Below are 230,686 nucleotides of genomic sequence, written 5' to 3'. Positions count from 1 at the left end.
CCAAGAAAATAAGCCTGCAAATATTCCTCAAATTCCTGCTGAAGAGATGCCGAAGTAGTTTTCTGAATTTAATTCCGCCGCAAGCTGCAGCCCCAATCGCAGAAAAGCATGGCGCAAAATTCACTTTTCAGTGCATTTTGCGCTATGCTGTACCACACAGTTTTTTAACCATTACGCTCAAATACATTTATGACTACTCATATTGACCCTGAATATCAAGCAAGTGCGATTGAGCCCCAAGTCCAGAAAGACTGGGAAGATCGCAAATCGTTTAAAGTTGCAGACACGGTAGAAGGCCCTCATCGTTATATCCTCTCGATGTTTCCTTATCCAAGTGGCAAACTGCATATGGGTCATGTGCGTAACTACACCATTGGCGATGTCATCAGCCGTTTCCACCGCCTCAAAGGTGAAACAGTCCTGCAACCGATGGGCTGGGATGCTTTCGGCCTGCCTGCTGAAAACGCGGCGATTGCCCATCAAGTTGCACCGGCAAAATGGACCTTTGAAAATATTGCCTATATGCGTGACCAATTGAAAAAATTGGGGCTTTCAGTCGACTGGGATCGTGAATTTGCGACTTGTACGCCTGAGTACTATCACTGGGAACAATGGTTATTTGTTCAGCTGTATAAAAAAGGCCTGATCTACCGCAAACTGTCTACAGTGAACTGGGATCCAGTGGATCAAACCGTTCTGGCCAATGAGCAAGTTGAAAACGGCCGCGGCTGGCGCTCTGGCGCATTGGTTGAAAAACGCGATATTCCAATGTATTACTTCCGCATCACTGACTATGCGCAAGAATTATTAGACGATTTAGACACTTTAAAAGACGGCTGGCCGCAGCAAGTCTTGACCATGCAGCGCAACTGGATTGGCCGTTCACAAGGGATGGAAATCACTTTCCCTTCTGCCAATCCTGAAGTTTATGCAGACGGTTTAACGGTATATACCACACGTGCGGATACCCTAATGGGTGTCACCTATGTTGCGGTTGCAGCGGAACATCCTTTGGCTTTAAAAGCGGCTGAAAGCAATGAAACTCTAAAAGCCTTCATTGAAGAATGCCGCATGGGTTCAGTGGCAGAAGCTGACCTTGCCACTGCCGAAAAGAAAGGCATGGCAACTGGCCTTTCTGTGAAGCATCCTGTGACAGGTGAAGAAGTGCCTGTCTGGATCGCCAACTACGTGCTGATGTCTTACGGTTCAGGCGCAGTGATGGCTGTTCCTGCACATGATGAGCGCGATTATGAATTTGCCAATAAATTTGATTTAAACATCAAACAAGTGATTGATGCCAAAGGCGCTGACGATGCTGAGTATTCTGCAACTGAATGGCAAGAATGGTACGGTTCTAAAGAAGGCAAATTGGTCAATTCAGGCGAATTTGACGGTCTAGAGTTCCAAGCTGCATTTGATGCATTCCTTGCTAAATTAGAACCGCAAGGCTTGGCAAACGCTAAAGTTCAATTCCGCTTACGCGACTGGGGCGTATCCCGCCAGCGTTATTGGGGTTGTCCAATTCCAATGATCAACTGCGACAAGTGCGGCCAAGTGCCAGTGTCAGAAGAACAGCTTCCTGTTGTACTTCCGACAGATGTTGTTCCGGATGGTTCAGGCAACCCATTGAATAAAATGCCTGAATTCTATCAAACCACATGTCCATGCTGCGGCGGCGAAGCGCGCCGTGAAACCGATACTTTGGATACGTTCGTAGAGTCTTCTTGGTATTATGCACGTTACGCTTCACCTGACTTTACCGGCGGTTTAGTTAAACCTGAAGCAGCCCAATCATGGTTGCCGGTGAATCAATATATCGGCGGTGTAGAACATGCGATTCTGCATTTGCTTTATGCACGCTTTTTCCACAAATTGATGCGTGATGAAGGCGTCGTGCAAGGCAATGAACCATTCACCAACCTTTTAACGCAAGGCATGGTGCTTGCAGATACCTTCTATCGTGAAGCTGAATCAGGCAAGAAAACTTGGTTTAACCCTGCCGATATCGAACTTGAACGTGATGAAAAAGGCCGTGTTCTTTCTGCAAAATATACAGGCGATGGTCAAGAAGTTGTCGTTGGCGGTCAGGAAAAAATGTCGAAATCGAAAAATAACGGTATCGACCCGCAAGCGATTATTGATCAGTACGGCGCAGATACGGCGCGCGTATTTATGATGTTCGCTGCGCCGCCTGATCAATCACTTGAATGGTCGGATGCCGGTGTTGAAGGCTCTAACCGTTTCTTGAAGCGGGTATGGCGTTTAGTTTCCGGGTTCCTTGAAAAAGGCAACGATGCAACTGCGTTTGATGTGGCTCAGCTTTCAACTGAAGCGCAAGACCTGCGCCGCAAAACCCACGAAACCATCCAAAAAGTGGGCGATGACATTGAACGCCGCCATGCATTCAATACCGCCATTGCCGCAATGATGGAATTGCTGAATGCCAACAACAAGTTTGAAGCCAAAGATGATAATGATGTTGCGGTTGCCCGCGAATCCATTACCGCTTTGCTGACTTTGCTTGCGCCTTTTGCGCCGCATTTAAGTCAGACTTTATTGGCTCAATTCAATATCGATTTGACTTCAGTGCTGTTCCCGGCTGTGGATGCGTCTGCGTTAACGCGCAATACGCAAACTATCGTGGTTCAAGTCAACGGCAAACTGCGCGGCAAATTGGAAGTATCAGTTGATGCCTCTAAAGATGACATCTTGGCGCAGGCGAAAGCACTGCCTGAAGTGCAGCAATTCTTGACGGGCCCAACCAAGAAAGAAATTGTGGTGCCGAATAAATTAGTGAATTTGGTGGTTTAATTGCTTTATAACCCCCTTCTCTTGCGCCATATATGGCTCAGGGAGAAGGCTGGGATGAGGGTTGTTAAATCAATTAACCTCTCCCTAACCCTCTCCTAAAAGGAGAGGGAACTTAAGGAATAAAACAATTCCCAAACAAAGCCCGTTGCCAGTCAGCGGGCTTTGACTTTACAATCCCATGCATTGAACAAAACAATATTCATCTCAAAACTGCCTATAAGTTTGAGAAAACCTATCAGAGGATACCGCATGCATTTGGTTCAACGCGCTGCAGCAATCGTATTAACCTTGGGTCTAGGTGCAGGCTTGACGGGCTGCGGCTTCCATTTAAAAGGCACCAATCCTAATGTTGCGCCGGTCACTTATGCCAACATGAAACTGGCTTTGCCCAAAGATACCGAAGAACTTGAAGAAAAATTGAATATTTACTTAGGCGCTGCCGGAATTAAAATCAATAACGACGCTCAGGCCTATACGCTGCGCGTACTGGACTATACGCCGCGCCGCATGGAGCTGAATGGCAAGCTGGTTGAAACACTGCTCCGCCTGAGTGTCACTTTCCGCATTGAAGATGCGCAAGGCAACCCGGTCACAGAACCGCGCACGGTTATGGCGACACGCACCTATCAATATGATGTCGCAACAGTGAATACTGATGATCAGGAACAAAAATTCCTGAATCAGGTGATCATTGATGATGTGGCGCAGCAGATTGCCCGCCAAATTGCATCGAACCGCCTGCCGCTGGCAATTCAGCGCACAGCAGCGCCAGCTGCCAAATAAGCTGAACTGTATTTATGAAGCTCGATTACCTGCAAGCGCTTAAGCGTGTCGATGAAGCCCGCGGCGCATGGGTGCTGCATGGTCAGGAACCGCTGCTGGAACAGAATCTGATTGATGCATTCCGCGCCAGCTGGCATAAGCAGGATATCGAACGGCAGCGCTATGACATCAGCAGCGTCAGTGACTGGAAAACCGTATTTAATGCGCTGAACAGCCTATCGCTGTTTTCCAGCCAGCTGGCTATTGAAGTTCATGGCAGCATTAAGCCTGATGCCAATGGCCTCAAAGAGCTGAAAAGCTATATTCAGCACAATGAGCACAACCTCCTGCTGGTTGTGATGCCCAAACAGGATGCCAGCAGCCTGAAAACGGCATTTTTTCAAGTCATTGACGCCAATGGCGTGAATGTTGCGCTCACAGCAAATTATCCGAAAGACCGTCAGCAAATTTTAGCTGCCGAAGCGCAAAAGCTCGGGATCAAGCTGGCCAATGATGCATGGCAATGGCTAGAACAGCATCATGAACATAACCTGCTGGCGGCTAAAAACAGCCTGATGCGGGTCAGCGACACATTTTCAGATGTCGAGATCATTCAAATTGATCATCTGTATTCTTGCCTGCAGGATCAGTCCCGCTACACAACTTATGATATGAATGACGCGCTGCTGCAGGGCAACTTGGCGCAGGCTGTTAAAATTTTTCAGTACCTGATCGCTTCTGGCGAACCGATGTCACTCATCCTTTGGAGCATCAGTAAAGAAATGCGCCTGCTGATGGCGCTGTTTGAACAGCCGCAAAATGCATTGCAGCTGGGAATTTGGAAAACCAAAATCAGCCTGTATCAGCAGGCATTGCGCCGCCTGGATGCCAATGTTTTCTTGACTTGGCCTGCCCTGCTGCTGCGCATTGATGCCTCCATCAAAGGCCTAGGCGATGAAAACCCTGAACATTTGGTGCTGCAAGCGATTGCCAGCCTGTGCGGCAAAACTTTATTTGCACCGTCAATGGCTTAACTGAAGAAACGCGAAAACCAGCTTTTGCCTTTTTTCTGTTCCTGCGCGCGCAAATAGTGCAGCATATTGTCTCTCACACTATCCACATAGTCCTGATCATCATGCTGAATATGGTTAATCAGCCACTTTGACAATAAGCGGTACAAGTCATTTTCGATCGATTCCCCAAGCTCAAATTTTTGACGGTAATCATTCAGCCGCTTGACAAATAATTCGTGAATGCCTCTGTGGGAGGGCAAATACTGATAATGCACTTGCTCCAGTAAATTTTCTTCAAAGCTGAAATGCGATTGCGTATAGTCAATCAGATCGTTTAAGACCTCTCTGATCTTATCGCGCTCTCCGCTGACTCTAATTTGATCCAAAGCATTAATATAATCTAAAATTTGGCGGTGCTGATGATCAATCACATCGATGCCGATATTATAGCTGTCATTCCACTCCATCATTTACCCCTTATAAATTTCCATATTCAAGAAATATTTCCTGCACAATTGTTATGCAAATCTTTCTTATTCTTAATCCCATAATTTTTTTATGGGATTTGATCTTACAATTTTTTATTCTTGAAAGCTATAGACATAAGATATAATTTTCAAACTTATTCAGCTGAATTAAGCGCCAGATTTTTCACCATAAATTCAACAGCAAAAACCCGAATACAAAATAGTTTGAACACCAGCTATTCAGCACAATCAGAAGTTTTTGTTCTGAATTTAACTTCCGCTTCAGCAACACTCGCTATCGCAGATACCTGTTTATCACAGTTTTTCTACATGCTTTCACAATCAGACTCAAGCAGCCATTCATAAGGTCTGATGATGCTTCCAGAGCAGCTCTTCTAAATTTGCTGACATTTCTATTGTGCAGAAATGCAGTCATGCAAAAAATGCGAGAAAAATGATCTTCACAAGGGCTTTAGCAGCTCAATTCGCCACTTAAAATAATAATCATTTCGGTTTGGAATAAAAAATTCACGGTTTATCCGCATTTCGAACTTATAATCTAAAAATTATACTTTTCATGCCTGCCCCATATGCCAAAAATAAAACCAACCAAAATTATGCTTGCGATTGTCTGCACTCTGGCCGTTGCCCTCACCGCCTGGTATTTTTTTAAGCCCAAGCAGGAACAGCCGCAATACATCACCGCTGAAGTGTCCCGTGCTGATTTAGAGAACTCGGTATTGGCGACAGGTGTGCTTGAAGCAGCCAAAATGGTCAGCGTCGGCGCGCAGGTCTCTGGACAGGTTAAAAAGATGTATGTGCAGCTGGGTGACCAAGTCAAACAGGGCCAGGTGATTGCGCAGATTGACTCTGTCCGCCAAACCAATGATTTAAAAACCGCTGAAGCCAGCATTAAAAATCAGCAGGCGCAGCTGGCTGTAAAAAATGCCAACTTAGCCAAAGTCGAAGCGGAATATAACCGCCAAAAAGCCATGTATGCGCAAGATGCGACCTCACGCGCTGAATTGGAATCGGCCTTAGCCAGCTTTAAAACTGCACAGGCCGATATTGATGCCATTAACGCGCAAATCGAACAGTCGCGCCTGACGTTGGCCACAGCAAAAGAAGATTTAGGCTACACCCAGATTGTAGCGCCTATGGATGGCACAATTGTGGCGATTGTGACTGAAGAAGGCCAAACCGTGAACGCCAATCAAAGCGCGCCAACCATCGTTAAATTGGCAAAATTAAACGATATGACCATCAAAGCTGAAATTTCAGAAGCCGATGTCATGAAAGTTGAAAAAGGCCAGCGTGTATATTTCACCACCTTAGGCGACAGTGAAACCAAACATTATGCAGCTTTGCGCCAGGTTGAACCTGCACCCTCTTCAATCAATAATGAAACCAGCAACAGTTCAACCTCTTCTTCCAGCACGGCGGTGTACTACAACGCTTTGTTTGATGTGCCAAATGAAGACGGCAAGCTGCGTATTGATATGACTGCGCAGGTTTACATTATTTTAGACGAAGCAAAAAATGCGCTGACGATTCCAGCCGCAGCCATTCAAGCATCCAACCGTCCTGACCGCAAAAATAAAAACAGCACAGGCAATGATAGCGCAGCCAGCCAAGCTGCGGCCAGCAATGACCCGGCTAAAGCCAGCCGCCCAAAACGCTTAGAACTGTCTGATGCGGAAAAAGCCTTAATCCAGCAAGGCAAAGCCTCTATGGCAATGGTGCGTGTGGTTCAGGCGGACGGCTCAGCGAAACCGCAGCCAGTGCTCATCGGCTTAAACAACCGGGTTACTGCGCAAGTGCTGAAAGGCTTGAAGCAAGGTGAAAAGGTGGTGATCGCCGATGGTTCAGACACCAGCAATGATTCTGCAAAACGCAGCAACCGCAACGCCGGCCCAATGAGAATGTAATCATGAGTCAACATCAGCAGCCTCTGCTTGAGGTGAAAGATCTGACTCGTGAATTCCCGGCAGGGGAAAGCACGGTTCAAATCTTAAAAGGCATAAATTTAGCAATTTATCCTGGCGAATTAGTCGCGATTGTCGGCCAGTCCGGTTCAGGCAAATCGACCTTAATGAATATTCTCGGCTGCCTGGATCAGCCGTCCAGCGGCAGCTATAAAGTTAAAGGCCGTGAAACCCGCCAGCTTGAACCCGATGAACTGGCGCAGCTGCGCCGTGAGTATTTCGGCTTTATTTTCCAGCGCTATCATCTTCTTGGCGATTTAAACGCGGCCGGCAACGTAGAAGTGCCTGCAGTTTATGCAGGTGTGGATGCAGCTGAACGCCAGCAGCGCGCCAAAGACCTGCTGACCGACTTAGGGCTGGCTGAAAAAACCCAAAACCGCCCCAGCCAGCTGTCAGGCGGGCAGCAGCAGCGGGTTTCCATTGCCCGCGCGCTGATGAATGGCGGCGATGTCATCTTAGCCGATGAACCCACAGGCGCATTGGACAAAAACAGCGGCATTGAAGTGATGCGTATTTTGCGCGAGCTGAATGCCAAAGGCCATACCATCATTTTGGTCACGCATGATCACAATGTGGCAAAAAATGCGACCCGTATTATTGAGATCAGTGACGGCAACATTATTTCCGATCTGCCGAATGTGCCTGAAACAGATGATGAACCTTTAGAAAAGCAGGAATTGCAGCCGGCCATCAAAAAAAGGACGCCGGCATGGCGCTCTGCCGCGGACCGGTTAAGCGAAGCCTTCCGCATGGCGCTTCTGGCCATGAATGCACACCGCATGCGTACGTTCCTGACCATGCTAGGCATTATCATTGGTATTGCTTCTGTTGTATCTGTGGTCGCGCTGGGCAATGGCTCGCAAAAGCAGATTCTAGAAAATATCAGCAGCCTCGGCACCAATACCATTACCGTATACCAAGGGCGCGGCTTTGGCGATAACTCACGCTCGGCTCAAGTGAAAACTTTGGTTCCTGCCGATGCCACAGCCCTGTCCGAACAGCCCTATGTAGACGGCGTCAGCCCAACCGTCAGCAGCAGTGTTACGGCGCGTTTTAAAGATACCGAAGCCTCTGCAACGGTAAATGGCGTCAGCGCAGATTACTTTTATGTTAAAGGCTTGACCTTTGCGTCCGGTCAGCCCTTTGATCAGGAAAGCGTTACTGAGCAGTCTCAGGATGTGGTCATTGATGACAATACCAAAAAGACCTTTTTCAGCGATGGAACCGACCCAGTCGGGCAAGTGATTCTGCTGGGCAGCGTCCCGAGCCGCATTATCGGCGTCGTAGAAGCGCAAACCGGCATGATGGGCAATAATGACAGCTTAAATGTCTATCTGCCTTACTCAACGGTGATGAGCCGCATGCTGGGACAGGCCAATGTGCGCAGCATTATTGTGCGGGTGAAGGATGAATATCCGAGCGCAGCCGCTGAAAATGCCATTTTGAATCTGCTGGTGCAGCGCCATGGCGCGCAAGACGTGTTTACCCAAAACTCTGACAGTATCCGCGAAACCATTCAGCAAACCACGCAAACCATGACGCTGCTGGTGTCTGCCATTGCAGTGATCTCGCTTGTGGTCGGCGGGATTGGGGTGATGAATATTATGCTGGTTTCCGTCACTGAACGCACACAGGAAATCGGGGTGCGCATGGCGGTTGGCGCGCGTCAAAGCGACATCTTGCAGCAGTTCTTAATCGAAGCGGTTCTGGTCTGTATTCTGGGCGGCATCTTAGGCGTCTTGCTGTCTTTAGGCATTGGACAAATTATCAGTCATTTTGCCGGAGATACCTTCCAGATGGCCTATTCAACCACATCGATTGCCGCAGCCTTTGTCTGCTCAAGCATGATCGGCATCGTATTCGGATTCATTCCCGCACGCAACGCTGCGCAGCTGAACCCTGTCGATGCCCTGTCTAGAGAATAAGGAAATAAATATGCAATTGAATTTAACTAAACTTGCAAGCGCCTTGGTTCTCTGCAGCAGCCTTGCCGGCTGTGCCGCTATGGTGCGCACGCCATACGAGCAGCCGGCAGTCAATATGCCCAGCAGCTTTCAAAACAGCAAAGCGGCGAATCAAAAAATTCATGCGGATGCTTATGCTGATCAGTGGTGGACATTATTTAATGATGCAGAGCTCAATCAGCTGATCAGCCAAGTATTGGATGCTAATACGGATTTGGCCGTTGCCGGCATCAACCTCCGCCAAGCGCGCCTGCAAGCGGGTTTAGCGCAAGATAAGCAAGGCCCGCGCGTCAGCTCAAGCGCATCGGCTGGACATAATTTTGACTTAAACTCCGGCGATGATTCATCTAAGGGCCTATCGCTCAGTGCCGGCGTCAGCTATGAATTAGATTTATTCGGCAAACTGTCCAGCCAAACTGAAGCCGCCAAATGGGAAGCCTCAGCAACCGAACAGGATTTACAGGCCACCGCGCAAAGCCTAATTGCCACGGCTGCCAATTTATACTGGCAGCTGGGCTATCTGAATGAACGCTACAGTGTGGCGCAGCAGAATTTAGCCAGCACACAGAAAACTTATGACCTAGTGAAAGTTCAATATAAAGCCGGCGCGGTTTCAGGCTTGGATCTCGCCTCTGCAGAACAGTCTGTACAAAGCCAAAAGGCGGCTTTAAGCCAAATTGAGCAGCAGAAGGTTGAAACGCGGACTGCGCTTGCAGTCCTGCTGCACGAACCCGTACAGCAGCTGACCATTGCTGAGCCGCAGCGCCTGCCGCGCATTGCCATGCCGAATATTGCGGCGGGCTTGCCTGCAGACCTGCTGTCACGCCGTCCAGACTTGCAGGCCAGTGAACTGCGCCTGCGCAAAACCTTAGCCAATAAAGACGCCACGAAAGCCAGCTATTACCCATCGATCAGCCTGACGGGCACTTTAGGCTCTTCCAGCACCTCATTGACGCAATTATTGCAAAATCCAGCATTGGCGCTGGGCGCCAGCCTCAGCCTGCCATTTTTGCAATACAATGACATGAAGAAAGATTTGGCAATCAGTGATCTGGACTACGAGAAAGCCATTATTCAATACCGCCAAACCCTATATCAGGCTTTTGCCGATGTAGAAAATGCCCTGTCCAACCGCACTGAATTAAACAAGCAGGTTGCGTTTGAAGAGCGCAATGTGCAACTGGCGGAAAAAACGGAACGTTTGACGGAAGTGCGTTACCGCAATGGCGCGATTGCATTGAAAAATTTAATTGATGCTCAGAAAACGACGCGGGACGCCCGCCTGTCTTTGGTTCAAGCCAAGCAAAGCCAATACAATGCCTATGTGACATTGATGCAGGCTTTGGGCGGCAGTCCAATTAAGCCGCTGCCTTAATGCTCTCTTGGTTCCATGTAAAAAGCCCTGCGGGGCTTTTTATTTGCCTTATTTAAACTCAATAAAAAACGCCGGACTTTAGGCGCCGGCGCGTTGCAGTCAGCCGGTAATTACAGCACTGGGCGCTGCTCTAAATAATCGTCAATATCCTCTAAGCGTTCGATACTTTTCTCATGCCCCATCACGCTGCCTTTTTCCAGCCAGCTGCGGGCCAGCTGAATATTGCGCTCTGCCCCTAAACCATGCGTATACACATGCGCCAAATTGACATAAGCATCAGGATTCAGCAGATTCGCCGCCTGCTGATAAAATTCCAAGGCTTGCGTTAAGTCCCGTGTCAGCATCTTGCCTTGCTCATGCAGCTCACCGCATAAATTCAAGGCTGCCGCATTGCCCTGCTGAGCGGATGCCTGCAAATACTGCAGCGCCTGCAGCTGGCTGCGCTTCCGGTCCGCCGGATTATTTTCGGCAAACAGTGCCTGCGCTAGTAAATATTGCGCTTCCGCATGTCCAGAATCAGCCGCCTGCTGCAAATAATACTGCGCCTCAACCTCATCGCTCACATCAGCAAATACGCAGCCTGAATAAATTTGATAAACATAAAACTGGGCGGCGGCATGGCCTTGTTCCGACGCTGACATTAAATAATTTAAAGCGCGTTCATGGGTTGGCAGCGGATAAGTGGGCTGGCTATAAAACAGGCCGATGGCATACAGCATGTCGGCATCGGTCTGCGGCTTAAAATTCCAGGCCTGCTGCGCCGCTTTTTGAATCAGCTGCCTGGCCTGCACAGCATCGTATTGTGCGCCACGGCCTGTAAAATAGCACAGCCCCATGCCAAATAAACTGTTGGCATGTGTTTCACGCTGTTCTGCATATCGGTACAGTTCCAAAGCCTTTTCCGGCGCATCCGCCACTAAGTAATGTTCAAAATACAAGGCGGCGATTTGACGCAGCGCAAAAGCATTGCCGTCATTGGCCGCCTCGGACCAAAAGCGGAAGCCTAAGGTTTCCTGATGCTCCACATACCAGCCATGAAAATGCGCCGCGCCTAAAATCGCCTTGGCTTGCGCATTTTTGTGCACTTTGGCCTGATCTAAAAGCTCATGATAAACCCGCTGGCGCTGATCGGCATCGATTGCCCCTCTTAGAACCGCAAGCTGATATTCCGCCAGCCCTTGAGCATCCCCCAGCAGCAGGCAGCGTTTGCTAAACTGCATAGCCTTATGCGGGTCTTTTTGCAGAATTTCACCTTGCTGATAATGCAGGGCCAGCTCCTGATTCGCGTTCAAATGATCTTGATGGGCGGCTTGAAATAAGTAATACATGCCCAGGTTTAAATTCAGATGCTCTGCATCCGTCAAATAATACTGCGCCAATTGATACTGTGAACCGGCATGCCCCGCCTCTGCATTTTGCGTGAGCAGTTTAAATTTCTGCTGCAGTGAAGCCTGCTGATCTTCTGCCCCAAGTTCAGCGATCCGGTACTGCGCCTCCATATTGCCGCGCGCAACCGCATGACGGTACCAATACAGGGCTTTTTCAGAGTCTTGCTGCTGCTCGAAAATTTGCCCTAGCTGATAAGCGGCTTCATCACCGCCTAATTTGAAGGATTTTTCCAACAGGCTGATGCCGCTTTGCATATCCTTCGCCCGGCCTTGGCCATTGACGTGCATTAAACCCATTTGCATATAGGCTTGCGGCAAGTCATGCTGCTTTGCGAGCTCACTGTAGAGCTGATAAGCGCGCGCATAATCCGGCTGCGCTGAATCCGAGCTTAAGCGCGCAGCATACTTCATCTGCGCATCTATTTGCTCCACCCACAAGTCGCTCTGCCCCGCATGCGCCTGATCGCGCTTGACAGGGTCCGGACGCTTCCACATCCAAAATGCCAGCGCGCCAATCCCCAAGATCAATATTAAGAAAAACCACATAGCCGCCCCATACGGTTAATTTTTATTTTAAATACTGTTATTCATTCTAAAGGCAACCATCAAAAAAAGCACCGTAATTGGTGCTTTAGTTTGCTTCAGAATGCGCGCTGCTTCAAAGTTTCGGACGCTTTGCATCAAGTTTTTTCAGCGCTTCAGAAACAGCGATCATGGCAAAGCTTGAGGTCACCACTACGGCAGAACCGTAGCCTCCGCAGCGCAGGCCGGCGCTTGGGCAGACATCAGCGCTGGAAAATGGATTATCAATCGAATATACACAGGTAATGCCGAATTTTTCTTTCGGCTTTTTGCAAATGCCTTTGCTGCGCAATTGCGCGCGCAGCTTCGCCAGCATTGGATCCTGTTCGGTTTTCGACAAATCCGCAACCCGGATTTTAAGCGGATCAATTTTGCCGCCGGCGCCGCCTGATACAATCAGCGGAATTTTATTAAAGCGGCAATGCAGCATCAGCGCCAATTTGGCTTTAACATCGTCAATGCAGTCTAAAATCAGATCCGGCGCTGCGGCTAAAAGCGCTTTGACATTATCCGGCGTTAAATAGTCATCAATCAGATTGACTTTAATTTTAGGATTGATGGAACGGCAGCGTTCCGCCATCACTTCAATTTTTTCCATGCCCAGTGTCGATGTCATCGCTGGCAGCTGGCGGTTAATATTGGATGCCGCCACCACATCCATATCCACCAGTGTCAGCTCGCCCACACCTGTGCGCGCCAAGGCTTCAACCGCCCAGGAACCGACGCCGCCAATGCCGATCACCATGACATGGCTGTTTTCATAATGACTGAAGCTGTCTTCTCCATAAATTTTGGCAACCCCCGCAAAGCGGCGTTCATATTCATCTTCCTGGAGCAAATCAGTCATTCTTCAGCTTAATCTTAAATCTGGACAAGGCGCCATTTTAGCAAATTCAGCGCTGAAATGAAGCGCTCTGCATCTAAAGTCCAGGCTATAAAAAAAGAGGCAGGACGCCTCTTCTTTAGATTTTTTAATCTTCCGTTTCTGAATAAAGAGCTTAGTCGTTATTCATAATAAAGAAGTATTCACGGTAATATTTCAATTCTGCAATAGAATCGCGGATATCATCCATCGCCAAATGCGACGCATTTTTCTTTAAACCGCTCATGATTTCAGGGCGCCAGCGTTTTGCCAATTCTTTAACGCTCGACACATCTAAATTCCGATAATGGAAGAACTGTTCCAATTCCGGCATCAAGCGGTGCATGAAGCGGCGGTCTTGGCAAATTGAGTTGCCGCACATTGGCGACACTTTGGGATTAATCCATTTTTTTAAGAATTCGATGGTCTGCTGTTCTGCATCCTGAGCCGTCAATTTGCTGCGGCGCACACGTTCAATTAAGCCGGATTGGCCATGCTGGCGGGTGTTCCACTCATCCATCGCATTGAGGATTAAAGGTGACTGATGGATCGCCAGCACTGGGCCTTCCGCCAAAATATTGAGCTTGTCATCGGTTACAATCGTTGCAATTTCAATAATTTGATCATTATCGGTATCCAGACCTGTCATTTCAAGGTCAATCCAAATCAGGCGGGTATCCGGTGTGCTGCTCATAAATGTGCAATCTTATTAGGCTGTAAAGCGGCTATAGTAGCAAATTTCTTGACCCCGCGCTGTAAATAGACCCCGCTTCATGCTATTTTTGCCTTCTAGATTTTATGGTTTTTTAGGATATGAATGGCTTTAATTCGTAAGCGCCGCCTTACCGAGCAGCAGCAGCGCCGCATTCAAAAACAGCACCAATCCCGTCAGGAAGAAATCGATACCTCGAATGATCTTGAAGGATTAGTCGTTCAGCATTATGGACGCCAGCTGGAAGTTCAAGCACTGTCTGTTCCAGAGGCGCATCCTAAAAAGCCTGCGGTTTCTGCGGGTGAACCCGAACCGTTTTGGAAACCTATTGAACTGGGCAGTGTTTGGCGCTGCCATACCCGCACCAATTTAGAAGCGCTGGTGACCGGTGACCGCGTGAAATGGCAGGCCGATCCGAATACCGGTTTGGGCATTATTACCGCCATTCACCCGCGCCAATCTTTGCTGACCCGCCCTGACCGTTACCACAAAGTTAAGCCGGTCGCCGCCAATGTCAGCCTGATTGTGATTGTTTTCGCCTCTTTTCCTGAAGTTGCGCCCAGCCTGATTGACCGCTATTTAGTCGCCTGCGCCGATGCGGATATTCCAGCCTTGCTGGTCTTGAATAAAATGGATCTGGTTAAAGCTGATGATCCAATTTTAGATCTTGTTCAGGAATATAAAGACCTGGGCTATGAAGTGATGCAAACCCAGTCTTCGGGTGATGTTTCCGCATTGTCTCAGCGTTTGGCGGGAGAAACCGTGGCCTTTGTCGGCCAATCCGGTGTCGGCAAAAGCTCGCTGATCAATACCATTGTTCCTGACGCTGCGCAAAAAACCAATGTCATTTCAGAAAACTCCGCATTAGGCCAGCACACCACGACCTCTACCCGCCTCATCGCCTTTGGTGAAAATGCTGCGCTGATTGACTCTCCCGGGATTCGTGAATTTGGCTTGTGGCATTTGACCACAGAAAGTGTTCAGAATAGCTTTACCGAAATTGCCAATTTGGTGGGTTATTGCCAATTCCGCAACTGCACCCATAAGCATGAAAAACAGTGCGCCCTGCGCGAAGCTGCATCTAAAGGTGAAATTCTGCCGCGCCGCTTAGACAGCTATTTACGCTTAATTGATGAAATTGCGGAAGCGCAGCAAAAAAATTAGTTTTTATTCTGTACGGCCCTTGAAGCGGTGATTTTGATCACCATATTTATCAGCTATACTCTTGGCAGTTTTTTGAATTGTGATTAGGTGACTTGTGGAACGTTGGTTCGAATTTATGGGGAATCACCCCTTCTTATTTGGCACACTTGCTGTATTTGTGGTGCTGTTCTTCCTGTTAGAAGGTCAGCGCAATGGCCGCAAAATTTCACCGCAGTCTTTAGGAATTTTGGCTAAAGCAAAAAATGCCATGTTGATTGATTTGCGTGATGCAAAAGATTTCCGCGAAGGCCACATCAGCGGCAGCCGCAACATTCCTTACAGCCAAATTACCAAGCATCTGGACGAACTGAAAAACTCAGAGCGCCCACTGGTATTTATCTGCAATTTAGGTCAAGTTGCAGGTTCTGCTTTACAGCAGGTCGGTCATGCCGATGCTTACCGCTTAGACGGCGGCATCAGCAACTGGAAAGCGCAAGGCTTGCCACTGGTAAAAGCGAAATAATTGTTTAAGGAGATTTTGAATGGCTGAAGTAACGATTTATTCTACTGCTGTTTGTCCATACTGCATTCGTGCAAAACAGCTCCTTGAGCGTAAAGGCGTAACTTTTAAAGAAGTTAATTTATCCAATGAAGCGCCTGAAGTGCGTGTGGAATTGATGCAGCGCACCAAGCACCGCACCGTGCCGCAAATTTTCATTGGTGAACAATTTATTGGCGGTTTTGATCAGCTTTACGCATTAGAACGTGAAGGCAAACTCGACGATTTACTGGCTTAACAGCCAAACAACATCACATCTTCATATTAAGGATTACAGAATGAGTGAAGAACAACAAGCTCAACCGCAACTTGCTTTAGAGCGTATTTATACTAAAGATATTTCTTTTGAAGTGCCTGGGGCTCAAGTATTTACCAAAGAATGGCAGCCGGAACTGAACATTAATTTGTCCTCTTCTGCTGAAAAAGTTGACCCGACTCACTTTGAAGTGTCTTTAAAAGTTGTGGTGCAAGCGAACAATGCAGGCGAAACTGCATTTATCGTTGATGTCACTCAATCTGGCATTTTCCTGATTGATGCTGTAGAAGAAGAGCGCCTGCCTTACATCCTTGGCGCTTACTGCCCGAACATTCTGTTCCCATTCCTGCGTGAAGCGGTGAATGACATGGTCACTAAAGGCAGCTTCCCGCAATTGCTTTTGACACCAATCAATTTTGATGCAGAATTTGAAGCGAATTTAGAACGCGCTCAAGCCTCTGCTGTGGAAGGCCAGGCTTAAACGCTTGTCTTTCAGCAATAAAAAAGACCGCCATTGCGGTCTTTTTTATTGCCCTATGCTTTTCTCCTTCTCCCTTTGGGAGAAGGTCGGGATGAGGGAAAAATATCATCCCCTCCCCCAGAGGGCGAGGGATTTGATTCAATTGAAGAAGAATCCCTCCCAGCCTCCCTTTAAAAAAGGGAGGAGCAAATTATTCCGCATCCAGCATCAGGTCAGCGCTCATGCCCACAGTATTGAAACCGGCATCGACATACATGATTTCACCGGTAATGCCGTTTGCCCAAGGTGAACACAGGAACAGCGCGGCATTGCCGACATCTTCAATCGTGACATTGCGTTTCAGCGGCGCAACTTTCTCATTTAAATCCAGCATTTTGCGGAATGATTTAATGCCTGACGCCGCCAATGTACGGATTGGGCCTGCAGAAATGGCATTCACGCGGATGCCTTCAGCACCCAAGCTCGACGCTAAGTAACGCACACCCGCTTCCAAAGAGGCTTTCGCCATGCCCATAACGTTGTAGTTTGGCATAACGCGCTCTGAACCTTGATAAGTCAGCGTCAACAGGCAGCCTTGACGCGCCACCAACAAAGGCTTCGCCGCGCGCGCCATCGCAACAAAGCTGTAGGCGCTGATGTCATGCGCGATGTTGAAACCTTCGCGGTCAGTAATTTCAGTGAAGTCGCCGTCTAAAGTATGCGCAGGCGCAAAACCGATAGAATGCACCACACCGTCTAAGCCATCCCAGTGCTTAGCCAGTTCTGTAAATGCGGCCTCAATTTCTGCATCCACAGCCACATCACAAGGGAAAACTAAAGTTGAACCGAATTGTTCTGCAAAATCATCGACACGTTTTTTTAATTTTTCGTTCGGATAAGTAAATGCCAGTTCAGCGCCTTCACGGTGCAGTGCTTGAGCGATACCGAATGCAATAGATAATTTGCTTGCAATACCGGCAATTAAAAAGCGCTTACCCGCCAATAGTCCTTGTGCCATGTGAATCTCACTCGATAAAATTTAACTGCATAATGCCAAGTCTGGAGCATTTTAGAAATTGCATAATGCGCCTTTTTTACAGCAATTCGAAAATCGCCTTTATATTTTCAGATGCAGCGTATCCAGCGTATTGCGCCACATTTGCCGCGCCAGATCGCCTTCATCCGCCTGCAGGCTCTGCGCCAGCCCCTGCAGCACATAGGGCAAATTCACCGGTGTATTGCGTGTGCGCTGCCCGCTGCCGTGCTGGCAGCATAGCGGGGTCATATCAGGGCAATCGGTTTCCAGCACCAAATGCTCAGCGCCGACAGCCTGAACGACGGTATGCAGTTTTCTTGCATTCGGATTGGTAATCTGTCCGGTCACGCCAATTTTAAATCCCAGCTTAATAAAGGCTTTGGCTTCTTCTACCCCGCCGCTGAACGCATGCGCAATGCCGCCTAGGCTGAACTGCTGCTCTTTCAAAATTTTCAGCGTTTCCGCATGGGACTTTCGAATATGCAACAACACAGGCTTGTGATACTGCTTTGCCAGTTCCAGCTGCTCAGCAAAAAAATGCCGCTGCTTGGTAAAAGCATCGGGCTGTTTATGCTGCGGCAGAAAAGTATCTAAACCGATTTCCCCAATCGCCACGCAGTTTTCAGATTGCAGAATCCGCTCTAAATCCAGCAAATGCGGCTCTTGGTGCTGTTCGATATAAAACGGATGCAGGCCGGGCGCCAATTCACTTCTTGGCGCGTTCTTTAAGCTATTGAGAAAATGATGCGTCTGAATTAAATCCCGAAATCGGTTCTGCACAAAGCCAATCAGCACCAAACGCTCTACGCCCGCCTGTTTGGCCGCATGCGCCAATTCCTCCCGGTCGGGATCAAAATCAGGCACGTCAAAATGGGTATGCGTATCAAATAAGGCAGAACGGCTGCGCATTAAGATTTCGCTTTGGCTTCAGAAGCTGGCGCTTCAGCGGCTGCCGGCAGATATTGCGGCTTCAAAATGCCTTGCAGCTGATCATAAGGAAGGGTTAAGCGCGGCAGCCCCACGACATACGGCCCAATTTCATATTCCGCATATTGCAGAATTAAGCCATCTTTCCCCAAGAAATAATTGTCTGACAGTTTAAATTTCCAAGCCTGTTCATATTCATCCACACTGTCTGCAAGCTTAGAATCCATCACCCATGTTTTAAAAGCTTCATGCGCTTTCTTCTGCAATGCGGCTTTTTGTTTCGCGGCTATAATGTCATCCAGTTTGACCAGTTTCTTGGCTTTGAGATCGAAATTATAATACTGCTGTGAGGATGAGCCATGCGCGCCGCCCAAATAGCTGCTGCTGTTCAGCACGACGGTCGCCAATGGCTCCCCTGCATTTAAAATTTTCGGCTTAACCATCAAGCTGATTTTCTGCGCTGAATTTAAATCTTTCAGCTCTTGATCCAATTTAATAAAGGCCTGCATATAAGGCGCAGCCTGCTTCTCTAGTTTTACTTTTGGCGTTTCGACCTGCGCCAATGGCGACTTGGCTTCAGATGCAGCGCTGGCTTCACTGGCCGCCGTTTGCGCTTTGTCCTGAGCAGGCGCCACAGACAGAATCAAGCCCAGCTGCTTTAATATTTCATCATCAATGTATTGATCAATAAAGCTTTGGTTGCTGCTGAGCCGTTCAACTGAAATTTCAGGGCAACTGTTGCCGTCACAGTCCGGCATGTTCAAACTCAGTTTTTCAGAATCGCCGATCAGTTTCATGCTTTGATCCGGCGCTTCTGTTTTCGGTTTTTCTTCTGGCTTCGGTTCAGCTTTCTGCGGCTGGCAGGCGCTCAGCGCAACAGCGGAAGCCAAAATGCTCATCGCCCAAATTTTTTTATGCTTTAACATGAATGAAGTGTCTCTCTTATCTGGCTGACCGGCATCATTCTTCAATGCCTGACATTAAAACATATGCTGATATACGTCAGCTTTCAAGACCTGCTGTGTTTGTTGTTTGCTTAAGTAAATATCCAGCTGCTTGCCGTCTTTGACAATTTCATGCGTGCGGTAATGCAGGCCAATCCCCTCCTGATCGAAAAACCAGTCAGACTGCCCCCAATACAGCTTTTTCGGCGCCGCGGAGCGGACAGCCGCATCCTGATCTTTCAGCCATTTGGCATATGCCTCCTGCACAATCGCATTCATTTTCGCCTGTTTTTGAGCATCCATAATGTCCAGCAGGGCTAAACTTTTCTGGGTATTGCGGTCTGCAACAAAAAAGTAATGGCGGTCTTTCACTTTGACATTTTCCTGCGCAGTATCCACGCCAACCTGCAGCAGCACATACTGATTGCGCTGATACGGAATGCGGGTGTACATGGTTAAGGAATAAGGCCGGTTGGCTTTAAATTCATCTTGCCATGCATCTGATTTTTTCACATACGCATTGATTGCCTGCTGCAGGCTCATGCTCTGCTTCAGCCCGATCTGATCCTGCACCACCAGCGCCTGATTGCGTTCAATCCATGTATTCAGCCACGCGTCTGCGGTTTGAACCGTTTGTATATCCAGATCAATACAGCTTTTATTTTCACAAAAAGGCAACGCAATTTTTGCAGGCTGTTCCTGAATATTTAAATAGGGCAATACTTCCGCTTTTTCAGGCGCAAAAACTGATGTTTTTCTTTCAGATTCAGGCTGCTGCGGTTTTTTAGAATCATCACAGGCGCTCAGCAGCAGGGTCATGCCAAGCAGTGAAAGTGTTACTGCATCCTTGATGATATTCATAATGCTGAGAGGTGAAAGCTTAAAATTAAAATCAATTTATCACAAAATAAAACAGCTTCATGTGAAGCTGTTTTATTTTTCTGTCCGATTGGAGACTTAGTGCTCGCGGGTGTTGCGGAACTGGATGTCAGGATAGCGCTCCTGCATCAGTTGCAAATTCACGCGGCTCGGCGCAAGGTAGGTCAAATGGCCGCCGCCGTCAACCGACAGCTGATCATGCGCTTTTTTCTTAAATTCATTAAATTTCTTGTCGTCATCGCAAGACACCCAGCGCACAGTATTGATGCTGACTGGCTCATAAATGCAATCGACTTTATATTCTTCTTTGAGGCGGTACGCCACAACTTCGAACTGCAGCACACCTACCGCGCCCACAATTAAGTCGTTGCTGTTCTGCGGCATGAACACCTGTGTGGCGCCTTCTTCCGACAGCTCTTTTAAGCCTTTTTGCAGCTGCTTGGATTTCAATGGATCCTTTAAGCGCACACGGCGGAACATTTCGGGCGCAAAGTGCGGAATGCCGGTAAAGTGAAGCTTTTCGCCTGCGGTAAAAGTATCGCCAATCTGAATGGTGCCGTGGTTGTGCAAGCCAATAATATCGCCCGGCCATGCTTCTTCCAGATGCTGACGGTCGCCCGCCAGAAATGTTAATGCATCACTGATGCGCACATCTTTATCAATACGCACATGTTTCATTTTCATGCCTTTTTCATATTTGCCTGAACAAATCCGCATGAATGCAATACGGTCACGGTGCTTCGGATCCATATTGGCCTGAATTTTAAAAATAAATCCAGTAAAGCCCTCTTCAATCGCTTCAACTGTGCGCGCTTCTGTCGGATGCGCTTTCGGTTCTGGCGCATACTTTGAAAATGCATCCAGCACGTGATCTACACCAAAGTTGCCCAATGCCGTACCAAACAGTACAGGCGTTTGACGGCCTGCCAAAAATTCTGTGCGGTCTAAAGGCTCATTGGCCATTTGCACCAATTCCAAAGACTCTTCGAAGGCTGCCCATGCCAGCTCACCGACTTTTTCACGCAAGTCCGGATAGTTATAGCCGTCACGCACTTCAATATCGGTAATGGTTGAACCAAAACCCGCTTTATATACGTAAAATTTTTCTTCAATTAAATTGAATACACCGGCAAAGTCGCGGCCAGTACCCAGCGGCCAGGTTAAAGGCACGCATTTAATTTTCAGGACATTTTCAATTTCATCCAAAAGCTCTAAGGGCTCACGGATTTCACGGTCCATTTTGTTGACAAATGAAATGATCGGCGTGTCGCGCATGCGGCAGACTTCCATCAGCTTCACCGTACGGTCTTCGACACCTTTCGCGCCGTCAATCACCATTAATGCAGAATCGACCGCAGTTAATGTCCGGTATGTATCTTCCGAGAAATCTTCATGCCCTGGGGTATCGAGCAGGTTGATCATTTTGTCTTTAAACGGGAACTGCATGACCGAGGTGGTAATCGAAATGCCCCGTTCTTTTTCCATTTCCATCCAGTCCGATGTTGCTGCGCGGTCTGACTTGCGGCTTTTCACCATACCGGCGACCTGAATCGCCTGTCCCCATAACAGCAGTTTTTCTGTCATGGTGGTTTTACCGGCATCGGGGTGGGAAATAATAGCGAATGTACGGCGCTGAGCGACCTGCGCCGCTAATTCTTGTTTAAAACTCATGGAAAGACACCTGCTGCAGACACGCAGCGCAAAAGACCAGATCTGATCAATTTAAAAATTGGCGATATTGTAGCAGATTTATTAATAATATTGAGTAAAACACATTTATAGAGCTTCACTCATCAACTGCCTTCTAACCGCGACTTTGCATTGGATATTCGTGTTCCCAGGGGCCTTGCTGCTCAACCCTGCGCTACTAGTCTGGGCCGCTCTATAATTTCTGAATAAATGAACCTGCATCTACAATTTATTTCGCTCTTAATTGGCCTCTTACAGCCAAGCTTTGATTAATCGTGGAAACACCTCGATTTGGTTTGATCCCAATACCAAACGGTATTCGCTATTACGTGCTAAACATCGCAGAAATCAGACTGACTCAGATACACCCCTCCGATGCTGCCTAATAATTCAACCTCTATTTCGATGCTCTTTGCGCATGGTCACAGGTTCTGTTCAAAGTCTGATTAAGCTTTGCAATTTAAATTGGGCTGCACTAGATTGCCCGGCCCTTTATCGGAGACAAAAACATATCAATATTGCAATTAGCCATCAAAAAAAAGAGGTGAACTTCATCTATGCGTAGATATGAAAAGCACTGATTCGCAAGGTTTAAAATTGCTGAGTAAAGGAGAGTGGAAACATAAGAAACCTCAATCTGAATACCGTCGCCAAGGGCAAAAGCTACATCTTGGTATCGATGCTAAAACCTTAAAAATACGAGCTGTTCAATTCAATACAAATAATGTGAATGATTTACTTGCTCAGATTCCAAAAGATGAGCAAGTTGATTCCATCTATACGGGATGGTGCTTACGATGCAAAACAATGTCGTCAAGTCATCTCAGATCGACAAACGCATGCAATCCTTCCAACTCGAAAAATTCTAAGCCTTGGAAAGCTAAAAGAATAAGATCACTTGAAAGAAATGAACTGCTTCGAACGGTTAAAACATTTAGGTAGGACAACATGGAAAAACTGGTCAGGCTATCATCGCCGAAGCTGAGTAGAAACCAAAATGCATTGCATCAAATTATTAGGCGATAAACTGAATGCAAGGAGCTTTCAAAGCCAAGTCAATGAGATGCATGCACGTGCAATAGTCCAAAATAAATTCACTGAATTAGGTGACCTTCATACCCTAGTTATCACTTAAATTTAAGTAACCTTTGCTCTTAAACCATTGTGCAACTATGCCTTTTTCTGAATTTAAAGGTATTCAGACGCTTCTAAGCGCACGACGCCTACAGGCAGCCCCAGAAGATAGCCCTGCAGCTGCTGACAGCCCAAACGGGTCAAAATCTCAGCTTGCAGCGGGGTTTCAACGCCCTCTGCAGTCACCACCAGCCCAAGCTTAATCGCCAGCTGAATGATGCTTTCCAAAATCATTTCTTCCTTAGAATTCGGCGTTAAATCATAAATAAATTCTTTATCAATTTTCAGTTCGTCCACTGGCAAATTCTTCAGATATAAAAAGCTGGAATGCCCCGTGCCAAAATCATCAATTGCCAGTTTGATTCCCATTTGACGCAAGCGCTCCAAGGTCCGGATGCTATTTTCAATATGGTGCATTGCCGTCGATTCTGTAATTTCAATCATCAAATAGCTGGAGTCGACCTTATACTTGCTCAGCAGGGCTTCCAAGGTTGCAAACAGGTATTTATGCTCAAACTGAATGGCGGATAAATTGACGGAAATCGGTAAAAAATGCGGATGCGTATGTTCCCAGGCTTTAATTTGCTTGCACGCTTCTTCCAGCGCCCAATAGCCCATCCGGATAATCAGCCCGGTCTTTTCCGCCCCGCGGATAAACATATTCGGCGTCAGCATGCCGAGGCTCGGATGCTTCCAGCGGATCAGCGCCTCTACGCCGCAAATTCCACGTTCGCAGGCTTTAAATTTTGGCTGATAAAACAGCACAAATTGCTGATCTTCTACCGCTTTATACAGGTCATTAATCAGCTTGGTTTGACTCTTGGCTTCATTTTGATCTGAACTGTAGCAAAATAAAGAAAAGGTATTCCGCCCCTGATCTTTGGATGTCAGCATAGCGGCATCCGCATTGATCAGCAGATCCTGCAAATTGCTGCCATGCTCAGGGTACATGGCAATGCCGATGCTGCCGGATACATTGATTTCTTTGCCCGCAATTAAAAAACTGTCCTGTATCAATTCCAAAATTTTCTCTGCAACTGCAGATGCCTTCTCCGAGGTCGCGCTTTCCAGCACCATCAAAAATTCATCACCGCCAATACGCAAAAGCTTTGAATGCTCATCTAAAAGGCGGTGCAAACGATTGGCCAGCTGAATCAGCAGCTGGTCTCCCACATGATGCCCAAATACATCATTCACCGCCTTAAAGCGGTCTAAATCGATATAAAGAAAAGCAATCTGATCCTTTTGATAGCGCTGATCGGTAAACAAAAAATGCGCATACTCAGCAAGAAACAGCCGGTTTGGCAGTTTAGTTAAATTATCCTGGACAGCTAAATTGGCCAGCTCCCGATTGGCTTTGGTCAGCTGCCGGCTGCGCTCTTCTAAGCGGCGCTCCAGCATCGCCACGCAAAATGCAACGCCTAAAATCAAACAGGTCATAAAGATAACGGTCAACAGCTGCAGATCAAAGCCTGTTGCCTGCTCTACATGCGCAGCAGGATTCACGGGAATAAAACTCATGGCAGCCATGCCGGTATAATGCATAACAACAATGGTCATCGTTAAAGTAAATGCGATTGCGAACTTTAATGCCATTCTAAAGTGGCGTGCATGCTTATTGCGGAAAGCCAGCAAAAAGGCAATCCATGAACCGCCTATCGCGATCAGTATTGAACAAATGGCCAAGACAGGTTCATAGCGGACTTCATAACCTTGTATATTCAAAGCTAGCATGCCCGTATAGTGCATGCCTGAAATGCCCAGCCCCATCAATACAGCGCCTAAAGTCAAACGGAATAACGGCAGGGTAAAGCGGGTGGTCAGCCAAATAGCAAAAACCGATGCGGCAAAGGCGATTAAATACGAAACGAGGCTTAAGCCTAAATGAAAAGATTGCATGCCGGGCATTTGGCTTGCCATGATAGCCACAAAATGCATGCACCAAATCGCCGCCCCCAAAAGCGCGCCGCTGCAAATTAAAATCAGCCATTCATATTTAGGCCGGGAGCCGCGGAATAATGTCTGTTCTACAGAAACAGCAAAATAACATGCCAGCAATGCAACGATAGCCGAGACCAATACAAGACTGTAATCATAATGTACATGCGTCATAAAGAAGATTCCGCACAAGCCTTTACTGTTATTTTGTTCAATTTAAATGACCGGTATTTTTAGGTTGATTGCCTTAAAAAATTTTAAAAAAAGTTATCGGCAAAAAATAATTAACCTAGAATCTTATACTCTCATGCTTAGGTCAAGTATTTCTTCCATGTTTTGCAGAGGCTGGTCAGTTTTATAAAAAAAACTTCCATATCAATCACTAAAACACAAAAAACGCAGCCATATTCCCGATTCATCTGCCTTATCCTGAGCTGATTTTTTTGCTCAAAAATAACGCCGGCATAAAAAAACCAGCTCGCCAAAGCTTGCTGGTTTTCAAAAAAATCCAAAGATGGCATTAAGGCGCTGCTTTTGCCGCACCTTGAAGTTTGGCATAGTCCAAAAGCACACTCGCCGCTTCATTCACAAAAGCCTCATCTTCCGGCAATGCAGGGCGCTGATTCGCCTTCATTTTCGCGCGGGTTTCCACCAGCGCATCCATTGAAGCCTGATAGCTTTCCCAATTGCTGAACGGTTTTAGGCCTGTTGCTTTACGGCGTTCATTTTCTGATGCCAGCGTTTTTTGCTCCATGTCCAGCAATTCCGCTTTGCGCTTTTGCAGATCCAGCACGACCTGCTTCTGCTCATCAGCTTTTTTCGCCAGCGCTGTCCGCTGTTCCAAATACTTAAACTGAGGATTTAGGCTGACGCGCTGCTGCGATGATTTCACCAGATCCGGCACATAATTCTGAATCGAGCCTTCGCGCTTAAACGGCGCTGTCGGAATCGTATCCCATTTCAAGGCATTTTTCGATTTACGTTCGCCAAATTCGTCATTGTAAATATCCACCAGCTTAATGTCCGGCACCACGCCTTTGTTTTGCGTGCTGCCGCCTGTGACACGGTAGAATTTACGCTGCGTCAATGTCGCCTGCCCATAAGCCAAGCTATCCAGCTGCACTTGCGCTGTTCCTTTACCCGTCGTGGTGCTGCCAATGACAATGCCGCGCTCATAATCCTGAATCGCCGCAGAATAAATTTCACTGGCCGACGCCGATGCCAAGTTAATCAATACCGCCAATGGGCCAGCATAAGTTTGCGCGCCGCCGTCATCATCTTCCAATACACTGACCGTGCCGTTCCCATCACGTATCTGAACTGCCGGGCCGGATTTAATCACTTGCCCCAGCATGCGCACCACTTCATCCAGCGAACCGCCTGGATTATTGCGCAAGTCCACAATAATCCCTTCCACATTTTGCGCCGCCAGTGATTTCAGCGCTTTGTTGGTGTCTTCCGAAACTGAGCGGTATTCCGCGCCTGCGCGGCGCGCACGGTAATTCAGATAGAAGGATGGAATTTCCAAAACGCCGAATTTATATTTTTTGCCATCACGTTCAATTTCCACAATCCGTGAGCGCACACCGGCATCTTCTTCTTGAATCACATCCCGAACAATGGTCACATTGCGCGCCTGGCTCATTGATGCGCCGGCTCCAAGTAAGCGCAGAGTGACTTTAGTGCCGCGCTTGCCGCGGATTAAGCCAACAATTTCATTGCTCGGCCAGCCAATGACATCCACCATCTTGTCGCCATCCTGCGCCACACCAATGATGCGGTCACCCGCTTTCACCTGGCCTGACTTGCTGGCTGGGCCGCCCTCTACAATGGTTTCAATTTTGGTGTAGTCTTCATTGCCGCGGTCCGGACGGATAGATACCCCAACGCCTTCCAGCTGCAGCGTGGTTTGACGGTTCAGCTCCATGGCGTCCACGGGCGGGAAATAATTGCTGTGCGGATCATAAGTCAGCATCATGGCATTCAGCGTTTTATCCAGCACATCATCGCTCTTCAAGCGGCTGACGCGCTCCAGCTGGCGGGTAAAGCGCTTGGTCAGTGTTTGAACCGGCGTTAAATCTTCTGGGCCAGTCAAATCCTGCCCATTGGCTAATCCAGGATCATCTTTCAGCGCTTTTTGCTTCGCCTGCTCTTCCTGTTTGCTGATGTTTAAATTGATCAGCTGTGACACCAGCATTTTATTCCAATGCGCGCACTGCTCCGCTTCAGATTTAAAGAATGGGGCTTTTTCACGGTCCGTTTCAATAAATGCATTCGGCTGATTCAGATTCTGCGGTTTTTTCAGTTCCGCCAGCATATGGCTATAAAACTGCTTTAAACGCGCACGGTACTGCGCGTGAATTTCATATGGGCCGGACAAATCGCCCGCTTTTAAATTTGCGCCAAAATTTGCACCGAAACGCTTTTTATAATCTGCCACTTCCGAAGCTAAAAACAGCGTATGTTCAGGATCGAGGCTGTCGATATAAAAGTCTAAAATCCGGTTGGAGGTATTCGCATCCAAACGCTGATTCAGATAATGCTGACGGTCCACCAAGGTTGCCAGTTGACGGGAAACCAAAGCTTGCTCTTGTGAAGGCTGAATTGTATTTGAAGCAGCGGTTGCCGCAGTTTCCGCAGCAATTGCCTCATTTACAACATGAGTAAAAAATAAACCGCCCGTTGCTAGGGCAACGGCGCAAGCGATACTTTGAAGTTTCATAAATATGTCGTACTTCCTTGGTCTTCTAACCAAATTGCCGTGTCATTTTTTGACTTGAGCTGAATATTTTCAAAATCTTAAATGACTTAATCTGTTTATGTCGTGTAGTTTTATCATAATCTGTGCTGACAAAGTGTAGCAAAACATTGCAGAATTCAGGTATTGTTTTTCCCTAAAAATTCCAACACGGAGCCCAAATATGATTGGCGCATTAATGCTCGACATTGCTGGCACAGAACTTAATCAAGAAGATATTGAACTATTGCAGGCTCCGCAAGTCGGCGGCATGATTTTATTTGGCCGAAATATCGAGTCGCCAGAACAAGTGCGCGCTTTAACCGATCATATGCGCCAAATCCGTCCGGATATATTAATCGCAGTTGATCAGGAAGGCGGACGCGTACAGCGCTTAAAAAACGGCTTTACCCTGCTGCCTGCTATGGGCAAGTTTGGCGAACTTTACTTAAGCCAGCCTGAAAAAGCAGTTGAACTGGCAGAGCAATGCGGCTGGCTGATGGCTGCTGAAGTTTTAGCGGTCGGCATTGATTTCAGTTTTGCTCCAGTTTTAGACCTGAATGACATCAGCGATGTGATTGGCGACCGCAGCTTTGCCAAAAACATGCAGGATATTATTCCGCTGGCCAGCGCTTTCCTGAAAGGCATGAAACGCGCGGGCATGGCATCCACCGGCAAGCATTTCCCTGGACACGGCTCAGTCAAAGCGGATTCGCATGTGGCCGCGGCCGTCGACTCGCGCAGCTATGATGAAATTTACCAAAAAGACATGCAAAGCTTTATTCAGCTGATGCCGCAGCTGGATGCGCTGATGCCTGCGCATGTTATTTACGATCAGATTGATCCCAATCCTGCTGGATTTTCTCCGTATTGGATTCAGCAGGTGCTGCGCAGCGAATTGAAATTTGACGGCGTCTTGTTCTCTGATGACCTCAGCATGCAGGCGGCCTGTGTAGCGGGCGGCGCAGATGCCCGCATCCAAGCGGCATTAAATGCGGGCTGTGACATGGGCTTGGTGTGCAATAACCGTGAATCCGCCTGCACCGCCTTAGAAGGCATTGCCAATCTGCCAATGCCGAATCAGCAGCGACTGGAGCGCATGCGCGGTCAAATTCCTGCATTGAACGTTGGCCAGCAGCTGGACTTAGGTCAAGATTGGGCGCGGACCCGTGACCGCATTTTAGAGTTCAAAGGCCAGTTCAGCGCTTAAAGCGGCAGCGCGTTAAAATTCATTAAAAGGAACACGACATCGTGTTCCTTTTTGATTATGATGATCAAAACAGCAGGCATACTGCAGTACAATGAAAATTAAAAAAATCCAAAGGATTAAAAGAATATCTAAGGCTTAATGGTTATGGCGCAAAACTTATCTGAACATCGGCACATTTCATTTACCGCACATTATACCGGCTATATTTGGTACAGCATGGGCATTTCCCACCCTGTATTTGCCACGGGCAAAGGCAAGTTTTTGGCCAAAATCCTGCATCCGCTGGAAAGCTGGGCCGAAAAACATGTCGGCGGCAGCATGCGCACGACATTAAAACAGCGCCACAGCATCATTGATCGGCAGCTGACCGATTTAATACAGCAGCGCCCGGATGTGCAAGTTTTAGAAATCGCCAGCGGCTTATCGCCGCGCAGCTGGAACTTCCGGCAAAAATTTCCCAATATTCACTACCGCGAACTGGATTTGCCTGAAATGGCAAAAATTAAAACCCGTGCGCTGCAGCAGCTGGATGCTCAAGCGCCGGAAGTACTGACCGCCGACATTTTCACGCAGGATTTTGAAAAAATTTTTCTAGGCTTTGACACCAGCCGCCCGCTGGCGATCATCAGCGAGGGGCTGATCAATTATTTTGACAAATCCATGCTGAATAAACTGCTGCAGGGCATTACCGAATATGGACAGGAGTTTACAGAGCTGCATTACCTGACCGATATTTACCCAGAACCCGTCAAAAATAAATTGGCGAATTTTATTTGGACCAGCAGCAAGCTGCTGAAAGTCATGTCACGCAGCTCATTTACTTTTCATTTTATCAACCCTTCAGAAATTCAAACCTTTTTTGGCAATGCCGGATTCGGCCTCGTCGATGTGATTCAGCCGACTGCATTTTTTCAAAATGCTGCTGACAGCAATCTGATTTCATTCCAAAACCCAGAGGAACACGGCGGTGATTTAGTCTGGGTCATTCATGCAGCCGTAAAAAAACAGCGTTCATAACGCTGTTTTTTTGATTTTATATAGATAAGGAAGATTTAAACCGCTTCCAGTAAATGCATCTGTTCTTTTTGCCACTGCACAAAGCGCAGCAGGCGCTCTGCAACATCAAAACTGCCATGCTTGAATAAAGCGCGCAATTGCGCTCCAGCGCTTTCAAAAATCAGGCATTCAATCTTAAATTCACCGTCCTGATCCCGCAGATGCAGCGCCAAATCCCGCGGATATTGCGCCGCCTGTGCTGCGGCTGCATCATTCTCGACACTCAACAGCACGCCGAAATAGTTCAAATCTAAAATTTCAGCACTCATGCTTAAATCGGAATGGCGGTGGCTTAACTGCGTAGAGGCATCCTGCACCTCGATGCGCTGTTCCCCGCGCCGTTCTATATTTGCCATCTGCTCACGGCTCATGGGCAGAATGCCATCCAGATTTTGAATGGACTCGCCGCGCAAATAGGTGGCGAATAAATTCATGGTTTCTTTGCGGCGCTGCAGCTGCGGCACATGGTCTGCATTGGCAATCATCGCAAACTGCATATTCGGGCACTGCAGCGCAAAATTGGCATTTTCATGCGGCAGCGTAAAGCTGTCATACTGGCCGCAGGCAACCAGCACATCGCACGCTGGAATCGGCACATTGGTCAGGCGCAGCAGGCGGTTGCAGTTGATGTCATAGCGCTCCTGCTCTGTCGCGGTAAACTCGGCCATCTGGCGGAAGAATAAACGCTTGGCCGTCGGCGACATGCGGGTCAGATCCATTTTGGCATGATTGACCAGATACAGAATCACTGCCTGGCCGAATTCGTCCATGCGCTGCTCTTTCATTAAATATAATGACTCTTCCAGCAGCATGCGCCAGCTTTTGCGGGTTTTCTGCATCACGCCCATCAAAATCATGCGCTCAACCAGTTCTGGGCGCTGATGCGCTAAACAGGATGCCACCACAGACCCCAAAGACATGCCCAAAACTGCGACTTTCTGCAGGCCGACCAGATCCAGCCAAGTGCCCAGCATGCCGGCTAAATCTTCCAGCTCTAAGACGCCTGCTGAAACACCGCTGTCGACATTGCTGATTTGCTGATTGGCGCCCATAGACGGCAAGTCAATGAGAACAATCGGCCCGGCAGCGAAGAGCTGTTCAACACAATATTTATAGGAATTGAAATTTTGAAATGCCCCGCCAATAATCACCATTGGGGTCATATGCAAGGTTTCTGGCCGGGCGATTGCCATATATTCAACTTTCCAGCCATTGATCCATGTTGTTCGAGCCGGCTGTTTAAAGCTGTCTCGATCATACAGGTCAAAAAAACTGTACTGGGTGTTTCCGCCGTGTACTTCCTGATCCATTTGGATAATGGAATTCATATTCCCTCCTCCATCCTTGCCTTATTTTTATTGTGCAAGAAAAAATAATCAGAGCTGCCTGCAGCAAGCATCCTGCTCTTTTGTCTTTATTTGTATGACGTCAATGTCAGTATCGTTTCATTCTATACAGGAGATGATTTTACACGCAACTGCTATTGCCGCCACTCATCCGCTTTCTGCATGAAAACAATTGCAAAATGTGAATGCGCTTTTTAAATAAGCTCTAAATATCAGCGCAAATGCTTCATTGTCCCGTGAGAGGCTGTTAATATCAAATGGAAATTTCTAAGTGATCAAACCGCTATGCAACAGTCTATTGAACAATACATGCAAACGGTAGGACAACAGGCACGCCAAGCATCTCGCGTGTTAGCCAGTGCTTCTACTGAATCCAAAAACAATGCGCTTTCCGCTATTTATACGGCTTTGCAAAACAGCGAAGCGGCCATTTTAGCAGCCAACCAGATGGATATGGCGAAAGCACACAGCAATCATTTGGACAGCGCCCTGCTTGATCGCTTAGAACTGACCCCCGCACGCTTTAAAGGCATGCTGCAGGGCTTGAAAGATGTGATCGGCCTCAAAGACCCCATTGGCGAAATAACCGATATGGCATACCGCCCTACTGGCATTCAGCTGGGCAAAATGCGCGTGCCTTTAGGTGTGGTCGGCATGATTTACGAGTCGCGACCAAACGTGACTTTAGAAGCGGCATCACTGGCACTGAAATCCGGCAATGCCATTATTCTGCGCGGCGGATCAGAAGCGCTGGAATCCAACCAAGCGATTGCCGACGCTATTCAGCATGGCTTAAAAGCATCCGGCTTGCCTGAAAATTCAGTTCAGGTGATTAATACCGCAGACCGCGCTGCAGTCGGCCAGCTGATCACCATGCCTGAATATGTCGATGTGATTGTGCCGCGCGGCGGCAAAGGCCTGATTGAACGCATTACCGAAGAAGCGCGTGTGCCGGTGATTAAGCATTTAGACGGCAACTGCCATGTCTATATCGAGGCACAGGCGGATTTGCAGAAGGCGCTGCCGATTGCGCTGAATGCCAAAACGCACCGCTATGGCGTCTGCAATGCCATGGAAACATTATTGGTTGATGAAAAAGTCGCAGAAGAATTTCTGCCGAGCATTGCCGAGCTGTATGCAGAGAAACAAGTTGAGCTGCGCGGCTGCGCTGAAACCCGGCGCATTTTAGGCGGACATGTGGTTACAGCTACGGAAGAGGATTGGTATACCGAATATTTGGGGCCAATTTTAGCCATTAAAGTCGTCAGCGGCATAGATGAAGCCATCGATCATATCAACAAATACGGCTCGCACCATACCGATGCCATCATCACTGAAAACTACAGCTTAGCGCGCAAGTTCCTGGCGGCTGTGGACTCAAGTTCAGTGATGATCAACGCCTCTACCCGCTTTGCGGACGGTTTTGAATATGGCCTAGGCGCTGAAATCGGGATTTCTACAGACAAAATCCATGCCCGCGGCCCTGTAGGGCTAGAAGGCCTCACCTCTCAGAAATGGATCGTGTTTGGCGATGGTCAAATCCGCCATTAAGCGCCGATTTTGATCCTGAATAAAATATCAATACAAGCCCCGCCTGCGGGGCTTTATTTTTTCTCAAACAGCCGTCCTCAAGCAAAACTTCTTGACTGCAGAAACATTGGCAAACATTTGCTGCCATTAAAATCAGAAGAATAATTCAGGATTTGCTCTGTTTGATTGCTTAATGTCAGCAGCTTTGTCCTGACTCTTGGCATCTCATGCGCGCTGATTCATGAAGCATGGGCCAAATACACCCAATTTTCTAGCATATTGACCGGAACATCTTCAGGCATCCGAATTTATAAGATGGAGAAGCTATTACGCCACTCACTGATGCAGGCAGTGAAAAAAAAGCATGATTGGACGGATGCAAGAGCGCTCGGTACTGAAAACTGACTGCACAGTGATTGAAACGTTGCAGGGCTTGGCATGAATGCTGTCCATTTTCTTTATATTCGCGCTGATTGCCTATGTGATTGACATTGATTACAAATTAAGCATAAAAGCCATATTTTTTGTATGGTTTTTATTAATACAGCAGATCAGTATGTTATGGTATTTATTCGCAGTTCAAAGCATTTGATCTTATAGGACTATTTCATTAATAAATGAAAACTATGAACTGATAAATTTTAATTATTATTAGCAAATGGGTCGATAGTGCTTAAGTCTAATCTCCTAAAGTCTATCTAGGACAGAAAAACAACCCGTGTTAAAACATTATTACTGATCTAAATTGCACCAAAAAAGCACTGCGTTCAGATCACAGCATGGATAAGTACTTTAATTAGAATTCGGGTAAAAAAACGTGTCTACATCAGTATTAGTAATTAACTGCGGTTCATCTTCAATTAAATATGCGTTGGTTTCTGAACGTCGTGAAGACCGTATCTTTGGCTTGGCTGAGAACTTAGGCTCAGCTGAAGCCCGAATTAAAGGCATTACCACTGGCGGTGCTGAACTTGAGCTGTCTATTCCAAATGCCGACCATGAAAAAGCGCTGGAAATTATTTTAGAACGCTTATCGCATCATAACCCGCAAGCCATTGGCCACCGTGTGGTTCACGGCGGCACATTGACTAAAGCGGAATTATTGACGCCTGAAATTATTGAACGCATCCGCGAAGCAACGCCGCTTGCCCCGCTGCACAACCCAGCGCATTTAGTCGGTATTGACGCCACGATGCGCCTGTTCCCACAACTGCCGCAAGTTGCCGTTTTTGATACCGCATTCCATCAAACTATGCCTTCGCACGCTTACCGCTATGCGCTGCCTAAATTCTTATACACTATGCACAATGTGCGCCGTTACGGTTTCCATGGCACCAGCCATGCCTATGTTTCAGAACGCGGCTCTGAACTGGCGGGCAGCTTTAAGCAAGGCGGCTGGCTGACAGCGCATTTAGGCAACGGCAGCTCGACTTGCGCAATTTGGAACGGCCAGTCCGTAGATACCTCAATGGGCTTAACGCCGCTGGAAGGCGTTGTGATGGGCACCCGCAGCGGCGATGTCGATCCAAGCATTCACAGTTTCTTAGCCTCGAACTTAGGCTGGGATATTTATAAAATTGATAAAATGCTGAACAGCCAGTCTGGCCTGCTGGGCCTGTCAGACCTGTCCAATGACATGCGCACCCTGATCGAAGCGTCTGATCAAGGCAATGAAGATGCCGCGCTGGCGATTGAAGTATTCTGCTACCGCTTAGCCAAATCTTTAGCCGCCCTCAGCTGCGGCCTACCGCGCATTGACGGCCTGTTCTTCACTGGCGGCATTGGCGAAAACTCAGCGCTGATCCGTGAAAAAACTTTAGCGTATTTGCCGCACTTCGGCTTTAACTTAAGCAAAGACAAAAATGACAGCTTGAAACGCGGTACTGAAGGCCGCATCGATGCCGGCGCTGGCCCGCAAATTTGGGTTGTTCCAACGGATGAAGAAGGCCGCATTGCCAAAGAAACGCAGCACGTTGTAGAACATGAGGCTGCCTCTGCAAAAAAGTCTGAAGCGGAGGAAGAGGCTGTTGCTTAAGCAGCAGCCTCCAGCACGCTGTCGCGTTTAATTTTTTATTTTTTAGTTTAGATAGCTTATGAAAACAATTTTACTCGTGCCAACTGGAGAAAGCGTCGGTTTAACCTCTGCATGCTTAGGCTTAATTTATGCATTGGAATGCCAAGGCATTAAAGCCGGTTTTTTAAAACCGTTTTCTCAAGAAACTCATTCCGCAGCAGACCGCACCACGGCGCTGTACCGCCATTTATTCAACAATGAAACCGTTGAGCCGATCAGCCATGCCGCCGTTTGCCGCCGTTTGAGCCAAGACGAAAATGACGAACTGCTTGAAGATGCTGTCCGCCTGCACCGTGAAATTGCTAAAAAGCATGACCTGATTATTGTTGAAGGGCTGGTGCCGACCAGCCGCGATGCTTTTGCCTCTGAATTGAATGCTGATCTAGCGAAAGCGCTGGATGCCAAAGTGGTCATTGTCAGCACAGCGGATATCCGCAATCCTGAAGCGACAGCAGAAAAAATTGAGGCGCAGGTCCGCAATTTTGGCGGGGCCAGCAATGACCGCACAGCAGGTGTCCTGTTCATGCGGACCAAAGGCTTGCCCGAAGATTCTGCGCAAGTGCCTGTGACCATTGACCCAAGCCTGCGCTTGATCAGTGACACCGCTCAATTTTCCGCACAGCTGCAAAAGCAGAATGCCAGCATTGGTTCTGAAAATTTCCCCGTGATTGGCTTAGTGCCTTTCAGCAATACGCTGAGCGTACCGCGCATGTCCGATTTAGCGGCGCACATCTCTGCGCACTGGATCAATGAAGGCGATGCGAAACAGCGCCGCGTCCTGCACAGCAGCCTGATTGCATCAAACATTGAGCATGAACTGCATAAATTTATTGCAGGCGAACTGATCATCAGCGCCTCTGACCGTATTGATGTATTGCTGGCCAGCAGCTTGGCCAGCAGCAACGGCATCCCGCTGGCGGGCTTAGTCTTAACTGAACATCATCAGCCGAATGAGCACGTGCTGAACTTCTGCCAAACGGCGATCAAGCAAGGCCTGCCGATTATCCACACCCCGCTCAGCACCTTTGAAACAGCTCAGGAGCTGGCGAATCTCAGCAATGAAATTCCAGTGGATGATACCGAACGCGCAGAACAAGTGACCCGTTTTGTTTCCAGCCATCTCAATCCTGAATGGATTACCCAGCTGATCAATGGCTCATATAAGCCGCGCTTATCGCCTTCTGCCTTCCGTCACGAACTGGTGCAAAAATCCATAGCGGCCAAAAAACGCATTGTCCTGCCGGAAGGTGATGAACCGCGCACCATTCAGGCGGCGGCCATTTGCCAGTCACGCGGCATTGCGCAGTGCATTCTGCTGGCAAAACCGGAAGCTGTCGTTGAAGTCGCGAAAGCGCGCGGCATTGAACTGCCGTATGACTTGGAAATTATTGATCCTGACCTGATCCGCGATAACTATGTCGCAAAAATGGTTGAACTGCGCAAAGGCAAAATCAATGAGCTGCAGGCGCGTGAGCAGCTGCAGGATACAGTTGTGCTCGGCACCATGATGCTGGCGCTGGATCAAGTGGACGGCTTGGTTTCAGGCGCTGTGCATACTACGGCCAATACGGTCCGCCCCGCATTCCAGCTGATTAAAACCGCACCTGAATACTCATTGGTCTCTTCAGTATTCTTCATGCTGCTGCCGGATGAAGTGTATGTGTACGGCGACTGCGCCATTAATCCAGATCCTACTGCGGTTGAACTGGCAGAAATCGCCATTCAGTCCGCAGACTCTGCTAAAGCCTTTGGCATTGACCCGCGCATTGCCATGATTTCCTACTCGACTGGCACATCAGGCGCTGGGGCAGATGTGGAAAAAGTGGCGGAAGCCACCCGCATTGCGCAAGAACGCCGTCCAGACTTATTGATTGACGGCCCATTGCAGTACGATGCCGCTTCAGTAGAAAGTGTCGGCCGTTCAAAAGCGCCGGATTCAAAAGTGGCTGGCCGTGCCAATGTATTTATTTTCCCAGACTTGAATACCGGCAATACCACATACAAAGCCGTTCAGCGCTCTGCCGATGTGGTGAGTGTTGGCCCGATGCTGCAAGGCTTGAATAAGCCAGTGAATGATTTGTCGCGCGGCGCATTGGTCGATGATATTGTATTTACCATTGCATTGACGGCTATTCAGTCTGAACAGCAGTCGGCAAAATAATTCTTTAAAAGTTAATACTCAGCGCCATCCAATCGAAAGATTGGGTGGTTTTTTAATGCTTTTGTTCCGCCAGCATGCGCAGCGCTAAAGCAGTCAGCACGGTGCCCATCATCCATTTCTGAATTTTTTGCCACTGTGGCTTTTGGTTAAGAAACAGCGCAATGCTGCCAGCTGAATAGACAATCAAACCGTTCACCGCAATACTGATCAAAATTTGCAGTGCCCCCAGCTGCAAGGATTGTGCAAATACGCTGCCCTGCTCTGGACGGATAAATTGCGGCAGCAATGAAAGGTACATCATGGCAATCTTCGGATTCAGCAAATTTGTCAAAAAGCCCATCAAAAAAAGCTTTAAAGGGCTGTCTGCTTGCAGATGAACCGCTTGAAAAATTGGCTGGTTTTTGAGTGATATAGCCTGCCACGCCAGCCACAGCAAATATATTGCGCCTAAAATTCGGATTGCATCATAGGCAAAGGGCACAGCAAACAGCAGCGCTGTAAGGCCCATAGCCGCGCAGAACATATAAAACACAAAACCTAAGGCGACGCCGCAAAGTGAAATCCAGCCCGCTTTTTGCCTTGGCATATAGATCTTGAAATTAGATACAGCATATTGGGGCCGGGTGTCAGCACCATAAGCAAAGCAATGGTAGTAAAGCCCAGTATTGACGCATTTTCTATCACAGCATTCCTCCTCCGCACAAACAAACGTACAATACAGCCGCTCCACATGAGCTTAGCGTATGCGCTGAAAACTTTACAGCGCCTTCAGCGGGCACTTCATGGAAATTTGTCTTTATACATTAAGCGTAATGTATAGCCTTGGCCCGGTAAATTTTATGGGACTGAATTCAGGGCTGACTGGACAACGGAGAAAGATATTCGGCTTCTTCAGCGGTGTCGGCTGCGCTATGCTGATCTTATTCATGCTGTTTGGCTATACGGGGCAAGCGCTGCCAGCCAATGGCTTGCACTCTATCGCCTTCATTGGCGCGCTCTACTCGTTTTATATTGCATGGAAAAGGCGAATCCTCTAATGCCGATTATCTGAAATGAAAGCATCCTTTATATTTATCTTCACAAAATTTTAAATCCTTCTCACCAGCCACACCGTATGCCCAGCACAATCAGCATCTTCCGCCGCCATCTTCAGCACTTCAAAGCCATGCACCGCCAATAAGCCCCGATACTCGTCCTGAGACAAACTGGCATGGTATAAAGCATCGCCAAACATCTCGCCAATGGCCTCGCCGGCTGCCGGGCCGCTCGTAAACATCAGCACAGTTCCTGTGGCAGAACATTCTGCAAATTGCGCGAACATTTGACGCTGATCATCCGGCGTTAAATGAAAAAAGCTGTCCCATGCCAAAATGCCCTGAAATGCCCGATCCAGTTGCACAGCACGCATATCCGCCAAATGCCATGTATGCGCAGGAAAGTTCTGCTGCGCCATCTCAATCATCACCTCTGAGCTGTCCACCCCCACAATGCAATGCCCTTGCTGAATTAAATAATCCGCAATCGGTTTGCCTGAACCGCAGCCCAAATCTAAAATTTCTGCCTGTTGCGGCAGCAATGCCAAAAACTGATCCAGCCAGCCTTTTTCGTATAGATGCTGCCCGCGCAATGCTGTCCATGCACGGCCATGTTTTTTATAAATTTCGATAATGTTGCTGGCAAGATGTGACTGATTGTCCATATCAAGGATCTATGCATGTTTAAAATCAGTATAAAGACAGGAAAAAGAGAAAAGGGATTTTTTATTGTTAAAGTTAAAAAATTTCAGGCATAAAAAAAGAAGATAAAGCGTTATGCCTGATCTTCTTTCTGTCCGTACATCCACGTTGCGGCGATATAAATTGAAAAGCCGACAACCATCAACACACTGCTTATTGTCATCTGAATGATCTGCTGTTTGATTTGTGACAATTATGCGAAAGTTTTATGACAGTTATGTGACAAATACAAAACATTCCATTAATTTAAATTTGCATTAAATATCATGTATTTACAAAATAAAAACGCATTATTTCCTGCGAATTCGCCGCTTAGGTTTTATAAAAAATGACTATAAAGTGCCGTATTTGATGCAATTGCTGCCGCTGCGCCGCCATAGGGCTGCACAGATATTAAACTTTCGCCCAAAGCCCGCGCAAAACGCCCACAACCTTCGCATTTTATCTTATAATTTAGCCCGCTAGCTATCAGCCCGCTCAAGAGATATTTGTATGACAACTATTATCAAGCAAGATGACTTGATCACATCGGTAAAAGATGCGCTTCAGTTTATTTCTTACTATCACCCGCAAGACTTCATCCAAGCGATGAGCCGCGCGTATGACCGTGAAGAAAACAAAGCCGCAAAAGATGCGATTGCGCAAATCTTAATTAACTCGCGTATGTGTGCAGAAGGACACCGTCCGATCTGTCAAGATACCGGTATCGTCAACGTATTCGTTGAAGTGGGCATGGACGTTAAATTTGATTTAACGATGAGCTTAGACGACGCGATTAACGAAGGTGTCCGCCAAGGCTACTTAGAAAACTCAAATATCCTACGCGCATCTGTACTTGCAGACCCCGCTTTTGGCCGTAAAAATACCAAAGACAACACGCCTGCTGTGATCTACCACAAGCTTGTTCCAGGCAACAAAGTAGACATCACTGTAGCGGCAAAAGGCGGCGGTTCAGAAAACAAATCTAAACTTGCTATGCTGAACCCATCAGACTCAATCGTGGACTGGGTGCTGAAAACTGTTCCAACCATGGGTGCAGGCTGGTGTCCACCAGGCATGCTGGGTATCGGTATCGGCGGTACTGCAGAAAAAGCCATGATGCTTGCAAAAGAAGCATTGATGGAAGAGCTGGACATGGACGAACTTCTTCGCCGCGGCCCGCAAAGCAAGCTTGAAGAACTCCGTATCGAAATCTTCGAAAAAGTAAATGCGCTTGGTATTGGCGCGCAAGGCCTAGGCGGTTTAACCACCGTTCTAGACATCAAAATTAAAGATTACCCATGCCACGCTGCGGGCAAGCCAGTCGGTATGATTCCAAACTGCGCCGCAACCCGTCACGCGCATTTCCAATTAGATGGTTCAGGTGTAGCGCATATTCAGGCGCCAAAGCTTGAAGACTACCCGGAAGTGACTTGGGATTCTTCAACCTCTAAACGTGTTGACTTAGACAGCCTCACTCAGGAAGAAATGAACGCTTGGCAGCCAGGCGACACTTTGCTTCTTAACGGCACAATTTACACTGGCCGTGACGCTGCGCACAAACGCATGGTCGATATGTTGAACAACGGTGAAGAATTGCCAGTGGATCTTAAAGGCAAGTTCATTTACTACGTCGGCCCAGTCGATCCTGTGGGTGATGAAGTGGTTGGCCCTGCGGGTCCGACAACTGCAACCCGCATGGACAAATTTACCCGCCAAGTGCTTGAAGCGACAGGCCTTTACGGCATGATTGGTAAAGCGGACCGCGGCCCTGCAGCGGTTGAAGCCATTAAAGACAATAAAGCGACTTACCTGATGGCTGTCGGCGGCGCTGCATACTTAGTATCTAAAGCGATCCGTGAAGCGGAAGTGGTTGCGTTTGCTGATTTAGGCATGGAAGCGATCTACAAGTTTGTCGTGAAAGACATGCCTGTATCGGTTGCTGTTGATGTCAACGGTACGTCTATTCACGCCACTGCTCCAAAAATCTGGCAAGCGAAAATTGGTAAAATTCCAGTAGTTGATGCTGTAGCAGGCTAAACAGCCAGAAGTATAAAAAGCACCCAAACGGGTGCTTTTTTGCATTATGTCGTTTAATTCTTTTTGCCAATTTAAAGACCTGCTAAAATTTTCCACTCAATAAAAATATGCCAGAAAGCAGCCTTAAAAATAAATAGCGGAAATCATATGAAGTTTCATTTTCAAAGCCGTGCCCTTCTCTTCAGCTGCCTGCTGCTGCTCGGCCCTGCGGCCCTTGCCCAGCCAGTACAGGACCGCACATTAAACCGCTTAATTGAATTATCCAACTTAAGCAGCATGGTCATACAGTCCAGCCGCGACATTCGCCCTATCTTTGACACACAGGCTGAAGACATTCTCAAAGCCAATCTAGCGGTCTCTACACTAAATCAGCAGCAGAAAAATGCGGCGCTCAAAATCAGCCGCCTGCTTCAGGCGACCAATGAATCTATTGTCAGTGATCCGCAATTTTTACACATGATCCGCAAAAATTTTCAGAAGGCATTTACCGAAGAAGAAGCCCAAGCCTATATCGCTTTTCTAAGCACGCCGATGGGGCAATCGATCAATCAAAAAAGCGCCGGCTTGATGAACAGCATTCTGCAAGAAACTATGACGCTGAGCGCCGCCATTATGAATGACAGCCAGCGCCAGCAAAACTTTAATGAAAAACTTGCCAGCATTCTCCAGCCGCTGCTGCTGAGCAATTAAATGCTGCTGAGAAAACAGCTCCCCCTTTATATCTTCCGATGTCCCGCTCAAAACCAGCTGAATTAAAATGATAAACTGCAAATAACAGCCTTTATGCTATCGATCTATACTCAAAGAATTGTCTGCGCTTGCAGCTTAACAATTAGCTTCTGCATCACCAGCAAAAATTGAGCCGGTTGAGAAATGATGAACATTCGCTGATAAGCAAACTGCATTACAAAAAACTCAATTCAGCCATCCATAAATCAGCAAGCAGAAAACATACCCAGATGCAGGCTCAAAAAACTCAGCTGACCACATCAAAAAAAAGAACTTGCCGTTTTGAAATCCATCAAATGCTAGAAGAATCCATAACCACGCATTGAGAACACCCAAGAGGCTAAAAGAAATCGAACCAATTAATGCTTAAACCGTTACAGCAAAAAAAATCCAAACGCAGATAAAATTTTAGCAACAAAGGGGGGGCTTTCCATCCAACAAAAACATGAAAAACGTCAGGCCCGTTTGATTCAAAACGCTAGAGTATCCGTGCAAGAATTACCGCCGGCTAGAAAATCAAAAATTGAGCGAATAAGTCAATCAAGCTCTTCTTAAAGAAAAAGAAAGAGCAGAGCTCCTTCTTTTTCTCAAATTACCAGGTCAGCGGATTCCAAAGCTTAAACGGCTTCACCAGCTGCACATCCGTCGAAGGATCATACTTGGTGCGCTTGATTTTCTGCGCGCTTCTTCGCATCTTTCCGTTCTGCTGATTTTCTGCAACAAAGTTGTAGCTGGCCGATTTCATCTCGGTAAACGCAATCTCATTTCTGCCCACAGCATCAGGCATCAAGATCAAAGGCCCAGACATGGCATGCCTTGTGGTTAAATTTTCTTCATCATATTTCAAAAAATAAGACTGGCCGGCTTCTACGGTAAAATCCAAATATTTCGGCTTTTGAAAATGGTTAATCCCTAAAGGGCGGCTGCTGGATAAACGGTATCGGCCTGCCGGCAATTCAACCCAATAATAATGATTATTCAGCAGGCTAGGAATGCGCTCACTGTTCAAAAACAGGCTGCTGGCGACTATTTCCTGCCTATTCCATTTGCTGTCAGGACGGTACAAATACACCAATGCAGCCTGTTCATGCTGCGGCTGAACAGGCTGAAAATGACTGCCCTGCGTTTGATTGACCCAGCCGCCAATCGTAAAAGCCCCTATGCGGTACTGTTCCATAATGCCCGGCTCATGCTCAAACTTGACATCCTTCAATGTTGAAGCCAAATGCGGCTCCTGTTCAAGAGACGATTTTCCATGACAGCCCAGCAGCATCATGCTGCTCAATATTGCAATACATACACCACGCATGACTATCCCTCACTGCGTCTTTTCTTATTTTCAATCATTGTTTTAAATTTCAAACTGCTGGCCATCCCAGCCATCTAGCTGAGATTAACATTCAGCTTTATTTTTGGAAATAAAAAACGCGCGCAAATCTTAGATTTGCGCGCGTTTCTGACGAAATGCGGTTTTATGCAGATTTTGAATCAATCACTTTCAAATCTGCTTTTGACGCGGTTTCTTCATTTTGTTCTTTAGGCTGGCGCTCTGCTTTAAACTCGGGTTTCGCTTCACCATTAATCGCCGCTTCAGTCACAACAACTGTACCGACATCTGTACGGCTAGGTAAATCGTACATGGTTTCCAGCAGTGAATTTTCTAAAATAGAACGTAAGCCGCGTGCACCCGTATTGCGGTCCAGCGCTTTCTTCGCGACTGCGCGCAAAGCATCTTTTTCAAAGACCAAGTCCACATTTTCCATGCTGAACAGGTATTCATACTGACGGGTTAACGCATTTTTCGGTTCAGTCAGAATCTGCATCAAAGCATCTTCATCCAGCTCATCCAAGGTTGCAATCACCGGCAAACGGCCAATGAACTCTGGAATTAAGCCAAATTTCACCAAATCAGTCGCCTCTACCTGACGGAACAAGTCAGACAGTTTTTTCGTTTCGTCTTTCTTGCGCACTTCAGCAGTAAAGCCAATACCGCCTTTTTCCTGACGCTGCTGCACAATTTTCTCTAGGCCAGAGAATGCGCCGCCGCAGATAAACAGGATATTGGAGGTATCAATTTGAATGAATTCCTGCTGCGGATGCTTGCGGCCGCCCTGCGGCGGAATTGATGCAACCGTGCCTTCAATCATTTTCAGCAAAGCTTGCTGCACGCCTTCACCCGATACATCGCGGGTAATCGACGGGTTTTCTGATTTGCGGGTAATTTTGTCAATTTCATCGATATAGATAATGCCCTTTTGCGCTTTTTCTACATCGTAATCCGCTTTTTGAAGGAGTTTTTGAACAATGTTCTCAACATCTTCACCCACATAGCCCGCTTCGGTAAGCGTAGTTGCATCCGCCATGGCGAACGGAACATCTAAAAGACGCGCAAGTGTTTGAGCCAGCAAGGTTTTACCTGAACCTGTCGGCCCCACCAGCATGATGTTGCTTTTTGAAATCTCAACACCGTCTTCCGGCTTTTTACCGCTGGTACTGACTTTTAAACGCTTGTAATGGTTATACACCGCAACCGAAAGCGTTTTCTTCGCAACGTCTTGGCCAATCACATACTGGTCAAGCGCCGCGCGGATTTCATGCGGTTTTGGCAATGGGCGGGTTGCCCAGTCGCTGGATTCAACTTGCTGGCTGGTTTGCACCAAGTCTAGGCATACGTCCACACATTCATTACAGATGTACGCGTCCTCACCTGCAATCAGTTTCCCGACTTCAGACTGCGTTTTACCGCAAAATGAACAATGCTTTTGTCCTTGAGGATGTTCGGACATATTCACTCCAATATATAAATCTTTAAAACTTATGGACGTTTAGATAAAACTTCGTCCACAAGACCGTAATCTTTTGCCTGCTGCGCAGTCATAAAGTTGTCACGGTCGGTATCTTTTGCCACACGTTCAAAGTCTTGACCGCTGTGTTCCGCCATTAAGCGGTTTAAGCGCTCTTTAATGAACAGGATTTCGCGCGCATGGATTTCAATATCCGATGCCTGGCCGCGGAAACCGCCCAAAGGCTGGTGAATCATCACGCGGGCATTTTCAAGGCAATAGCGCTTGCCTTTCGCGCCGGCATTCAGCAGGAAAGCACCCATAGATGCCGCTTGGCCCATGCAGTAAGTCACAACATCTGGCTTAATAAACTGCATGGTATCGTAAATTGCCATACCGGCAGTCACTGAACCGCCTGGTGAGTTGATATAGAGATGAATATCTTTATCTGGGTTTTCGGCTTCTAAAAACAGCATTTGCGCAACAATTAAGTTCGCCATGTTGTCTTCAACTTCACCGGTTAAGAAAATGACGCGTTCACGCAAAAGGCGTGAATAAATATCAAAAGAACGCTCGCCGCGAGAAGATTGCTCTACCACCATCGGCACTAGCGCGTTTTCAATTGTTGGAACATACATACGTTTATTTATTCCTAAATTTTTTGTGACTCAACCCATAATTCACAATATGAGGGATATTTGCTGAAATTGCAAAAGGTTCCCAAGTAAATAACAGATATTTTTTGCATAAGCTTTGTGAATTCAGGACAATTTTTTATTATGCCGCACCGATAAAAAAAGGCGCCGAAAGCGCCTTTTTTTTACTGAGCTAAGGATTAGCCTTGCTGACGAGCTTGCTGCTCTTTCAATAAGTCTTCATAGCTAACAGTAGTGTCAGTTACTTTAGCAGACGCCAAGATATGATCTACAACCTGGTCTTCTAAAATGACTGATTCGATTTGAGCGCGCTGCTGCTTATCGTTATTGAAGTATTCAATAACTTCTTGTGGATCTTCGTAAGAAGACGCCATATCTTCGATATACGCATCAACACGCGCCTGATCAACTTCAAGTTTAGCATCAGCCAATACTTTGCTGACCAATACGCCTAGCTTAACTGATTTCTCAGCTTGTTCTTTGAACAGGTCATCTGGAAGCATGCTGCTGTCAAATGCTTTAGCGCCTTGAGCACCAAACTGCTGCGTGAACTGCTGAATCATTTGCTGACGCTGACGGTCAATTTCTTGAGCCAGCATTGCTTCTGGAAGTTCAACTTCGTTTGCAGCAACAAGCGCATCGAAAGCCGCGCCTTTCACTTGGTTACGCAGGCCGTTTTTCACTTCACGTTCCATGTTTTTGCGAACGTCAGCTTTTAATTTTTCGATGCCTTCTTCTTCAGTCAAACCGAAAACTTTTAAGAATTCAGCATCAATTTCTGGAAGTTTTTGTTTTTCAACAAGCTTCACAGTAATTTTGAATTGCGCAGATTTACCCGCCAAGTTTTCAGCTTGGTAATCTTCAGGGAAAGTTACATCAATAACTTTCTCTTCGCCTTTCTTCATGCCAACGATGCCGTCTTCGAAGCCCGGGATCATGCGGCCAGAACCTAAAACAAGTTTAAAGTCTTCTGCAGAACCGCCTTCAAATTTTTCGCCGTCAACAGAACCTTCAAAATCAAAAGTTACCTGCATGTCTTTTTTAGCCATGCCTTTTGTTTCAGCCCAAGAAGCGCGCTGCTTTTGAAGGTTTTCGATCATTTGATCAACGTCTTTGTCGTTCACTTCAGCTGATTTGCGTTCAACTTCCAAGCCTTCGAATTTAACGTCAACTTCTGGATAAACTTCAACAGTTGCTTGATAAACTAAAGCATCATCTTTCATTTCAGTTGAGTCAATGTTCGGCATGCCGACAGCATTGATTTTTTCTTGCTGAATTGCTTCGAATACTGTGTCGCGGATGATGTCGTTGACAACTTCTTGATAGATGCCAGCACCGTATTCACGGCGGACAACGTTTACAGGCACTTTGCCTGGACGGAAGCCGTTGATCTTCGCAGTTTTGGCAGTGCGTTTCAAACGAGCTTCAAATTGCTCGTTAATACGGCTCGTCGGTACAGATACATTTAAACGACGGGCAACGCCCGAAACCGCTTCAGAAGTTACTTGCATGGCTTCCTCGATATTTTGTTAATAAACAGTTTTAAAAAAAGTGCCATATTATATGACAACATTTAAAGATATACAAAATAGCATTATAGCACCTATTTTTCTTATATTTTTTCTGCACCGGCACAAGCCTTGAAATTCATACGCGGACTGCGCTGCGGCTCATCTTATTCATCTTGTTTGGAGTTATAAAACGGCGCATCAAATGGCGGCGCTGAAGTTCTGATTTTGCCTGTTCTTTGTTGCTGCTGCCGCCGGCAATCTGCAACAAAGCGAAACAAATGATTCATCAACCCTGCACAATCCTTACGACTATCGGATTAAATGCTGAATACTTTTTAGCGCCGCACCTCCTTTTAAATAAAATATTTCAAATAAAAACAGCTATTTATTATTTTTCCATCGTTATAATCATTAATTTTAACATTTAATATCAACACATTGATTGACAATTACAATGTCATAAAGATGCAATACATAATAAGAATTATTATTATTCGCATACAAATTCACAACGCATCCTCAGGTTTGAAATGGCCTTCATCAAAACACGTAAGAAAATTGTATCCTCTGCGATTGCTTCATCACTGTCTATGATTGCAGTCAATGCATTCGCTCAGGAACAAGTCACTCAGCTTCCGACAATTAATCAAGAAGTTGCTGCTGAACAACAACAAAGCTTAAAAGTAGACAAATCTGCAAACGCAAAATATGTTGCTCCTTTATTGGATACGCCAAAATCTGTTTCGGTGATTTCTAAGCAGCTGATTGAAGATACTCAAGTCACGACTTTGAGCGATGCTTTACGTACTGTGCCGGGCATTACCCTGGGCGCAGGTGAAGGCGGCAACCCGAATGGCGACCGTCCATTTATCCGCGGCTACAGCTCTGAAAGCTCAATGTATGTGGACGGTATCCGCAGTGCATCTTCGCAAAACCGTGAAATGTTTGCAGTAGAGCAAGTTGAAGTCACCAAAGGCTCTGCTTCTGCTTTAGGCGGTGCTGGTAGTGCTGGCGGCAGCATCAACATGATTTCTAAAGTGGCTAAAAAAGGCGACTTCTTGGAAGGCTCTGTTGGCGCAGGCACAGATAACTATCAGCGCATTACGCTAGACGGCAACAAAGATTTTGGCAACGGCATTGCTGCCCGTGTTGCAATCATGGGCCACCACAATGAAAAAGCCGGCCAAGCTGACGGCGCTGAATATGCCCGCGTTGGTATTGCGCCAAGCATTACTTTTGGTCTAGACACTCCGACCCGCGCAACTTTAAGCTACTACTACCTTAAATCTGACGATACCCCTGACTCAGGTGTTCCTTATTGGACAGACGGCAAAGCTGCCGGCAAACCGCTGGATGTAAAACAAGGCGTTTACTATGGCTGGTTAGACCGTGATTTCCAGAAGCAGGAAAACCAAATTGGCACAATCAAGCTTGAACATGACCTTGCTGACAACTTAACCATCAGCAATACTGCGGTTTACAGCAATTCTAAAAATGATTATCTATGGACGCAGCCAGACGACTCAAAAGGCAATATTGCTAATGGAAGTGTAGCTCGCCGTGCTAACTCAAGAATTACAGATACCAATACTTTTACTGACCAATTGGCTTTAACGGGCAAATTTAATACTGGTTCAATTAAACACAGCTTTAATGTGGGTGCAGAATACTCAGATCAAGAATCTGATAAAGGCAACTATTCAATTAAAGATCTAGGTGTCACAACAACAACATTACCAAATGGCGTACCTAATCTTAATGCATCAAATGGCTGTTCAGGCCTTATTGGCGCTGCATCTAACTATTGGTGTACAGATGCTTATAGTCCAAACTCACGCGATCCATGGTTAGGCAGCATCTCTGCAAATAAAGCAGTAACAACGACAACTGCTCAAACCACTTCAGTTTATCTATTAGACAGCATTGAATTTAATCCGCAATGGCTATTAGATTTGGGACTGCGTTGGGATAAGTTCGAAACAGAATTAAAAACCAATGCCACAGGCGCTAAAATTGAAAGCGATACGGACTTTTTCTCTTATCAGGCTGGCTTAACCTTTAAACCGGCAGAAAATGGCAGCATTTATGCAAGTTTCGCAACTTCTGCCAATCCCGTGGGTGTCGATGCCGGTGATGGTTCTGAAACAGCTGTTACTGCTGTCAACAAGGATCTAGATCCTGAAGAAAGCCGTACATTTGAGATTGGTACAAAGTGGGATTTGTTTAACGACAAATTAAACTTAACCGCAGCGATTTTCCGTACAGAAAAGCAAAATACCCGCATCTCACTTGATGCAAACACTACAACCAATGGCGGCGCCAGCAAAGTTGACGGTTTTGAACTGGGCTTAAACGGCAACATTACTGACAAATGGGCAGTTTCTGCAGGCTATACCTACCTTGACAGCGAATCCACTAAAAACGGTGTCAGCTGCCGCGGTACAACATGTACAGACCAAACTGTTTATAACGGCAATGTAATGCCAAACGTTGCGAAAAACTCTGCAACATTGTGGACAACGTATCAAGTAATGCCTCAATTAACGTTGGGCGCTGGCGCGATTGCCATGGATAAAGTATATGGTGATTTAGCCAATACCAAATGGGTGCCAGGCTATGTTCGCTACGATGCTATGGCGCGCTATAACGTGAACAAGAATGTTGATTTACAGTTAAATGTGAACAACTTATCTGATGAGCGCTACTTTACTAAAGCTTATGCATCTCACTATGCAACTGAAGCTGAAGGCCGCAACGCAGTATTGTCTGTGAACTTCAAATACTAATCAAAGCTGGCTCCCATAATTAATTATGGGAGCTATTTTAAATAGCCTCTTCATCGAGGCTATTTTTATGCGCAGCGTTTTGCTGTGCAACTTTAAAGCTCTAGCTTGCCGGAAAAATGGTACGCAGAATTAAAGAAATCCTCCCTTCTGCTTTCCGAGAAAGCCAAATACTTTCAAAAAAAATTTATCTTTTAGTAAAAAATCGATAAAAATCATCACCAAACAGGCTTTTTTTAATTGTTTTTACAAATAGCCTTTCTTTGTTTAAACATTTTTTTCGAATAAAAATAAATGATTTTAATATTGTTAATGATAACTATTATCAATAGAATTCACTCACAATTGTTACAGGCCATAACAATTCATCCATTGCTGCTTCATGGAGTTGTGAACATCGATGCAGCAATGGTTCTTTCCTTACGATCTCAGGACTTCACCATGGCACAGATTAAAAGCCGCAAACACAGTAAAACAGTATCTCTCGTTGCTCTGGCAGCAACATTGCCGCTGACTGCGCATGCCGCTGACTCAGAACAGCAGTCAACGCGCCTTCCAACCATTCAGGTGGAAGCTGCCGCTGAGAACGCTTATAAAAAAGATACGTTAAGCTCGGCTAAGTTCACTCAGCCTGTTCTGAATACGACGCAAACTGTTGCCATTATTCCTGAAAAAGTATTAAAAGAACAAAATGCCACCACCCTGACCGAAGCATTGCGCAACGTTCCCGGTGTAGGCACTTTTTCTTTGGGGGAAAATGGCCGAATGAATACGGGTGATGCCGTCACTATGCGCGGTTTTGACACAGCCAACAGTATTTTTATTGACGGCGTGCGTGATCTGGGCAACGTGACGCGGGATATGTTCAACTATGAGCAAATCGAAGTATTTAAAGGCCCTGCCGGCACCGATAATGGCCGTACAGCTGCATCAGGTTCAATCAACCTTTCTACCAAGCATGCAAATCTTGAAGATTCAAACAGTGCAACTCTAGGCTTCGGTTCAGATGATTACTACCGCGCAACGGCAGACCTGAATAAAAAAATTAATGAAACCACGGCCATCCGCTTGAATGCGATGGGGGAAAACGCAGACGGCATTGGCCGTGACGGCGTGGAAAATAAAAAATGGGCCATCGCGTCTTCTTTGGGCTTTGGCTTAGGCACAGACTTGCGGGTATTTTTAGATTATTTACATACGGAACAGGATAACAAACTGGATGGCGGCATCCCGACTGTGGGCGTGCCCGGTTTTGATGCCAATAAAAGCACCAATGCGGCGATTAAAAGTTTAGCCAATTATCTGAACAGCCATAAAGTGGATACGTCCAATTACTATGGCGCTCCGGAAGACTTTGATGATGTTTCCGCAGATATGGCAACCGCCCGTATTGAATACGATATCTCTGAAAAAACCAAGCTGGCCAATACCGCGCGCTGGGGTAAAACTGAGCACCAGTACCTAAGCACCTTCTCAGGCAATGCGTACACCACGACCAATCCAGCCAATCCGAATGATGCATCCGCCATGCGTGTTTCAGGCAGCGCAAACAACGGCGATACTGAAAATGAAATCATCACGAACCAAACCAGCTTAGTCACAAGCTTCAATACGGGGCGGCTCAAACATGATGTCAGCACAGGGGTTGAATTTACTCGTGAAGAAATGAAAACCCGAGGCTGGACGGCGACTGTCACTGGAACAAACTCACTGTATAACCCGCAAGGCACCGTACATACGGCGCTAGTGCGCAACACCAACGGCAATGGTGATTCTGAAGGCCAGATGGATACTTATTCTATTTTTGCCTTCGACACCATTGCACTTTCACCGAAATTTTCAGTAAATGGCGGCATCCGCTTAGACCGCTATAAGCTTGATTCTGATTCTTTTGTGAATACAGCGGCATCAGGCCAGCCGGCAAAATATGAAGCGGTTAACCTAAAAGATGACGGCAATCTATTCAACTGGAAAGTCGGCGCGCTTTACAAGCCAACGCCGAATGGCAGCCTGTATGCCAACTATGCAGTCCAGCAGCAAGCCCCTGGCACAATTACCGGCGGTGACGGTATTGGCAATGCAAACGTTTTTGCGCCGTCAGGATCGGCCAGCAGCAATAACAACTTAGAACTCGATCCGCAAGAAATCAATACTGTCGAAGTGGGCGCAAAATGGGAGTTCTTGGATAGCCGCTTGCTGTTAACGGGTGCGCTTTTCCAAACTGAGCTGACGAATGAACTGGAAAAAGACGGCGAACTCTATTACCAGACCGGTGAAAAGACCGTTAAAGGCGTTGAACTCGGCGTGATCGGCAGCTTAAATGACCATTGGCAAGTCACTGCCGGCTATACCCATCAAAAAACAGACATCAAAAACGTCACTCAAGCGGCCAGCAGCCAATTGGTTTCTGCAGATGGTTCAAGCAATATGCCATTTACCCCATCTGATGCATTCACAATGTGGACAACCTACAGCATGGACAAATGGAGCATTGGCAGCGGCGCGCGCTATAACGGCGAAATGACCAAAAGTAAAGACGGCAATGCGGTTGGGCCTTCAGTGATTCCAGACTACTGGGTTTTTGATTCAATGATCGGTTATCAAGCCACCCCAAATGTCGGCATCCAGCTGAACATCAACAACCTGTTTGATGAAGACTACATTTCCAGCATTAACCGCGGCGGCTTGCGCTATATTGCTGGCGCTGAACGCAATTACCGCTTAACGTTCAACTTTAAATTCTAAGTCAAGAAGAATAAAAAAGGCCTTAATCTTGTATTAGGGCTTTTTTTATTTATGCTTGTATCTACCCGCAATTTACCGATCAGGCCACTGCCATGCTGCTCCATGTTCCGAATGTCCTCAGCAAAGAACAAGTCCAATCTATCCGCCAAGCCATGGAACAGGATAACCAGTGGGTATCCGGCAAAAAGACCGCCGGCGGCCAGGCGCAGCAGATTAAGAATAACCTGCAGATCAATTTAGACAGCCCGCTGTATCAGGAACTGAATCAGTTTGTCCTGCAGCAGATTAAGCACAGCGCCCTGATTCAATCCTTTGCCTTGCCCAAGGACATCCTGCCGCCGCTTTTCAACTGCTATCAGGACACAGGGCATTACGGCAATCATGTCGACAATGCCGTTCACTTCTATGCAGAAAAAAATAAAGCCGTTCGGACCGATGTCTCCATGACCATCTTCCTGTCGGAACCCGATGAATACGAAGGCGGAGAACTGGTGATTGAAGACACTTACGGCGCGCATGAAGTCAAGCTGGATGCCGGCGATGCCATTGTTTACCCAGCCACCAGCCTGCACCGCGTTGAACCGGTCACGCAAGGCGCGCGCATCGCATCATTTACTTGGATTCAAAGCATGGTGAAAGATGACTGGCAGCGCTCCATGCTGTTTAATTTAGATATGACCATTATCCAGCTGCGTCAAAAATTGGGCGACTGCGAAGAAACCGTCAATTTGACCAGCCATTATCATAACTTATTGCGCCAATGGGCTGAGCTATGAACCAGACTGCCATTCTCCCGCCGCTGACTCAAATTCCGCCCTACCTGCAAACCATTGCCGACTATGAACAGGAAGCGCAGAAACATTTGCCGGATATGGTCTGGCAGTATCTGCAAGGCGGTGCAATGAATGAAGCCAGTGTGCGCAATAACTTAGATCAATTTGCGCATATCCATTTATGGCCGCGCATGCTGCGAGACTTAACGCAAGGCGGCACGGAATGCAAAATTCTAGGGCAAACCTTCCCGCATCCAATTTTTTTAGCGCCGATTGGCCATCAGCAGCAGTTCCATCCCGATGCAGAAGCAGCTTGCGCGCTGGCCGCTGAAGTGCTGGGCAGCAATATGGTGCTGAGCAATTTCAGCAATACCGATATGCGCGCGCTGAAAGCTGAAAACCCTTACAAATGGTTTCAGCTGTATTGGCAAGGTGACCGGGAAAAATCACGGGCCTTGGTCCAGCTGGCGGAAGCGCAGAATTTTAAAGCCATTGTGGTAACAGTAGATTCACCGCACACCGGCATCCGCGACCGTGAACGCAGCGTCTTTTTCCATCTGCCTGAAGGCATGCAGCATCCGCATACGCCTGCGCACATTCCCCTGCCCGCACTCAAGCAAGGCGATCATCCTGTTTTTAAGGGCCTGATGAAAATCGCGCCGACCTGGGATGACATTGCTTGGCTGGCGCAGCAGACCTCATTGCCCGTCATTTTAAAAGGCATTCTGCATCCGCAGGACGCAAAACTGGCGATTCAGCACGGGGCGCAGGGCATCATTGTCTCCAATCACGGCGGGCGGGTTTTAGATACCGGCATCCCCCCGCTGACCGCTTTGCAGCTGATCAAAAAAGCCGTGCCGGCCGATTTCCCGCTGCTGTATGACGGCGGCATCCGCCGCGGCTCAGATGTGTTTAAAGCCATTGCTTTGGGCGCTTCTGCGGTGCTGATTGGCCGTCCAGCCATTTACGGCTTGGCCAGCGCCGGCGCATTGGGCGTCGCGCATGTCATTAAAATATTGAAAGAAGAATTTGAAATTACGATGGCGCTGATGGGAACAGCAGCCGTAAATCAAATTAATGAAGAATATATTTTTCAAAAATAACCAAATCACAGGAAAATTTTTTCTTCATTTATCCTTATAGCGCAAAAATAGGAAATTATTTCCGGAATAAGTGCCTTAAGATTTAGTTATAGATTTGCAAGAGCTGCGGCACAGCTAAGCCTCTAGAATCCCAAAAGGTTTTTTTAATGCTTTAGGCTAAGCCCTCCGAATTCAGACTTGTAAATGGATACAATAGACACAATCTATACTAGTAGCCGTTGCTGTTTTCACGACCTGACACAATCGATGCTGCACAAGGAGTTCCCTCATGATGTTGGCTGATCCAAGCAAAAAATACCGCCGTATGTACCAGCGCGTCGACTTACCTGACCGCCAATGGCCAAATAACGAAATCAATCAAGCGCCAATTTGGATGAGCACCGACCTTCGTGACGGCAACCAAGCTATTTTTGAACCGATGAACATTGAGCAAAAATTCAAAATGTTCCAAATGCTGGTGAAAATCGGCTTTAAGCATATTGAAATCGGCTTCCCTTCCGCATCGCAAATCGACTTTGATTTCACCCGCTTATTGATTGAAGGCGGCCACATTCCAGATGACGTCTACATCGAAGTCTTGGTGCAGGCGCGCGATCATTTGATTCAGCGCACTTTTGAATCTTTGCAGGGCGCTAAGCGCGCCATTGTGCATATCTATAACTCGAATTCTCCGACATTCCGCCAAAAAGTCTTGAATGTCGATGTGGCCGGCGCGAAACAGCTGGCCATCAACGCCGCGCAAAAAGTGAAAGAATATGCGGCCAAGCAGCCTGAAACTGAATTCATTTTTCAGTACAGCCCGGAGTGCTTCTCGGCCACTGAATTGGAAGTGGCTAAAGATGTCTGCGATGCAGTGACTGAAATTTGGGAAGCTTCGCCAGACAACAAAGTCATTTTGAACTTGCCTGCAACCGTTGAAGTCTCTGGCCCGCACATCTATGCCGACCAGATTGAATGGATGCACCGCAACATTCAGCGCCGTGATGGCGTCATCATTTCAGTGCACTGCCATAACGACCGCGGCTGCGGCATTGCAGCCTCTGAATTGGCCATTATGGCTGGCGCAGACCGTGTAGAAGGCTGTGTCTTCGGCAACGGCGAACGCACCGGCAACGTGGACGTGGCAGCCATTGCCTTGAACATGTACACCCAAGGCGTGGCGCCTAACTTGGACTTCTCCAACATCAATGAAATCATTGCCACTGTTGAAGAATGCACAGGCTTGCCGATACACCCGCGCCATCCTTATGCAGGCGACTTGGTCTTCACCGCTTTCTCCGGTTCGCATCAGGACGCCATTAAAAAAGGCTTTGAATTCCAAAAAGATCAAGAAATTTGGGATATGCCTTACTTGCCGATCGACCCGAAAGATTTGGGCCGCGACTATGATGCAGTGATTCGCGTGAACTCGCAGTCTGGCAAAGGCGGCATCGCCTACTTATTGGAATCAAACTACAACGTGGTGTTGCCGCGCCGCATCCAAATTGAGTTCTCGCAAATTGTGCAGCAAGTGGCGGATGAAGAAGGCGTTGAAGTTTCCGCGCAGCAAATTTGGACCTTGTTCAAAGATACCTATGTGGCGGCTAAAGATACTCATTACTCAGCGAAAAACTACAGATTGTCAGATGACAACGGCAATCAGGTAATTGAGCTTGATGTGGAAATCAACGGTGAAACTCAGCGCTTGCGCGGTGAAGGCAATGGCCCGATTTCTGCCATCTTGAACGCCTTGCAATTGCCGATTGATGTCTTGAATTATGAAGAGCGCAGCATCAGCTCTGGCGCGCATGCCAAAGCCTTGGCCTTGATTGAGCTTCAAGTGAAAGGCACAGGCAAATCGGCATTCGGCGCCGGCGTGCATGACAACATTGTCACCTCATCGATTGAAGCGATTATTGCCAGCACCAACCGCTTAATTGAACAAGGCGTGTTAAGCACTGAACAAGTGATGGCCGCGGCAGTTTAATTTAATCAGATCAAATCTTATCTGATAAAAAACTTTAGAAAGGGTACCCCAAGTGGTATCCTTTTGTTTATTAATCCCAAAGATTTAAGGCGAATATTTCCTGTGTCTTTTCCAGCTGACTCAGTGGGCTTAGTTACCCCGCAAAAGTTTTCTTTTGAAGAGCCGTTAGAGCTCGAATGCGATCGGATTCTTCCGCGCTTTGAACTGATGGTGGAAACTTACGGCGAGCTGAATGCCGATAAGTCGAATGCTATTTTGATTTGCCATGCGCTGTCTGGCCATCATCACGCAGCGGGCTATCATCAAGAAGATGATAAAAAACCGGGCTGGTGGGATGCCTGCATTGGCCCAGGCAAAGCCATTGATACCTCAAAATTCTTTGTCGTTGCGCTGAATAATATTGGCGGCTGCAGCGGTTCTACGGGGCCAACCTCTCCCAACCCTGAAAATGACAACCGGCCTTATGGCCCAGATTTCCCATTGGTCACAGTGCGGGATTGGGTTAAAACTCAAGCCATGCTGTCCGACCGGATGGGCATTGCGCAATGGTATGCCGTGATTGGCGGCTCTTTGGGCGGCATGCAGGCGCTGCAGTGGTCAGTGGATTATCCTGACCGTTTAAAAAAATGCGTGATTATCGCCAGCGCGCCAAAATTGTCTGCGCAGAATATTGCCTTTAACGAAGTGGCGCGCCAGTCCATTTTGTCTGATCCGGACTTTCACAACGGCCGCTATTTAGAAAATGACAGCTACCCCAAACGCGGGCTGATTTTGGCGCGCATGGTCGGCCATATTACGTACTTATCTGAAGAAGCCATGAAGCAGAAATTTGGCCGCGACCTAAAATCGGGCAAATTCATGTATGGTTTTGATGTCGAATTTCAGGTCGAAAGCTATTTGCGCTATCAAGGCGAGCAGTTCAGCCGCAACTTTGACGCCAACACTTATTTAATTATGACCAAAGCTTTGGACTATTTTGATCCCTCCCGCGAGTATCAGCAGTCATTGAAAAAAGCGATGGACAATACCAAATGCAAGTTCTTAGTCGTTTCATTTACGACGGATTGGCGCTTCACGCCGCAACGCTCTCAGGAGATTGTGGATGCCCTGATCAGCAGCCATAAGCCTGTCAGTTATTTAGACATTAACGCAGAACAGGGCCACGATTCATTCTTGTTCCCTATTCCTTTATATGTCAAATCCTTACGTGCATTTTTAGGCGGTGAAGAACACCTCAAAGCGACACCGAAGGAGGCTGTTTAATGCGTATCGATCATCAACTGGCTGAGAAATGGATCAAGCCCGATTCTAAGGTTTTAGACTTGGGCTGCGGCGACGGCGAACTGCTGGCGCATATGAGCCAAAAGCATAACATCCGCGCTTACGGCTTAGAGCTTGATCAAGAAAAGATTGCAATTGCCATCAGTCGCGGGTTAAATATTATTCAGCAGGACTTAAATTTAGGTTTAAGCCGTTTTGCCGACCAGTCTTTTGACTATGTAGTGATGGCGCAAGCTTTGCAAGCTGTAGATGCGCCTGACGTCTTATTAAGAGACATGGTGCGTGTGGGGAAACAGGCGATTATTACTTTTCCGAACTTCGCGTATTGGAAGACCCGCTCTTTCTTGGCGTTAAAAGGAAAAATGCCTGTTTCAGAAGCTTTGCCCTATATGTGGTATAACACCCCGAATATTCATTTATGTACATTCCGTGATTTTGAAGCGCTGTGCGCAGAGAATAATATCCGGATTATTAACCGACTTGCCGTGAATGGGGATCAGCAAGGCAGTTTACTCAGTAAACATATCCCGAATCTGTTTGGTGAAGTCGCAATTTATCGAGTGAGCGCTTTATGAAAAAATTATTATTAGGTTCAACATTGCTGGCTGGACTGTTTTGTGTTCAGGCCCATGCAGACTATGTTGCTCCAGCGCCATCTGTTGCGAGCCAAGCTGCGCAGTATTCTGTGATGGACATTAACAGCCTGACCAAAGCGGCTAAGGCAGGCCAAGCAGGCGCGCAATTCTATTTAGGCACAAAATATCAATACGGCAAAGACGTTGCTAAAGATGAACGTCAAGCCTTCGCTTGGTTTAAAGCGGCAGCTGATCAAGGCCTTTCCGCCGCTCAGCTGAACGTTGGCCGCATGCTGGCAGACGGCATGGGTACGAAAAAAGACGAAACGCTTGCCCGCCAATACTTTGAAAAAGCGGCCAGCCGCGGCGACAACCGCGCCAGCTTCAATTTGGCGATGATGGAAGAGCAGAAGAAAAACTTTGTTGGCGCTTACCAATGGTATGAGCTGTCTACCCGTGACGGCATGCTGGACAATAAAGTGATTAGCTTGTCTGAAGGCAAGAAAACCGCTTTGGCCGCCAACTTAACGCAGGACCAGATCCGTCAGGCGCGTGACCGTGCTGACAAATGGATTCAAGCGCAGTAATTCTGCCTGATTCTAAAAAGCGCCTTCGGGCGCTTTTTTATTGTCTGTGATTGCGCCTTTTGCATGCTTATCTACGCAGTGAGAGCTTTCCGCATTTGAATGAAACGCAAACCGTTCGCCTCAATGACTGCTGAAACGCTGTGAAAGCCTAATTTTTCATACACGGGCTGGGCAGAGCAGCTGGAATTGACAGTGATGCAGGATGTTCCACTCTGATGAAGCTCCGCTTCAATAAAATTCCACAATTTTCTGCCGATGCCCTGTTTCTGCATAGGGCGCGCAGTAAAAAAGTGAATGAGATGGCCTGATTCTTTATAAGCGATCACCGCACAGATTTGCTGATGCTGCGTATAGACATAATAATGGATGCATTCAGTGTGCAGCAGCGTTTCTATTGCCTCCTGATTCAATTTCTCCCGCCCCGATTGATTAACGGCAAAGTCATCAATATAGGGCTCAATCAGCAGGGCTATGGCAGCGGCATCTTCAATCTTGGCATGACGGATCATTTTAGGCATTCTTCTTTTCAAGTTCCCGGATTATTTTTCAGATTACGCGCAGCGGCCTTGCAGATTAAGCGCATCCGCCCAATCAAAAATAAGTTAAAATACAGCATTCTTTTACCAAGCATAGGCACAATACAATGTCTTCAACAGATTGGCTATCCCAAGGCACCCTCGTTCTTGCCAGCAACAACAAAGGCAAAATTGCCGAATTTGAAAAAATGTTTGCAGAACTGAAGCTTCCTGTTGAAGTGATTCCTCAAGGCAAACTGAATATTGAAGACGCGATTGAAGACGGCCTCAGCTTTGTAGAAAATGCCATTATTAAAGCCCGCCATGCCTCTAAAATTTCCGGCAAGCCTGCGATTGCCGATGACTCCGGCATTTGCGTGCCTGTATTAGGCGGCGCGCCAGGCATTTATTCTGCACGCTTTGCAGGCGAACACGGCAATGATGCGGCCAACAATGAAAAACTGCTGCACAAGCTGAAACCGCTGCGTAAAAACGGTGAAGCCATTGAAGGCATGTTTGTTTGCGTACTCGCTTTGGTGCAGCATGCTGAAGACCCGCTGCCGCAAATTTTCCAAGGCATTTGGCAAGGCGAAATTTTGGAACAAGCTCTCGGCGAGAATGGTTTTGGCTATGACCCGCTGTTCTGGCTGCCGGAACTCAATGTCTCTAGCGCGGAATTGTCTAAAGAAGAAAAAAACAAAATCAGCCACCGCGGCCAGGCGATGAAACTGTTTAAAGACAGCTTGAAATAAGCGTTGCAGGAGGTAATATATTTTTAGTGATTACCTCCTCACCACTTAAATCTAATTACTTTAATAATAAAAAAGAGAATGATATGGCGCTGTCCCCGCTCAGAGTCACTTGCCCCGAATGTCAGCATACATTTACAGAAACACCGACTCGATCCTTCTTAGGGTTTCAAAAAATCAGCTGTCCTTCATGCCAAGAAAAAATGACCTTCCCCTTAACATCTGGCTTTCGCACAACCTATCGGGTTTTATTCATATTAATGATCTTGATGCTGCTTGCCAGCCTTTTGCAAGGTCAAATGGGTTTCCCGGGCATCATTGGTATCGCAATCTGTTATGCCTTATTCCGCGATTGGCAGATCCGCAAAGAGCTCAGCTTCGACTAACTGCGCCGTAACACTGGCTTTGCTAATCGTGATTTTGATAGCGCTGGGCAGTTAAAACTGCATAAAAAAATGCAGTAACAAGCCATAGATTGAAATAATCATGGCGCTGGCAATGGTCCCCGAAGCGATATATTTGGCCGAATGCCCCGTACCTTGATAATGCGTTTCCAGCGCCACAATATTGGCTGCAGGCGGCAGGCAGAAAAACATAAAAATCACTGCATACGTCAGCTGCACATGCGGAATCGGCAGCAGCACATACGCCCCCACACATAATCCTGCCGCCAGCAGCATGCGGCTGCAAATCAGCATCAAGCTGCGCCTTAAATCCTGCCAGCCAATGCGCACTTTGCTCAGCCACATGCCCAAGACGCACATGCCTGAAAAAGTCACCAGCACTTTATTCAAGGCATAGGCCCACTGTACGGCAGGGTGATGTTCAAAAGCGCTGAAATCCCACATTGATAAAACAGCGGCTAGGCTCAAAGCAATCACTGGCGGCGACAGCAGCACATTTTTGATAATGAAACGGACATCCTGTTTCGCCGTGCTGACCGCCATTACGGCGCAAATATTGCCAAAAAGTGAGCCGCCGATATACAGCGCAACAATGGTCGCGCTGGCTTTGGGGCCAAACACCGCCAAAGCAAAGGGAAAACCCAGCCAAGCGCCATTTAAATAGCTGAAGCACAATGCACGGAGCTTGTCTTTACTGAAGCAGTAGAACAGGCTGTAGAAAATCAGCGAGGCGGCGAAACTGAAGCCGATCAGCCATAAACTGCCCTGCTGATAAAACACCATGTTGTAAACAATCACGGCAGGAATCAGCAGCCGCGCCAGCAAAGAGGCCAAAAAGGATCTGCATGGCTTCAGCGCCTCGGCACCAAAAAAACCGATAAGAAAAGAAATAAGCGGGAGTATCAGCGCCATGGCTATCGCAATTGCATTGGGCAGAAAAGCTAGATGCTAACACACTCTCCCCTTAGTGCGGGCAAGCCAAGAACGCTTTACTTCCTTGGACAAAGGCAGTTGTCTTAAAACTGCAACATAAATGTCACATGCGTGTCACTCAGAGCTGTTGAAATCATCTAAAAATAAATAGAGGAAGATCTCATGGCAGGACTATCGATTTGGCATGTGCTGATTTTTGCAATTGTGGTGATTTTATTGTTTGGCACATCCAAATTAAAAAACCTGGGCAAAGATGTGGGCGGCGCAGTCAAAGACTTTAAGAAATCGGTGCGTGATGAAGACGCTGAACAAGCGGCCTTAAAAGAACCGCGCACCATTGATGCCCAAGTCAAAAGCGCTGAAAGCTCCGTTAAAAGCTAAATGTGAGTGCTGATTCATGCTGAACATTGGAATGACTGAACTGCTGTGCTTTGCCATTATCGCCCTGCTGGTGCTTGGCCCAGAAAAACTGCCCGAAGGCGCGCGGTTTGCAGCCAAGTGGTATGGCAAATTTAAGCGCCTGATCAGCAGTGTTCAAAATGAAGTGGACCGTGAACTGCGCTTATCTGAGTTTCGAGCAGAAGTACAAAAAGAAATTGAACGCATGACCGAACTGGAACGGCGCATGCAGCAGCAAATTGATGCCTTGCGCAGCCCGCCCTCCGAGCCAGCGCAGCAGACATTCAGCGCTGCATCGCACAGTCATTATCAGCCTTTAGGCGCACCTGCGCTTTTTCCCTATTCCTGCAGCCATATTCAGCAAAACCTCCCCCATTTGCTGAATATGCAGGAGTCTCAACTTTCCCCTGTTAAATTGAAGATTGCTGTATGAATGAACTGCCTGCCGTTTCTGTCAAAACAGAAGCTGAACAGCTGGAGCAAATGCCCGTCATGCAGCATCTGATCGTGCTGCGCCAATACCTTTTTAAAATTGTCGGCGTGACCATTGCGCTGTTTTTCTGCCTGCTGCCGTTCCGCAATTATACCTATCAATTGCTGTCAGACCCGCTTAGGCAGCAGCTGCCTGCAACATCATCCATGATTGCAACGGATGTCACCGCCACCTTTATGGCGCCATTTAAACTGAATTTATTTGTCGCCTTGATGCTGGCGATGCCCTTTATTATTTATCAGCTGTGGTCTTTTATACGGCCTGCGCTGTATGAAAAAGAGCGTTTTTTAGCCATTCCGTTATTGGCGGGCAGCATCGCGCTGTTTTATCTCGGCATCGCCTTTGCCTACTTTATTACCCTGCCGGCAATTTTGCATTTCTTTATCAGTGTCTCGCCTGAAACCGTTGCGCCGATGACCGACATAAACAGCTATCTCAGTTTCTGCCTCAAGCTGTTTTTGGTGTTTGGCTTAACGTTTGAAATCCCCATCATTACGCTGGTGCTGATTTTAATCGGCGCGGTCAGCACACAAAGCCTGGTGGAAAAACGGCGCTTTATTGTGGTGGGATGTTTCTTTGTCGCCATGTTTGCTACGCCGCCCGATGCGCTTTCGATGATCATGCTGGCTGTGCCGATGTGGATGCTGTTTGAAGTCGGCCTGCTGCTTGGCAAGCTGCTGGAAAAGCGCAAATCTAAAACGGAAGACAGAGCTGCTTAAAAATACATCCGCTTTCAAAAAGCCCTGAGTTTCAGGGCTTTTTTATTGATCTCGGCAAACAGCCTTTGTCGTCAAACTGTCTAAAAAGTGTAAAGAATCTGTCATTTCTGCTTCATAGAATCATTAGCGACTTAAAAACAATTAACGTACGGATTTCTTATGACAGCCACTTCTACTCAGCCAAGCCGCCGTGACCTGCTTAAATGGTTTGCAGGCATTCCTTTTTTACCTTTAGGCGCAATGGGCACAGCAGCAACGCTGGCGGGCTGCAACGACAGCAGTGATGATGCCGTCATTCCACCTGCAGTAAAGCCAGCCAACTTAAAGTCTGCAACCTTTATTAAAATGGATGCGCCGACGGCGACAGCAGACCGCGCAAAAACGTCAGTGAGTTCAAAACTGAAAATTGAATGGGATGATTCAACCAGTACCGAATATCAGCTGGGCTATAAGAGCTTCTTTGAAACGGGCACTAAAGTGCCTAAATGGGGCGGCGGTGAAATTGTGGCAGGCGGCTATTTTGATGCCAAAGGCCAGCCGATTATGGATACCTCATCGGCAACGCTTCCAGCGCGTCAATTTTTCTCAGACTGTCCAGATGGCTCCTCTTTACTCAAGCTGGAGAATGCCAAAGTCGATGGCGTCGCAAACCCGGTCTTCCATGTGGTGCAGTTTGAATATGCCAGCATGAACCAAGCGGGCGCCAGTGAATACGGCAACCTGCCATCGCCGATTGCGATTTTGACCCTGGATCAGAACCAAAGCACAGGCCATCTTGAGTTGAAAAAATACTTCAATGTCGACACCTCTGCTGTGCATGGCTTATGGATTACCTGCGGCGCAAGCTTGTCACCGTGGAATACGCATTTGTCGAGTGAGGAATATGAGCCGGATGCCTTCAATCAGGGAATCGGCGGCCCAAGCCCGAGCGGTCTGGGTAAAAATTTCTTTGGCGATGCCAATGCGGCTAAACCGTACAACTATGGCCACTTGCCGGAAGTGATTGTGAATAAAGACGGCAGCGGCAAGATTGTCAAACACTACTGCATGGGCCGTATTTCTCATGAACTGGTGCATGTCATGCCAGATAACCGCACGGTGATCATGGGCGATGACTATACCAATGGCGGCTTCTTCATGTTTATTGCCGATCAGGCAAAAGACTTATCTGCAGGAACACTGTATGTTGCAAAATATACATCGTTATTGAGCAATAACACGACGGGCCAAATCCAGTGGATTGAGCTGGGCCATGCAACCAGCAAAGAAATTGAAGATTTAGTGAATGTCAGCAATATTCAGCCAAGCGACATTATGGAAAGCGTTAACGTGAATCCAAATGATGCTTCATTTACTGAAATTATGCTGGCGAAGAAAAAGCTGTGGGTCAAAGTAAAGCCAGGCATGGAAAAAGCGGCGGCGTTCTTAGAAACCCACCGTTATGCAGCACTCAAAGGCGCAAGTATGGCCTTTACAAAAATGGAAGGCACGACGGTCAATATCAAAGACAAAGTGGCGTATTCAGCTTTGGCCAATATTGTTGATTCCATGGTTGAAGGCACCTCCAGCTACAATGCTGCGCACAATGTGAAGTTCACAAAAATTCAAGCCGGCGGCATTTTGGCGCATGATTTGGCAGGCGGCCAATCGACTCAAGCAGGCATGCCGATCAGCAGTGACTGGGTGCCGCACCAATCCAAACTGCTGCTTTCAGGCGAAGATATCTCTGTAGACGCGCTGGGCAATACGGCAAATCCGAACAAGATTGCCAGCCCGGACAACTTAAAGTTCTCGGAACAGCTGCGCACACTGTTCATTGGTGAAGATAGCGGCAACCATCCTAACAATTTCCTTTGGGCCTACAACGTCAATACCAAAGCAGATCCTGTGCGCTTGCTGTCGACGCCTGCCGGTGCAGAATCCACTGGCCTGCATGCCGTCGACTCCATTAATGGCTGGACCTATATCATGAGCAACTTCCAGCATGCGGGCGACATGAACAGCCTTTCTGCAGACCTTAAAGCGGCCACTTTAGCCAACTACAACAATGGCTATGCCGCATCTGTCGGCTATATCACGGCCGATATTATGCCGTCGGCCACAAAGCCGGCATCCTCAAAATAGCCTTTTTGACACAATCCAATACCGTGAAAAAATGCCAGCATCATGCTGGCATTTTTTATCCAATCCAGATCATTGAGCCGCGCATCCCCAGCTTATGGCGATGTGATATCCAGCCGGACCGAAACCACTTCGCCCTGTGTTGTGCCTTGCTGCGACTTTTCCTGCCACAGCCACTGCCGGCCTTTCATTCTAAGGAAATTGGAACAGCGGGTGCCGTAAACTGGACTTTGAATAAATGTGGAAGACAGCAGTTCTTCCATCTCTGCATGAATGCCTGTATTGGGCAGCAGGTCTGGAATAACTTTGCGCTCATCTTCCAAAATATCCCAGACTGCAGACTCTAAATCGCCTTCTGGCGTATGCGCCTGCTGCAGCATCGGCAAAAATTCTTGGCTAAACCGCTTGCGCAGATGCCTGGTCTTTTCCCAATGCTCCGTCATTAATCCATTTGATGCTACATAAACCCCTTTGGCCAGCACCTGCGGCGCCTCTCCCCGGTTGCTCATATATACGGCCTGATGCTGATTGCCCATAAATAAATTAAAGCCTGCGTAATCGCATTGACGCTGCTCCAGTGCTTGCGCAAAACGGATAGGCGTTTGATCTGATTCCAAAAAGGCTTGAATTAAATGCCCGCGCGAAGTGGGATATTCATTTTTATCAGCACCGTCGCGGAAATTAGTGATAATCGCCCAGCGCCCTGCCTTCGTCACCCCCATCCATGTGCCGCCAGACTGCAAGTCCTGCCCGGCCAAAATCGGACTGGCATCCCATTGCTTCAAGGCTGCGGACGGGCGCTGATAAAACTCATCACGGTTGGAAATCAGGCATAACGGTGTATCTTCCAAGACTTGCCAAGCAAATGCCACAATGCACATAAATGTCACTCGATATCTTTACACATTGAATGTACAACATTTTTCATCACATTCAGCTAAAATCTGTGCAAAACATAATGACAAGGAGCAGCAATGCTGACCTACCCGAATATTGACCCCGTCGCGGTATCGCTGGGGCCGCTGCAAGTCCACTGGTACGGACTGATGTACCTATTGGCCTTTTTATTTGCTTGGGGCCTCGCCACTCACCGCGCCAAGCAGCGCGACGGCTGGAACTCGGAGATGGTCTCTGACCTGATTTTCTACGGTGCGCTGGGTGTCGTGGTGGGCGGACGTGTCGGCTATGTGTTCTTTTACGGATTTGACCAGTTCCTGGCTAATCCTTTATGGCTGTTCCAAGTCTGGACAGGCGGCATGAGTTTCCACGGCGGCTTCTTGGGTGTCATGATTGCCATGCTGCTGTGGTGCAAAAAATACAAGATGACCTGGTTCCAGACCTTGGACTTTATTGCGCCCTGCGTACCGACAGGCTTAATGTTTGGCCGGATCGGCAACTTTATTGGCGGCGAACTGTATGGCCGTCCTGTGGCGGACCCCAACTTTGCATTCGGCATGATTTTCCCGACCGACCCGCTGCAGCTGGTGCGCCATCCATCGCAAATCTATCAGGCGCTGTGCGAAGGCTTGATTTTATTTATTGTGCTGTGGTGGTTCAGCTCGAAACCGCGCCCGCGCTATGCAGTGTCTGCCCTGTTCTTAATCGGCTACGGCATTGCGCGCTTTGTGGTGGAATTCTTCCGTGAACCCGACAATGGCCTGCTGTTTATCGGCTGGATGAGCAAGGGCCAATTCCTCACTGTGCCGATGATTCTGATTGGCCTGTGGATGATGTGGTACGCCTATCAGAAAAAAATTTACGACTGGGGCCCGCTCAAAAACAGCTGATGCCAACAACCGCATAAAGATGAGCGCGAAATTGACGCGGGGCAAATGCCCCGCTTTTTTTGCACTGCATTTTTCCCGCTGTTCTGTGCTACAGTTTCAGCATTCAAATTACAGACCGCGACGCGCATGCTTGAGTTTTGGTTCAATCCTAAAATTTCTGTCCTGAAAAAAATAATGATCTTTGCCGTGATTGCTGCGGCTACAGCGGCGCTGTATTGGATGGAGCCGCTGAAACCGGACGCCATTTTAATGTTTCTGGGCACGGGCATTATTTTCCTGATTTGCCGCTACTGCAAAATCCATTTCGCCTATAGCAAACCGGCAGGACTGCTGTACCGCCTGCTGACGTGGATTCCCATTGCCTTGCTGCTGGCGCTGATTTTCATGCATATGCAAGAAGGCGAAATTTTAATACCCGGGGCGCAAGGCATCGGCTTTATGGCGCTGTCGATCTGCATGTTTTCACCGCTGGCGCTGCTGAATCAGCATCAGCCCAAGAATGACGCAGAGTAATGCTGGAGTTCTGGTATTCCCAACGCTGCACGCGGCAAATGAAATTGTTTGCCGTCATCGCAGCCTGCCTGATCATCACCTTCAGCAGCCAGATTTTCAAGCTTAGCCCCGCATTTACCGGCATCAGCCTCGGCATTGGCTTGCTGATGCATGTGCTGTACAGCGTGATGCCGGCGCAAGCCGGCACGGGCATACAGAAATGGCGGCATTTCGCGCAAAAAATTCCCTATCTGCTGCTGATCGTTTTGTTTTCCTGCCTGCCAAGAACCGGCAGCTGGACAGAGATGCTGATGCAAATTCTGCAGTGCATCGGCTTTTGCGCCATTGGCCTATTTTTAGTCTCTATCTACGAAAACCGCGCCAAACGCTTTGAATAGCGCGGCGCGGTTTTAAGTCTTTTATTTTGCCAGCGCGCTGCAAGCGCTGAGCCTTACTGGCCTAAACGGTAATATTCATAATGCACATTGGGGTCTTTATACACGGCATGTGTGCGCTGCTGGAAATCGGATACCCAATTTGAGCCGTTATACGCGGCAATATGCCCATAGACATGATTATGCGTACGGTCAATGATATAAATATCGCCTTTTTGCGGACGGTCAAAAGCCTGATTGATTTTTTGGTAGCCGATTTTTCTTAAAGTGCCGCCCCAATCCGCAGCCGCCACTGGGTGGCTGTTAAATTTGGCGCCCGCTGATTCCAAAGCCAGGCGCACGCTCTTCGCGCATTTCTGACTGCTGGTTTGCGCAGTAACGCCACGCAACCGCTGTGCGAACTTATCAATATCGATACGCTGGCCGTTATTCGCGCCAAATACGCTTTTCGGCTTGGCATTGCGGCTAGAAACTTGATCAGACGCTTTCTTAACATTTTTGCCGTGCTGTAAACGGATCACGATTTCTGCTTTCACTGGGCTATGCGCGTTCTGCATGTCCACGCTTTGATCATAAACCATTCTTACAACAACCTCCTCTGCAATCAAAATTGATTACGTTTACATATTTTAACCGTAGGGGATGGTACGCCTAGATGAGAATAATTTCACAGAAAAAATGTAATAAAATTTTATCAAACGCAGCATTGATGCTTCAAATGCTTATTTTTATATCAATTTTCAGGAAAATTTACCGTCTGCGCTGGCGAAAATTAAATGCTGCATCATAAGCCTAAACGGTAATATTCATACTTTAATCCGGTCTCTTTATACACATCGTAACTTTTCTGCTTAAAGTCAGAGACCCATTCAGAACCGCTAAATCCAGCGATATGGCCATACACATGCTTGTTCGTGCGCCGGATAATATAAATATCCCCTTCCTGTGGATTGTCAAATTCAGGCTGAATTTGCTTATAGCCAATTTTCGTCAGCGTGTCTCCCCAATCTGAGGCTGCCACTGGATGGCTGCCAAACACGGCGCCAGCACTTTGCAGCGCCATGCGGATGCTGCGCGCGCAGCGTTTTGAGCTGACATGCGCCTTAATGCTGTCCAGCGTTTGAACAAATTTATCTAAATGAATGACGGAAGCATGGTCTGAATCTGAATTAAAATCCCCTGTAAAGCTTTCCTCCTCATCCTCTGTATTTAAGCCTGCTGTTGGGCCGGATTGCATCACATCGGGATCTAAACGGACACGGCTTGGAGGATATTTATGGCTGTTCTGACTCCGCAGTGCGATCTGCACGGGTGCAGAGTGAATAGTTTGATGAATTTCAGTGTGATGCAGATCTACAAGCATGCGTGTTCCTCTAATTCCCTGTAAAGAATGTTCTGCCGTGCGCTCCGGCAGCAGCGCTTTGGACGGATTAGATACTAAAAAACCAAACTTAAAACTTCTTTATATAAATGTAATCCATTCTTTGAAACGTCTTGGCAAGGCGAATTTTTTGCAACCTGTTATTTGCTGCATCCGGTAAGCCCGCTGTATAGGCAAGCCCTATTTTATGCATGCAGCCAAATCCGCTGACGCTCGATTGACAATGCTTAACAGTTTTATCTGCAGCCAAAAACAGCTAATATGTGCGGCCAGCAAAACAATTTTCATGAGAGTGATATGCGCCAATATTTAGACCTTTTACAGCACATTCTTGACAACGGCGGTGACAAAGGTGACCGTACCGGTACGGGAACCCGCTCTGTATTTGGTCACCAAATGCGCTTTGACCTTTCCAAAGGCTTTCCTTTGCTCACCACCAAAAAAGTCCACTTCCGCTCTATTGCGATTGAACTGCTGTGGTTTCTAAAAGGAGACACCCATGTTAAATATTTGCAGGACAATAAAGTTACGATTTGGGATGAATGGTCTACAGCAGAGCAAACCGCGCGCTTTGGCCGCCCCGAAGGCGAATTAGGGCCTGTTTACGGCCATCAATGGCGTAATTTCGGCGCAACCAAAAATGCAGACGGCTCATTCAATCAAGACGGTTTTGACCAGATTCAGTGGCTGGTCAATGAAATTAAAGCCAATCCCAATTCCCGCCGCTTAATTGTTTCCGGCTGGAACCCGAATGAAGCCGGGAACGTGGCCTTGCCGCCCTGCCACACCTTATTCCAATTTTTTGTGCAGAATGGCAAATTGTCCTGCCAGCTGTATCAGCGCAGCGCAGATGTGTTCCTCGGCGTACCGTTCAATATTGCCAGCTATGCCCTGCTGACGCATATGATTGCGCAGGTCTGCGGCCTGGGTGTCGGTGATTTTGTCTGGACAGGCGGCGATACGCATTTATACGCCAATCATTTTGAACAGGCCAAGCTGCAGCTCAGCCGTGAACCGATGGCGCTGTGCCAATTGAAATTGAATCCGGAAATTCATGACCTGTTCGATTTTAAATTTGAAGATATTGAAATTGCAGGTTATGAATCACATCCCGGCATTAAAGCGCCTGTAGCCGTTTAATTACAGCCGCATTGCCAAAAAAATAAAATCCCGCTTTGCGAAAAGCGGGATTTTGCATTTTAATAGAGGCAATTTTTACCGTTTTTGAGTAGTGCGCTATGGCGTTCCAAAATTTAGAAGTTGTACACGTCGTCGCTATGGATCAGCAGCATTGCATTGGCAAAGGCAATGACCTGCCTTGGCATATTTCAGCAGACCTGAAGCATTTTAAAGAAATCACCCAAGGCGGTGTGGTGGTTATGGGCCGCAAGACTTTAGAGTCGATGGGCCGCACGCTGCCAAAGCGTGTGAACTGGGTGATTACCCGCGATGCGGACTGGTCTTATGCGGGCGCAAAAGTGGCGCACAGCATTGAAGAAGCCTTAACCCTGTCTGCGCAAGATGTCAAAGCCTCGGAAAAACCGGAAAGCATTTTTATTATCGGCGGCGGTGAAATTTTCAAGCAAACCCTTGATATTGCAGACCGTTTGGAATTAACGCATGTTGAGCTGGATGTGCAGGGCGATGCGCACTATCCTGAAATTCCGGACAGCTTTAAAAAAGTTCAGGCAGAGCAGCATATTGACGACAAAACAGGGATTGCATTTGAGTTTGCAACCTATAGAAAATAAACAATAATTCATTAGAAACAGCTGAATATGCACAACATTGGCAAAACAGAATTCATCAGGGCTTTGGGAGTCGGCGCACTGCACGCCCTCTTCAGCTTATTTGTGATTCTGTCTTCCATTTGGCTGTGCATGGCGCTGTGGATTCAAGAGCCCCTCAGCTGGCTTTGGAGCCGCATACTGATTGGCGCTTGGATTGCCTTTGCGCTCAGCATCCTTGGCCTCTACGCCGCTCAGCCTTTTTTCAGCCGCAAAAAAGACGCCATCATTTATATTCTGGGCTTCCTCTGCAGCCTGTTTTGGTATTTTGGGCTGGAGGCTCAGCAAGACCGGGCATGGGCGCCTGAAGTGGCTAAAATGCTGCATTATGAACAGCAGGGCGATCTCATTACCCTGCATAATGTCCGCAATTTCGACTGGCATCCTGACGGCAGCTACACAGAGCACTGGGAAACCCGCCAGTTTGACCTGAATCAGATTACTGGGGTCAACATCATTACCTCGTACTGGATGGGGCCCAAAATTGCCCACACCTTGGTCAGTTTTGATTTTGCCAATAGCCGGCCGCTGACGTTCTCGATCGAAATCCGCAAAGAAAAAGATGAGAAATTTTCTGCCATTGGCGGTTTTTTCCGTAAATACGAACTCAGCCTAGTTGCCTCAGATGAAAAGGATCTGATTTATACCCGCAGCAATATCCGCGGTGAGCAGGTCTACTTTTTCCCAGTGAATATGCCCAAAGCTGCACGCATGGCGCTTTTTGAAGAGTATCTGCATAAGGCAGACGAGCTGGCCAAACATCCGAAATGGTACAATACCTTAACCAGCAACTGCACAACGCTGGTCTTTGATATGGTACAGGCGGTGTCGCCGCAAGAGCTCCCTGCCGATTACCGCTTACTCGCTTCCGGCTATCTGCCCAATTATCTTTACGATTTGCATGCCATTTCACCGCAATGGGATCTGCATACATGGTATCAGCGCGCGCATATCAATCCTCGAGTCAGCGGATATCAGCACATCAGCAGTGCAGATTACTCATATTTGATCCGCAAAGGCTTACCGCATCCAGCAGAATAAGCGCTGAATGCCAAATTAAAATAAAGATACAAATACGGCTGGAGCTTTAACTAAATATTTGTTTATATACAACTATGCCTACTTAAAACAAGAGAATCCCATAATGTTAAAAAATCTTCTTTTAGTGGCGGCGCTCGGTTCAGCGGCCGCCTTTACTGGATGTGAAAGCATGCAGACTTCTCCGCATATGACCGAAAATCTGCAGCTTCTGCAAAATAAAACATGGATCGCTACACAAATTGGCGGCACTGCCATTAAAACAGCGCCGAATGCCCGAAATATTCCAAGCATTCAGTTTGATGAAGCCTCTAAGCGTGTTTCAGGCTCTGACGGCTGCAACCGCATTATGGGCGCGTACACGGCTGGCAATGACACGCTGCTGCTCAGCCAGCTGGCAAGCACCCGCATGGCATGCATCAACAACGGCAATATTGACCAGAAATACAATGAAGCGCTGTCTAAAGTGACGCATTACCAAGTGTTTGGCAAAACATTGAAACTGCTGGACCGCCACGGCAACCTGCTGATTCAGTTTGAAAGCGCAGTGCAGCCCCGCTGATCCGAATCAAAGCCTGCTTATGCAGGCTTTTTCTTTGCCCGGCATGCAGCCAGCATTGCAGCTGAACAAAATGCCCTTATATATTCATTAATATTAAGATAGGAAATGATTATGCAGCATGCATTATTTGGCGGCGGCTGTTTCTGGTGCACGGAAGCTGTGTTCCTGCAGCTGAAAGGCGTCAGCGCTGTCACCAGCGGCTATGCGGGCGGACACGTTCAGCAGCCGACCTATGAACAGATCTGCAATGGCGATACCCAGCATGCCGAAGTGATTATGATTGACTATGATGAAGCCCAGATCAGCTTCACGCAGCTGCTGGATGTCTTCTTTGCAACCCATGATCCAACCACGCTCAACCGCCAAGGCAATGATGTCGGCACGCAGTACCGCTCCGTAATTTATTATTTGAATGAAGAGCAGCGCGTGCAGGCGCAGCAGAGGATAGATGCCCTGAAAGCGGACGGCTTGAACATTGTCACAGAGCTGAGCCCTGCACCGGTTTTCTATCCTGCTGAAGACTATCATCAGAATTTCTTTGCCCGCAATCCATCACAAGGCTACTGCAATTTTGCCATTCCGCCGAAACTGATGAAGCTGCGCAGCAAGTTCCAAGACTTGCTGAAAGAGGAATAAGCGGCCTGTCATATTAAGAAATAAAAAAAAGTGGCTCAATGGCCACTTTTTTTATTTCTGAATCAATCAATTATCTGTTGCAAATGCAATATCGCTGAGGCCGGCTTCGCTCGCGCGGGACATCACTTGCGCTACAGTGTCATAGCGTGCTTCTTTGTCTGCTTTTAAAATCACTGTCGGCTGACGCGGCGCTTTACCCGCTTCTGCAAAGCGCTGTTCCAGCTCTGCCAGTGTAATCACCTGATCATCCCAAGCGACATCACCGTTCGCATTGATGCTGACTTGCACCTTTTGCGGCGGCAAATCCACAATATCCGCAGTGGTTTTTGGCAAGGTTAATGGAATTGATGGGTTGGCAACGGTCGCTGTCACCAAAAAGATGATCATCAATACCAGCATAATATCGATGAGCGGAATGAGGTTCATCTCATTCATGCCTGCATCGTTGTCTTCACCCAATTGAAAAGCCATTAAGCTTGACCTCCAACTAAACCTTCCTGAACTGCTTTCACTTCAGCTTTTTTTGCAGATTCCTGCTGCAGCATGGTATCAATCAGCAAGCCATGCGCTTGGTCTTGCAATTCATTGGTCAGCGTGCGGTTAAAGCGCACTGCAATGTTGTAAGCCAATACCGCTGGAATCGCTACAGCCAAACCCAAGCCAGTCATAATCAGCGCTTCACCGACCGGTGTAGCTACTTGCGCTAAGCCGGCCTGGCCGCTCTTGCCTACGGCAACCAAGGCATGGAAAATGCCCCATACGGTGCCGAACAAGCCCACAAACGGCGCTAATGACGCAATTGTTCCGAGAACAGATATGCCTTTTTCAGCATTGGCTTTTTCAGCTGCAATTTGACGCAGCAGCGCCTGCTCAGCCACAGCTTTACGCTGTTCAAAGCTCAATGGCGACAATTTCGCTTTTAATGCATTCACTGCATCTGAAAGGCGGTTATACGCCACTTGCTTCAATTGGCGCGTGCCCATAATGCGCAAGGCAAAAATAGTCCACGTCACAATCGACATCGCCAGCAGGACAAAATACAGTGTTTTGCTGACTGCATCGGCATGCTGCCAATAAACTGAAAAGTTCATACTCGAACTCCTAAAGGGTTAGCCGGTTATTTAAGCTGAAAATCAAATGGCTGTTCCACTTTTGTTGGATAGGCCACCCCATTTTCAATATATTTGGTCAGCTGCGCGCGTTTTACAGCAGCCGTTACTTTACGGTCCACTGCTGCGCCGCAGCTGGAATTCTTCGCCGTTACTGCAATCACTTTACCATCTTCATTGGCTGAGATCGCCACCATCATTGAGCATGATGATTTCAGCTCGCCTGGGGAAAATCGCACGCTTGGCGCTTTCAGCCAAGATACGCCGCCGCCCAGTGAGACGCTTTTAGGCGCTGGCGGGGCTGCAGGCGCCGGCGGAACTGGCGGCGCAGATTTCACTACAGGCGCCGGCTCTGGCACAGGGCGTTTAGTTTCTGAAACTGTTGCGGATACCACTGGACTTGGCTTAGGCGTTTCTACTGGCTTAACTGCCGGTTTTGGCGCATCCGCTTTTTTCACCTGCTGTACTTTTTCCACTTTTTTAGGCGGCGGCAAAGGCTTGTCTACGATTTTGACCTCTTTCGGCTTCGGCGGCTCTTTCTTCGGTTCCGGCGGCTTCGGCTTCGGAGGCAATGGCTTAGGCGCTTCTTCCAATTTAACGAAACGGACTTGAATCGGGTCTTTTTCGACAGGCTTAAGTTCAGGAGTCTTCATATGGCTGACCCCCCACAGTACACCGGCATGTCCAATCACGACCGCTGCCAGTGCAGTAATCACTTTCTTTTTCATTGGATTCGGAGCTGGCATCATGGGAGCAGAAGATTGGCTCATTAAAATCAGTTACCTTGAAGAAGCAGTGCGCTGTGCATTCCAATTTGCAATTCAGCTCATTGGATAGCGCAATAAAGTGGCACAATGATAAATGAGAAGTGTTTTCATTTGCAACTATTAATTTGCCTATTTTTATGGCTTTTTCGAATGCACATTGCGCCATAAAAAAAGGCATACTTTGAGTATGCCTTTTTCAATCCAAAATTCAATGCCTTATTGGAATACGACTGTTTTATTGCCATCGACAATGATGCGGTCTTCCAAATGCCATTTCACAGCGCGCGCCAAGACATTGCGTTCAACGTCCTGACCCAGTTCCCGCAGCTGCTCAACCGTAAAGTCATGGCTGACGCGCTCTACATCCTGTTCAATGATTGGACCTTGGTCCAGCTCTGCAGTCACATAATGCGCTGTTGCGCCAATCAGTTTCACGCCTTTCTCATGCGCCTGCTTATAGGGGTTCGCGCCCACAAAAGCCGGCAGGAATGAATGGTGAATATTGATGATTTTCATTTCCCATTTGCGCACAAACTCTTCATCCAGAATCTGCATGTAGCGCGCTAAAACCAGCAAGTCATTGCCTTGCATCATGTTATCAATTTGCGCATAGGCTTCGCGCTTATTTTCTTTGGTCACGGGCACAACTTCAAAGGGAATGCCGAAGTTTTCTACCGCTTCACGCAGCGTTTCATGGTTAGAGACCACTTTGGTAATTTCGCATGGCAGGCCGCCGCGCGAATGGCGCCATAACAGCTCAAGCAGCGCATGGTCCACTTTAGAGACTAAAATGCCGACTTTTTTCACATCACTGACCAGCGCTAAGCGCCAGTGCATGGCGTAACGGGCAGCGACATTATTTTCAAAGGTCTGCAGCAAATTGTCTTTGCGGCTTTGCAGACTGTCTAATTCGAACTCAACACGCATGAAATAGCGCCCGCCCTGAGCTTCAGTCGCGTATTGATCAAGTGCGGTAATATTTGCTCCATGATGATACAAAAAGCTCGATACAGCTTGCACAATACCCGGCTTATCTTCGCAGGTAATGAGCAAGCGTGCAGTATTTGCAGTCGACATATTCATTTTGATGTGTATCGCTAAATATAATTAATAAAAAATAAGCCGAGTATTCTAACCCGTTTTAGAGCCAGACTAAATAGGAGCTGCAAAACATTCATTTCAGCTGCCGGCCTAAATGCCTTTAGTCATAAATTCGGCGCAACCTGTCTTTCTGCGTCCGAATACCCAAGGCATAAAAAATACCGCCCCTTTTAGGAGCATTGAGCAGTATTTTGCGAATGCAGGAAGTTCAGCCTGCTGAAAAAAAAGCTTATTCGCTATCCGATGATTTATGTGAAGACAGGCTGGCAAACAGTTCTGACTCCCCCATTGTTTCCAGCAAATGCTCATACGTTTGACGGCTTTCACCGCGCAAATAGGCGCCTTCCAAAAACACCATCTGACGCAGCGCCTGCCAGACCCATTTTTCTTCCAAATGATTGGAATCGGTAATATGGCCCGACATATACAGAAAGTTGGTCCAGTTGGTCAGCACAATCCACAAGTTAATAACCAAGGCTTCAATTTCAGAATCCGTCATTTCCATGAGGCCGGCTTCAACGAAAGCTCTGTAAATTTTCTGGCCCTGCTGCATCACCTGGCCGGCAAAGCGCGGATACATCTTGCGGAAATCAACATTATTTTCCACCAAATGATAGACGTCGCGGTGCAAAAAGCGGTAAGCCCACAGCTGGCTGCTCAGGACTTGAAAATAACGGATTTTGTCATTGGCATCCAGCGGGCGGTCATCCGGCAGCGCGAGCATTTCCAAAGTTTCCTTTTGGTACTGCTCCATCAGCTCTTTGATAATTTCGCTTTTATTTCGAAAATGATAATACAGATTCCCAGGGCTCATCCCCAATTCAGCTGCAATATGATTGGTCGTAACAGAACGCTCGCCGCGCTCATTAAACAGCAGCAGGCTGAGCTGCAAAATACGTTCTTTTGTTTTCAGCGTCTTAGTCTGGGACATCCTAAAATAACCATGAGTTCAATGTGTTATATAACGAACACATAAAGTAACTTGACTATTTAGAGCATTTACTCTAAAAATAATTTAATCGCTTATTTAAAAATGGCAGCGCGGTATGAACAGTCAAACAAAAACAACTTCCATGACACCACATTCATTTGAAATTCAGCACTTGAATGAAGTGCTGGAACAGCAAAAGCACGCTTATTTGCGCTACCCTCTGCCAACAGCAAAAGAGCGCATTGACCGTTTAGCAAGGCTTAAGCGTATCTTAGTTAAGTACCAAGATCAATTTGCTGAAGCAATTAATCAAGATTACGGTAACCGCTCCATCAGTGAAACTAAAATTGGTGAACTGCTGACCTGCCTGGAACACATCAAATATTACAGCAAGCATTTAACTGGCTGGATGAAGCCATCCAAACGCCATGTCGGCATTATTCATCAGCCTGCAAAAGCATGGGTGCAGTATCAGCCTCTGGGCGTTGTCGGCATTATCACACCGTGGAACTATCCTTTGCTGCTGTCTATCGGCCCATTGATTTGCGCTTTGGCTGCCGGCAACCACGCCATGATTAAAATTTCCAGCTCATCGGCCGCCTTTGGCGCAGTGCTGGAAAAAGCCTTGGCTGAGGCATTCCCGCTCGAACTGGTTGCTGTTGTGAATGGCGGCGGCGCCATTTCAGATGCATTCAGCCATCTGGCGTTTGACAAAATGATTTTCACCGGTTCAACCAATGTCGGCAAAACCGTGATGGCGGCCGCTTCTGAAAATCTGGTTCCGGTGATTTTGGAACTGGGCGGAAAATCGCCGGTTCTGGTGCATCCATCCATTGACTTGCAGGATGTTGCCGAACGCTTGGCTGTCGGGAAACTGTGGAATGCGGGCCAAACCTGCGTCGCGCCAGATTACCTGTTTTTGCCGCGCGGCAAAACTGCAGAATTTATAGACCGCTTTAAAGCTTGCGCTGAAAGCATGTACCCGCGCTTTGCTGACAATCAGGACTATACCTCGATTATTAATGATAAGCAGTATAACCGCCTGCAAAGCTATTTAGATGATGCCCGCGAACAGGGCGCGCAGATCATTGAAGTTAATCCTCAGCATGAAGATATGGCCGCTGTGCGCAAAATTGCGCCAACGCTGCTGACAGGCATCCGTCCGGATATGCAGATCATGCAGCATGAAATCTTCGGGCCGATCCTTCCAATCATGGAATATGATCAAATAGACGATGTTATTGAGTTTATTAATAGCCGTCCGCGTCCACTTGCTTTATACTACTTCGACTTTGATCAGGCGCGTGCAGATTATGTCGCACAGCGTACTCATTCAGGGCATTTCGGACAAAACACGGTTTTGACCCATGTCGCGCAAGACGATTTACCATTTGGTGGCGTTGGTGCATCTGGCATGGGGAAATATCATGGTCCAGAAGGTTTCTTCAGTTTGTCGCATGAACGGTCAGTGATGTCGAATCCCAAGTTATACAGCTTGAAATTCATTCTTCCGCCGTTTAACAAGCCAATTCACAAGTTGATTTCAAAGACCCTTCTTCGCTAAATGATCAAGGCATGACCTATCGCACGGGTTCATGCCTAGTTTTAATGAAAATCGCTTGTCTTTTAAGCGCATTTTTGGTATAAAACGCCCCTTGAATGATTTCATCCGTTTACTTAATAACTAGCCGCACAATCGGTGCTGTCTAGCAATGGAGTTCACCATGTCTAAGGTTTGCCAAGTTACCGGCAAGCGTCCAGTCGTTGGCAACAACGTCTCGCACGCCAATAACAAAACCAAACGCCGGTTCGAGCCGAACCTGCATCACCACCGTTTCTGGTTAGAAAGCGAAAAACGTTTCGTACGTCTTCGTCTAACTACAAAAGGTATGCGTATTATCGACAAATTGGGCATTGAGAAGGTTGTTGCTGACCTGCGTGCTCAAGGTCAAAAGATCTAAGGAGTCTGAACCATGCGTGATAAAATTCGCCTAGTTTCTACTGCTGGTACAGGTTATTTCTATACCACAACTAAGAACAAACGTACTATGCCGGAAAAAATGGAAATCAAAAAATTTGATCCAAAAATCCGTCAACACGTAATCTTCAAAGAAGCTAAAATTAAATAATTTTAGCTTCTTGAAAAAAACGGCCTATTCAGGCCGTTTTTTTTTGCATTCTTTTTGTTCCGCTTGCTACACTTTCTTATATTTTGGCATTTTTTGTGCTTATTTTGATTGCCCTTAACTTTGGCTTAAGGAGTTTTTAGTGCCTCATGATGTAGAACTCATAATATTGCTTGCCGTCGGCTTTGGCTTGGCTTTAGTTTTTGGCTATGGCGCCGCCCGTTTGCGGCTTCCTCCCCTGATCGGCTATTTAATCGCCGGCATCATTATCAGCCCGAATACCCCAGGGATTGAAGCAGACATTCATCTTGCCAATCAGCTGGCTGAACTCGGCGTAATGTTTTTGATGTTTGGCGTCGGCATGCATTTTTCTTTAAATGATTTGATGCAAGTCCGCAGGATTGCCCTGCCGGGCGCAATCCTGCAAATTGCCGTCGCCACGCTGCTGGGAATGGGCGTGTCCATGATGTGGGGCTGGAGTTTCGGCTCCGCGCTGGTTTTTGGCCTGAGCTTATCCTGCGCCAGCACTGTGGTCTTACTGAAAGCTTTAGGCGACCGGGGGCTATTGAATTCCGTCAACGGCAAAATTGCTGTCGGCTGGCTGCTGGTTGAAGACTTGGTGATGGTTTTAGCTTTAGTGCTTCTGCCCGCAACGGCTGTGCTTTTAGGCGGACAGGTGCTGGAAGGCGCCGGCAGCGATGACAATATCTGGCTGACACTCGGCACGACGCTGCTGAAAGTCGCCGGCTTTATTGCCTTTATGCTGATTATCGGCAAACGCCTCGTACCGATGATTATGCAGATTGTCGCGCGCTTAGGTTCACGCGAGCTGTTTACGCTGACCGTGGTCGCCGCCGCAGTGTCGATTGCCTTTGGCGCATACAAAATTTTCGGCGTATCCATGGCTTTGGGCGCATTCTTTGCGGGCATGGTGGTGAAAGAGTCTGACTTCAGCCATCGCGCAGAAGAAGAAACCCTGCCTTTGCGTGAAATTTTTGCCATTTTGTTCTTTGTTTCTGTCGGCATGCTGTTTGATCCGCGCATTTTGATCGAGCAGCCGCTGCATGTCCTGGCGGTCGTTGCCATCATTATGATAGGCAAAACCATCGCGGCCATGGCATTGGTGCTGTTTTTCCGCTATCCGATCAATACTGCGCTGACCGTCGGCGCAAGCCTGGCGCAAATTGGCGAGTTCTCCTTCATTTTAGCGGCGCTCGGGGTTTCGCTGAATTTACTGTCGATTGATGGGCAAAATTTGATTTTAGCTGGCGCGCTGATTTCAATCACACTGAACTCTTTTGTATTTTCAGCCGTCGAACCAATTCAGAAATGGATCCGTGAGCGCTCGAATTTGGCCCGCTTGCTGGAACGCAGCGGTGACCCATTAGCCATGCTTCCAGATGAGGTCTCACAGGACTACCTGCGCGATCAGGTGGTGATTGTCGGCCATGGTGAAGTTGGCCGCCGCATTACCCGCAGCCTCATGGAAGAGAGCATTAAAGTGGTGATTGCGGAAGAAAACCGGGAAATTGTCGAAAACCTGCGGGAAAAAGGCATCGCTGCCGTGTGCGGCATGGCGACTGAGCCGAGTGTGCTCATTCAGGCGCATATTCAGCATGCCCGCTTGCTGGTGCTGTCCCCTATGGATATTTTAGACATCCATAAAATTGTCGATATTGCCAAAACCTTAAATCCCCAAATTCAAGTTTTGGTGTGTGCAGAAAGCAAGGAAGAAGCTGAAGTGATCCGCAGGGAAAATATTGGCGAAGTCTATTTTGCCAAAGAAGAAATGGCGAAGAATATGAGCAATCATATTTTGAACCAAATTCAGATTGCGCATCATGAAGCGCCAACGCATTAATCCTTTAATATGCGCTACCAATAAGGCTGTGCTGTTAAGCATCAGCCTTATTTTTTTATCTGAGATTGGCTGGCGGCCTGCCAGCCCACAGCGTCTGAATTCATTCACGTAAAATGCAAAATATTGAATTTATTTTATAATTCAATACAATCAATAAAAAAATACAGCATATTCAGTGCGCTCAAGAGAGAAAAAATGTTCATTATGTATCTGGGGTTTGCCGTTATTCTGATCGGCGCCATTGGCTTTTTAATTGCCGCCTTTAAAAACAGCATTTTATGGGGACTGGGCTGCCTGCTGTTTTCGCCAATATCCATCGTATTTTTAATTTTGTACTGGCAAGATGCCAAAAATCCATTTTTCTTGCAGCTGATCGGTATTTTGATTGTTTTTTTAGGGTCGATGTTTATTTCGCCTGCGCACATCAGCGGCGCTTAACGCTGAACCTTTCTTGTTCACCCAGAAAAAAACGCGCCAAACGCGCGTTTTTTTCAAAATTCTTTAAAATCATCAACTCATAAACTGCGGTTTTTCATCCACGACTTCAGCTTGCCATTCATTGACTTGTTTTTCCAGCAGACTGAACAAGGCTGCCTGAATCATATGCTGCGCAACCACAGGAGTTTCCTCCCCCAATAATGCTTTCACTTCTTCATTAAAATGAATTGTGACCAAGGGCTCTTTGTCAGACCCAGCATTACGCAATGCCAATTCACCGCCTTCCAGCTGAACCAGTTCCAAAACCGCTTCCTGATTTCCAAATAATTCTTTCAATTGTTCTATAGACATAGTTCCTCCATGTGCAACATGGTGGCAAAGGCACAAGCGCCTTGCATTGCTTAGACTAATATATATCGGGACCGATTATTGAAATTCAAGCGCCAAGCATCGGATTAGAATTCAACCATCTCGTTTCTGAAGCCGTCTATCAGCTGAGTCAATTCACGATGCCATTCGCGCAGAATTTTTGTATCCGGCAGCCACGCTTGCGGTGTTTGCGTAACTTTAATGATGAGATTGGAAGAAGTTTCATCTTCCGGTTCCGGCGCCGTCGGTTCCGGCGCATACTGGCACATCCGGTATGCGCGCTTCAATTCAGCAATAAAGCCCCGCTGCGCCAACTGCTGCATGACGGTGACTTCAGGAGACACCTGGCCTTTAGCGGCCATATGCTCTTCAATGGACTTGAGCGTCGGCGCAGCGTCATTCAGGCGGTAATAGCGCACCAGCTCCTGCAAGAATGCCAAAACAGCGCCCTGCAGATGAAAGACAGCCGATTCACGCAATGCCTGCGCTTGCTGAACATGGTCAACCTGCTCAGCCTGCTGGCAGGCAAGGCGGGCAAAATACAGTTTCTGATTGGTGCGGTCAGCATGAAAACGGGCAACGCGGGACATGGTTCAATTTCCTAAATTTTGGCTTTGAGTCTGCTCTTTAGCTTAATCGCAATATTCTGCAATTCACAATAAATATTACGGATGATCGATGTCAATTAAATAGATTTTACGCTTAGCGGGCACGGCTATTGGCGGATCAATGGGCCGGACATTGTCCAGCACCCATGCAGAATAGCCATCAGCCCAATAGCTTGCGCAAGCCGCCACAAACTCATCCTTGCGCCAGGGATGCACATCAATAATATCCGCAATAGCGACTGCCAAGCCTTGTTCTTCATCGCCTTCGTGATTCAAATAGTGCTGATTTTCGACAATGACGACATCTTTTAACGGCAGCTGCTCAGGAATCCATGATCGGACTTCCAGTGTTTTGATGCCTTGTGCAATACGCATGCCGTTCGGGGCAACAATCGACAGCGCCAAGTATGCTGATGTCATGACTTCAGTTTAAACATATGTCTAGCCTGCGAGCAGCAAATGCTGTGTGAATGAATGCCTGCATAAAAAAGGAGCAGTAACTGCTCCTTTTTAATTTACGCGTTCGGCTTATCGTCCGCGGCTTTCACGCGGATGCCCATGCCTTTCACTTTAAGCGTGTTCAAGCCCTTAATCGCTTTGATCGCTTCCCGGCCATTCGGCATTTCAACAAAGCCGAACCCTTTAGATTTACCCGTTTCCTTGTCCATCACAACCACAGCAGATTCCACTTTGCCAAATGGCTTAAACAGCTCCGCCAATTCAGCCTCTGTAATTGAGCGCTCTAAGTTACGTACTAAAATATTCATTCATTTTTCCAAATAGGCTGCATCATCAAAAAGCATTTGCCTATTTTTTGCTTTTTGAACTTGCGTGCAAAATCACGTCAAAGGACTATTTTAATCGAGATCGATGCCAAAATCTAAATTAATCGACTTGCGTTCAATTAAAGCGCTTTTCACGGTTTGTTCACGCGGCCTGTAATGCGTCTCAGAAGTGCATAAATTGCGGGTTAAATCATTCAGGAAATAGCTTTGCACGGTGCGGCCCTGCTCATCGACCGTATCGCGCGCCCACATATTTAAATTCTGCTTGGTTAAAATCAGCTCGTTCTGCGCACGGGTCAGCGCGACATACAGTACGCGCCGCTCTTCTTCAACATCATCAAAATTGCCCTGCGCACGCGCATGCGGATACTGCCCCGCAGAGACATTGGCCACATAGCAGACTTTCTGCTCGGTTCCCTTGGCGGAATGGATGGTAATCAGCGTGACCACATCATCTTCGGACTGGCGCTCAATCTCGCTGATCGATACCGGATCCAGCACATATTCTTCAAGGAATTCAGCCAACTGGCCATGCTTGGACGCCAGCTGCTTCACCAGTTCAAAATCGCCTTGGCGGCGGTGCCAGTCTTTTTTATAGTTTTCAGCCAGCTGTTCTTCTATCGCCTGAATCGCCAGGCTGACGCATTCTTTCACTTCGTGGCGGATCACCATCATCTGCTTCATCATCAAAATGGCCTGATCTGGCACTTTGCCGAATTTTTCCAGTTTCTGCCCAATCGCGTCCATTTCCGGTTCCAGCAGCAGCTGATGCGACAGCTTGCTCGCGCCTACATCACCCACGCCATTCCACAGCGTCAGAAAGCGCATCCATGCAATATCATCCAGCGGATTCGCCACCACGCGCAGCAGGCTGAGCAGATCTTTCACATGCGCGGTTTCCAGCAGCTTCATGCCGCCAATAAAGCGGTAAGGGACATTGCCGGCAATGCAGGCAGCTTCAATATGGCGCGCGGCAAAGCTGGAACGCACCAGCACCATGTGATCCTTCCATTTCGCGCCTTCCAGATAATGGCGCTCTTTAATATCCACCGCAATCCATTTGGCTTCATCAAATTCGTTGGGGAAGATGTGCATTTTCGGTTTCATGCCATCGCCGCGGTAAGCCTCTAAACGCTTGTCATATTTGATTGGGCTTTGATCCAGCAGCCAGTTCGACAAGTCTAAAATTTCCTGCGTTGAACGGTAATTTTTTTCCAGTTTAAAGATCTGTGCATTCGGCACGCGCTCTTTAAAATGGTGGATATTTTCAAAATCTGCGCCGCGGAAGCCATAAATCGACTGCGCATCATCCCCCACGCAGAACAAATGCACTTTGTCTTTGAGCGGTTCCAGCAGCGCCCACTGCAAAGGATTGGTGTCCTGCATTTCATCGACCAGCATATGCTGGCAAATAGACGCAACATAGTCCACCAAGCCTTCCGATTGCGCCAAAGCCGAGGCCACCACCGCCAAAATATCATCATAGTCCAGAAAGCTGCGGTTGCGCTTGCGCTTCTCATATTCTTTCATGATCTCGGCAATTTCATCTTTCATGTCCAAAAACTCCGGCAGCTGCTTTTCTAAAGCCAGGCTGAGTTTCTGACGGGTGTTGCGCGCAAAAGAATACAGGTCGCAGAGTTCTTTTGGTTTCGGCAGCTGATTCGGATTTTTTTTGTCGTCTTTGCCGCGGATCAGGCGGAACAGCATCATCTGATCATCACGGTCAATAATCGAAAACTGCTCTAAGCCAAAGGCATTTGGAATCCGGCGCAGCAGGTACATGCAAAAGGTGTGAAAGGTGGATGCGCGCAGGCCCTTGGCTTGGTCGCCTAAGGCCAGCTCTACCCGCGCCACAATTTCACTGGCGGCGCGGCGGGTAAAGGTTAAAATTTGAATTTTGTTGGCTGGCACACCTTGATCAATCAGGTAGGCAGCCCGCGCTACGATGGTTTTGGTTTTGCCGCAGCCCGCGCCGGCCAAGACCAGACTGTGCTGGGTTTCGGTAATGGCGGCTTGTCGTTGTTGAGGATTTAATTCATCAATCAGGCTGGCTAAACTCATAGTGTCTCATCGCGCTAGGGAGGCGGATAGTTTAACAGAGCTGACTGCAGAAAACTTGGCAGAGAAAACCCTGCTGAGATTTTAGCGAAGCGCCAATGACTAAAATAATTATCACAGGGCTCAAATTCGCATGCTGGGCGGTATCCTTGCCGTCCGCTGAATTGGCGCATATCCAGATGTACCTACAAAGGATCTTGTTGCCTTACGAAGCAGTACTTCTCAGCCCTCATAAGCAAGAAAGGCTTGCTCGGAGGCGCAGCTCCATGCCAATGATTTGAAGCAAAGACATGCTTCTGCTGATGATATTTTAAAATTCCCTATAGATCCTCAGCCCAATTGACGCCAATCATCGCTCTCTAAAAAAACCGCGCAGCATTATGGCTTCAATGGAATAGAATCAGCCAGTGTATGAACAAAGGCGCCCACTGCCTTTTCCAAATTCACTTCCGCATTTTTCAATGCATCCAGCAAAACACTGTCTGGCGGATTAATGCCGATAATCTGGCTAAACCCTAAATCATACAGCTCATCAATGCCTTCCCCCACCAAACCAGCAAAAGCAATTACCGGCTTATTGAACTGCTTCGCCACCTGCGCCACGCCATACGGCGTTTTGCCAAACTTAGTTTGAAAATCAATTTTACCTTCACCTGTCAGCACATAATCCGCCTGCGCAATTTTCTCCGCCAAGCGGCACTGTTCAATCACCAGCTCCACGCCCGATTGAATCCTAGCTCCAGCAAAAGCCATCAGGCCAAAACCCAAACCGCCTGCCGCCCCTGCACCGGAAAAATTCCGGCATGCATGCCCCGCTGCCTGTTCAGCAACATCGGCAAAATGACTGAGGCTGCGATCTAAGATTTGCACCATCTCATCATCTGCGCCTTTTTGCGGACCAAATACATAAGATGCGCCATTTGGCCCGCACAGCGGATTATTTACATCCGATGCAATGACAATTTCAACCGTATTTAAGCGTGGATCTAAGCGGCTCAAATCCATGCTTTGGATGCGGTTCAGGCTGCCTCCGTAAGCAGCAACCGAATTGCCGGCAGCATCAAAATATTTTGCCCCCAATGCCTGCGCCATGCCCGCACCGCCATCATTGGTCACACTGCCGCCCAGGCCTAAAATCATTTTCGTCACGCCTAAATCCAGCGCTTTCATGATCATTTCACCTGTACCGCAGGTTGAGGTCAGCAAGGGATTGCGCTGTTCAGGCTTTAATAAATCAATGCCATTGGCTTTGGCCATTTCGATGACGGCAGTGCTCCCCCCATCGATTAAGCCAAAATACGTATTGATCCGCTGATGCGGCAAAGGGCCTGTCACTTCACATGTAATGCGCTCACCGGCTAAAGCCGCAATCAAGGCATCCACTGTGCCCTCACCGCCGTCTGCCATAGGCACATGAATGCACTGCGCATCGGGCATAGCCCGCAAAATGCCGCGCTGCATCGAAGCGCACGCCTGTTCAGCCGTCATGCTTTCCTTAAATGAATCGGGGGCAAGGATAAATGTTTTCATAGGATATTTTTTTAAGAAGCGGTATTCAGTTAAGCATGCTTTAACGCAATTTTCCTTTAGACTAAATAAAATTTAGCATCAGAAGAACGATCATGTCTCGAATCAATCTAGGCCAATCCGCCCCCGATTTATACAAAAAAGTTGCAGAGCTGGACGCCTTGGCTATGCAAAAAGTTCAAGAAGCGCAGCTGAGCGAAGGCTTTGCGCATCTGCTCAAACTGCGCGCGTCGCAAATCAACCAATGCGCTTTTTGCATCCGCCTGCATACGCAGGATGCGCTCAAAACAGGTGAAACGGCCGAACGTATCGCCCTGCTCAGCGCATGGCGTGAAACTGAATATTACGATCAGGCGGAAGGCGCTGCGCTCAGTTTGATGGAAGCCATTACTTTAGTCGCTGAAGGTCAAGTGCCTGATGAAGTTTATGAAGATGCCCTGCCTTTTTTGACCGATGCGCAAATCAGCGCAGTGGAGTGGCTGGCGGTTGTCATTAACGCATGGAACCGGATTGCCGTCAGCAGCCGCTACAGCGTCAAACCTTAAGGCTACAATAAAAAATGCTCAAACCAAAGCATCAATCCGCAGAACTTTTAGGGATTTCATGTTTAATATAAGATGCAAAACTGAGATAGTTAATGCCTTGAAATAGAATATCCATCGCAAGGAACAAACCTAACACCCAGAACGGCGCATCGGGTGATTTTAAAATCATGACGCCGGCAACTAGGGTCAATAGGCCTGAAAATAATGTCCAGCCCCAGCCTGGCAATCCTCGAAATAAAATGGCGTTAAAAATACGAATCACACCCGCAACAATTAAAATAATCGCCAAAACATTGGTGAGCACAATCGCAGTCTTTACCGGGGTGCTGAACGCATAATACCCGGCAATCAAATACAATACGCCAAACAGCGCCCAAAGCCACCGGAAGCCGCCCTCAAAAATTTTAAAGGCTGCGAGCAAGTGCAATATGCCGCCGATCATCATTAATATGCCGAAGATAAATATAGCGGATAAGGTGGCAAAAGGAAGAGACGCCAGCAGCACAATACCAAAAATGGTCAATAAAACACCTAAGCCAATGTACCACTTACGGTTTTGATGCAGCTGGCTACGGATTAAATCATTTCCTACAGTTTTCATACTTATTCTCAAGTTTTAATAGGGATGATTTAGTTTTAACATGATTTATTGACGATCTAAAGCCCAAAAGGTTAGTCAAAATGTAGCAATTTAAGCGCCTTAATTTGTGGATAACTTTTGAGTTATCCGCAGAGGTCCGCTTATTTGACCCAGCCTATTTCAGCTGCCGTTTGTGCATTGATTAGTGTCTGTTCCAAACTATCCGGCATCTTGCTCTTGGTTTCGGAGACTGGAATGTGCCCGGCCATCAATTCTGCTTTGGCTTGCGGAAATAATGGCTTCTGATCTGGAAAAGCGTAGCCGATTGGATAGATTGGCTGCCCTGTCGCTATCTCATATTTATCGGTAGCGCCAAAGGCATGCAGCAGCTCATGCACCAGCACAATTTTATTTTGCGCCGCCTGCTTTTTGGATGCGAACAAATTGACCGAGCCAATCCGGCCATTTTCCAGCGCTGTCGAATGCTTCAGTTCACGGGTCTTCGCAGGGTCATAATAATTTAAAAACAGGGTCAGGCTGGGTGCGCCATCCGCCTTTTGATGCTGCTGCCACGCGTAATAGCGGAATTTTAAACTCCATAGGACGACATCCCACAATCGGGCATGATCGGGCACCTTCGGCGGCAATACTTTCAGCTGCCGCCCAATATTGAAATAAAAATAAATCGGCTGACCGCGGTACTGCTGCGCATGTTCTTGCAGGTACGCTTGCGCACCCTGAAAATCCTGCACGCTAAGCTTTTGAATATACCGCTGCGTGCTGGGTAAGCCATCCGCATTAATCGGATGCAGCAGCACAAAAACCGGCTTGCGCCAATCCTGATTTTTATCTTTCCATGCATTGACGGCAACGATCAGCAAAATAACCAGCAGGCACAGAATCCGAATTTTTTTCCACATAGCTGAAACTCTGATCTATTTATTTAATAAGTATTTATTTTCAATAATGCAGAGGGCTGCCGATTTACAAAATTTTCCCAAAGATACTGGTAAAGTAAGCGCTGCCCGCCAAATTCAGCCTTTTCAACAGCTTCATCTAAGCTGAACCAGCCATATTCTGTATGTTCATCATTTAAAACCACGGCTTGCTGCTTATCGCAATAAACAGCAAATACAGGGATCAGCTCAATCACATTGGCGCTGGCTTCATAAAACTGCTCCAGATAATCCGCACTGTACAGCTGCTGAACCTGAATGCCTGTTTCTTCGCAAATTTCACGGACAATAGCCTGGCTGGCTGTTTCACCTGATTCTATTTTTCCGGCAATGTGGCTCCAAAACCGGCCTTTGACCCGCTTCATCAATAAAATTTTGAACTGGCCGTCAAACTCAGAAAGCAGCACGGCAGAAACAACAATTGAGCGGATTGGAATCATCAGCATCCCCATCAAATATAATCAATTTTATCAGCGGCAAATTTCCGCCGCCATATAAAAAATGCCGGCATCCGCCAGCATTTTGTCACATCTTAAGTTTTAAGCTTCAACCCATTTGCCGTCTTGGTAAACCAAAGACCACTTGGTTTGCTTGCCTTCCGGCGTTTCCGAACCAATATATTGCGCCTGATTTTTCCGGCTGAATTTCACTAATGTTGGATTGCCTTCCGGGTCTTGATCCGGCGCCTGCAAAATAAATTGATATTTCGGATCCAGCTGTTCTGCAACACTGCGCAGTTCCGCTACTTTCGGCGCGCGCGTTTCACGGATTTTCGGGAACTTGCTGGCGGCTAAAAACAGCCCCGCTGCGCCGTCACGCAGCACAAAGAAGTCATCATGCTTCGCTGAACGCAAATGTTCCATTTTGATCGGGTCTACACGCGGCGGCGCAGGCTGGCCATTCTTCAAGACTTTACGGGTATTGTCACAGCTCATGCACGCGAAATAAGGGCCAAAGCGGCCAGTCTTCAGCTGCATTTCACCTTCGCATTTATCGCAAGGAATGGTTGGGCCATCATAGCCCTTAATCTTAAACTCGCCTTCTTCAACTTCAAAACCGCTGCAGTCCGGGTTGTTGCCGCAGATATGCAGTTTTCGGCCGCCATCGATCACATAGCTGTCCATCGCGGTGCCGCAGATTGGACAGCGCTTTTTCGACATCAAATCTGCCGTTTCAGCACTGTCATCATCAGAAAGCGCAGCCAAGGACTCCACAGGCGTTAAGTTCAGCGTGCCTTTACAGCGCTCTTTCGGCGGCAGGTTATAGCCTGAACAGCCCAGGAATACGCCGGTTGTCCCCGTACGGATCTGCATTGGACGGTCGCATTCTTTACAGTGCACATCCGCCACTTCGACCGGCAGGTTGCGGCGCATGCCGCTTTCACCCTGCGCATTGGTCAGGCGCTGCTTGAAATCGCCATAGAAGCTATTCAGCAATTCTTTCCAATTGCGCTCACCTTCCGCCACTTTATCCAGCTGGCCTTCAAGGTCTGCGGTAAAGTCATAGTTCATCAGGTTGTTGAAGCTTTCATCGAGACGGTCTGTCACGATTTCGCCCATTTTCTCTGCATACAGGCGGCGGTTTTCCAGTTTCACATAACCGCGGTCTTGAATCGTCGAGATGATGGCAGCATAGGTCGAAGGGCGGCCGATGCCTTTTTTCTCAAGCTCTTTCACCAAAGAAGCTTCGGTAAAGCGTGCAGGCGGTTTGGTAAAGTGCTGAGAAGGATCAAGCTTTTCAAGCTTCAATACTTCACCCACTTTCACCGCAGGCAATAATACATCATCATCTGACTTGTTTTGACCGCGGACTTTAGTGAAGCCGTCAAAGACCAAGGTACGGCCTTTGGCTTTCAGCTCTACGCCGTTCGCGTTGACTAAAATCGTTGAAGACAGGTATTCAGCAGGCGTCATCTGGCACGCGACGAATTGACGCCAAATCAGGTCATACAAACGCTGCGCATCACGTTCCACACCCACTAAGCTGTCGCCTTTTAAAGCCACATTTGACGGACGAATCGCTTCATGGGCTTCTTGCGCACCCGCTTTGTTGCCATAGCGGTTCGGCTTGGCAGGCAGATACTTCGCGCCAAACTCAGTCTCAATATGATGACGCACCATATTCACGGCATCGTCGCTCAGGAAGGTCGAGTCGGTACGCATATAGGTGATGAAACCCGCTTCATACAAACGCTGCGCCAGCATCATGGTTTTCTTCACAGAAAAACCTAAACGGGTGCTCGCCGCCTGCTGCAGGGTTGAGGTGATATACGGCGCGCTCGGATTAACCTTGGTCGGCTTATCTTCACGTGCTGCAACGGTATAGTCCGCATCTTTAATCAGATTCAATAAAGCATCAGTTTCGGCTTTGTTGTGCAGCTTTAATGTTTTGCCGTTTTGCTTCACCGCTTCAAGACGGATGTCATCTTTTTTCGATTTCGTGTCTGCAAAAACTTGCCAGTATTCTTCTGGAATAAACGCGCGGATTTCACGCTCGCGCTCAACTACCAGCTTCACCGCAACGGACTGAACCCGGCCAGCCGATAAGCCGCGGGCAATTTTTTCCCACAGCAAAGGAGAAATCATAAAGCCCACAACACGGTCCAGGAAACGGCGCGCCTGCTGGGCATTGACTTTATTGGTATCTAAACGCGATGGATGCTTAAAGGCTTCCTGAATGGCATTTTTGGTAATTTCATTAAACACCACACGCTGATAGCGTGAATCATCACCGCCAATGACTTCTTTTAAATGCCATGCAATCGCTTCCCCTTCACGGTCCAAATCCGTTGCGAGATAAACCTCATCAACCTGCGAAGCAAGCTTTTTCAGTTCCGAAACCACATTTTCTTTGCCAGGCAGCACTTCATAATGCGCTTTCCAGTCATTTTCGGGATCTATACCCATGCGGTTTACTAATGCGGACTGGGCTTTTTCAGCCTTCTGCACATCGGTCAGTTTGGTGCGGGCTGCAGGTTTCTTTTCTGCCGTTTTGCTTGAACCGCCTGTAGGCAAATCACGAACATGGCCAACCGACGACTTTACAATGTAGTCTGAACCAAGGTATTTATTGATTGTTTTCGCTTTTGCAGGCGACTCCACAATCACTAAGGCACGTTTTTTTCCAGCATCAGTTTTTGCTGCCGCGCTTTTGGATGTGGACCGAGGAGCGTTCGCCATAATTAACCGTTAATCCTGTTTTTTAATGGGTCTAAAATTAAAGTTCAGCCAAAGAATTCAAATAGGCTTTGATGTCATCCAGCTGGGTGGCTCTCAAATCGGATTCTTCGTCCCAATAGAGTCCTACACAGTTTGCCTGCATATCAATAGCATAAATGCCCTTTAATGCAATGGGCAAATCTTTAAACTTGTCATCACCATGCACCAGCTGCAATTTTTGATCTGCTACGCGCGCGCGCATTAATGGCAAGCGGGCTTCTGGAAGCAGAATGCTGTAATACGCCACCATGCTGGCGCGCTTTTCAGAAACCATTGGAATTTTTGTCCAGTCCGGCGCAACCACTAAACGCGGATGCAAGCCCATCTTGCGCGCTTTATCACGCATGATGCCTAACGCCTTTTCTCTCGGGCTGACGCGAAGTCCTAAAATAGAGCCCAAAACAAAAAGAATGATGAAACCAATGACCCAAATACCCGTGTTTTCCATAGTACAACCTTAATGTTCCTTTATTAGAGTTGCATAAGCGCAATATAAAAGGCAAGTTGTGGCGACAAAAATTAATTCAAGAACATCTCGTGGCTGTAGAGCACTTCGTGACCATTCCAATAAATATAGCCTTTATCAATCAACTCTTTCAGCAGCAGGCGAATGTCTGATTTTGGAAACAGCTGCTCCAGCAGGTCCCGCAGCGCATAAATATCCTTGGGTTTTTCCTGTTTTAATTCATGCAGTTTCTTAATCACTTCCAGCTGCACAGGATCAACTTTCTGAAAATTGGCATATAAATTCTGCTGCGGATTCTGCACTGCAGGCTCTGCCTCATCCGCGCCGCGCTGCGGTAAATCCAGCTGGGCAAAAGCATCCTGCATATTGTGCTGCAATGGCGCAGCATCTGCGTCTAAATTTAACTGCGCCCAGTGTTTGAGGACTTTTTTGCGGAAATTCACATGGCTGTCATCGCGCTTCACAATTTTTAAATTAATCAGCATGCCAACCACCTGCTGCGCATTTTCCGGCAGCAGCTGCAGAATATTCGCCACCGAATTTTTTAAAGATTCCAGAGTGTTTGGCTTTCCAGCAGCCTGAACCATGGCATCGCAATATTTTTTCACCATTTGCAGCTGCGGCGTGGCCTTAATTGTATGCAAACTTGGGATTTTATATTTCGGACGGTCAGATGCCGCCTGCTGTTCAGGCTGAATTTGAATCAGGCTGCAGCTGATATTGGCACCTTGCATCATTTCCAGCAGCATCTTGCTGCCTGCAGCTGCAGAAATGACTTCAACATGAGTGTCCGCATCCAGAAGCGCCATTAATTGCCCCACCACCACCGCATATTCAAATTCTTTCTGCGGGGCTTCCGGAGTATCTAAAATGACGATTTGACCGCTGCTGATCCAGCTGGAAAATTCCGTTAAATCTTCCAAAGCATATTCAAATTTCCCTTGGCAATTAAATAAATACAGCACGGGATAGTGTTCAGTCACATCTCTCAGCAATTGCGCTGTCGGCATATTGTTTTCAAGATCGAGCAGTACGGCTTTAGCGGTCATAAAGGGAGAACTGTTTAGCGGATAGCGGTTGCTGTGCATTACAGCGGTTCGATGTAAAAAGGTCAATAACTAAAAGGCTTTTTCCAGTCATTCTCCAATGAACCAAGGCCTGCAATCAATAATGCGGCGGGCGGTTGGTCATTGGGTCAAAAGCCGCAATGCCTTCAGATAAGTCGGCAGATTCTATGCGCTGGTAAATCAGCTGCATTTGCGCTCTTAAATCAGCAATTTCAATGCTCTGGCGCGCAACCTGGTCATTCAGCTGATCAACTAAATCATCTAAAAATGCAATTCGGACTTGCAAATCTTCAATGGGTGCGGACAATGGCGCTTGATTATCAATATTTTGTTGTTTAGACACTTCAAGTCCTCATTTGAGATTTTTCAGGAAACATTATGGCCTATATTACTTTAAGGGATGTCCAACTTGCGTTTGGTGGACCTGCCCTGCTCGACGGCGCGAACTTTTCATTAGAGCGCGGCGAACGGGTGTGTTTAATCGGCCGTAATGGTGAAGGCAAGTCTACTTTACTTAAACTGATTGAGGGAAGCTTATTGCCTGATTCAGGCGAAGTTTCGCTGCAAAACGGCATCACCATTTCCATGCTGGCGCAGGATGTGCCGATGGATTCCGGCAAAGTCGCGGATATTGTAGCCGATGGCGCAGGCGAAGCTGCCGAAGTGCTTAGAGCCTATCATGAAGCCAGTGACGCTTGCGTATTGGGTGATATGGACGCCTGCGACCGCATGGGTGAGCTGCAGCACAAACTAGATCAGCTGGATGGCTGGGCTTTAGAAACTAAAGTGAACTCCATCCTCAGCAAAATGGGCCTGGACCCGGATGCCGATTTGGCCGATTTATCGGGCGGCCGTAAGCGCCGTGTGCTGCTGGCCCGTGCGCTCCTTACCCAGCCCGATGTGCTATTGCTGGACGAACCAACCAACCATTTGGACGTTGAAAGTATTGAATGGCTGGAGAAATTTTTACTCGATCAAAATAATTTAACTTTACTGTTCATCTCGCATGACCGTTCATTTGTCGACAGCATTGCAACCCGAATTGTTGAACTCGACCGCGGCACCCTGCGCAGCTATGAAGGCAACTACTCGCGTTACCTGGAGCTTAAAGCGCAGCAAATGGAAGCGGAAGAGAAGCAGAATGCCCTGTTTGATAAACGCTTGGCTGAAGAAGAAGTGTGGATTCGTCAAGGCATTAAAGCGCGCCGTACCCGTAACGAAGGCCGTGTACGCGCCTTAAAAGAATTGCGTGAACAGTCCAAAGCACGCCGTTCGCAGCAAGGCAAAGTCAGCATGGCAACACAGGACGCCAGCCGTTCAGGTAAAGTGGTCTTTGAAATTGAGAACTTAAGCGTTCGCTTTGGCCATGATGCGCCGATCATCAAAGACTTCTCTGCATTGGTGCTGCGCGGTGACCGTATTGGCCTTGTCGGTGACAACGGTGTCGGTAAAACCACCCTCATTAAAGCCATTTTAGGCGAACAGGAACATACGGGTACGGTGAAAACCGGCACGCAATTAGAAGTGGCTTACTTCGACCAATTGCGTAATGCCCTCGACCTTGAAAAATCTGTCAAAGATAACGTGTCAGAAGGTTCTGACCATGTCGATGTGAACGGCAGCCGCCGCCACATTTACAGCTATTTGCAAGACTTCCTGTTCTCACCGGAACGCGCGCGCACACCAGTCAAAGCCTTGTCAGGCGGTGAACGCAACCGTATCCTTTTAGCCAAGCTGCTGCTGAAGCCGTCCAACTTAATCGTGATGGACGAACCCACCAATGACTTGGATATGGTGACACTCGAGCTGCTGGAAGAAATGCTGTCCGACTACAAAGGCACTTTACTGCTGATTTCTCATGACCGTGCCTTTATGGATAACGTGGTAACCTCAACTTGGGTCTTTGATGGTAAAGGCAATATCGATGAATACATCGGCGGTTACCAGGATTACTTACAGCAGCGCCCCGACCAAACTGTGGTTGATCAAAAAAGTGCTGTGAAAAAAGCCGCGGCGAAAGCCGAAGCGAACGTAGCGCCGGCTAAAAAAGTCAAGCTCAGCTATAAAGATCAGCGCGCTTTGGATCAGCTGCCTGCTGAAATAGAAGCGCTGGAAAAAGAACAGGCGCAGCTGTCAGAAAAATTGGCCGATGGCTCCTGGTTTATCACGGATGCAGGCGCGGCAGCGAAAGCCTCGCAGCGCCTTGCAGAAATTGATGATCAAATGCTGGAAAAAATGGAACGGCTGGAAGAACTGGAAAATATGGCCAAAGGCTAAATTTCCCCCGCCAAAAAAGCCGTCACTTTGACGGCTTTTTTAAGCTTTGAATTTTTAACCGCTTTGCTTGCAGCTGCTGCACTCTCCGCTTCCGCAGAAAGGTAAAGATCATTTACAGCCCTTAAATTTTCATTTGGCATTTATTTTTAAAGCTTGCTAAGGTTTCAAATAAATCGTTTATTCGGGCTTAAAAGATGCAAATTCATGATCAAGTGGTCTTAGTCACAGGCGGCGCGCGCGGTTTGGGCTTGGCCATCAGCCAATGCTTAATTGCTGAAGGCGCGCGCGTCGTGGTGAATTACCACGCCAGCAAAGCCCAAGCGGAACAATTAGCCCTGCAGCACCCGCAGCAAGTCTTTGCCTGCCAAGCCGATGTCACCGATAAAGCACAGGTATTGCGCCTATTTGCCGCGGCAAAAAATCATTTTGGCGCCGCCGTCACCTCGGTGGTGAATAATGCCCTGATCCGCTTCGAATTCAATGGCGATGCCCGCCCCAAAGTCGAAGACCTGACCGCCGAAACCATGCTGCAGCAGTTTGATGGCGCTGTGCTGGCCGCCATCAATACGACACAGGCCGCTTTGGATGATATGAAACAGGCCGGCTTCGGGCGCATCATCAATATCGGCACCAACTTGGTTCAGAACCCCGTTGTGCCTTACCATGACTACACCGCTGCCAAAGCGGCGCTCTTGGCGTTTACCCGCACCGCAGCGCAGGACTTGGGGCAGTTCGGCATTAACGTCAATATGCTGTCGGGCGGCCTGCTGCAGGCCACGGATGCCAGCAAAGCCACTCCGGATGCGGTATTTGAGATGATTGCGGCCGCTACCCCGCTGCGCCGCGTCACGACGCCTGAAGAATTTGCATCCGCCATCATGATGTTCCTGTCGCCCTATTCACGCGCGGTCACAGGCCAAAACTTAATTGTGGATGGCGGTTTAGTCAAAGGCTAAACCGGGCGCCCAGTTCTGCCTGAACTTTCTTTTTTATTTCAGCTTCATGCTAGACTGTGCCTTATTTTTTAAAATTTGATTTAGTGCTTATGAGTCAAAAGCCAGATTATCAGCCCGGCGCCTTTCAATGGTCCTTTCTATTGCCGCAATATTGGGGTATTTGGATTGGCATTGTTTTCCTGATGATTTTAGCGCTTTTGCCGTGGGCGCTGCAGTACCGCCTGGCTGTCTTCTTGGGCGAGACCGCTTTTAAGCATTTAAAATCACGCCGAAAAACCGCAGTCCGCAATCTTGAAGTATGCTTTCCTGAATGGTCTGCCGCGCAAGTACAGGACAACACCCGCCAAGTTTTTATTGACCAGATGATTGGCATCTTTGAAACCTTGAATGCCTGGTATTGCCCGTATTGGTTTAAAGGCCGCTTCAGCATCGAAGGCTTAGAGCATCTTCAAAAGGCGCAGGCAGAGGGTCAGGGTGTGTTATTGCTAGGCACTCATTCAACGCTTCTCGATGCAGGCGGTTATCTCTGCGATCAGTTTTTCAAATTGGGCGTGGTCTACCGCCCGCAAAACAATCCGCTCTTGGACATGCTGATTTACCGCTGCCGCGCAACCATTTATGAGCATCAAATTGATCATGATGATATGCGCGGGCTGATTCGCCAGTTAAAAAATGGCCACGCCATCTGGTATAGCCCCGATCAGGACTTCGGTTTGAAGCAAGGGGTAATGGCGCCATTTTTTGGCGTACCTGCAGCCACCGTGACTGCGCACCGCCGTTTAATGAAAATCTCGAAAGCCGCAGCGGTTCCCCTCTATTTTTACCGCGATGGCGATCTTAAAGATCCGCGCTACCATGTCCGCCTTGAACCCGCTTTAGATCACTTCCCCAGCGAAGACGAAGTGGCCGATGCGATACGCATCAATAAAATCATCGAAAACCAGCTGCGGATTGCCCCGACGCAGTACATGTGGTTTCACCGCCGCTTTAAAACCCGCCCAGAAGGCTTTGATGAAATTTACTGAGTTCTACTCAACACACTCATAGTCCTGACCAAAAATAGAGAGAGACACGCAATGAAAGTGATGCAGCTTTTGCCTGAACTGAACAGCGGCGGTGTGGAACGCGGCACTTTAGAAATTGCCCGCGCGCTGATTGCCGATGGCCATGAGTCCTTGGTGGTGTCGAACGGCGGGCGCATGGTGGCTCAGCTGGAAGCTGAGGGTTCAACCCACTTAACCCTGCCGATCCATAAAAAAGCGCTGTCCTCTCTTTGGCAAATCCGCCCGCTGCGCAAACTGATTGCACAGCATCGGCCGGATATCCTGCATGTGCGCTCACGCGTTCCGGCATGGCTGGCGCACTTTGCGCTCAACGGCATGCCGGCAAATCAGCGCCCGCATCTCATCAGTACGGTACATGGCTTTTACTCCATTAACCGCTACAGTCAAATTATGACCCAAGCGGAAAAAGTCATTGCGGTCTCTGACAGCGTGGTGCAATACATCAGGGACAACTACAGAAACTGCCCGCCAGAAGATATTGTGCGCATTTACCGCGGCATTGACCCGCAGGCTTTTCCGCATGGCTATCAGCCATCCGCGCAATGGCTCAATCAAACTTTTAAAGATTTTCCAGAATTGGAAAATAAGTTCCTGATCTGCCTGCCTGGCCGCATTACCCGCCTGAAAGGCCATGAAACCTTAATTGCCTTGATGCAGCAATTGCATGAGCACTACCCGCAGCTGCATGCTGTCGTCGTCGGCGGCGCTGACCCGAAAAAGGCGGCCTATTTAAAAGAAATGCATGACAGCATTCAGGCCAAAGGCCTGAGTGATAAATTCACCTTCACCGGCCACCGTTCCGATATCCGCGAATGGCTGGCTTTGAGTGATGCTGTGCTGTCCTTGTCTAATCAGGCGGAAACTTTTGGCCGCACCGCCTTAGAAGCGCTGTCAGTAGGCACACCCGTGATTGGCTGGAACCGCGGCGGTGTTGCAGAAATTTTATCCCATGTTTATCCGCAAGGCTTAATTGCAGTGGACGACCAAAGCGCTTTGCTCAGCGCGGTGAAACAGCATATTGATGCACCGCCGCAGGTTGCCCCCGTCAGCATGTTCAGCTTAAAAGACATGTGTGATCAGACGCTTGCGCTGTACAAACAAGTATCAGGCAAAGATTAGAAGCAAGGAAGCGGGGGGCAGCGCTTAAATCAAGTGCTGCCCTTTCATTCTGATCGGCGTCCCCCAGGCAATCAACAGACTTTCCGCTCAGCATTCTGACCGGATTTCACCCCTTCCAGACCCGATATTTCGCCATCAGCCAAATCAGCAGCGGCATCAAAATCATATTCACAATATCACGCAGGCTGGAGCCTACCTTCCAATAGCCTCTGTCTAAAATATCGTGGCGCGCGCCGAACAGCTCGAATGCAACGGCGGCAAGAATCACAGCCCATACAGCATAATTGGATTTCAACTGGCGCTGATGAAACAAGGCAATCAAGAAAAACAGCAGCACACCCAGATAAATTAGCAAAGCATCATGGGACAATTGGGTCAATTGCAGAAAGGCGGTGCGCCATTCATAAAGCAGAGAGATGCTCATAAAACTCACTTATTTTTTTTCATTTCGTTGTTCTGCGCCCTACTCTAAAATGCCGGGCGCCAAATGCAAAGCAAAAAATGCGGCCTGCAGATAGACCAAACCCGAGTTCTGCATCCTGCAAAACTCGGGTTGATGAGGTTGTGCTTTCACAAGTCTTATTATTCTTTTCGGGTGGCTTTCCTTTCCTGCATCATATCCATGATGATTGCCATCGGCGCCGTCTTCCTTAGCGGGATAATCCGTTCCCTGTTCCATTTGCCGATGAATGTAGGATAGGCGGTTTTCTAAAGCTTGCCTATGCGCCATCAGCCGAAATCAATGTAAGCTATTTCTTACACTTTTCCCTTAAAATCGCAGAGCCGCTCAGGGCGCCTTGGTGCTGTCCTTATAGTCCTGCGCAATGTCATCGGTCACTATCTTTTCTTCTTTCTCCGCTTTTTCAATACCTTCCTGTATCGCCTCCTGCGCTTCCCGCTCATCCGCATCGCTTTGCTCCAGCTCTTGCTGTATCTGTGCAAACACACGGCCGGTTTGCAGTGAGACATATACAGGAAAATGATCTGAACCTACGTGAGCTAAGCGCTTCATTCTGACCAAAGCAAAATCGGTACTGTGAAATACATGATCCAGCGACCAGCGCAATACAGGATAATCCGCATGAAAGGTATTCACGAAATACCGCCCCACCCGCGGGTCCAGCAGGCCGCTGATGCGCTGAAAAAGGCGTGTGGTGCGCGACCACGCCACATCGTTTAAGTCTCCCATCACAATGCAGCTTTCATCCAGATCTTTGATCTGATCGCCGACAATCAGCAGCTCAGCATCGCGCAGGGTGGAATCCTTTGCTTCTGTCGGGCTGGGCGGCTTCGGGTGCAGGCAATACAGCTGTACAGTCTCGCCGGAACGCAAAGTCACCGCGGTATGAATAGACGGTATCTCATCGCTTAAAATGAATTTGACCTGCGTGCCATGCAGCGGCAGCCGGCTGAATAAATGCATGCCGTACAGATTATTCAGCGGCACTGCAACCCGGTAGGGATAGTCATCTCCCAGCGCACTCAAGGCCTGTTCCCAGCGGAGGTCGGACTCTAAAGTCAGCACCAGGTCCGGCTGATATTTTTCAATTTCAGCAAGCAGCAAATGATATTGATGATTGGGCGTTAACACATTTGAGACAATTACAGAGATTTGCCGCTCAGGATTCAGCTGATGCCCGCGGACTTTCTTGACCTGCTTTTTCCAAAGAACAGTATAGGGCAGTACCATTTTCAGCTGAAAAGCAAGCGCGGCGATCAGCCCGACTAACAGGATTTCACGCCAGGTATCCCAAGGTTCAGGCCAAAACAGCATCAGTATCAGTGCAGGCATGCCCAGCGCCAAAATCTGCAGCCGCGGGAAATCCGCGCCGCGGAACCACCATTCATCGCGGCGGATCAATGACCAGGCGCTGAGCCAAATTACAAGCGCTGACAGCACTTCCACCCAAATCATTGGCGCCTCCGCTTTATATTCTTAATTTTTTATTGACTCATAAATTTATATCAATTTTGCATGTAACATAAACAAGATATATTGCACAATATAATTGCTGTTTTCATTCTGTAGCGCTTGCAGTTGAGCGCTCTTTTGATACACTCGAACCCCCTTTTATTTTTTAACGCACCGAGGCAAAGTGACATGAAAGTAGGTCTGGTCGGTTGGCGCGGGATGGTTGGTTCCGTCCTGATGCAACGTATGGTTGAAGAAAATGATTTTGCTCATTTTGAGCCATTTTATTTTTCTACCAGTAATGCTGGCGGTGAAGCGCCTGCGTTTGGCGGCAAGACCGCCCCAGCACTTATGGATGCGTCAGACATTAGCAGTCTGAAGCAAATGGATGTCATTATTACCTGCCAAGGCGGTGACTATACCACTGACGTTTTCCCTAAATTAAAAGCGGAAGGCTGGAACGGTTACTGGATTGATGCTGCATCCACACTGCGCATGGATGATGAAGCGATCATCGTGCTTGACCCAGTGAACATGAACGTGATTAAAGACGGCTTAGTCAAAGGCACGAAAACTTTCGTGGGCGGCAACTGCACAGTCTCTTTAATGCTGATGGGCCTAGGCGGTTTATTCCAAAGCAATTTGGTGGAATGGGCAACCTCAATGACCTATCAAGCCGCATCGGGTGCAGGCGCGCAAAATATGCGTGAACTGATCTCCGGCATGGGTTATTTATATAACAACACTAAAGATTTGCTGGATGATCCGCGTTCTCCAATTTTAGACATCGACTCTAAAATTGCGCAATTGCAGCGAGGCGAAGGTTTCCCTTCCGCAAACTTTGGCGTGCCTTTAGCGGGATCTCTCATTCCGTACATCGACAAGCAGCTGGAAAGCGGCCAGTCGAAAGAAGAATGGAAAGGTCAAGTTGAAACCAACAAGATTCTTGGCAATCAGCAGATCGTGCCTATTGATGGCCACTGCGTGCGTATCGGCGCAATGCGCTGCCATTCGCAAGCCCTGACGTTAAAGCTGAAGAAAGACGTTCCGCTGGATGAAATCGAAGATATGTTACGCAGCGCGAACCAGTGGGCAAAAGTGGTTCCAAATACCCGTGAAGCGTCCATGACAGATTTGACGCCAGTTGCAGTCACAGGCACCTTGTCTGTTCCAGTGGGCCGCCTGCGCAAGCTGAACATGGGTAAAGAGTATCTGGGCGCCTTCACCGTCGGCGACCAATTGCTTTGGGGCGCGGCTGAACCGCTGCGCCGCATGCTGCGCATTTTAATCGACTATAAGAATGCCTGATTTTACATGGTGAGCATCATGTAACTAATCTCAAAATATGAAAAGCCGATCTCAATTGATCGGCTTTTTTGTGTAGCAGTCTTGTAATTATTTTACAATTCTTCAACATGCCGTTACTCTATCATTTTCGCTATGCGGCATCGCCTGAGCTAAAGATTAAGATGAATGTATATAACAAATTAAAGATCGCCATTTTAGCCATAATTGCATCGCAGAACATTCATGCGATGACACTTGACCCGATTCAAATTCAGTCGGCGCCTGGGGAACTTCTGTATGCGGAAATCAATTTCCGCAATGCGGATCCGGACGCGTCAATTCGCGCCGACTTAGCGTCTGCCGAAGACTTAATTGCAATGGGCGCCGGGCATCAGCCTCCGGGCCATTTGAATTTCTTTACCCGCAAAGACAGCTCTGGTTCGGGCGTGATTACCATTACATCATCGCGGCCGCTGACCGATGCTGAACTGAATATTATTGTCAAAATCAGTGAAGGCAATTCTTCACGGCTGCAGCATATTAAAACACCGCTTAAGCGCAGCATGCCAATCAGCCAGCAAATGAATGCCGCGCGCAACGAACGCACCCTTGCACCGGTAATCATCAGCAATGAGCGCGACATTGCGCTGAATTTGCCTGTCAGCGCCCAATATGCCGCGCTTAAGCCGAATGCCGCCGGCAAACCCAAAGAAACCCTTCTTTCTTTGAATTCATCGCTGCCGCCGAGCATGGATAAAAATAGCGCTTCAGCGCCGTTTTCTGCCCCCTCAATAAGCGCTGCACCGGCGCCGCAGCCAGCCGTATCCGCTGAAGCCGCGCCTGCAGCCTTGGCGTCAAATAATGCCAATGCGCCTGCAGCGCCGCAAGGCGCAGCTGTGCAAAAGCAAGTCTCCAGTGACCCGCTGGCTCAAAAATATGCGGCGGAACAGCAGGCTGCACAGCTCAAAGCTCCTGCAGCAGCGGTAAAAAGCCCGCAAGACGCTGCACGTGCGCCGTCCGTAAAACCCGCACCGCAATCTGCTGCGCAAAAATATGTAGTCCAATCAAATGAGTCCCTCTGGGGCATTGCTTCACGTATCGCATCCACTGAAAACCGTCCTGTGGGCGACGTGATGAAGCAAATTAAAGCCAACAATGCACATGCGTTCATTCAGGGGGATTCCAACCGGCTGAAACGCGGCGCAGCCTTGAATTTGAATGGAGCTGCCCTTTCTAAGGAACGCCAGAAAATTTCCGCAGCCGCGCTGAAACAGATGCCGTCCACGCAATCCGGCAAGACCAAATACCGCCTGAATGAAGCGGAAATGAGCCTGGTAGCGGAGAAAACCCAAGATTCGGCGCATGCTTCTGCAAATAAAAGCACAGAAAAAAATCAAACTTCGAACGAGTTATCATTAAAAGTTATGACATCTCGTGAAAAAACCGTTAAATTACAGAGAAACGTAACCCAATTAGAATTGGCGCTAAATCAAAAGGATCATAGAATTCAATTATTAAACACTCGTCTTGCGCAGCTTGAGCAACAGCTGAAAGCACGCCAGGCAGAGAAAAAGCCAATCAACTAAAAAGTTACATATGATGATTTAAAAGGATGAGCGCACTTTCTCTGCGCCCTATCCCCAAGGGGTAATAACATGCTGTATGTGATTCCATTTGTGATCTTGTTGATCGTTTTGGTAGTCTTAAAAAAACGTCAAGACGCACAGGGTTCTGAAAAATCCACTGCAACCACGGCAACACAAAAAAGCAAAGCGAAAAAAGCCAGCTCATCAGCGAAAGTTGCCCCAAATAAGACACAAGCTGTTCAAGATTCAGTAGTCGAAAAAAAGCAGACTACGCCGCTGACTGCGGAAACCCGCAATAAAATTGAAAGCTTGATTCAAGAGCGCAATTTCTTCTCTGCAGAAGCGCAAATTAATCAGGTGCTGAAAAGAGACAACTCGCAGCATGAGCTGTATTTGTATCTGTTGGATATTCATATTCTGCAAAAAGATGAATTCGCCATCAGCCAGCTGCTCAACCATGTGCGCTCATTAGAACTGGATGACATTTTAGCGCAGGCGGAAGCGAAAAAAGCCGAATTTGATAAATCACAGCATAAGTCGGATGAAGCGATTACTTTTGTCAGCCCGACGATAAATCCAGAACCTGCCGCTGCTGCGCCAAAAGCGCAAAATACTGCTGATTTTGATGCCTTAATGGCTGGATCTGCCGCGCCTGCTGAACCTAAGGCAGATCTCGCTTTTGAACAGCTTGAGCCACAAGCAGCGCCAAAGCCGGCAGAGCCCGTGCAGCAGGCCGCTGAAGAGATTCAGCCTTTAGAGTTTAACCTCTCTTTTGACAGCGCGCCTAAGGCCGAAACTCCGGCACCAGCGCAAGCGCCTGCACCATCCATCGATTTTGGCTCTTTCTCTTTAGAAGAAGCAGCGCCTTCGGCCAAAGCCGAACCGGAAGCGCCTGCTCAAGAAGAAATTCAGCCTTTAGATTTCTCCTTAAATTTAGCGCCTGCAGCCAAAGCTGAACCGGAAGCGCCTGCCCAAGCAGAAATTCAGCCTTTAGATTTCTCATTCTCCTTGGATGCGCCGCAGCCGGTCGAAAAGCCTGAAAGTGCATCGCCGCTGAGTTTTGACCTGAATTCATTGGATATTGCGGCTACAGAACCCCCTGCTGTTGCAAAGCCTGCACAGACAGGCGTGAATTTTGACATCAGCAGCGTCAGCTCTCCATCCGCAGCGCCTGCTGACAGCAGCGACCCGCTGATTCAATCCTTCCCTGCATTGGCTGAAAGCAATGACATTGAGGTTAATCTTGAACTTGCCCAGCAATATATCAAACTCGGCGCTTTCGATGCTGCCCGCGAACTGCTGGCAGAAAAAGAAACCGAGTATTCAACTGAGCAGCGCCAGCAGGCAGATCTGTTACTGAATCAAATCGCATCTTAACCCGATTCGATTTAAACTAAAGCAGTCATCCTTGACTGCTTTTTTTATGATGAAAAAAATAGCCTTGATCTACATGGGCGGCACCTTTGGCTGTATTGGTGAACCGCTAAACCCAATGCCTGCGGAGCAGTTTATCCCCAAGCTGCAACATATTTTGCCGCTGCATCTTGAAATTGACTGCTTTACTGCGCCCGTAATACAGGACAGCAGCGCGTGCATTGCCAGTGACTGGCTGCAGCTGCTGGAACAGATTCAGCATTTGCAGCTGCAGCTGCAGCAGTATCAGCATTTTGTGATTATTCATGGCACAGATACCCTAAGCTACGCCAGCGCCGTTTTATCCCGCTTTATGGGCCAATCAGCGCATGTCGTGCTGACCGGCAGCCAATACCCGCTGCTGAATGTCCAAGGGTCCGACAGCCGTGAATTTACGGATGCGATTGATAACCTGAATTTTGCACTGGACTCAGCAGTGCAAGCGCCGGCTGGCGTCTACTTAGCGTTTCATCATCAATTGATTCATGCATCAACCACCTTAAAAGTGCATACCACGGCTCTCAACGCTTTTGCAGGTTCAGCAAAAGGCAATGAATGCCATGCCGATTGGCAGCCGCTGGCAGTACATGAACAGCTCATAGAAAAAGCGCGCCACTTTAACTGCATGAGCCTGATGATGCAGCCTATAGCGCCAGAACTGCTCTTTGCCAATCTGCAGGCAATTGCCTCCAAACCGCCGCATGTACTTATTTTGCAAGGCTTTGGCACAGGCAACATTGCCGTCAGCGCAGACATCATCGCGCTATTGCAAGCGCTGAGGCAGCAAGGTTGCGCAGTCATTATCACCACACAAGTGCCCTTTGGCGGAATAGATCAGCGCTATGCCGTCAGCCAATGGATTACTGACGCCAAAATTTTAATCAGCAATTGCAGCAGCCATGCAGATCTTTATGCAAAAGCGTTAAAAATGTATTTACAATACGATGCTGTAGACCAATGGCTTGCGCATTGGCAGGACTGAACAACACACTGAGGTAAATATGCAGCGTTTTGCAATTGGTATAGAATTTTGCGGCGTACATTACAGAGGCTGGCAAACTCAGCAGCCGGGCGTGCCCAGTGTGCAAGAAACACTCGAAAACACCCTCAGTAAAATCGCAAATGAACCCATTGCCATACATGGCGCTGGACGTACTGATGCGGGCGTGCATGCGACCAATATGGTCGCTCATTTTGATACCGAAGCCATCCGCCCGCTTCGGGGCTGGATGATGGGCGCCAACAGCATCCTGCCAAAAGACATTTCTATTCAATGGATTAAGGAAATGGATTCGGACTTCCATGCGCGCTTTAAGGCGCAGGCACGGCGTTACCGCTATGTGGTCTACAACAATCCGCAGCGGCCAGCTTTATTGCATAAACAGGTGACGCACGTGTATGCCCCGCTGGATGTCGATAAAATGATTCAGGCGGCGAAAAAGTTTGAAGGCACGCATAATTTTGAAAGCTTCCGCGCTGCCGCCTGCCAATCCAATCAGCCTGTGCGCCATGTTAGCCACTGCCGTTTAATCCGCCACGGCTGCTATTTGGTTTTGGACATTCAGGCAGACGGCTTTTTGCATCATATGGTGCGCAATATCATGGGATGCCTGCTGGAAATTGGCCAAGGCATGTATGCAATTGACCATATTGACGAAATTTTTGCATCAGAAGACCGTAAAGCTGCCGGCGTGACAGCAGCGCCGGATGGGCTGTATTTCATTCATGCCGATTACCCGGAACAGTTTGAGCTGCCGAAAGCGCCCCTGGGGCCGCATTGGCTGAATATGCCGGAATAATTCAATTTTATTTGCATATATTAAATCCCTCCCAACCTTCCTTTGTAAAAGGAGGGGTTAGGGAGAGGATTAAAACTAACGCTGCTTGCGCTTACGATATTCCACTGGGGTTTCATTGGTCCAGCGCTTAAAGGCGCGGTAGAACGTGCTTGGCTCAGAGAATCCGGTTAAATACACAATCCGCTCTACACTTTCAGCAGTATTCGCCAGCAGCTTTTTCGCCAAACGGCAGCGGTAGTCAGACAGAATCTGCTGAAAACTGGTATTTGCTTCAGACAGCTGAGTGCGCAAGCGCCGCGGCGTGATATTCAGCTGGGCAGCCACAGTTTCCAGCGTGGTTTCACCGCTTTCCAGCGTTGAACCAATCGCGCGGCGGACCTCTCCAACCAAATCATAGCGCGCCAACTCCTGCAGCTTTTCAATTGCCAGCTGTTCGTGTAGCTGCAGCAATTCAGGCTCGGCCTGCCATAATGGATAATCCAAAATTGCTGGATCAAAGTACAGGCGGGTTTCTTTTTGCCCCAAGCTCACTGGACATTCATACACCCGGAAATATTCATCATCCGGCGCGCCTTGACTGAAGTTAAAGTCAATATAAATCGGCTGAAAGCGCCCTTCCGTAATAAATTTAAAAAACCGCAGCACACCGGACATTGCGCATTCTGAAAAATGGCGGTTGACCAGATTTTCCGCCCAAGGCTGTACGCCGTTGGTCAAATAGCAGCGGTCATCTTCAATCACTAATTTAGCATGGAATGCATCGCTGATCAGACGCTGATAAGCCAAAGCGCGCTTTAGGCCTTCACCGAAATTTTCAGATGAAATAAACAGATGCTCAATCACCTGGCCGCGGTAAAGCGGCAAATGTTCTCCCAAATGCAGGCCAATGTCTGAGTCCTTGCTGACTTCTTCAGCAGCGACCCAAAAAGCATATTGCGCATTTAAAGGCGTGCGGTCATTGGCTTCCACCTGCCCTAAAGCCACACCTGCTTTTGTTAATATTTCTTCTGTTGGCAAACCGGCTCGACGAATCGCCTGGTAACCCAATCGCAGTACTACGGATGCATCGGTTAGCTGACCCACTCAAAAACCTTCCTTGTATGTACTTCATTTATACCTAAAAAGATTCAAATTAGATTAACTGTGATTGACCAAACTGACAACATGCTGGAGTGCTTTTTTGAAGAAAAATTTTAACCGCAGTGTTCGCCTATTTAAATGGCAGATGATTATTCTGACGCCCATTTCATCTTGTTTTTAGCAAAAAAATTGACTATAATTTGCGCCTTTCCAATTTATTCATTCAGGTAGGCTATGGCCAATAAAGAGGAACTCATCGAGTTCGAAGGCGTTGTCACCGAGACGCTTCCTAATACTATGTTCCGTGTACGTTTAGAAAACGGTCATGAAGTGATTGCCCACATCTCTGGCAAAATGCGTAAACACTATATCCGCATTTTGACTGGCGACAGTGTAAAAGTTGAAATGACACCTTATGACTTGACTAAGGGTCGTATCACTTACCGTGCGCGTTAAGTTTTAGCGAAAGCGGAAAAGCCACTTCATCAGTGGCTTTTTTTATCGCCGCATTTTTAATTCAATACAGCGTATTGGTTTTACAGCCTATCGCCGCGCATTCGCGCAGCCGTTCACGCAGCCAGTTATTGCGCTCTTGAGTCGTGCTCAGCCTGCACTGCACATCAATCCCTGTGTCTGTTGTACACTGCGCATCCCTTTCGCTAATCCATGCCAGCTGTGATTTTTTCAGAATTTTTTTCTGACTTTCCGACAGCTTGCCCCGCAAAGCCTGATAATTTTTATTCAGCTCCGCATCTGCGCTCGCATACAGCTTATTGGTACAATACACATCATCATAAGTGTTTCTCGCCTGCTCGCAGTTATCCGCAAATGCCGCGCCACTTATCCACAAACTGCCCAGCAGCAAAGCTATTCTTTTCATGTTCTGCATCCTCTATTTTTTATTGCCGCGGCCCGCTTAAAAATATGACGGACGCGTCCTGCATATTCTAAGCGAATACGCCCTGCAGAAAATTAAAAAGTGTTAACTTTACACCAGAATGCGGCTGGCATCCGCTGATTGAAAGCAGGCATATGGCCTCAGCTCAGCTGCATCGCCAGCACTCGGCTGAATTACCGTGTATCAAATCACAACAATAAAGCTTCTGGCTTATGCCTAAACTGAATTTATTTGCTGGAGCAATCTTATGAAACTTCAGTTATCTTTTCTGCTGCTGACAGCGCTGTCCGCGCTTTATGGATGCATGTCCAGCCCGGCGATGAATGCCTCGCAGCGTGAAGCCTATCTGCAGCAGTTCATTGGCTTAAGCAGTGATCAAATCCGCAGCCAGCTGGATTTAAGCCGTATCGGCTATCAGCAGGCCGGCGCTCCCGTTCTCAGCGGAAATACCTTAACCTATAGCGCTGCGCGCGCTGTCAGCATTCCAGTACCTATGGCGCAAAATCCAGCCATGGGCCTAGGCGCCGGCTCCGCAGTTCCAATCCCCAGCACAGCGGCCGACCGCTATGATGTGAATTTAAGCTGCCAAATCCGCTTTCAGCTGAAACAGAATATCGCTCAAGCTGTTTATTTGACCGGACGGACTTGTTAGTCCGCCGCGCCGCATAGGATCAATAAAATACTGAAAGCTGAGTTCGGCATTCATTAATTTTAGCGTGATCCAAATGGTCTATATAAAAAAACGCAGCCAAAAGGCTGCGTTTCTACAGTGCTCAGCAGGGCTTAGTCCAATGCAGCGACAACCGCTTGGCCCATTTCCACTGTACCCACTTTATTCATGCCTTCAGACATAATGTCTGCTGTACGCAGGCCTTGATCCAAGACATTGCCTACAGCATCTTCAATCGCTTTGGCAGCCGCTTCTGCACGGAAAGTATAGCGGAGCATCATCGCAACAGACAGAATCGTCGCTAATGGATTCGCCAGGTTTTGACCGGCGATATCCGGCGCTGAACCATGGCATGGCTCGTACATGCCTTTGCCGTTTTCATCCAAAGAGGCTGAAGGAAGCATGCCGATAGAACCCGTCAGCATGGCGGCTTCATCAGACAGAATATCGCCGAATAAGTTAGAGGTTACAATCACGTCAAACTGCTTCGGCGCGCGCACCAATTGCATTGCCGCATTGTCGACATACATATGCGATAAATTGATTTCAGGGTATTGCGCCTCTTTCATTGCAGTTACGGTTTGTTTCCACAATTCAGTCACTTCAAGCACATTTGCTTTATCCACTGAGCAGACTTTGCCGCCGCGCAAATTGGCCATTTCAAAAGCAACTTTGGCAATGCGCTTAATTTCAGACTCTGAATATACATCTGTGTTGAAACCTTGCTTTTCGCCATTCTCCAATTCACGGATACCGCGAGGCTGGCCAAAGTAAATGCCGCCCGTCAATTCACGGACAATCAAAATATCCAGACCCGCAACAATTTCAGGCTTTAAGCTGGAAGCATCAGCCAGTTGCGGATATAAAATTGCCGGACGCAAGTTTGCGAACAGGTTCAATTCACTGCGCAATTTCAGCAAGCCGCGCTCTGGACGGATTGAGCGCTCAATCGCATCCCATTTTGGACCGCCCACGGCGCCCAGCAGAATCGCATCGGCTTTTTTCGCCTGTTCGGAAGTGACATCCGGGTACGGCGAACCATGCGCATCAATTGCGGCGCCGCCCAGCAAACCTTGCTCCCAAGTCAAATCCAAATTGAATTTCTCATTTACGCGGGCCAGCACCTGCTCTGCAGCTTTTACAATTTCAGGGCCAATGCCGTCGCCAGCTAAAATCAAGATTTGTTTTGACATGAGGGTTTCCATTTATAAGGTCAGTTTTTTAACCAACAAGTTTTTTTACAGTTTCTTTTCTACAAACTCGCCGAGTCCATTTAAGACATTGTACGGTTTGCAGAAACGTCGAATAGTTTTGTGTTCCTGCATCAAATCCACACATAAAGGATCTGGCGCTGAAACATTCAGCAAGCTGCCCCGCTGCTTGCTGCGGTTCCGATACATTTTAAAAACATAGCGCTGGCTGGGATTGAACTGGTGAATCACATGCAGCTGTTCCGCTTTTTCCCTAGAAATTGGATAAAAACGGATCACGACTTCATGCTGTCCCGCCGGCACTGAAAGGTACAAAGCATTTGGATCCTGCAGTGATTTGGCCCGCATACGCAAAATGCCGGACTTGATGGCAGATTTTTCCAAACGCTGATTTTCGGCATTCAAAATGCGAATTTGATCATAACGTTCAAACTCACAATCTTCCGTGCCTGCACAATAAATCTGCGCATGGCTTTTTGTGCCTTCTGTTTCTTTCACTTTGTTTAATTGTGCAGTATCTATACTCTGACATGCCGTTAATGCGGCAGCCAAAGCCCCGAGCAAAGCAAATCGTCCCAAAAGCTTATTCATGACCCGAATCCAACCTGACAAAATTTGGCAAAATATGACTTTAATTATTCACCGATATTAACAAGTCTTCACCGGCATGACTATAGCTCGATGCAACAATGGTTTAGCCCTGAATTTCCGCAAAAACCCAAGGGCGGGCCTGCTTGGTTTTTTCTTCATAAGCGCGGATATCATCCGCGGCCTGCAAAGTTAAACCAATATCATCCAAGCCGTTTAACAGGCAATGCTTGCGGAATGGATCCACTTCAAACTTGAACGCTTCACCATTTGGCGTACGCACTTCCTGCGCGGCCAAATCAATCGTGAGCTGGTAGCCTTCGCTTGCCGTACACTCTTTGAATAGCTGATCAACAATCGCTTCAGGCAAGATCACCGGCAGCATGCCGTTTTTAAAGCTGTTATTGAAGAAAATGTCTGCATAGCTCGGCGCGATTACCGTACGGAAACCGTATTCTTCCAATGCCCACGGCGCATGCTCACGGCTTGAACCGCAGCCAAAATTGGCGCGGGAAATTAAGATCGTTGCGCCTTGGTAACGCGGCTGATTCAAAGCAAAATCCGGGTTTTTAGGGCGTTTTGAATTGTCCTGACCTAAAAAGCCTTCATCCAAATAGCGCAATTCATCAAATAAGTTTTCGCCAAAACCTGTGCGTTTAATGGATTTCAAAAACTGTTTTGGAATGATCAAATCGGTATCGACATTGGCACGGTCTAATGGCGCAACGATACCCTGTTCAACGGTATATTTTTTCATGTCTTTTGCTCCTATTAGAATGTACGCACATCTACAAAGTGGCCTGCAATTGCCGCCGCAGCCGCCATGGCAGGGCTCACCAAGTGCGTCCGGCCGCCATTGCCTTGACGGCCTTCAAAGTTGCGGTTTGAGGTTGATGCGCAGTGCTCGCCCGGCTGCAATTTGTCGGCATTCATCGCCAAACACATCGAACAGCCCGGCTCACGCCATTCAAAACCGGCTTCGATTAAGATTTTATCCAAGCCTTCCGCTTCGGCCTGCGCTTTCACTAAACCAGAACCCGGAACCACCATGGCCTGCTTAATGCTGGAAGCAACTTTTTTGCCTTTCGCCACTTCAGCCGCGGCGCGGATATCTTCAATACGCGAGTTGGTGCAAGAGCCGATAAATACGCGGTCTAACTGAATATCCGCCAATGCCTGGCCTGCAGTTAAGCCCATATACTGATAAGCGCGCGTCCAGTCATTGCGCTGCACGTCATCTTTGGCCTGCTCTAAGGTCGGCACAGCCTGAGACACTGGAATCACCATTTCAGGAGAGGTGCCCCAAGACACTTGCGGCTCAATTTCTTCACCTTGCAGCACCACAACGGTGTCAAAGTAAGCGCCTTCATCTGAATGCAGCGTATTCCAGTATTCCACAGCAGCATCCCACTGTTCGCCTGTTGGCGCATACGGACGGCCTTTGACATATTCAATGGTCTTGTCATCAACAGCAACCATGCCTACACGCGCGCCGCCTTCAATGGCCATATTGCAAACCGTCATGCGGCCTTCAATGGACATATCCCGGAACACTTGGCCGCCAAATTCGATGGCATGGCCGGTGCCGCCCGCAGTACCGATTTTGCCGATAATGGCTAAAACCACATCTTTGGATGTCACGCCCTGGCCTAATGTGCCGTCAACACGCACCAGCATATTCTTCATTTTCTTTTGCACTAAGCATTGGGTGGCCAATACATGTTCAACTTCTGAAGTGCCGATGCCGTGCGCCAAACAGCCGAATGCGCCATGCGTTGCAGTATGCGAATCGCCGCACACTACGGTCATGCCCGGCAAAGTCAAGCCTTGCTCTGGACCCACCACATGCGCAATGCCCTGACGCACATCATTAATGTCAAATTGAACCACATTAAAGGTTTTGCAGTTGTCATCCAAGGTTTGCACCTGAATGCGTGAAGTATCATCTTCAATGCCGGCAATGCCTTCAGAACGCTCTTTTTTCGAGGTCGGCACATTATGGTCTGGCGTCGCTACATTCGCGCTTAAACGCCACGGCTTGCGGCCGGCCAATTGCAGGCCTTCAAAGGCTTGCGGAGACGTCACTTCATGCAATAAATGACGGTCGATATACAAAAGTGAAGAGCCATCATCTCGTTGTTTTACTAAATGGTCATCCCACAATTTGTCATACAATGTTTTAGCTTTTGGGGTTTCGCCTGCCATGTCGATATGCTCCACTGGACTGGGTAATTCTGTCATTAAATTAATTATAACTGCGTTTTTACATAAATCTAATTTATCATTTTTATTAATTTAAAAACTTTTTAGAATCAATAAAAGCTAGAAAAAGCGCGGATGCTGAATGATTTTTTTTCATCAACCCTTCTTAAGGGCGGCCAGCCAATACCGGCTTCAAACGCCTCACAATACTTTGGCAGGCCTGTTGCACACGGCGCACCCGCGCTTCTAAATAAACCCAATTCAGTTAAAGCCCTATTGCCCTGACTGTGGATCAGATCAAAGCCGTCCTCATCAGCGGATAATCCGGGCCATTTCGGTTCCTTCAAGCATCTTTATCAGCAACTCATCCTGATAGGCCAAAACTGATCGCGATGCATTTCATTGCTGATTGTCCCTCAATTTGCAAACCGTCATCAACGGCTATCAGCTGTATTCTGTCCAGTTTTACAGCTGAACTATGCAGCCGCACAGATCTTGAGGCCGAATTTCCCCTGCACAGCGCCCATGCCGTGCGTCAACAGCCAAAACGCATCAGAATGCAGCGCATTGCCCCAGACAGCCGCCGCAAAATCTGCATTAAGCCGATGAATCTTCTTGATGCTGCGCCAGCTGCTCAATGGCTCGGATGAGTTCAGCTTTGGCTGCGCCGCATTCAGCAGCCGCCCTGTTTTCATCATCTTCATCATCTGCGATTTCATAGATTGCGCAGCGCCGTTCCACGGTTCCTTCAAAAATATCCAGAAGGTTTTTTATATGTTTAATGTCCATTGCATTCACCTTGCAGGAAATGTATCTGACCGAGATACCCTTTCCCCTTAATTCCAAAGATTCAATTTATAATTTGCAAAAGCGATGCTAAAGAAAACAAAATCCGCTTTTACTTCTTAAATGATAATCATTATTATTAAAGCATTCTAAGGCAAAGATTGAAGGGCTCTCCCATGGCGAACATTCAAAGGTTTGTTGACTGCAACCAAAAAACCTTAAAAAAGACGTTCAGTTACTACATTATGCACATCACCGTGGCAATGCTGGTAGGCTACTTTGTAACAGGCAGTTTAACGATGGCCATTGCATTAAGCTTGTTGGAACCCACGGTTCAGGCGGTGGCTTTTTTCTTCCACGAAAAAGTTTGGGAAAAAAAATCAGCCCAGTAAAATCAGTGAATGACTCACTGATCTCTGAGCGGCGCTGCTCTAAAAACAGCCTGGGGCAGTTTGGCTTTGGCCCATTCATCATTTTAGATTTCGGAACTATCACGGTTCAGATGCATGCAAAATATCGCGCTGCGGTTTGCCTTTGAACGGTTCATCGCTGCAATTTCAAAGCCCTCCAAAGAGGTCAAATTTCGGGCGAAACTGAATGCCGCGCTTCCGCCCGGCGGAAACATCACCGCTCGCCATTTAAGCTTTTTTGATAAATGCCTACTATTAGACCAATAGATACAACTTTTTCTTTGATTAATTCTTAAAATTTCTGAATAATAAAATTACCATAAAAAATCTTTATAGGTAATTTAAGATGAATCTCGCCGCCTTTGAAGCCTTTGTTAAAGTCATGGAAACAGGATCGATTTCTTTGGCCGCCGATCAGCTTTTTATTACCCAGCCCGCAGTCACCAAACGCATTCACAGCCTGGAAGAATATTTTGGCGTGAAACTGTTTGAATCTGCAGGCCGCGGTGTTCAGCCAACCCATGCTTCACATTCCCTGCTGCCGAAAGTCAAAAGCTGGCTGAACGAACTTGGCGACATTCACAACACCTTGAGCCATGAGCAAGGCCAAGTGCAGGGCAAGCTGAAAATCGGCACCAGCCATCATATTGGCCTGCATCATTTGCCAAGCCATTTGCGCAACTACGTGCAGCAGTTCCCTGAAGTCACTTTAGATGTGCATTTTGTCGATTCTGAACAGGCGCATGAACAAGTGCTTGCCGGCGATTTAGAACTGGCTTTTCTGACCTTGCCGCCGCAGCTGGATGAGCGCCTCAAATATGTCACCATTTGGAATGACCCTTTGGTCTTTGCCGCATCCCCCTTTCATCCTTTAGCGCAGAAGCAGAATCTCAGTCTGGAAGATTTAATTCAATATCCTAGCCTGCTGCCGGCATCGCAAACCTATACCAGCCAAATCACCTTGGCCGAATTTGAAAAGCAGGGCGTCAAGCCTAAAATCACCATGAGCAATAACCCGCTGGAATCCATCCGCATGCTGGTCTCTATTGGCTTAGGCTGGTCGGTGCTGCCCAAAACGCTGCTGAATCAGGATTTAAAACAGCTGGATATTCCGCTGGAAATGAACCGCCAGCTGGGCATGGTGTGGCATCCTGCGCGCACGCAGTCCAAAGCCGCCGAAGCGCTGGTCAATATTATGAAACAGCTGCCCTAGCATCAACTGCTCAATGCATCAAAAAAAACCGCCAAACTGGCGGTTTTTTTTTGCATCATGCAGAGCAAGGCTGCCCGCACTCAGCAGCGTAACTTTCTTTTATCCGCCATTATTTTTCAACTGAGTCTTCATGCAAAGATTCGTTCAGCTGATCCACCGTAATGGCCCAGCTGCCGTCGGATTTGATTTTTTCCGCTAAAAACTGGCGCTGCCCCTCTGTCCAATAATCCGCTTCTGTAATTTTGGTCTGCGGATTCAGCTGATGGGTGGCAATAAACAGCGCAATTGCCTCTTCACTCGAATCCAAGCCCAGCTGCTCAAAAAGGTTGGTCATTCTTGGACGTACACTCATTGCTTTTCTCCTTATTTCATTACTCATGATTGCTTGGCAATTTTTTTCTCATTAAGGGTATAGCATGGAAGCCCACAGCACTCAATTGCTTAAATTGGCGCTTAATATTTCAAAAACGGCGTGGTCAGCATCATTACCAAGCCAATCTGGGTAAACAGCCACAGCAGCGGCATGCTCAACGCAGTCCCGCCTGCTTCTGCAAAGACCTTTTCACTGTATTGGGCATTCTGCAGGTAAGCTTTGACTTTCCCTGCAGCGAATTCCGCATATAAGCGCTTGCCGATGCAGCCCAAGACCAGATTGGGCATCAGCCCCAGCCACACCGCATATTGCGCGCTCACGCCAATAATCTGTGAAATCACTCCAAAAAATAAGCCGCAAGCCAGCGCCAAGAAAAAGTACGCATACATTTTCCGGTACAGCAGCCAATATATGCCAAAGATCAGGCCGGCCCAGCTGAAAGCGGCGGTTTGGCCCTGCGGAAGATTTAAATAAGACTGCGCGCGCGGGCCCATGAACAGCGCTAATAACTCTGCCTGAGAACGTACTGGGGTGGATAATTCACTTGTCATCTGCAATTTAATCTTGAGTTGTTTTCATTGAAAAGCAGCATTACAAAATACTGCATCACGCCATTCAGCTGCCCGGTTAAAGCAACAGACCTTAAATCGACCAGTCTTGAATCGCCCAGCCCTGTTCTTTGGCCAATGTTTCAAGCCGGTCATCTGGATTCACTGCAATGGCATGGTCTGCATATTCCAGCAAAAACCGGTCATTGATGGAATCTGAATAAGCCCAGGTTTCGGTAACATCGCGGCCTTCCAGCCACTGATCCAAACGCGCCAGCTTGCCTTTCTGATAGCAGGGAATATTCACCACTTTGCCCGTGTATTTGCCTTCAATCACTTCAGCATTGGTGGCAATAATTTCACTAATGCCGAACTCGCGGAAAATCGGCGCCGTAATAAAATCTGAAGTTGCGGTAATTCCGACTAAAGCATGGCCCGCCTCTTGATGGCGCTGAATGGCTTTAAAGCCTTCGGGGCGCATTTGCGGACGAATGACCTTCTGCATAAAGCGCTCATGCAATTCAGTTAAATAGGCATTGTCGTGCTGGGTTAAAAACTCAAAAACAAATTCATTATAGGCAATCGGATCGAGCTGGCCGGCTTTGTAATCGTCATAAAATTTATCGTTCATGGCGCGATGGCGAATTGGATCCACCAAGCCTTCATTGACTAGAAACTCCCCCCAAGAATGGTCAGAATCTGTATTTAATAAGGTGTGGTCTAAGTCAAACAGCGCCAATTTCATGAAAATACTCGTAAAAGCTTAAATTTAAGAAAAAATTTGTAAATCTATCTCCGCTAGTCGATAGAAATTCGTTAAGATCATATCAATTTTAACATTATTTACACTTTGCTTTTCCGAGTTGGATGCAGAAATAACAATCCCCGGAAGCAAAGCTATAAATTACACAATATTTAGGTAGCCAAATGATCGACTCAGAAGGTTTCCGACCCAATGTCGGGATCATTTTGGCAAACGAATCTGGTCAAGTTTTATGGGCAAAACGCATTGGTCACAATGCATGGCAATTTCCGCAAGGAGGTATTCAGTATGGTGAAACCCCCGAACAGGCACTTTTTCGTGAACTGAGAGAAGAAGTTGGCTTATTGCCCGAACATGTCCAGATTATCGCGCAAACTAAAGGTTGGCTGCGTTACCGTTTGCCGAATCGATATATACGCCCAGACTCTGACCCCGTATGTATAGGTCAAAAACAGAAGTGGTTTTTGCTGAAATTGACGGCTTCAGCACAGCATATTCAGCTGGATCTCTCCGATCCGCCTGAATTTGACCAATGGCAATGGGTGAGTTATTGGTACCCGCTGGGCCAAGTGGTCAATTTTAAGCGCGATGTTTACCGCAAAGCGATGATGGAGCTGTGCAATCAGCTGCCGCAAAAACCTTAAAAATTGCAGAAAAATGCAGATTTTTGAGAGAACTATTGTTATAAATTAAGTCATATAGAACGGAACATTTTAGGAGCAGACACGATGTCGAATATGCAGCTGGATACCTTAAGACGCATTGTCCAAGAGATTAATGCGTCCACCAGCCTGCATGAATCCTTAGACATCATGGTCAAGCAGGTGGCCGAGGCCATGCAGGTCGATGTCTGCTCCATTTACCTGCTGGATGAGCGCAATCACCGCTACCTGCTCATGGCCTCAAAAGGCCTGAATGCCGAAGCTGTCGGCAATGTGTCCCTGCATACCAGTGAAGGCCTGGTCGGCTTGGTCGGCCAGCGCGAGGAAATTGTCAATTTAGACAATGCGCCGAAACATGAACGCTTTATGTACCTGCCGGAAACTGGGGAAGAAATTTACAATTCTTTCCTCGGCGTTCCCGTCATGTACCGCCGCAAAGTGATGGGCGTGCTGGTGGTGCAAAATAAAGAGTCGCAGGATTTCAGTGAAGCCGCCGAATCCTTTTTGGTCACCCTGTGCGCACAGCTGTCCGGCGTCATTGCGCATGCGCATGCCGTCGGCAATATTGATGTTTTCCGCAAGCCGAACAATTTGCCCGCGTATAAAACCTTTCAGGGCGTTTCCGGCTCTGGCGGCATTGCGCTTGGCCGCGCGGTTATCCTCTATCCGCCAGCAGACTTAGCCGCAGTGCCAGACCGCGAAGCGGATGACATCAGTGAAGAACTGGAGCTGCTGGACAATGCCCTGAATTCAGTGCGGCTGGAAATTCAGTCGCTGGATGACAAAATGCAGGATGCCCTCATGGCGGAAGAACGCGCCTTATTCAGTGTGTTCCTGCGCATGCTGGATGAAAACGCCCTGCCGGCAGAAATTAAATCAGAAATCCGTGACGGCAATTGGGCGCAAGGCGCCGTGCGCAATGTTATTGATAAGCACATCGCGCTGTTTGCGCAAATGGAAGATGACTACCTGCGTGAGCGCGTATCAGACCTGAAAGATTTAGGCCGCCGCATTTTAGCCTTCCTGCAGGAAGCCGATGCCAGCCACCGCGAAATTACCAATGAAAGCATCCTGATTGGCGATGAAATTTCTACGGCCGCGCTGGTGGAATTGCCGGTCGACAAGATCGCTGCCATTGTCACCACCGAAGGCGCAATGAATTCGCATATGGTGATTGTGGCGCGGGCGCTTGGCATTCCAACAGTCGTTGGCGTCACTGAACTGCCGATCAATACCCTTGATGATGTCGAGATGATTGTCGATGCGCACCAAGGCCGTGTTTTCATTAACCCGCCGCGCCGCCTGCGCACCCGCTACAAAGAGATTCAAAAAGAAGAAGAGCAGCTGGCCAAAGATCTGAAACAGTACGAAACTAAAGATGCCGTCACGCCTGACGGTGTCGCGGTGAAACTGTATGTGAATACCGGCCTGATGATTGATGTAGTGCGCGGGGTTCAGCGCGGCGCCAAAGGGGTTGGCCTGTACCGTTCTGAAATTCCATTTATGCTGCGTGACCGTTTTCCGGGCGAAGAAGAGCAGCGCCTGATTTACCGCCAGCAGCTGAGCCACTTTGCCAATAAGCCCGTAGTCATGCGCACGCTGGATATCGGCGCAGATAAAGACCTGCCGTATTTCTCGATTGAAGAAGAAAACTCAGCCTTGGGCTGGCGCGGCATCCGCTTTACACTGGATCATCCTGAAATTTTTTCTTCGCAGATCCGCGCCATGCTCAAAGCCAGCATTGGCCTGAACAACCTGCATATTCTACTGCCGATGGTGACCAGCGTCAGCGAAGTGGAAGAAGCACTGTACCTGCTGGACCGTGACTGGCAGGCGGTGCAGGAAGAAGAGCAGGTGAAAATCAACAAGCCTAAAATCGGCATCATGGTCGAAGTGCCAAGCGTGCTGCTGCAGATTGAAGAATTTTCTGAACTGGTGGATTTTTTCTCGGTCGGTTCCAACGATTTGACCCAGTATCTGCTGGCGGTTGACCGCAACAACCCTCGTGTCGCCAACGTCTATTCGCACTTGCATCCCGCTGTTTTGCGCGCGCTGGCGCGCTTAGTGCAAGAATGCCATAAATATGACAAACCCATCAGCATCTGCGGAGAAATGGCAGGCGATCCGCTGTCTGCGGTGCTGCTGATGGCTATGGGCTTCAATACCCTGTCGATGAGTTCAAGCAACATTTTGCGGGTGCGTAAAGCGATTTGCCATGTGCCGATGACTGAAGCGCAGGAACAGCTGGAACACGTGCTGAACATGAGCAATCCGCTGATGGTGAAAAGCTGGATGGAGTATTACTTTAAAACGCATGGCCTGGCGGATATGGTCAAAGCATCTACGCGTATTGTGAGCGCCTGACTTCCGCGCCCAAAACTTGTTTTAATCGCGCCGCTTTGGCTGAGTTTAAAAGACGAAGCGGTTTAATCAGCAGTGACGGCCGTGATCTATTGCTCACTGCCTGTTGATGAGGTGCATATGGATTTTATTCTGTTTCTTGTCTTTGCCGGGATTATCTTTTTAATCACCGCAAAGCCGTTTAAACAACTCAAATCTAGACCGCAAGCGCCAGCACAGAAAATCAAAGCGGCGGCGGTTCGAAATTCCAGCCACAGCCCTGCACGGGCAGCCATTCCAGCGCTTTTAGGCATTGAAATTACCCGCATTCAGCAGCGACGCTTAGGCAAGAATGATCCATCGGTACAGGCAGCCAACCGCGCAAAACGGCATGATACGCATGCTGCAGCGCCGTCATTCTTCGAGCAGATGGGGAAAAAGATTGAAAAAGCCGTGCTTGACATGAATGAAGCTGCACAGCAAAAAACCGCAGCCGCGCCGTTAAAGAAAGAAGATTTAGCGACTATGTTGAATGATTTATTTTCTAATAAAAAATAACTGTCTTGGCGGTTAAGCCGCCATTAAAAAAGGGAGATACTCATTCGAATATCCCCCTTTTTTGTGCTTGCTGTAGCCGCGTTTTGCGTTTTTCTTCCGGTCTACAAAAGTTTGGCTTTTGTTAAAATCGTTCATGTGTTTTGCCACAAAGTTGTTGATGACAACCTCTGGCGCTGCTTTTCTCTTTGCCATTTTCTTCACCTGTTTTCAGCTTGCCTATCTGATGCATGCAGTGCATATATTGCGCTATTTTATCAAAAATTCAAGCCTTATCTTTACATCATTAATCACGCCATGCATTCAGCCTGCAGGGCAAAAAAACAGCAGTATTTTTTAAAAGCCTAGTCCATATGCTGATGTAAGTCCTGCTGTACAGCTCCCCCTAAAATCAGCGCATCAAAATGCGACAGCCCGCTGGCGCAAGCCGCCGAAAAAAACAAAATCAGCAATAACTTGCCCACACTAAAAACATGATCCATAACAAGCTCCCCTGCCGTTCAATACTGTGAAATTAAAACAGCCGCGGGTTATCATGTACAATGATTTAAAGTGATGCCCTCTATCTTTAAACGTGATCATAATGCAAATTAAATCATTGGAAATATTTACTACCGTCATCAAGCTGCAGAGTTTTTCGGCTGCGGCCCAGCATCTGCATACGGTGCAATCCAATGTCACCGCGCATATCAAAAAGCTGGAAACGGAGCTGCAGGCTGAGCTTTTGCATCGGCAGCATCCCATCCGCCCGACACGTGCAGGCATGCAGCTTTTCCGCGCGGCGGAACAGATGCTGCAGCTGCATCAGGAGGTGCTCAATCAATTCAATCATTCCAGTTTAGATTCGAATCTTCCTTTAGAAATTGGCAGCATGGAAACCACGGCTGCAATTCGCTTGCCGGCGCTTTTCCAAAATCTTCAAAAACGTGATCTGCAATTTCCCTACACCTTAACCACGGCTCCAACGCGTGAGCTGATTGATGCAGTTCAGGCCGGGCAGCTCGATTGCGCTTTTATCGCCAATCCTGCGCCGGTTTCAGGTTTATTTAATTTTCATGTCTGGACGGAAGAGCTGGTCCTGATTAGTGCGAAAAATTCTCCAAATCCCTTATCGGCAGAATATTTAAGCCATAAAAAATTCATCAGCTTCAAGCAAGGCTGCAGCTACAGGAAAGTGATTGATCATTACCTTTCTATACAGCAGCTCCCCGCAGCGAATATTCTTGAAATGGGCAGTCTGGACGGGATTGTCAGCTGTGTCAGCTTAGATGTCGGCATTGCCATTCTGCCGCTTAAATATGTGCAGCAGTCGTACTTTTATCCGCACATACAAATCCACGCGCTTGAAGCGCCGCTTGCCCGCATGCCGACCTATTTAATTGCCGAAGATCAAAATCAATGGAGTTCGAATATGCATTTATTTTTTAAACATTTACACACTGAGCAATCTCCTTCTCTGCCGGCATTGGCCGCCGCACTGGAAACTTAAAAGCTGAATTTAGAGCGCGAAAGCTCTTTCCAGCAAGCGCTCTGCATCCACCATTTTAGCGTCCAGCATTCCAGCAACACGGCCATGAAATGCACTGTAACGGCTTTGAATAAATCCATCCGCCACATAGGCTGGGGCATAGCGTTTCAGCAATACCGCCTGCGCCAAAATCACCACGCGGCTGACCTGGCTGCGTCCCATAAACTGCAGATCTTCTGGCGCTTGCTGGAACAGTTTGAATAGATTTTGCAGCTCAGTTTGCAGCGTTGCATCTGTGCTTGCAGTTGCAGCTAGATCTTTAAACAGTACTTCAATGGATTCAGGATCTCGCCCAATCGCGCGCAGCACATCCAGGCACATCACATTGCCTGAACCTTCCCAAATGGTATTGACTGGTGCTTCTTTGAAGATGCGCGCCATGATGCCGTTATCGACATAGCCATTGCCGCCAAAGACTTCCATCATCTCCCCCGTCAGCTCAACCGCACGTTTGCAAATCCAAAACTTGGCGGCCGGGGTCATGATGCGTTTCCATGCCACTGACAGCGCATCATCCGATTCATAGCACTGCGCCAAATGGAAACTGAGCTGAGTCGCTGCTTCACTCTCTAAAGCTATATCAGCCAATACCGCACGCATGAGGGGTTGATCAATCAGATATTTGCCAAAAGCTTGACGCTGACGGGTATAGGCAATGCATTGCACCAAGGCTTGACGCAGCATGGCACTCGAACCGACCGAACAAGTCAGACGGGTGTAATTCGCCATTTCAATAATGGTCGGAATGCCTCGCCCTGCTTCTCCAATCATGATGCCCCAGGCATTTTTAAATTCGACTTCAGAACTGGAGTTGCTGCGGTTGCCGACTTTCTCTTTCAGGCGCTGTATGTGTATTTGATTTTTCGTTCCATCTTCCAGCCAGCGCGGCACAAAGAAACAGGCCAATCCCTCCTGCTCGGTTTTGGCCACCACCAAATGCGCATCACACATTGGCGCAGAGAAAAACCATTTATGCCCTGTAAGCAAATAGGCTTTGCCGCGGCCTGACTCAGCAACAGGAATGGCGATGGTTTCATTGGCTCGCACATCCGAACCGCCCTGCTTTTCGGTCATGCCCATACCCAGCCAAATCGACTTTTTCTGCGCAATCGGCACATCGCGTTCATCATATTCTGTCGAAAGCAGTTTCTCTCCAATTTTGGCCCACAGTTCAGGCTCACGTTGAATTAAAGGAATGCTGCCTAAGGTCATCGAGTTCGGACATAAGTTGCCGCATTCCACCTGCCCGGCAAGATAAAAACGCGCCGCCCAATCCACCCATTTAGTGTTTGAATTCGGCTGATTAAATGGATGTGCATGGGTATCAAACCGGCGGTTGAGGCCCATCCATTTATGCCATGAGGGATGAAATTCGATAAAGTCTTTACGGCGGCCGCGGGCATCAAAGGCATGTAAAATTGGCGTATGCTGATTGGCTAAAGCGCCATGCAGATAATATTCACTCGAACCTGCGACCTTGCCCATTTCACATAGCGTGGCCTGATCATGGCTGCCGCAGCGTTTTAAAATTTCATGCAGCACCGTATCGCTAGAGAATAGATTGTAGTTGTCCAGTTCATCAAATTGATTGCTGATTTGATGCGTCATCCATGTCTGTTCTAATGTATTCATCGTCTAGATTTTCCGCTTGTTCTTGTTGGCTTTTCATTTCAGTATAGAGAAAATTTAAAGCATAGACGTTCGGTTTTTACAGCTTAAAAATATGAAGAATTCAGCCATTCAAATACGGCGTAAACCGCGTCAATCACGCGCCAAACTGACGCAAGAAGCTTTGCAGGAAAGTTTTGTTCGGCTTTTGCATGAACGCCCTGCCAGCCAAATTACCATTCGGGAAATTACCGACCTTGCAGGCGTGGGCTTGGGAACTTTTTATGAGTATTTTTCCAAGAAGGAAGATTTGATTGCGCTAACCATTCATTTGCATGTGAAACACAATGCGGAAAGCTTAAAAAGTTATGCACAAAGCTTGATCAAGTTATCCACAGATTTGGAGTTTCAGGCGTATTTAGAGCGAATTATTCATTTTCAAATTGAGCAAATTCAAGCAAAGCAGTTTTTATGGTCGCAGGTATTTTTGTTGGAACGGCAAATTTCGGATATTGAAAGTTACCGTAAGAGTTATGCCATGATGGTACAGATGTGGCAGCACATTCTTAAGCCGTTTATACAGGATGATGAACAGCTCAAGTCGGTGGCTTTAAATATGCAGCGGGTGTGTTATGGCTTTGTGTCGCAGACTTTGTTGATTGAACCGACATTTAAGGATTGGAATGTTTTGGAGATGGATATTGTTCAGTTCCTAAAAAAATTAGATTACCGTAGCTAAATTTTGTACATAAACATGTATTTTTAGTGGCAAAATCGACCAAAACTGATTAAAAACAAAGCGACTTTTTGCAAAGTCGCTTTTTTGAAGATGAATGGTGATTTTTTAATTACTCAACTAATTGATTTTTAATTTTTTTATTAAAACTATTTCGCATAAGCACCATTATGTTAAATGGGAGCTTCGTATGCAAATAAACCCTAAGTAGAAAGACACTATTTGTCGTCCATTTTTTCCACTAGAACAATAACTAGTGAAAAAGTAGTAATGTACTCTAATTATTATTTTTCATTATTAGTTTTAGAGAGTTATATAGTTATGACACGACCTGAAATACCAAATTTAAGAACTTGGCCTCGTAATTTGAGCACTGCCCAAAACGGAGGGCTATCTACGCTACAATACGGAGGGATGTCTACGCTGCAATATGGAGGGATGTCTACGCTGCAATATGGAGGGATGTCTACGCTGCAATACGGAGGGCTATCTACGCTGCAATACGGAGGGCTATCAACGCTGCAATACGGAGGGCTATCGACGCTGCAATACGGAGGGCTATCTACATTGCAATATGGAGGGCTATCTACATTGCAATATGGAGGGCTATCTACATTGCAAGGAGGCGGCATGTCTACATCTTCAACTAATGTATACCGCAGTAATATTCCACCATGGCCAGTATTTTTATTAGAGTTAGAGAAAAGAGGCTATAATGGTCAAGCACAATTAATTAGACGCCACATACCATCATTTTTATATCCTGAAAATTTCTTTTAATATTTTCTAAAATTAACATAATACACCTTATGCGAAATCGACTGTATTAGTTTAATGATTTCAATAATTTGCAACCCACAAAAAAGCCAAGGTTTAACAAACTAAGGTTTTTTACTTGAAACTTCATTGTTCCATAAAAAACCGCCCTTAGGCGGTTTTCTATATTTTAAATCAATCACACATCAAAACGGTCTGCATTCATCACTTTCGTCCATGCAGCCACAAAGTCTTTGACGAATTTTTCTTTGTTGTCATCTTGTGCATACACTTCTGAATAAGCACGTAAAATCGAGTTCGAACCAAAGACTAAGTCTGCACGGGTTGCAGTCCACTTGGTTTCACCCGAAGCACGGCTCACAATGTTGTACGAGTTCTTCCCTGTAGGCTTCCAGTTGTAAGCCATGTCGGTCAAGGTCACGAAGAAGTCATTGCTTAATGTACCCACTTTGTCTGTGAACACACCGTGTTTAGAGTCGCCAAAGTTCGCGCCCAATACACGCAGACCACCCACCAGCACCACCATTTCAGGTGCAGTCAAACCAAGCAATTGCGCACGGTCTAGCAGCATTTCTTCAGGCTGTACTGCATAATCCGCTTTCACATAGTTGCGGAAACCATCCGCTTTAGGTTCAAAGTCTTCAAATGAGTACGCATCCGTTTGTTCCTGAGACGCATCACCACGGCCTGAAAGGAATGGAACATTTACATCCACACCTGCAGCATGTGCAGCTTGTTCAACTGCAGCAGTACCGCCCAGCACGATCAAGTCGGCAATGCTGACTTTCTTGGCAAGACCTGCTTGAATTTCTTCAAGTTTAGCAAGTACTTTCGCTAAACGAACAGGCTCATTGCCTTCCCAATCTTTTTGCGGTGCAAGGCGAATACGAGCGCCATTCGCGCCACCACGGTAGTCCGAACCGCGGAAGGTGCGCGCGCTGTCCCATGCCGTTGCAATGAGCTCAGCAGAAGATAAGCCGCTTGATAAGAGTTTCGCTTTCAGTTCAGCGACTTCTGCATCTGTTAAGGTGTAATCAACAGCAGGAATTGGATCTTGCCAGATTAAATCTTCTGCAGGAACATCTGCACCTAAATAACGCGATTTCGGCCCCATATCGCGGTGGGTTAATTTAAACCAGGCGCGTGCAAAGACATCCGCAAGTTCTGCAGGGTTGTGATAGAAACGCTCTGCAATTTTGCGGTATTCAGGGTCAAATTTCAGCGCCATATCGGCATCGGTCATCATGGGGTTGCGGCGGACATTCGGATTGTGCGCATCAACAGGCTTGTCTTCTTCCTTAATGTTGACAGGTTCCCATTGTTTCGCGCCTGCCGGACTCAGCGTTTTTTCCCACTCATAAGTAAACAGCAAGTACAGGAATTCGTTATCCCACTTGGTTGGATGCGTGGTCCATGCGCCTTCCAAGCCGCTGACCATGGTATTTGCGCCATTGCCTGTGCCTTCCGGGTTGTGCCAGCCCAAGCCTTGAAATTCAACATCTGCGCTTTCCACATCGGCGCCCAAGTTTTCAGCTTTACCATTCCCGTGCGCTTTACCTACCGTATGTCCGCCAATTGTAAGCGCTACGGTTTCTTCGTCATCCATCCCCATGCGGTCAAATGTGACACGCATATCCTGCGCGGTGCGAAGCGGGTCTTGCACACCATCCACCCCTTCAGGGTTAACGTAAATCAAGCCCATCTGCACCGCAGCCAACGGGTTTTCTAGAGATGAGCGGTCTGCATCATTGGCATAGCGCTCTTTGGTTGGCGCAAGCCACTGGCGCTCTTCACCCCAGTAAATGTCTTTTTCAGGCGCCCAGATATCGGTACGGCCGCCGCCAAAACCAAAGGTTTTTAAACCGGCAACGTCATACGCCACCGTACCGGCAAGTACAATCAAATCGCCCCAGGAAATTTTGTTGCCGTACTTGCGTTTAATCGGCCAAAGCAGGCGGCGGCCTTTATCAGTATTAACATTATCAGGCCAGCTGTTGAGCGGCGCAAAACGCTGGTTGCCGGTATTGGCGCCGCCGCGGCCATCCTGCTTGCGGTATGAGCCCGCCAAGTGCCATGCAGTACGCACAAACATGCCAATGTAGCTGCCATAATCCGATGGCCACCAGTCTTGGCTGCTGTTAATCAATTCACGGAGGTCTTGTTTAACCGCTTCCAGATCCAGTGATTTAAAGGCAGCTGCATAATCAAAGTCCGGATCCATTGGGTTGGTTTTTTTATCATGCTGAGAAAGAATATCGAGGTTTAAAGCGTTGGGCCACCAGTCTGCATTACTTGTGCTGGCTACGCTGGTCTGCCCACCGGCTTGGTGAAATGGGCAACCGGATGCTTGCGAATTTTGTGTCATTGTAAGTCTCCAAAATAATTATGAAGTATTGTATTGAACCGTAAAATACATCTGCTGCTGATTAAGAACATATCTTGTTTTTGACCGAAGCCCAAGCAAATTTAACGAATCAAAACAATCGGTTTATTCAATTTAAAATATTAAAAATAAATGATTTTTTGTTTTTCAAAAAGTTATGACTTTACTTTTGAAGAAAATAGGCTGACCCGCGTTTTTAGAGGCTGATGGCTTATCTGAATCCTGTTTTTCGAAAAATCCGATGCCCAGTGCCAGTCGCTGAAAAGCGAAAAAATCGGTAGGTTTATCGCCCCTTATTTTATATACTCGAAAATAAAAGCAAAAACGTATGGTGATCTATGCAATATGATATTCCGCAGATTATTCAGCAGCACGATATTATTTTATTTGACGCCATTTGCGTGATTTGTAATGGCTGGGCTAAATTTTTAATTCAAAATGATCATCAAAAAAAATTCAAACTTGCCTCTGTGCAATCTCCGCTTGGGGAAGCGATTTTAAAACACTATGGCATGTCGACTGAGCATTACACCACCATGGTGGTGATTTTGAATGGTCAACGCTATCTTGAATCCACAGCCTTGCTCAAAGTGATGCAACACTTAGGGCGCCCCTTCTCCCTGATGCGCGCCGGCTATTTCATGCCGCGCCTCTGGCGCGACTATCTATACCGCCGGGTGGCGCTGAACCGTTATCAGCTCTTCGGCATAACCAACCAATGCCTGATTCCTTCTGCAGACAATCAGCAGCATTTTTTGGAATATATCATTCATGCCAAAATCTAATACGCAGCATCCTGCACTGCTCAGCATTCATCTTGCATTAGCGGTATTATGGATTTATCAGGGACTGGTGCCTAAAATTTTATTTCAAGCTGCTGATGAGCTGCGCATTTGGCAGCTACAAGGCCTGAATGAAATCCAAGCCGTCATTTTGATGCAAATTTCAGGGTGCGTTGAAATTGCATTTGGGCTGTTATTTCTCGTTTTGAAAAAGCATCAGCTTTTACATCTATTGAATATTATCAGCATGCTTGGCCTCAGTGCCCTGATCTTGGCGGTCGATCCCCGTTACTTCCAGCAGGCGTTTAATCCATTTGTAATGAACACTGCAATGGCAACACTGTCTATCGCTGCCATTGCGCTCATCAAAGAACCTCAACCATCGGCTTAAACCGTTAAGCGCTTGCCTTCGCGGATGCAGATAAATGGATTCATCAGCTTCGAAGATTTTTGACGCGCCTTCTGCAGGTCTTCTTCCGGCTGTTCACGGCTTTCATCCGTCAATTGGAAGGTACGGTAATGAATGGCCAATGAACATTTGGCATGCAGGTCTTTATGCGCCTGGAACGCTTCATCCGGATTCATATGCAGATAGCGCATCAATAAGCGCGGTTCATAGGCGCCAATCGGCAGCAAGGCTATCCGCGGCGCGCCATATTTGGCATAGATTTCTTTAAAATGCGGAGAATAGCCAGTATCGCCGGCAAAAAAGCAGTGATCTGCGCCATTCAAGACAGAGAAGCCGCCCCAAAGCGCACGGTTCTGATCACGCAGGCCGCGGCCTGAGCCATGCTGAGCAGGCGTATAAACCAGCTTTAAATCCCCCAGCAGCGCAGATTGCCACCAGTCCATCTCATAGACTTGAAAATGCTCAGGCAAGTAGTAACTGTTGCCCAGCCCAGTATAAATCGGCATGGCAAACTGCTCATGCAGCCAGCTGAGGGTGCTTAAGTCCATATGGTCATAATGGTTATGGCTCAGCAGCACGGCATGAATCTCCGGCAGCTCTTCCAAGGCAATTCCTGCAGGGCATGCGCGCCGCGGCCCGCGGCCTTGGCTCGGGCCGGCATATTCCGCCCAGACAGGATCTGTCAGCAAGTTATAAGGGCCGATTTGAATCAGCACTGTCGCATGCCCGACAAACCAGACCTGCCAATCATCTATTTTGGCATTGGGGCGGTTTTGCGGCAGGGAACGCGACGCTTGCGCAAACTGCTGATATTCCTGCTTGCGGTCTACATTCCAAGTCGATGAGCGGCGCTTCAGCATCCACTTAATAAAATTAGACCGCTTATGGCTTTCCGGCGGCCGCAGCGCATTAAAAAAATGCTCGCCATTAAAATGCGCTGAGGCGAGAAACTCAAACATCGGCTGACGCCAAGTATGTGACCAGCACGCCTCTGCTGGCAATTGAAAATGCTTTTGTTCCGACTCGTGCTTCATGGACATTCAAAGTTCTTCAAAAAATTCTAGCAAAACAAAATCAGCTGAACAGGCAGCTGAACTTAATCCAAACGGCCTTTCATCCGTTCCAGCCAAACCTGTTGAGATTGCGGTTTGACAAAGAGTGCCACAATTTCAGGATGAATCTGTTTAATTTGTGATTCAATCCGATTCACGCAGGACTCAATTTCATCAGCGCTTAAATGATCTTTAAATTCCAGGCTTAAAGATGCAATGACCTGATGCGCCCCCATCTGTTCTGTCAGCACGCCATTGGCAGACAGCACGGCCGGGTCCTTCTGCGCAATGTGCAGCACATTGTGCCGCAGCTGCGGATCAGCGGTCTCCCCCATCAGCAGGCCCTTGGTTTCACGCGCCAAAAGACATGCCGAAACAGCTAAAACCGCACCAATCATTACAGATGCTACACCATCCAGCACAGGCATATTCAATGCATGCGCCAAATAAACCCCAATCAAGGCGATAAATAAACCAATCAATGCCGCAGTATCTTCAAACAACACCGTAAAAGCCGTCGGGTCTTTACTGCGCCGGAACGCTGCAAAATAGCCCAGCGCGCCTTTGGATTTGCGAAAGGCTTTTAAAGCGACAAACCATGATGCGCCTTCACAAATGATGGCAAAACCCAGCACCGCATAATTCACCATCGGATTTTTAATTTCTTCTGGATAACGGATATGCTGCACTCCCTGATAAATGGATACTATTGCACCTAAGGCGAATACCAGCAAAGCGACAATAAATGCCCAGAAATACAATTCCCGACCATAGCCGAAAGGATGCCTGGAGTTGGCCGGCTGCTGGGATTTTTTCATGCCGTGCAGCAGCAAAATTTCATTCAGGGTATCTACCACCGAATGAACCGCCTCACTCAGCATGGCAGAGCTGTTGGTGATGTACGCAGCAATAAACTTGACCAAAGCAATCGCCAGATTCCCCAGCAATGCTGCATACACTACGGCTTTATTGGTACTCGACATTGAATACTGTCCTAAAAGTACGGCCTAAAATTATAATCATCAGCGGCGGCTTGGATTTCACTTGCTGGCGCACTCCCGCTGTATTGCCCTATCTTATAACCAAAGCATTGCGCGGAAAGGTTTATTTTTTGTTGTATTTCAATCTCTTTTTGCACGTTTTCATCACGCAGGCGGGAGACTGTTTCAGCCTTCATGATTATCTCTGCATTACGCAAGGTTCCATGTGGAACATGGATTCACTGTCCGCAGGATAAGCACCTTTCATCCGCTGACGGGCAAATGCGCATAAAAAAGAGAAGCCCTGCTTCCCTTTTTACCTGAGTTTTCATGTTTTGGCTTTGGCAAAATATTGCATGCGCCACTCTTTCCAGAAGTACAGCACAATCCCGAACAAGACCACAGCAATGCCTAAAACAGCATGGCCGCTGATGTGTTCATTATTCAGCGCCGCACCCAGCACAAGGGCAATAATAGGCGTCATCACATTGCTTAAAGAGACGGTAGACGCCGCCAAACGCTTGATCAGCCAGAAATAGCACAGCATCGCCACAATAGACGACAAAATCATGGTAAACAGGAATCCTATCAGCGCATTGCTGCTCGGCATCTGTGTTGGGAAATGCTGCCAAATAAATGGCATCAGCAGCAATGAACCCAGTGCTGACACCATAAGCGAACCTGTGGCCTGCGACATCGGCTTCAGCGGGGCATTGATCTGCTTGACCCAAAAGATGGAGCTGATATAAGACACCATGCTGATCAGCATCAGCACAACACCCCATGGGTTGACTTTGCTGTCAGCAGAAGCAATAAAGACAAAGCTTAGGCCGCTGACCGCAATGGCCATGCCCAGCCATTGCAGTCCAACCAGCTTTTGAGTTTTTAAAATCACGTGGCCAATCAAGCCTGCAATCAGCGGCGAAAAACCAAAAATCAGCGCCATTAAGCCCGAGGTTAAATAATTGGCTGCCAGATAAATAAACAACTGCGCGCCGATTAAATTCAGGCTGCCTGCGATATAGCTTTGCATCGATACTTTGTCAAAAGGCAGCGGGCCGCGCATCAGCTTCAATACCAACAGCGCAATGATGGACGCGCCAAAATAGCGGATGATCAGCACCCACATCGGATGCACTTCCGCCACGCTCCAGACAATCGCCAGCGGCGTCGCGGCCCAAATCAAAACCAGCAAAGCATAGATACTTGCCGTGACAAAAAGTGGCGAGGAGTTGGAATTCATAAGCTCATCAATCGTAATTTAAATTAGGGATAAGACTAAAATCGAGTCCTCCCCATCATTCACTATGCGGGGGGCGACATGAATGTCGCCTGCTTATCTGGGGTATAGGGATGTACCCTCAGATAAGCAGAAGATTTTTGCCTTGCGAACCCAAAAATATATTTTTGAGGTTCTCATCATCTTTGAAAAGTCAGGCATAGCCTCCGCAAAGACATATAACCAAAACTGAAATTTAGGGCAGTGGCAACAAAGCCAAAGACATAAAAAAGCAGACCCAGGTTGCCCAAGGTCTGCCCTCTTGCAAACTCAGATTACTTCACCAGCTTGCGAAGCTCTTGGCTCAAATCTAAATATTTGTCTGCTTCAAAAACTGCATTCTTGCTGATCAATTTTTTCAAATGACGCATTTCTTTGGCCGCGTTTACCGTGATGCCGCCGACGATTACACCATCCGTTACGCCAAACAAGACAAAAGATGATTCCGCACGCTGTTCAGGGGCAATTTCACCGCGGACAATCCATTCAGCCGCCGCCATATCGCCGACAAACTGGTAATTGATATTTAATTGATCCGTCCAGAACCACGCTGGGTTTGGCGCAGGGTGTTCTGCACCCATCACGTGACGCGCGAAAATACCTGCTTGCAGATTGGCATTTTCCCACGTTTCTACGCGGCGGTGATTGCCGCAGTCACGTAGCTGCGTTGCCACGTCCCCTGCCGCATAAATGTCTGCATTTGAGGTTTGGCAGTTATCGTTGACTTTAATGGCAACATCAACATCTAGCCCTGCATCTACTGCAAGCTGTGCATTCGGCACAATACCAATGCCGTAAACCACGGCATCTGCACGCAACTCTTCGCCATCACCCAAAGTCACAACGATTTCTTCACCATCCAGCTGGCAGTCTGCAATAGAGGTTGAAAGACGCACATCCACACCGGCGAGACGCTGCTGTTCAAGCAGGAATTCGCTCAAAATACGCGGCGATGAACGGCCCATGACCATTGGACCCATTTCAATCACAGTTACTTGGCAGTCTTTGAAACGTGCCGATGACGCAAGCTCTAGACCGATCACCCCGCCGCCAATTAAAATTAAGCGGCGGCCAGCCTGCAATACAGGAACTAAAGCTTGAGAATCTTCAAGGTTGCGCAGTGTATACACGTGCTTGCCCAAGGCATCAAAGTCTGGCAAACGGCGCGCTGCACCGCCTGTGGCAAGCAGCAATTTGTCATAAGCAACAAGATCACCGTTTTGAAGTTCAACCGTTTTCACATCCGGATTAATTTTCACTGCACCGTTGCCGCGAATGGTTTCTACCCCAAGTTCTGCCAGTTTTTGTTCGGACAGAATTTCAATCTTGGTGTCTTCAGGCTTCAAAATCACATCTTTAGAGAGCGGCGGACGTTCATACGGAAGATGCGCCTCATCACCAATTAAGATGATTTTGCCTACGTATTTGTTGCCGCGAAGCTCTAAAATTGCACTTGCGCCTGCTTGACCCGCACCTACAATGACGATGGTTTCGATGTTGCTCATGTGCTTAAACTCTTACAATTATTTCAATTCAGCAGATACGATGCCGAAGCCCGCGATCCACTCGCTAATATCTTCGTAGCAGTGCGTTGTCATTTCATACTCGCCGACTTCATGCAATGCAGCAAACGCCGCCATCCACGAACGCACTTCTTGACCGCCGCGTCCGCCGTCACGGCGGATTTCATCTTCAGTCATCGCTTCAATGGCTGCAAAATCCGCTTTGGCAAAAGTCTGCAGCAGTGCGCGGTCCCACTCAGGGTTGAGTGGAACAGCGACAGATTTGTCGCCAGCGGCCAGCTTTTGACCCACCGCAATAATTTTAGACTGACGGTTATTGCGTGATTCTTCACTTGGGTTGCGGCCGCAGATGAGGAATTCTTCCACTTCTGGCAGCACAGCGCCCATTTGCGGTGTCGGCGGATCATGCGAAAGGCCGCCTGTGCCCAAAATCAGGACGCGTTCATTTTCAAGATTTAACGATTGAATGAACTGACCCACAGCACGGCCCAAAGCCACAGTGCGCTTGGTGGTTGGCATCGGCGCCGCTGCGCCGTTGATGAAAATAGGAATCGTTGGATAACGGTCCAGCTTGCCATTGCATAAGAAATGCAAAGGCTGAGTCACGCCATGATCCGCCTGCATGCGGTATGAGTATGCAACGTCGACACCTTCATCCAGTACACGGCGAACCAGATTCAGCGCAGTGTCTTCCGGCACATCAATGCGGTCATTGTCTTTGCCGTAGTCCCAGTCGCCTGCCGCTTTCGCGCGGATGCCCACGCAGAAGCTCGGCATCAGGTCATAGAAGAAGCCATTAAAATGGTCGGGGCCAAAGGTAATAATCAGGGTCGGGTTGTATGCTTCCACTTCTTTTGCAAGTTTTGCAAATGTTTCGCGAACGATGTCCTCTTTATGCTTTTCCTGCGGAGAAGCAAATTCCATAAGAGGGCTATGCGATGCACAAATAAGTTTAACGGCCATGAGAGACTCCAGAACGGAAGGTCGATCCTTGAAAAGGTCATTAATCTAAATTCCCCCCTATCCTCCTGACTCATCAGAAGGAAGCCTTACGAACCTTTGCAGGATTCTATCAAGGCCATGCCCCTCTATTGATTGGAGGGATTAGGGGATTGAAGAACATACAGTGATTTAATGACCGGCAAGCGATCTGTAGAAAGCGGATTTTATTCGTCAAAGAAACCTGCACGCGGCTGACGCAAACCGCGAATACCTAGACCGCATTCCGCGTTAATTAAAACACCAGTCAAAGGGCGGTTATTTTGACGAGAAGCCAAAAGCACATATGAACCCGTCATCTCTTCCGGCTCAGGCAGGAAGTTCAGCGGCATGCCGCGTGCAATTTTCTCAGGGTCGCGTGCATCCAGCAGGCCAAGATTTTCCTGACCTAAAGACGCAGCGCCTTTGATATTCACATTCATACCTGACGGCGCAACAGCATTCACTCGTACTTTAGGCGCAAGCTCATACGCCAGTTCTTTCATAATGCCGACCCCTGCATGCTTAGATGCAGTATATACGGGGCCTCCGCCAGCAGAGTACAGCGCGGAATTAGACAAAGTAAATATGATAGAACCTTCAGAAGCTATCAATGCATCCAGCGCAGCTTTAGCGCCAAGGATGAGGGATTTGGTATTAATGCCCATGATTTCATCAAAGGCTTTTTCCAATTGCTCGCCTGAAGTATTGACGATATCGGCATAATGATCCCAAATCCCGGCATTGCCGACAAAACAGTCCAGCTTGCCAAAACGCTCAACAGTCGCATTGACAGCACGGACATTGTCTTCATAGCTGGCTACATCGCCTTCAATCGCAAGAACTTTACCGCCAAAGTGTTGATTTAATGCATCCACTTTTGCTTTAGAACGCTGAAGAACGGCAACTTGCGCGCCTTCTTCAATAAACCGCTCAACCAGCGCCCAGCCTAAGCCAGAACCGCCGCCAGTAATTAGCGCAACTTCGCCTTGCAGCCAACCCATGATTACTCTCCTGCCATCTCAACAAATAACTGACCATCTTCCACAATCACGGGGAAAGTTTTGATTGGATCAGTTGCTGGCAAGCAAAGCGCTTCACCAGTTTTCAAACAGAACCGCGCTGAATGCAATGGGCATTCAACTGTGCCATCGTCTTCAAGGTAGCCTTCAGACATAGACGCGTTGCCGTGTGAGCAGCGGTCGTTCATTGCAAAGAACTCACCGCCGTTGTTGAAGACTGCAAGCGCTTCGATACCGTTTACGCCGCAGTCCACTTTCAATGCTTCGCCTTCGTCAAAGTCGTCAACTTGGCAAACAAAAATCTTATTCATTAGAAGAACACGCTCAGGTTGTGTGAGTTATAAGTCACCTGATCAAGGATGATCTTACGGTTGAAGATTTGGAAACCTTGCTCAGTATCGACTTTGCGGATCTTGTCGTGACGCTTACCACAGTAGATGGTGACATCTTTCTCTTTCTGGGTGCGGTACAACAAGTACGTTACGTAAACGTCGTATTCACCTTCAACTTCAGTCGCTTCAACAATTACGTTTGAAACCATGTGAGTTGTACGTGAAGGAGGCTCTTCAGCCCATGCCATCCCAGTCTCAAGACGGGCAACACGGCGTTCCAGCAAATCTTTGGTATCGTTGAATACCCAAGTGGTTGGCGGTTCAACTGAACGGCGGCGGTCACGCGTTTGAGCGTTTGGTGTTGTACGCAACGTATAAGAAATATCTTCTGCCAGCGTATCTAGCCAATCGCGGAACTTCCAATCGTCCAGCAATTTTGCTTCGCGATAGAGGAACTGGCTGATTTGATGCTGAAGTTCTAAACTGATCTGACTCATTTCATAAGCTCCTTCTCATATTCGTCAGCGGCTTTTTCCACGTCTTCCCATTTCTCATGGATCAGTAAATCTGCCCAGCGGCGGTACATGCCGCGCGCTGCGGTTTCAGAGAAAATATAGTTGGTGATGCCCGGAATGCCGTCTTCACGAACTTTCTCGTTGCCTTTGCCCATTTCCATAATCAGCTGGTTTTTACGCGCTTTATAGCCGCGCAGCACTTTTTGGATTTCAATCCAGTTCTCAGAGTCATCCTGCTCGAGGAAACCCGCTGGACCGAAGGCGCGCGTTGCAGAACGTTCAAATGCTTCTTTCACTTCTTGCGATGCTTCAGCGTCGGCAATACAGAATGCCCAAACTTCAGTTTTGTTTGGACCGCGCGGGTGCCATACTCGAAGCGTTGCAGTACCGTTCAGCCAAGACAATGTCGGGAACATGGTGTTGTGGCCTGCAAGACGCAAGGCGCGCACTTCACCTAGACGCTCTTTCACTTCATCAAACGTTTCGCGGAAGTAGTTGGCTACTTCGCCATCCACCCATACGTTCGCATCCGGTTTTTCTGTAAAGAAGAAGCCTGAACCATGACCGCGTGAACCGTACTGAATCGCGTCTTTCGCCGTTTCCCAAACAGGACGAGCCGTTTGCGCAGCGCCGAGTTTTTTAGATGATTCGTCATCCGGCTTCGCGCCTAAGACTTGAATGGCAGAAGCATGCGAGAACAATGCGTGATATTGGTCAGATGCGAACTGTTCAGCCGCAAATTTCCAGTTGCACTCGATTTCCCACTTGTGCACGCCGCCGATGATTTCAGTGCCGCCTGGACGGCGGTCTAAAACACCATCTAAGTACCAAGCGATGTCGCCCATGTATTCTTCCAAATCTGGCGTGGTTTCATCCCAGCAGCCGAAGATTAAGCCTTTATAAGACTTAACACGGTTCACTTCCACCAAGCCCCATTGCTCTTTGCAAGCGCCATGCGGGAAAGCGCGCTCTTCAAGCGGGATATCTTTTAAAGAACCGTCGATACCGTAAGACCAGCCGTGATATGGGCAAGTGAATGCGCGGGTGTTGCCGCAGTCAGCAAAGCTGACGCGCATAGAACGGTGACGGCATTGGTTTAAGAATGCTTTGATTGAGCCGTCTTTTTGACGCGCCACGATGATTGGATCTTCACCCATATAGGTGTTGAAGAAATCACCCGCTTTAGGAATTTGGCTTTCATGGCAAAGGAACAGCCAAGTACGGCCGAACACGCGTTCAAGCTCTAATTCATATAGATCTGGGTCGGTGTAGATGGATGGCGAGATACGTCCATTTTGCGCATCAACTAAAGCGTCGATTTCGCGCACATCAATTTTTCCACTCATGAAAGCTCTCCTGCGACAACCGTGGGGTCACAAACAAATAGACTCAACTTTTCAACGATGATGGATTTTTGATGGGTTTTGGTGAAATATTTTTTTTGTTTCAATTAATAGGTTTAAGAACTTATTAGTATAGCTATTACTTATATTAAAACACCCGTATCAGCGCGCAGGCCATTTATTTCCTAAATGGCAAAATCATCTTCACGCCATAGTTGTTTATAGATTATACTGCTCCTAACTCATAGTAAGACATTTTTTGGATTACTCCTAGGCAGAATATATGGAATTACGACACCTACGCTACTTCATTACAGTTGCTGAAGAACTCAATTTCAGCAAAGCTGCGCTCAAACTTTATACCGCCCAGCCCTCTCTCAGTCAGCAAATTAAAGATCTTGAGGAAGATGTGGGCGTCAAATTGCTGCACCGCACAAAACGTAAAGTGGAACTCACCGAAGAAGGTGCTGTATTTCTGGAGCAGGCGCGCCTAACCATCGCACAGGCCAACAAAGCCATTGCCATGGCGCGTCAGGTCTCTCAGGCCAAGCAGCAGATGCTGCGCATTGGCTTTGTTCCTGTGGCGGAAATGAAAATCTTCCCCTATGTCTTGCCGAACTTGCGGGTGCAGAATCCAGACCTGAAAATTGAATTGCTCAGCCTGAATAATGTTGAGCAGATGAAACTGCTGAAAAAAGGCGAATTGGACGTCACTTTTACCCGCCACAACTTCCACAACGACGAAATTGAAAGCCAGTTTGTGTTGCGTGAACCGTTAATTTTTCTGTTGCCTAAAGACCATCCGCTGGCAAAATACGAACGTATCCCAGTTAAGGCATTGAATGGCATAGATTTTATTATTCCAGCTGCCGAGCAGTCCTTAACGCTGCATACGGCTATTTTAGACTTTGCCAAAGCCAACAATATTGAATTCAATATTGTGCAGAAAGCCGACAACATTCTGTTCAATATCAACTCGATTGGCATGGGCCTAGGCTGTACGATTCTGCCGGGCTACATTGCCCCGCTGACCATGAGCAATACCGTCATCCGCCCGCTGGATATTGAATTGCCTTATCTAGACCTGTATGTCAGTTACCGCAAAAACAGCTCATCGGCGGCAGTGCAGAAATTTATTGAACTGCTGACCAAGGTATTTTATTTAAATATCGCCCGTGAACAGAGCTGAATTTTCCAGCACAGCTTCAAATATTAAAGCGCCATTATTCATTTTAAAAATAATGGCGCTTTTTTTAGGCTGAAATCGCCTTTTTTTCAGCCGCACTCGACTTAAGTCTTACACAATTTATCAATCAGCAGCGCAAGCTTCATGGAAAATAACTTATAAATTTTAGTTGATGGATTCATAAATTATTTAATTTTCCTGCAAATTACAACTTAAGTCTAATAAGATCCGTCTATTCAGTTTAGAGTATGCTGAGTCGTCATCTAAAAATTTATCTTATTGATAAAAAACAATAAAGGAATTCTGATGAAGCTTCAGCCATTTTTCAGCCTCAGAGCTGGCGTGCTGTACCGCCCTTATTTCTTTGTGTCATTTTTATTGACGCTGATCCTGTATGGCGCGCTGCGTTACTGCACTGCATGGCAATGGTCAACCTGCCTGCTCATCAGCTGGAATATCGCTGTTTCAAGCTATCTGATCTTTACCATGAAGCGGCTCTGGCATGCCGATCACACCCAGATTTTACAGCGCGCGCAGCAGCAGGACGCCAGCAAATGGCTGATTCTGTTTTTAGTGTTTTTGACTTTAGTGATGTGCTTTATTGCGATCGTGGTTGAAGTCAACCATCTGCCGCAGGATCAGCACATCCGCCTTTCGCATTTGGCGCTCTCTGTCATTACCATTCTGTGCGCATGGCTGTTTATGCACACGGTCTTTGCCATTCATTATGCGCATGACTTTTACTTGGCTTTGGCCGAATCTCAAGACGGCGGCCTGGATTTCCCCAAAACACCGCAGCCCAGCTATCCTGACTTTTTATATTTCAGCTATGTGATTGGCACCTCTGCGCAAACAGCAGATGTTGCGATTACCTCCCAGCCCATGCGGGTGCTGAACATGCTGCATATTCTGCTGGCTTACAGCTTCAATACCACCATATTGGCCATCTGCATTAATGTCGCAGCCAGCTTCATTCAGCCTTAAATACTCAAGGCAAAATAAAAAAAGGATGGCTTTTCGCCATCCTTTTTTCATCATTCCAGCTGGAATTCAGAGGATTACACGCCGCGCGCAGTTAAGTAATCTTTAATCACGGTGTTGAATTCTTCCGCTTTTTCAACTTGAGACCAGTGGCCGCATTGGCTGAAAATATGCGCATCCGCATTTGGCACCACATTTAAAATATCCCAAGTGCGCGAAACAGGAATCACCACGTCTTGCGTACCGTGAATCAGAAGTACAGGCACCGTGATGTCTTTCATTTTGTCAAAATCTAACGGGAATTCGAAACGGTCACGGTCACGCGCACCTACAACGTCCATTAACCGGTTAGAAGCATAGTCATTGGCGGCAGATGCAAAACGGACTTTCACCAGTTCATCGGTAATCAAGTCTTTATTCACCACAAACATAGAAAGCGTTTTTTTAATGCCTTCTTCTGTTAATACCGGATTCGCATGCGCTTTCAGTGCAGCCGTTTGAACTGCGCCGCCTGTGCCCATAGAGACAATACCCAAAATACGTTCAGGGTAATCAATCGCCATTTGGAAAGCCAGCCAGCCGCCCAGTGAGTTGCCGACTAACCAGGTTTTTTCAATGCCCAGCGCATCTAAAGTACGCACCGCATGGTCCACCCACGCGCGGATGCCGTAAGCGGTATTTGGCGCAACCACGGTTTGGCCGTAGCCGATGGTATCAATCGCGATGCAGCGCGCCTGCTCGCCGATTTGAGGCAAGTTCAGCCACCAGTTTGCCGCTGCAGATACGCCAGTACCCGAACCATGCAAAAACAGGATTGGCGTTCCTTCACCTATTTCGTGATAGTGAGTCAACTCACCTTCAGCTGTTTCAATCCATTTATCTTCCAAACCGAAGAATGAATCCGTTGTGTAGTCAGGGATTTGAACTGTGCTCATACATACTCCTCGTACAGCGTAAGCGCATGCGTTTCAATCTTTTATGCCGATTTAAACGCCTAGTGGATTAAAGTTTTAGACTTTTTACAGCTTCATATTAACCGCTATCGCGCTGTCAACTGATACAAAATTCCGATCATATCCAACAATTTAGGTATTATTTAAGTATTTGTTTTATATAAATTTAACATGCAGACCACTCAGAGTTTACCTTCCGGCAGCGGGCTGTTGAATTTTTTCAGCGTAAAAAAAGGGCGGCTTTTCCAGCCGCCTTTTTTTATCGCAATCTATTAAAATTTATACGTATAAGTCGTTGCTACACGATATTCCTTAAGATCGGATTTCCAATCATAGTTGGCATCAATGTACATGGCTTGAAAGCCCAAGCCCTTCAGCTTACCTTCTGGCACGCTATAGTTCACAATCAAATTCAGCTCATCTGACTTCTGATCCGTTTTACCCGCGACTTTTGCATCTGAACCCGTGAAATAAACCGCCGTGGCATTTAAGCCTTTTGCGCCCAATTCAGAGAAGTCATAGCCATAGGTAAAACCCCATGATTTTTCGTCCGGATTGGTAAATGTCGCCACGCCCCAGTTGACTAAATACGGCTGCGGCACCCAACCGCCCAACGTCGGGAAGGCGCTATCGCCAAACATCTGCTGATAGCCCAGACCTACAGTATGCGCGCCATAGTTGACTTTCGCGCCCACAGATAAGGCCTGGTTATCAATGTCGCCATACAGCTTGTCGCCAGACTCCGAGTTGTCAAAATACCGGATGTGGCTGTCCAATTTGACTTTTTCACCCAGTTTGGTTTTGTAGCTTGCGCCGGCATAATGCTGCTGATAAATGTCTTTCACATCTGCATACCAGTAGCTGCCGCCAATTTCTGGAGTAAACTGGTGATCTACGCCCGCAATATACATGCCATCCGCTTTGGCGCCATTGTCATAGGCAGGCGGTGCAAATTTGGTTAAGTCACGGAACTGGTTGTCATAACGGTTGTTGATGCCGTCAATGTAGGCCAAAGTCAATTTGGTATCTTTAATGTCTTTCGATTCCAGCCAAGCGCCGCTGTAAGTGGTCAGCAGCTGACGAGACGGATCGAAGACTAAAACCGGTGAAACAGGCAATAACTCACCCACTTTTAATTCAGTTTGCGACACTTTGGCTTTTAAGGTTGCGCCCACTTTGCCAAAGTTGTCTTTCGACTCTTTGCCATCATGTGGCAGCACCCAGTCTGGATTCTTATCACGGCCATTCAATTTAAAAGCATGCTGCACCAAAAGATCGGCGCCGACTTGAATGCCGCCGCCAATATCCGCATAGCCAGACTTGGCATCCAAAGTCACGCCTTGTGACCATGAACCCCAATTGGCAGCAGAGTTTTCTTGAATTTGACGGTCTAAATAGAAATTTTTAAATTTTAGCTGTACTTGGCTGTCGTCAATAAAGTCCGCATGTGATGCAGCTGTCCCTAACGTTGCTGTCGCAGCAAAAATTGCTATCCATAAATTTTGACGACGCATGGCTGAATTCCTAATAATCAGATTAAGCTATCGCCTTATCATGCAGAACTCTCTGCTTTCAAGAAATCCGACCACAGTATTAAAGATTCATCCGCATCCGGTAAAATTCATGCCGATGCAGGAAAGCCCGCTCAAAGGCTTAATACCTTTAAACAATAAGATGATTTGATTTTTTATTCGCCATTAATTAATAAGACATTGTTAAAAAAAGATTTTTTATAAGATTTAATAAATATTTCAGACAAATGAATATTATTGATCGCTTTTAAGTTTAAGTGCGCGCCCCCCCTCTCTAAGTTCATGAATCTATTAATATAAAACGGGTATGACGTGATATTTCAGAACTATAATAAATTTAAAATAATTCTGCAGACTCCGTTAAAAGCAGCTGGCTCTGCTGCCGGAACTGCAGCGCTGCATCGCGCCGGAGCATCTGCTGCAGCATCCATCCGCCATAAAAAAGCGCCCTTCCGGACGCTTTCATTGACTTAAATTTTCAACAGGTATTTTAAAAATTAAGCATTCGCTTCTTTGGCTTTCGACATGGTCAATGCCAAGTCTTCAATCATGTCTTCCTGACCGCCTACCGTACCGCGACGACCAAGTTCAAGAAGGATTTCACGCGCAGAAACACCATATTTCGCTTCAGCACGTTTTGCAAACAATAGAAATGATGAGTAAACACCCGCATAACCTAAAGTCGCTGCATCACGGTCAGCACGAATTGGGTTGTGCATCATTGGAATAACTAAATCTTCTGCAATATCTTGTACTTTGAACAAGTCTACGCCAGTTTCCATTTGCATACGGTTTGCAACAGCTACAAATAGCTCAAGTGGTGTATTACCCGCACCAGCACCAAGACCCGCAGATGCTAAATCGACACGAATTGCACCCGCTTCAACTGCAGCAACAGTGTTTGCCACGCCCATACCTAAGTTATGGTGACCATGGAAACCAATTTCGATATTTGAATCTAGGTTTTGACGTAAAGCACCAACGCGATCTTTAACATCTTGCGGAAGCATATAACCAGCAGAGTCAGTGACATAGATACAGTTTGCACCGTATGACACCATCTTTTTAGCTTCTTCTAAAAGACGTTCAGGAGATGCCATGTGTGCCATCATTAAGAAGCCCACAGTGTCCATACCCAACTTACGTGCAGCAGTAATGTGCTGTTCTGAACAGTCTGCTTCAGTTGAATGCGTTGCAACACGAATCGTTGAAACACCAATTTCATGTGCCATTTTCAAATGGTCAACTGTCCCAATACCCGGTAACAACAATGCTGTTACTTTGGCATTTTTCATACGTGGTACAACAGCAGATAAATACTCTTCATCTGTTGCAGCAGCAAAACCGTAGTTCACCGAGTTACCACCTAAACCATCACCATGTGTAACCTCAATTAAAGGTACACCTGCTTCATCCAAAGCAGTTGAAATAGCAATCATCTGTTCAACAGTGGTTTGATGGCGCTGCGGGTGCATACCATCACGTAGTGTCATATCGTTAATAATCACTTTAGACATGGTGTGCTCCTTAAGCTTCAGCAACTTGTGATGCGATTAAACGCTCTGCAAACATTTCTGCAGTCCGTGCAGCGGCAGCTGTCATAATATCGAGGTTACCTGCATATTTCGGTAAGAAATCACCCAAACCTTCTACTTCTAAGAAGATTGATACACGGTTACCATCAAAAACAGGACCATTTACAAGTTTATAACCTGGTACATATTTTTGAACTTGTTCGATCATGGCATGAACTGCTTCAGTAATCGCTGCTTGATCAGGCTCACCTTCAACCAAACAATGCACTGTATCACGCATGTATACTGGTGGCTCAGCAGGGTTAATGATGATGATCGCTTTACCTTGTTTCGCACCGCCCACTTTTTCAATGGCACTTGCTGTTGTACGGGTAAATTCATCAATGTTTTTACGTGTACCAGGACCAATTGATTTCGTTGATGCTGTCGCGATGATTTCGCCATAGTTCACAGGCTGAACACTTGCGATTGCAGCAATCATTGGAATGGTTGCCTGACCGCCGCAAGTCACCATGTTCACGTTAGGAACTTCACCTTGTTCAAGCAATGCTTCAAGGTTCACTGGTGGTACGCAGAATGGACCAATTGCTGCAGGTGTCAAGTCAATCATTAACACGCCAAGTTCATTCAACTTACGGCTGTTTTCTGCATGTACATAAGCAGAAGTCGCATCAAATGCAATTTTGATGTCATCGGCAATTACGTGAGGCAGTAAACCATCTACACCTTCCGCCGTAGTTTTCAAACCCATTTTCACAGCGCGTGCAAGGCCTTCAGAGGTCGGATCAATGCCCACCATCCACACTGGCTCCAGCCATTCGCTGCGTTGAAGTTTATAAAGCAAATCAGTACCGATATTCCCTGGACCGATCATTGCGCATTTAATCTTTTTCATGAACAATTTCTCTGTAAATACGTTATAAAATTCAAGCTTATTCAGCTGCGAATGCTGCAGTCACTGAACCAAAACCTTCAATTTCTACAACAAATTCATCACCGGCATTGGCCACAACCATTGGACCAAGCGCGCCTGTTAAAATAATGTCGCCTGCAAGCAATGGACGGCCGCGGCGCACCATCTCATCGGCAAGCCAAACTGCGGCATTTAATGGATTTGAAAGACAGGCTTTACCCACACCTTGCGATACCACTTCACCCGCACGGGTCATGGTCATTTTGCAATTTACAAGGTCAAGGTTTTCAAGCTTCACAGGACGTGAACCCAGAACATACGCTGCAGAAGATGCGTTGTCTGCAACGGTATCAATCAAACTGATTTTCCAGTTTTCGATACGGCTATCCACCACTTCTACCGCAGGAAGTGCATAATCAGTCGCGCTGATAATGTCTGCGTAAGTGTGTTTTTCTTGCGTTAAATCTTTATTAATGATTAAAGCGATTTCCGCTTCAACTTTAGGCTGGATCAAAAGACCTGCAGGGATTGCTTCGCCATCGCCGTAAGCCATGTCCGCAAACAGCATGCCGAAGTCTGGAGAGTCAACACCCAGCTGCTTTTGTACCGCAATTGATGTTAAACCAATTTTACGCCCCACTAAACGGCGGCCTTCTTTAAGCGCACGTTCAGTATTGATTTCTTGTACCGCATAAGCGATATCTACATCAGCACCTTCACCGCCAAGCTGTGGACGAATTGGCGCAATCGCAGTTTTTGATAATTCAGCTTCGCGTAAAGCGAAAGCAACTGATTCAACAACAGCAGAATTCGACATCAATGTTTCCTTAAACTGCAAAAATTGGACTTATACCGTTATCGATGGATGATGCGATGAACAACGAGAAAAATCTGTGAACTGATCAAAGCTATCAGCAAATGGGTGCTGCCCATCTTGGCAAACGTGTATATGTATAAACAGTTTTAGAATCGGAAAATTGCGGTTTTTATGCCAATACTTATTTTATTTATGACAATAGCTAATTCCTATAAATTAACTTGGTTTTATTTTTAAAAAACAAACATATAAAAAAATATGAAAAAATGCTTTCTTGCTCCAGTTTCGGGCTAAATTGTCAGATTCATAAAATCATCAGTAATCTACGACTAAAAGACTAGATGATTTGCCTGTTTTTAGTACGAATCCCATATTGGAGGGGAAAACCATAAAAATATCAGCCAACGAATCAATATCTTATATTTTATCATCAATCATGCCTATCTTTAGCCTGCATGACTGTCCATGAACTTTTGACCGTCAAACATCAGCAGACCAACTGAAATAAACATAAAAAATGGTGATTTCAAATCACCATTTTCAGCATCCCGCTTATATCAAACAGCCTGTTTGATATTCACATGCTTTAATAACAGTTGATGCAAATCCGCAACATCATCAGCAATGGCCAACGGATTATAACGGGCAAGCACTTCAGGGGCATGCACCCCATAACTTACGCCGATACGCGGCATGGCGATATTTTGTGCCATTTCCAGATCATAAGAGGTATCACCGACCATAATGGCATTTTCAACATGGATCTCAGTGGCCTGTAAAATTTCAGTCAACATTAAAGGATCAGGCTTGGATTTGGTTTCACTGGCTGCACGGGTCACATCAAACAGCTCCTGGCTTGAAGTTTGATTCAGCACCCGGTCTAAACCTTTACGGCTTTTACCTGTGGCGACCGCAAGTTTTAAGCCCTGTGCTTTTAAATCTTGCAGCATCACTGCAACACCTTCAAACCAGACATCTCCTTTGGAGTTTTCTACATAATGAGTGGCATAGCACTGCAAAATATCATGATGCAGCTCAGGCACAGCTGGAAATAAGACTTGAGCCACTTCCGGCAAGCCTAGGCCAATAATGCTTTTTGCCGCAGCATCTGTAAGCGGCTGATTGAACTGCTGTGCTGCAAATTGCAAACTCGCGACAATCTGACCCACTGAATCGAATAGTGTTCCATCCCAGTCAAAAATGATGAGTTCAACTGGCTTTTTCATATGTATTTTTTCCAATATTTTATTCAATTTTTAAATCACTGCTCTGTGCAAAGCACATACCAGTACCCCCCTAATGAAGGAGTGCTTCTCACCTTTCACAAGTTGGGAGATTTTTCGATAAATCAATTGGGGTATTCCCTCATCTCCTTTTAGGAGATGAGGGAATACTGTTGCTTAAGGGGGAGGTGCTTTTAGCCTCTATAAATAAAGCATAACCCACATTAAGCAAGGCTTATTCGTCATCGTCCTTCACAGCAGGCTTATCCGCTTTCTGCGCACGAAGCTGAGCCACAAGGCTTTGCATATCTTCCGGCAGCGGCGCTTCAATCGCTGGATAGCCTGGAATGTCCAAACGCATCGCATGCAGGCACAAACGGCGCGGTTTTGGCCCTTTATAATCCGTTTCATGGCCATATTTATCATCACCTACCAGCGGATGCCCGATACTTAAGCCGTGCACACGGATCTGATGCGTACGCCCAGACAGCGGCTGCGCATACACCAAGGTGGCATGCATGAAACGTTCTTCGACATTCCACTGCGTTTTAGACTCTTTCCCTTCTTTGGGTGATACACAGACACGACGCTCACCATTAGCCAGTTCATAACGGTGTAAAGGCGCATTAATTAATTGCTTATCTAAAGCAACCTTGCCCTTAACCACAGCAGCATAAGTTTTCTTAATTTTATGCTCACGAAGTAAATCCTGTAAGGTTCTCAAAACGCTGCGCTTTTTAGAGATCATCACTAGGCCTGACGTGTCACGGTCAATACGGTGTACAAGCTCTAAATACTTCTTACCGGTTGCTGCACGCAAGCCTTCAATTAAGCCATAGGCCACGCCGCTGCCGCCATGCACGGCAATGCCTGAAGGCTTATTGACCACCATGAGGCCTTCATCTTCATAGACCACCCGGCTCAGCAGGCTCTGCGCCACTTTGTCCGAAACAGGTACAGCCGACTCATCTTTTTGCTCATAGCGGATCGGCGCAACACGCACTTGGTCGCCAATATTCAGCTTGGTTTCCGCTTTTACACGCTTTTTATTGACACGCACCTGACTTTCGCGGATCAAGCGGTAAATGCGGCTTTTCGGCACACCTTTTAGACGGCTAAACAGGAAATTATCAATACGCTGACCGGCTTGATGCTCATCCACTTCAAACCAAGTGACGCTTTGCCATTGCTGTGTAGAATTCATACAGTTACTGTGACCTAAAAAAAATACCGAAATTGATTAAAAACTGATCATTTAGGCTATGCTTTACACAAGAAACATAAGCTTAGCCCATAGGCAGATGATGCAAGGTTTGATATAGTCAGCGCACGGAAACCATCGTAAGTGAGTAAAAGTTGGTTCATTTCAGATTTTCTGAAGATGGCTGCCCTATACTGAACTCACATAAAACGGGAAGGTCCCCAAAGAATTATGCCGACGCCGAAGGCTTATTATATCGGCAAAACAGCAAGCTGTTGCGTTTAATTGCATCTTAAGATGCAAAAGCAGCCTGCTCCAAAAAAATATGCTGCCAACTTTGTTGGTTTTTAAACGTAAACTGATACACATCAGATCAGTCGCACCCTGATGCCGCATTCAGGCTACAGCGTTTGATGCATTGGATCTGCACAAATTGCAAAGATACGATGATAATTCCGTATCAAGACATTCCCTCAATATACAGGAATGCTCTTAGAGCAATGTGACAGTGAAAGTTACTCACATCCAATGCACCGCTCGTCCGCCAGTGAATCGCACAGGTGACTTTAATCGTTTAAAGATTGAAGCCGTATTGCCATCATCAATACGTGAATCATAAACCGAAGCCCACCAAAAAAGGCCGGTAAGTAAAGCTCAGGACGCAAAGTGTTCTTTAAGGACTGAGCAATTGATCCGTGATGCGTGATGTCCGCTGCGTGTATAGCGACGTTTTGCTGTGTATCACTATTAGGTGTTACACCCATGAAACGTATGTTGATTAATGCAACACATGCAGAAGAGATTCGCGTTGCACTTGTCACTGGTCAGCGTCTTTACGATTTCGACTTAGAGAATCGTACCCGTGAGCAAAAAAAATCAAATATCTATAAAGGTCACGTGACTCGCGTAGAGCCTTCTTTAGAAGCTGTCTTTGTAGAATATGGCGCAGGCCGCCAAGGCTTCCTGTCTATGCGGGAAATTGCCAATTCATATTTCAAAGCCGATCCTCGCCAAACGTCTAATATCCGTGAATTGATCACTGAAGGCACAGAGCTTTTGGTTCAAGTGGAAAAAGAAGAACGCGGCAATAAAGGCGCGGCTTTATCTACATTTATATCACTGGCCGGCCGTTATTTAGTTTTAATGCCAAACAACCCGAAAGGCGGCGGCATCAGCCGTCAGATTTCAGGTTCAGTCCGTGACGAATTGAAAGAAATGCTGGCCTCTTTAAGCGTGCCGCGCGGCATGAGCGTGATTGTGCGTACTGCAGGCATTGGCCGTTCTCAAGAAGAACTGCAGCTGGATCTGCAGCACTTGCTGGATCTTTGGGCGCAAATCCAAAGCACTGCAAGCGCTGGCCCGTCTCCAATGCTGGTTCATCAGGAAGCTGGCGTAGTCACTCGCGCAATCCGCGATTACCTGCGTGACGATGTTGCTGAAATCTTAATTGACTCAGAACAAGCGTATAACGAAGCGTACAACTTTGTTAAAGCTGTGATGCCGCGTCAAATTGACAAGCTGAAAACCTATACTTTAAATGAGCCTTTGTTTGCTCACTTTGGTATTGAAAGCCAAATTCAAACTGCGTATGAACGTGAAGTAAAACTTCCTTCTGGCGGCTCAATCGTCATCGACCAAACCGAAGCTTTGGTTTCTATCGATATCAACTCTGCAAAATCTACCCGTGGTCATGACGTTGAAGAAACAGCGCTCAACACCAACTTAGAAGCAGCCGAAGAAATTGCCCGTCAATTGCGTTTACGCGACATCGGCGGCTTAGTTGTAATCGACTTTATCGACATGACCAAAGACCGCAACCAGCGCATGGTTGAAGCGAAACTTCGCGAAGCAACGCAAAGCGACCGCGCACGCATCCAATTCGGTCAATTATCTCGCTTCGGCTTGATGGAAATGAGCCGTCAGCGCCTGCGTCCTTCTCTTGAAGAAGCGACTGGTTATGTTTGCCCGCGCTGCCACGGTACAGGCATGGTGCGTGACCTGCGCTCACTTTCACTTTCAATTATGCGTAAAGTGGAAGAGATTGCCCTGCGTGAACGTCATGGTGAAGTTCAGGTTGAAGTGCCAGTTGAAATTGCTGCGTTCTTACTCAATGAAAAGCGCCACAGCCTGGTTTACCTCGAGCAAACCTCTAATGTTCGTGTGACTGTATTGCCGCATCCGCATTTAGAAACGCCGCACTACGAAATTTCGTATAACCCGGAAGGCTTTGCGCCGACAAGTTACGAGCGTACAGAAGCCACCCGCTCTAGCGAAAAAGAATTAGGCTATGAAGCCGCTGAATGGCATTTAGAGGGTGAGCAGCCTGCTCAAGCGCCTGCTCAGCCGCAAGACAAAGCTCAGAAAAAGCAAAGGCATGCAGCACAGCAGCAGCCAGCAGTTCAGGCTGTGCCTGCACAAGCCTCTGCCAGCCCATGTGCTTGGCTGGAAAATCTGTTTGTTCAAAAACAGGCAGCAACAATTGACCAATCACGCACTGCCAACAATGCAGCTGCAGCCATTGAACAAATGGTGAATGGCGGCGCAGTAAGCCGCGGTCAAATGGGTCAAGTTTCAGCAGCGCCAGCGCCTGCTGCCATTGTTCCTGCGAACAATGCTTATTTGACACCATCGACTGTAGCGCAAAAAGCAGATGGCCGTGATGCGGACAAACCTGCTGAAAAAGACGAAAAAGCGCCGCGCCACAACAACGGCAATAAAAAGCCGCAGCGCAACAAGCACAAAGAGCCTCGCGAACAAGCGCCTCAAGAAAATGCCGCACATCAAGTGCACGAGGAAATTGTTCAAGTCTCTCGCCAAGAGCAGCGTCAGGAAGCGCGTGACAACAAACGCAATTCTCGCCGCCAGCACAGCAATGAGCAGCAGCAGGATGTTCAAAACAATGAGCAGCAGCCGCAAAATAGCGTACCGCGCCGTGACCGCAACAGCCAGCGTCCAAACCGCCCGAACCGCAACCGCGACCAAAGCGTATTGAACGAACAGGCTGCAGCACCGCAAGAAGCCGCAGCTGAACACGCTGCCCCTTCCCGCCAGCCTAAAGTTGAAACCATCGATGCGCCGCACCAGGACATCATGCCGACAGCATTGGTGGTGAATGTTGATCAGGCGCAAAGTGAGATTATCGCTCTTGCGGCTGAAGTGCAGCCAGCAGCAGAAACCGCTAAACCTGAAAAAGCAGCTAAAGCGCCTGCGCCTCATAAAGAGAAAGCGCCTGCTGAAGCGGCTCCAGCTAAGCAGCAAGAGAAGCACGCAGAACACAAGCCTCGCCAAGAGCAGGTTCAGCGCGCCAGCAATGATCCGCGCCAGCGCCGCCGCCAGCAGCGTGAAGGCCAAGTCCGTCAAGCCGCAGCGCCAAAAATTGCGCCGTCGCAAGTGCCTACATTGGGCCAATACACTGTCGGCAGCCTGATCAGCCATGTGTATGGTGCTGACTGTTCGGTGCTGATTGAGCAGTTTGGCTTAATTCCAACATTCAACCGCGCTCTGCAAAAGTTCACGGAAGAATATGCAGCAACGCTGACCGCTCCAGCAGCGGCGCCTACTGAGAAAAAGCCGGTAACGCGTGATGTGGCAATTGCAAAAGCCGCGCCTGAAGCTGAACCTGCTGCTGTGCTGGACTTGATCCCGCCAAAACCTGCGTCTGAAAGCCGGGTTGCCAATGACCCGCGCGAACGCCGCCGTTTGGCCAAGCAAGCGCTGGAACAGGCAAAACAAACGCATGCCGAAGAGCCGGTAAAAGCTGAAGCTGCTGTTGAACCTGCTGCAGAAGCAGCGGCGCCTGTACAAGAAAGCAAACCGGCAGTTCAAGCCGAAGCCGCTCCTGAACCTGTTCAAGCCGAACTGGCTGTAGCTGTAGAAGACGTGAAAGCTGAAGCGCCAGCTGAAACTGAACACGTGCAAGCAGAAGCTCAAAATCTTGAAAATACAGAAACTTCTGAAGCTGAAGAGGCTAAAGCGGAAAAGGACAAGCCAGTTCGTCCACGCCGTCCGCGCGGCCGTCCGCCAAAGAAAGCAAACACCGCAGCAGAGTAAGCATTTGCTCAATTGCAGGTGATTAAAAAAATCCAGTCATTTCGGTGACTGGATTTTTTTTGTTACTTTTGTCAGATTAGGTTGATTGCACTAGAACGAAACGATTAAAAGACAAGTGTGAAATTAACGCAAAAGTTTTTTTGCAGAGAAAGAAACCGCATTGGACGGCGAAAAATAAATAGGATTATTATGAGTCAAACTACACAACACGATCTAATTGGGATTGCTGATGTCGCAGCAAAAATTCCGGGCTTTATCAGCAAAGTTCCCAACTTGTTGAGTGGCCTTAAGCAAGCCTATTTACGCACGCCCAATACTCCTGCCGGTTTAGGCATTGCTTTTGAACGGGCTGTCAAACGCAACCCAAACGGCAACGCCCTGCTGTTTGAAGATCAAAAATATACATATAATGAGCTCAATGCATGGGCCAACCAGATTGCGCATTACTGCCTGTCGATCGGCGCGCAAAAGGGCGATGTCATTGCCGTCATGGTGGAAAACCGCCCTGAATTGGTAGCGTCTATTATCGCGCTGGCAAAAATCGGCGTGACAGCAGCGCTGGTCAATACAGCGCAAACAGGCAAAGTGCTGGTTCACAGCATCAACCTGGTCAATCCGATTGCGCTGATTGCCGGAGAAGAATGTCGTGAAGCAGTAGACGAGATCCGTAATGATTTAAATTTGGCAGCTGACCGCTTCCATTGGTTTGCAGATCAGGCGACACGCCAAAACGCCGGAACCGCACCGCAAGGCTTCATCAATTTAGCCAGCGTTATTGATGAATTTCCAACCTTCAATCCAGCAACGACCCACAGCGTAAAAGGCAAAGATGGGCTGTTCTATATTTACACATCAGGCACAACCGGCTTGCCCAAAGCGGTTATTTTCACCAACAGCCGCTGGACGCTGGCCTACGGCACTTATGGCCATGTGCTGAATTTAAATGAGCAAGACGTCATGTACGTGACGCTCCCGCTGTACCATGCAACAGGCACTGTCGTGTGCTGGTGCGGCGTCATTGCAGGAGCTGCAACACTGGCTTTGCGCCGTAAATTCTCTACATCATCTTTCTGGAAAGATGTGAAAAAGTTTGATGCCTCGGCGATTGGCTACGTAGGCGAGCTTTGCCGCTACTTGATGGATGCGCCGCCTTCCGAGCTGGAAAAAGGCCACCGCGTCAAAAAAATGATCGGCAACGGCATGCGCCCCAATATCTGGGATAAATTCAAGGAGCGCTTTGGCGTAGAAGAAGTCCTTGAGCTGTATGCATCGAGCGAAGGCAACGTCGGCTTCAGCAATGTCTTCAATTTTGACAATACCGTGGGCTTCTCGCCAACGCCGTATGCCATTATTCAGTTTGATAAAGAAAAAAATGAGCCCATCCGGGATAAAAAAGGCTGGTGCATGAAAGTGAAAAAAGGCGAAGTCGGCCTGCTGGTGGGAAAAATCACCCGGCGCTCTCCTTTTGACGGCTATACCGATGCAGAAAAAAACAAGTCTGTCATCATCAAAGACATGTTTAAACATGGCGATTCATATTTCAATACAGGCGACTTAGTGCGCGACATCGGTTTCCGCCATGCGCAGTTTGTCGACCGTTTAGGCGACACTTTCCGCTGGAAAGGTGAAAACGTCTCGACCACTGAAGTCGAAAACATCGTCAGCGAATACGCCAAAATTGCCGAAGCCGTGGTTTATGGTGTAGAAATTCCCAATACCAATGGCCGTGCGGGCATGGCAGCCATCACATTGGCAGATCAAGCCGCGCTGGATGCAGCGGATTGCAAATACATGGCGGCCGAATTCAAAAAGCATCTGCCCGCTTATGCTGTTCCCGTTTTTTTGCGTGTACAGCAGAAAGTTGAAACCACGGGCACCTTTAAATATCAAAAAAATAAGCTGAAAGAACAGGCTTATGATCCAAGTCAGACGGATGAGCGCATCTTAGTGCTGTTGCCCAACAGTGAGGCGTATTGCGATTTAACGGCAGATATTTTAAAAAATATTCAAGCGTATAAATACCGTTTCTAAAACAGATAATTGCCTGTTTTATCAATAAGGCAGGCAATTTTGTTTTTTTTATAATCAAACAAAAGCAAGTTTATGTTTTTTTACTTGCGCTTGGATGAGATCTTGCTACAATACGCTCCATCAAGAGAGATGGGTCGTTAGCTCAGTTGGTAGAGCAGTAGACTTTTAATCTATTGGTCCCGCGTTCGAGTCGCGGACGACCCACCATCTTTCTAAAACATCAGTTTTAGAATACAATTTAGAAATACCCCTATATGGGTCGTTAGCTCAGTTGGTAGAGCAGTAGACTTTTAATCTATTGGTCCCGCGTTCGAGTCGCGGACGACCCACCATTCTTTCTTAGGGCTTCTTTCTTTCGTCAGTTAAAGAAATGAAACCTGCAGGTTCCGACCAAGACAAACCATTACCGTAACGGTTTTGATTCGCCATTCTCGAAATTTTGCTATACCGATGCTGCAAAATGCAGTGCTTTATGCACCTTTAAAAATCATAGATTTTTTTTGCACTCGGGTGAACCCCTAAAGCGATGCTTTAAGTTCACTGATCCTCGTTCAGGGTTGTTAGCTCAGTTGGTAGAGCAGTAGACTCTTAATCTATTGGTCGTGGGTTCGAACCCCACACAACCCACCAGATTCTTCATGCTGCAGCATAAAATAAAGTTCAAATGATCTTTATTTTAAATTATTGGCTGTTTTGATCTCGCGTCAGCACATAGGCCTTTGCCGGCTGCGGATAGCCTTTATTAAATAATTCCTGATTCCGCCCTTCACGGTCACTGCTGATTTTCTCTACATTCATCACCAAATGATCGCGGTCTTGAATACTGTAATAAAAATTCACCCCTTCTTTGCGGTGAACAATAATTTCCTGCAGCTCTTCATCCAGCGTCCACCTATCTTTTCGGTAGGTGGTATTGCCGTCTTCTGTCACCGGTTTATCGGCAAAGACTTTGCCATAATGAATAATACTGCGGTGCACCGTCCCATCCGGCAATAAATTCAGAATATATTCAGCCGTACCCTGTTTGCAGGGAATAAATCCGTCATCGCATGGAATACTGGCATGAAAGCGCCCAATAAAAACTTTGGCATATTCAGGCACGCTAATATTTTTCAACTTAGGCTGATCCGCATTCAGCGTGGCCTGGCCCGCAACATCGGTCAATTTTCCACCCTGCGCTTCTGCTTGCTTTTCCAAAGCAATATGTTCATTGGCATCTGCTGCAGAGACAGGCTGTGAGGCGGAATGATTCTGCGGCTCTGGCGGCTGCTCGCAGCCTAAAAACAGGCTGGCTGCGCTCAGCGATAAGCAGCGCATTGAACCGAATAAAGACTTTCTTTCTGCATATCCCATCATTTAACCATTACCGCTTGACTGCTGAGCGAGGTGCTGAGCATAGAATCAGCACATCATAAAAATGCTCATATCCCTGTGAACAGCATGTTGTATATCTAATTGCTCTATAAATAAAAATATTTTCACACCATGCCATGGTCCTCATTTTAATAATGTCCGCCTGTTTTTATCATCCAGCTTTACATATTTTTACTTTTTATTGGCATTTCCCCCTTTAAAACATGCAGTGCGTCACCATTCTTTATACAAGAGGGAAATTTTTACCTCTGCCCTATTTTGTTCGTTTTTAAGGAGGCTTAAATGGCCAATGTTGGTTTATACCGTTCGAACCGCTCAAATATGATTGCGGGAGTAATGGGCGGTATTGCTGAACGTTTTGGTTGGAATGTGACTTTACTGCGCATTATTTTTGTCATCATTTCCTGCATGAGTGCAGCCTTTCCAGGCATTTTAGTGTACTTGGTGCTATGGCTGGTCATGCCAAAGCAAAGTGTTGCATACAAAAATATGCAGGGCTATAAAAACCCTGTGCGCACAGTCAACGATGACCCTTTAAGCTAAAAACCTGATGTACTGATCCCTTAGACCTGCTCTTTTGGTCGCTGCAGCTTTTCCCCAAAATGCTGCAGCTTTTTTTTTGCCTCGCTTGCGCTACTCGGCCTGCTGGCGCAGATGATTCAGCTGCTGATTTAAGACGGCAATCATATCGGCACGGCTGATAATGCCCACTAAGCGCTGATGTTCGACCACAGGAATATAGTTAAAAGAGCGTTCGACAAAGTAAGGCACCAAATCTTGAATTGGCTGCTGAGGCTGTGCCGTCACCACCTGCGGATTCATAATCTGATAAACATGCTCTTCCCAAGACGCTTTAGGGTCGGCCGCCCGCTTAAACCATTCCACTACATCATACAGCGCGAGTGTGCCCACCAGCCGGTCCAAATCCGTCACCACCGGCAGGCTCATTAAATTAATCTGTTTGAATTTATCCAGCGCAGACTGAATATCATCTTCGGCGCGCAGTGAAATCACCTGTTTGGTCATAATATCCTGGCAGGTAAATTGATTCACCGCCCGGGCATTCGCCAGCTCCTGCGCCTCTAAAATAATTTTCTGTAAATCGTATTCGCTGATATCCAGCAGTTCAGTCCGCTGTTCCAGCGCATTTTGAATATCCGCCGGCTGAATGGTCACTTTCTGCGTCGGCGTCGGCGCTGCAGTTCGCGTATTCAGCTGCGCTTTTTGCGGATATTGCTTGCCGAGCAAACGGTTATACATAATCGCAATCAGCATCAGCAGCACTGAATTCAGCAGCACTGGATAAAATAAAAAGCTGTAACCCAGCTGATGCACTGCATCGCCGCCTAAAACAGCGGTAATTGCCACTGCGCCGCTGGGCGGGTGCAATGAGTCTGTGGTCATCATCAAAATGATCGCCAATGCGACCGCAATACTGAACGCTTCCGTCAAATTTGGAATGAACATGGCGCAGGTCACGCCGATTAAAGCCGCAAGGCTGTTGCCGACGACCATATTCCACGGCTGCGCCAGCGGGCTGGCGGGAACCGCAAACAGCAAAACGGAAGAAGCGCCCATCGGGGCGATGTACCATGCGTTTAGGTCGCCCAGCGCCAGCCAGCTGATAAATGATGACAGCGCCAGGCCAATCAGTGCACCCAGCCCGCACAGCAAGCGGTCTTTTAAGGGCAAGACTTTAAAGTTGGGTTTGAGCGTATTGAGCCATACAGCTTTGGAGTGGAACACGTGAACGCCTGTTTTCATTTTGACAGATGCGTAATTATAGGTTAAAGCATTTTATAAGGTGTATTTATTTTATATGTTATGAATATTAGAATTATTTACAGCATTTAAGTGATTCGTCTAACACCCACCCTATGCTCAAAACATAACGTGGACTGCCAACAACTTCAGTCACTTCATGCCGATATAAATCAGGTCTGAACAATTTAATTCTTGGTAAATTTATAATGTCTCGTTCACAGATAAACTCACCGCCCGATTGTGATTTTTTAATAATGATATTTAATCGAAAATGCCGCCCCTTTTGTACAGGATCTTGGTGTTGCGGAATCATCGATCCAACAAGAAAACGCAATAAATAGGCATCACATTCAACGCCTAACTTATTATAAATAATGAGCATTTTATCATAGCCCGATTGTTGACGACCTTTTTGCCAACGCAACCACTTCAATTCCATAAGCCTTTGAATCAATTTATTATTCCTAAAGTATATTTAATATTTATCCTCATATTCTAGCGAAAACCACCTCCACAATTTACAAATTCTTCTTCCTCAATTCTATTTTATTCTACTTAGATCCGCTCTAAGAGTTTCATAGGTTTATTTTATTCAAGATTAAAAGCCCAATACTTGATGCTAAACCTTTGCCACTCCCCAACAAAGCCCTTATAATTGAGCACAATTTTTCTCTAATTTTAAGTGGATGACCATGAGTCGCGCCATATCGCATATTGATACCTTCCAAGGCTTAATTCTTGCCTTACAAAACTATTGGGCTGAACAAGGCTGTGTGATTCTGCAGCCTTACGACATGGAAATGGGCGCTGGTACATTCCACACTGCAACATTCCTGCGCGCTTTAGGCCCTGAAACTTGGAACGCCGCTTACGTGCAGCCTTCACGCCGCCCGAAAGACGGCCGTTATGGCGAAAACCCAAACCGTTTACAGCACTACTACCAATTCCAAGTGGTGCTTAAGCCAAACCCAGACAACATCCAGCAGTTATACCTAGACTCTTTAAAAGCCATTGGTATTGATACGCTTACTCACGATATTCGCTTTGTCGAAGACAACTGGGAATCTCCAACACTGGGCGCATGGGGCTTAGGCTGGGAAGTTTGGCTCAACGGCATGGAAGTGACTCAGTTCACTTACTTCCAGCAAGTCGGCGGTGTTGAGTGCTACCCTGTGACAGGTGAAATCACTTACGGTCTTGAGCGTCTTGCAATGTACCTCCAAGGTGTAGACTCAGTTTACGATCTGGTTTGGACCAAAGGCCAGTTTGGTACTGTGACTTATGGCGATGTATTCCATCAAAACGAAGTGGAGCAATCGACCTATAACTTTGAATATGCCAACGTTGAAAAAATGTTTGAGCTGTTCGACTTCTATGAAGCTGAAGCAACCCGCTTAATGGAAGCAGAACTTCCACTGCCTGCGTATGAACAAGTGATTAAAGCATCGCATAGCTTTAACTTGCTCGATGCCCGCGGCGCGATCTCTGTAACTGAGCGTCAGCGCTACATTTTACGTGTACGTACTTTGGCGCGCTCTATTGCGCAAAGCTATGTGGCTGCACGTGCGAAGCTTGGCTTCCCAATGGCAGAACCGCATTTACGCGATGAAGTATTGGCTCAGTTAAAGGCACAAGTTGAAGAAGCAGCAAAAGAGGAGAATAAATAATGTCTAAACATACCGTTTTATTCGAACTCGGCTGTGAAGAACTTCCGCCAAAAAGCTTAAAAAAATTACGTGATGCGCTGCGAGCAGAAACAGTAAAAGGCTTAAAAGATGCAGGCCTTGCATTCGATTCTATTGAAGCTTATGCAGCGCCGCGCCGTTTGGCACTTAAAATTGTCAATGTTGATGGCGCGCAAGCGGACACGCAAAAACGTTTTGACGGCCCTGCCAAACAAGCCGCTTTTGATGCCGAAGGCAACCCGACTAAAGCGCTTGAAGGCTTTATGCGCGGTCAAGGCATCACGGTTGATCAAGTTTCAACTTTCCAAGCAGGTAAAGTTGAAAAAGTCTGCTATTTAAAAGATGTGAAAGGTCAAAGCCTTGACGTTTTACTGCCGCAAATTTTACAAACTGCGTTGGACAATCTTCCAATTGCAAAACGTATGCGTTCAGCGGCAAGCCGTACTGAATTCGTCCGTCCTGTAAAATGGGTTGTATTGTTAAAAGACAACGATGTTGTTGATGCAACCATTCAGGATCATCAAGCAGGCAATGTGACTTATGGTCACCGTTTCCATGCGCCTGAAGCGATTACTTTAGCCAATGCAGATGAATATCTTGCGAAGCTAAAAGCAGCTTATGTGGTTGCGAATTTTGAAGAGCGTCAAGCGATCATCGACCAGCAAGTGAAAGCGCTTGCGGATGAAGTGAATGCGATTGCTATTGTCCCTGCAGACTTGCGTGACGAAGTGACCGCATTGGTTGAATGGCCTGTTGCGCTGCGTGCAAGCTTTGAAGAGCGTTTCCTTGCCGTGCCGCAAGAAGCGTTGATCACCACCATGCAGGATAACCAAAAGTATTTCTGCTTAGTGAATAGCGACAATAAATTGCAGCCTTACTTCATTACCGTTTCAAATATTGAGTCTAAAGATCCAGCTCAAATTATTGAAGGTAATGAGAAAGTTGTTCGTCCTCGTTTGTCGGATGCTGAATTCTTCTTCCTGCAAGATCAAAAGCAGCCGCTTGCGTCTCGCAAAGAAAAATTGGCGAACATGGTGTTCCAAGCAGAATTGGGTACGCTGTGGAACAAATCTGAACGTATTGCAAAATTGGCTGTGGCTCTTGCTCCGATTACTGGCGCAAACCCAGCTGATGCTGAAAAAGCTGCCCTGCTTGCAAAATGCGATTTAACCTCTGAATTGGTGGGTGAATTCCCTGAGCTGCAAGGTATTGCGGGTACATACTACGCGCGTATTGAAGGCGAAAATGACGAAGTTGCAGAAGCTTTAGGCGAGCAATATCTTCCTAAATTCGCTGGCGATGTTTTACCTCAAACTAAAACAGGTACAACCATTGCCCTTGCGGACCGTTTAGATACGCTCACAGGTATTTTTGGTATTGGTCAAGCACCGACAGGTTCTAAAGACCCGTTTGCACTGCGCCGTTCTGCGATTGGTATTTTGCGTTTAGTGACTGAAAACAATCTTGATGTTTCGATTGAAGAACTCATTAAATTGGCTTTGGCTGCTTATGGCGATGTAATCAAAGATCCTGCGAAGACTTTAAACGATGCTGTTGCATTCTTAGAAGGCCGTTACCGTGCGAAATACGAAGACCAAGGTGTTGCGGTTGACGTGATTCAAGCGGTTCAAGCGCTTTCTCCAAAATCACCGCTTGATTTTGATAAGCGTGTAAATGCAGTAAATCACTTCCGTGACTTGCCTGAAGCTGCTGCGCTTGCTGCTGCCAACAAACGTGTTGCCAACATTCTTGCTAAAGAAGCTGCGCCTGAAGGCGCTGTGGTTGAAGCAAACTTGGTTGAAGATGCTGAAAAAGCATTGTTCGCTGAACTTGCTAAAGTGACTCCTGTGGTTGAGCCGTTATTTGCTGCCAAAGACTATACTGCGGCATTGTCTGCGCTTGCTGCACTGCGTGCGCCAGTCGATGCGTTCTTTGATGGCGTGATGGTGATGGCTGAAGATGCAGACTTGAAAGCAAACCGTTTACGTATGCTTGCTCAGCTTCGTGATTTGTTTACGAAAGTGGCTGATATTTCAGTGCTTCAACACTAAATTCTTAAATGGTTGTAATTTAAGCAAAAACCCGCTATAAATTAGCGGGTTTTTTATATAGATAAATTATGAAAATAGAAAAGAGAAAGCTAACTTACACAATTAATGGCATTAAATTTATCGATTTAGATTGTCTAGAATATGCAGTTCAAAAAAAACTTTTTAATGCGTCATCTTATCAATATTTATTAAAATTACGCAAAAAGAAAGGAGATAAAGATAACTTAATCTCTTTTACATTTTTTCGAGAGATTTTAAGAAAACTTCCAAAGAAGCAGCCATGTTGGTGTTTATCTAATTTAAATTTCATAGATTGTCATTTTCATAAAGAAAAAATGCCACAAAAGACAGAAAATGAGATTAATATAATATTCAAAAAGAATTTTTCTTATAAATCATGCCTTCACCAGGGTGTTTCTAACTGTGAAGGCTCAATTATAAAGGCTCATTCAATCTCAAAAAAAGGTTCACTACAATATATTAGTGATAATCAGCATGTTTATGGGATGAAATTTGAAATTAATGGATTTAATTTCAAAAAGATAGGAATTAGAAATGCTTCAACATTTACTGGCTTTTGTAAACGGCATGATGAAATTCTATTTTCATCTTTTGAAAAAAATAATTTTGAAAAAACGTCTAAGCAGTTATTTGATCTTTGCTATCGAGCAATTTGCATTGAATATAATGCTATGCAATCGGTTAGCAACTTATTAACATTGATTAAAAAAAGCACTGACAACTCAAAGGATATTTCGTCCCAAATAACCTCTCAAATAGAAATTAATAGCCAAATAGCTTTTTATAACCTTGGCTTAAAATATAGCAATTACTATAAACGTAAAATGGAGGAATCATATAAAAAAAATAATTATGACAACTTAATACAGCATTATATTTTTGAACTACATGATAGATACCCACGTTTCCAAAGTAGCAGTTGTTTCAACTTAGATTTTGACTTAAACGGCGTAGAACTTCAAAATTTAAATAATGCTGAAAAACAATCTAAAAACTTTTACGTTAATTGCATCCATCTAAATGGAAAAGGATATTTTATCTTAAGTTGGTTTACAGAAAATAATGAATATGGAGAAAGCATCATTCAATCTATATTAAATGAACCTTTAAGAATTGAAGATAAACTTTTTTCATTAGTCTTTTTATATATACATAATACTTATGTATCACCATCTTGGTTTGAAAGCTTATCTGAAGAACAACGACTTAAAATTAATGAACTACAGAATTTTTGGAATGAAAAGAATAATTTCAATACCACCCTTATTCAAGACAACATGAATTCCCTTAAAGTTAAAAACCATTACTATCTAAAAACATACGAACTTAACAATATCAAAGACTAATAAACTATATGAAATTTTATATCAATTCCCTATACTCAAACCCACAACACTCAACAAGAAAGAATCGTATGAAACTGAAAACGCTCATTTTGACTGGTCTTGCGGGTATCGCGCTTAGTGCATGTACAACAGCGCCAAAAATCCAAACTTTAGACTTAGGCGTACTGCAAGAAGCAGAAAATCTAGATGTTTATCCAAACACTACCAACAACAAAGCAAAATTGACCAAATTTGCAGACAAATGCCTGATCGAATTTACTGGCAACTTGGCAGAAGGCAAAGTGGTCGAACAATGGTCATTTAAAGGCCTAACACTGATTAGCGGCGGTTCTGCAACATTTGCCAAAGACGGTACCAGTACAGCAAACAGCTTCGATTTGTATTCGCCAGACGTACAAAAGAACTTCCTTGCACTGCGCCACAACTTCCATAAAGACGCTTTAGCGCAATGTGACTAATCCAGCACTTTGCATCATCTGTTAAATGCATTTTTAACAGATGATGCGTTAAAGCCAGCAATCCATAAATACAAAACTGAAGTTACAAAGAACAAAATTATGTTCACAGACTTAACTTTCATCACATTTTCTTACCCGCTTCCTACATAAATCGGCTCAACGTATTTTCCGTGTAAGCCCTTGTGCAGCTTTAATCAAAAATCCGTTTTTTTCAAAGAAATACCTCTAAGATAATTTTCGATCCCATCCGCAAGGTGAATTTTTTTCACCAAACGAGGTATAAATTCAGAATGAATCTTTTTAAAACAACAGTAATAACTGCAGCGCTGTGTGCAGCCCCGCCTCTCGTTCTTGCAAACACAGCACAAGCTGATGCAAATGCCCAAGTCAATCTACAAGCAAATGCAGATACAAGCGTGCTGAGCAGCTTAGGCCAAAACGTTAAAAGTGCTGTGAATAAAACCGGCGATGCCGTTAAAGCAGCTGCCTATAACACGGAACAAGGCATCGAACACGGCGCAGCAAAAACCCAAGCATTTACACAAGATCAATGGCAAGGCACAAAAGCCGCTGCTGCCGATAAAGCTCGGACCGCCAGAGAAAAAACAGCTGAAATCAAGCAATCCAGTGCTGAAACTAGCGCGAAAGCAAAACAGCCTCTGCATGAAAAGCCTGAAAAAACCCAAAAATTCTTATCGAAAAAAACCAATCCAGACCAAACGCCCAACACGGGCTTGAAGGGCAATGTGCAGGCAGATCTCAATACACCAGCCGGCAAAGCGCATATTTCATCAGAAACGGATGCCGAGATTGGCATTAAATAACGCAGAATGATTCTGCGGTAAAAACGGTATTCTCCTCCAGAGATATCTAAAAGAAGGCCCATCTTGGTGGGTCTTTTTTATGCCGGACAGATCAATTCGGGATGCTTTATAGGACAGTACAGCTCATCCGATACCCTCATTTTTAAAGCTGTATGAATTTTGCAACCTATGCATGCAAGCTCAGTCCGCTTGCTTATAATGAGCAACAGAAATGGGCTCTACAGCCTCTAAGCTCAGCTAATCAATAGAGGTGCCTGCACCATGCAATATATTCAAACCGCTTTCATCAAAAATGCCATAAAAACTGTGTTCTGCACGGGTCTTGCTTTAGGGGCCGCTTCTACACTGCAGGCGCAAGAACCCGCACCAGCAGCTGCTCAGACACAGCAGCCGGCAGAAAAACCGGTGAAGCCTTATGGCGATAACCCGAATATTCTCCATGTCTGGGCCTATAAAGCGCAGGAAGGCGTATTGAATACCGCGGCTAAAGTGGGCAATGCGGCTGAACGCGGCATCGGTAAAATTAAGCCGTCGGTCGATCAGGCCTGGGACAATACCAAAGACATTGCTGGCAATACCGTGCAAAAGGTCGATGAAGGCGCACAGAAGGCTGCTCAAGGCGTAAATACTAAAATTCAGGAAACCAAAGCAGCGCTAGGCGGCAAGCCGAGCCAATCAGCACCGATCGAGCGGCGTTCATTGAGCGAGCCGTCTACATCGCCAAGCAGCTACCATACCGCTCCTGCTGCACCTAGCTTTAATCAAACTGCACCGAATACAGTACCGGGCAGTTCGGGCACTGCTACTTATCCTGTGACGGATTTATAAGACGTTTATAAAATGAAAGATGCAAACTAATGAGCATTGAAAGCCCGCCCTCTGATGGGCTTTTGTTTGAAATCGCAATCCTCTGCAGAAAACGGATGCAGAGGACTGCTATAAAACCCGATACAGAAAACTGAATCGTGCTGTTTTATTCAGCGTTTAGTTTTCCACACAAATAAATAAATTATCCACAGCAGGTGAAATTTCAGCCGCATCAAGGCCTTTTCAGTGCAGTATGCATGCGATGCTTAATTCACTTTACGAATCACCAAACCCGCTTTAAACGCTTCGGTATTTTCAATCAGCTGCTGCACAATGCGCTGACGCGCATCGACACTGCCCCATGCGCTGTGCGGCGTTACAATTAAGTTTGGAAGGCTGCTGTCCAGCAGCACATTGCCGTCTTTTGGCGGTTCAGCCGTCAGCACATCCGTAGCGGCTCCCGCAATCTGGCCTGAACGCAGCGCATCCGCCAGCGCCTGCTCATTCACCACCCCGCCGCGCGCGCAGTTGATTACAAATGCGCTTGGCTTCATTTGCGCAAAGGCAGCGCTATCCAGCAAATCACGGGTATCTTCCGTTAAAGGGCAGTGCAGGCTTAAAAAATCCACTTGCGGCAGCAGTTCTGCAAAAGGCACCCGCTCTGCAGCGGATGGGCGTTTCGGCAAAGATGCAATCATGATTTTCATGCCGAAAGCATGCGCCAGCTTCGCAACTTCCTTGCCCAGTTCCCCATAGCCCACCAGCCCTAAAGTTTTGCCTGAAAGTTCAATAATGGGAAAGTCCAGCAGGCAGAACTGGCTGGCTTTATTCCACTCGCCTTGCTGCACTGCGCGGTCATACTGGCGGAACGATGTGGCTAAGTTCAGCATCAGCATCAACGTGTGCTGCGCAACGGCGGATGTGCCATAGCCTTGGCAATTGCAGACAGTAATCCCCTGCTGTCTGGCCTGCTGCAAATCCACATTGTTGGTGCCGGTAGCGGAAATTAAAATCAGTTTCAGCTGCGGGCACTGCTGCAGGGTTTCAGCATTCAGCACCACCTTATTGCTGATAATAACCTCGGCCCGCTGCATACGCTCCAGCACTTGTTCAGGCAGAGTGCCGGGATACAACACCAGCTCATCAAATACAGCATGCAAACCGCTGAAATCCAAATCGTTTTTATCCAATGATTCAAAATCTAAATATACGGCTTTCATCTGTATGTCCTTCAGTCATTATGCATGCAGATTGCATGTGTTTAAGGCATTAAAGCTAAGTCCAGCAGGCATTTCAAGCCCATTTTGCAGCACATAAAAACGAAAAACCCGCAATGCTGCGGGTTTGCCATGCTGGCGGATCCATCCAGAAAATGATGTTCAGCGCTTGTCTAAATCGCTGCGCAATGAATTGCGGATTTGAATCACCACATACACTGCCAATGCGCTCACCACCATCAAGCCAAGACTGAAAACGGCGGTATGGGCGCTGAAACCCTGCGCAAAAGCACTGCCCGGAAACATGATGGTCAAGATCAAACACCCTACTGCCAGCATCTGATGAGATTGCATACTGATGACCCCGCTCATACTGATCTTCAAGTTTAAAATCCGTTGAATGCACGCAATAAAGCCGTGCTCTATTCAGATCTTAGCCTGAATGCGGAATAAAGCAACGGGCTATTTTTTAAACTAAGCTTTTTCCAGCTGCGGTACAAATTTACTGGAATCATCCAATACATCGGCAAAGTGCGCCGCCCCCAGTTCATCGGTGCTTAAATTCAGATTTTTGTAGCTCAGCACATAGTAACCGGCATACTTCTTCATCATCAGCGGATGCATGCCTAAAGACAGCTCATCCTGCAGCAGCACCAGCTTCATCATTTGGCGGTCATTCATGACAATCATATAAGGCTGATCATTCCAGCTGATCTGCACCAAGGCATTGCCTTTGGCATATATCGGAATCAGGAATTTATGATTCAGCTCAATCGCGCCCGCGGCATAGCTTTCAATTTTTTGGCTGATGACATTAAATACCAAGCCATGCCCATAGGCATCCTGCAGCAGGCTGCGTTTTTCCTGCGGCATGCTGACCTGTATGCCAAGTTTGGCTAAATCCTGCTGATCCACCTGCTTATTGCTGAACAGTTCACGCAGCAGGGCCTGCTTCTGTTTGGCATCAAAAAACTGATCATCCAGCGCCAGCGCATTGCTCTTTAAAATATGCCCCAGCGCCGCGCGATGGCGCGGCAGCAGATTTTCAATCACCTTGCGGTAATAGAATTTGCTGTTCTTTTTGACCTCGCGCATCTTTTTGTAGAAATAGCTGGCGTCAAAAGGGTGGCGCAAAAAGTCATGCACCAGCGCGGAGCTGGCCAAAACGGCAATCGCGTCATGATCGGTATAGGGCAAATGCAGATAATGCGCATGCGGAATCAGCGGCTTCAAATGCTCAATATGCACGCGGTCAGCGGCATAATACGGGTCAAAAATCACGATATATTCACGCGCTGGCGAAACATCTTCCGCCCGCACAAACATGCGCCCATTCAGTTCGGGCTGATAGAACATGTTGTAGCGCGTATCTTCCACATCTTCGGGGTTAATCGAATACTGCGGCACCATCGCGACGACACGCTGCACATCCAGCAGATTGGAATATTTAATGGCGGCATAGCCGCCCATCGAACCGCCATAGGCAATCCGGGCTTTAAACGGCGCAATCACCGGCTGAATGCTGTCCATCATGGCTAAAATGGAGCTTTCGGGAAACCATGATTTTTGCTTCGGCATAATGCCGATCACATTAAAATCGAATTTGTGCAGTGATTTTTCAGCATTCACGCTCAGGCCTTTGGCCCGCGTAATTAAATCGCCAAAGGAAAAAATCAATTCTGCCGATGAACCTTTGAGGAAAATGACCCGGATCTGTTCATCTTCAAAAATAATCTGTTTATCCATCATCACACCGTTATCAAGTCCTTTTGCTTCATTCATCGAATATTCAACACACAGTCAAATTTGCAGTTCATAGGAATATGCTATTTTATAATGGAGTCAGGGATAAAAAATTGCAGAATATGACACAATCACTACATCCTGCCGCAGAAAAAGGCTTTGGCGCAGCGGCGGCGCTGTATCAGCAAGTGCGCCCCGGTTATCCGGCCGAAATCAGCATCTGGCTGAAATCGCATCTCAAGCTCAGCGGCCAAGATGCATTATTGGATCTGGGATCGGGCACCGGCAAATTCCTGCCTTATTTAAAATCCATCAGCTCCAAGATTACCGCGGTCGACCCGGTTGCCGCCATGCTGCAGCAGCTGCGCCAAGCGCATCCTGATATCAGTACTGTACAGGCTTTCAGCAGTGAAATTCCAGTGCCGGATCACTCCATCCGCGCGGTCTTTTGCGCGCAATCCTTTCATTGGTTTGCCGAACAAGCCACACTGGCTGAAATTGAGCGCATTTTACAGCCGGACGGCGATCTGGTGCTGATTTGGAATCAGCGCGATATTAACACGGATTGGGTGAAAGCCTTAGCTGAGATTCTGCTGCCGCTGGAAGGCGGCACGCCGCGCTACCACAGCGGCCTGTGGCAAAAAGCCTTTGAACAGCAGCCATGGTTTAAGCTGGATCAGGAAACCGCCTTCCGCCAGCTGCACTGCGGCACGGTTGAACAGGTCGTTTCTAAACGCCTCTTGTCCACCAGTTTTATCGCGGCCATGCCTGAAGCGCAGCAGCAGGCGCTGAAACTGCAATTTGAACAAACTGTATTTGAATTGACCGGCAAACAGGCGCAAGATGACATTGAGTTTCCCTATACCACCCATGTGTATGTCTTTAAAAAAACTGCAGGAAAATAGGTGCCTTATGCCACATGCATTTAAAGTTTTAGGTCTGCCGCTGCTGATCAGCGCCGCGCTGCTGGCCGCAGGCTGTGACCGCAGCAAAGAGGCGGAAAAGCCGTCCGCAGATCTGTCACAAGATGATCAGATTATGCGTGAACTGGCTTCAGAACCGGTTAAGCCTTTTGCCAAGACCGCCAATGATGTGCAGGACATTCAGGCCCTGACTGATTTTGATGCGCGCTTTACCGCAGTCAGCGATGAAATGGAAGATGAGCTGATGCGCATGAAGGAAGACGGTTCTTTAACGCCAGAATTCGCCTTAAGCCGCAAGCAGGACAATATCAACTCTGCGCTGACCATGCTCAAAGCCTTGGATTTAAAGACGGAGCAAGGCCGCTATATTCAGGGCCTGATGTATCAGTACTGGGACAATCAGGGCAAACTGCTGCGGCAGGCGCCTGCGGATCAAAACGGCAAGGCCGCCGGCAATCAGCAGCCCAGTGAAAATGTGAAAGGCTTAGGCCAGTTTATCCACGCGCAGGAACAGCTGGAACATTGGCAGCAGCAATATCCCGCCATTCCATCACCGGCAGAAAAGCAGTAAGCCCCTCAAAATAAAAAGGGTTCATAGGAACCCTTTTTAACAGCCGCCGCTTTTTAAGCTGAAGGCCGTTCTGCATACTGCGGCAAATGATCGCAGATGTCATCCCATTCCGCTTTGGACGCTGCAAAAATGTGCATGGCAGGCTTCTGCGCCAAGGGCGTATCTAAAGTGCCAATGCGCAAGCGGTAGAAATCTGGGGTCTCCGCTTTAATGCTGATGATCGGCGAACCGCAGGCGCCGCAAAAGCAGCGCTGCGTGGTTTCAGTCGACTGAAATTTTTTGAACAGGTGTTCGCCTTGAATAAGCTTGAAATCGGCTTTGCGGATTGGCGCATTCACGGCATAAGCGGCGCCATTGGCTTTGCGGCAGCGCTGACAGTGGCACTGCACAATTTCGCCAATGTCACCGTGAATTTCATATTGAATGCCGCCGCATAAGCAGCTGCCTGTATAGAAGTTCTCTTGCATCACTCACTGCTTCCCGTCAGATCTTTGCTGAACAAATTAACACAGTCCTGCGAGTTTCCATACCGCTGAACATGATGCTTTATTGCGCACTCAAAAATTGATGCGCGCCTTCACCGGCGGCCCGCCCAGTCGCAAAACATGCGGTCAGCAAATAGCCGCCGGTCGGCGCATCCCAGTCCAGCATTTCACCTGCGCAAAATACCGCGGGATGGGATTTCAGCTGCAGCTGTTCGGTCAGCATTTCGCGTTTAATGCCGCCGGCGCAGCTGATCGCTTCTTCAATCGGGCGGAAACCGCTCAGGGCGATCTTTAAAGATTTAATCTGCCCAGCTAAAGCCTCGGGCTGTGTCCATAATGCCTTATCCACCAGCTCACGCACCAGATTGGCTTTAGCGCTGTCTAAGCCAGCTTTGCGCCAGACATTGCTCAATGACTGTTTTTTGCTGGGCTGCAGTTTCGCTGCCAGCTGTTCAACACTTTGATCAGGCAGCAAATCCAGCTGCAAAACCATCGGTTTCCGCTGTTTGACTAAATGGCGCAGTCCGCGCCCTTGTTTGTAAATCAGTCCGCTTTCTAAGCCATAATGTGAAATAACAATATCGCCTGTTGATTTCGCACTCTCCCCCGCCCACGCGTCTACGCGCTTTAACGGCTGACCGAATACGGGCTGCATAAATTTAGACCAAGCAATTTCTACCCCAGCATTGCTGGCTTGAAAGGGTTCAATTTCTTCGGTCTTCAGCCATGCCTGCCATGCGCCGTCACTGCCCAGCTGAGGCCACGACACTGCGCCGCAGGCCAAGACGACAGCGTCAAATGCTTCGGTATGCACCGCTTCCTGCAGCAAGTCTTTGAACTGCACGGCCTGCGGCTGTACCTGCAAGACTTGATGGCGGTAATGAAATTTTACGCCCCCTTCCGCCAAGCGTTTCAGCCAAGCGCGCAAAAGCGGCGCGGCTTTCATTTCAATCGGAAAAATGCGGCCGGATGAACCAATATAGGAATCAATGCCTAGGCCCTTCATCCAGTTTTGAATCCAGGCGGCATCCCACTGTTTAACCCACGGCGCCAGCCAATCCGCCTGATCGTAGCGCTGAATAAACTGCGCTGCAGGCTCTGCATGCGAAATATTCAACCCGGTTTTGCCCGCCATTAAAAATTTGCGGGCAGCCGTCGGCTTTTGCTCATAGACATGCACCTCATAGCCATACTGGCTCAGCACCTCCGCCGCCATCAGCCCTGCCGGGCCTGCGCCAATAATCGCGATGCGTTTGCTCATGCTGCTTATTCCGCCGCCGCTGCAGTTTGCCCCTGCAAAGGCTGAAAATCATCAAAACGTGTTGTACAGCCTTCCGGCTTGGTGATAATCAGCTGCTGGCACAATTCACCGCGCTCTAAATACTTAATTTCAAAATGCGTTCGCGCTGAATCTGCGGGAATGACTTCTTTAACAAAAGGCAATTTCCAGACTTCAATCAGCTGCTGATGCGCTTCTTCAATATAATCCGGAATATTGCTGGCGAGCGTGATCTGACCGCCCGTTTTTAAACGCGACAGTAAAAATTCAAAAAACGGCATATTCAGCCAGCGCTGCGCAGGGTTATGCGGTTCAGGATTCGGGTACAGAATAAAAAACTGTTCCACTTGCGCTGGAAATAACGCATGCACAACCCATGGCAAAGCATCGGCATGGATGGGCTGTAAATTCTGTTGACCTTCTAAGCCATGTTGTTTTTGCATCGATAGAAATTTTTCGCGGGTGCGCTCCACTGCGATCAGCTGTTTTTCTGGATTTTGGCCGCTGAACAGCAAAGCGTGCTTGCCTTTGCCTGCGCCGATTTCGACACAAACCGGCTGATTGGCAATCGCTTGAAAATCACGGGGAGCATGCATGCGCTGCGCTTGAAATTGACGAATCGGCATAATCAGATCAAACTAATGAAAACGGCATAAGTCTAACAATTGTGACTGTATTTGCCTAATCGAATCCTCTATTTTTGCTGGAGTCTTGCCATGCCGACCCTTCTAAACTGCCCGCGATGCGCTGAGCTGACCACCTGGGAAGACAATGAATACCGCCCTTTTTGTTCTGAACGCTGCAAAATGATTGATTTAGGCGCATGGGCCAATGAAGACTATAAATTGCCAACACAAGATGCCCCTCAAGCGGAAGGCTCAGAAGAATAATTCAATTTTAGGCCGCTTTAGGGCTTGTTTTTTAAAAAATTAAGAATAATGTCATCTCTGCAGCGTATAAAAGCTACGCTGTAGAGATAAATAATAAAAATTGACCACAAATTAATAAAAACTGACCACAAAAGTGCTTCAGGGGAGTCTCAAGCATGAAAATAAAACTGCTTTACGCCATATTAGGCATATTCACTTTATTCAGTATCAGCTGTTTGATATTGGGGTTTTACAACGCTGACCTTATTTTTATTGCTGCCGGCGTGCTCTTAAGCTCTGCTTCAGGCTTACTTTTTTTGGAAATGAAAAAGATATTATCCAACCCCTTTGAAAAAGGCTGAAGCGCCTGCTCCAGCCTGTGTCTTTTAACCCGCTTTGCCTGCAACAAAAGGATTATGCTGTTTTTCAAAGCCAATGGTGCTGATGGGGCCATGGCCTGAAATAAACTGCGTTTCATCCGGCAGGCTGAAGCATTCACGCTGAATCGAGTCCAGCAGCTGCTGATGATTGCCGCGCGGGAAATCGGTACGGCCAATTGAACCTTTGAACAGCACATCTCCTGTCCAAAGCAGGCCATAATTTGGATTATAGAACATTACATGGCCTGGCGTATGGCCCGGTGCAAAACGCACCTCAAACTCTTCCTCCCCCAGCTTGAGCATTTCACCGCCCTCCAGCCATGTCGTCACCTCGACTTTTTCGGGAATCGGAAAACCATAGCGCGCAGAGACCTCCTGAATCATATCCAGCCAAAACGCATCTTCTTTATGCGGGCCGATGACGGGCACATTCCAGACTTTTTTCAAGGCGCCTACGGCGCCCGCATGATCCAAATGGCCATGCGTCAGCCACAGCGCCTTCACCTTTAGGCCCAGCGCTTCCACTTCCGCCTGCAGCTTTTCCGGCTCACCGCCGGCATCAATCAAAACCGCTTCTTTGCTTTCAGAATCCCAGACAATGGAACAGTTTTGCTGGAATGCCGTGACCGGCACAATTTTGACTTGCAGCATTTGGCTAAACCTCAAATATCAGTGGGCTAATGTGTGCTTTAAGGCGTCAAGATTAGCTTGAAGCAAAGCATTGAGCAATTGCAAATGATCTGCGCGGGCATTTAAAGCTGGAATATAGCTGTAGCTGCCGCCGCCAGCTTCTGCAAACAGCGCGGCATTTTCAACTGCCAGCTCTTCCAGCGTTTCCAAGCAGTCTGCCGAAAATGCAGGGCTCATCACCTGTACAGAGTTGACGCCTTGGCTCGCCCACTCATGCAGCAAAGCATCGGTATAAGGCTTGACCCATTCCTGCTTGCCAAAACGCGACTGGAAGCTGATAGCCCATTGATCTGCCCTCAAACCCAAGGCCTCTGCCAACAGCTGTGCTGTAACACGGCAGCGGTCAGCATAAGGGTCGCCTTTGTCAGCATACGGCTGAGGAATGCCATGAAATGACATCAGCAATTTTTCCGGCTGGCCGTGCATGGCCTGATATTCACGCACGCTCTGCGCCAGTGACTGAATAAATAGCGGATGCTGATAGTAATCCCGAATAATCGACAGGCCGGGCAAGCTGCGCTGCTGCGGAATCCACTTTGCCAAGGCATCATACAGCGGTGCGGTAGATGTCGCGGAATACTGCGGAAACAAAGGCAATAAAATCAAATGATCCTGCTGCTGTTTTGACAGCTGCTGCAGCAATGCATCAATACCGGGATTGCCATAAGTCATGGCAGGAACAATATTCAATTCAAATTCAGGATACAGCGGAATTAAATGCGCTTTTACCGCCTGCACTTGCTGCAGTAAAATTTCACGCATCGGCGAATCAAGATTCCATACTGTTTTATAGGCATGCGCTACACGCTTAGGACGGAATGGCAAAATAAACAGCCGCAATATCAGCTGCCAAACCGGTTTCGGAATTTCGATCACACGCTGATCGGATAAAAACTGCTTCAAAAATTGGCGCACTGCAGGAACTGCTGGCGAATCCGGGGTACCCAGATTTGCCAAAATAATTGTGATTTTCGCTTTCGCTGCAGCAGACATCAAACCATTCCAATCTAAATGAACACGACTACTCTATCAGCTTTCTAAAAACTTCATAAATGGATTAATACTGAGTTTTAAATTGAAAAACCCGATCATTATCCAATAAATTGCTTTCCATCAGCTTTTGCGCTTTTGGCGTCACCTGCCATAGCATGCGCTGGCGGTCATCGCGTCCAGACTGAATAATCCATTCGTTTTGACGCATCTGCATTTTAATACTGTGCAATGCGCGGATATTGACTTGCGCGCGGGCGACTGCATGCGCGCGCGGCATGTCCATGCGGGCATCCTGCAGGCCTGTTTCATTTAGATATTCATTCATCCGCTTGGAAAAAAACTCTTCCGGCGTCGGATGAACAAACGTTGAGCCCAATACAGACAGCAGCTGCGCCCAAGTCATTTTTTTCTGAATTTTCAGCTCTTTGAAGTTGCCGTCCTGATAAGCATGCATGCGGTATTCAAACGAAAAAAACTCATGCATCGACACTTTAGGCAAACTCAGGAAAGGATCGACTTCCCGCTTGCCTGACTCGGTTTCCAGCTGCTCCAGCTTGTTTTTCAGCTGGTCAATTTCGTCCTGCAGGACTTGCGTATTCTGCGGACGCACCCACCCCAGCACGGGGTAGCGCTCCAGCATTTGCGGCAGATTAAAACGCACCGCCATTTCTAAATCACGCAAGCTTCGATAGGTAAACACTTGATCTACCTCATTTTGAAGCAGCTTACGGAACTCTTGGAACTTATCGCGCAATTCAGGCTTATCATCATGCAAGACAGCTTCCCGGGCTGCAGGCTCATCATGCATAAACACAATAATCGGTTTTTGCTTGGTCACTGCATAAATATATTCTAAATGCATATAGCCCACGCCGGAAACAGACTGTTCACCGTAGGAACTGCCCAACAGCACCACAACATAATCGCAATCATCAATTTGACGCCGCGCAAATGCAGTGCTTAGCGGTGTACGCTGCTCTAACCCCCAGGAAAAGAACCCCATTCCCACCAATGTTTGAGCTAAAACCATCCGTTCTGGCTGCATTTCAGCGCCAGAAGTTGAAATAAAAACCTGATAACGCTTATCGAGCATTGGTTATCCTCATTCCAATTGCATACCGCAGTGCGAAGCAGTTAATATCCCGCATGCTCTGGCTGCTAATATGACTACCCCAATATAAACACTTAATTTCTAAATGCTTAATCTATAAATAATTATTACTAAAACAATAAAAAGCTGCATTAATTTATTCAGCCTTTAATTGCTAATATTCTCCACCGTCCAAGTCAAATCTTCTGAAATCAGGCGGCTTAAAATTGGCTTTAAATTTTCCGCATTTCGCCCACTGACGTAGCACTCGATGCGGACAGCATCTTTTCGATCTTGCTCAAATAATAACTCATTTTTTATTAAAATGCGGGCTGTTTGACGCGCAACGGCAAATCCAGAGTCAATTAATGTCAGTTTCTGACCAAAAATATGCTGAATGGCGGGTTTTAAGAAAGGATAATGGGTACAGCCTAAAACTAAAAAGTCAGCACCTTGATCAACAGCAGGCTGCAAAATCTCCTGCAGCGTCTGCAGGCAAGCCGCGCTCATTTGCGCGCCGGCTTCCACAAATGGCACCAAATCCAAATTGGTCACAGACATGACCTGCACTTGGGCAGGTTTGGCAAAACGCTCCACAATTTCTTTAATCAGCTGGCCTCTGAAGGTTGCCGGAGTGGCCAGCACGGCGACCGTTTTGGTTTTGCTTTGCAGCACGGCAGGCTTTAAGGCGGGCACTAAGCCGATAATCGGAAAATTTTCGCCATAGTGCGCGCGCAGATAATCCAAACTGAACGCGGATGCGGTATTGCAAGCCACGACTGCAACTTTGCATCCTTTTCTGTACAGCCACTCAATAGCGTGCGCAGTGAGTTCCCGGATTTCCTGATCATCTCTGGGGCCATACGGCACATGCGCAGTATCGGCATAATAGACAATGTGCTCATTCGGCAAATGCCGCGCAATTTCCTGAGCCACCGACAAGCCGCCAATGCCCGAATCAAAAATCCCAATTGGCGCATCAGCGGCAGCTTTCGGCATTGGATCATTCAGCGGATAAATAGGATGAATAGCGGTCATAGCTTCAAATTCAGAAGTTGCGGTTTAGGATGATGAAAAGCTTAAACCTCAGGCGCCTAATTGCAAGTGAAAATCGCCGCTTTTCAGGCTTAATATGGTTTCGCCTTGCGCATTTTCAAGCATCTCGCCCATTTCAATTAAATGAAAAAAAGCTGCCCGCTGAATGATCGCATTCAGCCCAAAGCGCACCGCAACATAAGGGCGCATTTCTCCAGCAAATTCACGCATGAAAATCGGATGCTGCGCATCGACAATAATTTCATCCTGCGTGCTTGAGATCAGCTGAATATAGGTTTTGCCCTGCAATTCAATTTGATTGGCCTGGTTAACAAATAAAGGTTCGTCTTCTACCCGTATTTCAATCTGCTCGGCAGGCGTTTTTAAATAGAATTTTCCATCTTCTTTCCACAGCACCGCAGAGAACAGGTCAATCAGCGCCTTCCGCTTGATCAATTGACCTTCGTGCCACCATTCTCCATTGGCCTTAACCTCTAAATCCATGGCGCCGCAGTGCTTTGGGTGCCATTGATCCAAAGGCGGAATTGACTTTTTGTGACCGGACTGTCCATCTTTTAAGTATTGTGCAATACCCATTAAATTTTTATTATCGCCAAGAGCTGCTGTTTTCGTCGGATTTGGTGTTTTTTCTTGATTATTCATAGCAGAAGACCCTAATGACGGCAAAATATAATGATTCAGCCAATTGGCTAGACCAATGTTTAAAACTATACTAGCCCACAATATAAATGACACGATAATTTATTTGTGTCTGGAAACAAAGAACACTCATGGCAGCGCCGTTTTTAGAGTCAAAAGCGGTAGCCACCTTTAAACCAGATGAGGAGTCCTACATGGAACACATCGAACGTGAATCGATGGAGTTTGACGTAGTCATCGTTGGCGCAGGCCCTGCTGGCCTTTCTGCTGCGATTAAAATCCGTCAACTTGCAATTGAAAATAACCTGAACGATCTGTCCGTTTGTGTCGTGGAAAAGGGCTCCGAAGTCGGTGCACACATCCTCTCTGGCGCTGTGCTTGAACCGCGCGCAATCAATGAATTGTTCCCGAACTGGAAAGAAGAAGGCGCGCCTTTGAATGTTCCAGTGACTGAAGACAAAACCTATTTCTTGCTGTCTGATGAAAAATCACAGGAAATGCCGCATTGGATGGTGCCGAAAACCATGCACAATGATGGCAACTATGTCATTTCTCTCGGCAACGTCGTGCGCTGGTTAGGCGCAAAAGCGGAAGAGCTTGAAGTATCGATCTTCCCGGGTTTTGCAGCGTCTGAAATCCTTTACCATGAAGATGGTTCTGTCAAAGGCATTCAAACCGGCGACATGGGCATTGGCAAAGACGGCGAACCGACGCACAACTTTACTCCAGGCTATGAGCTGCATGCAAAATACACTATTTTCGCTGAAGGCTGCCGCGGCCACTTGGGCAAGCGCCTCATTGCGAAGTTTGATTTAGACAAAGACGCAGATCCGCAGCATTACGGCATCGGCATTAAAGAGCTTTGGGAAATTGACCCAGCTAAACATAAAGCCGGCACAGTGATGCACGGTGCTGGCTGGCCATTGACTGAAACCGGTTCTTCAGGCGGCTGGTGGCTGTACCATGCGGAAAACAACCAAGTGACTTTGGGTATGATTGTCGATCTGTCATACACCAACCCGCACATGTATCCATTCATGGAAATGCAGCGCTGGAAAACCCACCCGCTGATTAAGCAGTATCTTGAAGGCGGCAAACGCATTTCTTATGGCGCGCGTGCAGTCGTAAAAGGCGGCTTCAACTCTCTGCCGAAGTTTACTTTCCCAGGCGGTTCTTTGATTGGTGATGATGCAGGTTTCCTGAACTTTGCAAAAATCAAAGGCTCTCATACGGCGATGAAGTCCGGCATGCTGTGCGGTGAAGCGGTATTTGAAGCAATTGCAGCCGGTGTAGAAAAAGGCGGCGATCTTGCCATTGCCCGCGTCACTGAAGGTGAAGATTTCTTCGCGAAAGAATTGACGGCTTATACAGAGAAGTTCAATAGCAGCTGGCTGAAAGAAGAGCTTTATAACGCGCGCAACTTTGGCCCAGCCATGCATAAGTTTGGTACGTTTGCAGGCGGCGCGTTCAACTTTATTGATCAAAACGTCTTTAAAGTGCCATTCACGCTGCATGACTTGCAGCCTGACTTCAGCGCGCTGAAAACAGTGGATGCCAACAATGTGAAGCCGAACTATCCAAAACCGGATGGCAAGCTGACCTTTGACCGCTTGTCTTCAGTATTCGTGTCAAACACTGTGCATGAAGAAAATCAGCCTGCCCACTTGAAGTTGACTGATGCCTCTATTCCTGTGAATGTAAACTTGCCAAAATGGGATGAGCCTGCTCAGCGCTACTGCCCTGCCGGTGTTTACGAAATCATGGAAAATGATGATGGTTCGAAGCGTTTCCAAATCAATGCAGCCAACTGTGTGCACTGTAAGACCTGTGATATTAAAGACCCTTCTCAAAACATCACTTGGGTAACACCTGAGGGCGGCGGCGGTCCGAACTACCCGAACATGTAATCTATTTTAGATTAAAAATTAAACCCGCATTATGCGGGTTTAATTTATTAAAAATAAATTTAAAATGATAAGAATCAAAATATTTCACGACTTCAAAAAGCGTTAGCCCTTTTGAACTAAATAATGAAATTCCTTATTGCCGTTTTCATCCAAACGCTCTTCCTGCAGCAGCAATTCATGTCCTAAATGCATGCAGAATTTGGGGATATCCCAAGAAGTAGAATTATCCGTCGCAAATACTTCCACCACATCTCCAGACTTTGACTTGCGGATTGCCTGATGCAGCATCATGACGGGCTCTGGACAGCGCAGGCCACGGGTATTTAACTGAATGCTCGGGATAATTGCAGGTTCAGACATCGCACAGCTCAAAAAAAGAAAACCCGGCTAGTTTAGCATAGCCTGCGCCAAATTCAGTATGCCGGGGCTTATCCCCTGGGCATCCGAGTCATCCGCACAGACAGGGCATAAAGCGCTCAATGAGCCTATTCTTATGCGCTGCAGGCAGGCATCCGCCGCTTGCACGATTTTGATCTGAACATTCAGATTTCCCTTTGGAATAGGCATAGACAACTGTATTTTCTGCGGTATGATAAAATCACATTTTTTAGATATTAAGCGTCTTCAGGAAAGATCATGAACGATGAATCAGGCCCGTCGTGGGGCATGCGCGGCTTACGTAAATGGCTAGGCACTGCGCCGGAAACCCGCGATGAACTGTTAAAATTAGTACAAGATTCACGTCGTTTTTTAGAACCCGATACTGTTGCCATGCTTGAAGGCGTGCTTGACCTTCCTGCAACAAAAATCCGAGAGGTCATGACCCCGCGCACAGCCATGATCAGCCTTCAGGAAGATGATGAACTGCTGGATATTCTGCATGTGCTGATTGAATCGGCGCATTCACGCTTTCCGGTATTTTCATCAGATCAGCCCGATAATGTCGTAGGCATTTTGCTGGCCAAAGACCTGCTGCCGTTCTTAACGGACCGCAGTTCTAAAGTCGATGTCCGCGCGCTGATGCGCCAGCCGCTGTTTGTTCCCGAAAGCGCCCGCTCAGATCAAGTCTTGCGCATGTTGAAAAATACGCAAACGCATATTGCCGTGGTGATCGATGAGTACGGCACAACTTCAGGCTTAGTCACCCTTGAAGACATTTTAGAAGAAATTGTCGGTGAAATTGAAGATGAGCACGACAACATTGATGAAGAAGCTGAATTCATCATCCCTGACGCCGATCCGAAAACAGCCAATACCTGGCTGGTTCAAGCGCTTACACCAATTGAACATTTCAACAATGTTTTAGATGCAGATTTTTCTGACGATGAAGTAGAAACTGTCGGCGGTCTTTTGCTTCAGGAAATTGGTCTAGTGAGCGATTTACAAGGTCAGGTCATTGAACTTGAAAATTGGGAATTTACCATTCTGGAGGCAGATGCGCGCACTATCCATCTGATTCGAGCTGTCCGTAAATGAGAACCTATTTTGACAAACTGTTAAATCCTGCAGAACAACAAAAACAGCTCCCGTTAATTTACCCTTTGCTGATTGCGCTGTTTTCCGGCGCAGTCTTCAGCTTTGCGCTGGCGCCCTATTATTACTGGTGGCTGGCGATTCTGTCCCCTGCACTGCTGTATGCCTGCCTGCGTAAGCGTACAGCCAAGCAAGCGTTCGCCATTGGCTGGTCGTATGGCATTGGCTTATGGTTTGTCGGCGCATTCTGGCTGTATACCTCCATTCATGTCTACGGCGACACCAATTCCTTTTTAAGCGTCCTGATGATTGCCATCATGGCCTTAGTGATGGGGCTGTTCACTGCGGTGCAGACATGGCTATACCGGCGCTTTTTCCCAGAAACCCCCTTGACCTTTGCACCGCTGTGGGTGCTGTTTGAATGGTCTAAAACCTGGGTCTTTACCGGCTTCCCGTGGCTGTTTGCCGGTTATGCGTTTACGGAACGCTATCTCGACAGCTATGCGCCATTGTTTGGGGTATTTGGCGTATCTTTCGCAGTGATTATTCTCGCCTGCGCGCTGGTTGAGATTCTGAATAGAAAAGTGTTTTGGATTGTGCCCGCTGCTGTTTTACTCCTCGGCGCATGGGGAGCATCCCAGCTCACCTTTGTCGAGCAGAAAGCCGAAAAGCCATTATCGGTTTCACTGATACAGGGCAATATTCCGCAGGACTTAAAATGGCTGACCGAATATCAAACCAAAACCTTAATGATTTATGCCCAGCTGAGCCGGACTGAATGGGGCCGCGATCTCATCGTTTGGCCTGAATCTTCCATTCCGCTGTTCCAAACCGATATTGAGCCGTTTTTAGACGCCATGAATGCGCAGGCAAAAAAAACCGGAACGGCATGGGTTACGGGCATTCCTTACTGGGATCTGCCTGAGTCGAAGCGCGAAGGCCAGCCGATGTACTACAACAGCATCATGGCAACCGGTGATGAATCTGAAGGCCTATATAAGAAGCAGCGCTTAGTGCCGTTCGGTGAATATATTCCGCTGTCCGGCCTGCTCAGCTGGGTGCTGCCTGCCCTGCAGAATGACCCATCCATGAGCGGATTTTCCCGCGGCGCCAGTGATCAAAAGCCCTTGTCTGTGAAGCATCATGATTTAGGCGCGGCCATCTGCTACGAAGTGGCTTACCCGAACCTGACCCGGCGCAATGCGCAGCAGAGTGATTTTCTGGTGACCGTATCCAACGACGCTTGGTTTACCGGCACAGCAGGCCCATTGCAGCATCTGCAAATGGTGCAAATGCGCGCGAAGGAAAACGGCCGCTGGTTTATCCGCGCCACCAATACCGGTGTGACCGCGTTTATTGACCATCATGGACATATTGTGAAACAGGCGCCGATGGATAAAGAAGCCGTGCTGCGCGGCGATCTGCCGGCAATGCAAGGTGAAACCCTGTATATGCGCCTCAGCGATTGGCCAATTTTGGCTTTCTCACTTTTGCTGCTGATTATGGGCTGGATTTACCGTCCGCGCAAAGTCGATGTATCGTTTAAATCACGCCGATAATTGCCTGCCAGCCTGAAAATAAAATTGAATCAGAAAAATTAAAAACCGAGCCTCAGCTCGGTTTTTTTCTACAGATTTAGGCTTTAAAGCAGTTTTGTGCCCAATGGCACGTCAGCATCCGGCACACACAGCACAACATGCCCATCTGCATTATGAAAACCCGTGACCAGGCATTCGGACTGAATTGGACCAATCTGCTTTTTCGGGAAATTCACCACTGCAGCGACCAGCTTGCCCACCAGCTGCTCAGGCTGATACAGCTGCGTAATTTGCGCACTGGATTTTTTGATGCCCAGCTCTGCGCCAAAATCCACATGCAAAATATAGGCTGGCTTGCGCGCCTGCTCAAAGACCTCTGCCTGAATAATTCTTCCGGTACGGATCTCCACTTTCAAAAAATCATTCCATTCAATCTGCCGCATTCTTTGCATTGCTCCTGCATGTTTTTATTCATCCACAGTATAAGCAAGCCTTGGCGCATTGCCCTGTGCTGAAACAGACAAGGCATCCCGCAATCTGGACAATTTCGACAGGATTAAAAGCAGACCATTCAAAAAATGGAGCCCGTCAATTTTCCATAAAAAAACCAGAGTCATCGCTCTGGTTTTTTTAGAATGCTTCAAAATTTCAAACGCGTCCTTTAACGCCATATTAATGACGGCGCCTTGATTTAAAATTGCACGGCAATATATGAAATCATCGCAGCCAATGACAGCATTGGAACATAACGGTACATCTGCACAACCGCATGTTCAAACACGGATTGCTGATCTTGCTTTAATTTTGCAACAGTGGCCTGCAGTGCGGACCAGAAACTCAAAACCAGCAGGCTGCTCATCATGCTGATCGCAAAGAAGCCAACCATAATCTGGCTGCTGCCTTCAGTATTTTGCCACAAATGCAAAATGCCTTGACTGACAGGAAGAATGCTGAGAACTAAAAGAACAGATTTCAGCATCGCCCAATGAAATTGACTGATTTCATCTTCTAAGATTAATGCTTTCATTCTATCCTCCCTTGGCTGAAAAAGTGCCATTAGAGATATTATGCAAGGTTTTATTTAAATTAAAAGCTTATATTTCTCCATATTTTACGATTATTGTAATCAATAATTTTGGGAATAATTCTTATTATAAATATCAAATAGAATTATTATATAATATTATTATTTTACAGTAGCTTATATTATTTAATTCAATTAACATTAATTATCACTTCACTCAACATTGAAATAGCCTATTAAGTGAAGTGCTTTATTCCATAAAACTGAATAAATAATGATTCTCAATTAATTTTTATAAAAAAGATCCGCATCATTGTCCTCTCCGCCAGACTGCCCATCTGCGCCAAATGAATACAAGTCATACGGACGGCCTTCCACGCCTGGAATCACATATTGAATATCATTCTCCCAGCTGTCTTTCGGATAGCCGCCTTTCACATAGCCGCCCGGCAGCCAGTTTTTTGCCGATTCTGGCTTATTTACCAAGGCGCCTAAGCCGCCATCCTGCATAGATGGGTATTTGCCATTGTCCATTTTGTACTGATCTAAAGCGCCAGCCACGCTTTTTAAAGTAATTTCAGTGGTATCCACTTTAGCCTTTTCACCGCGCCCCATGACGTTCGGCACAATCAAAGCTGCCAAAACACCGAGGATCACAATCACCACCATCACCTCAATCAGGGTAAAGCCTGAAGCGCGGTTCACTAGAGCGCCGTTCTGACGTGCCGCAAGTCCGCAAGCTGCGCTTCTGCTGTGGATTTGATTCACAGCAAGTTCAGTCCTTTTCATTCCATGTCTCTCATTGATATATTGCATGTCGCAGAAATGCCGATTTGGCTTTCAATTATCTGAAATTTTACTCAAAATTTATTTAAATCATATTATTCATATTCACGATCGGCAGCATGACTGCAATCACAATCACCAAAACAATGCTGGCCATCAGCACCAGCATCAGCGGTTCCAGTAAAGCCAGCAAGGTTGAAATCAGCGTAGTGACTTCCCGGTCCTGCATGGCCGATGCGCGCTCCAGCATCCGGTCCAATTCCCCTGAAGCTTCGCCGCTTCGAATCATTTGTACCATCATTGGCGGGAAATAACCACTGCGCTCCAGCTGCGTCGCCAAGTTGCCGCCTTCGGTGACTTTTTCGGCGGCTAAATTGACGGAATCCCGGATCACCCAGTTATTGCTGACCGCTGCGCCAATTTTCAGCGCATCAACCAGCGGCACACCGGACTTGGTTAAAATGGACAGCGTGCTGGCAAAGCGCGCAGCATTAATGCCTTTAGACAGCTTGCTGAATAAGGGAAGCCGCAGCGTCAACCGGTCAAAAGCATAGTGCCCTGCAGCCGTCCGCAAGAACCGCGCCAGCAGGAAAAATCCCAGCGCCGCGCCTGCCAGCAGAAATGGCCATGCCGCGCGGATAAAATCACTGGCATTCATTAATGCAACCGTAATCCATGGCAGCGCGCCTTTATCCTGATCAAAGGTTTTGACAATATCCGGCACCACATACGTCATCAGCCCCATGACAATTGCGAAGGACATCAGCATCAGAATGACCGGGTAAATCATTGCGCCCTGCACTTTTTTCTGCATGGCAAAACGGTTTTCAGTGTAATCCGCCAGCTGATCCAAAATCAGATCCAGATGGCCTGAACGCTCACCGGCAGCAATCGTCGCAATATATAATTCGGGAAACCGCCCCGCTTGACTGAGCGCATTCGCTAAAGAGTGCCCTTCCAGCACTTTAGAGCGGACAGACATCAATAAGCTCTGCACATGGGCTTTTTCATTTTGCTTGCCCACTGCGCGGATCGCTTCTTCCAATGGAATCGAAGCAGCCACCAGCACAGACAGCTGGCGGGTCAAGAGCGCTAAATCATAAGACGTTATGCTTTTTTGAAACCAGCGGTTTTGCGCGCGCTTCTCTTTTTGCTCGACAGGGTCGACTGCTACCGGAATCAGCGCTTTATCGCGCAGCTGCTGGCGGATTTGGCGTGCTGAATCGCCTTCTAGCACACCCTTCTGCTGCTTCCCTGAAGCATCAATGGCGGTAAACTGATATGCTGGCATTGCAATGCTCTAATTTTCCAAAAATTTGGGCAGCGCAGTTGCGCCCAACCCTTAAAATCATTCATATTCTTAGATATAAATTATTTGCTCACTCTAACATAACTCTGCTTCGATCACGACGAAATTTAAAACAGGATGACATCAGCTTTTTATGCAAGTTTCAGCCCCTGCCCCAAACACGGTTTACCGGGTCCGCGTTGCCGTTCCAGTCTATCTGTATGACTGTTTTGACTATAGCCTGAGCTTCGAACAATACCAGCAGGCGCAAATTGGCGCACGGGTGGCCATATCATTTGGCCGGCAGAATTTAATCGGGGTGATCACAGATAAGCTGGCGCCGGATGCGCCGCTGGACCCCTCAATCAAACTCAAAGCCATTACTGAATTGCTGGATGATCAGGCCATTTTAGACGGCAAAGTTTTAAGTTTGCTGACATGGGCTTCGCAATATTATCAATTTCCCATTGGCGAAGTCATTCAAAGCGCTTTGCCTGCGCTGCTGCGCCAAGGCAAGCCCTATAATTTATTGGCGCGCACATGGAAACTGCTGGATGATGATGCCGAGAGCAAAATTAAGCGCTCAGAACGGCAGCAGGAAGCCTATAAAGTATTAAAGCTGCACCCTTCAGGCACGGCAGAAAATTTGCTGAATTTAGCCGGTGTTGAAACAGCAACATTAAAAGCGCTGGAGAAAAAAGGCATTTGCGAATGCGTACTGGACGCGCAGGATTTCAGCCCCATGCCGGTCAGCATGGCGCAGATGCCCCTGACCGCAAATCCAGACCAGAAAAAAGCCATTGAAAGCATCCTGAAAGCGCGTAAAAAATATCAAGCCTTTCTACTGGATGGCTTAACCGGCAGCGGCAAAACCGAAGTCTATCTGCAAGTGATGCAGGACGTGCTGAAGCAAGGCAAGCAGGTGCTGGTTCTGGTGCCTGAAATTGGCCTGACGCCGCAAACCATCAGCCGCTTTCAGTCCCGCTTTCACTGCAATATTGCCCTGCTGCATTCCGGCTTAAATGACTCCAAGCGGCTGCAGGCCTGGCAAGCGGCGCAAACGGGCAAAGCCTCGATTATTTTAGGCACCCGCTCAGCCATCTTTACCCCGCTGCCGAATTTAGGACTGATCGTTTTAGATGAGGAGCATGACCTGTCCTTTAAGCAGCAGGAAGGCTTCCGCTACCATGCGCGGGATATTGCACTGTACCGCGGCCATCTGGAACAGTGTCCCGTGGTGCTGGGATCGGCTACGCCCAGCATCGACAGCTACGCGCTGGTGCAGAATGGCAAAATGAGCTGTTTGGAGCTGAATCAGCGCGCAGGCTCCGCACTGATGCCGAAGATTCATATTCTGGATTTAAAAGTAGCGCAGAAGCAGCACGGCATCAGCCAAATGCTGCTGGAAGAAATGAAAAAGCGCCTGGACAAAAAAGAACAGGTGCTGGTGTTTTTAAACCGGCGCGGCTATGCGCCGGTGCTGATTTGCGAAAGCTGCGCCTGGCAGGCCAAATGCCCGCACTGCGATGCCAACTTTACCGTGCACCGTACGCCTTATCAGCATTTGCACTGCCACCACTGCGGCACCATTCACCGCATGCCCAGCCATTGCCCGCAGTGCAGCCATACAGAATTGAAATCGATTGGCATGGGCACCGCCAAGGTTGAAGACAGCCTGAATGAACTGTTTCCTGATTATGATGTGATCCGGGTTGACCGCGATTCAACCAGCCGCGTCGGCAGCTGGCAGAAGATTTACGATAAAATTCAAAAGAGCGAGCCTGCAATTTTACTGGGAACACAAATGCTGGCCAAAGGCCATCACTTCCCGTATGTGACTTTGGGGGCGATTTTAGACATCGACTCCGGGCTGCTGAGCGTCGACTTCCGCGCGACGGAACGCACTGCGCAGCTGGTGGTGCAAGTGGCGGGACGCGCGGGGCGCGGTGAGCGCAAAGGCGACGTCTATCTGCAGACCCTGCGTCCAGAGCATCCGCTGCTGAATACACTGGTGCAGGAAGACTACCGCCAGTTTGCCAAGCAGACGCTGAAAGAGCGCCAAGCTGCGCTGATGCCGCCGTTCCGTTATGCCGCGCTGATCCGCTGCGAATCGAAAGATCAAAAACTGAACACAGATTTTTTACAGCAGCATGCCCAGCTTTTAAGGCAAAATTCGGAACATAGCGTAGACATCTGGGGTCCGATTCCAGCGCCGATGGAACGCAAGGCCGGACGCTATCAGTCCCATATGGTGCTGCTGTCCGCAGACCGCGCCAGGCTGCATTTCTATATCCGGCACTGGTGGCTGAATATGCTTCATCAGAAGCCTTCCACTATGAAACTGAGTTTAGACATTGACCCGCAGGAACTGAGTTAAAGCTGTTTTAACCCCTCAGCCCTTTCACGGCATACTGCACAGAAAGAAACAGAACTAGGATGGACACATGCCACTACTGCTGCAAATCACCATTTTTTTAGGCGCCTCGCTGCTGCTGGTGCCCTTGCTGAAGCGTTTTGGCATCGCAACCGTATTGGGCTATTTATTTACCGGCATGCTGCTGGGGCCGAATGTGCTGAATATTGCCAGCGATGCCGTGGCGATTCAGGAACTGGGCGATTTCGGCGTGATTCTGCTGATGTTTATTATTGGACTGGAACTGCGTCCGCAGCGCCTGTGGGAAATGCGCCACTCCATCTTTGTCATGGGCAGCCTGCAGGTCGGCATTTCAGGCATCCTGCTGGCAGTAATCTGTTTCTTTGCCCTGCAGCAAAGCATTGCCGCCAGTACTGTGATTGGCTTTGCGCTGGCGTTATCATCCACAGCATTTATCCTGCAGCTCTTGACGGAAAAACAGCAGCTGAACACCACCTTCGGCCAGCAGTCTTTTTCCATTCTGCTGTTTCAGGATATGGCCGCCATTCCATTAATTGCCATTATTCCGCTGCTCGCCGGCACAGAATCCACCCATCACGGCGTTGCCTACTTTGCTGCGATAGTCGCCACATTTACCGGGCTGTTTCTGTTCAGCCGCTACCTGATGCGGCCCTTTTTCCGTTTTGTCGCCAAAAGCGGCGCGCATGAACTGATCACGGCTGTTGGCCTATTCATTATTTTGGGCGTCGTAGGGCTGATGGATGTGCTTGGCATCAGCACCACCTTAGGCGCCTTCCTTACAGGGGTATTGCTAGCCGATTCCGAATTCCGCCATGAGCTGGAAGCCAGCATTGCCCCCTTCAAGGGATTGCTGCTTGGCCTGTTCTTTATGACTGTCGGCATGACCACCAAGCTGTCGCTGTTTATTGATATGCCGATGCTGATCATTGGCGGCGCATTAGTGCTGATGCTGGTCAAAATGCTGGCGCTGACCGCCATTGCCCGCTATTTCCGCCAGTCATGGCGCAACAGCCTGATGCTGGCGGCCTGCCTGGCGCAAGGCGGTGAATTTGCCTTTGTGGTGCTGAGCGTAGCGGTCAGTGAAAAAGTGCTGACCCAAGCCATGATGGAGCCTCTGACCTTAATGGTGACCTTATCCATGGTGCTGACGCCGGTGATTTATTGGCTGATGAATTCAGTGATTTCACCGCGCCTGCAAAAAAGCGATGCAGCGCCCGAATATGACGATATCCCGGATCATCATCCGCCGATTATCATTGCCGGCTTTGGCCGCTTTGGACAAATTATTGCCCGTGTCGCGCATATTCAGCACCAGCCTTTTACTGCGGTTGACAGCAACTTGGATAAAGTCGATTTTGTGCGCACCTATGGCGGCAAGCTTTACTACGGCGATGCCGCTCAGCCGGATATTCTGCGCGCTGCCGGCATTGAGCATGCCAAAGTCTTTGTTTTGGCCATTGATGACATTGAAGATTCCATGAATATTGCGCGCCATATCCGCTTGAATTATCCCAACTTGAAGCTGCTGGTGCGCGCCCGCGACCGCCATCATGTCCATCTGCTGCGCGATATCGGCGTCGAGCATATTTGGCGTGAAACTTATCTGTCTTCACTGGGAATGGCCTACCACCTGCTGCGGGATGTTGGCGTCAGTGAAGATGACGCTTATAAAAGCATCGAGCTGTTCCGCAATTTTGATGAAGCCCTGCTTTCCCAGCAGCAGCATATTTATACCGATGAGCAGAAAGTTTACGAAACACATCGTAACGCTTTAGCGGAACTGGAACATTTATTTGAAAGTGATACGCAAATCCGCCAGCCCCATACCGGTGTAGATTTGCAGCGTGAACTGAGGCGTGACCGCATTGATGTTACAAGAGATGATCTTGAATGACTTGTGTTTTACAATAGTGTCACCATTAAGGCAGGGTTATGGAGAATTTTATGTCTGATTTACGCCAACGCTTTTTTATTGAAGATAGCCCTGTACGCGGTGAAGTTGTTCACCTTGAGGAAGCTCTGCAAACCATTTTGGCGCAGCGCAGCTATGCCCCTGCCGTACAAATTTTATTGGGTGAAATGCTGAGCGCGACCGCGCTGCTGGCCAGCACATTAAAAATCAAAGGCCGAATCAGCTTGCAAATTCAGGCATCCGGCACATTCAAATGGGGCATGGCGGAATGCAATCACTTAGGTGAAGTCCGCGCCTTAGCAGACTATGAGGAAGATCCGCATTTTCTGCAGGCGGAAAGCAGCAGCACAGTATTAAAAACACTGCAGAATCCAGTGCTTTTTATCAATATCGAACCTGAATTCGGTGAACGCTATCAAGGGATTGTGCCTTTGGACCAGCCGACTTTAGCCGGCTGCTTGATGCAGTATTATGACCTGTCCGCACAAATTCCAACCCGCATTGTGCTGGCAAGCACAGCGCAGCGCTCAGGCGGCCTGCTGATTCAGCTCCTGCCGCGCAACAGTGAAGAAGAACAGCGCCGTGTCGATGAAGACCTGTGGCCGCGCTTAACCATGCTGACCGAAACATTGAAAGCGGAAGAATTAACCGAGCTGGACACCAGTGAAATTCTGTACCGCTTATACAATGAAGAAGACGTCCGGCTGCCGGAAGCCGAAAATTTGCATTTTGGCTGCACCTGCTCGAAGGAGCGCTGTGCAAATGCATTGATGCAGATTGGCGCGGCGGCTGTCCGTGAAACGCTGGAACATCAAAATCCGATCAGCATGGATTGCCAATTTTGCAATGCGCATTACAGCTTTACAGCAGAAGAAGCGCTGGGCTTATTTGGCGAGCACCTCAGTTAAAAAAACGACTAAAAAAAGCATCCTAAATGGATGCTTTTTTTATGCAAAAAACAGTCAGCAGATGAACTCCATGCCGCTGCTCTCAGGCGCATTCTAAAACCGTTGAAAAATAGATGAATAAACTTGCTATCCGCGGCTGATCTTGTAAAATTTGCGCGGAAATAAAGCCATAACAGCAATAAAAGCTTTAATTTTCAAATCATAAAAAAATGAAAAAACAATTGGAAACTCCATATGAATCAAAAGTTCTTCTTCAGCCTATTCGCTTTTTTCACCTTCAGCCTGCAAGTGCAGGCAGCCGATATTAGCGGAACATGGAAAACCATTGACGACAAAACCGGCTATGCCCGCGCTGAAGTGAAAATCAGCAGACTCAAAGATGGACGCTATGCCGGAAAAATTGTCAAAATTCATGCCATTCCCAACCGTCCGGCCATCAGCCATTGTGCAAAGTGCGAAGGCAAACTTAAAAATGCGCCATTGCTGGGCCTGTCTATCCTGTCTGGTTTTGAACACAGCAGCGAAAAGGCCAATGAATACATTAATGGCACAATTATAGACCCTCTGTCAGGCAACACCTATCAGAGCAAAGGCCAATTGAATGCCCGCGGCAATGTTTTGACCCTGCGCGGCTATGTAGGAACTACGCTGCTGGGCAGAACCGTCTCTTGGATTCGTATCGACTGATCAGCCATTTCTTGCTGACGCTTAGGCTGCTGCATTTTTTACAGCGCTTAGGCAAGCAGTCAACAGATTCATCTCAATCCATGAATCGCATGTTCCACATCTATCCCATTGCTATTTTTTAGCCATGCTTTTTCTGCCTAAGCATATACAGCGATTTACTCCACCTTTACACCAATAAGTCGCAATACATTGAAATAATTTAGCTTTATTTAAAAATAGCACTAGAAATCAAACTATATTTCACTATATATTAAATCCTTATTTTTTTTATGCCTTTTAATTTAACGGTTTATAGTTTGAGCTTATTTTCATGAAATTTAATTTAATTACTGCCCTCTTTCTCAGTCTTTACAGCTTCAGCTTTGCTGCATGGGCTGCAACCGACCCTTTGCTCGGAACATGGAAAACGATTGATGACCGTACAGGCTACTCGCTATCCGATGTCGTGATCAGCAAGGATAAAAATAATCAGTATTCCGCCAAAATTGTCAGTACTCGTTCAGTTCCTGGAACCGCTGCGCAGGACACCTGTATCAAATGCGCAGGCGCTCAGAAAAATATGCCCGTGATTGGCATGACCATGCTGTCAGGTTTAAGCGCCGATCCAGCGCATCAGCATGAATATACCGGCGGAAAAATGCTGGATCTGAATTCCGGCCAGCACTCTGCAGCGCGCGCCCGCCTCATGAACAGCGGCAAACATTTGCTGATCCATAGCCGGGCTGATGGCGCTGCAGTTGGCCGCAATTTAACGTGGGTCAAATACTGAACCGGATTGAATGCGCCAGATTTTTAGATAAAAGCCTGCCGGATTGAGGAAAAAATCACAAAAATGCCAGGACCGTGATGAAATTATCAATTTATCCATTTGATTTTTAAAAAAATTACTATAGATTAGTGCATCTGCTCTAAAATCAATTATAAATTTGTTATGGGGAAAAGCATGCAGGGTCTTTATAAAAGTCTACTGACTGGATTATTTTTATCTTCAGTTTCTATGTTCAGCATGGCTGTCACTCATGATCCGCTGATCGGAAAATGGAAAACCATTGATGACCGTTCAGGATATTCCCGGGCTGATGTAGAAATACGCAAAAAACCGGATGGAACTTATGAAGGCGTTATTGTTGAAACCCGCAGTCTGCCTGGCGCTGAAAAAGCCGTCTATTGCTCAAATTGTCCTGGCGCTCTGAAAGGCAAGCCATTTATCGGCCTGCCGTTCGTATGGGGATTTAAAGCCAGTGAAAATAATCCCAATGAATTTGTAGACGGCAAAGTACTGGATCCGATCGGCGGCAAAATTTATAAAGGCAAGGCAAAACTGAATGCAACAGGAAAGCGCCTGACATTGCGCGGCTATATTGGCATTTCTGTTATTGGCCGCAGCGTGACATGGGTTAAATATTAATACTTTGACAGCATTTAAAAAAAGGCCTCAAATTAGAGGCTTTTTTTTATTATTCATACTTTGAAACAATATGCATCAAATAAACACTGTTTCATTTCTATGAACTCTGCTTAATATTGATTAAAAGATTATCAATATTAAGCAGAGTTCATAGTAGAGAATATGGCAAAAAATTATTATGAGGTGCTTGGCATACCGCGTGATGCTTCACAGGATCAACTGAAAAAAGCCTACCGAAAACTGGCGCGGAAGTATCATCCGGATGTAAGCAAAGAAACCGATGCCGAAACCCGCATGCAGGAAATAAATGTCGCTTATGACACCTTAAGCAATGAAGAAAAAAAGCAGGAGTATGACTTTCAGCTGGATCATCCTGAAGGCTTTGGCCAATTTGGCGGTCAAGCTGAACGCAGCGGTTCCGGTTTTGATGATTCACAATTTTACCGCTACAGTTCCAGTCAAAATGGCCAGCAGGCAGATTTCAGCGGATTTGAAGATCTGTTTGGCCGCTTTGGCTCCGGTTTTGGCGGCGGCCATAGCCAGTATCAGCAGAGCCGCCGGACCAAGCAGCCGTATAAAGGCGAAGACCAGCACGCCAGTATCGAGGTTGATTTAGACATTGCCTACACAGGCGCCACCCAGAATATTACCCTGCAGATTCCAACTTTAAATGCTTATGGGGAACCTGAAGTACAGCGCAAAACGCTGCAGGTTAAAATTCCAAAAGGCTTAAAGGATGGCCAGCAAATCCGCCTCAGCGGTCAAGGCCAGTCTGGCATCAATGGCGGCACCAATGGTGACCTGTATATTGAAGTGCATTACCGCAGCAGTCCGCGGCTGCACGCCGAAGGCGCAGATGTGTATATGACTGTTGATGTAGCGCCATGGGAAGCCGCTCTGGGGGAAAGCATTCAAGTCAGAACCTTGGATGGCGGTACAGTTCAGGTCAATTTGCCGAAAAATGCAAAAACAGGCCAGCAGCTGCGCCTTAAAGATAAAGGGATACCAAATAAAACATCCGGTCATTTGTATTTGGTATTAAATATAGTAACCCCTCCTGCTCAAAGTGCGGAAGAGCAGCAGGCATATAAGGCATTTGCTGAAGCATTTCAGCAATTTAAGCCTAGACAGCCTTAAGGAGTACCCTCATGACAACAATTTATTACCGTGAAATTGTATCTGACGGCTGCGAACAGACTGAAATTGTCGATGAACAGCGCAGTTTTGACTTGCAGCATTTCGCCCAAGCCTGCGGACAAAGCCCAGAATGGGTGCTGCAGCTGCTGGAGTACGATATTTTGCCGAACCGGCCTGACAGCCGCGTGCACCAGTTTTTTGGCGATGATATTTCCCGCGCGCGGCGCGCATACCGTTTACAGCGGGACTTTGATGCCAGCTTTACGGCAGTGGCCATGATGCTGGATTTAATTGATGAAGTACAGAACTTGCGACGTCAAGTCAAACATCAGCAATTCCAGCCCCACTAATCTATTCTGATCTCTTCCCCAGCAGCCGCGCTGCTGGGGAAGCTGGATATTTTTTTCATTTATCTGAGAGAACTGTTCAAGCTTATGAAAACCAAAGAATGCAATAAAAAGATTAAAAATATGTTTCCTGAGTTTAAGGAATTGATACAAAAACTCCGTGAGGACAATCCGCATTTCGCTCATCTTTTTGAGCGGCATGAAGAATTGGATCAGGAGATTTGCCAGCTGGAGCAAGACCCTGTCAACTTGATCAATATTGATATTGAGAGCTTAAAGCGGAAAAAACTGAAACTGAAAGATGAAATATACCGGCTGCTGAAGCAGACACAAAACGGCAATTTTGCATTTTAATCCCTTATCTGCACAGTTCCGGCAACACTCTGCATGGCGCCTAGCCTTGATCGTGATGTGCATTTCCGGCACAAAATTACAGTGCGGCTCGGGAAATGAAAAGGCCGTAATCATCTGCATGCAAACTGACCTCCCAAGGAAACGGCCCAGCCATGAACATTTCTGCTGCCGCAGCAGCATTTAAGATCGTGATTGCACGGAACAGTGAGGCAAATCCAGTGACTGGCTTTATTTGATCCTTGTCAGCTTTTCCACCTCTTTTAGCGTGCCTTTTACAGTCTGCTTCAGAGGCTCATAATCTAAAAACCAGAATAAGCTTAAATGCTGATCTTGATTTTGCTGCGCCAGCATATCAATAACGCTCTTCTCGCCCCGGCCAACCATATGCCTGCGGTAAAAATAGTAAATCAGCAATACCGTGGTGATCAGCATAATGCCCAGCATAATCCAAAAGCCCCGTTCGTATTTCAGCCCCGGAATAAACTCAAAATTCATGCCGTATATCCCTGTCAGCAAAGTCAGCGGCGCAAAAACTGCGGTAATAATCGCAAGAATACGCATATTTTCATTGGTCTGATTCGCAATGGCTGAAAAATGCAGATCAATCGCCGCCTGTACAGCCCCCCGCAGCCGAATCGTATGCTTCTGAATCCGTTCGATATGGCTGCTTAAATCATCCATCCGCACCAGCATAATATCTTGCCGTTCTGTTTTCTTTTTACCTTTTAAATGCGGGTAATTATCGACAATTTCATCACGCAGCTCCTGCAGGCACTCAATCTGCTCTTCGCAGAGATTCTCAACTTGCTGGAATGCCATGTTTTCCTGCAGCAGCTGTTGCCATTTGCTGAACCGGCGGTGGCCCTGCAGCAGTTCCTGCTGCCAGTATTCTACACGGCGGGTTAATGGCATGCGCAAATCCAAATAGCCATCCACCATGCTGTTCAGCAGCCGCAGCGTAAGATCAAGGGTTGTCAGCGGCAGTTTTTTAGTTTTATTCTGCTCATCTATATTGCGGGCTAAAATGGCATTGATTCGCTGCAGATAATTTTCTACCTCCTTGTTGCCTTTTTCCCGAACGGTAATCAGCGCCTGCGGCGTCATAATAAAGCTGATGGGCGTTGTAGCCAGCCCAAAAACACGCTCATGCTGCTCTAAAGCCTTTGCACCCGTTTTAATGTCATCGTCAGGGGTAATCAGTTTCCTGAACACCAGCAGATCATAATCATCCATGGTGTCAAAAGAGCATGGGTGCTCTAAATTGAGAATATCTTTAAGGTGATATTCATTCAGCCACACAGAGGCCTGTTCAGCAATTTCCTGCTGCCACGCTTCAGCGCGGTTCACAACATCTTCACGGGTGCAGTCTATCCAGATAAATTCAGGTTCTGCTGATGCATCTAAGCAGCCTTTCTGCACATAGATATGCTTGTCCGCCGGCTGCTGAAAAAATGAATAAATTTGCATGGACCCAATTCTTATTTGTCTTTCCTCCCCTGCATCATGCCATAAAAAAAACCTGCATCAAGCAGGCTTTTTTATATTACAAATTCAAAACATCAGGCAATTAAGCTTGTTCAATGTCTTTCATTGTCAATTTAATACGGCCGCGGTTGTCAACATCCGCAACTTGTACTTTCACTTCTTGACCTTCTTTCAATACGTCTGAAACGTTCGCAATGCGCTCATTCGAGATTTGAGAGATGTGAAGCAAGCCGTCAGTACCCGGAAGAATATTTACAAACGCACCGAATTCAACAATACGGATCACTTTACCGACATACAGTGTGCCTGGTTCAATTTCAGCAGTCAGCGCTTGGATTTTCGCTACAGCAGCTGAAGCAGCCGCTTTAGTTTCACCAAATACGCGGACTGTGCCGTTGTCTTCAATGTCAATCGCCGCTTTAGTTTCTTCAGTGATCGCGCGGATAGTTGCGCCGCCTTTACCAATCACATCACGGATCTTGTCCGGGTTGATGTTGATCACCTGGAATGTCGGCGCGAACATTGAAATTTCAGGGCGAGCGCGTGAAATGACTTGGTTCATTTCATTCAGGATGTGCATACGGCCAGCATACGCTTGGTTTAATGCAGACTCCATGATCTCTTCAGTAATCCCTTCGATCTTGATGTCCATTTGAAGCGCAGTAATACCGTTGGCAGAACCTGCTACTTTAAAGTCCATGTCGCCAAGGTGGTCTTCGTCACCCAAGATGTCAGAAAGAACTGCAAAACGCTCGCCTTCTTTTACTAGACCCATTGCGATACCCGCAACTGGTGCTTTAAGTGGAACACCTGCATCCATAAGTGATAGTGAAGCACCGCATACAGAAGCCATTGAAGATGAACCGTTTGATTCTGTGATGTCAGAAACGATACGGATCACGTACGGGAAGCGGTCAGCTGCAGGAAGAACTGCTTGAACACCACGGCGTGCTAGACGACCGTGACCGATTTCACGGCGCTTAGGACCAGACTCACGGCCAGTTTCACCTACAGAGTATGCAGGGAAGTTGTAGTGAAGCATGAAGTTATCAGTTTTTGTACCTGCAAGGGTATCAACCATCAACGCATCACGTGTATTACCCAAAGTTGTTGTTACCAACGCCTGAGTTTCACCGCGTGTGAATAATGCAGAACCGTGAGCACGGTCTAATACGCCAACTTGTACGTCAATTGCGCGGACAGTTTTAGTATCACGGCCGTCAATACGCGGTTTGCCAGACAAGATGTTGTCACGAACTGTACGGTATTTCAGGTCTTCGAATAATTCGTTAACTTCATCAGCAATGCCAGTTTCGTCATTTTCAGGAACGAATTGAGCCAATGCTTCTTCTTGAAGCGCATCAAGCGCAGCATAACGATCATGCTTAACAGCGATGGTGTATGCTTCAGAAATTTTCGCTTCGAATGCAGCCTTCAGCTTGCCAAGAAGCTCTTCATTTTTAACTGGGGCAACCCAAGTTGACTCAACTGCGCCAGCAGCTGCAGCAAATTCTTTGATCGCTTGGATCGCGATTTGCATTTCGTCATGACCGAACAATACAGCGCCCAGCATTTGGTCTTCTGATAGTTCTTTCGCTTCAGACTCAACCATCAATACTGCAGATTCTGTACCTGCAACCACAAGGTCAAGATCAGATTCTTTTAACTGTTCGTGGTTCGGGTTCAGGATGTATTCGCCGTTGATCAAACCAACACGCGCGCCGCCGATTGGACCGCGGAACGGTGTGCCAGCAATAGACATTGCTGCAGATGTACCTAACATTGCAGCAATGTCAGCATCCATAGTTTTGTCAGAAGAAATAACAGTTGCTGTAACTTGGATTTCGTTGAAGTAACCTTCTGGGAACAACGGACGGATTGGACGGTCAATCAGACGTGAAATTAAAGTTTCAGCTTCAGACGCACGGCCTTCACGCTTACCGTAACCGCCAGGGATACGGCCAGCAGCATATTGTTTTTCTTGATAGTTAACAGTCAATGGGAAGAAGTCTTGACCTGCTTTTGCTTTTGGTTGAGCAACAACAGCAACAAGTACTTGTACGCCGCCCATTGTAATCACAACAGTGTTTGCTTGACGTGCAACACGGCCTGTTTCCAGCACAACATTGTGCTGACCGAATTGAAATTCTTTACGAATAATATTAAACATCGACATGTTTTATTTTTTCCTAGTTCTTGTGAACAATTATTCTAGTGGAGACCCCTAAGGTTTGGCATTCACTCAGCTAAAACTAGCCCGCAACATAAATGACAAAGCTTAGAAGCCGACCTCACTAGAGACATTAAATACACATTTAAGACACAAAGAAGGAGCGAATCATCGCCCCTTCCCCATTATCCAACCAAGGTTGGATAGACTTTAGATTTCAGTATTACGGCATTCGACATGCAATAGTCCGAAAATCAAAGTTTAATCGAATTAACGACGTAAACCTAAAGCAGCAATCAAAGCGCTGTAACGAGTAGCGTCTTTACCTTTAAGGTAGTCAAGAAGCTTACGACGTTGGTTAACCATACGGATAAGACCGCGGCGGCTATGATGGTCGTGTTTGTGTTCTTTGAAGTGACCTTGCAAATCATTGATTTGAGCAGTCAAAAGAGCTACTTGAACTTCTGGTGAACCAGTGTCGTTTTCAGCGCGAGCGAATTTTGCAACGATCTCTGCGCGATCTGCGTTTGTTAAAGCCATTCGATTTCTCCGAGATGCTTATAAATTACATTTGATACAAATCAAACTGATTCTTCAAAATCAATTTGACTGCCGTGCATCACTACAGCAAGTGCATTATATTAAGGGAAAAACGGCCCGATTGCAAAAATACATCGCCGCAATTTCAATAAAGTTTCATGGCAATTTAATAAAAATCTTGAACCGTGCAGCTGATCAATCTCCGTTCAATTTTTTTATTCAATAAATTTCAATTGACTGCATATTTTCTGCCACGGCAGGCCAGATTAGACTCTATTCATGCCCCCTCATTGAAAAAAGTATGGTTTCAGCCATGGTTATTATTCAGACGCTGGTATTTTTTGCCAATATAAACACACAACTCTTGCTCAGAATAGAAAAAGCCCGAGCAGAGCTCGGGCTTTTTTGCGCTGTAGTTTCTTCTTTTTTCATTATAATTTTATTATTTATTGTGTTTTTGTGCGCTTTCCGCGTCTTTTAAACAAACATTCCATGTTTTAACTAGCATTTCCCTATGTGGTACATTTTGCCACAAAACTGCTGTTTAAAAAGCCGCCTTTTTCGCATCTATTTGTAAGCTTTTTCTTACAGCAAATCCGCCATTTCTTGATTTTTCATGCATTCAACCCCTCAAACAGCATAAAAAAGCCCTGCAGTCTCTCCCAAAACTGCAAGGCTTAGCGGCTGTAAGTTTCCTCTTTACTTACTTCACTGTAAGTTCGCTGTCTGATGACGTTATTATTATTTTTTTGCGATTGTACTCAACATTCCATATCGAGCGTTTTATTGTGTGAAGTCATCTTCTCAGAAACCGAATCAAAGCTCTATGCGCAAATCTCTCGAAATGATGTAAGAAATTACTTACACGAATATGTCACATTATTGGCATAATGTTCCAAGTTTTTGAGCAATTTGACCGGATAACCCGCTTCTTCTCGCAGTTTTGACCGTCATGGCCGCAGCCAGTGCAGAGGGCGCTGCTAAAAGGCTGACGGCTTTTTTTGCCCGGGTAATGGCTGTATAAATCAATTCCTTGCTCAGCAATTGCAGCGCATTGGCATCCAGCACCACTGCTGTATGCTTGAATTCAGAACCTTGTGATTTATGAATGGTCATGGCATACGCTGTTTCGATATTTTTCGGCAGCCGCGCCGCCGCTACCCATTTCTGCAGACTGGGAAAATACACAGAAAACTGCACTTTTCCAGCCTGCCTCCGGCCAAAGCAAATGCCGATATCGCCATTAGACAGCCCCAGCTGATAATCATTGTAAGTCATCATCACTGGCCGGCCAGTATACCATTCCCCTGTTTTAGCCTGAGCGGTTTGCTTTAAGATGCGTGCTTCCATCTGTTCATTCAGCGCCGTCAGCCCCAAATAGCCATGACGCACAGCGGCCAAAATCCGGTAATCGTCAAAATGATGAATGACTGCGCCTATCGGCGGCGCATCACTGTCTGAAGCCAAATATTCATCCAGGGCCGAAGCATAAGCCTTAAATCCCAGCATCAGCTGATCATAATAGGCGGCCCAATCCATCTGAATCTGATGGCCTTGCCCTTCTTCAGGCAGATACTGCAGCTGAACCACATCCTGCATATCCGGAGTCAGCGTGACCGCCTGCAAAGCGCCGGCTGGCGCAATCTCCTGCTCAAAACGCGCGAGCACCTCTTGCTCAGATGCATTCTGCTGAATAAAAGCCGCCATGCGCCCAATCAGCTTTTCACCATCAAAACGGTGACTGGTAATGAGGTTAATCCTATTTGAAGCAAGCTCTGGCACCTGCTGCAAATCCGCCAGCACAGCGCCGACATCAACCGAAGCCAGCTGATTGGCATCTCCCAGCAGAATCAGGCGGGTTTCTGGCGCTATAGCGGCAAACAGCATCTGCGCCAAATTCAAATCCAGCATCGAAGCCTCATCCACTACAATGACATCAAAAGGCAACGGGCGTTTCGCATGAAAACGCGGACGCTGATCCTCACCTAAGCCCAGCAGTCGGTGAATCGTAATGGGCATCAGGCGTGTCAGATTCTCACTGACCAAATCCTGCAGCTTGGCATCATCAAAAGAGTTCTGCAGCGCTTCTTTCATGCGCTGCGCAGCCTTGCCGGTCGGCGCGGCCATGGCGATGCGGATGCCGGGGTTCAGCTGATTCATCACGGCAATAATTCGCGCCAAGGTGTACGTTTTTCCAGTGCCCGGTCCGCCGGTAATGATGCTGAGCGCATTTGCAGCCACCATTTGCAGCGCGCGCTGCTGCTGCGCATCGGTCAGCAGCGCCATATGCTGCTCTGTCAATTGCGCAGTTTGAATATTCTGCCGCTTCAACTGCGCAGCCGCCTGCGCCAGCTGATGTTCCAAAGCCCAGTAACGGTATAAATATAGATGCTGGCCGTCAAAGATAAAAGGCGCAATCACTTGAGCAGCAGCCTGCTCTGCACCAATGCTCAAACCCTGCAGCTGCAGCGCTTGAGATTCAGCGCACTGGATACAGCTGTCACCCTGTTCAATCGCTTGAAAAACCTGCTGCAGCAGCAATGCTGCCGGCTCTTGCGCATCCTCTGAAATGCGCAGCGAAATCAAGCTATTGATCCAAGCCTGCATATTCAAGCGTTTAGGTGAATTTTCCACAAGCTTATCCTCAGTATTATCCACAAGGTAATACGTTGTTTAATTGTTCTTTTTTAAATAATTCAGGAAGTTTCATACAGCTTATCCGCATGCAAATAGCCCAAAATATGGTCCAGCTGCAGAATAAAATCCGCATCCGGCTGCCAATGGCAAATGCCATAATCCGGCGCGGCGCACATCCCTCTTAAATATAAATAGCTGGCGCCGCCTAAATGCTGATGAATATCGTAGCCCTGCAAATTCACGCTTAAATAGCGGTGCAGCGCAGCTAAATACAACGCGGCCTGCAGCCAATAGCTGGATTGGCTCATGCTGCTCTTCACCTCACTCAGCGCATAGTGCTGTTCGGTTTTGCCCAAAAAATTGCTTTTATAATCGGCAATATGATAGCGCTGACCGTCAAAGTAGACCAAATCGATTGCGCCCGTCAGATAGCGTGCAGAATTGGCTTCATTTAAGGCCTCAATCTGAATGCCCTGTTCCTTAAACAGGCGCTGGATTTTCCGGATTTGCACGGGCTGGTCAGACAGCGCCAAGTGGAAAGGAAATTCCGGCAAATGGCTGTTGGCAGGCAAGCGGCTGAGGCTGAAATCTGCATGCAAAGGCGTCTTGGCAACATCATGTATCCATTGGATCATCAAGACATACAGGATTTCATTCTGCATGCTTTCAACCAATGCGCCAAAGCCCATATCCACATAGCTCTGCAGGCTTCTGGCTTCATACGCAGGCGCCTCTTTCAACGGCGCTTTCACTTGCTGCGCATTGAGCGCATGCGCTGTCTGCTGCAGGCGGTGCATTAAGTCATCTGCATGAACCGATTGAAACTCGCCGCTTAAGTCCCGCAGCAGCGCCAAGAGCTGTTCAGGCTGATAGTGTTCTGAATTTTTGAACATTTCAACCCGCTGCGGACTGATCTGCTCACTGGCGGCAATCCGCTGCATCAGCAGATGGTTAAACTCCATGAATGCGCCGCGGACCCATTTATGCTGCTCATGCGATGCAACCTGCACCCCGAACAGCTGCTGGACTTGCTGATAAAGCGGCTGAACCGCTTGGACATAACTGGATTTCCATGCCTGCGCAAAGGTTTTCCAAATAGAGAAACTTTCCTGCATTTTCAAACGCAGTTCAATCAGCAGCTGCGGACCGTCATTTTTAAAGCGGCGCAGCACTTCCAGCTTCCAGCCTGCGGCATCCTGAAAATCAATCTGCTCATAAATACTGTGCAGGAAGGTTCCCGCCACCGTGCCTTTGGGAAACTGCTGCTTAATCCAGTCGATTTCACGGGCCGGCAATTCCGCTTCTGTGACATGATCTGTTTCATCATCTGCACTGTCTTCAGCAACGGGTTGAAGCGCCAGCTGATCCTGCGGCAGCTGGCGGTAGGCCAAATGCTGTGACAGCCCGGTAAAACTGGTATTGCCGCGCGGATAAAAACGCGCTTCAGGCAAAGGCAAGGCATCTAAAACCAGTTCAGCCTGCGCCGCGGCATGCAAAGCCGCAGGGCTGTCTGCGATCAGGCTTTCTATCGCGCAATGCGGATGCTGAAAACTGAACTCACCTTGCCCGGCCCAAAACGGCAGGCTGTACAGCGATTTATGATCCTGCGTTCTGAGCACGGCATAAATGCGGTGACTGGCGCGGGTCAGCGCGACATACCATAGGCGGTGCTGCTCAGCATGCCGCCGCTCATCATGCTGCCGCTTTTTCAGCTCATCGGCAGCCCCTCCGCCAATATCAATGACTCGGCGCTTTTCGCAATGCGCATCCTGCTGTACATCTTCATAGGAGAAGATCAGCGAATTATCCTCTTTCGGCTTGCCGTCCGCATTCAGCAAAAAGACTATCTTGAATTCCAGCCCTTTCGACTGGTGGATAGTCATCAGCTTGACGCCTTCGGCATTGGTTAATGGGCGTTCAAGCTCCCATTCATGACCTTTAGGCGCTTTCAGCTGCTTTAAGTACCAATGAAATAAATGCTGCGCGCCCTGCAGCTGCTCACTTTGATCACTCAAGATTTCAGTCAAATGGCGCAGATTGACCACATCCCGTTCATTTTCACGGCTATGCAGCGCGACAATGCGTTCCCAAATTTTGAAATAGTTCAGACAGTAATGCCAAGCCGGCAAAAAGCCCTGATTCAGCCATAACTCACGGATATGATCAAACTGGGCAATATAATGGCTCAGGTCTGCAGTCTGCGAATCGGCGCGCCACAAATCATTCAGCTTTAAGCCCAGCAGGCGCCCCAGCAAAGCGCGTTTCACTTTGGCTTCCTGATACGGCGACAGCGCGGCCGCCAATACGGCACCCACATCCTGCGCAATCGCGCTGCTGAAGACACTGCGTTTGGCTGCCCGGTTGACACGGATGCCTAGTGACAGCAATGCCTGCTGCACCGCATTTAATGCGCTGTGATTCGTGGCCAGCACAGCAATATCATTATCGCTTAATGGCTGTTTTTCAGCAGTAGGCTCTGCGGATTTTGGCTCGGTAAAATACAGTTCCTGCTGCGCCGACTGCTGCAGCAAATGCTGAATTTTCCATGCCACCTGCTCGGCTTCCTGCTCTTTATTTTCCAATTGCAGCCAGCGCAGCGGCACAGGGTTAATCTGCCCTTGATCATGCAAATCTGCATGCTCTGCGCCTGCGGTAATCGGCACATAGCGGACATCTTCGCCAAAATCCATTTGCCGCTGGAACAAGGCATCCACAGCGTCCACCAAAGGCGCAATGGAACGGAAATTTTTCTTAAGCTGGTAAAAACTGCCCTGCTTGCGGTACACATCCTCACGCGCTTTTAAAAACGTCAGCATGTCGCCGCCGCGGAAACCGTAAATGGCCTGCTTGCGGTCACCCACCATAATCATGCAGCCCTGCTTCACCCGCGCTGGATGACGCCAGATTTCCGCCAGCATGGTGTCTTGATCCAAGTTGGTGTCCTGAAACTCATCTACCAGAATCAACGGATAGCGCGCATGCACAAAAGCCGAAAATTGATTGCCCTGCTCGCCTTGCAGCGCTTCCGACAAGGTTCGGATCTGCTGCGCAAAAGTAGTTTCGCCTTTGCTCTGCAGCACTTGCGGCAAGCGGTATTTGACTTCTGTAGCAATATGGTATTTCAGGTAAAGATCCAAACCGTCTAAATCGGCAGAGGCCTGCTTCACCGCCTCCAGCAATGCCTGCACCGCCGCCAAAACAGGATGGCGCAGCAAAGCGTCCACTTCAGCATCATCAATTTTCTTTTTGCCAGTCGCGCTGCGCGGGTCAGGCTTTTTGATAAACGCCTGCAGCTGGTTAAACGCTTCGGGCGCTTGTCCATTCACCAGCACTTGCGCACCCTGCTGCTGTATTTTTTCCAATGCTGCAGGCAATTGCCTCAGAACCTCCACAATTGAAAATTTGGACCATGGCTGATTCATCAGCTTGGCATACGCGCCCTCTGGGGTGAAATTTTCGAGCGCCGATAAATCCTCCAGCGGCAGCTGCGCCAAGGCCTCTGCCGCCTGCTCTACCACAGCCAGAGAGAATGCGGGCGCAGGGACAGGATTCAGTTTTGCCGAGCTGAAATTTAAACTTTTTTCGATCAGCTCCGCATAAGCTTCGACAGATTTCAGCTGCCTGCGCTGCAGCAGAATGTTTACAGCGGCCTGCGGCTGGTTCTGCACCCATTCCCGCAAAATGTCATGCACCAGCTGCTGTACATACATTTTGTCATCATGGCTAATGTCTGCGCGCTCAATCTTGCCGCTTTCAAAGGCAAACTCACGCAGCAGGGTTTGGCTGAAACTGTCTAAGGTGCCCACAAACAACTCATCCAGCTGATCCAGCACCAGCTGCAGGCGCTCGCAGGCATAGCCGATTTGATTGGCGTTGCGCTCCAGCACCGCCTGCACCAGTTCATCTTTTTCCAGTTTTGCGCGGGCTTCAATATTGGCCGGCAGTTCACTGCGCAGGCTTTCCAGCAGCTGCAGAATGCCATACAGGCGCTGGCGGATCCGGCTTTTCAGCTCAGCCGCCGCCTTGCGGGTAAAGGTGGTGGCAATGACTTGGCGCGGCAGATATTTTTCCAGCAGAATGCGCACCATCAAACTGGATAAAGTAAACGTTTTGCCTGTGCCTGCGGAAGCCTCTATCCAATGCAGGCCATGAAACTGCATGCTGCTGATCGGGTTTTCAATTTCCTTAATCTGCATGCGCTTGCTCCGCAGTTTGATGACTGTAAACCGGCTGATACAGCGCATAAGCAAACTGCTCACAGCTTTGCGTCAGCCGCCGCACGCTGTCCTGATCACGCAGAATAAACGCCCAGTCGGCATGCGCCTGATTGGCTTCATCCTGCCGGATGTCAAAGGCGGCAAAATCGCCGGGATCCATCCATTTAGAAATCAATTTATCGAACTGATTCAAGACCAGAACACCGCGTTCATTCTCCTGCCATTTCACTTCCTGCTCTTCACCCTTTTTGCCTTCCAGCAGGATCAATGCGCTATTTTTATCTGTGGCCAGCATCAGGGCAGCCGGCAGAACCAGAGGCTGCTGCTGTCCATAGCGCCATGCCTGCATCCAGCGCGCCAAATGTACACGGGCATCTTCTGGGCCAACCCCTGAACAGCGGATCGTCACATCATTGCAGACTTCTATGCGTTCATAATTCAGCAGCGGCGCATCGGCAGGCAACGCCGCCAGCCACAGCAGATATTCCAGCCAAATTTGCGCACGGCGCTTGCCGCGGGCGCTGGACGGCGTCATGCTCACCCATTGCGGCACAGGGGCTTCAGGCAGGCTGATTTGCATCAGCGTCTGCGCGTCAATTTTCAGCTGGCGCTGCGTCACCGCAGTCAATACCGGCTGTTCCGCCTGCATCACCTCTTTCACCCGCTGCCACAGCTGCTCATGCTGCAGCTGGCTCACCGACCACGCCGCCTCTTTAAATTTGCCGACTGGCAGTTGATCCAAGAGCAGTTCCGGCTGCGCCGCCTCGAGAGATGACGTTTTTAAGGACTGATCCTGCAGGAAATGCCGCACCGCATACTGTTCCAGCCCATTCAGCAGCAGCGGCTCATCGGTTGCCAAACCGTCTTCTGCTTTTAAATTGCTGATGCCTAACGTCTTTAAATACAGCTCGGCAGGAAAGGTCATTTGCTTAATCCACTGCGCACTGTCTAACAGCACTTCAGCTGGCGCCAGCACAGCGGCTGCCTGCGCTGCCCAAGGCTGCCGCGCGCCTTGCGCCTGCTGCAGCTGCTGCGCCACATGAAACCAGTGGTCCTGATAGCGGATTTTGCGGCCAGAGCGCTCCGCATCAAAGCCCTGCAGCTCAAAGGGCTGCAGCTCATGCACACTGTATAACGCCTGCAGATTTGCAGGCACTTCAATATCGCCTTCAATTTTAGCCAAGACAGGTAAATTTGGATTGGCGCTGCTGCCCTGCACAATCAGCGCCAAATGGCGGATAAACTCCTGCACCACGCTGGACGGCTCACGGACCTCGCCGTCATTGATATCAAAACCGTTATAAAACAGCCATAGACTGTCTTGCGCCAGCAGCAAAGCATCCAGAAATGCGCCCTGGTCATCTTCCAAGCGCGAACGGTCGCCCAAATGCGGCTTCAGCAGATCCATCAGGTCAAAAGGCAAATGCGACTGCCGGCTAGGGAACTGCCCGCTGTCCAGATTCAGCATGACTATCAGCTTATAGGGCACAGGGCGGATTTGCCCAATCTGGCTAAAGGTGATCTGACCCGATGGCACAGCCTGATCCATCTGGGCATCCAAAATGCTTTGAATTTCCTGCAGCACATAGGGCAACGGCAATTGCATATCTTTCAGCACATCACTCTGCGCTTCAGCAGCGCCGTCTTCTTCTTGATAATAGGACAGCGTGAGCATGGTGATTTGCTTGCGGATGGCATCGCGGACCGGCTTCAGCACAGTCACGCCCTGTTTCTGATAGCGCTCCAAATCACGCAGCAGCAAGTGCAGCCATTCTTCAACATTGCGCAGCTGCCCCATTTCATGTTCCACAATCCAGTGCCTGCGCTCGGCAAAATCCTGATAAATCTCAATGAGAATATTCACCAGTTCAAAATCATCACGGCGCACAAAAGCATAGCTTAAGGTGTCATCCCACAGCGCATGCTCTGCAACAGCCACACCCAGCGCCAGACGGTCCAAGGCAAATTTAAAGCTGTAGCGGAAATCGGTGTCATTCGGCGCGAGGGTGCGGCGCAAATGCTCCTCATCCAGTCCGCGTTTAAATTTCGCCTCACTGAGCAGCTCAATCATCCGCGCCGTCTGTTCGGCATTGAGGCCATAGCGGATTTGCGCTGCGCTTAAATTCAGCCAGTCCGCAAAATCCTCTAAACTAAAGCGCCCTTGCGGCAGCTGAATCGGCCCCAGCACCGCCTGCCATGCATTCTGTGCATCCAAGGGCGCGACACCGGCGATTTTAACCGGCAAGTACACACTGTCTTTGCGCACGGCTTCAGCCTGCGCCTGATCATCAAAAAAATGTTCCCTTGGCGGCGGCGCAAATACGCTGCGGATCAACGGCTCTAAATCTTTTAAATCAGGGCTTAACACCAAAATATCATTCGGTGAACGCGGCCGTTCTTCACTGCCCTGCGACAGCCAATAGGTCAGCTGATCTTTCAGCACCTCCAGCTGACGCAGCGCAGAATGGCAGACATGAATGCGGATGGAATCATCCTGTTCATTTAAAGCAAAACTGCCCTGTTCAGGTTCAGCCAAATTCAAAATGTCATATTGCACTTTGCCCAGCAAATGATCCTGATAATCCGCAGGAAACTGATCTTCCCATTCCTCGCCATTTTCACCGGCCGCCAAATTCACCAGCAGCGAAAAATGATCGCGCGCCTGCTTGCCGAAGCGGGTCAGCAGCGGATGGCGCGACTCTTTCATCTGGCCGTATTCCAGTGTGTATTTTTCGAAAAAGGCCTCTATTTGCTGATCGCTGGCTTGCGGATGCTTATCCTTAAAGCGCTGTTTCAGCTTGACGTCATACTGCTTTTTCCAGTTGGCATCGACGGTATCCGCCCAATACTCCTGTGACGGATTGAAATGCAGAATCAGCACATCGATGTACTGCCCCAAACGGCGCAGAAAGGCCAGCTGGCTGGGCGGAAGATCCAGCACGGTAAACAGCGTGACCTGTTTCGGCAGCTTGGCTAAAGCCGCAGCGCGGGTTTCAGGATGATCCATGATGGCCCAGAAATCATCATCAATGCCCTGCATCAATTCAAAATCGGCATGGAACTCGCGGTGCCACAGCCAGCGCTGCCACTGTTCCAGTTTTTTAGCCTGATCCTTAGCAAAATCTGAAACCTGACGCTGCTGCGCCAGCTGCTCTTTCGAATCCAGCCCAGGAAAAGCTGTTTGCACGCTGAAAAATTGCTGATCTAAATCCAAAGGCTGATTTTGCCCCCAGTCTTTCAGCCAGTTGCTGCTGCAGTCACAGGCCTGCCCTGCCGCATGCTGTTTAAAGCAGTGGCCGCGGTATTCCATATAATTGCTGAATAAGCGCGAAACCTGCTCAGATACCCAATACAGCATGCCCTGCTTTTTCAGCTGCTGTTCGGTGCCGCTGCTTAAGCGGGAAGCGCTGTCATAAATGCGCTGAATGATGCTGTGCAGCGGATGATCAAGCGCCAGCGGGTTTTCTGCAGCCTGAAGAAATGCTTTTAAAACCTGATACGTGCGCCATTTAATAATCATGCGCGGAATATTGGCTTTACGGACTTTTTCTTTATTGTCCAGCACCGCCTGATAGGCAAACCATTGAAAGGCACGGATCCGCTGATGAAATAAGCGGTTGGCGCTGATGCCCTGATGTTCCGAGAGCCTGACTGTCAGCCACGCCTGCACGGCGGCAGAAGGCACAATAAAATGCTGCGTTTTCAGGGCCTCGAAAGGATTGGCAGATGGCTGATGGCCGGCGCGCAGCATTTCTTGCAGCAAAACCTCTATGCGCTGACTCTGAATCACATGAATGGCCATCTTTTCCTTATTTCCTTCCGTTCAGACTACAAAACCACAAAGATTATTGACTATACTTCCGCAGCTGTCTATGCGAATTTGACAGTCAAATGCAGTTTAAAAAACACTTTGAAACAAGTATCTTAGTGATCCTTAATGAAAAAAATCAGTATCAAGCTGAAGGTAAGCGCAGATGAAAATAGACAATATTCCAGATTCTATCGACCCGACCCTGAATTTAGAAAGCATTCGCGCGGAATGTCTGGAGCTGGCCAAAAAGCGGGCATATTTCTCTGCCGGCGCAGCCATTGTGCCTGTTCCATTTTTTGATGTGATCATCGACGTCGGCATTTTATCGCAGCTGATTCCTGAAATTAATGCCCGCTTTGGGCTCTCTCCAGAACAAATCAGTGTCTATGATCCGGCCACCAAACAGATTCACTGGCAAGAGCTGCGCAAGCGCGGCGTCGAGTTTTCCGGTTTAGTGATTGCCCGCACGGCAGTAAAAAAGTCCATCAATAATGCGGCAGCCAAATATATCACTAAGCAGGTGACTAAATTCATTCCTCTAGGCGGTCAAGCCATTGCCGCCAGCTTAGGTTACTTTGTGATGAAAAAGGTGGCCGATGCGCATATTGAAGACTGTTACAAGCTGGCGAAAAGCATTCAGCAAAAGCAGCAGGCGCAAACGGTTGCTGCTCAATAAGGAGCGCTGCTTCAGCTCGGCGCGGATTATTCCGATTTGAGCTGTTTGACAATTGCGCGCAAGATTTCCAGCCGAGCAGTATTTTTATCGTTGGTGGCAATCACATGCCATGGCGCATAGCCGGTATGCGTACGTTCCAGCATATCGGCTGCCGCTTTTAAATAATCATCCCAGCGCCCGCGGTTGCGCCAGTCTTCTTCAGTAATTTTAAAACGCTTATGCGGGGTTTCTTCCCGCGCCTTAAAGCGCACTGCCTGTTCATCCTTGCTGATGGCTAGCCAGAATTTCACCACAATGGTTTGACTATCATATAAGTCTTTTTCAAAACGGTTGATCTCATCATAGGCCCGCTGCCATTCCACATCGCTGGCAAAGCCTTCTACCCGCTCCACCAGCACCCGGCCATACCAGGAACGGTCAAAAATGCTGATTTTTTCTTCGGGCTGAATTTTAGTCCAGAACCGCCATAGGTACGGATGGCTCAGCTCATATTTTTCCGGGGCGGAAATGGTATAAATCTCATATTCGCGCGGGTCCAGCTTTTTCACTATGCGCTTGATCGCGCCGCCTTTCCCCGCAGCATCCATGCCTTCAAAAACAATCACCACATTGCGTGAGTCGAAGCGCAGCCCTTCCGCCACTTTCTTGCTCAGCAGCTTCAGTTCTTCTTTATAATCATGTTTTTCTAAAGGGATTTCTGCAGGGGTCAAAAGACTTTCTGGCACTTCCGCCTGCGTCCAGCGCCCTTTAGCCTTATGCAGATGCTCCGGGCAATGCTTCAGCGTCTGTAAAATATATTGCGCAAACTGCTGATCACGCTCCGCCTCTTCTTCACAGTCAATCATTTCCCAATCGTCGGTAAAACGCTGGCGCAGTTTCTGCAGGCTGTCATACTGTTTTTTGCTGCGCCAGTCCAAACCATGCAGCTTATGCCAGCGCATTTCACCTGGATCCATATCATCCAGGCGTTTCTGCAGGGATTTCCACGACAGGTCAAACCAGACCTTAATCACATCCACATTGTTATTTTTCAGATCCTGCTCATACGCGCGCATGCGTTCGACATAATCATCAAACATGGTTTCATCGATGGGCTTCGACACATGCATGGAGGTGGTCAGCAAGTCACTGTACCAATTGCCGAACATCACCATGATTTGCCCTTCGGCAGGAATAAAGCGCGCATAAGGCTGCCAGAAAGCCTGTTTATGATTGAACGTCTGCGGCGCATCCGCTTTCACCCGCAAATAGCGCGGATCGACCCACTCGCGCAGCTGCTTGACCGCCTCACCCTTGCCCGCCAGCTCAATGCCGCTGACCAAAATCAACACGCTTTTGGCATTGCTTTTGCCTTTGGTGTCTTTCAGCGCATACTGCGCTTCAATCAATTCTACTGACAGCTGATCCGGATCCATCAGCTGAATTCCATTGTCTTGCGCGGCCATCTTTTTCTCTATTGTTCTGTTCTTGAACTGCAGTATAACCAAGCCGGCAGGCACTCGAAATCACCAATTCATATATTTATGCAGCATTTTTTTGTGTAAAAGCACAGCAGACTGGCTGCTTGAATGGCAATTTTCTGTCAATTTGTCATAGCAGGCCGCCTCAACTGCAGCTAAAATTTGCAAAACCCTGAAATTATTGAGACACGCAATGTCCAAGCTTGCAGTTTTAGATGATCTTTTAGATCTGTATTACCAGCTGAACTATCATAAAAATCCGGAAATTTTTCAGCGCCTGCAAGACGTTCAAGCTTGGCAGAAACAGCGCATGCAGCGCACGCATGCTAAACAGTTTGCTGAAAAGCATAATCTGCTGATGGCTGAATACTTTATCAACCGCCTATACGGCGGGCCGGATTTCGATGCGCTGGCGCAGCAGATTGCTCGCCTGAGCAAATATGCGCACAAAGCGGAAAAGCTGATTCCAGACAATGCCATTAAAACCGGCACATCCGGAGTTGAATTGGCCATCTTGGCGGTTCAGCTGGATGAACAAGTGGCGATGCAGCTGCTGCAGGATTATCATCCCTATGAAAAGCTGACCGATGAGATGATGCGCATCACTTATTTAAAGCTGAATCAGGGCGAAGGCCGCCTGAAACAGCTGGATTTGCTGGATCAGCTGGGTCAAAGCCTCGACAAATACATGCGTTCTTTTGTGGTCTATGCAGCCTTTAAAATGTGTAAAGGCGCGGCGCTCAAATACAACTTTAACATCATGTATGAATTTATGCAGGATGGCTTTTTAGCCATGAAGCCGTTAAAGTCTGCTGAGAAGTTTGTCAAAGATTTTACTGCTGCGGAACGGCAAATTATTGGCAAAGTGCATGCCGGCGACCCACTGCCCTTTGCATAAGCGCTGACGGCAGCCGAGAACGCCGTCCGGTTTTAAATCCATGCAAATCTGCAAGATTTCTGTATATTATTCATAACAATTGCATGCTGATTGCTGTATAACAGCAAAGAATCTGTCATCATGCATGCAATGCTGCATTCACCCTATTTTTCCGTTAGGAGCGACTCTATGTCTAATGAAAATCAAACGCCGGCCCCTGTTGCAGAGCCAGCCCAAAACAAAGACACAGCGAGTCCTTTCTTAACTGAACCGCTTCCGCAAGGCGCGCCGCAAGGTCAGCAGCAGTCATTAGAACAGCGCTTGACTGATACGCCGGTGACAGGTTCTGTGCCCAAATACAATTTGCCGCGCGGCGCCAATACCGGCAATGTCGGCGCGACCACCCACTTCGGCTATCAAACCGTCAGCAGCGAAGATAAAGCGCAAAAAGTCGCTGAAGTGTTCCATTCGGTGGCCAGCAAATACGACATTATGAATGACTTGATGTCATTCGGCATTCACCGCCTCTGGAAACGCTTTGCCATCAATATGTCCGGTGTGCGCCGCGGCCAGCAGGTGCTGGATATTGCCGGCGGTACTGGCGACTTGGCGAAAGTATTCAGCCGTGAAGTGGGCCCGACTGGCCATGTCGTGCTATCAGACATCAATGAATCCATGCTGAATGTCGGCCGTGACCGCCTGATTGACGCCGGCTGCACCAATGTCGATTTTGTACTGGCCAATGCTGAAACACTTGAGCCCTTTGCAGACAACAGCTTTGACCTCTTGACCATTTCTTTTGGCCTGCGCAACGTGACGGATAAAGATGCCGCTTTGGCAGCCATGTACCGTGTATTAAAGCCGGGCGGCCGCTTATTGGTATTAGAGTTCTCTAAACCCGTATTTGAACCCTTCTCTAAATTGTACGACTTGTACTCATTTACCGCGCTGCCGATTATGGGCAAAATCATTGCCAATGACTCGGAAAGCTATAAATACCTGGCCGAATCTATCCGCATGCATCCAGATCAGCGCACGCTGAAAGGCATGATGGAAAATGCCGGCTTCCAGAATTGTGACTACCACAACCTCACTGGCGGGATCGTTGCCGTTCACCGCGGCTTTAAACTGTAAGCAATTAAGGTCAAATCTATGTGGTCGATTCTTGCACTGGGTGCAGCTGAACGATTCATTCACCATGTGATTGATTTGGATGCCATCAGTCGCATCCAGCTCAATCAGCTGCAAGGCAAAACTTTGCGCGTGGTGATTGATTCACCGCAGCTTTCCGTAGATGTGTTCTTTGATGACGGCAAAGTCCGTTTAGAGCCGACAGCCACTGGCCACAGCGCACAGCCGTCCATATTTGAACAGCGCCCTTTTGATCAAGCGGATTCTCCTGCTGAAGCAACAGCGAGCCTGCATGTCAAAAATACGGCAGAACTGCTGAAGCTGCTGTTGGCCGATGATATCGGCACCATCCCTGTTCAAGGCGACTATCATCTGCTGCAGGATCTCCAGCGCATCATTGCGCAAGCCGAACCCGATTTGGCCTCGCATCTTTCACCGTGGATTGGCCCTGCACTGGCGCATGAACTCGGCAAAATTCAGCTGGCGCCGAAGCATCTTAAGCGCAGCCTGCAAAGCCATTTATTTTTTGCCGAAGATGCCTTAAAAGAAGACACGGGGCTGCTGGCGCCGCGCTGGCAAATGGATGATTTGAATCAGGACACCCGCCTGCTCAATCAAAATTTAGACCGTGCAGAAGCCAAAATTCAGCAGCTGCAGGCTAAAATAGACACTTTACAAGATACAACTCAAAACTAGGTATTTGCTCATATGATTCCGCACCTTACACGTTTACTCGACCTTTGGCGCATTGCCGCGCACTATAGACTCGACACGTTGTTTCCTGCGGAAGAGCTGCCTGAAAAAGCCCGCCATGTGCTGAGTTTTATCCGCATGCACCCTGCGGCATGGTCCAGCAAAGAACGTAAAAATCCGCTGAAATTAAAGCAGGCGCTGGAAGATATGGGCCCTCTGGCGATTAAGCTGGGACAATTGCTGTCGACCCGCCGCGACCTGATTCCGCCCGAAGTCCTGCAGCAGTTGGTGCTGCTGCAAGACCGCGTCAAGCCATTCGGTTCTGATGTCGCTAAAATGCGCATTCAGGAATCCCTCAAGGCCGATATCAATACCCTATTTGCCCGTTTTGATGAACAGCCGCTTGCAGCTGCTTCAATTGCTCAAGTGCATACCGCAGCCTTGCATGATGGCCGTGAAGTTGTCGTTAAAGTCACCCGCCCCGATATCCGCAGTCAAATTCTGCAGGATTTCGAAATTCTGGAATGGCTGGGCAATTTCCTGGAAAAACGCCTAGAAGCCGCCCGCGCGCTGCATCTGTCTGAAATTATTCAGGACTACCGCCAGATCATTCTAAAAGAACTGGATTTGACACTGGAAGCCGACAACACCCGCCGCATGCGCCATTACTTTACCGGCTCCAGCATGATGTATGTGCCTGAAGTCTATATGGACAGCAAAGATGTCATGGTCGAGGAACGCATCACCGGTGTGCCGATTTCAGACATCGCCACTTTTGATCAATTGGGCATGGACCGCAAGGACTTGGCGGAAAAAGGCCTGACCATTTTCTTTACCCAAGTCTTCCGCGACAACTTCTTCCATGCCGACATGCACCCCGGCAACGTCTTTGTTGAAACGATCAATCCTGCCAATCCGCGCTTTATTGCGCTGGATTGCGCGATTATGGGCGAGCTGTCCAAACATGACCAGATGACGGTCGCGCGCATGCTGCTGTCCGTGATGAACAGCGACTTTATGCAGCTGATCCAAATTGTGCATCAGGCCGGCTGGATTCCGCCGGGCACCGATCAGGACGCCTTGGCGCGTGAAATGCGCCGCACGGTTGGCCCAATGGTGTCGAAGCCGATGCATGAGCTGGACTTTGCCGGCATTCTGATTGAAGTCATGGACATTGCCCGCCGCTTCCATTTGGAAATTCCGCCGCAGCTGATGCTGCTGCTGAAAACACTGGTGCATGTGGAAGGCTTAGGCACAGACCTGTATCCTGAACTGGACATTTGGAGCTTAGCTAAGCCGATTCTCACGGATTGGATTAAATCCCAAATGAATCCGCAGAAAAATCTAAAGGAGTTGGGTCAGAAAATTCCTGATTTGCTGCTCGGTGCGCAGGACTTTCCAACGATGCTGATTGACAGCCTGAACGGCTTGAAAAACCAGTCTGCTTGGCATGCCAAACAGTTAAATGAATTGCAAAGCATGCGCCTGCAAATGGAACATCAGCAAAAACGCAGCTGGATCTTCGGCAGCATCATGGCAATTTTGTTATCAATCGCGATTATTGCGCCATGGTATGTTTCAATTGTACTGATTGCACTGTCCAGCCTGCTGGCAATGTGGCGGATAGTGAAATAACCCCCGTAAAATGCACAACGAAATAAAGCCTCATTAATGAGGCTTTATTTATGCAAAAGCGGAAGTTTTAAAAACCGCATAACCTCAATAAAACTATGCAACATAAAATATAATTCACGATAAAAAACAATTTAACTTTAAATAAAAAATTATTTGATTTATATTACAATCAAGACCATAAATAATAAAAAAATAATATCCCTATTTCTCGGTATTTTATTAATTTATTGAAAATCAATATTTAATATATTTTTCACATAATAATATTATTTTAATAAATAAAGGAAATAGCGCAAAAAACATTATATGCAACCAACTAATTTTACCAAACATAAAAAAACAATTCAAAATCTGCAAAAAATCAAATAACAACCAACAAAATATTAATAGAAAGATAAACCTTAATATTTTTTAAATCTTTAATTTGTTATAAGAGATCAAAAATCACGATTAATTTTTTCGGGGAAACACATGTTATTTAATAAATCGGTTAAACAAACTCTGCTTGTCACTTCAATTATGGCTTTGCTGACGGCATGCGGCGGTGGCGGCGGTGATTCAGGCTCTGCTGCAGCGCCATTTGCATCTAAACCGATCTCTGGAACGGCTGTTGACTTTTATTTAGCAAATGCAACAGTTCAGCTGGATGACTGCAAGGACTCTGCAGGCAATCCTGTTTTTGTAAAAACTGACGCCGCGGGGAACTTCAAGTTTAATACTACAGAAAATTGCCAAAACTCAGCAATCACGGTTACAGGCGGTACAGATATTGCAACAGGCCTACCTTTTACAGGTACATTGAAATTAAAGAAAACCAATTTACAGGCAATTAATAGTAATACTGCTGTTATCACGCCGCTCACAACATTGCAGTCGTATTTAGGCGCAGCCAATAATGCCGATATTAAGCCTCTGTTAGAAAAATTAGGCCTGAGCAGCAGCACAATTACGAAACTTCAAGCCGCTAACTTTGATTTATCTCAGTTTGACCCGGCAAAAGATGCAACCGCGCAAGACATGGCCATTATTTTTACCGTACAGCAGCTGGCAACTCAAATTGAAGACAGCTTACAAGCCGTAAGCAAGGGTGACGGCACAAATCCGATTAATCAAGATAAGGCCGCTGAAATCGCATTTGGCGCTATTCTAAATCAGCTCCAAACAGCACCCCTGTTTACGACAAATAGTTTAATTATTGACAATGCTGCGCTTAATGCAGTCCTAACCCAGGCAGTCACTGATGCAGGCACATACATTAATGATCCGGCAGTAACGATTGATCAGTCTGTTATGACTCAAATTAATACCAGCATCACCATAATTACAAATGCGCTAAATAACATTGTGGCATCTGGCACAACAACAGCTGAAAGCTTGCAAAATGCGATTACAAGCAACCAAGACGGTATTAAAGATTCCATTGCAGACAATCTAAAAACTCCAGTGTATTCAGAATTCAGCCTTGCTCACTATTCATTAGCTGATCTCAAGAACTCAAGCAGCGCATCGCCGCTAAACATTGATTCAGGTGCGCTTAATACTGTTCTCAGTGTAGATTTCAAACTAAATAATACGCAAAAAGAATTAAGCGATACCGTAAAATTAGCCTTTAAATTAAAGGGCCAAAGCGGAGCGCAAACAGAAGACTTAAATGTCACTGTGAATAATGTCACGTTAAATTTCAATGCAGATGGCTCAATTAAAAGCGCCACTATTCCAGCGGGCACTAAGATTAGTATCATTACGTCACTGGTTATTGATAAAACTTCATTTACTCTAAACAATCCTGTAAACATCACATCTGCAAATGGCACAGTTTCATTACAGAATTTAATTAACAGCAATGAAAAGCTAGAGGAATACTACAAATCATATGTAGTCAAGCTTAAAGCCAATGACACTGTACAAGTATCGGCTTTTGTTCTGCCTATCACTTATGTGATTGATGCCAACTTAGGCCTTGCAACTGGCGCTGTAGACTTTGGCGGTGACAACTATCTTGCGAGTACGCTGACTGCATATTTCAAACTGAACTAATTATTGCCTCTAAGCCAGTTTTCGGACTGGCTTTTTTGTTTTTTTGCTTAATTTTTTAGTGATACCTCACATGCGTAGCAAACTTGCATTATTTTGTAGCGGCTGTTTTATCTCTTTGCAGTCCATAGCGGCGCCAAGCGATTTATTTCTTCAAGCCAAAGATTTAATTAATCCATCCAGCTCTAAGCTTCAACTCAAATTTTCAGCTGATGCCGTTAACGATACCCTAGATGTATTTGATATCCGTGAAAGTGAAGGTGTGTCAGATAAATCCATGGGGGATTATCAGGGTTTCAATCTGGGCGCCCAATATGATTTTAATCCGAATTGGGCAATAGAAGGAACATACTGGCACCGGAAAATCGAATTCAGCGATGATAGCAATAAAATTCAGAGCGCATTATTGGGTGTTCGCTATACCCCCGATTTAGATTTAAAAACCTCAGATGCATTCACACTTCGCGGAAGCATTTGGTCAAACCGCGCAGATACGCTCAGCAAAACCAGCCCTACGCGCGTAAATCAGCGCACATTTAATGCAGTGAATGTTGAAGATCCTGAAGATTTTCAAGTACAGCTAGATGCTCTGTTTTCACGAAAGCTGGACCACATGAATCAACTGAATGCTTTCGTTAGCCTTGGCTATAGCAAAGTCGAAGTGAATAAGCTGCAGATTCAAGCCACACAGCAAGGCTGTTTAATGAATGTGAATATTGACGGCAGCAATCAATATTCAGGAAATCTCGCTCAGCCCTGCAAAACAGGCAATATAACGGTTACTGACTTAAAAATCAGCGGCAACGCCAGTGAATTCGGGCTTGATATGCAGCAAGACCTGAATTACGACGCCTATTTTGCCAGCATCGGCGCTTCGTGGAACTGGAGATACCAAAACTTTGAAAGCCAGCTCGCTTATCAGTATCAACAGCTTTGGCGTAAAGAGATTGATGACCGCATTTCAAATTTTGGCAGCAAGGCAATTCATTACAATCAAAGCTTAGGGCTCAAGCTGGATTATGCATTCACCACGCACCTCAGCGCTTTTTTGCAAGGTGAGCTTTACCAGCATAATTTTATTGGACAAATTCCATTTTTATACAATGGTGTAACCGCATCCCGCTTGGACAAACGCTATGGGCTTGCCTCAATCGGATTAACGCTCCATAGCTTCTAAATGAATTTGATTCACGCGCAGCCAAATTTGCGAGCAGCCTTCTTAAATCACGCATCTAAATGACTCAGCAGTCATTGACTGAGTCATCTCGCCATTGCTGTACATTTGTTCTATTCTAAACTTTATGCACAAGTGTATAGCGGCGTAAAAACAATGACCCAGATTCTGCAGAAACGGCCTCCCGCCCTGACCATCCGTGCCGGCGCCACAGCACGGCAGCTGATTGAGCAAGCAGGCTTGCAGGCCAGCCAAGTGGATATGATTCCTGGCGCTGCCGGCGGCCCTAAAGGCATTGGGCTCACCGGTCTGGATTTAGCAATTTTTGGAGAGTTTCTCCCTCAATCCAAGCAAAGACGCTTCTTAATCGGCTCATCCGTAGGCGCCTGGCGGTTTGCCGGCATTGTCGCGCAAGGAGAAAAACTGGGGCCTGAGCAATTAGCGGATTTATACATTCATTTGCCTTTTCATCAAAAAATGAAAATTGCGGAAATTGAAAAAATTTCCAGAGAGATGCTCTCAGGCATTTTGGGCAGTCAAACCCAGCAATTGGTTGAGCATCCCGATTATCATCTCACCATTATCGCCGCTAAAGCCGAACATCTGTTCCAAAGTGATCAGCGCTTAGCCCTTTACAGCTCGCTTTTGGGGATTATCGGCAGCAATGCATTGTCTCGAAACCATCTGAATAAATTTATGCAGCGGGTGATTTGCCAGCCTGAACATTTTCCGCAATTTAAAATTCAGCAGGATGCGTTTAAAACCCATTATTTAAATTTTAATCAGCACAATGTCGCAGATTGGCTGATGGCGTCCGGTTCAATTCCAGGCGTAACGCCTGCTGTTAAAAATATCGCGGATGCGCCACAAGGCGCATACCGGGACGGCGGCTTGATCGACTACCATATTGATCTGCCCTTTGAGAGCCAAGGAATTGTTTTATACCCGCATTTTAGCGACAGCATCATTCCCGGCTGGTTTGATAAAATGTTTAAATCACGGACTGCCAATCCTGAAAATCAAGCGCGCACGGTGTTGATCTCTCCATCTCCAGATTATCTGCAATCGTTGCCCTTAGGGCGCTTGCCTGACCGTAAGGACTTTGTCCTCAAAGGCCTGGATGCGGAACAGCGGATTCAGATGTGGAAACAGTCTGTCGCTGAAAGCCAGCGCTTGGGCGATGAATTTTTAGAGATGGTGGAAAAGCAGAATTTCCCGCAGTTTATACAGCCTTTGTAAGGATTAATGCAGCAGGCGCAATTGGCTTGTATAATCGAGCCACTTTTTGAATTTTTAAGATGCTTATGCGGATTTTTCTTCTTGTCTTGCAGTTTGCCTGCATCGCTTTTGCGCTGTTCCTGTGCTACCAGATTGCTATTGCCCTGAGCACGCCGCATTACGATTTAATGGAAGTTGTAGCTGACGTCGGTACCATTTTAATCTGTATTGATTTAGCGACGTTCTTATTCAGCAGCAAAAAACAGGACGGCATCAGTTTTGAAGATTACGCAAAACAGCTGGAGCAGCCGCCGTCTAAATTGGTGTATGTGACCCGTAAATTAGGCCATTTAGGCATTATGCTGATATTAGTCAGCTGGATTGTGCCAATGCTACATGCTTAATACCGCATGAAACAGACATAAAAAAACCTCCCATCGGGAGGTTTTTTTATTTCAGCATTAAAGATTACTTCGAACCTTTAATCCCTGCTTGAAGCAGCAATGCGCCCAAACCGCCAATTTTATTTTCTTGCGGTTTAGCAGCCTGCGGCTTCTTATGGTTATTTTGCGGACGATCACCTTGAGGACGCGTGTTTTGCGGACGCTTGCCTTGCGGCTTGCGGTCACCGCGCTGCTCATTGCTGTGCTCACGGCGCGGCTGACGCGGCGCTTTAGCAGGCGCTTCTGAGCCTTCAGGACGCATCGACAAGTTCACGCGGTTACGCTCAGCGTCTACAGTCAGTACACGCACTTGCACGATTTGGCCCGGCTTCACCACTTTATGCGGATCAGACACAAATTCATTCGCCAATTCAGAAATATGCACTAAGCCATCCTGATGCACGCCCACATCTACAAATGCGCCGAAGTTGGTCACATTGGTGATCACGCCTTCCAGCTGCAAGCCTTCGGTGAGCTGCGATACTTCGGTGATGTCTTCACGGAACTTCGCTGTGCGGAATTCTGGACGCGGGTCACGGCCCGGTTTTTCCAATTCAGACAACACATCCTGAATGGTAGGCAAGCCGAATTGTTCGTCGGCAAAATCTTCCGCTTTGACTTGGCGGATAATTTCGCTGTTGCCGATCATGTCTTTGACAGTTGTTGCTTTCGCTTCAACAATCTTATTCACCAAACCGTAAGATTCAGGGTGAACGGCAGATGCATCCAATGGTTCAGAACCGTCTTGAATGCGCAGGAAGCCCGCGGATTGCTCAAAAGTGCGCTCTCCCAAACGCGGCACATTTTTCAACGCTTGACGGTTGTCAAAACGGCCGTTTTCTTTACGGAAATCGACAATTTGCTGCGCAATGGATTTATTCAGACCTGCAATATAGCCCAAAATTGCGGCAGATGCGGTGTTCACATCTACACCCACGGCATTCACACAGTCTTCCACCACCGCATCCAGCGTATTCGCCAAACCGGTTTGATTCACATCATGCTGGTACTGGCCCACACCAATCGATTTCGGATCAATCTTCACAAGTTCCGCTAATGGATCTTGCAGGCGGCGCGCAATCGACACGGCGCCGCGGATTGAAACATCCAGATCAGGCAGTTCGTTCGATGCCAATTCAGACGCTGAATACACCGATGCGCCTGCTTCAGACACAGACACGCGGGTCAATTTCAAATCACTGTTGGCCGCCATCATTTCGGCAACCACAGCTTCCGTTTCACGGCTCGCTGTGCCATTGCCAATGGCAATTAAGTCAACATTAAATTCACGGCAAAGGCGCGCAAGCTCTGCAATTGAGCCAGCTTTGTCTTCTTTCGGCGCAAATGGATAAACTGTGCTGTGCGCAACCACATCGCCCGACTGGTTCACGACCGCCAATTTGACACCGGTACGGATGCCAGGGTCTACACCCAATGTGCAGCGCGCGCCTGCAGGCGCAGACAGCAATAAATGGCGTAAGTTTTCTGCAAATACATGCATTGCTTCAGCTTCGGCAGCCAAACGCTTTTCAGTGAGCAATGAATGTTCAATGGCAGGGCGGATTTTGCCTAGCCAGAACAATTTTGCTGTTTGCTTCAAATAGTCTTGACGGCTTTGCGGCTGCACTGCATCCAGGCTGTATTCAGTTTCAATGCGGGCCAATGGCGCATGGTCTTCACCATCCACTTTCAAACCCAGCACGTTTTCCTGACGGCCGCGCAGCATTGCCAGCAAACGGTGTGACGGCACTTTATTCAGGTTTTCTGAAAAATCGAAATAGTCGCGGAACTTTTTGCCCACTTCTTTTTTCTCATCAGACGCTACGGAGCTTTTCAACGCCGCAGTTTTAGCAAAGGTGTCTTTCAGCTCAGCAGTCAATGCGATATTTTGCGCCCAGTCATCAATCAGAATATGCTGAATGGCGTCCAGCTGGCTTTCTGCATCAGGATAATCTTCATGGCTGAAGCCCGCCAATGCTTCAGCAGGATCTACCGCTTCTGCAAAAATTTTCTCAGCAATTGGGCCTAAGCCAGCTTCTTTAGCTTTAAATGATTTGCTGGTGCGTTTTGGACGGTATGGCGCGTAAATTTCTTCTAATGCGTTTTTAGTTTCTGCACCGTTCACACGGGCAAGCAAATCGTCAGATAATTTATTTTGTTCTTTCAGCGATTCAATAACTTTTTCACGGCGTTCGTATAAGTCACGCAAATACGATAAGCGCGTGTCGAGTTGGCGTAACTGCGTATCGTCTAAGCCTTGCGTCACCTCTTTACGGTAACGCGCAATAAATGGAACGCTGGCACCTTCATCAATTAATTTAATGGCAGCTTCAACTTGATTTGGACGTACGGCAATTTCTGTTGCCAACTGCTGAACTAAGTCAGTCATCGTATGTGATCCCACAAGGATAAGTTCTAAAAGCCATGATTATAAAGACCAAGACCATAAAATCCACAATTGTTTTTATTAATTTGCTTACGGTTTTTATTGCCAATTCACTGCAATTTAACATTTTTCACTTAAAGTTTTAATGAAACATGAATTTAGCCCAAAAAATATAAGTCAATTGTCCGCCAAACCATGTATATATTTAGTATCTATGTCTTGATTTTAACTGCAATATTTGTTGCTTTAGAACATAGTCAACAGATACACATGAGTCGTATACTCAAGTTATGCCAACTTTTGTTACGAAGACAATAAAGAATAAGGAGCACATCATGAGTTTAGTGGTACCTGCCGAGAAGACTGATGCCGTACAAGCCGATACAGACCGCGTAGAGCGCATTCTCGTAGTCGATGATGATGTGCGCCTGCGTACGCTATTGCAGCGATTTTTAGAAGACAAAGGCTTTGTGGTGAAGACCGCACATGATGCCACTCAGATGGACCGGCTTTTGCAGCGGGAGCTGTTCTCACTGATCGTGCTGGATTTTATGCTGCCCGTTGAAGACGGCTTGAGCATTTGCCGCCGCCTGCGCCAATCCAATATTGATACGCCGATTATCATGCTGACAGCGCGCGGCAGCGATTCTGACCGCATTGCGGGGCTGGAGGCCGGTGCGGATGACTATCTGCCGAAACCATTCAACCCGAATGAGCTGCTGGCGCGCATCCGCGCAGTACTGCGCCGCCAAGTGCGTGAAGTGCCTGGCGCGCCAAGCCAGCACATGGAAGTGGTCTCTTTCGGCCCTTGGTCTTTAGATTTATCTACACGCACATTGACGCGTGAAGGCCAGGTAGTCACCTTAACAACTGGCGAGTTTGCGGTATTGAAAGCGCTGGTTCAGCACCCGCGTGAACCCTTAACCCGTGACAAGCTGATGAATTTAGCCCGCGGACGTGAATGGGGCGCAATGGAGCGCTCAATTGATGTTCAAGTCTCGCGCCTGCGCCGCTTAGTGGAAGAAAACCCTGCCCGCGCGCGCTACATTCAAACCGTATGGGGCGTGGGCTATGTCTTTGTTCCAGATGGCGCTGAATAATAGCGTCTAATTAAGGGCATCATGCACAATACTTGTTGTCCCTAAAAGCCATTCGCTGTTGTTTGAGCCACCTGCACTTTTAAGGCTCGTCAATGTTTTGCGAGTTCAGCGAATGGCAAAAGTTTTGGTTACTTTTTCAAAAGTAACAGAATGAGCTCCTTCCATTGCAGGTATGCCCAGCGAGATCCCATGGTGCAGACCTCAATAACATTGATAAGAATAGTCCACAGGAAGCTGGCGTGAAACTCGAACCCATCGACCCGCAAGAATTTACCGACTACGCAGCCTACCAAGAAAAAAAACGCACCTCTTGGGAACGCTTCTTAGACAAAGTCAAACCGAGATCCGCCGCCATGCGCACCACGGTTCTGGTTCTGTTTATTGTCTTTTTCAGCTTATTCATGTCCCTCTGGTTCTTTTGGCGCACGCTGTATTTGCCGGAAATTCAGCAGCATGCGCGCTATTTAGCGGTCGAATTGGAAATTATCAACAACCCTGATCTGCGCATTTTCCATAACAATGCCGAAGTGGATGTCGACACCTGGATGAAAAACCGCGTTGGCATTGAATACATTACCGATCCCAAAGAATTTCCCAATGTCAAAGACAAAGTGATTGCTGAGTTTTTTACCAACCAAATTGAAAAAAAACTCGCCAATGAAATGCGCATTGACAATGCCACCGTGTATTTCCAATTTAAGCCCGACCCGCGCATTTGGATTCAAACGCCTGAAATGAATGGCAATTGGGTGAGGGAGCCGTTAAAGACCTATGCCAATTACAGCCCCGAGCTGATTTTTGGCTGGCTGCTGGGGATTCCGCTGATTGCTGCGGTGATTATTTTAACCTTAGTGCGTCAGCTCAATCGGCCCTTAGCCCGCCTGCAGCATGCCGCCAACAGCTACAGCAAGACCGGCACAGCGCCCTACTTGGAAACCAATCACGGCCCGCAGGAAATCCGTGAGGTGAACCAAGCCTTTAATCATATGATTTATACGCTGGATCAGGCCGAGCGTGACCGCCGCATTATGCTGGCGGGCATCTCGCATGATTTGCGCACGCCGCTGACCCGCATCCGCCTGAGTGCAGAAATGATGCCGGATGACGACTTCCTCAAAGAAGGCCTGATTTATGATGTTGAGGACATGGACGCCATTTTAAATCAGTTTATCTCCTATATGCGTGACGGCTCAGATGAAGAGCCGCAAGATACCGATATCAATATGCTGCTGCAGGAACTGATTATTCAATTCAAACCCTTGGATATCCGCTTTGAAGCGCAAGAGCTGCCGATTATTCAAGCGCGCAGCCTGTCCCTCAAACGCCTGATCGGCAATTTAATCAACAACTCGAAGCGCTACGGCGCAGAACCCATTGAGCTGTCCGCATATGTAGAAGCTGAGCAGCTGATGATCAGTGTGGCGGACAATGGCGAAGGCATTCCTGATGATCAGATTGCAGACCTGATGCAGCCCTTTGTCCGCGGCAATGATGCCCGAACGGTGCAAGGCAGCGGCTTAGGCCTGGCGATTGTCAAACGGATTGTGGATATCCATGAAGGGCAGCTTTCAATTCATAACCGCCCTCAAGGCGGTTTAGAAGCGGTGATTTCATTGCCTCTGAAAAAAACCGAAGCTGATGAAGTTTTAAGCAGCAGCCCCTTAGAAAAAATCAAGCAAACTTTCAGTGAGCGCTTCTAGCAAGCGCTCAAATAGCGAACAAACAGTTTTGTGCAATCCTTAAACAAGCTTAGTTTTTGTTTTTTAAAACAATATCTTAAAAATCATAAAAATATCTTATACCCGCATTTTTTCAAAAAATTAGACCTTAGCCTAACAGGTATGCAAAATAGCTTTTTTGATCGGTACAATCCGTATCAGTTTTAAGATTTCCCAGAGAGTAAAACATGTCTTTAGATCGCATTCGTTTAGCATCACTTCACGATAAAGTTATCAGCGCTGAACAAGCAGCGGCATTTATCAAAGATGGCATGACGGTAGGTATGAGCGGCTTCACCCGCGCAGGTGAAGCAAAAGCGGTGCCTTTAGCGTTGGTGAAACAAGCAAAAGCAAACCCATTGAAAATCACGTTGATCACGGGTGCGTCTTTAGGCAATGACCTCGACAAGCAGTTAACTGAAGCCGGTGTTCTTGCACGCCGTCTGCCTTTCCAAGTCGACAATACTTTACGTAAAGCGATCAACAAAGGCGAAGTGATGTTCATCGATCAGCATTTGTCTGAAACAGTTGAACAAATGCGCAACCTGCAGCTGAAAAAACCGGATGTTGCTGTGATTGAAGCTGTTGCGATTACAGAAGACGGCGGCATCATCCCGACGACTTCTGTCGGCAACTCTGCAAGCTTTGCTATTTTTGCAAAAGAAGTGATTGTAGAAATCAACACCAACTTAAGCCCGGCTTTTGAAGGCCTGCACGATATCTACATCCCGTCTTACCGCCCGACCCGCCAGCCAATTCCATTGACTCAAGTGGATGAGCGCATTGGCACAAGCGCAATCAATATCGACCCGTCTAAAATTGTCGGCATCGTTTTCAACAGCGAATACCACGATTCTCCATCTACAGTGACTGAACCTGATGATGAGACTCAAGGGATTGCCAACCATCTGATCGCGTTCTTTGAAAAAGAAGTGGAAGCAGGCCGCCTGCCAAAAGACCTTGGCCCGCTGCAGGCAGGGATCGGCTCAATTGCAAACGCTGTATTGACTGGTTTGAAAGAATCAAACTTTGAAGATCTGGTAATGTACTCAGAAGTGCTTCAAGACTGCACATTTGAATTGATTGATGCAGGCAAAATGAAATTTGCTTCAGGTTCTTCAATTACGCTTTCTGCTAAATACGGCGAAAAAGTATTTAACAACCTTGAACAGTACAAAGACAAATTGGTTCTTCGTCCGCAAGAAATTTCGAACCACCCTGAATTGGTTCGCCGCTTGGGCATTATCGGCATCAACACTGCGCTTGAGTTCGACATTTACGGCAACGTAAACTCAACTCACGTTTGCGGTACAAAAATGATGAACGGTATTGGCGGTTCAGGTGACTTCGCGCGTAATGCTCACCTTGCAATCTTCGTGACTAAATCAATTGCGAAAGGCGGCGACATTTCTTCGGTTGTGCCATTTGCATCGCATATTGACCATGCAGAGCATGACGTAGATATCCTGGTAACTGAACAAGGCTTAGCTGACCTGCGCGGTTTAGCGCCACGTGAACGTGCTCGCGCTGTGATCGACAACTGCGCTCACCCTATGTATCGTGATGCATTGAACGATTACTTTGACCGCGCATGCGAAAAAGGCGGTCAAACGCCGCACATTCTTCGTGAAGCGCTGTCTTGGCACGTTAACTTCGAAGAAACTGGCCACATGCTGGCGCAACAAAAAGAAGCGAAATCTGCTTAATTCTGCGCAATAAAAAAACGCCCCCAAGGGCGTTTTTTTATGCCTTTTATTTTTGAAGACCGCTGATTAAATCCTGCAAACCCGACGGATTTATATTGATCAAAATAAAAGCTTAAAAACCGATGTTTATTCTTCGCCCCTATCTCGAATCTGATTTAGATGCCGTGATTGCGCTTTGGGAACTTTGCAATCTGATCCGTCCATGGAATAACCTGGAAATCGATATTTTCAGAAAGCTCGCCCAGCAAGACCGGCTCTTTCTATTCGCCGTCAAAGATGATCAGCTTATTGCAAGTGTCATGGGCGGCTATGACGGTCACTGGGGCTGGGTCAATGATCTTGCTGTACACCCGGATTTACAGCGCAACGGCATTGCCACTGCTCTGATTCAGCAATTGAAAAAAAGCTTAAAGCATTAGGCTGCCCAAAACTTCAATGATTCATTCGTCACGACAACATCGATGTACAGAATTTTTATGAACAATAGGGCTATGAAGAAATCGATGTGATTTGTTTGGGCAAGCGCCTGATTCCGGATAAATAGAGATATAGCCCCTCTTCTGCTATTTTAAAGGCCAATAAATTGATGTGATTTACAGCAGCATGGCTAAAAATGGATTGCAATGCATGGCTTTAAATTTTAGGATTTGCCCCCATAAATTCCCCAGAATATAGAAAAGAGATTTCCCATGCGTGTAGATATCTGGTCAGATGTGGTTTGCCCATTTTGTTATATTGCGAAAAAACGTCTTGAAGCCGCTGCCGAAGAATCCGGTGTAGAACTTGAAGTGTTTTGGCACAGCTATCAACTTGATGCAGATGCGCCCGCTCGCCTGGAAATTTCCAATACTGAACGTCTGGCGCAAAAATACGGCCGCAGCATTGAAGAAGTTGAAGACATGCAGCGCAATATTGCAGAAATGGCCAAGGCTGAAGGCATTGATTTTAACTGGCAAAAAGCCAATTCAGGCAATACATTGAATGCACACCGCCTCATTCATTTGGCGCAAAGCAAAGGCTTAGGCTCGGAAGCGGAAGAAGCCTTTTTCTATAGCTATATGACCCAAGGCTTAGCCATTGGTGAGCGTGAAACCTTAGAAGATGTTGCCTCCCGCATTGGCTTAAATCCAGTTGAAGTTGATGACTTGCTCGACTCAGATGAATTTGCCGATTTCGTAAAATATGATGAAGAAGTTGCCCGTGATCAATTAAAAATTACCGGTGTACCCTTCTTTGTATTTGAACAGCGTATTGCATTGGCAGGCGCTCAGCCCAAAGAGGTGTTTAAACAAGTGATGGATAAAGCCGCTGAGCTTCCCGAGCTTGCCCCAACCCCGGTATGCAATGATGAAAGCTGTGAAACCCCAGAAAAATAATTAGCGCTGCCTGAATAAAAAAATCCCCTCATCTGGGGATTTTTTTAGCGCTGCATATCTATAAATCTGTTAATCGACCAAGAAGCTGATCTTTAAGTTGACGCGGTATTCCGTAATTTTGTTGTCTGAGATCATCACTTTCTGTTCGTTGACCCAAGCGCCCTGCACGTTTTTTACCGTTTCGGTTACCTTGGCGATTCCGGTTTGAATTGCATCCTCAAAACTTTGGGTACTGCTGGAATTTACTTCTACAATTTTTGCAATGGCCATTACCGCTGTTCCTCAATTTTTCTTATCGAGGCTCTATATTAGATTAAAAAATAGACAACAATAGGCACTTTAAAACTTGAACAGCAAAAACTTACGGAATAGACACAGTTAATATTTTCTTTATTTTTAGCTTACAAATCGTTGCTCCATCTTACATGCTCAAGACAATGCAAAGCCTGAAAGCCCTATAATCTAAAGGCTCTACCCTATCAGCTATCGAGAGCAATATGACTACAGAAAATCTATCCTCTGCTTCAGACTCTGCGCCTCAGGACACTGCTGCAGAGACCTCTTGCAGCAAAAGCAGCTGCGCGAAATCATCGAAGTTTTCACCCACGGTAAAAGGGGTATTGATTGGCGCTGTTGCCGGCAGCATTTTACCCGTTTTCGGCACATTCAGCGGCGCTGTAATCGGCGGTATTGCTGGAAAAGTTTACCAAAAAAAATGTTCGAAGCATGTTTAATTTCGAGCATTAAAAACCTGCAGCAAGTGGTCATGCGCAAGGCTGGCCACTTAGAATATTTACTCTAAACAATTGTTTTATAGTAATAAAAAAACAAACCACTCATCTACTGTTGCCGAATTGATCATTTTCTATTACATGTGTTTTGCTATTATTTTAAATGAAATTGAAAGCATTAAATGCATCTCCCGTCCAGCTTCGCTGGACTTTAGAAAAGGAAATAATCATGAACGCACTAAAATCAGTCTTCGCTATTGCTGTTATGGCCATTTCTGCTACTGTCTCTGCACAAGTTGTTTATGTGCCTGATTTTCCAGTTAAAAAAGAAGCGCCTGTTCAAGCTTCAAATCCCGGCACTCAAGCGCCTGTTTCTGAAGCATCTGGGTTAAATCAGGCAGCATCAGAAAAATCGGCTTAAATTCAAGCTGATTTTCTGTCAAAAAAAGCAGATCCGTATTCTACGGGTCTGCTTTTTTTTTTTAATTTGACAATATTCCTAAGCCAGTACAGAGCGCCCGCTTTTCGGCCTTTTCCCGAGCAAGGCAAGCCCGTGAGCATGCGGAAATCCAAAACCCGATTCTAAAAATACGGTTATTTTTTCACTAAAATGCACTTTTTTTGTCAATTTTGCAGACTATTCGTCAAAACTTGACGTTTTTTTTCATGCTTTTTTTCCTGAAATACATATAATCAATTCAATATTATTCTTTTTGTCAAATACATAGGTCTGCCTATGCAAAACCTTCAGGCGCTTATACAGGGAAAAGTTTCACCGCAAGCCATTAATCTTGATGACTTGATTGAGATGGCAGAAAAACACCCGCAGCCAAATTCTGCAGAATATAAATTAATCGAATTGGCAGCCAATATCGTTTTAGCAAAATATTTAGAAAAAGCTCACAAATTTCTCTAGGGGAATCAACTGAATGAATGCGTTAGAAAAAGCGCTTCTCATTAAAGAACTGCATCAATTAACAAATGATTTAGAACATCGGGCGCTTTCTTTTTATGAAATTGCCAAAGCAAAAAAGCGCATTAAAGATATTTTTTCGCTCTGTGACGAGCCTATTTTTCAAAAGCAGATCCTCTCTTATAAAGCTCGAATTGAGCCGCACGCGGCAGCCCAAACTTTTGCTGCAGGCACACCCTTTGCACAAGATTTCCGGGGCTATTTCACCGATGAGCTTTCGCTGGAAAAGCAGCTGTATTTAATGCCTCAATCGGGCTGGGCATTTTTGCATGTCTTGAATAAAGGCTGGCAAATCTGGCTGATTCCCGCAGCCAACCGGACGGCATTGATCAGTGACTGGGGAAATTTCGAAGACAACTATTCGTGGATGCTTCAAATGCAAAAGCACTATGCGTGCCTTAGCACCGATGATGCGAAGCGCGAAGCCGAAGCCGAAGCCGAAGCCGAAGCCGAAGCCGAAGCCGAAGCCGAAGCCGAAGCCGAAGCCGAAGCCGAAGCCGAAGCCGAAGCCGAAG

General features: G+C 47.4%; 212 protein-coding genes, 3 tRNA genes and 5 pseudogenes (1 of these 220 only partly in view). 116 read left to right on the top strand and 104 right to left on the bottom strand.

Annotation, left to right across the window (positions count from 1 at the left end; translation table 11 throughout):
* The 4 genes from F941_RS02570 to holA all read left to right on the top strand — a co-directional run.
* Positions 1–58, top strand: partial view of a DUF4124 domain-containing protein gene (locus F941_RS02570; RefSeq protein ID WP_005007433.1) — the end only. It extends 266 nt beyond the left edge of the window; 58 of the gene's 324 nt are visible here — the last part of the coding sequence; the start codon falls outside the window, past its left edge; the stop codon is at positions 56–58.
* A 131-nt stretch (positions 59–189) separates the two neighbouring features.
* Positions 190–2,811 (top strand): leucine--tRNA ligase, encoded by a 2,622-nt coding sequence (gene leuS / locus F941_RS02565; protein WP_005007431.1) that lies wholly within the window; start codon positions 190–192, stop codon positions 2,809–2,811.
* Between the two features lie 249 nt (positions 2,812–3,060).
* Positions 3,061–3,594 (top strand): LPS-assembly lipoprotein LptE, encoded by a 534-nt coding sequence (locus tag F941_RS02560; RefSeq protein ID WP_005007428.1) that lies wholly within the window; start codon positions 3,061–3,063, stop codon positions 3,592–3,594.
* A 14-nt stretch (positions 3,595–3,608) separates the two neighbouring features.
* Positions 3,609–4,607: a DNA polymerase III subunit delta gene (gene holA, locus F941_RS02555; RefSeq protein WP_005007426.1), complete on the top strand. Its 999-nt coding sequence runs from the start codon at positions 3,609–3,611 to the stop codon at positions 4,605–4,607.
* On the opposite strand, the gene F941_RS02550 is transcribed toward holA, so the two are convergent.
* Positions 4,604–5,053, bottom strand: a complete 450-nt coding sequence (locus F941_RS02550; protein ID WP_018572776.1) for a bacteriohemerythrin — start codon at positions 5,051–5,053, stop codon at positions 4,604–4,606. The two genes, holA and F941_RS02550, sit on opposite strands and share 4 nt — an antisense overlap.
* Positions 5,054–5,643: 590 nt before the next feature.
* Here F941_RS02550 and F941_RS02545 point away from each other — a divergent pair.
* Genes F941_RS02545 through F941_RS02535 form a run of 3 tightly spaced genes read left to right on the top strand, consistent with a single transcriptional unit; the run spans position 5,644 to position 10,377 of the window.
* Positions 5,644–6,981 (top strand): MacA family efflux pump subunit, encoded by a 1,338-nt coding sequence (locus F941_RS02545; protein WP_005007420.1) that lies wholly within the window; start codon positions 5,644–5,646, stop codon positions 6,979–6,981.
* 2 nt (positions 6,982–6,983) lie between these two features.
* A complete protein-coding gene (locus tag F941_RS02540; RefSeq protein WP_005007418.1) occupies positions 6,984–8,963 on the top strand; it encodes a MacB family efflux pump subunit in 1,980 nt (659 codons plus the stop codon).
* Positions 8,964–8,973: 10 nt separating this feature from the next.
* Positions 8,974–10,377: an efflux transporter outer membrane subunit gene (locus F941_RS02535; protein WP_005007416.1), complete on the top strand. Its 1,404-nt coding sequence runs from the start codon at positions 8,974–8,976 to the stop codon at positions 10,375–10,377.
* A gap of 110 nt (positions 10,378–10,487) precedes the next feature.
* Here F941_RS02535 and F941_RS02530 read toward each other — a convergent pair whose 3' ends face one another.
* The 3 genes from F941_RS02530 to orn form a co-directional block, all read right to left on the bottom strand.
* Entirely contained in the window at positions 10,488–12,311 is a 1,824-nt protein-coding gene (locus F941_RS02530) for a tetratricopeptide repeat protein (protein ID WP_005007414.1), read from the bottom strand.
* A gap of 112 nt (positions 12,312–12,423) precedes the next feature.
* Positions 12,424–13,194, bottom strand: coding sequence for a tRNA threonylcarbamoyladenosine dehydratase (locus F941_RS02525; RefSeq protein ID WP_005007413.1), 771 nt, complete (start codon positions 13,192–13,194; stop codon positions 12,424–12,426).
* A 151-nt stretch (positions 13,195–13,345) separates the two neighbouring features.
* On the bottom strand, positions 13,346–13,903 hold the full coding sequence (gene orn / locus F941_RS02520; protein WP_005007410.1) for an oligoribonuclease: 558 nt from the start codon (positions 13,901–13,903) through the stop codon (positions 13,346–13,348).
* Positions 13,904–14,026: 123 nt separating this feature from the next.
* Here orn and rsgA point away from each other — a divergent pair, with 123 nt between their 5' ends.
* The 4 genes from rsgA to secB all read left to right on the top strand — a co-directional run bounded on the left by rsgA (position 14,027) and on the right by secB (position 16,360).
* Positions 14,027–15,085, top strand: coding sequence for a ribosome small subunit-dependent GTPase A (rsgA, locus tag F941_RS02515; RefSeq protein WP_005007409.1), 1,059 nt, complete (start codon positions 14,027–14,029; stop codon positions 15,083–15,085).
* A gap of 94 nt (positions 15,086–15,179) precedes the next feature.
* Positions 15,180–15,587, top strand: a complete 408-nt coding sequence (locus F941_RS02510; protein WP_005007407.1) for a rhodanese-like domain-containing protein — start codon at positions 15,180–15,182, stop codon at positions 15,585–15,587.
* Positions 15,588–15,606: 19 nt separating this feature from the next.
* A complete protein-coding gene (grxC, locus tag F941_RS02505; protein WP_005007405.1) occupies positions 15,607–15,861 on the top strand; it encodes a glutaredoxin 3 in 255 nt (84 codons plus the stop codon).
* A gap of 40 nt (positions 15,862–15,901) precedes the next feature.
* Positions 15,902–16,360 carry a protein-export chaperone SecB gene (secB, locus tag F941_RS02500; protein WP_005007402.1) on the top strand — a complete coding sequence of 153 codons (459 nt, stop codon included), beginning with the start codon at positions 15,902–15,904 and terminating at the stop codon, positions 16,358–16,360.
* Between the two features lie 190 nt (positions 16,361–16,550).
* Here the strand turns inward: secB and F941_RS02495 are convergent, their stop codons facing one another.
* The 5 genes from F941_RS02495 to F941_RS02475 form a co-directional block, all read right to left on the bottom strand.
* Positions 16,551–17,357, bottom strand: coding sequence for an enoyl-ACP reductase FabI (locus tag F941_RS02495; RefSeq protein ID WP_005007400.1), 807 nt, complete (start codon positions 17,355–17,357; stop codon positions 16,551–16,553).
* Positions 17,358–17,456: 99 nt separating this feature from the next.
* The gene (locus F941_RS02490) at positions 17,457–18,284 is read right to left on the bottom strand and encodes a TatD family hydrolase (protein WP_005007398.1); all 828 of its coding nucleotides are present in this window, start codon (positions 18,282–18,284) and stop codon (positions 17,457–17,459) included.
* Positions 18,284–19,228 carry an RsiV family protein gene (locus tag F941_RS02485; RefSeq protein ID WP_005007395.1) on the bottom strand — a complete coding sequence of 315 codons (945 nt, stop codon included), beginning with the start codon at positions 19,226–19,228 and terminating at the stop codon, positions 18,284–18,286. The genes F941_RS02490 and F941_RS02485 overlap by 1 nt, the downstream gene beginning before the upstream one ends.
* Positions 19,229–19,282: 54 nt before the next feature.
* A complete protein-coding gene (locus tag F941_RS02480) occupies positions 19,283–20,107 on the bottom strand; it encodes a hypothetical protein (protein WP_005007392.1) in 825 nt (274 codons plus the stop codon).
* 96 nt (positions 20,108–20,203) lie between these two features.
* A complete protein-coding gene (locus F941_RS02475) occupies positions 20,204–21,796 on the bottom strand; it encodes a peptide chain release factor 3 (protein WP_005007390.1) in 1,593 nt (530 codons plus the stop codon).
* A 224-nt stretch (positions 21,797–22,020) separates the two neighbouring features.
* Between F941_RS02475 and F941_RS02470 the strand changes: the two are divergent.
* Positions 22,021–22,949 (top strand): annotated as a pseudogene (locus tag F941_RS02470) (IS5 family transposase).
* A gap of 53 nt (positions 22,950–23,002) precedes the next feature.
* Here the strand turns inward: F941_RS02470 and F941_RS02465 are convergent.
* The 3 genes from F941_RS02465 to F941_RS02455 all read right to left on the bottom strand — a co-directional run bounded on the left by F941_RS02465 (position 23,003) and on the right by F941_RS02455 (position 27,608).
* The gene (locus F941_RS02465) at positions 23,003–25,060 is read right to left on the bottom strand and encodes a putative bifunctional diguanylate cyclase/phosphodiesterase (RefSeq protein WP_005007388.1); all 2,058 of its coding nucleotides are present in this window, start codon (positions 25,058–25,060) and stop codon (positions 23,003–23,005) included.
* Positions 25,061–25,197: 137 nt separating this feature from the next.
* On the bottom strand, positions 25,198–25,407 hold the full coding sequence (locus F941_RS02460) for a hypothetical protein (protein ID WP_005007387.1): 210 nt from the start codon (positions 25,405–25,407) through the stop codon (positions 25,198–25,200).
* Entirely contained in the window at positions 25,407–27,608 is a 2,202-nt protein-coding gene (locus F941_RS02455) for a carboxy terminal-processing peptidase (protein ID WP_005007386.1), read from the bottom strand. The genes F941_RS02460 and F941_RS02455 overlap by 1 nt, the downstream gene beginning before the upstream one ends.
* Before the next feature lie 199 nt (positions 27,609–27,807).
* Between F941_RS02455 and nagZ the strand changes: the two genes are divergently transcribed.
* Entirely contained in the window at positions 27,808–28,833 is a 1,026-nt protein-coding gene (gene nagZ, locus F941_RS02450) for a beta-N-acetylhexosaminidase (protein WP_005007385.1), read from the top strand.
* Positions 28,834–28,977: 144 nt separating this feature from the next.
* Complete coding sequence (locus tag F941_RS02445; protein ID WP_005007383.1) at positions 28,978–29,850, top strand: class I SAM-dependent methyltransferase; 873 nt, start codon at positions 28,978–28,980, stop codon at positions 29,848–29,850.
* Between the two features lie 35 nt (positions 29,851–29,885).
* Here the strand turns inward: F941_RS02445 and F941_RS02440 are convergent, their stop codons facing one another.
* Positions 29,886–31,217 (bottom strand): alpha/beta fold hydrolase, encoded by a 1,332-nt coding sequence (locus F941_RS02440; protein WP_005007381.1) that lies wholly within the window; start codon positions 31,215–31,217, stop codon positions 29,886–29,888.
* Between the two features lie 303 nt (positions 31,218–31,520).
* Between F941_RS02440 and F941_RS02435 the strand changes: the two genes are divergently transcribed.
* From F941_RS02435 to pta, 3 genes are all read left to right on the top strand, one after another.
* Positions 31,521–32,786, top strand: a complete 1,266-nt coding sequence (locus F941_RS02435; RefSeq protein WP_005007380.1) for a glutamate-5-semialdehyde dehydrogenase — start codon at positions 31,521–31,523, stop codon at positions 32,784–32,786.
* Between the two features lie 796 nt (positions 32,787–33,582).
* Entirely contained in the window at positions 33,583–34,800 is a 1,218-nt protein-coding gene (locus tag F941_RS02425) for an acetate/propionate family kinase (protein WP_005007377.1), read from the top strand.
* Positions 34,801–34,858: 58 nt separating this feature from the next.
* On the top strand, positions 34,859–37,000 hold the full coding sequence (gene pta / locus F941_RS02420; RefSeq protein ID WP_005007375.1) for a phosphate acetyltransferase: 2,142 nt from the start codon (positions 34,859–34,861) through the stop codon (positions 36,998–37,000).
* A 52-nt stretch (positions 37,001–37,052) separates the two neighbouring features.
* On the opposite strand, the pseudogene F941_RS02415 reads toward pta, so the two are convergent.
* Positions 37,053–37,684 (bottom strand): annotated as a pseudogene (locus F941_RS02415) (LysE family translocator).
* A 98-nt stretch (positions 37,685–37,782) separates the two neighbouring features.
* Here F941_RS02415 and F941_RS02410 point away from each other — a divergent pair.
* Positions 37,783–38,022 (top strand): annotated as a pseudogene (locus F941_RS02410) (LysE family translocator); the annotation flags it as partial.
* 65 nt (positions 38,023–38,087) lie between these two features.
* Here the strand turns inward: F941_RS02410 and F941_RS02405 are convergent.
* Positions 38,088–38,699 carry a class I SAM-dependent DNA methyltransferase gene (locus F941_RS02405; protein ID WP_005007370.1) on the bottom strand — a complete coding sequence of 204 codons (612 nt, stop codon included), beginning with the start codon at positions 38,697–38,699 and terminating at the stop codon, positions 38,088–38,090.
* A gap of 529 nt (positions 38,700–39,228) precedes the next feature.
* Between F941_RS02405 and F941_RS02400 the strand changes: the two genes are divergently transcribed.
* Both F941_RS02400 and F941_RS02395 read left to right on the top strand, forming a co-directional pair.
* Positions 39,229–40,755: a fumarate hydratase gene (locus F941_RS02400; RefSeq protein ID WP_005007367.1), complete on the top strand. Its 1,527-nt coding sequence runs from the start codon at positions 39,229–39,231 to the stop codon at positions 40,753–40,755.
* 147 nt (positions 40,756–40,902) lie between these two features.
* Positions 40,903–41,445, top strand: coding sequence for a DUF2059 domain-containing protein (locus F941_RS02395; protein WP_005007366.1), 543 nt, complete (start codon positions 40,903–40,905; stop codon positions 41,443–41,445).
* A gap of 631 nt (positions 41,446–42,076) precedes the next feature.
* Here F941_RS02395 and F941_RS02390 read toward each other — a convergent pair.
* The 4 genes from F941_RS02390 to tig all read right to left on the bottom strand — a co-directional run bounded on the left by F941_RS02390 (position 42,077) and on the right by tig (position 46,434).
* Entirely contained in the window at positions 42,077–42,793 is a 717-nt protein-coding gene (locus tag F941_RS02390) for a DUF2846 domain-containing protein (protein ID WP_005007364.1), read from the bottom strand.
* A gap of 163 nt (positions 42,794–42,956) precedes the next feature.
* Entirely contained in the window at positions 42,957–44,270 is a 1,314-nt protein-coding gene (clpX, locus tag F941_RS02385) for an ATP-dependent protease ATP-binding subunit ClpX (protein WP_005007363.1), read from the bottom strand.
* A 29-nt stretch (positions 44,271–44,299) separates the two neighbouring features.
* Positions 44,300–44,905: an ATP-dependent Clp endopeptidase proteolytic subunit ClpP gene (clpP, locus tag F941_RS02380; RefSeq protein WP_005007362.1), complete on the bottom strand. Its 606-nt coding sequence runs from the start codon at positions 44,903–44,905 to the stop codon at positions 44,300–44,302.
* Between the two features lie 197 nt (positions 44,906–45,102).
* Entirely contained in the window at positions 45,103–46,434 is a 1,332-nt protein-coding gene (gene tig, locus F941_RS02375) for a trigger factor (RefSeq protein ID WP_005007358.1), read from the bottom strand.
* Between the two features lie 530 nt (positions 46,435–46,964).
* Between tig and F941_RS02370 the strand changes: the two genes are divergently transcribed.
* The 8 genes from F941_RS02370 (at position 46,965) to F941_RS02335 (ending at position 58,247) form a co-directional block, all read left to right on the top strand.
* Complete coding sequence (locus F941_RS02370) at positions 46,965–49,220, top strand: TonB-dependent receptor (RefSeq protein ID WP_005007353.1); 2,256 nt, start codon at positions 46,965–46,967, stop codon at positions 49,218–49,220.
* 438 nt (positions 49,221–49,658) lie between these two features.
* Positions 49,659–51,962 carry a catecholate siderophore receptor Fiu gene (locus tag F941_RS02365; RefSeq protein WP_005007351.1) on the top strand — a complete coding sequence of 768 codons (2,304 nt, stop codon included), beginning with the start codon at positions 49,659–49,661 and terminating at the stop codon, positions 51,960–51,962.
* Between the two features lie 92 nt (positions 51,963–52,054).
* Positions 52,055–52,738, top strand: coding sequence for a Fe2+-dependent dioxygenase (locus F941_RS02360; protein ID WP_005007350.1), 684 nt, complete (start codon positions 52,055–52,057; stop codon positions 52,736–52,738).
* A complete protein-coding gene (locus F941_RS02355) occupies positions 52,735–53,838 on the top strand; it encodes an alpha-hydroxy acid oxidase (protein ID WP_005007349.1) in 1,104 nt (367 codons plus the stop codon). The genes F941_RS02360 and F941_RS02355 overlap by 4 nt, the downstream gene beginning before the upstream one ends.
* A 268-nt stretch (positions 53,839–54,106) precedes the next feature.
* Positions 54,107–55,804 carry a 2-isopropylmalate synthase gene (leuA, locus tag F941_RS02350; protein WP_005007347.1) on the top strand — a complete coding sequence of 566 codons (1,698 nt, stop codon included), beginning with the start codon at positions 54,107–54,109 and terminating at the stop codon, positions 55,802–55,804.
* 102 nt (positions 55,805–55,906) lie between these two features.
* Positions 55,907–57,067 (top strand): homoserine O-succinyltransferase MetX, encoded by a 1,161-nt coding sequence (gene metX / locus F941_RS02345; protein ID WP_005007345.1) that lies wholly within the window; start codon positions 55,907–55,909, stop codon positions 57,065–57,067.
* A complete protein-coding gene (metW, locus tag F941_RS02340; protein ID WP_005007344.1) occupies positions 57,067–57,660 on the top strand; it encodes a methionine biosynthesis protein MetW in 594 nt (197 codons plus the stop codon). The genes metX and metW overlap by 1 nt, the downstream gene beginning before the upstream one ends.
* Positions 57,657–58,247, top strand: a complete 591-nt coding sequence (locus F941_RS02335) for a tetratricopeptide repeat protein (protein ID WP_005007340.1) — start codon at positions 57,657–57,659, stop codon at positions 58,245–58,247. The genes metW and F941_RS02335 overlap by 4 nt, the downstream gene beginning before the upstream one ends.
* Positions 58,248–58,318: 71 nt before the next feature.
* On the opposite strand, the gene F941_RS02330 is transcribed toward F941_RS02335, so the two are convergent.
* The gene (locus F941_RS02330) at positions 58,319–58,765 is read right to left on the bottom strand and encodes a GNAT family N-acetyltransferase (RefSeq protein ID WP_018572765.1); all 447 of its coding nucleotides are present in this window, start codon (positions 58,763–58,765) and stop codon (positions 58,319–58,321) included.
* A gap of 125 nt (positions 58,766–58,890) precedes the next feature.
* Between F941_RS02330 and rdgB the strand changes: the two genes are divergently transcribed.
* Positions 58,891–59,514, top strand: coding sequence for an RdgB/HAM1 family non-canonical purine NTP pyrophosphatase (gene rdgB, locus F941_RS02325; protein WP_005007335.1), 624 nt, complete (start codon positions 58,891–58,893; stop codon positions 59,512–59,514).
* Positions 59,515–59,948: 434 nt separating this feature from the next.
* Here the strand turns inward: rdgB and F941_RS02320 are convergent, their stop codons facing one another.
* Positions 59,949–60,827, bottom strand: coding sequence for an AEC family transporter (locus F941_RS02320; RefSeq protein WP_005007331.1), 879 nt, complete (start codon positions 60,825–60,827; stop codon positions 59,949–59,951).
* Between the two features lie 183 nt (positions 60,828–61,010).
* Here F941_RS02320 and tatA point away from each other — a divergent pair, with 183 nt between their 5' ends.
* The 4 genes from tatA to F941_RS02300 all read left to right on the top strand — a co-directional run bounded on the left by tatA (position 61,011) and on the right by F941_RS02300 (position 64,583).
* The gene (gene tatA, locus F941_RS02315; protein ID WP_005007330.1) at positions 61,011–61,229 is read left to right on the top strand and encodes a Sec-independent protein translocase subunit TatA; all 219 of its coding nucleotides are present in this window, start codon (positions 61,011–61,013) and stop codon (positions 61,227–61,229) included.
* A gap of 16 nt (positions 61,230–61,245) precedes the next feature.
* Complete coding sequence (gene tatB, locus F941_RS02310) at positions 61,246–61,680, top strand: Sec-independent protein translocase protein TatB (RefSeq protein ID WP_005007325.1); 435 nt, start codon at positions 61,246–61,248, stop codon at positions 61,678–61,680.
* Positions 61,677–62,459, top strand: a complete 783-nt coding sequence (gene tatC, locus F941_RS02305) for a twin-arginine translocase subunit TatC (protein WP_005007323.1) — start codon at positions 61,677–61,679, stop codon at positions 62,457–62,459. The genes tatB and tatC overlap by 4 nt, the downstream gene beginning before the upstream one ends.
* A gap of 159 nt (positions 62,460–62,618) precedes the next feature.
* Entirely contained in the window at positions 62,619–64,583 is a 1,965-nt protein-coding gene (locus F941_RS02300) for a PhoX family protein (protein WP_005007321.1), read from the top strand.
* Between the two features lie 92 nt (positions 64,584–64,675).
* On the opposite strand, the gene F941_RS02295 is transcribed toward F941_RS02300, so the two are convergent.
* Positions 64,676–65,461 carry an NRDE family protein gene (locus F941_RS02295; RefSeq protein WP_005007318.1) on the bottom strand — a complete coding sequence of 262 codons (786 nt, stop codon included), beginning with the start codon at positions 65,459–65,461 and terminating at the stop codon, positions 64,676–64,678.
* 93 nt (positions 65,462–65,554) lie between these two features.
* Between F941_RS02295 and lgt the strand changes: the two genes are divergently transcribed.
* From lgt to F941_RS02280, 3 genes are all read left to right on the top strand, one after another.
* Complete coding sequence (gene lgt / locus F941_RS02290; protein WP_005007317.1) at positions 65,555–66,367, top strand: prolipoprotein diacylglyceryl transferase; 813 nt, start codon at positions 65,555–65,557, stop codon at positions 66,365–66,367.
* A 126-nt stretch (positions 66,368–66,493) separates the two neighbouring features.
* Entirely contained in the window at positions 66,494–66,880 is a 387-nt protein-coding gene (locus F941_RS02285; protein ID WP_005007315.1) for a hypothetical protein, read from the top strand.
* Between the two features lie 38 nt (positions 66,881–66,918).
* The gene (locus F941_RS02280; RefSeq protein ID WP_228128330.1) at positions 66,919–67,257 is read left to right on the top strand and encodes a hypothetical protein; all 339 of its coding nucleotides are present in this window, start codon (positions 66,919–66,921) and stop codon (positions 67,255–67,257) included.
* 53 nt (positions 67,258–67,310) lie between these two features.
* Here F941_RS02280 and F941_RS02275 read toward each other — a convergent pair whose 3' ends face one another.
* Entirely contained in the window at positions 67,311–67,835 is a 525-nt protein-coding gene (locus tag F941_RS02275; RefSeq protein ID WP_005007310.1) for a peptidoglycan amidohydrolase family protein, read from the bottom strand.
* Between the two features lie 203 nt (positions 67,836–68,038).
* Complete coding sequence (locus F941_RS02270; RefSeq protein WP_005007309.1) at positions 68,039–68,617, bottom strand: peptidoglycan amidohydrolase family protein; 579 nt, start codon at positions 68,615–68,617, stop codon at positions 68,039–68,041.
* Positions 68,618–68,932: 315 nt separating this feature from the next.
* Here F941_RS02270 and thyA point away from each other — a divergent pair, with 315 nt between their 5' ends.
* The 5 genes from thyA to msrA all read left to right on the top strand — a co-directional run bounded on the left by thyA (position 68,933) and on the right by msrA (position 72,658).
* Complete coding sequence (gene thyA, locus F941_RS02265) at positions 68,933–69,775, top strand: thymidylate synthase (RefSeq protein ID WP_005007307.1); 843 nt, start codon at positions 68,933–68,935, stop codon at positions 69,773–69,775.
* Positions 69,776–69,873: 98 nt separating this feature from the next.
* Entirely contained in the window at positions 69,874–70,386 is a 513-nt protein-coding gene (locus tag F941_RS02260; RefSeq protein WP_005007306.1) for a dihydrofolate reductase, read from the top strand.
* 27 nt (positions 70,387–70,413) lie between these two features.
* On the top strand, positions 70,414–71,463 hold the full coding sequence (locus F941_RS02255; RefSeq protein ID WP_005007303.1) for an Lnb N-terminal periplasmic domain-containing protein: 1,050 nt from the start codon (positions 70,414–70,416) through the stop codon (positions 71,461–71,463).
* Between the two features lie 103 nt (positions 71,464–71,566).
* Positions 71,567–72,022 (top strand): META domain-containing protein, encoded by a 456-nt coding sequence (locus F941_RS02250; RefSeq protein WP_005007302.1) that lies wholly within the window; start codon positions 71,567–71,569, stop codon positions 72,020–72,022.
* A 111-nt stretch (positions 72,023–72,133) separates the two neighbouring features.
* On the top strand, positions 72,134–72,658 hold the full coding sequence (msrA, locus tag F941_RS02245) for a peptide-methionine (S)-S-oxide reductase MsrA (RefSeq protein WP_005007300.1): 525 nt from the start codon (positions 72,134–72,136) through the stop codon (positions 72,656–72,658).
* A 66-nt stretch (positions 72,659–72,724) separates the two neighbouring features.
* Here msrA and F941_RS02240 read toward each other — a convergent pair whose 3' ends face one another.
* The 5 genes from F941_RS02240 to F941_RS02220 form a co-directional block, all read right to left on the bottom strand.
* On the bottom strand, positions 72,725–73,129 hold the full coding sequence (locus F941_RS02240) for an ExbD/TolR family protein (RefSeq protein WP_005007298.1): 405 nt from the start codon (positions 73,127–73,129) through the stop codon (positions 72,725–72,727).
* Positions 73,129–73,749, bottom strand: a complete 621-nt coding sequence (locus F941_RS02235) for a MotA/TolQ/ExbB proton channel family protein (RefSeq protein ID WP_005007297.1) — start codon at positions 73,747–73,749, stop codon at positions 73,129–73,131. The genes F941_RS02240 and F941_RS02235 overlap by 1 nt, the downstream gene beginning before the upstream one ends.
* Before the next feature lie 26 nt (positions 73,750–73,775).
* Positions 73,776–74,537, bottom strand: coding sequence for a TonB family protein (locus tag F941_RS02230; RefSeq protein WP_005007296.1), 762 nt, complete (start codon positions 74,535–74,537; stop codon positions 73,776–73,778).
* A 213-nt stretch (positions 74,538–74,750) separates the two neighbouring features.
* Complete coding sequence (purU, locus tag F941_RS02225) at positions 74,751–75,617, bottom strand: formyltetrahydrofolate deformylase (protein WP_005007294.1); 867 nt, start codon at positions 75,615–75,617, stop codon at positions 74,751–74,753.
* A gap of 247 nt (positions 75,618–75,864) precedes the next feature.
* Positions 75,865–76,566: a TetR/AcrR family transcriptional regulator gene (locus F941_RS02220; RefSeq protein WP_005007293.1), complete on the bottom strand. Its 702-nt coding sequence runs from the start codon at positions 76,564–76,566 to the stop codon at positions 75,865–75,867.
* 115 nt (positions 76,567–76,681) lie between these two features.
* On the opposite strand from F941_RS02220, the gene F941_RS02215 reads away from it, so the two are divergent.
* From F941_RS02215 to F941_RS02195, 5 genes are all read left to right on the top strand, one after another.
* On the top strand, positions 76,682–78,130 hold the full coding sequence (locus tag F941_RS02215) for a coniferyl aldehyde dehydrogenase (protein ID WP_005007292.1): 1,449 nt from the start codon (positions 76,682–76,684) through the stop codon (positions 78,128–78,130).
* A 160-nt stretch (positions 78,131–78,290) separates the two neighbouring features.
* Positions 78,291–78,527, top strand: a complete 237-nt coding sequence (gene rpmB / locus F941_RS02210; RefSeq protein WP_000048256.1) for a 50S ribosomal protein L28 — start codon at positions 78,291–78,293, stop codon at positions 78,525–78,527.
* 12 nt (positions 78,528–78,539) lie between these two features.
* Positions 78,540–78,695: a 50S ribosomal protein L33 gene (gene rpmG, locus F941_RS02205; RefSeq protein ID WP_003654787.1), complete on the top strand. Its 156-nt coding sequence runs from the start codon at positions 78,540–78,542 to the stop codon at positions 78,693–78,695.
* A gap of 139 nt (positions 78,696–78,834) precedes the next feature.
* A complete protein-coding gene (locus F941_RS02200; protein ID WP_005007290.1) occupies positions 78,835–80,553 on the top strand; it encodes a cation:proton antiporter in 1,719 nt (572 codons plus the stop codon).
* A 195-nt stretch (positions 80,554–80,748) separates the two neighbouring features.
* Positions 80,749–80,991 carry a hypothetical protein gene (locus F941_RS02195; protein ID WP_005007288.1) on the top strand — a complete coding sequence of 81 codons (243 nt, stop codon included), beginning with the start codon at positions 80,749–80,751 and terminating at the stop codon, positions 80,989–80,991.
* A gap of 72 nt (positions 80,992–81,063) precedes the next feature.
* On the opposite strand, the gene F941_RS02190 is transcribed toward F941_RS02195, so the two are convergent.
* From F941_RS02190 to F941_RS02165, 6 genes are all read right to left on the bottom strand, one after another.
* Positions 81,064–81,342, bottom strand: coding sequence for a hypothetical protein (locus F941_RS02190; RefSeq protein WP_005007287.1), 279 nt, complete (start codon positions 81,340–81,342; stop codon positions 81,064–81,066).
* A gap of 104 nt (positions 81,343–81,446) precedes the next feature.
* Positions 81,447–81,950 (bottom strand): DUF6586 family protein, encoded by a 504-nt coding sequence (locus F941_RS02185; protein WP_005007284.1) that lies wholly within the window; start codon positions 81,948–81,950, stop codon positions 81,447–81,449.
* A 75-nt stretch (positions 81,951–82,025) separates the two neighbouring features.
* Positions 82,026–82,388 carry an ASCH domain-containing protein gene (locus F941_RS02180; RefSeq protein ID WP_005007283.1) on the bottom strand — a complete coding sequence of 121 codons (363 nt, stop codon included), beginning with the start codon at positions 82,386–82,388 and terminating at the stop codon, positions 82,026–82,028.
* 95 nt (positions 82,389–82,483) lie between these two features.
* Complete coding sequence (locus tag F941_RS02175; RefSeq protein WP_005007281.1) at positions 82,484–82,735, bottom strand: RNA recognition motif domain-containing protein; 252 nt, start codon at positions 82,733–82,735, stop codon at positions 82,484–82,486.
* A gap of 90 nt (positions 82,736–82,825) precedes the next feature.
* Entirely contained in the window at positions 82,826–84,814 is a 1,989-nt protein-coding gene (locus F941_RS02170) for an ATP-dependent helicase (protein ID WP_005007279.1), read from the bottom strand.
* A gap of 375 nt (positions 84,815–85,189) precedes the next feature.
* Positions 85,190–86,341, bottom strand: coding sequence for a glycerate kinase family protein (locus F941_RS02165; protein WP_081400539.1), 1,152 nt, complete (start codon positions 86,339–86,341; stop codon positions 85,190–85,192).
* 92 nt (positions 86,342–86,433) lie between these two features.
* Between F941_RS02165 and F941_RS02160 the strand changes: the two genes are divergently transcribed.
* Complete coding sequence (locus F941_RS02160; protein WP_005007275.1) at positions 86,434–86,883, top strand: carboxymuconolactone decarboxylase family protein; 450 nt, start codon at positions 86,434–86,436, stop codon at positions 86,881–86,883.
* 31 nt (positions 86,884–86,914) lie between these two features.
* Here the strand turns inward: F941_RS02160 and F941_RS02155 are convergent, their stop codons facing one another.
* The 7 genes from F941_RS02155 to F941_RS02125 form a co-directional block, all read right to left on the bottom strand.
* Positions 86,915–87,484: an HdeD family acid-resistance protein gene (locus tag F941_RS02155; protein WP_005007273.1), complete on the bottom strand. Its 570-nt coding sequence runs from the start codon at positions 87,482–87,484 to the stop codon at positions 86,915–86,917.
* 140 nt (positions 87,485–87,624) lie between these two features.
* Complete coding sequence (locus tag F941_RS02150) at positions 87,625–88,383, bottom strand: hypothetical protein (protein WP_005007270.1); 759 nt, start codon at positions 88,381–88,383, stop codon at positions 87,625–87,627.
* Between the two features lie 23 nt (positions 88,384–88,406).
* Positions 88,407–88,859, bottom strand: coding sequence for an NUDIX hydrolase (locus F941_RS02145; protein WP_005007268.1), 453 nt, complete (start codon positions 88,857–88,859; stop codon positions 88,407–88,409).
* 99 nt (positions 88,860–88,958) lie between these two features.
* The gene (gene topA, locus F941_RS02140; protein WP_005007267.1) at positions 88,959–91,598 is read right to left on the bottom strand and encodes a type I DNA topoisomerase; all 2,640 of its coding nucleotides are present in this window, start codon (positions 91,596–91,598) and stop codon (positions 88,959–88,961) included.
* 37 nt (positions 91,599–91,635) lie between these two features.
* The gene (locus tag F941_RS02135; RefSeq protein WP_005007266.1) at positions 91,636–92,085 is read right to left on the bottom strand and encodes an ammonium transporter; all 450 of its coding nucleotides are present in this window, start codon (positions 92,083–92,085) and stop codon (positions 91,636–91,638) included.
* A gap of 71 nt (positions 92,086–92,156) precedes the next feature.
* Positions 92,157–93,152: a hypothetical protein gene (locus F941_RS02130; protein ID WP_018572752.1), complete on the bottom strand. Its 996-nt coding sequence runs from the start codon at positions 93,150–93,152 to the stop codon at positions 92,157–92,159.
* 115 nt (positions 93,153–93,267) lie between these two features.
* Entirely contained in the window at positions 93,268–93,513 is a 246-nt protein-coding gene (locus F941_RS02125) for a SlyX family protein (protein WP_005007264.1), read from the bottom strand.
* A 35-nt stretch (positions 93,514–93,548) separates the two neighbouring features.
* On the opposite strand from F941_RS02125, the gene F941_RS02120 reads away from it, so the two are divergent.
* From F941_RS02120 to F941_RS02105, 4 genes are all read left to right on the top strand, one after another.
* Complete coding sequence (locus F941_RS02120; protein ID WP_005007263.1) at positions 93,549–95,447, top strand: ATP-binding cassette domain-containing protein; 1,899 nt, start codon at positions 93,549–93,551, stop codon at positions 95,445–95,447.
* Positions 95,448–95,641: 194 nt separating this feature from the next.
* Positions 95,642–96,403: a 3-oxoacyl-ACP reductase gene (locus tag F941_RS02115; protein ID WP_005007261.1), complete on the top strand. Its 762-nt coding sequence runs from the start codon at positions 95,642–95,644 to the stop codon at positions 96,401–96,403.
* Positions 96,404–96,492: 89 nt separating this feature from the next.
* Positions 96,493–97,428, top strand: a complete 936-nt coding sequence (locus F941_RS02110; protein ID WP_005007258.1) for an LpxL/LpxP family acyltransferase — start codon at positions 96,493–96,495, stop codon at positions 97,426–97,428.
* Positions 97,429–97,479: 51 nt separating this feature from the next.
* Entirely contained in the window at positions 97,480–98,586 is a 1,107-nt protein-coding gene (locus F941_RS02105; RefSeq protein ID WP_005007255.1) for a glycosyltransferase family 4 protein, read from the top strand.
* 106 nt (positions 98,587–98,692) lie between these two features.
* Here the strand turns inward: F941_RS02105 and F941_RS02100 are convergent, their stop codons facing one another.
* From F941_RS02100 to F941_RS02090, 3 genes are all read right to left on the bottom strand, one after another.
* Entirely contained in the window at positions 98,693–99,010 is a 318-nt protein-coding gene (locus F941_RS02100; protein WP_005007251.1) for a hypothetical protein, read from the bottom strand.
* Positions 99,011–99,049: 39 nt separating this feature from the next.
* Positions 99,050–99,265, bottom strand: coding sequence for a hypothetical protein (locus F941_RS02095; protein ID WP_228128329.1), 216 nt, complete (start codon positions 99,263–99,265; stop codon positions 99,050–99,052).
* A 108-nt stretch (positions 99,266–99,373) separates the two neighbouring features.
* Positions 99,374–100,501 carry an endonuclease/exonuclease/phosphatase family protein gene (locus tag F941_RS02090; protein ID WP_005007246.1) on the bottom strand — a complete coding sequence of 376 codons (1,128 nt, stop codon included), beginning with the start codon at positions 100,499–100,501 and terminating at the stop codon, positions 99,374–99,376.
* Between the two features lie 186 nt (positions 100,502–100,687).
* Here F941_RS02090 and asd point away from each other — a divergent pair, with 186 nt between their 5' ends.
* The 5 genes from asd to truA all read left to right on the top strand — a co-directional run bounded on the left by asd (position 100,688) and on the right by truA (position 106,583).
* Complete coding sequence (gene asd, locus F941_RS02085) at positions 100,688–101,806, top strand: aspartate-semialdehyde dehydrogenase (protein WP_005007244.1); 1,119 nt, start codon at positions 100,688–100,690, stop codon at positions 101,804–101,806.
* Between the two features lie 161 nt (positions 101,807–101,967).
* Positions 101,968–103,371, top strand: coding sequence for a type IV pilus assembly protein FimV (locus F941_RS02080; protein WP_018572749.1), 1,404 nt, complete (start codon positions 101,968–101,970; stop codon positions 103,369–103,371).
* A 69-nt stretch (positions 103,372–103,440) separates the two neighbouring features.
* Positions 103,441–104,748 carry a hypothetical protein gene (locus F941_RS02075; RefSeq protein ID WP_005007240.1) on the top strand — a complete coding sequence of 436 codons (1,308 nt, stop codon included), beginning with the start codon at positions 103,441–103,443 and terminating at the stop codon, positions 104,746–104,748.
* Positions 104,749–104,794: 46 nt separating this feature from the next.
* Complete coding sequence (locus tag F941_RS02070) at positions 104,795–105,766, top strand: asparaginase domain-containing protein (RefSeq protein WP_018572748.1); 972 nt, start codon at positions 104,795–104,797, stop codon at positions 105,764–105,766.
* 19 nt (positions 105,767–105,785) lie between these two features.
* Complete coding sequence (gene truA, locus F941_RS02065) at positions 105,786–106,583, top strand: tRNA pseudouridine(38-40) synthase TruA (RefSeq protein ID WP_005007237.1); 798 nt, start codon at positions 105,786–105,788, stop codon at positions 106,581–106,583.
* A gap of 75 nt (positions 106,584–106,658) precedes the next feature.
* On the opposite strand, the gene F941_RS02060 is transcribed toward truA, so the two are convergent.
* Positions 106,659–107,666 carry an AraC family transcriptional regulator gene (locus F941_RS02060; protein ID WP_005007236.1) on the bottom strand — a complete coding sequence of 336 codons (1,008 nt, stop codon included), beginning with the start codon at positions 107,664–107,666 and terminating at the stop codon, positions 106,659–106,661.
* A gap of 231 nt (positions 107,667–107,897) precedes the next feature.
* On the opposite strand from F941_RS02060, the gene infA reads away from it, so the two are divergent.
* Positions 107,898–108,119 carry a translation initiation factor IF-1 gene (gene infA / locus F941_RS02055; protein WP_001284370.1) on the top strand — a complete coding sequence of 74 codons (222 nt, stop codon included), beginning with the start codon at positions 107,898–107,900 and terminating at the stop codon, positions 108,117–108,119.
* 61 nt (positions 108,120–108,180) lie between these two features.
* Here the strand turns inward: infA and F941_RS02050 are convergent, their stop codons facing one another.
* Positions 108,181–108,543, bottom strand: coding sequence for a lysozyme inhibitor LprI family protein (locus F941_RS02050; RefSeq protein ID WP_005007233.1), 363 nt, complete (start codon positions 108,541–108,543; stop codon positions 108,181–108,183).
* Between the two features lie 265 nt (positions 108,544–108,808).
* Here F941_RS02050 and F941_RS02045 point away from each other — a divergent pair, with 265 nt between their 5' ends.
* The gene (locus F941_RS02045; protein WP_005007231.1) at positions 108,809–109,213 is read left to right on the top strand and encodes a hypothetical protein; all 405 of its coding nucleotides are present in this window, start codon (positions 108,809–108,811) and stop codon (positions 109,211–109,213) included.
* A gap of 131 nt (positions 109,214–109,344) precedes the next feature.
* On the opposite strand, the gene leuB is transcribed toward F941_RS02045, so the two are convergent.
* From leuB to F941_RS16135, 5 genes are all read right to left on the bottom strand, one after another.
* Entirely contained in the window at positions 109,345–110,424 is a 1,080-nt protein-coding gene (gene leuB, locus F941_RS02040) for a 3-isopropylmalate dehydrogenase (RefSeq protein WP_005007229.1), read from the bottom strand.
* Positions 110,425–110,469: 45 nt separating this feature from the next.
* Entirely contained in the window at positions 110,470–111,033 is a 564-nt protein-coding gene (locus F941_RS02035) for a hypothetical protein (protein ID WP_005007228.1), read from the bottom strand.
* Between the two features lie 103 nt (positions 111,034–111,136).
* Positions 111,137–111,787, bottom strand: a complete 651-nt coding sequence (leuD, locus tag F941_RS02030; protein WP_005007227.1) for a 3-isopropylmalate dehydratase small subunit — start codon at positions 111,785–111,787, stop codon at positions 111,137–111,139.
* A gap of 14 nt (positions 111,788–111,801) precedes the next feature.
* On the bottom strand, positions 111,802–113,235 hold the full coding sequence (gene leuC / locus F941_RS02025) for a 3-isopropylmalate dehydratase large subunit (RefSeq protein WP_005007225.1): 1,434 nt from the start codon (positions 113,233–113,235) through the stop codon (positions 111,802–111,804).
* 594 nt (positions 113,236–113,829) lie between these two features.
* The gene (locus tag F941_RS16135) at positions 113,830–114,021 is read right to left on the bottom strand and encodes a hypothetical protein (RefSeq protein ID WP_005007222.1); all 192 of its coding nucleotides are present in this window, start codon (positions 114,019–114,021) and stop codon (positions 113,830–113,832) included.
* A gap of 173 nt (positions 114,022–114,194) precedes the next feature.
* Between F941_RS16135 and F941_RS02010 the strand changes: the two genes are divergently transcribed.
* The 3 genes from F941_RS02010 to F941_RS02005 all read left to right on the top strand — a co-directional run bounded on the left by F941_RS02010 (position 114,195) and on the right by F941_RS02005 (position 115,641).
* Entirely contained in the window at positions 114,195–114,410 is a 216-nt protein-coding gene (locus tag F941_RS02010; protein WP_005007218.1) for a DUF2061 domain-containing protein, read from the top strand.
* A gap of 114 nt (positions 114,411–114,524) precedes the next feature.
* Positions 114,525–114,695, top strand: a complete 171-nt coding sequence (locus tag F941_RS16445; protein WP_154649271.1) for a hypothetical protein — start codon at positions 114,525–114,527, stop codon at positions 114,693–114,695.
* Between the two features lie 79 nt (positions 114,696–114,774).
* Positions 114,775–115,641, top strand: coding sequence for a LysR family transcriptional regulator (locus tag F941_RS02005; protein WP_005007215.1), 867 nt, complete (start codon positions 114,775–114,777; stop codon positions 115,639–115,641).
* Positions 115,642–115,750: 109 nt separating this feature from the next.
* Here F941_RS02005 and F941_RS02000 read toward each other — a convergent pair whose 3' ends face one another.
* From F941_RS02000 to F941_RS01990, 3 genes are all read right to left on the bottom strand, one after another.
* Positions 115,751–115,993: a DUF2789 family protein gene (locus tag F941_RS02000; RefSeq protein ID WP_005007213.1), complete on the bottom strand. Its 243-nt coding sequence runs from the start codon at positions 115,991–115,993 to the stop codon at positions 115,751–115,753.
* Between the two features lie 101 nt (positions 115,994–116,094).
* A complete protein-coding gene (locus tag F941_RS01995; RefSeq protein ID WP_005007210.1) occupies positions 116,095–116,565 on the bottom strand; it encodes a DUF2628 domain-containing protein in 471 nt (156 codons plus the stop codon).
* A 91-nt stretch (positions 116,566–116,656) separates the two neighbouring features.
* Positions 116,657–117,307 (bottom strand): HAD family hydrolase, encoded by a 651-nt coding sequence (locus tag F941_RS01990; RefSeq protein ID WP_005007209.1) that lies wholly within the window; start codon positions 117,305–117,307, stop codon positions 116,657–116,659.
* 182 nt (positions 117,308–117,489) lie between these two features.
* Between F941_RS01990 and F941_RS01985 the strand changes: the two genes are divergently transcribed.
* The 3 genes from F941_RS01985 (at position 117,490) to F941_RS01975 (ending at position 120,885) form a co-directional block, all read left to right on the top strand.
* Entirely contained in the window at positions 117,490–117,969 is a 480-nt protein-coding gene (locus F941_RS01985; RefSeq protein WP_005007208.1) for an RNA pyrophosphohydrolase, read from the top strand.
* An 84-nt stretch (positions 117,970–118,053) separates the two neighbouring features.
* Positions 118,054–120,351, top strand: a complete 2,298-nt coding sequence (gene ptsP / locus F941_RS01980; protein WP_005007207.1) for a phosphoenolpyruvate--protein phosphotransferase — start codon at positions 118,054–118,056, stop codon at positions 120,349–120,351.
* A gap of 117 nt (positions 120,352–120,468) precedes the next feature.
* A complete protein-coding gene (locus F941_RS01975) occupies positions 120,469–120,885 on the top strand; it encodes a hypothetical protein (RefSeq protein WP_005007206.1) in 417 nt (138 codons plus the stop codon).
* Positions 120,886–120,897: 12 nt separating this feature from the next.
* Here the strand turns inward: F941_RS01975 and F941_RS01970 are convergent, their stop codons facing one another.
* Complete coding sequence (locus F941_RS01970) at positions 120,898–121,077, bottom strand: DUF7230 family protein (RefSeq protein WP_005007205.1); 180 nt, start codon at positions 121,075–121,077, stop codon at positions 120,898–120,900.
* A 149-nt stretch (positions 121,078–121,226) separates the two neighbouring features.
* Positions 121,227–121,364, bottom strand: coding sequence for a hypothetical protein (locus F941_RS16595; protein ID WP_005007204.1), 138 nt, complete (start codon positions 121,362–121,364; stop codon positions 121,227–121,229).
* A 101-nt stretch (positions 121,365–121,465) separates the two neighbouring features.
* Here F941_RS16595 and F941_RS01965 point away from each other — a divergent pair, with 101 nt between their 5' ends.
* Positions 121,466–122,371, top strand: coding sequence for a LysR family transcriptional regulator (locus F941_RS01965; RefSeq protein WP_005007203.1), 906 nt, complete (start codon positions 121,466–121,468; stop codon positions 122,369–122,371).
* Positions 122,372–122,380: 9 nt separating this feature from the next.
* Here F941_RS01965 and F941_RS01960 read toward each other — a convergent pair whose 3' ends face one another.
* Positions 122,381–124,042 carry an acyl-CoA dehydrogenase family protein gene (locus F941_RS01960; RefSeq protein ID WP_005007202.1) on the bottom strand — a complete coding sequence of 554 codons (1,662 nt, stop codon included), beginning with the start codon at positions 124,040–124,042 and terminating at the stop codon, positions 122,381–122,383.
* A gap of 91 nt (positions 124,043–124,133) precedes the next feature.
* Between F941_RS01960 and F941_RS01955 the strand changes: the two genes are divergently transcribed.
* Positions 124,134–124,757, top strand: coding sequence for a TetR/AcrR family transcriptional regulator (locus F941_RS01955; RefSeq protein ID WP_005007200.1), 624 nt, complete (start codon positions 124,134–124,136; stop codon positions 124,755–124,757).
* 627 nt (positions 124,758–125,384) lie between these two features.
* Positions 125,385–125,534 (top strand): hypothetical protein, encoded by a 150-nt coding sequence (locus tag F941_RS16670; protein WP_212749851.1) that lies wholly within the window; start codon positions 125,385–125,387, stop codon positions 125,532–125,534.
* A gap of 175 nt (positions 125,535–125,709) precedes the next feature.
* Here the strand turns inward: F941_RS16670 and katG are convergent, their stop codons facing one another.
* Complete coding sequence (gene katG, locus F941_RS01950) at positions 125,710–127,896, bottom strand: catalase/peroxidase HPI (RefSeq protein ID WP_005007195.1); 2,187 nt, start codon at positions 127,894–127,896, stop codon at positions 125,710–125,712.
* Positions 127,897–128,252: 356 nt separating this feature from the next.
* Between katG and F941_RS01945 the strand changes: the two genes are divergently transcribed.
* A complete protein-coding gene (locus tag F941_RS01945; protein WP_005007193.1) occupies positions 128,253–128,699 on the top strand; it encodes a thiol-disulfide oxidoreductase DCC family protein in 447 nt (148 codons plus the stop codon).
* Positions 128,686–129,087: a DoxX-like family protein gene (locus F941_RS01940; RefSeq protein WP_005007191.1), complete on the top strand. Its 402-nt coding sequence runs from the start codon at positions 128,686–128,688 to the stop codon at positions 129,085–129,087. Before F941_RS01945 ends, F941_RS01940 begins: the two co-directional genes overlap by 14 nt.
* Here F941_RS01940 and F941_RS01935 read toward each other — a convergent pair.
* From F941_RS01935 to hcaE, 10 genes are all read right to left on the bottom strand, one after another.
* Entirely contained in the window at positions 129,084–130,139 is a 1,056-nt protein-coding gene (locus F941_RS01935) for an MBL fold metallo-hydrolase (protein ID WP_005007189.1), read from the bottom strand. The two genes, F941_RS01940 and F941_RS01935, sit on opposite strands and share 4 nt — an antisense overlap.
* Positions 130,140–130,201: 62 nt before the next feature.
* Complete coding sequence (locus tag F941_RS01930; protein WP_005007186.1) at positions 130,202–131,140, bottom strand: cation diffusion facilitator family transporter; 939 nt, start codon at positions 131,138–131,140, stop codon at positions 130,202–130,204.
* 11 nt (positions 131,141–131,151) lie between these two features.
* Positions 131,152–131,334 carry a hypothetical protein gene (locus F941_RS01925; RefSeq protein ID WP_005007183.1) on the bottom strand — a complete coding sequence of 61 codons (183 nt, stop codon included), beginning with the start codon at positions 131,332–131,334 and terminating at the stop codon, positions 131,152–131,154.
* Positions 131,335–131,465: 131 nt separating this feature from the next.
* Positions 131,466–132,380 carry a DMT family transporter gene (locus F941_RS01920; protein ID WP_005007182.1) on the bottom strand — a complete coding sequence of 305 codons (915 nt, stop codon included), beginning with the start codon at positions 132,378–132,380 and terminating at the stop codon, positions 131,466–131,468.
* 311 nt (positions 132,381–132,691) lie between these two features.
* Positions 132,692–133,921 carry a 3-phenylpropionate/cinnamic acid dioxygenase ferredoxin--NAD(+) reductase subunit gene (gene hcaD / locus F941_RS01915; RefSeq protein WP_005007179.1) on the bottom strand — a complete coding sequence of 410 codons (1,230 nt, stop codon included), beginning with the start codon at positions 133,919–133,921 and terminating at the stop codon, positions 132,692–132,694.
* Between the two features lie 18 nt (positions 133,922–133,939).
* Positions 133,940–134,902: a 3-carboxyethylcatechol 2,3-dioxygenase gene (locus F941_RS01910; protein WP_005007176.1), complete on the bottom strand. Its 963-nt coding sequence runs from the start codon at positions 134,900–134,902 to the stop codon at positions 133,940–133,942.
* Positions 134,903–135,105: 203 nt separating this feature from the next.
* On the bottom strand, positions 135,106–135,921 hold the full coding sequence (gene hcaB, locus F941_RS01905; protein ID WP_005007172.1) for a 3-phenylpropionate-dihydrodiol/cinnamic acid-dihydrodiol dehydrogenase: 816 nt from the start codon (positions 135,919–135,921) through the stop codon (positions 135,106–135,108).
* A gap of 2 nt (positions 135,922–135,923) precedes the next feature.
* Positions 135,924–136,250: a 3-phenylpropionate/cinnamic acid dioxygenase ferredoxin subunit gene (hcaC, locus tag F941_RS01900; RefSeq protein ID WP_005007168.1), complete on the bottom strand. Its 327-nt coding sequence runs from the start codon at positions 136,248–136,250 to the stop codon at positions 135,924–135,926.
* On the bottom strand, positions 136,250–136,768 hold the full coding sequence (gene hcaF / locus F941_RS01895) for a 3-phenylpropionate/cinnamic acid dioxygenase subunit beta (RefSeq protein WP_005007166.1): 519 nt from the start codon (positions 136,766–136,768) through the stop codon (positions 136,250–136,252). Before hcaF ends, hcaC begins: the two co-directional genes overlap by 1 nt.
* Positions 136,765–138,132 carry a 3-phenylpropionate/cinnamic acid dioxygenase subunit alpha gene (gene hcaE, locus F941_RS01890; protein WP_005007162.1) on the bottom strand — a complete coding sequence of 456 codons (1,368 nt, stop codon included), beginning with the start codon at positions 138,130–138,132 and terminating at the stop codon, positions 136,765–136,767. The genes hcaF and hcaE overlap by 4 nt, the downstream gene beginning before the upstream one ends.
* 280 nt (positions 138,133–138,412) lie before the next feature.
* Here hcaE and hcaR point away from each other — a divergent pair, with 280 nt between their 5' ends.
* The gene (gene hcaR, locus F941_RS01885; protein WP_005007160.1) at positions 138,413–139,318 is read left to right on the top strand and encodes a DNA-binding transcriptional regulator HcaR; all 906 of its coding nucleotides are present in this window, start codon (positions 138,413–138,415) and stop codon (positions 139,316–139,318) included.
* 303 nt (positions 139,319–139,621) lie between these two features.
* On the top strand, positions 139,622–140,299 hold the full coding sequence (locus tag F941_RS01880; RefSeq protein ID WP_005007158.1) for a DUF1345 domain-containing protein: 678 nt from the start codon (positions 139,622–139,624) through the stop codon (positions 140,297–140,299).
* Positions 140,300–140,373: 74 nt separating this feature from the next.
* Here F941_RS01880 and F941_RS01875 read toward each other — a convergent pair whose 3' ends face one another.
* The 7 genes from F941_RS01875 to F941_RS01845 form a co-directional block, all read right to left on the bottom strand.
* A complete protein-coding gene (locus F941_RS01875; protein WP_005007156.1) occupies positions 140,374–141,231 on the bottom strand; it encodes an alpha/beta fold hydrolase in 858 nt (285 codons plus the stop codon).
* Between the two features lie 290 nt (positions 141,232–141,521).
* Complete coding sequence (locus F941_RS01870; protein ID WP_005007154.1) at positions 141,522–142,763, bottom strand: OprD family outer membrane porin; 1,242 nt, start codon at positions 142,761–142,763, stop codon at positions 141,522–141,524.
* Between the two features lie 515 nt (positions 142,764–143,278).
* Positions 143,279–144,298 carry a 4-hydroxy-2-oxovalerate aldolase gene (gene dmpG / locus F941_RS01865; RefSeq protein WP_005007151.1) on the bottom strand — a complete coding sequence of 340 codons (1,020 nt, stop codon included), beginning with the start codon at positions 144,296–144,298 and terminating at the stop codon, positions 143,279–143,281.
* A 10-nt stretch (positions 144,299–144,308) separates the two neighbouring features.
* Positions 144,309–145,211 carry an acetaldehyde dehydrogenase (acetylating) gene (locus tag F941_RS01860; protein ID WP_005007150.1) on the bottom strand — a complete coding sequence of 301 codons (903 nt, stop codon included), beginning with the start codon at positions 145,209–145,211 and terminating at the stop codon, positions 144,309–144,311.
* A 37-nt stretch (positions 145,212–145,248) separates the two neighbouring features.
* A complete protein-coding gene (mhpD, locus tag F941_RS01855) occupies positions 145,249–146,046 on the bottom strand; it encodes a 2-keto-4-pentenoate hydratase (RefSeq protein WP_005007149.1) in 798 nt (265 codons plus the stop codon).
* A 557-nt stretch (positions 146,047–146,603) separates the two neighbouring features.
* A complete protein-coding gene (locus F941_RS01850; RefSeq protein WP_005007148.1) occupies positions 146,604–147,272 on the bottom strand; it encodes an HAD-IA family hydrolase in 669 nt (222 codons plus the stop codon).
* A gap of 232 nt (positions 147,273–147,504) precedes the next feature.
* A complete protein-coding gene (locus F941_RS01845) occupies positions 147,505–148,473 on the bottom strand; it encodes an RluA family pseudouridine synthase (protein WP_005007147.1) in 969 nt (322 codons plus the stop codon).
* 759 nt (positions 148,474–149,232) lie between these two features.
* Between F941_RS01845 and F941_RS01835 the strand changes: the two genes are divergently transcribed.
* The 5 genes from F941_RS01835 to F941_RS01815 all read left to right on the top strand — a co-directional run bounded on the left by F941_RS01835 (position 149,233) and on the right by F941_RS01815 (position 155,181).
* Positions 149,233–152,520: an Rne/Rng family ribonuclease gene (locus F941_RS01835; RefSeq protein WP_005007146.1), complete on the top strand. Its 3,288-nt coding sequence runs from the start codon at positions 149,233–149,235 to the stop codon at positions 152,518–152,520.
* A gap of 189 nt (positions 152,521–152,709) precedes the next feature.
* Positions 152,710–154,551: a long-chain-acyl-CoA synthetase gene (locus F941_RS01830; RefSeq protein ID WP_005007145.1), complete on the top strand. Its 1,842-nt coding sequence runs from the start codon at positions 152,710–152,712 to the stop codon at positions 154,549–154,551.
* 131 nt (positions 154,552–154,682) lie between these two features.
* Positions 154,683–154,758 (top strand) — tRNA-Lys (locus F941_RS01825).
* 49 nt (positions 154,759–154,807) lie between these two features.
* Positions 154,808–154,883, top strand: a tRNA-Lys gene (locus tag F941_RS01820).
* A 222-nt stretch (positions 154,884–155,105) separates the two neighbouring features.
* A tRNA-Lys gene (locus F941_RS01815) sits at positions 155,106–155,181 on the top strand.
* A 51-nt stretch (positions 155,182–155,232) separates the two neighbouring features.
* Here F941_RS01815 and F941_RS01810 read toward each other — a convergent pair.
* Positions 155,233–155,907 carry a hypothetical protein gene (locus F941_RS01810; RefSeq protein ID WP_018572734.1) on the bottom strand — a complete coding sequence of 225 codons (675 nt, stop codon included), beginning with the start codon at positions 155,905–155,907 and terminating at the stop codon, positions 155,233–155,235.
* A 300-nt stretch (positions 155,908–156,207) separates the two neighbouring features.
* On the opposite strand from F941_RS01810, the gene F941_RS01805 reads away from it, so the two are divergent.
* On the top strand, positions 156,208–156,468 hold the full coding sequence (locus tag F941_RS01805; RefSeq protein ID WP_005007143.1) for a PspC domain-containing protein: 261 nt from the start codon (positions 156,208–156,210) through the stop codon (positions 156,466–156,468).
* Between the two features lie 90 nt (positions 156,469–156,558).
* Here the strand turns inward: F941_RS01805 and F941_RS01800 are convergent, their stop codons facing one another.
* Together F941_RS01800 and F941_RS01795 are read right to left on the bottom strand one after the other, a co-directional pair.
* The gene (locus F941_RS01800; RefSeq protein ID WP_026253380.1) at positions 156,559–157,671 is read right to left on the bottom strand and encodes an HPP family protein; all 1,113 of its coding nucleotides are present in this window, start codon (positions 157,669–157,671) and stop codon (positions 156,559–156,561) included.
* Between the two features lie 91 nt (positions 157,672–157,762).
* Positions 157,763–158,128 carry a hypothetical protein gene (locus tag F941_RS01795; RefSeq protein ID WP_018572733.1) on the bottom strand — a complete coding sequence of 122 codons (366 nt, stop codon included), beginning with the start codon at positions 158,126–158,128 and terminating at the stop codon, positions 157,763–157,765.
* A gap of 253 nt (positions 158,129–158,381) precedes the next feature.
* On the opposite strand from F941_RS01795, the gene glyQ reads away from it, so the two are divergent.
* The 6 genes from glyQ to F941_RS01765 all read left to right on the top strand — a co-directional run bounded on the left by glyQ (position 158,382) and on the right by F941_RS01765 (position 164,902).
* Positions 158,382–159,356, top strand: coding sequence for a glycine--tRNA ligase subunit alpha (gene glyQ / locus F941_RS01790; RefSeq protein ID WP_005007135.1), 975 nt, complete (start codon positions 158,382–158,384; stop codon positions 159,354–159,356).
* Complete coding sequence (gene glyS, locus F941_RS01785; RefSeq protein WP_005007134.1) at positions 159,356–161,425, top strand: glycine--tRNA ligase subunit beta; 2,070 nt, start codon at positions 159,356–159,358, stop codon at positions 161,423–161,425. Before glyQ ends, glyS begins: the two co-directional genes overlap by 1 nt.
* Before the next feature lie 68 nt (positions 161,426–161,493).
* Positions 161,494–162,792 (top strand): hypothetical protein, encoded by a 1,299-nt coding sequence (locus tag F941_RS01780; protein ID WP_005007133.1) that lies wholly within the window; start codon positions 161,494–161,496, stop codon positions 162,790–162,792.
* Between the two features lie 68 nt (positions 162,793–162,860).
* The gene (locus F941_RS01775; RefSeq protein ID WP_018572731.1) at positions 162,861–163,250 is read left to right on the top strand and encodes a hypothetical protein; all 390 of its coding nucleotides are present in this window, start codon (positions 162,861–162,863) and stop codon (positions 163,248–163,250) included.
* Between the two features lie 290 nt (positions 163,251–163,540).
* Positions 163,541–164,074: a hypothetical protein gene (locus F941_RS01770; protein WP_005007131.1), complete on the top strand. Its 534-nt coding sequence runs from the start codon at positions 163,541–163,543 to the stop codon at positions 164,072–164,074.
* Between the two features lie 261 nt (positions 164,075–164,335).
* Entirely contained in the window at positions 164,336–164,902 is a 567-nt protein-coding gene (locus F941_RS01765) for a hypothetical protein (RefSeq protein ID WP_005007130.1), read from the top strand.
* A 245-nt stretch (positions 164,903–165,147) separates the two neighbouring features.
* Here the strand turns inward: F941_RS01765 and F941_RS01760 are convergent, their stop codons facing one another.
* The 3 genes from F941_RS01760 to F941_RS01750 all read right to left on the bottom strand — a co-directional run bounded on the left by F941_RS01760 (position 165,148) and on the right by F941_RS01750 (position 167,844).
* Positions 165,148–166,101 carry a 2-hydroxyacid dehydrogenase gene (locus F941_RS01760; RefSeq protein WP_005007128.1) on the bottom strand — a complete coding sequence of 318 codons (954 nt, stop codon included), beginning with the start codon at positions 166,099–166,101 and terminating at the stop codon, positions 165,148–165,150.
* 159 nt (positions 166,102–166,260) lie between these two features.
* Positions 166,261–166,452 carry a hypothetical protein gene (locus tag F941_RS01755; protein ID WP_228128328.1) on the bottom strand — a complete coding sequence of 64 codons (192 nt, stop codon included), beginning with the start codon at positions 166,450–166,452 and terminating at the stop codon, positions 166,261–166,263.
* Between the two features lie 120 nt (positions 166,453–166,572).
* Complete coding sequence (locus F941_RS01750; protein ID WP_026253379.1) at positions 166,573–167,844, bottom strand: hypothetical protein; 1,272 nt, start codon at positions 167,842–167,844, stop codon at positions 166,573–166,575.
* 119 nt (positions 167,845–167,963) lie between these two features.
* Here F941_RS01750 and F941_RS01745 point away from each other — a divergent pair, with 119 nt between their 5' ends.
* Positions 167,964–168,746 (top strand): class I SAM-dependent methyltransferase, encoded by a 783-nt coding sequence (locus F941_RS01745; RefSeq protein ID WP_018572729.1) that lies wholly within the window; start codon positions 167,964–167,966, stop codon positions 168,744–168,746.
* A 7-nt stretch (positions 168,747–168,753) separates the two neighbouring features.
* A complete protein-coding gene (locus tag F941_RS01740) occupies positions 168,754–169,335 on the top strand; it encodes a hypothetical protein (protein ID WP_005007117.1) in 582 nt (193 codons plus the stop codon).
* A gap of 53 nt (positions 169,336–169,388) precedes the next feature.
* On the opposite strand, the gene F941_RS01735 is transcribed toward F941_RS01740, so the two are convergent.
* The 3 genes from F941_RS01735 to F941_RS01725 all read right to left on the bottom strand — a co-directional run bounded on the left by F941_RS01735 (position 169,389) and on the right by F941_RS01725 (position 171,731).
* Complete coding sequence (locus F941_RS01735; protein WP_005007115.1) at positions 169,389–169,802, bottom strand: GFA family protein; 414 nt, start codon at positions 169,800–169,802, stop codon at positions 169,389–169,391.
* Between the two features lie 79 nt (positions 169,803–169,881).
* On the bottom strand, positions 169,882–171,081 hold the full coding sequence (locus F941_RS01730; protein ID WP_005007114.1) for a TIGR03862 family flavoprotein: 1,200 nt from the start codon (positions 171,079–171,081) through the stop codon (positions 169,882–169,884).
* 5 nt (positions 171,082–171,086) lie between these two features.
* Entirely contained in the window at positions 171,087–171,731 is a 645-nt protein-coding gene (locus F941_RS01725) for a class I SAM-dependent methyltransferase (RefSeq protein WP_171065490.1), read from the bottom strand.
* A gap of 84 nt (positions 171,732–171,815) precedes the next feature.
* Here F941_RS01725 and F941_RS01720 point away from each other — a divergent pair, with 84 nt between their 5' ends.
* Positions 171,816–171,989: a DNA gyrase inhibitor YacG gene (locus tag F941_RS01720; protein ID WP_005007109.1), complete on the top strand. Its 174-nt coding sequence runs from the start codon at positions 171,816–171,818 to the stop codon at positions 171,987–171,989.
* 365 nt (positions 171,990–172,354) lie between these two features.
* Here F941_RS01720 and F941_RS01710 read toward each other — a convergent pair whose 3' ends face one another.
* The 5 genes from F941_RS01710 to F941_RS01690 all read right to left on the bottom strand — a co-directional run bounded on the left by F941_RS01710 (position 172,355) and on the right by F941_RS01690 (position 176,819).
* Positions 172,355–172,999 carry an MBL fold metallo-hydrolase gene (locus F941_RS01710; protein WP_005007106.1) on the bottom strand — a complete coding sequence of 215 codons (645 nt, stop codon included), beginning with the start codon at positions 172,997–172,999 and terminating at the stop codon, positions 172,355–172,357.
* Between the two features lie 18 nt (positions 173,000–173,017).
* Positions 173,018–174,031, bottom strand: a complete 1,014-nt coding sequence (gene hemH, locus F941_RS01705; protein ID WP_005007105.1) for a ferrochelatase — start codon at positions 174,029–174,031, stop codon at positions 173,018–173,020.
* A 64-nt stretch (positions 174,032–174,095) separates the two neighbouring features.
* Entirely contained in the window at positions 174,096–175,124 is a 1,029-nt protein-coding gene (locus tag F941_RS01700; RefSeq protein ID WP_005007104.1) for a DUF4062 domain-containing protein, read from the bottom strand.
* Between the two features lie 165 nt (positions 175,125–175,289).
* Positions 175,290–176,159, bottom strand: coding sequence for a glutamate racemase (gene murI, locus F941_RS01695; protein WP_005007103.1), 870 nt, complete (start codon positions 176,157–176,159; stop codon positions 175,290–175,292).
* A 48-nt stretch (positions 176,160–176,207) separates the two neighbouring features.
* The gene (locus F941_RS01690; protein ID WP_005007099.1) at positions 176,208–176,819 is read right to left on the bottom strand and encodes a DUF1285 domain-containing protein; all 612 of its coding nucleotides are present in this window, start codon (positions 176,817–176,819) and stop codon (positions 176,208–176,210) included.
* A 191-nt stretch (positions 176,820–177,010) separates the two neighbouring features.
* On the opposite strand from F941_RS01690, the gene F941_RS01685 reads away from it, so the two are divergent.
* Positions 177,011–178,723, top strand: coding sequence for an electron transfer flavoprotein-ubiquinone oxidoreductase (locus F941_RS01685; RefSeq protein ID WP_005007098.1), 1,713 nt, complete (start codon positions 177,011–177,013; stop codon positions 178,721–178,723).
* 102 nt (positions 178,724–178,825) lie between these two features.
* On the opposite strand, the gene tusA is transcribed toward F941_RS01685, so the two are convergent.
* Complete coding sequence (gene tusA / locus F941_RS01680) at positions 178,826–179,083, bottom strand: sulfurtransferase TusA (RefSeq protein ID WP_005007096.1); 258 nt, start codon at positions 179,081–179,083, stop codon at positions 178,826–178,828.
* Positions 179,084–179,359: 276 nt separating this feature from the next.
* Between tusA and F941_RS01675 the strand changes: the two genes are divergently transcribed.
* Positions 179,360–180,199 (top strand): HlyC/CorC family transporter, encoded by an 840-nt coding sequence (locus F941_RS01675; protein ID WP_005007094.1) that lies wholly within the window; start codon positions 179,360–179,362, stop codon positions 180,197–180,199.
* The gene (lnt, locus tag F941_RS01670; protein ID WP_005007091.1) at positions 180,196–181,755 is read left to right on the top strand and encodes an apolipoprotein N-acyltransferase; all 1,560 of its coding nucleotides are present in this window, start codon (positions 180,196–180,198) and stop codon (positions 181,753–181,755) included. The genes F941_RS01675 and lnt overlap by 4 nt, the downstream gene beginning before the upstream one ends.
* An 83-nt stretch (positions 181,756–181,838) precedes the next feature.
* Here lnt and F941_RS01665 read toward each other — a convergent pair whose 3' ends face one another.
* The 4 genes from F941_RS01665 to gspF all read right to left on the bottom strand — a co-directional run bounded on the left by F941_RS01665 (position 181,839) and on the right by gspF (position 184,835).
* Complete coding sequence (locus tag F941_RS01665) at positions 181,839–182,177, bottom strand: tRNA-binding protein (protein WP_005007089.1); 339 nt, start codon at positions 182,175–182,177, stop codon at positions 181,839–181,841.
* A 248-nt stretch (positions 182,178–182,425) separates the two neighbouring features.
* Positions 182,426–182,761: a hypothetical protein gene (locus F941_RS01655; RefSeq protein ID WP_005007086.1), complete on the bottom strand. Its 336-nt coding sequence runs from the start codon at positions 182,759–182,761 to the stop codon at positions 182,426–182,428.
* Between the two features lie 282 nt (positions 182,762–183,043).
* A complete protein-coding gene (gene gspG, locus F941_RS01645) occupies positions 183,044–183,547 on the bottom strand; it encodes a type II secretion system major pseudopilin GspG (RefSeq protein WP_005007084.1) in 504 nt (167 codons plus the stop codon).
* Between the two features lie 82 nt (positions 183,548–183,629).
* Complete coding sequence (gene gspF, locus F941_RS01640; protein WP_005007082.1) at positions 183,630–184,835, bottom strand: type II secretion system inner membrane protein GspF; 1,206 nt, start codon at positions 184,833–184,835, stop codon at positions 183,630–183,632.
* A gap of 151 nt (positions 184,836–184,986) precedes the next feature.
* Between gspF and F941_RS01635 the strand changes: the two genes are divergently transcribed.
* The 9 genes from F941_RS01635 to F941_RS01595 all read left to right on the top strand — a co-directional run bounded on the left by F941_RS01635 (position 184,987) and on the right by F941_RS01595 (position 193,980).
* Entirely contained in the window at positions 184,987–187,209 is a 2,223-nt protein-coding gene (locus tag F941_RS01635; protein WP_005007081.1) for a primosomal protein N', read from the top strand.
* A gap of 67 nt (positions 187,210–187,276) precedes the next feature.
* Positions 187,277–189,121, top strand: coding sequence for a monovalent cation:proton antiporter-2 (CPA2) family protein (locus F941_RS01630; protein WP_005007076.1), 1,845 nt, complete (start codon positions 187,277–187,279; stop codon positions 189,119–189,121).
* 50 nt (positions 189,122–189,171) lie between these two features.
* The gene (gene hslO, locus F941_RS01625; protein ID WP_005007075.1) at positions 189,172–190,047 is read left to right on the top strand and encodes an Hsp33 family molecular chaperone HslO; all 876 of its coding nucleotides are present in this window, start codon (positions 189,172–189,174) and stop codon (positions 190,045–190,047) included.
* A 234-nt stretch (positions 190,048–190,281) separates the two neighbouring features.
* Complete coding sequence (locus tag F941_RS01620; protein WP_005007072.1) at positions 190,282–190,734, top strand: DUF2147 domain-containing protein; 453 nt, start codon at positions 190,282–190,284, stop codon at positions 190,732–190,734.
* Between the two features lie 310 nt (positions 190,735–191,044).
* Positions 191,045–191,503 (top strand): DUF2147 domain-containing protein, encoded by a 459-nt coding sequence (locus tag F941_RS01615; RefSeq protein ID WP_005007071.1) that lies wholly within the window; start codon positions 191,045–191,047, stop codon positions 191,501–191,503.
* A gap of 174 nt (positions 191,504–191,677) precedes the next feature.
* Complete coding sequence (locus F941_RS01610) at positions 191,678–192,142, top strand: DUF2147 domain-containing protein (RefSeq protein ID WP_005007069.1); 465 nt, start codon at positions 191,678–191,680, stop codon at positions 192,140–192,142.
* A 162-nt stretch (positions 192,143–192,304) separates the two neighbouring features.
* Complete coding sequence (locus tag F941_RS01605) at positions 192,305–193,279, top strand: DnaJ C-terminal domain-containing protein (protein ID WP_005007067.1); 975 nt, start codon at positions 192,305–192,307, stop codon at positions 193,277–193,279.
* An 11-nt stretch (positions 193,280–193,290) separates the two neighbouring features.
* Positions 193,291–193,629, top strand: a complete 339-nt coding sequence (locus F941_RS01600; protein ID WP_005007066.1) for a chaperone modulator CbpM — start codon at positions 193,291–193,293, stop codon at positions 193,627–193,629.
* An 84-nt stretch (positions 193,630–193,713) separates the two neighbouring features.
* On the top strand, positions 193,714–193,980 hold the full coding sequence (locus F941_RS01595) for an HP1242/YdcH family protein (RefSeq protein WP_005007065.1): 267 nt from the start codon (positions 193,714–193,716) through the stop codon (positions 193,978–193,980).
* Between the two features lie 228 nt (positions 193,981–194,208).
* Here the strand turns inward: F941_RS01595 and F941_RS01590 are convergent, their stop codons facing one another.
* The 6 genes from F941_RS01590 to F941_RS01560 all read right to left on the bottom strand — a co-directional run bounded on the left by F941_RS01590 (position 194,209) and on the right by F941_RS01560 (position 208,831).
* Positions 194,209–195,447 (bottom strand): magnesium transporter CorA family protein, encoded by a 1,239-nt coding sequence (locus F941_RS01590; protein ID WP_005007062.1) that lies wholly within the window; start codon positions 195,445–195,447, stop codon positions 194,209–194,211.
* A 100-nt stretch (positions 195,448–195,547) separates the two neighbouring features.
* A complete protein-coding gene (gene pnp / locus F941_RS01585) occupies positions 195,548–197,635 on the bottom strand; it encodes a polyribonucleotide nucleotidyltransferase (protein WP_018572722.1) in 2,088 nt (695 codons plus the stop codon).
* 270 nt (positions 197,636–197,905) lie between these two features.
* Positions 197,906–198,175 carry a 30S ribosomal protein S15 gene (gene rpsO / locus F941_RS01580; RefSeq protein WP_005007057.1) on the bottom strand — a complete coding sequence of 90 codons (270 nt, stop codon included), beginning with the start codon at positions 198,173–198,175 and terminating at the stop codon, positions 197,906–197,908.
* 879 nt (positions 198,176–199,054) lie between these two features.
* A complete protein-coding gene (gene recD, locus F941_RS01570) occupies positions 199,055–200,782 on the bottom strand; it encodes an exodeoxyribonuclease V subunit alpha (RefSeq protein ID WP_051065817.1) in 1,728 nt (575 codons plus the stop codon).
* Positions 200,783–200,871: 89 nt separating this feature from the next.
* A complete protein-coding gene (locus F941_RS01565; RefSeq protein WP_005007053.1) occupies positions 200,872–205,008 on the bottom strand; it encodes a UvrD-helicase domain-containing protein in 4,137 nt (1,378 codons plus the stop codon).
* Positions 204,998–208,831, bottom strand: coding sequence for an exodeoxyribonuclease V subunit gamma (locus F941_RS01560; protein ID WP_005007052.1), 3,834 nt, complete (start codon positions 208,829–208,831; stop codon positions 204,998–205,000). The genes F941_RS01565 and F941_RS01560 overlap by 11 nt, the downstream gene beginning before the upstream one ends.
* 172 nt (positions 208,832–209,003) lie before the next feature.
* On the opposite strand from F941_RS01560, the gene F941_RS01555 reads away from it, so the two are divergent.
* Complete coding sequence (locus F941_RS01555; RefSeq protein WP_005007049.1) at positions 209,004–209,516, top strand: hypothetical protein; 513 nt, start codon at positions 209,004–209,006, stop codon at positions 209,514–209,516.
* 26 nt (positions 209,517–209,542) lie between these two features.
* Here F941_RS01555 and pap read toward each other — a convergent pair whose 3' ends face one another.
* Positions 209,543–210,961 carry a polyphosphate:AMP phosphotransferase gene (pap, locus tag F941_RS01550; RefSeq protein ID WP_005007048.1) on the bottom strand — a complete coding sequence of 473 codons (1,419 nt, stop codon included), beginning with the start codon at positions 210,959–210,961 and terminating at the stop codon, positions 209,543–209,545.
* Positions 210,962–211,169: 208 nt separating this feature from the next.
* Between pap and F941_RS01545 the strand changes: the two genes are divergently transcribed.
* From F941_RS01545 to F941_RS01510, 8 genes are all read left to right on the top strand, one after another.
* Positions 211,170–211,874, top strand: a complete 705-nt coding sequence (locus F941_RS01545) for a DUF8198 family protein (RefSeq protein WP_005007046.1) — start codon at positions 211,170–211,172, stop codon at positions 211,872–211,874.
* A gap of 168 nt (positions 211,875–212,042) precedes the next feature.
* A complete protein-coding gene (ubiE, locus tag F941_RS01540; protein WP_005007044.1) occupies positions 212,043–212,987 on the top strand; it encodes a bifunctional demethylmenaquinone methyltransferase/2-methoxy-6-polyprenyl-1,4-benzoquinol methylase UbiE in 945 nt (314 codons plus the stop codon).
* A gap of 18 nt (positions 212,988–213,005) precedes the next feature.
* The gene (locus F941_RS01535) at positions 213,006–213,680 is read left to right on the top strand and encodes a ubiquinone biosynthesis accessory factor UbiJ (RefSeq protein WP_005007042.1); all 675 of its coding nucleotides are present in this window, start codon (positions 213,006–213,008) and stop codon (positions 213,678–213,680) included.
* A gap of 12 nt (positions 213,681–213,692) precedes the next feature.
* Positions 213,693–215,312, top strand: coding sequence for an ABC1 kinase family protein (locus F941_RS01530; protein WP_005007040.1), 1,620 nt, complete (start codon positions 213,693–213,695; stop codon positions 215,310–215,312).
* A gap of 471 nt (positions 215,313–215,783) precedes the next feature.
* Positions 215,784–217,349 carry a hypothetical protein gene (locus F941_RS01525; RefSeq protein WP_005007038.1) on the top strand — a complete coding sequence of 522 codons (1,566 nt, stop codon included), beginning with the start codon at positions 215,784–215,786 and terminating at the stop codon, positions 217,347–217,349.
* A gap of 70 nt (positions 217,350–217,419) precedes the next feature.
* Positions 217,420–218,523: an autotransporter outer membrane beta-barrel domain-containing protein gene (locus F941_RS01520; RefSeq protein WP_005007034.1), complete on the top strand. Its 1,104-nt coding sequence runs from the start codon at positions 217,420–217,422 to the stop codon at positions 218,521–218,523.
* A gap of 153 nt (positions 218,524–218,676) precedes the next feature.
* A complete protein-coding gene (locus F941_RS01515) occupies positions 218,677–219,759 on the top strand; it encodes a patatin-like phospholipase domain-containing protein (protein ID WP_005007031.1) in 1,083 nt (360 codons plus the stop codon).
* Between the two features lie 65 nt (positions 219,760–219,824).
* Positions 219,825–220,142: a hypothetical protein gene (locus F941_RS01510; protein WP_005007029.1), complete on the top strand. Its 318-nt coding sequence runs from the start codon at positions 219,825–219,827 to the stop codon at positions 220,140–220,142.
* A gap of 64 nt (positions 220,143–220,206) precedes the next feature.
* Here the strand turns inward: F941_RS01510 and F941_RS01505 are convergent, their stop codons facing one another.
* Entirely contained in the window at positions 220,207–222,570 is a 2,364-nt protein-coding gene (locus F941_RS01505) for a Tex family protein (RefSeq protein WP_005007027.1), read from the bottom strand.
* Positions 222,571–222,902: 332 nt separating this feature from the next.
* Here F941_RS01505 and ompR point away from each other — a divergent pair, with 332 nt between their 5' ends.
* From ompR to F941_RS01480, 5 genes and pseudogenes are all read left to right on the top strand, one after another.
* Complete coding sequence (gene ompR, locus F941_RS01500; RefSeq protein WP_005007026.1) at positions 222,903–223,667, top strand: osmolarity response regulator transcription factor OmpR; 765 nt, start codon at positions 222,903–222,905, stop codon at positions 223,665–223,667.
* Positions 223,668–223,906: 239 nt separating this feature from the next.
* A complete protein-coding gene (locus F941_RS01495; protein WP_005007024.1) occupies positions 223,907–225,367 on the top strand; it encodes an ATP-binding protein in 1,461 nt (486 codons plus the stop codon).
* Between the two features lie 206 nt (positions 225,368–225,573).
* Entirely contained in the window at positions 225,574–227,091 is a 1,518-nt protein-coding gene (locus tag F941_RS01490; RefSeq protein ID WP_005007022.1) for an acetyl-CoA hydrolase/transferase family protein, read from the top strand.
* A gap of 122 nt (positions 227,092–227,213) precedes the next feature.
* Positions 227,214–227,578 (top strand): annotated as a pseudogene (locus F941_RS01485) (GNAT family acetyltransferase).
* Between the two features lie 202 nt (positions 227,579–227,780).
* Positions 227,781–228,467, top strand: a complete 687-nt coding sequence (locus F941_RS01480; RefSeq protein ID WP_005007018.1) for a DsbA family oxidoreductase — start codon at positions 227,781–227,783, stop codon at positions 228,465–228,467.
* A 69-nt stretch (positions 228,468–228,536) separates the two neighbouring features.
* Here F941_RS01480 and F941_RS01475 read toward each other — a convergent pair whose 3' ends face one another.
* Positions 228,537–228,737: a dodecin family protein gene (locus F941_RS01475; RefSeq protein ID WP_005007015.1), complete on the bottom strand. Its 201-nt coding sequence runs from the start codon at positions 228,735–228,737 to the stop codon at positions 228,537–228,539.
* Between the two features lie 227 nt (positions 228,738–228,964).
* Here F941_RS01475 and F941_RS01470 point away from each other — a divergent pair, with 227 nt between their 5' ends.
* The 4 genes and pseudogenes from F941_RS01470 to F941_RS16590 form a co-directional block, all read left to right on the top strand.
* Positions 228,965–229,201 carry a hypothetical protein gene (locus F941_RS01470; RefSeq protein ID WP_005007013.1) on the top strand — a complete coding sequence of 79 codons (237 nt, stop codon included), beginning with the start codon at positions 228,965–228,967 and terminating at the stop codon, positions 229,199–229,201.
* Positions 229,202–229,361: 160 nt separating this feature from the next.
* Positions 229,362–229,619, top strand: coding sequence for a hypothetical protein (locus F941_RS01465; protein ID WP_018572714.1), 258 nt, complete (start codon positions 229,362–229,364; stop codon positions 229,617–229,619).
* Positions 229,620–229,934: 315 nt separating this feature from the next.
* Positions 229,935–230,114, top strand: a complete 180-nt coding sequence (locus F941_RS01460) for a hypothetical protein (RefSeq protein WP_005007010.1) — start codon at positions 229,935–229,937, stop codon at positions 230,112–230,114.
* 13 nt (positions 230,115–230,127) lie between these two features.
* Positions 230,128–230,686 (top strand): annotated as a pseudogene (locus F941_RS16590) (hypothetical protein); the annotation flags it as partial.

It is taken from the genome of Acinetobacter bouvetii DSM 14964 = CIP 107468 (assembly GCF_000368865.1).
GTDB classification, from domain to species: Bacteria; Pseudomonadota; Gammaproteobacteria; order Pseudomonadales; family Moraxellaceae; genus Acinetobacter; species Acinetobacter bouvetii.
This window is presented reverse-complemented; position numbering and strand designations above follow the sequence as displayed.

What these genes read in the sequence shown, in the direction of transcription:
- metW (WP_005007344.1), top strand. Translation starts at nt 57,067, where the DNA reads ATGCGTATCGATCATCAACTGGCTGAGAAATGGATCAAGCCCGATTCT.
- F941_RS02195 (WP_005007288.1), top strand. Translation starts at nt 80,749, where the DNA reads ATGTTCATTATGTATCTGGGGTTTGCCGTTATTCTGATCGGCGCCATT.
- F941_RS01745 (WP_018572729.1), top strand. Translation starts at nt 167,964, where the DNA reads ATGACACAATCACTACATCCTGCCGCAGAAAAAGGCTTTGGCGCAGCG.
- hcaE (WP_005007162.1), bottom strand. Translation starts at nt 138,132, where the DNA reads ATGAGTGGAAAAATTGATGTGCGCGAAATCGACGCTTTAGTTGATGCG.
- F941_RS01940 (WP_005007191.1), top strand. Translation starts at nt 128,686, where the DNA reads ATGCCAAAATCTAATACGCAGCATCCTGCACTGCTCAGCATTCATCTT.
- F941_RS01515 (WP_005007031.1), top strand. Translation starts at nt 218,677, where the DNA reads ATGACCCAGATTCTGCAGAAACGGCCTCCCGCCCTGACCATCCGTGCC.
- F941_RS02035 (WP_005007228.1), bottom strand. Translation starts at nt 111,033, where the DNA reads ATGAATAAGCTTTTGGGACGATTTGCTTTGCTCGGGGCTTTGGCTGCC.
- F941_RS01970 (WP_005007205.1), bottom strand. Translation starts at nt 121,077, where the DNA reads ATGGCAAAGAGAAAAGCAGCGCCAGAGGTTGTCATCAACAACTTTGTG.
- F941_RS02460 (WP_005007387.1), bottom strand. Translation starts at nt 25,407, where the DNA reads ATGCCATCTTTGGATTTTTTTGAAAACCAGCAAGCTTTGGCGAGCTGG.
- F941_RS02190 (WP_005007287.1), bottom strand. Translation starts at nt 81,342, where the DNA reads ATGTCTATAGAACAATTGAAAGAATTATTTGGAAATCAGGAAGCGGTT.
- F941_RS02390 (WP_005007364.1), bottom strand. Translation starts at nt 42,793, where the DNA reads ATGCGTGGTGTATGTATTGCAATATTGAGCAGCATGATGCTGCTGGGC.
- F941_RS01945 (WP_005007193.1), top strand. Translation starts at nt 128,253, where the DNA reads ATGCAATATGATATTCCGCAGATTATTCAGCAGCACGATATTATTTTA.
- asd (WP_005007244.1), top strand. Translation starts at nt 100,688, where the DNA reads ATGAAAGTAGGTCTGGTCGGTTGGCGCGGGATGGTTGGTTCCGTCCTG.
- F941_RS01765 (WP_005007130.1), top strand. Translation starts at nt 164,336, where the DNA reads ATGCAATATATTCAAACCGCTTTCATCAAAAATGCCATAAAAACTGTG.
- F941_RS02360 (WP_005007350.1), top strand. Translation starts at nt 52,055, where the DNA reads ATGCTGCTCCATGTTCCGAATGTCCTCAGCAAAGAACAAGTCCAATCT.
- F941_RS02485 (WP_005007395.1), bottom strand. Translation starts at nt 19,228, where the DNA reads ATGTTAAAGCATAAAAAAATTTGGGCGATGAGCATTTTGGCTTCCGCT.
- F941_RS01700 (WP_005007104.1), bottom strand. Translation starts at nt 175,124, where the DNA reads ATGCTCGATAAGCGTTATCAGGTTTTTATTTCAACTTCTGGCGCTGAA.
- leuB (WP_005007229.1), bottom strand. Translation starts at nt 110,424, where the DNA reads ATGTCAAAACAAATCTTGATTTTAGCTGGCGACGGCATTGGCCCTGAA.
- F941_RS02160 (WP_005007275.1), top strand. Translation starts at nt 86,434, where the DNA reads ATGTCTCGAATCAATCTAGGCCAATCCGCCCCCGATTTATACAAAAAA.
- F941_RS02000 (WP_005007213.1), bottom strand. Translation starts at nt 115,993, where the DNA reads ATGAGTGTACGTCCAAGAATGACCAACCTTTTTGAGCAGCTGGGCTTG.
- F941_RS02005 (WP_005007215.1), top strand. Translation starts at nt 114,775, where the DNA reads ATGAATCTCGCCGCCTTTGAAGCCTTTGTTAAAGTCATGGAAACAGGA.
- F941_RS01635 (WP_005007081.1), top strand. Translation starts at nt 184,987, where the DNA reads ATGCAAGTTTCAGCCCCTGCCCCAAACACGGTTTACCGGGTCCGCGTT.
- F941_RS02130 (WP_018572752.1), bottom strand. Translation starts at nt 93,152, where the DNA reads ATGACCGCTAAAGCCGTACTGCTCGATCTTGAAAACAATATGCCGACA.
- F941_RS01775 (WP_018572731.1), top strand. Translation starts at nt 162,861, where the DNA reads ATGAAACTGAAAACGCTCATTTTGACTGGTCTTGCGGGTATCGCGCTT.
- recD (WP_051065817.1), bottom strand. Translation starts at nt 200,782, where the DNA reads ATGCAGGCTTGGATCAATAGCTTGATTTCGCTGCGCATTTCAGAGGAT.
- F941_RS01565 (WP_005007053.1), bottom strand. Translation starts at nt 205,008, where the DNA reads ATGCAGATTAAGGAAATTGAAAACCCGATCAGCAGCATGCAGTTTCAT.
- F941_RS02490 (WP_005007398.1), bottom strand. Translation starts at nt 18,284, where the DNA reads ATGCGCAGCCGTTCTGCCTTATTTGATACGCATACCCATTTTGACGTG.
- F941_RS02165 (WP_081400539.1), bottom strand. Translation starts at nt 86,341, where the DNA reads ATGAAAACATTTATCCTTGCCCCCGATTCATTTAAGGAAAGCATGACG.
- pnp (WP_018572722.1), bottom strand. Translation starts at nt 197,635, where the DNA reads ATGTTTAATATTATTCGTAAAGAATTTCAATTCGGTCAGCACAATGTT.
- F941_RS02530 (WP_005007414.1), bottom strand. Translation starts at nt 12,311, where the DNA reads ATGTGGTTTTTCTTAATATTGATCTTGGGGATTGGCGCGCTGGCATTT.
- glyS (WP_005007134.1), top strand. Translation starts at nt 159,356, where the DNA reads ATGTCTAAACATACCGTTTTATTCGAACTCGGCTGTGAAGAACTTCCG.
- F941_RS02050 (WP_005007233.1), bottom strand. Translation starts at nt 108,543, where the DNA reads ATGAAAAGAATAGCTTTGCTGCTGGGCAGTTTGTGGATAAGTGGCGCG.
- F941_RS01620 (WP_005007072.1), top strand. Translation starts at nt 190,282, where the DNA reads ATGAATCAAAAGTTCTTCTTCAGCCTATTCGCTTTTTTCACCTTCAGC.
- ptsP (WP_005007207.1), top strand. Translation starts at nt 118,054, where the DNA reads ATGTCGAATATGCAGCTGGATACCTTAAGACGCATTGTCCAAGAGATT.
- ompR (WP_005007026.1), top strand. Translation starts at nt 222,903, where the DNA reads ATGAGTTTAGTGGTACCTGCCGAGAAGACTGATGCCGTACAAGCCGAT.
- F941_RS02215 (WP_005007292.1), top strand. Translation starts at nt 76,682, where the DNA reads ATGAACAGTCAAACAAAAACAACTTCCATGACACCACATTCATTTGAA.
- F941_RS02280 (WP_228128330.1), top strand. Translation starts at nt 66,919, where the DNA reads ATGAAATTGTTTGCCGTCATCGCAGCCTGCCTGATCATCACCTTCAGC.
- F941_RS02270 (WP_005007309.1), bottom strand. Translation starts at nt 68,617, where the DNA reads ATGCTTGTAGATCTGCATCACACTGAAATTCATCAAACTATTCACTCT.
- F941_RS02220 (WP_005007293.1), bottom strand. Translation starts at nt 76,566, where the DNA reads ATGTCCCAGACTAAGACGCTGAAAACAAAAGAACGTATTTTGCAGCTC.
- F941_RS01910 (WP_005007176.1), bottom strand. Translation starts at nt 134,902, where the DNA reads ATGGCCGTTAAACTTATTTGTGCATCGCATAGCCCTCTTATGGAATTT.
- F941_RS01995 (WP_005007210.1), bottom strand. Translation starts at nt 116,565, where the DNA reads ATGACAAGTGAATTATCCACCCCAGTACGTTCTCAGGCAGAGTTATTA.
- F941_RS16595 (WP_005007204.1), bottom strand. Translation starts at nt 121,364, where the DNA reads ATGGATCATGTTTTTAGTGTGGGCAAGTTATTGCTGATTTTGTTTTTT.
- leuA (WP_005007347.1), top strand. Translation starts at nt 54,107, where the DNA reads ATGATGTTGGCTGATCCAAGCAAAAAATACCGCCGTATGTACCAGCGC.
- rdgB (WP_005007335.1), top strand. Translation starts at nt 58,891, where the DNA reads ATGTCTTCAACAGATTGGCTATCCCAAGGCACCCTCGTTCTTGCCAGC.
- F941_RS02435 (WP_005007380.1), top strand. Translation starts at nt 31,521, where the DNA reads ATGCAACAGTCTATTGAACAATACATGCAAACGGTAGGACAACAGGCA.
- F941_RS01875 (WP_005007156.1), bottom strand. Translation starts at nt 141,231, where the DNA reads ATGAGCACAGTTCAAATCCCTGACTACACAACGGATTCATTCTTCGGT.
- leuS (WP_005007431.1), top strand. Translation starts at nt 190, where the DNA reads ATGACTACTCATATTGACCCTGAATATCAAGCAAGTGCGATTGAGCCC.
- hcaC (WP_005007168.1), bottom strand. Translation starts at nt 136,250, where the DNA reads ATGAATAAGATTTTTGTTTGCCAAGTTGACGACTTTGACGAAGGCGAA.
- F941_RS02400 (WP_005007367.1), top strand. Translation starts at nt 39,229, where the DNA reads ATGACAACTATTATCAAGCAAGATGACTTGATCACATCGGTAAAAGAT.
- F941_RS01850 (WP_005007148.1), bottom strand. Translation starts at nt 147,272, where the DNA reads ATGAAAAAGCCAGTTGAACTCATCATTTTTGACTGGGATGGAACACTA.
- F941_RS01475 (WP_005007015.1), bottom strand. Translation starts at nt 228,737, where the DNA reads ATGGCCATTGCAAAAATTGTAGAAGTAAATTCCAGCAGTACCCAAAGT.
- F941_RS02285 (WP_005007315.1), top strand. Translation starts at nt 66,494, where the DNA reads ATGCTTGAGTTTTGGTTCAATCCTAAAATTTCTGTCCTGAAAAAAATA.
- F941_RS01920 (WP_005007182.1), bottom strand. Translation starts at nt 132,380, where the DNA reads ATGAATTCCAACTCCTCGCCACTTTTTGTCACGGCAAGTATCTATGCT.
- F941_RS01690 (WP_005007099.1), bottom strand. Translation starts at nt 176,819, where the DNA reads ATGAATAATCAAGAAAAAACACCAAATCCGACGAAAACAGCAGCTCTT.
- F941_RS01935 (WP_005007189.1), bottom strand. Translation starts at nt 130,139, where the DNA reads ATGAAGCACGAGTCGGAACAAAAGCATTTTCAATTGCCAGCAGAGGCG.
- F941_RS16670 (WP_212749851.1), top strand. Translation starts at nt 125,385, where the DNA reads ATGTCTACATCTTCAACTAATGTATACCGCAGTAATATTCCACCATGG.
- F941_RS01735 (WP_005007115.1), bottom strand. Translation starts at nt 169,802, where the DNA reads ATGCAAGAGAACTTCTATACAGGCAGCTGCTTATGCGGCGGCATTCAA.
- infA (WP_001284370.1), top strand. Translation starts at nt 107,898, where the DNA reads ATGGCCAATAAAGAGGAACTCATCGAGTTCGAAGGCGTTGTCACCGAG.
- F941_RS02230 (WP_005007296.1), bottom strand. Translation starts at nt 74,537, where the DNA reads ATGAGCCAATCTTCTGCTCCCATGATGCCAGCTCCGAATCCAATGAAA.
- F941_RS02170 (WP_005007279.1), bottom strand. Translation starts at nt 84,814, where the DNA reads ATGAGTTTAGCCAGCCTGATTGATGAATTAAATCCTCAACAACGACAA.
- F941_RS02550 (WP_018572776.1), bottom strand. Translation starts at nt 5,053, where the DNA reads ATGGAGTGGAATGACAGCTATAATATCGGCATCGATGTGATTGATCAT.
- F941_RS01465 (WP_018572714.1), top strand. Translation starts at nt 229,362, where the DNA reads ATGAAATTGAAAGCATTAAATGCATCTCCCGTCCAGCTTCGCTGGACT.
- F941_RS01795 (WP_018572733.1), bottom strand. Translation starts at nt 158,128, where the DNA reads ATGGAATTGAAGTGGTTGCGTTGGCAAAAAGGTCGTCAACAATCGGGC.
- rpsO (WP_005007057.1), bottom strand. Translation starts at nt 198,175, where the DNA reads ATGGCTTTAACAAACGCAGATCGCGCAGAGATCGTTGCAAAATTCGCT.
- F941_RS02335 (WP_005007340.1), top strand. Translation starts at nt 57,657, where the DNA reads ATGAAAAAATTATTATTAGGTTCAACATTGCTGGCTGGACTGTTTTGT.
- F941_RS01720 (WP_005007109.1), top strand. Translation starts at nt 171,816, where the DNA reads ATGCCGACCCTTCTAAACTGCCCGCGATGCGCTGAGCTGACCACCTGG.
- topA (WP_005007267.1), bottom strand. Translation starts at nt 91,598, where the DNA reads ATGGCGAACGCTCCTCGGTCCACATCCAAAAGCGCGGCAGCAAAAACT.
- F941_RS02080 (WP_018572749.1), top strand. Translation starts at nt 101,968, where the DNA reads ATGAATGTATATAACAAATTAAAGATCGCCATTTTAGCCATAATTGCA.
- F941_RS01505 (WP_005007027.1), bottom strand. Translation starts at nt 222,570, where the DNA reads ATGACTGACTTAGTTCAGCAGTTGGCAACAGAAATTGCCGTACGTCCA.
- holA (WP_005007426.1), top strand. Translation starts at nt 3,609, where the DNA reads ATGAAGCTCGATTACCTGCAAGCGCTTAAGCGTGTCGATGAAGCCCGC.
- F941_RS01930 (WP_005007186.1), bottom strand. Translation starts at nt 131,140, where the DNA reads ATGTCGAGTACCAATAAAGCCGTAGTGTATGCAGCATTGCTGGGGAAT.
- hcaR (WP_005007160.1), top strand. Translation starts at nt 138,413, where the DNA reads ATGGAATTACGACACCTACGCTACTTCATTACAGTTGCTGAAGAACTC.
- F941_RS02545 (WP_005007420.1), top strand. Translation starts at nt 5,644, where the DNA reads ATGCCAAAAATAAAACCAACCAAAATTATGCTTGCGATTGTCTGCACT.
- lgt (WP_005007317.1), top strand. Translation starts at nt 65,555, where the DNA reads ATGCTGACCTACCCGAATATTGACCCCGTCGCGGTATCGCTGGGGCCG.
- F941_RS01770 (WP_005007131.1), top strand. Translation starts at nt 163,541, where the DNA reads ATGAATCTTTTTAAAACAACAGTAATAACTGCAGCGCTGTGTGCAGCC.
- F941_RS01655 (WP_005007086.1), bottom strand. Translation starts at nt 182,761, where the DNA reads ATGAAAGCATTAATCTTAGAAGATGAAATCAGTCAATTTCATTGGGCG.
- F941_RS02535 (WP_005007416.1), top strand. Translation starts at nt 8,974, where the DNA reads ATGCAATTGAATTTAACTAAACTTGCAAGCGCCTTGGTTCTCTGCAGC.
- leuD (WP_005007227.1), bottom strand. Translation starts at nt 111,787, where the DNA reads ATGAAAAAATATACCGTTGAACAGGGTATCGTTGCGCCATTAGACCGT.
- F941_RS01955 (WP_005007200.1), top strand. Translation starts at nt 124,134, where the DNA reads ATGAAGAATTCAGCCATTCAAATACGGCGTAAACCGCGTCAATCACGC.
- F941_RS02370 (WP_005007353.1), top strand. Translation starts at nt 46,965, where the DNA reads ATGGCCTTCATCAAAACACGTAAGAAAATTGTATCCTCTGCGATTGCT.
- F941_RS02235 (WP_005007297.1), bottom strand. Translation starts at nt 73,749, where the DNA reads ATGAACTTTTCAGTTTATTGGCAGCATGCCGATGCAGTCAGCAAAACA.
- thyA (WP_005007307.1), top strand. Translation starts at nt 68,933, where the DNA reads ATGCGCCAATATTTAGACCTTTTACAGCACATTCTTGACAACGGCGGT.
- F941_RS01810 (WP_018572734.1), bottom strand. Translation starts at nt 155,907, where the DNA reads ATGATGGGATATGCAGAAAGAAAGTCTTTATTCGGTTCAATGCGCTGC.
- F941_RS01525 (WP_005007038.1), top strand. Translation starts at nt 215,784, where the DNA reads ATGTTATTTAATAAATCGGTTAAACAAACTCTGCTTGTCACTTCAATT.
- F941_RS01460 (WP_005007010.1), top strand. Translation starts at nt 229,935, where the DNA reads ATGCAAAACCTTCAGGCGCTTATACAGGGAAAAGTTTCACCGCAAGCC.
- F941_RS02110 (WP_005007258.1), top strand. Translation starts at nt 96,493, where the DNA reads ATGAGTCAAAAGCCAGATTATCAGCCCGGCGCCTTTCAATGGTCCTTT.
- F941_RS01925 (WP_005007183.1), bottom strand. Translation starts at nt 131,334, where the DNA reads ATGAAGGCTGAAACAGTCTCCCGCCTGCGTGATGAAAACGTGCAAAAA.
- F941_RS01990 (WP_005007209.1), bottom strand. Translation starts at nt 117,307, where the DNA reads ATGAAATTGGCGCTGTTTGACTTAGACCACACCTTATTAAATACAGAT.
- F941_RS01610 (WP_005007069.1), top strand. Translation starts at nt 191,678, where the DNA reads ATGCAGGGTCTTTATAAAAGTCTACTGACTGGATTATTTTTATCTTCA.
- F941_RS02355 (WP_005007349.1), top strand. Translation starts at nt 52,735, where the DNA reads ATGAACCAGACTGCCATTCTCCCGCCGCTGACTCAAATTCCGCCCTAC.
- F941_RS02480 (WP_005007392.1), bottom strand. Translation starts at nt 20,107, where the DNA reads ATGAATATCATCAAGGATGCAGTAACACTTTCACTGCTTGGCATGACC.
- tig (WP_005007358.1), bottom strand. Translation starts at nt 46,434, where the DNA reads ATGCAAGTAACTTCTGAAGCGGTTTCGGGCGTTGCCCGTCGTTTAAAT.
- F941_RS02145 (WP_005007268.1), bottom strand. Translation starts at nt 88,859, where the DNA reads ATGATTCCAATCCGCTCAATTGTTGTTTCTGCCGTGCTGCTTTCTGAG.
- F941_RS02320 (WP_005007331.1), bottom strand. Translation starts at nt 60,827, where the DNA reads ATGGCGCTGATACTCCCGCTTATTTCTTTTCTTATCGGTTTTTTTGGT.
- pap (WP_005007048.1), bottom strand. Translation starts at nt 210,961, where the DNA reads ATGGCCGCGCAAGACAATGGAATTCAGCTGATGGATCCGGATCAGCTG.
- F941_RS01805 (WP_005007143.1), top strand. Translation starts at nt 156,208, where the DNA reads ATGGCCAATGTTGGTTTATACCGTTCGAACCGCTCAAATATGATTGCG.
- hemH (WP_005007105.1), bottom strand. Translation starts at nt 174,031, where the DNA reads ATGTCTGCTGCAGCGAAAGCGAAAATCACAATTATTTTGGCAAATCTG.
- katG (WP_005007195.1), bottom strand. Translation starts at nt 127,896, where the DNA reads ATGACACAAAATTCGCAAGCATCCGGTTGCCCATTTCACCAAGCCGGT.
- msrA (WP_005007300.1), top strand. Translation starts at nt 72,134, where the DNA reads ATGCAGCATGCATTATTTGGCGGCGGCTGTTTCTGGTGCACGGAAGCT.
- F941_RS01530 (WP_005007040.1), top strand. Translation starts at nt 213,693, where the DNA reads ATGATTCCGCACCTTACACGTTTACTCGACCTTTGGCGCATTGCCGCG.
- F941_RS01730 (WP_005007114.1), bottom strand. Translation starts at nt 171,081, where the DNA reads ATGAGCAAACGCATCGCGATTATTGGCGCAGGCCCGGCAGGGCTGATG.
- F941_RS01665 (WP_005007089.1), bottom strand. Translation starts at nt 182,177, where the DNA reads ATGCGGCAGATTGAATGGAATGATTTTTTGAAAGTGGAGATCCGTACC.
- F941_RS01675 (WP_005007094.1), top strand. Translation starts at nt 179,360, where the DNA reads ATGAACGATGAATCAGGCCCGTCGTGGGGCATGCGCGGCTTACGTAAA.
- F941_RS01760 (WP_005007128.1), bottom strand. Translation starts at nt 166,101, where the DNA reads ATGAAAGCCGTATATTTAGATTTTGAATCATTGGATAAAAACGATTTG.
- F941_RS02075 (WP_005007240.1), top strand. Translation starts at nt 103,441, where the DNA reads ATGCTGTATGTGATTCCATTTGTGATCTTGTTGATCGTTTTGGTAGTC.
- F941_RS01470 (WP_005007013.1), top strand. Translation starts at nt 228,965, where the DNA reads ATGACTACAGAAAATCTATCCTCTGCTTCAGACTCTGCGCCTCAGGAC.
- F941_RS02540 (WP_005007418.1), top strand. Translation starts at nt 6,984, where the DNA reads ATGAGTCAACATCAGCAGCCTCTGCTTGAGGTGAAAGATCTGACTCGT.
- F941_RS02240 (WP_005007298.1), bottom strand. Translation starts at nt 73,129, where the DNA reads ATGGCTTTTCAATTGGGTGAAGACAACGATGCAGGCATGAATGAGATG.
- secB (WP_005007402.1), top strand. Translation starts at nt 15,902, where the DNA reads ATGAGTGAAGAACAACAAGCTCAACCGCAACTTGCTTTAGAGCGTATT.
- F941_RS16135 (WP_005007222.1), bottom strand. Translation starts at nt 114,021, where the DNA reads ATGGACATTAAACATATAAAAAACCTTCTGGATATTTTTGAAGGAACC.
- F941_RS01965 (WP_005007203.1), top strand. Translation starts at nt 121,466, where the DNA reads ATGCAAATTAAATCATTGGAAATATTTACTACCGTCATCAAGCTGCAG.
- F941_RS01560 (WP_005007052.1), bottom strand. Translation starts at nt 208,831, where the DNA reads ATGGCCATTCATGTGATTCAGAGTCAGCGCATAGAGGTTTTGCTGCAA.
- F941_RS01545 (WP_005007046.1), top strand. Translation starts at nt 211,170, where the DNA reads ATGTCCAAGCTTGCAGTTTTAGATGATCTTTTAGATCTGTATTACCAG.
- F941_RS02295 (WP_005007318.1), bottom strand. Translation starts at nt 65,461, where the DNA reads ATGTGCATTGTGGCATTTGCTTGGCAAGTCTTGGAAGATACACCGTTA.
- F941_RS02495 (WP_005007400.1), bottom strand. Translation starts at nt 17,357, where the DNA reads ATGGCACAAGGACTATTGGCGGGTAAGCGCTTTTTAATTGCCGGTATT.
- F941_RS02115 (WP_005007261.1), top strand. Translation starts at nt 95,642, where the DNA reads ATGCAAATTCATGATCAAGTGGTCTTAGTCACAGGCGGCGCGCGCGGT.
- F941_RS02465 (WP_005007388.1), bottom strand. Translation starts at nt 25,060, where the DNA reads ATGACGCATGTACATTATGATTACAGTCTTGTATTGGTCTCGGCTATC.
- F941_RS02455 (WP_005007386.1), bottom strand. Translation starts at nt 27,608, where the DNA reads ATGAAACTTCAAAGTATCGCTTGCGCCGTTGCCCTAGCAACGGGCGGT.
- F941_RS02155 (WP_005007273.1), bottom strand. Translation starts at nt 87,484, where the DNA reads ATGAAAACTGTAGGAAATGATTTAATCCGTAGCCAGCTGCATCAAAAC.
- F941_RS01595 (WP_005007065.1), top strand. Translation starts at nt 193,714, where the DNA reads ATGAAAACCAAAGAATGCAATAAAAAGATTAAAAATATGTTTCCTGAG.
- F941_RS01960 (WP_005007202.1), bottom strand. Translation starts at nt 124,042, where the DNA reads ATGAATACATTAGAACAGACATGGATGACGCATCAAATCAGCAATCAA.
- F941_RS02395 (WP_005007366.1), top strand. Translation starts at nt 40,903, where the DNA reads ATGAAGTTTCATTTTCAAAGCCGTGCCCTTCTCTTCAGCTGCCTGCTG.
- lnt (WP_005007091.1), top strand. Translation starts at nt 180,196, where the DNA reads ATGAGAACCTATTTTGACAAACTGTTAAATCCTGCAGAACAACAAAAA.
- clpP (WP_005007362.1), bottom strand. Translation starts at nt 44,905, where the DNA reads ATGTATGTTCCAACAATTGAAAACGCGCTAGTGCCGATGGTGGTAGAG.
- F941_RS02250 (WP_005007302.1), top strand. Translation starts at nt 71,567, where the DNA reads ATGTTAAAAAATCTTCTTTTAGTGGCGGCGCTCGGTTCAGCGGCCGCC.
- F941_RS01520 (WP_005007034.1), top strand. Translation starts at nt 217,420, where the DNA reads ATGCGTAGCAAACTTGCATTATTTTGTAGCGGCTGTTTTATCTCTTTG.
- F941_RS02100 (WP_005007251.1), bottom strand. Translation starts at nt 99,010, where the DNA reads ATGAGCATCTCTCTGCTTTATGAATGGCGCACCGCCTTTCTGCAATTG.
- glyQ (WP_005007135.1), top strand. Translation starts at nt 158,382, where the DNA reads ATGAGTCGCGCCATATCGCATATTGATACCTTCCAAGGCTTAATTCTT.
- rsgA (WP_005007409.1), top strand. Translation starts at nt 14,027, where the DNA reads ATGGCTTTAATTCGTAAGCGCCGCCTTACCGAGCAGCAGCAGCGCCGC.
- gspF (WP_005007082.1), bottom strand. Translation starts at nt 184,835, where the DNA reads ATGCCAGCATATCAGTTTACCGCCATTGATGCTTCAGGGAAGCAGCAG.
- tatB (WP_005007325.1), top strand. Translation starts at nt 61,246, where the DNA reads ATGCTGAACATTGGAATGACTGAACTGCTGTGCTTTGCCATTATCGCC.
- F941_RS02525 (WP_005007413.1), bottom strand. Translation starts at nt 13,194, where the DNA reads ATGACTGATTTGCTCCAGGAAGATGAATATGAACGCCGCTTTGCGGGG.
- truA (WP_005007237.1), top strand. Translation starts at nt 105,786, where the DNA reads ATGCAGCGTTTTGCAATTGGTATAGAATTTTGCGGCGTACATTACAGA.
- F941_RS02090 (WP_005007246.1), bottom strand. Translation starts at nt 100,501, where the DNA reads ATGATTTGGGTGGAAGTGCTGTCAGCGCTTGTAATTTGGCTCAGCGCC.
- tatA (WP_005007330.1), top strand. Translation starts at nt 61,011, where the DNA reads ATGGCAGGACTATCGATTTGGCATGTGCTGATTTTTGCAATTGTGGTG.
- F941_RS02560 (WP_005007428.1), top strand. Translation starts at nt 3,061, where the DNA reads ATGCATTTGGTTCAACGCGCTGCAGCAATCGTATTAACCTTGGGTCTA.
- orn (WP_005007410.1), bottom strand. Translation starts at nt 13,903, where the DNA reads ATGAGCAGCACACCGGATACCCGCCTGATTTGGATTGACCTTGAAATG.
- F941_RS02365 (WP_005007351.1), top strand. Translation starts at nt 49,659, where the DNA reads ATGGCACAGATTAAAAGCCGCAAACACAGTAAAACAGTATCTCTCGTT.
- F941_RS02095 (WP_228128329.1), bottom strand. Translation starts at nt 99,265, where the DNA reads ATGGAACAGGGAACGGATTATCCCGCTAAGGAAGACGGCGCCGATGGC.
- tusA (WP_005007096.1), bottom strand. Translation starts at nt 179,083, where the DNA reads ATGTCTGAACCTGCAATTATCCCGAGCATTCAGTTAAATACCCGTGGC.
- F941_RS01845 (WP_005007147.1), bottom strand. Translation starts at nt 148,473, where the DNA reads ATGAATTCTACACAGCAATGGCAAAGCGTCACTTGGTTTGAAGTGGAT.
- tatC (WP_005007323.1), top strand. Translation starts at nt 61,677, where the DNA reads ATGAATGAACTGCCTGCCGTTTCTGTCAAAACAGAAGCTGAACAGCTG.
- F941_RS01870 (WP_005007154.1), bottom strand. Translation starts at nt 142,763, where the DNA reads ATGCGTCGTCAAAATTTATGGATAGCAATTTTTGCTGCGACAGCAACG.
- murI (WP_005007103.1), bottom strand. Translation starts at nt 176,159, where the DNA reads ATGACCGCTATTCATCCTATTTATCCGCTGAATGATCCAATGCCGAAA.
- ubiE (WP_005007044.1), top strand. Translation starts at nt 212,043, where the DNA reads ATGTCTAATGAAAATCAAACGCCGGCCCCTGTTGCAGAGCCAGCCCAA.
- F941_RS02405 (WP_005007370.1), bottom strand. Translation starts at nt 38,699, where the DNA reads ATGGACAATCAGTCACATCTTGCCAGCAACATTATCGAAATTTATAAA.
- F941_RS01710 (WP_005007106.1), bottom strand. Translation starts at nt 172,999, where the DNA reads ATGCTGCAAGTCAAAATTGTGCCGGTCACGGCATTCCAGCAAAACTGT.
- clpX (WP_005007363.1), bottom strand. Translation starts at nt 44,270, where the DNA reads ATGTCCGAACATCCTCAAGGACAAAAGCATTGTTCATTTTGCGGTAAA.
- leuC (WP_005007225.1), bottom strand. Translation starts at nt 113,235, where the DNA reads ATGGCAGGCGAAACCCCAAAAGCTAAAACATTGTATGACAAATTGTGG.
- F941_RS02330 (WP_018572765.1), bottom strand. Translation starts at nt 58,765, where the DNA reads ATGCCTAAAATGATCCGTCATGCCAAGATTGAAGATGCCGCTGCCATA.
- F941_RS01510 (WP_005007029.1), top strand. Translation starts at nt 219,825, where the DNA reads ATGCGGATTTTTCTTCTTGTCTTGCAGTTTGCCTGCATCGCTTTTGCG.
- F941_RS01860 (WP_005007150.1), bottom strand. Translation starts at nt 145,211, where the DNA reads ATGAAAAAGATTAAATGCGCAATGATCGGTCCAGGGAATATCGGTACT.
- F941_RS01590 (WP_005007062.1), bottom strand. Translation starts at nt 195,447, where the DNA reads ATGCAAATTTATTCATTTTTTCAGCAGCCGGCGGACAAGCATATCTAT.
- F941_RS01755 (WP_228128328.1), bottom strand. Translation starts at nt 166,452, where the DNA reads ATGCAATCTCATCAGATGCTGGCAGTAGGGTGTTTGATCTTGACCATC.
- F941_RS02135 (WP_005007266.1), bottom strand. Translation starts at nt 92,085, where the DNA reads ATGGAAAACACGGGTATTTGGGTCATTGGTTTCATCATTCTTTTTGTT.
- F941_RS02045 (WP_005007231.1), top strand. Translation starts at nt 108,809, where the DNA reads ATGAAACTTCAGTTATCTTTTCTGCTGCTGACAGCGCTGTCCGCGCTT.
- F941_RS01480 (WP_005007018.1), top strand. Translation starts at nt 227,781, where the DNA reads ATGCGTGTAGATATCTGGTCAGATGTGGTTTGCCCATTTTGTTATATT.
- pta (WP_005007375.1), top strand. Translation starts at nt 34,859, where the DNA reads ATGAAAACAATTTTACTCGTGCCAACTGGAGAAAGCGTCGGTTTAACC.
- F941_RS01985 (WP_005007208.1), top strand. Translation starts at nt 117,490, where the DNA reads ATGATCGACTCAGAAGGTTTCCGACCCAATGTCGGGATCATTTTGGCA.
- F941_RS02440 (WP_005007381.1), bottom strand. Translation starts at nt 31,217, where the DNA reads ATGAATTCCATTATCCAAATGGATCAGGAAGTACACGGCGGAAACACC.
- F941_RS02175 (WP_005007281.1), bottom strand. Translation starts at nt 82,735, where the DNA reads ATGAATATTTTAGTACGTAACTTAGAGCGCTCAATTACAGAGGCTGAA.
- nagZ (WP_005007385.1), top strand. Translation starts at nt 27,808, where the DNA reads ATGATTGGCGCATTAATGCTCGACATTGCTGGCACAGAACTTAATCAA.
- F941_RS01975 (WP_005007206.1), top strand. Translation starts at nt 120,469, where the DNA reads ATGGATTTTATTCTGTTTCTTGTCTTTGCCGGGATTATCTTTTTAATC.
- F941_RS02150 (WP_005007270.1), bottom strand. Translation starts at nt 88,383, where the DNA reads ATGTGGAAAAAAATTCGGATTCTGTGCCTGCTGGTTATTTTGCTGATC.
- F941_RS01750 (WP_026253379.1), bottom strand. Translation starts at nt 167,844, where the DNA reads ATGGATAAACAGATTATTTTTGAAGATGAACAGATCCGGGTCATTTTC.
- hslO (WP_005007075.1), top strand. Translation starts at nt 189,172, where the DNA reads ATGTCTGATTTACGCCAACGCTTTTTTATTGAAGATAGCCCTGTACGC.
- F941_RS02185 (WP_005007284.1), bottom strand. Translation starts at nt 81,950, where the DNA reads ATGTCCCGCGTTGCCCGTTTTCATGCTGACCGCACCAATCAGAAACTG.
- F941_RS02070 (WP_018572748.1), top strand. Translation starts at nt 104,795, where the DNA reads ATGATGAAAAAAATAGCCTTGATCTACATGGGCGGCACCTTTGGCTGT.
- F941_RS01555 (WP_005007049.1), top strand. Translation starts at nt 209,004, where the DNA reads ATGAAAATAGACAATATTCCAGATTCTATCGACCCGACCCTGAATTTA.
- F941_RS01880 (WP_005007158.1), top strand. Translation starts at nt 139,622, where the DNA reads ATGAAGCTTCAGCCATTTTTCAGCCTCAGAGCTGGCGTGCTGTACCGC.
- F941_RS01615 (WP_005007071.1), top strand. Translation starts at nt 191,045, where the DNA reads ATGAAATTTAATTTAATTACTGCCCTCTTTCTCAGTCTTTACAGCTTC.
- F941_RS02255 (WP_005007303.1), top strand. Translation starts at nt 70,414, where the DNA reads ATGCACAACATTGGCAAAACAGAATTCATCAGGGCTTTGGGAGTCGGC.
- F941_RS02105 (WP_005007255.1), top strand. Translation starts at nt 97,480, where the DNA reads ATGAAAGTGATGCAGCTTTTGCCTGAACTGAACAGCGGCGGTGTGGAA.
- hcaF (WP_005007166.1), bottom strand. Translation starts at nt 136,768, where the DNA reads ATGAGTCAGATCAGTTTAGAACTTCAGCATCAAATCAGCCAGTTCCTC.
- F941_RS01685 (WP_005007098.1), top strand. Translation starts at nt 177,011, where the DNA reads ATGGAACACATCGAACGTGAATCGATGGAGTTTGACGTAGTCATCGTT.
- dmpG (WP_005007151.1), bottom strand. Translation starts at nt 144,298, where the DNA reads ATGTCTAAAGTGATTATTAACGATATGACACTACGTGATGGTATGCAC.
- F941_RS01490 (WP_005007022.1), top strand. Translation starts at nt 225,574, where the DNA reads ATGTCTTTAGATCGCATTCGTTTAGCATCACTTCACGATAAAGTTATC.
- F941_RS01740 (WP_005007117.1), top strand. Translation starts at nt 168,754, where the DNA reads ATGCCACATGCATTTAAAGTTTTAGGTCTGCCGCTGCTGATCAGCGCC.
- hcaB (WP_005007172.1), bottom strand. Translation starts at nt 135,921, where the DNA reads ATGGGTTGGCTGCAAGGCGAAGTTGCGCTAATTACTGGCGGCGGTTCT.
- F941_RS01830 (WP_005007145.1), top strand. Translation starts at nt 152,710, where the DNA reads ATGAGTCAAACTACACAACACGATCTAATTGGGATTGCTGATGTCGCA.
- F941_RS02260 (WP_005007306.1), top strand. Translation starts at nt 69,874, where the DNA reads ATGGCGTTCCAAAATTTAGAAGTTGTACACGTCGTCGCTATGGATCAG.
- F941_RS02180 (WP_005007283.1), bottom strand. Translation starts at nt 82,388, where the DNA reads ATGACATCAGCATACTTGGCGCTGTCGATTGTTGCCCCGAACGGCATG.
- F941_RS02120 (WP_005007263.1), top strand. Translation starts at nt 93,549, where the DNA reads ATGGCCTATATTACTTTAAGGGATGTCCAACTTGCGTTTGGTGGACCT.
- mhpD (WP_005007149.1), bottom strand. Translation starts at nt 146,046, where the DNA reads ATGTCGAATTCTGCTGTTGTTGAATCAGTTGCTTTCGCTTTACGCGAA.
- F941_RS01835 (WP_005007146.1), top strand. Translation starts at nt 149,233, where the DNA reads ATGAAACGTATGTTGATTAATGCAACACATGCAGAAGAGATTCGCGTT.
- F941_RS01630 (WP_005007076.1), top strand. Translation starts at nt 187,277, where the DNA reads ATGCCACTACTGCTGCAAATCACCATTTTTTTAGGCGCCTCGCTGCTG.
- grxC (WP_005007405.1), top strand. Translation starts at nt 15,607, where the DNA reads ATGGCTGAAGTAACGATTTATTCTACTGCTGTTTGTCCATACTGCATT.
- purU (WP_005007294.1), bottom strand. Translation starts at nt 75,617, where the DNA reads ATGAATATGTCGACTGCAAATACTGCACGCTTGCTCATTACCTGCGAA.
- F941_RS02475 (WP_005007390.1), bottom strand. Translation starts at nt 21,796, where the DNA reads ATGAGTTTTAAACAAGAATTAGCGGCGCAGGTCGCTCAGCGCCGTACA.
- F941_RS02445 (WP_005007383.1), top strand. Translation starts at nt 28,978, where the DNA reads ATGGCGCAAAACTTATCTGAACATCGGCACATTTCATTTACCGCACAT.
- F941_RS02275 (WP_005007310.1), bottom strand. Translation starts at nt 67,835, where the DNA reads ATGGTTTATGATCAAAGCGTGGACATGCAGAACGCGCATAGCCCAGTG.
- F941_RS01535 (WP_005007042.1), top strand. Translation starts at nt 213,006, where the DNA reads ATGTGGTCGATTCTTGCACTGGGTGCAGCTGAACGATTCATTCACCAT.
- F941_RS16445 (WP_154649271.1), top strand. Translation starts at nt 114,525, where the DNA reads ATGCAAAATATCGCGCTGCGGTTTGCCTTTGAACGGTTCATCGCTGCA.
- rpmG (WP_003654787.1), top strand. Translation starts at nt 78,540, where the DNA reads ATGCGTGATAAAATTCGCCTAGTTTCTACTGCTGGTACAGGTTATTTC.
- F941_RS01600 (WP_005007066.1), top strand. Translation starts at nt 193,291, where the DNA reads ATGACAACAATTTATTACCGTGAAATTGTATCTGACGGCTGCGAACAG.
- hcaD (WP_005007179.1), bottom strand. Translation starts at nt 133,921, where the DNA reads ATGAGCAACATCGAAACCATCGTCATTGTAGGTGCGGGTCAAGCAGGC.
- rpmB (WP_000048256.1), top strand. Translation starts at nt 78,291, where the DNA reads ATGTCTAAGGTTTGCCAAGTTACCGGCAAGCGTCCAGTCGTTGGCAAC.
- F941_RS01780 (WP_005007133.1), top strand. Translation starts at nt 161,494, where the DNA reads ATGAAAATAGAAAAGAGAAAGCTAACTTACACAATTAATGGCATTAAA.
- gspG (WP_005007084.1), bottom strand. Translation starts at nt 183,547, where the DNA reads ATGAAAAGGACTGAACTTGCTGTGAATCAAATCCACAGCAGAAGCGCA.
- F941_RS02010 (WP_005007218.1), top strand. Translation starts at nt 114,195, where the DNA reads ATGGCGAACATTCAAAGGTTTGTTGACTGCAACCAAAAAACCTTAAAA.
- F941_RS02300 (WP_005007321.1), top strand. Translation starts at nt 62,619, where the DNA reads ATGACAGCCACTTCTACTCAGCCAAGCCGCCGTGACCTGCTTAAATGG.
- F941_RS01605 (WP_005007067.1), top strand. Translation starts at nt 192,305, where the DNA reads ATGGCAAAAAATTATTATGAGGTGCTTGGCATACCGCGTGATGCTTCA.